At 42.4% G+C, this 230686-nt stretch carries 200 protein-coding genes, 3 pseudogenes and 7 riboswitches (2 of these 210 only partly in view); of the genes and pseudogenes, 115 read left to right on the forward strand and 88 right to left on the reverse strand.

Annotated features, from left to right (window positions below; translation table 11 throughout):
• The 7 genes from BROSI_RS12600 to BROSI_RS12635 form a co-directional block, all read right to left on the reverse strand.
• Positions 1-335 carry the 5' portion of a hypothetical protein gene (locus BROSI_RS12600; RefSeq protein WP_052564170.1) on the reverse strand. The gene continues 223 nt to the left of window position 1, outside the view, so the window shows 335 of its 558 coding nt (coding positions 1-335); it begins with the start codon at positions 333-335; its stop codon lies off the left edge, out of view.
• Positions 336-425: 90 nt separating this feature from the next.
• Positions 426-1694: a DnaB-like helicase N-terminal domain-containing protein gene (locus tag BROSI_RS12605; protein ID WP_052564172.1), complete on the reverse strand. Its 1269-nt coding sequence runs from the start codon at positions 1692-1694 to the stop codon at positions 426-428.
• Positions 1691-2401 (reverse strand): hypothetical protein, encoded by a 711-nt coding sequence (locus tag BROSI_RS12610; RefSeq protein WP_052564173.1) that lies wholly within the window; start codon positions 2399-2401, stop codon positions 1691-1693. Before BROSI_RS12610 ends, BROSI_RS12605 begins: the two co-directional genes overlap by 4 nt.
• Positions 2373-2561 (reverse strand): hypothetical protein, encoded by a 189-nt coding sequence (locus BROSI_RS12615; RefSeq protein ID WP_052564174.1) that lies wholly within the window; start codon positions 2559-2561, stop codon positions 2373-2375. Before BROSI_RS12615 ends, BROSI_RS12610 begins: the two co-directional genes overlap by 29 nt.
• 2 nt (positions 2562-2563) lie before the next feature.
• Positions 2564-2770 (reverse strand): helix-turn-helix domain-containing protein, encoded by a 207-nt coding sequence (locus BROSI_RS12620; RefSeq protein WP_052564175.1) that lies wholly within the window; start codon positions 2768-2770, stop codon positions 2564-2566.
• Between the two features lie 703 nt (positions 2771-3473).
• A complete protein-coding gene (locus BROSI_RS12630; protein ID WP_052564177.1) occupies positions 3474-3740 on the reverse strand; it encodes a hypothetical protein in 267 nt (88 codons plus the stop codon).
• 27 nt (positions 3741-3767) lie between these two features.
• A complete protein-coding gene (locus BROSI_RS12635; RefSeq protein ID WP_230400685.1) occupies positions 3768-4238 on the reverse strand; it encodes a hypothetical protein in 471 nt (156 codons plus the stop codon).
• A gap of 436 nt (positions 4239-4674) precedes the next feature.
• Between BROSI_RS12635 and BROSI_RS12645 the strand changes: the two genes are divergently transcribed.
• Together BROSI_RS12645 and cysC are read left to right on the forward strand one after the other, a co-directional pair.
• Complete coding sequence (locus BROSI_RS12645) at positions 4675-6063, forward strand: alkaline phosphatase family protein (RefSeq protein WP_052564180.1); 1389 nt, start codon at positions 4675-4677, stop codon at positions 6061-6063.
• Positions 6064-6237: 174 nt separating this feature from the next.
• Positions 6238-6846 carry an adenylyl-sulfate kinase gene (cysC, locus tag BROSI_RS12650; RefSeq protein WP_052564181.1) on the forward strand — a complete coding sequence of 203 codons (609 nt, stop codon included), beginning with the start codon at positions 6238-6240 and terminating at the stop codon, positions 6844-6846.
• Positions 6847-6877: 31 nt separating this feature from the next.
• On the opposite strand, the gene BROSI_RS12655 is transcribed toward cysC, so the two are convergent.
• Both BROSI_RS12655 and BROSI_RS12660 read right to left on the reverse strand, forming a co-directional pair.
• Positions 6878-7783 (reverse strand): HAD family hydrolase, encoded by a 906-nt coding sequence (locus tag BROSI_RS12655; protein WP_052564182.1) that lies wholly within the window; start codon positions 7781-7783, stop codon positions 6878-6880.
• Between the two features lie 145 nt (positions 7784-7928).
• Positions 7929-8267 (reverse strand): HAD hydrolase family protein, encoded by a 339-nt coding sequence (locus tag BROSI_RS12660; protein WP_052564183.1) that lies wholly within the window; start codon positions 8265-8267, stop codon positions 7929-7931.
• A gap of 232 nt (positions 8268-8499) precedes the next feature.
• On the opposite strand from BROSI_RS12660, the gene fbp reads away from it, so the two are divergent.
• The 3 genes from fbp to BROSI_RS12680 all read left to right on the forward strand — a co-directional run bounded on the left by fbp (position 8500) and on the right by BROSI_RS12680 (position 13065).
• On the forward strand, positions 8500-9513 hold the full coding sequence (fbp, locus tag BROSI_RS12670; RefSeq protein ID WP_052564185.1) for a class 1 fructose-bisphosphatase: 1014 nt from the start codon (positions 8500-8502) through the stop codon (positions 9511-9513).
• Positions 9514-9582: 69 nt separating this feature from the next.
• Positions 9583-10935 (forward strand): class II fructose-bisphosphate aldolase, encoded by a 1353-nt coding sequence (locus BROSI_RS12675; RefSeq protein WP_200891741.1) that lies wholly within the window; start codon positions 9583-9585, stop codon positions 10933-10935.
• Positions 10936-11127: 192 nt separating this feature from the next.
• Entirely contained in the window at positions 11128-13065 is a 1938-nt protein-coding gene (locus BROSI_RS12680; RefSeq protein ID WP_052564186.1) for a S8 family serine peptidase, read from the forward strand.
• Positions 13066-13233: 168 nt separating this feature from the next.
• On the opposite strand, the gene ahbD is transcribed toward BROSI_RS12680, so the two are convergent.
• Positions 13234-14451, reverse strand: coding sequence for a heme b synthase (gene ahbD / locus BROSI_RS12685; RefSeq protein WP_200891742.1), 1218 nt, complete (start codon positions 14449-14451; stop codon positions 13234-13236).
• A 266-nt stretch (positions 14452-14717) separates the two neighbouring features.
• On the opposite strand from ahbD, the gene cimA reads away from it, so the two are divergent.
• The 22 genes from cimA to BROSI_RS12800 all read left to right on the forward strand — a co-directional run bounded on the left by cimA (position 14718) and on the right by BROSI_RS12800 (position 43390).
• Positions 14718-16280: a citramalate synthase gene (cimA, locus tag BROSI_RS12695; protein WP_052564188.1), complete on the forward strand. Its 1563-nt coding sequence runs from the start codon at positions 14718-14720 to the stop codon at positions 16278-16280.
• Between the two features lie 100 nt (positions 16281-16380).
• Positions 16381-16701 carry a hypothetical protein gene (locus BROSI_RS12700; protein ID WP_052564189.1) on the forward strand — a complete coding sequence of 107 codons (321 nt, stop codon included), beginning with the start codon at positions 16381-16383 and terminating at the stop codon, positions 16699-16701.
• A 99-nt stretch (positions 16702-16800) separates the two neighbouring features.
• Complete coding sequence (locus BROSI_RS12705; protein WP_052564190.1) at positions 16801-17781, forward strand: glycosyltransferase family 9 protein; 981 nt, start codon at positions 16801-16803, stop codon at positions 17779-17781.
• A gap of 139 nt (positions 17782-17920) precedes the next feature.
• Positions 17921-19003 carry a homospermidine biosynthesis protein gene (locus tag BROSI_RS12710; protein ID WP_082059381.1) on the forward strand — a complete coding sequence of 361 codons (1083 nt, stop codon included), beginning with the start codon at positions 17921-17923 and terminating at the stop codon, positions 19001-19003.
• Between the two features lie 781 nt (positions 19004-19784).
• On the forward strand, positions 19785-21134 hold the full coding sequence (gene dnaA, locus BROSI_RS12715; protein ID WP_052564191.1) for a chromosomal replication initiator protein DnaA: 1350 nt from the start codon (positions 19785-19787) through the stop codon (positions 21132-21134).
• Positions 21135-21218: 84 nt separating this feature from the next.
• The gene (locus BROSI_RS12720; RefSeq protein WP_052564192.1) at positions 21219-22289 is read left to right on the forward strand and encodes a M24 family metallopeptidase; all 1071 of its coding nucleotides are present in this window, start codon (positions 21219-21221) and stop codon (positions 22287-22289) included.
• Between the two features lie 217 nt (positions 22290-22506).
• Positions 22507-22974, forward strand: a complete 468-nt coding sequence (accB, locus tag BROSI_RS12725) for an acetyl-CoA carboxylase biotin carboxyl carrier protein (RefSeq protein ID WP_052564193.1) — start codon at positions 22507-22509, stop codon at positions 22972-22974.
• A 55-nt stretch (positions 22975-23029) separates the two neighbouring features.
• The gene (gene accC / locus BROSI_RS12730) at positions 23030-24382 is read left to right on the forward strand and encodes an acetyl-CoA carboxylase biotin carboxylase subunit (protein ID WP_052564194.1); all 1353 of its coding nucleotides are present in this window, start codon (positions 23030-23032) and stop codon (positions 24380-24382) included.
• 358 nt (positions 24383-24740) lie between these two features.
• Complete coding sequence (locus BROSI_RS12735; protein WP_052564195.1) at positions 24741-25451, forward strand: multiheme c-type cytochrome; 711 nt, start codon at positions 24741-24743, stop codon at positions 25449-25451.
• Between the two features lie 41 nt (positions 25452-25492).
• Positions 25493-26545 (forward strand): hypothetical protein, encoded by a 1053-nt coding sequence (locus BROSI_RS12740; protein ID WP_052564196.1) that lies wholly within the window; start codon positions 25493-25495, stop codon positions 26543-26545.
• A gap of 271 nt (positions 26546-26816) precedes the next feature.
• On the forward strand, positions 26817-27374 hold the full coding sequence (locus BROSI_RS12745; RefSeq protein ID WP_157842520.1) for a hypothetical protein: 558 nt from the start codon (positions 26817-26819) through the stop codon (positions 27372-27374).
• A 95-nt stretch (positions 27375-27469) separates the two neighbouring features.
• Complete coding sequence (locus BROSI_RS12750) at positions 27470-28861, forward strand: sigma-54-dependent transcriptional regulator (protein ID WP_052564198.1); 1392 nt, start codon at positions 27470-27472, stop codon at positions 28859-28861.
• Between the two features lie 302 nt (positions 28862-29163).
• Entirely contained in the window at positions 29164-29706 is a 543-nt protein-coding gene (locus BROSI_RS12755; RefSeq protein WP_052564199.1) for a hypothetical protein, read from the forward strand.
• Positions 29707-29808: 102 nt separating this feature from the next.
• Positions 29809-30894, forward strand: a complete 1086-nt coding sequence (gene hzsB / locus BROSI_RS12760; RefSeq protein WP_478210113.1) for a hydrazine synthase subunit beta — start codon at positions 29809-29811, stop codon at positions 30892-30894.
• Positions 30895-30982: 88 nt separating this feature from the next.
• The gene (hzsC, locus tag BROSI_RS12765; RefSeq protein ID WP_052562265.1) at positions 30983-32005 is read left to right on the forward strand and encodes a hydrazine synthase subunit gamma; all 1023 of its coding nucleotides are present in this window, start codon (positions 30983-30985) and stop codon (positions 32003-32005) included.
• A gap of 76 nt (positions 32006-32081) precedes the next feature.
• Positions 32082-34511 (forward strand): hydrazine synthase subunit alpha, encoded by a 2430-nt coding sequence (gene hzsA, locus BROSI_RS12770; protein WP_052562261.1) that lies wholly within the window; start codon positions 32082-32084, stop codon positions 34509-34511.
• Positions 34512-34915: 404 nt separating this feature from the next.
• On the forward strand, positions 34916-36529 hold the full coding sequence (locus tag BROSI_RS12775) for a multiheme c-type cytochrome (RefSeq protein WP_052564200.1): 1614 nt from the start codon (positions 34916-34918) through the stop codon (positions 36527-36529).
• A 238-nt stretch (positions 36530-36767) separates the two neighbouring features.
• Positions 36768-37940: a tryptophan synthase subunit beta gene (trpB, locus tag BROSI_RS12780; protein WP_052565825.1), complete on the forward strand. Its 1173-nt coding sequence runs from the start codon at positions 36768-36770 to the stop codon at positions 37938-37940.
• A gap of 69 nt (positions 37941-38009) precedes the next feature.
• Positions 38010-38813, forward strand: a complete 804-nt coding sequence (gene trpA, locus BROSI_RS12785) for a tryptophan synthase subunit alpha (RefSeq protein WP_052564201.1) — start codon at positions 38010-38012, stop codon at positions 38811-38813.
• 298 nt (positions 38814-39111) lie between these two features.
• The gene (gene hdh / locus BROSI_RS12790) at positions 39112-40857 is read left to right on the forward strand and encodes a hydrazine dehydrogenase (protein WP_052564202.1); all 1746 of its coding nucleotides are present in this window, start codon (positions 39112-39114) and stop codon (positions 40855-40857) included.
• 171 nt (positions 40858-41028) lie between these two features.
• On the forward strand, positions 41029-42243 hold the full coding sequence (locus tag BROSI_RS12795) for a tetratricopeptide repeat protein (protein ID WP_052564203.1): 1215 nt from the start codon (positions 41029-41031) through the stop codon (positions 42241-42243).
• A 1-nt stretch (position 42244) separates the two neighbouring features.
• Complete coding sequence (locus BROSI_RS12800) at positions 42245-43390, forward strand: tetratricopeptide repeat protein (protein ID WP_052564204.1); 1146 nt, start codon at positions 42245-42247, stop codon at positions 43388-43390.
• A 28-nt stretch (positions 43391-43418) separates the two neighbouring features.
• On the opposite strand, the gene BROSI_RS12805 is transcribed toward BROSI_RS12800, so the two are convergent.
• The gene (locus BROSI_RS12805) at positions 43419-45011 is read right to left on the reverse strand and encodes an SUMF1/EgtB/PvdO family nonheme iron enzyme (RefSeq protein ID WP_052564205.1); all 1593 of its coding nucleotides are present in this window, start codon (positions 45009-45011) and stop codon (positions 43419-43421) included.
• Positions 45012-45120: 109 nt separating this feature from the next.
• Entirely contained in the window at positions 45121-45684 is a 564-nt protein-coding gene (locus BROSI_RS12810) for a hypothetical protein (RefSeq protein WP_052564206.1), read from the reverse strand.
• 337 nt (positions 45685-46021) lie between these two features.
• Here BROSI_RS12810 and BROSI_RS12820 point away from each other — a divergent pair, with 337 nt between their 5' ends.
• The 9 genes from BROSI_RS12820 to BROSI_RS12860 all read left to right on the forward strand — a co-directional run bounded on the left by BROSI_RS12820 (position 46022) and on the right by BROSI_RS12860 (position 58592).
• The gene (locus BROSI_RS12820) at positions 46022-47248 is read left to right on the forward strand and encodes a multiheme c-type cytochrome (protein WP_052564208.1); all 1227 of its coding nucleotides are present in this window, start codon (positions 46022-46024) and stop codon (positions 47246-47248) included.
• Positions 47249-47414: 166 nt separating this feature from the next.
• Positions 47415-49343, forward strand: a complete 1929-nt coding sequence (locus BROSI_RS12825; protein WP_052564209.1) for an aconitate hydratase — start codon at positions 47415-47417, stop codon at positions 49341-49343.
• A gap of 68 nt (positions 49344-49411) precedes the next feature.
• On the forward strand, positions 49412-50068 hold the full coding sequence (locus BROSI_RS12830; protein WP_052564210.1) for a flavodoxin family protein: 657 nt from the start codon (positions 49412-49414) through the stop codon (positions 50066-50068).
• 194 nt (positions 50069-50262) lie between these two features.
• Positions 50263-50553: a TRASH domain-containing protein gene (locus tag BROSI_RS12835; protein WP_052564211.1), complete on the forward strand. Its 291-nt coding sequence runs from the start codon at positions 50263-50265 to the stop codon at positions 50551-50553.
• 237 nt (positions 50554-50790) lie between these two features.
• Positions 50791-51252 carry a peroxiredoxin gene (locus BROSI_RS12840; protein WP_052565828.1) on the forward strand — a complete coding sequence of 154 codons (462 nt, stop codon included), beginning with the start codon at positions 50791-50793 and terminating at the stop codon, positions 51250-51252.
• A gap of 275 nt (positions 51253-51527) precedes the next feature.
• Positions 51528-52670, forward strand: coding sequence for an efflux RND transporter periplasmic adaptor subunit (locus tag BROSI_RS12845; RefSeq protein ID WP_052565829.1), 1143 nt, complete (start codon positions 51528-51530; stop codon positions 52668-52670).
• Positions 52671-52685: 15 nt separating this feature from the next.
• Positions 52686-55841, forward strand: a complete 3156-nt coding sequence (locus BROSI_RS12850; protein ID WP_052564212.1) for an efflux RND transporter permease subunit — start codon at positions 52686-52688, stop codon at positions 55839-55841.
• Positions 55842-55945: 104 nt separating this feature from the next.
• Positions 55946-56755 (forward strand): hypothetical protein, encoded by an 810-nt coding sequence (locus tag BROSI_RS12855; protein ID WP_052564213.1) that lies wholly within the window; start codon positions 55946-55948, stop codon positions 56753-56755.
• A 403-nt stretch (positions 56756-57158) separates the two neighbouring features.
• Positions 57159-58592, forward strand: a complete 1434-nt coding sequence (locus BROSI_RS12860) for a TolC family protein (protein ID WP_052564214.1) — start codon at positions 57159-57161, stop codon at positions 58590-58592.
• A gap of 65 nt (positions 58593-58657) precedes the next feature.
• On the opposite strand, the gene BROSI_RS12865 is transcribed toward BROSI_RS12860, so the two are convergent.
• The 17 genes from BROSI_RS12865 to BROSI_RS12950 all read right to left on the reverse strand — a co-directional run bounded on the left by BROSI_RS12865 (position 58658) and on the right by BROSI_RS12950 (position 79976).
• Entirely contained in the window at positions 58658-59017 is a 360-nt protein-coding gene (locus tag BROSI_RS12865) for a DUF2149 domain-containing protein (protein WP_052565831.1), read from the reverse strand.
• A gap of 108 nt (positions 59018-59125) precedes the next feature.
• A complete protein-coding gene (locus BROSI_RS12870) occupies positions 59126-59794 on the reverse strand; it encodes a MotA/TolQ/ExbB proton channel family protein (protein WP_052564215.1) in 669 nt (222 codons plus the stop codon).
• Positions 59795-59813: 19 nt separating this feature from the next.
• Complete coding sequence (locus BROSI_RS12875) at positions 59814-63899, reverse strand: cobaltochelatase subunit CobN (RefSeq protein WP_052564216.1); 4086 nt, start codon at positions 63897-63899, stop codon at positions 59814-59816.
• Entirely contained in the window at positions 63896-64285 is a 390-nt protein-coding gene (locus tag BROSI_RS12880) for a DUF4430 domain-containing protein (protein WP_052564217.1), read from the reverse strand. The genes BROSI_RS12875 and BROSI_RS12880 overlap by 4 nt, the downstream gene beginning before the upstream one ends.
• Before the next feature lie 107 nt (positions 64286-64392).
• A complete protein-coding gene (locus BROSI_RS12885; protein ID WP_052564218.1) occupies positions 64393-66561 on the reverse strand; it encodes a TonB-dependent receptor plug domain-containing protein in 2169 nt (722 codons plus the stop codon).
• Positions 66544-66907: riboswitch (cobalamin riboswitch) on the reverse strand. (Overlaps the previous gene by 18 nt.)
• A 136-nt stretch (positions 66908-67043) precedes the next feature.
• Positions 67044-67318, reverse strand: a riboswitch (cobalamin riboswitch).
• A gap of 58 nt (positions 67319-67376) precedes the next feature.
• On the reverse strand, positions 67377-68135 hold the full coding sequence (locus BROSI_RS12895) for an energy transducer TonB (protein WP_052564220.1): 759 nt from the start codon (positions 68133-68135) through the stop codon (positions 67377-67379).
• Positions 68132-68554, reverse strand: coding sequence for an ExbD/TolR family protein (locus BROSI_RS12900; RefSeq protein WP_052564221.1), 423 nt, complete (start codon positions 68552-68554; stop codon positions 68132-68134). The genes BROSI_RS12895 and BROSI_RS12900 overlap by 4 nt, the downstream gene beginning before the upstream one ends.
• Entirely contained in the window at positions 68551-69126 is a 576-nt protein-coding gene (locus BROSI_RS12905) for a MotA/TolQ/ExbB proton channel family protein (protein WP_200891744.1), read from the reverse strand. The genes BROSI_RS12900 and BROSI_RS12905 overlap by 4 nt, the downstream gene beginning before the upstream one ends.
• Positions 69127-69177: 51 nt before the next feature.
• Entirely contained in the window at positions 69178-71517 is a 2340-nt protein-coding gene (locus BROSI_RS12910) for a TonB-dependent receptor (protein WP_200891745.1), read from the reverse strand.
• A gap of 33 nt (positions 71518-71550) precedes the next feature.
• A riboswitch (cobalamin riboswitch) is annotated at positions 71551-71748 on the reverse strand.
• Positions 71749-71937: 189 nt separating this feature from the next.
• A riboswitch (cobalamin riboswitch) is annotated at positions 71938-72221 on the reverse strand.
• A 210-nt stretch (positions 72222-72431) separates the two neighbouring features.
• On the reverse strand, positions 72432-73973 hold the full coding sequence (locus tag BROSI_RS12915) for a hypothetical protein (protein ID WP_052564223.1): 1542 nt from the start codon (positions 73971-73973) through the stop codon (positions 72432-72434).
• Positions 73974-74123: 150 nt separating this feature from the next.
• Positions 74124-74426, reverse strand: coding sequence for a GIY-YIG nuclease family protein (locus BROSI_RS12920; protein WP_052564224.1), 303 nt, complete (start codon positions 74424-74426; stop codon positions 74124-74126).
• Between the two features lie 145 nt (positions 74427-74571).
• The gene (locus tag BROSI_RS12925; RefSeq protein ID WP_052564225.1) at positions 74572-76167 is read right to left on the reverse strand and encodes a cobyric acid synthase; all 1596 of its coding nucleotides are present in this window, start codon (positions 76165-76167) and stop codon (positions 74572-74574) included.
• Positions 76157-77254: a threonine-phosphate decarboxylase CobD gene (gene cobD, locus BROSI_RS12930; protein WP_052564226.1), complete on the reverse strand. Its 1098-nt coding sequence runs from the start codon at positions 77252-77254 to the stop codon at positions 76157-76159. Before cobD ends, BROSI_RS12925 begins: the two co-directional genes overlap by 11 nt.
• Positions 77247-78107 (reverse strand): ATP-binding cassette domain-containing protein, encoded by an 861-nt coding sequence (locus BROSI_RS12935; protein WP_052564227.1) that lies wholly within the window; start codon positions 78105-78107, stop codon positions 77247-77249. Before BROSI_RS12935 ends, cobD begins: the two co-directional genes overlap by 8 nt.
• Positions 78101-78889 (reverse strand): cobalt ECF transporter T component CbiQ, encoded by a 789-nt coding sequence (cbiQ, locus tag BROSI_RS12940; RefSeq protein WP_052564228.1) that lies wholly within the window; start codon positions 78887-78889, stop codon positions 78101-78103. Before cbiQ ends, BROSI_RS12935 begins: the two co-directional genes overlap by 7 nt.
• Positions 78890-78907: 18 nt before the next feature.
• Positions 78908-79231 carry a hypothetical protein gene (locus BROSI_RS12945; RefSeq protein ID WP_052564229.1) on the reverse strand — a complete coding sequence of 108 codons (324 nt, stop codon included), beginning with the start codon at positions 79229-79231 and terminating at the stop codon, positions 78908-78910.
• Positions 79206-79976 (reverse strand): energy-coupling factor ABC transporter permease, encoded by a 771-nt coding sequence (locus BROSI_RS12950; RefSeq protein ID WP_082059206.1) that lies wholly within the window; start codon positions 79974-79976, stop codon positions 79206-79208. The genes BROSI_RS12945 and BROSI_RS12950 overlap by 26 nt, the downstream gene beginning before the upstream one ends.
• A 294-nt stretch (positions 79977-80270) precedes the next feature.
• A riboswitch (cobalamin riboswitch) is annotated at positions 80271-80502 on the reverse strand.
• A gap of 226 nt (positions 80503-80728) precedes the next feature.
• Between BROSI_RS12950 and mltA the strand changes: the two genes are divergently transcribed.
• The 5 genes from mltA to BROSI_RS12975 all read left to right on the forward strand — a co-directional run bounded on the left by mltA (position 80729) and on the right by BROSI_RS12975 (position 87575).
• A complete protein-coding gene (mltA, locus tag BROSI_RS12955; protein ID WP_052564230.1) occupies positions 80729-81883 on the forward strand; it encodes a murein transglycosylase A in 1155 nt (384 codons plus the stop codon).
• A gap of 54 nt (positions 81884-81937) precedes the next feature.
• Positions 81938-82037, forward strand: a riboswitch (cyclic di-GMP riboswitch).
• A gap of 631 nt (positions 82038-82668) precedes the next feature.
• Positions 82669-84285, forward strand: a complete 1617-nt coding sequence (locus tag BROSI_RS12960) for a DUF11 domain-containing protein (RefSeq protein WP_052564231.1) — start codon at positions 82669-82671, stop codon at positions 84283-84285.
• A 219-nt stretch (positions 84286-84504) separates the two neighbouring features.
• Entirely contained in the window at positions 84505-86106 is a 1602-nt protein-coding gene (locus BROSI_RS12965) for a DUF11 domain-containing protein (RefSeq protein ID WP_052564232.1), read from the forward strand.
• Between the two features lie 222 nt (positions 86107-86328).
• A complete protein-coding gene (locus tag BROSI_RS12970) occupies positions 86329-87117 on the forward strand; it encodes a hemerythrin domain-containing protein (protein ID WP_230400735.1) in 789 nt (262 codons plus the stop codon).
• Positions 87114-87575, forward strand: a complete 462-nt coding sequence (locus BROSI_RS12975; protein ID WP_052564234.1) for a hypothetical protein — start codon at positions 87114-87116, stop codon at positions 87573-87575. Before BROSI_RS12970 ends, BROSI_RS12975 begins: the two co-directional genes overlap by 4 nt.
• Before the next feature lie 119 nt (positions 87576-87694).
• On the opposite strand, the gene BROSI_RS12980 is transcribed toward BROSI_RS12975, so the two are convergent.
• The 4 genes from BROSI_RS12980 to BROSI_RS12995 all read right to left on the reverse strand — a co-directional run bounded on the left by BROSI_RS12980 (position 87695) and on the right by BROSI_RS12995 (position 93185).
• Complete coding sequence (locus BROSI_RS12980; protein WP_052564235.1) at positions 87695-88252, reverse strand: hypothetical protein; 558 nt, start codon at positions 88250-88252, stop codon at positions 87695-87697.
• A 61-nt stretch (positions 88253-88313) separates the two neighbouring features.
• Positions 88314-90842: a hypothetical protein gene (locus tag BROSI_RS12985; protein WP_052564236.1), complete on the reverse strand. Its 2529-nt coding sequence runs from the start codon at positions 90840-90842 to the stop codon at positions 88314-88316.
• A 54-nt stretch (positions 90843-90896) separates the two neighbouring features.
• Positions 90897-91553: a hypothetical protein gene (locus BROSI_RS12990; RefSeq protein ID WP_052564237.1), complete on the reverse strand. Its 657-nt coding sequence runs from the start codon at positions 91551-91553 to the stop codon at positions 90897-90899.
• 81 nt (positions 91554-91634) lie between these two features.
• Entirely contained in the window at positions 91635-93185 is a 1551-nt protein-coding gene (locus BROSI_RS12995) for a hypothetical protein (protein WP_052564238.1), read from the reverse strand.
• A gap of 293 nt (positions 93186-93478) precedes the next feature.
• Between BROSI_RS12995 and BROSI_RS13000 the strand changes: the two genes are divergently transcribed.
• Positions 93479-94546 (forward strand): DUF362 domain-containing protein, encoded by a 1068-nt coding sequence (locus BROSI_RS13000; protein ID WP_052564239.1) that lies wholly within the window; start codon positions 93479-93481, stop codon positions 94544-94546.
• Positions 94547-94579: 33 nt separating this feature from the next.
• Complete coding sequence (locus BROSI_RS13005; protein WP_052564240.1) at positions 94580-95386, forward strand: dienelactone hydrolase family protein; 807 nt, start codon at positions 94580-94582, stop codon at positions 95384-95386.
• A gap of 68 nt (positions 95387-95454) precedes the next feature.
• Here BROSI_RS13005 and dinB read toward each other — a convergent pair whose 3' ends face one another.
• From dinB to lexA, 6 genes are all read right to left on the reverse strand, one after another.
• The gene (dinB, locus tag BROSI_RS13010; protein WP_052564241.1) at positions 95455-96681 is read right to left on the reverse strand and encodes a DNA polymerase IV; all 1227 of its coding nucleotides are present in this window, start codon (positions 96679-96681) and stop codon (positions 95455-95457) included.
• A gap of 9 nt (positions 96682-96690) precedes the next feature.
• Complete coding sequence (locus BROSI_RS13015) at positions 96691-97413, reverse strand: restriction endonuclease subunit S domain-containing protein (protein ID WP_200891746.1); 723 nt, start codon at positions 97411-97413, stop codon at positions 96691-96693.
• Between the two features lie 165 nt (positions 97414-97578).
• The gene (locus BROSI_RS13020; protein WP_052564242.1) at positions 97579-98112 is read right to left on the reverse strand and encodes a restriction endonuclease subunit S domain-containing protein; all 534 of its coding nucleotides are present in this window, start codon (positions 98110-98112) and stop codon (positions 97579-97581) included.
• Positions 98103-100838: a type I restriction-modification system subunit M gene (locus BROSI_RS13025; protein ID WP_052564243.1), complete on the reverse strand. Its 2736-nt coding sequence runs from the start codon at positions 100836-100838 to the stop codon at positions 98103-98105. Before BROSI_RS13025 ends, BROSI_RS13020 begins: the two co-directional genes overlap by 10 nt.
• A 67-nt stretch (positions 100839-100905) precedes the next feature.
• A complete protein-coding gene (locus BROSI_RS13030; RefSeq protein ID WP_052564244.1) occupies positions 100906-101160 on the reverse strand; it encodes a hypothetical protein in 255 nt (84 codons plus the stop codon).
• Positions 101157-101777: a transcriptional repressor LexA gene (gene lexA / locus BROSI_RS13035; RefSeq protein WP_052564245.1), complete on the reverse strand. Its 621-nt coding sequence runs from the start codon at positions 101775-101777 to the stop codon at positions 101157-101159. Before lexA ends, BROSI_RS13030 begins: the two co-directional genes overlap by 4 nt.
• Positions 101778-102046: 269 nt before the next feature.
• On the opposite strand from lexA, the gene BROSI_RS20310 reads away from it, so the two are divergent.
• Positions 102047-102223 carry a hypothetical protein gene (locus BROSI_RS20310; RefSeq protein WP_164468393.1) on the forward strand — a complete coding sequence of 59 codons (177 nt, stop codon included), beginning with the start codon at positions 102047-102049 and terminating at the stop codon, positions 102221-102223.
• A gap of 104 nt (positions 102224-102327) precedes the next feature.
• On the opposite strand, the gene recQ is transcribed toward BROSI_RS20310, so the two are convergent.
• The gene (gene recQ / locus BROSI_RS13040) at positions 102328-104472 is read right to left on the reverse strand and encodes a DNA helicase RecQ (protein ID WP_052564246.1); all 2145 of its coding nucleotides are present in this window, start codon (positions 104470-104472) and stop codon (positions 102328-102330) included.
• Positions 104473-104559: 87 nt separating this feature from the next.
• On the opposite strand from recQ, the gene BROSI_RS13045 reads away from it, so the two are divergent.
• The 5 genes from BROSI_RS13045 to BROSI_RS13055 all read left to right on the forward strand — a co-directional run bounded on the left by BROSI_RS13045 (position 104560) and on the right by BROSI_RS13055 (position 109043).
• On the forward strand, positions 104560-105459 hold the full coding sequence (locus BROSI_RS13045) for a formylglycine-generating enzyme family protein (protein ID WP_157842521.1): 900 nt from the start codon (positions 104560-104562) through the stop codon (positions 105457-105459).
• A 97-nt stretch (positions 105460-105556) separates the two neighbouring features.
• Complete coding sequence (locus BROSI_RS21425) at positions 105557-105775, forward strand: transposase (protein WP_082059208.1); 219 nt, start codon at positions 105557-105559, stop codon at positions 105773-105775.
• 178 nt (positions 105776-105953) lie between these two features.
• On the forward strand, positions 105954-107981 hold the full coding sequence (gene selB, locus BROSI_RS13050) for a selenocysteine-specific translation elongation factor (protein ID WP_052564248.1): 2028 nt from the start codon (positions 105954-105956) through the stop codon (positions 107979-107981).
• A 331-nt stretch (positions 107982-108312) separates the two neighbouring features.
• Positions 108313-108495 carry a hypothetical protein gene (locus BROSI_RS19935; protein ID WP_157842522.1) on the forward strand — a complete coding sequence of 61 codons (183 nt, stop codon included), beginning with the start codon at positions 108313-108315 and terminating at the stop codon, positions 108493-108495.
• A gap of 245 nt (positions 108496-108740) precedes the next feature.
• Positions 108741-109043, forward strand: a complete 303-nt coding sequence (locus BROSI_RS13055; RefSeq protein ID WP_052564249.1) for a YHS domain-containing protein — start codon at positions 108741-108743, stop codon at positions 109041-109043.
• A gap of 419 nt (positions 109044-109462) precedes the next feature.
• On the opposite strand, the gene ychF is transcribed toward BROSI_RS13055, so the two are convergent.
• The 4 genes from ychF to BROSI_RS13075 form a co-directional block, all read right to left on the reverse strand.
• Entirely contained in the window at positions 109463-110551 is a 1089-nt protein-coding gene (gene ychF / locus BROSI_RS13060) for a redox-regulated ATPase YchF (protein ID WP_052564250.1), read from the reverse strand.
• 418 nt (positions 110552-110969) lie between these two features.
• A complete protein-coding gene (locus BROSI_RS13065; protein WP_052564251.1) occupies positions 110970-111350 on the reverse strand; it encodes a YdbL family probable chaperone protein in 381 nt (126 codons plus the stop codon).
• A 42-nt stretch (positions 111351-111392) separates the two neighbouring features.
• Complete coding sequence (locus BROSI_RS13070; RefSeq protein ID WP_052564252.1) at positions 111393-111614, reverse strand: hypothetical protein; 222 nt, start codon at positions 111612-111614, stop codon at positions 111393-111395.
• Between the two features lie 99 nt (positions 111615-111713).
• Positions 111714-114248, reverse strand: a complete 2535-nt coding sequence (locus tag BROSI_RS13075) for an intermembrane phospholipid transport protein YdbH family protein (protein WP_052564253.1) — start codon at positions 114246-114248, stop codon at positions 111714-111716.
• Positions 114249-114642: 394 nt separating this feature from the next.
• On the opposite strand from BROSI_RS13075, the gene BROSI_RS13080 reads away from it, so the two are divergent.
• Positions 114643-116559 (forward strand): thioredoxin-like domain-containing protein, encoded by a 1917-nt coding sequence (locus tag BROSI_RS13080; protein ID WP_230400736.1) that lies wholly within the window; start codon positions 114643-114645, stop codon positions 116557-116559.
• 109 nt (positions 116560-116668) lie between these two features.
• Here the strand turns inward: BROSI_RS13080 and BROSI_RS13085 are convergent, their stop codons facing one another.
• On the reverse strand, positions 116669-116860 hold the full coding sequence (locus tag BROSI_RS13085) for a type II toxin-antitoxin system HicB family antitoxin (protein ID WP_052565839.1): 192 nt from the start codon (positions 116858-116860) through the stop codon (positions 116669-116671).
• Between the two features lie 128 nt (positions 116861-116988).
• A complete protein-coding gene (locus tag BROSI_RS13090) occupies positions 116989-117477 on the reverse strand; it encodes a hypothetical protein (RefSeq protein ID WP_157842523.1) in 489 nt (162 codons plus the stop codon).
• Between the two features lie 489 nt (positions 117478-117966).
• Here BROSI_RS13090 and BROSI_RS19175 point away from each other — a divergent pair.
• Positions 117967-119119 (forward strand): IS3 family transposase gene (locus BROSI_RS19175; RefSeq protein WP_420886059.1). Its coding sequence is split into 2 segments (ribosomal slippage): positions 117967-118235 and positions 118234-119119, totalling 1155 coding nucleotides; the frame shifts between segments, so codons are not numbered across the junction.
• A gap of 122 nt (positions 119120-119241) precedes the next feature.
• Here the strand turns inward: BROSI_RS19175 and BROSI_RS13105 are convergent.
• The 9 genes from BROSI_RS13105 to carA form a co-directional block, all read right to left on the reverse strand.
• On the reverse strand, positions 119242-119550 hold the full coding sequence (locus BROSI_RS13105; protein WP_052564256.1) for a type II toxin-antitoxin system RelE/ParE family toxin: 309 nt from the start codon (positions 119548-119550) through the stop codon (positions 119242-119244).
• Entirely contained in the window at positions 119547-119777 is a 231-nt protein-coding gene (locus tag BROSI_RS13110; protein ID WP_052564257.1) for an addiction module protein, read from the reverse strand. The genes BROSI_RS13105 and BROSI_RS13110 overlap by 4 nt, the downstream gene beginning before the upstream one ends.
• Before the next feature lie 389 nt (positions 119778-120166).
• Complete coding sequence (gcvPB, locus tag BROSI_RS13115; RefSeq protein WP_052564258.1) at positions 120167-121726, reverse strand: aminomethyl-transferring glycine dehydrogenase subunit GcvPB; 1560 nt, start codon at positions 121724-121726, stop codon at positions 120167-120169.
• A gap of 108 nt (positions 121727-121834) precedes the next feature.
• Positions 121835-122986 (reverse strand): IS4 family transposase, encoded by a 1152-nt coding sequence (locus tag BROSI_RS13120; RefSeq protein ID WP_420886065.1) that lies wholly within the window; start codon positions 122984-122986, stop codon positions 121835-121837.
• 97 nt (positions 122987-123083) lie between these two features.
• The gene (hepT, locus tag BROSI_RS13125; protein WP_052564259.1) at positions 123084-123500 is read right to left on the reverse strand and encodes a type VII toxin-antitoxin system HepT family RNase toxin; all 417 of its coding nucleotides are present in this window, start codon (positions 123498-123500) and stop codon (positions 123084-123086) included.
• A gap of 253 nt (positions 123501-123753) precedes the next feature.
• A complete protein-coding gene (locus tag BROSI_RS20545; RefSeq protein WP_200891747.1) occupies positions 123754-123918 on the reverse strand; it encodes a nucleotidyltransferase domain-containing protein in 165 nt (54 codons plus the stop codon).
• Between the two features lie 19 nt (positions 123919-123937).
• Positions 123938-125278 carry an aminomethyl-transferring glycine dehydrogenase subunit GcvPA gene (gene gcvPA, locus BROSI_RS13130; RefSeq protein ID WP_052564260.1) on the reverse strand — a complete coding sequence of 447 codons (1341 nt, stop codon included), beginning with the start codon at positions 125276-125278 and terminating at the stop codon, positions 123938-123940.
• Positions 125279-125387: 109 nt separating this feature from the next.
• Positions 125388-128651 carry a carbamoyl-phosphate synthase large subunit gene (gene carB / locus BROSI_RS13135; protein WP_052564261.1) on the reverse strand — a complete coding sequence of 1088 codons (3264 nt, stop codon included), beginning with the start codon at positions 128649-128651 and terminating at the stop codon, positions 125388-125390.
• A gap of 67 nt (positions 128652-128718) precedes the next feature.
• Entirely contained in the window at positions 128719-129846 is a 1128-nt protein-coding gene (gene carA, locus BROSI_RS13140) for a glutamine-hydrolyzing carbamoyl-phosphate synthase small subunit (protein ID WP_052564262.1), read from the reverse strand.
• A 203-nt stretch (positions 129847-130049) separates the two neighbouring features.
• Between carA and BROSI_RS13145 the strand changes: the two genes are divergently transcribed.
• From BROSI_RS13145 to aroA, 13 genes and pseudogenes are all read left to right on the forward strand, one after another.
• Positions 130050-131000: a GDP-mannose 4,6-dehydratase gene (locus tag BROSI_RS13145; RefSeq protein ID WP_052564263.1), complete on the forward strand. Its 951-nt coding sequence runs from the start codon at positions 130050-130052 to the stop codon at positions 130998-131000.
• Between the two features lie 101 nt (positions 131001-131101).
• Positions 131102-131650 carry a CDP-alcohol phosphatidyltransferase family protein gene (locus BROSI_RS13150; protein WP_052564264.1) on the forward strand — a complete coding sequence of 183 codons (549 nt, stop codon included), beginning with the start codon at positions 131102-131104 and terminating at the stop codon, positions 131648-131650.
• Between the two features lie 195 nt (positions 131651-131845).
• Positions 131846-133075: a bifunctional 3,4-dihydroxy-2-butanone-4-phosphate synthase/GTP cyclohydrolase II gene (locus tag BROSI_RS13155; protein WP_052564265.1), complete on the forward strand. Its 1230-nt coding sequence runs from the start codon at positions 131846-131848 to the stop codon at positions 133073-133075.
• A gap of 94 nt (positions 133076-133169) precedes the next feature.
• Positions 133170-134681: an amino acid permease gene (locus tag BROSI_RS13160; RefSeq protein WP_052564266.1), complete on the forward strand. Its 1512-nt coding sequence runs from the start codon at positions 133170-133172 to the stop codon at positions 134679-134681.
• A 234-nt stretch (positions 134682-134915) separates the two neighbouring features.
• Positions 134916-135227, forward strand: coding sequence for a DUF4258 domain-containing protein (locus BROSI_RS13165; protein WP_052564267.1), 312 nt, complete (start codon positions 134916-134918; stop codon positions 135225-135227).
• The gene (locus BROSI_RS21020) at positions 135224-135475 is read left to right on the forward strand and encodes a type II toxin-antitoxin system MqsA family antitoxin (RefSeq protein WP_052564268.1); all 252 of its coding nucleotides are present in this window, start codon (positions 135224-135226) and stop codon (positions 135473-135475) included. Before BROSI_RS13165 ends, BROSI_RS21020 begins: the two co-directional genes overlap by 4 nt.
• Before the next feature lie 126 nt (positions 135476-135601).
• Positions 135602-136297, forward strand: a complete 696-nt coding sequence (locus BROSI_RS13175) for a transposase family protein (protein WP_052564269.1) — start codon at positions 135602-135604, stop codon at positions 136295-136297.
• Between the two features lie 23 nt (positions 136298-136320).
• Positions 136321-136512, forward strand: a complete 192-nt coding sequence (locus BROSI_RS21430) for a transposase family protein (RefSeq protein ID WP_157842524.1) — start codon at positions 136321-136323, stop codon at positions 136510-136512.
• A gap of 559 nt (positions 136513-137071) precedes the next feature.
• Positions 137072-137665 (forward strand): annotated as a pseudogene (locus BROSI_RS13180) (NAD(P)/FAD-dependent oxidoreductase); the annotation flags it as partial.
• A 512-nt stretch (positions 137666-138177) separates the two neighbouring features.
• Positions 138178-139458 (forward strand): AmpG family muropeptide MFS transporter, encoded by a 1281-nt coding sequence (locus tag BROSI_RS13190; RefSeq protein ID WP_052565841.1) that lies wholly within the window; start codon positions 138178-138180, stop codon positions 139456-139458.
• A 324-nt stretch (positions 139459-139782) separates the two neighbouring features.
• A complete protein-coding gene (locus BROSI_RS13195) occupies positions 139783-141141 on the forward strand; it encodes a DUF4139 domain-containing protein (RefSeq protein ID WP_052564272.1) in 1359 nt (452 codons plus the stop codon).
• A gap of 125 nt (positions 141142-141266) precedes the next feature.
• Complete coding sequence (locus tag BROSI_RS13200) at positions 141267-142196, forward strand: magnesium transporter CorA family protein (RefSeq protein ID WP_052564273.1); 930 nt, start codon at positions 141267-141269, stop codon at positions 142194-142196.
• A gap of 101 nt (positions 142197-142297) precedes the next feature.
• Positions 142298-143572 (forward strand): 3-phosphoshikimate 1-carboxyvinyltransferase, encoded by a 1275-nt coding sequence (gene aroA, locus BROSI_RS13205; RefSeq protein ID WP_052564274.1) that lies wholly within the window; start codon positions 142298-142300, stop codon positions 143570-143572.
• Positions 143573-143909: 337 nt separating this feature from the next.
• On the opposite strand, the gene BROSI_RS20215 is transcribed toward aroA, so the two are convergent.
• Entirely contained in the window at positions 143910-144104 is a 195-nt protein-coding gene (locus BROSI_RS20215) for a hypothetical protein (RefSeq protein ID WP_162183203.1), read from the reverse strand.
• Here BROSI_RS20215 and BROSI_RS21435 point away from each other — a divergent pair.
• Positions 144044-144311 (forward strand): annotated as a pseudogene (locus BROSI_RS21435) (N-6 DNA methylase); the annotation flags it as partial. The gene BROSI_RS20215 and the pseudogene BROSI_RS21435 overlap by 61 nt on opposite strands.
• Positions 144312-144410: 99 nt before the next feature.
• Here BROSI_RS21435 and BROSI_RS20825 read toward each other — a convergent pair.
• Entirely contained in the window at positions 144411-144626 is a 216-nt protein-coding gene (locus tag BROSI_RS20825) for a hypothetical protein (protein WP_157842526.1), read from the reverse strand.
• Positions 144554-144745: pseudogene (locus BROSI_RS21440) on the reverse strand (HD domain-containing protein); the annotation flags it as partial. The gene BROSI_RS20825 and the pseudogene BROSI_RS21440, both read right to left, overlap by 73 nt.
• Before the next feature lie 207 nt (positions 144746-144952).
• Positions 144953-145071: riboswitch (cyclic di-GMP riboswitch) on the forward strand.
• A gap of 128 nt (positions 145072-145199) precedes the next feature.
• On the opposite strand from BROSI_RS21440, the gene BROSI_RS13215 reads away from it, so the two are divergent.
• From BROSI_RS13215 to BROSI_RS13230, 3 genes are all read left to right on the forward strand, one after another.
• Positions 145200-145424: a hypothetical protein gene (locus tag BROSI_RS13215; protein WP_052564276.1), complete on the forward strand. Its 225-nt coding sequence runs from the start codon at positions 145200-145202 to the stop codon at positions 145422-145424.
• 457 nt (positions 145425-145881) lie between these two features.
• Positions 145882-146259 (forward strand): hypothetical protein, encoded by a 378-nt coding sequence (locus tag BROSI_RS13225; RefSeq protein WP_157842527.1) that lies wholly within the window; start codon positions 145882-145884, stop codon positions 146257-146259.
• Positions 146260-146387: 128 nt separating this feature from the next.
• Positions 146388-147188 carry a hypothetical protein gene (locus BROSI_RS13230; protein WP_052564279.1) on the forward strand — a complete coding sequence of 267 codons (801 nt, stop codon included), beginning with the start codon at positions 146388-146390 and terminating at the stop codon, positions 147186-147188.
• Positions 147189-147340: 152 nt separating this feature from the next.
• Here the strand turns inward: BROSI_RS13230 and BROSI_RS19945 are convergent, their stop codons facing one another.
• Positions 147341-147490, reverse strand: coding sequence for a hypothetical protein (locus tag BROSI_RS19945; RefSeq protein ID WP_157842528.1), 150 nt, complete (start codon positions 147488-147490; stop codon positions 147341-147343).
• Positions 147491-147595: 105 nt separating this feature from the next.
• Between BROSI_RS19945 and BROSI_RS13235 the strand changes: the two genes are divergently transcribed.
• The 3 genes from BROSI_RS13235 to BROSI_RS13245 all read left to right on the forward strand — a co-directional run bounded on the left by BROSI_RS13235 (position 147596) and on the right by BROSI_RS13245 (position 149760).
• On the forward strand, positions 147596-148060 hold the full coding sequence (locus BROSI_RS13235) for a hypothetical protein (RefSeq protein WP_052564280.1): 465 nt from the start codon (positions 147596-147598) through the stop codon (positions 148058-148060).
• Between the two features lie 123 nt (positions 148061-148183).
• Complete coding sequence (locus BROSI_RS13240) at positions 148184-148708, forward strand: hypothetical protein (RefSeq protein WP_157842529.1); 525 nt, start codon at positions 148184-148186, stop codon at positions 148706-148708.
• A 17-nt stretch (positions 148709-148725) separates the two neighbouring features.
• Entirely contained in the window at positions 148726-149760 is a 1035-nt protein-coding gene (locus tag BROSI_RS13245) for an ISL3 family transposase (protein WP_082059211.1), read from the forward strand.
• 30 nt (positions 149761-149790) lie between these two features.
• On the opposite strand, the gene BROSI_RS13250 is transcribed toward BROSI_RS13245, so the two are convergent.
• Genes BROSI_RS13250 through BROSI_RS19950 form a run of 3 tightly spaced genes read right to left on the reverse strand, consistent with a single transcriptional unit; the run spans position 149791 to position 150792 of the window.
• On the reverse strand, positions 149791-150135 hold the full coding sequence (locus BROSI_RS13250; protein ID WP_052564283.1) for a type II toxin-antitoxin system PemK/MazF family toxin: 345 nt from the start codon (positions 150133-150135) through the stop codon (positions 149791-149793).
• A complete protein-coding gene (locus tag BROSI_RS13255) occupies positions 150128-150403 on the reverse strand; it encodes a DUF6364 family protein (RefSeq protein WP_052564284.1) in 276 nt (91 codons plus the stop codon). The genes BROSI_RS13250 and BROSI_RS13255 overlap by 8 nt, the downstream gene beginning before the upstream one ends.
• 44 nt (positions 150404-150447) lie before the next feature.
• On the reverse strand, positions 150448-150792 hold the full coding sequence (locus tag BROSI_RS19950; RefSeq protein ID WP_157842531.1) for a hypothetical protein: 345 nt from the start codon (positions 150790-150792) through the stop codon (positions 150448-150450).
• 161 nt (positions 150793-150953) lie between these two features.
• Here BROSI_RS19950 and BROSI_RS13260 point away from each other — a divergent pair, with 161 nt between their 5' ends.
• The 3 genes from BROSI_RS13260 (at position 150954) to BROSI_RS21445 (ending at position 152704) form a co-directional block, all read left to right on the forward strand.
• Positions 150954-151571 carry a group II intron maturase-specific domain-containing protein gene (locus BROSI_RS13260; RefSeq protein WP_230400689.1) on the forward strand — a complete coding sequence of 206 codons (618 nt, stop codon included), beginning with the start codon at positions 150954-150956 and terminating at the stop codon, positions 151569-151571.
• A 795-nt stretch (positions 151572-152366) separates the two neighbouring features.
• Positions 152367-152588: a type II toxin-antitoxin system PemK/MazF family toxin gene (locus BROSI_RS13265; protein WP_052564285.1), complete on the forward strand. Its 222-nt coding sequence runs from the start codon at positions 152367-152369 to the stop codon at positions 152586-152588.
• 41 nt (positions 152589-152629) lie between these two features.
• On the forward strand, positions 152630-152704 hold the full coding sequence (locus tag BROSI_RS21445; protein WP_420886082.1) for a hypothetical protein: 75 nt from the start codon (positions 152630-152632) through the stop codon (positions 152702-152704).
• Between the two features lie 68 nt (positions 152705-152772).
• Here the strand turns inward: BROSI_RS21445 and BROSI_RS13270 are convergent, their stop codons facing one another.
• Positions 152773-153960: an HD domain-containing protein gene (locus tag BROSI_RS13270; RefSeq protein WP_052564286.1), complete on the reverse strand. Its 1188-nt coding sequence runs from the start codon at positions 153958-153960 to the stop codon at positions 152773-152775.
• A 246-nt stretch (positions 153961-154206) separates the two neighbouring features.
• On the opposite strand from BROSI_RS13270, the gene BROSI_RS13275 reads away from it, so the two are divergent.
• Positions 154207-155001, forward strand: coding sequence for a cyclase family protein (locus tag BROSI_RS13275; RefSeq protein WP_052564287.1), 795 nt, complete (start codon positions 154207-154209; stop codon positions 154999-155001).
• Between the two features lie 97 nt (positions 155002-155098).
• On the opposite strand, the gene BROSI_RS13280 is transcribed toward BROSI_RS13275, so the two are convergent.
• The 10 genes from BROSI_RS13280 to BROSI_RS19955 form a co-directional block, all read right to left on the reverse strand.
• On the reverse strand, positions 155099-155746 hold the full coding sequence (locus tag BROSI_RS13280; RefSeq protein WP_157842532.1) for a hypothetical protein: 648 nt from the start codon (positions 155744-155746) through the stop codon (positions 155099-155101).
• Positions 155747-155751: 5 nt separating this feature from the next.
• Positions 155752-156942, reverse strand: coding sequence for a response regulator (locus BROSI_RS13285; RefSeq protein WP_052564289.1), 1191 nt, complete (start codon positions 156940-156942; stop codon positions 155752-155754).
• A gap of 187 nt (positions 156943-157129) precedes the next feature.
• Positions 157130-159067, reverse strand: coding sequence for an ATP-binding protein (locus BROSI_RS13290; RefSeq protein ID WP_052564290.1), 1938 nt, complete (start codon positions 159065-159067; stop codon positions 157130-157132).
• A gap of 8 nt (positions 159068-159075) precedes the next feature.
• On the reverse strand, positions 159076-160686 hold the full coding sequence (gene nuoF / locus BROSI_RS13295) for an NADH-quinone oxidoreductase subunit NuoF (protein ID WP_420886083.1): 1611 nt from the start codon (positions 160684-160686) through the stop codon (positions 159076-159078).
• Between the two features lie 201 nt (positions 160687-160887).
• Positions 160888-161190: a type II toxin-antitoxin system RelE/ParE family toxin gene (locus tag BROSI_RS13300; RefSeq protein ID WP_052564291.1), complete on the reverse strand. Its 303-nt coding sequence runs from the start codon at positions 161188-161190 to the stop codon at positions 160888-160890.
• Complete coding sequence (locus tag BROSI_RS13305) at positions 161139-161363, reverse strand: hypothetical protein (RefSeq protein WP_052564292.1); 225 nt, start codon at positions 161361-161363, stop codon at positions 161139-161141. The genes BROSI_RS13300 and BROSI_RS13305 overlap by 52 nt, the downstream gene beginning before the upstream one ends.
• Before the next feature lie 332 nt (positions 161364-161695).
• Positions 161696-162190, reverse strand: coding sequence for an NADH-quinone oxidoreductase subunit NuoE (gene nuoE / locus BROSI_RS13310; RefSeq protein WP_052564293.1), 495 nt, complete (start codon positions 162188-162190; stop codon positions 161696-161698).
• A 20-nt stretch (positions 162191-162210) separates the two neighbouring features.
• Positions 162211-162996: a phosphoribosylformylglycinamidine synthase I gene (gene purQ / locus BROSI_RS13315; protein WP_052564294.1), complete on the reverse strand. Its 786-nt coding sequence runs from the start codon at positions 162994-162996 to the stop codon at positions 162211-162213.
• 230 nt (positions 162997-163226) lie between these two features.
• The gene (gene fdhF / locus BROSI_RS13320) at positions 163227-165914 is read right to left on the reverse strand and encodes a formate dehydrogenase subunit alpha (RefSeq protein WP_082059385.1); all 2688 of its coding nucleotides are present in this window, start codon (positions 165912-165914) and stop codon (positions 163227-163229) included.
• Positions 165915-166536: 622 nt separating this feature from the next.
• Positions 166537-166677 (reverse strand): hypothetical protein, encoded by a 141-nt coding sequence (locus tag BROSI_RS19955; protein WP_157842533.1) that lies wholly within the window; start codon positions 166675-166677, stop codon positions 166537-166539.
• A 307-nt stretch (positions 166678-166984) separates the two neighbouring features.
• Between BROSI_RS19955 and BROSI_RS13325 the strand changes: the two genes are divergently transcribed.
• The 5 genes from BROSI_RS13325 (at position 166985) to BROSI_RS13345 (ending at position 172423) form a co-directional block, all read left to right on the forward strand.
• Positions 166985-167563: a cytochrome b N-terminal domain-containing protein gene (locus tag BROSI_RS13325; RefSeq protein WP_052564295.1), complete on the forward strand. Its 579-nt coding sequence runs from the start codon at positions 166985-166987 to the stop codon at positions 167561-167563.
• Positions 167564-167618: 55 nt separating this feature from the next.
• Positions 167619-167960 carry a hypothetical protein gene (locus BROSI_RS13330; RefSeq protein WP_052564296.1) on the forward strand — a complete coding sequence of 114 codons (342 nt, stop codon included), beginning with the start codon at positions 167619-167621 and terminating at the stop codon, positions 167958-167960.
• A 166-nt stretch (positions 167961-168126) separates the two neighbouring features.
• Positions 168127-169992 carry a cytochrome c3 family protein gene (locus tag BROSI_RS13335; protein WP_052564297.1) on the forward strand — a complete coding sequence of 622 codons (1866 nt, stop codon included), beginning with the start codon at positions 168127-168129 and terminating at the stop codon, positions 169990-169992.
• A gap of 119 nt (positions 169993-170111) precedes the next feature.
• Positions 170112-171413 (forward strand): cytochrome c3 family protein, encoded by a 1302-nt coding sequence (locus BROSI_RS13340; RefSeq protein WP_052564298.1) that lies wholly within the window; start codon positions 170112-170114, stop codon positions 171411-171413.
• Positions 171414-171442: 29 nt separating this feature from the next.
• Entirely contained in the window at positions 171443-172423 is a 981-nt protein-coding gene (locus BROSI_RS13345) for a cytochrome c3 family protein (protein WP_052564299.1), read from the forward strand.
• Between the two features lie 92 nt (positions 172424-172515).
• On the opposite strand, the gene BROSI_RS20555 is transcribed toward BROSI_RS13345, so the two are convergent.
• Both BROSI_RS20555 and BROSI_RS13350 read right to left on the reverse strand, forming a co-directional pair.
• Positions 172516-172722, reverse strand: coding sequence for a hypothetical protein (locus BROSI_RS20555; RefSeq protein WP_200891818.1), 207 nt, complete (start codon positions 172720-172722; stop codon positions 172516-172518).
• A complete protein-coding gene (locus BROSI_RS13350) occupies positions 172656-174338 on the reverse strand; it encodes an ATP-binding cassette domain-containing protein (RefSeq protein ID WP_200891749.1) in 1683 nt (560 codons plus the stop codon). The genes BROSI_RS20555 and BROSI_RS13350 overlap by 67 nt, the downstream gene beginning before the upstream one ends.
• A gap of 380 nt (positions 174339-174718) precedes the next feature.
• On the opposite strand from BROSI_RS13350, the gene BROSI_RS13360 reads away from it, so the two are divergent.
• From BROSI_RS13360 to BROSI_RS13370, 3 genes are read left to right on the forward strand one after another with little or no spacing between them, the layout of a single operon-like run.
• Positions 174719-175222, forward strand: a complete 504-nt coding sequence (locus BROSI_RS13360) for a hypothetical protein (RefSeq protein WP_052564301.1) — start codon at positions 174719-174721, stop codon at positions 175220-175222.
• Between the two features lie 20 nt (positions 175223-175242).
• Positions 175243-175887: a pentapeptide repeat-containing protein gene (locus tag BROSI_RS13365; protein ID WP_052564302.1), complete on the forward strand. Its 645-nt coding sequence runs from the start codon at positions 175243-175245 to the stop codon at positions 175885-175887.
• Between the two features lie 56 nt (positions 175888-175943).
• Positions 175944-176513 (forward strand): MBL fold metallo-hydrolase, encoded by a 570-nt coding sequence (locus tag BROSI_RS13370; RefSeq protein WP_052564303.1) that lies wholly within the window; start codon positions 175944-175946, stop codon positions 176511-176513.
• A gap of 48 nt (positions 176514-176561) precedes the next feature.
• Here BROSI_RS13370 and cutA read toward each other — a convergent pair whose 3' ends face one another.
• The 6 genes from cutA to BROSI_RS13400 all read right to left on the reverse strand — a co-directional run bounded on the left by cutA (position 176562) and on the right by BROSI_RS13400 (position 180328).
• Entirely contained in the window at positions 176562-176888 is a 327-nt protein-coding gene (gene cutA / locus BROSI_RS13375; protein ID WP_052564304.1) for a divalent-cation tolerance protein CutA, read from the reverse strand.
• A 1-nt stretch (position 176889) separates the two neighbouring features.
• Entirely contained in the window at positions 176890-177303 is a 414-nt protein-coding gene (locus BROSI_RS13380; RefSeq protein ID WP_052564305.1) for a hypothetical protein, read from the reverse strand.
• A gap of 3 nt (positions 177304-177306) precedes the next feature.
• Positions 177307-177537, reverse strand: a complete 231-nt coding sequence (locus BROSI_RS13385; RefSeq protein WP_052564306.1) for a hypothetical protein — start codon at positions 177535-177537, stop codon at positions 177307-177309.
• 19 nt (positions 177538-177556) lie between these two features.
• Positions 177557-178846, reverse strand: coding sequence for a tetratricopeptide repeat protein (locus BROSI_RS13390; RefSeq protein ID WP_052564307.1), 1290 nt, complete (start codon positions 178844-178846; stop codon positions 177557-177559).
• A gap of 170 nt (positions 178847-179016) precedes the next feature.
• Positions 179017-179508, reverse strand: a complete 492-nt coding sequence (locus tag BROSI_RS13395; RefSeq protein WP_052564308.1) for a PilZ domain-containing protein — start codon at positions 179506-179508, stop codon at positions 179017-179019.
• A gap of 97 nt (positions 179509-179605) precedes the next feature.
• Positions 179606-180328 carry a lysophospholipid acyltransferase family protein gene (locus BROSI_RS13400; RefSeq protein WP_157842535.1) on the reverse strand — a complete coding sequence of 241 codons (723 nt, stop codon included), beginning with the start codon at positions 180326-180328 and terminating at the stop codon, positions 179606-179608.
• A gap of 227 nt (positions 180329-180555) precedes the next feature.
• On the opposite strand from BROSI_RS13400, the gene BROSI_RS13405 reads away from it, so the two are divergent.
• Positions 180556-183975 carry a DUF4175 family protein gene (locus BROSI_RS13405; RefSeq protein WP_052564310.1) on the forward strand — a complete coding sequence of 1140 codons (3420 nt, stop codon included), beginning with the start codon at positions 180556-180558 and terminating at the stop codon, positions 183973-183975.
• Positions 183976-185565 carry a tetratricopeptide repeat protein gene (locus BROSI_RS13410; protein ID WP_052564311.1) on the forward strand — a complete coding sequence of 530 codons (1590 nt, stop codon included), beginning with the start codon at positions 183976-183978 and terminating at the stop codon, positions 185563-185565. It begins immediately after the preceding gene.
• Positions 185566-185786: 221 nt separating this feature from the next.
• Here BROSI_RS13410 and clpX read toward each other — a convergent pair whose 3' ends face one another.
• Positions 185787-187028, reverse strand: coding sequence for an ATP-dependent Clp protease ATP-binding subunit ClpX (clpX, locus tag BROSI_RS13415; protein ID WP_052564312.1), 1242 nt, complete (start codon positions 187026-187028; stop codon positions 185787-185789).
• 232 nt (positions 187029-187260) lie between these two features.
• On the opposite strand from clpX, the gene BROSI_RS13420 reads away from it, so the two are divergent.
• From BROSI_RS13420 to BROSI_RS13495, 17 genes are all read left to right on the forward strand, one after another.
• Positions 187261-188736, forward strand: a complete 1476-nt coding sequence (locus BROSI_RS13420; RefSeq protein WP_052564313.1) for a hypothetical protein — start codon at positions 187261-187263, stop codon at positions 188734-188736.
• Between the two features lie 123 nt (positions 188737-188859).
• A complete protein-coding gene (locus BROSI_RS13425) occupies positions 188860-190287 on the forward strand; it encodes an FAD-dependent oxidoreductase (RefSeq protein ID WP_052564314.1) in 1428 nt (475 codons plus the stop codon).
• A 161-nt stretch (positions 190288-190448) separates the two neighbouring features.
• Positions 190449-192002, forward strand: coding sequence for a glycosyltransferase family 39 protein (locus tag BROSI_RS13430; protein ID WP_082059212.1), 1554 nt, complete (start codon positions 190449-190451; stop codon positions 192000-192002).
• A 165-nt stretch (positions 192003-192167) separates the two neighbouring features.
• The gene (locus BROSI_RS20560; protein WP_052564316.1) at positions 192168-192611 is read left to right on the forward strand and encodes a carboxypeptidase-like regulatory domain-containing protein; all 444 of its coding nucleotides are present in this window, start codon (positions 192168-192170) and stop codon (positions 192609-192611) included.
• Between the two features lie 161 nt (positions 192612-192772).
• Positions 192773-194353 carry a carboxypeptidase-like regulatory domain-containing protein gene (locus tag BROSI_RS13440; protein WP_052564317.1) on the forward strand — a complete coding sequence of 527 codons (1581 nt, stop codon included), beginning with the start codon at positions 192773-192775 and terminating at the stop codon, positions 194351-194353.
• 72 nt (positions 194354-194425) lie between these two features.
• On the forward strand, positions 194426-195412 hold the full coding sequence (locus BROSI_RS13445; protein WP_052564318.1) for a hypothetical protein: 987 nt from the start codon (positions 194426-194428) through the stop codon (positions 195410-195412).
• Positions 195413-195465: 53 nt separating this feature from the next.
• Positions 195466-195735, forward strand: a complete 270-nt coding sequence (locus tag BROSI_RS13450; RefSeq protein WP_052564319.1) for a hypothetical protein — start codon at positions 195466-195468, stop codon at positions 195733-195735.
• A 476-nt stretch (positions 195736-196211) separates the two neighbouring features.
• On the forward strand, positions 196212-196610 hold the full coding sequence (locus BROSI_RS13455) for an HMA2 domain-containing protein (protein ID WP_052564320.1): 399 nt from the start codon (positions 196212-196214) through the stop codon (positions 196608-196610).
• Between the two features lie 47 nt (positions 196611-196657).
• A complete protein-coding gene (locus tag BROSI_RS13460) occupies positions 196658-197059 on the forward strand; it encodes a hypothetical protein (protein ID WP_052564321.1) in 402 nt (133 codons plus the stop codon).
• 2 nt (positions 197060-197061) lie between these two features.
• Entirely contained in the window at positions 197062-197250 is a 189-nt protein-coding gene (locus BROSI_RS13465; protein ID WP_052564322.1) for a hypothetical protein, read from the forward strand.
• Entirely contained in the window at positions 197247-199349 is a 2103-nt protein-coding gene (locus BROSI_RS13470; protein WP_052564323.1) for a heavy metal translocating P-type ATPase, read from the forward strand. The genes BROSI_RS13465 and BROSI_RS13470 overlap by 4 nt, the downstream gene beginning before the upstream one ends.
• 79 nt (positions 199350-199428) lie before the next feature.
• Complete coding sequence (locus BROSI_RS21025) at positions 199429-200700, forward strand: FAD:protein FMN transferase (RefSeq protein ID WP_052564324.1); 1272 nt, start codon at positions 199429-199431, stop codon at positions 200698-200700.
• Between the two features lies 1 nt (position 200701).
• The gene (locus BROSI_RS21030; protein ID WP_052564325.1) at positions 200702-201070 is read left to right on the forward strand and encodes an FAD:protein FMN transferase; all 369 of its coding nucleotides are present in this window, start codon (positions 200702-200704) and stop codon (positions 201068-201070) included.
• Positions 201067-201228, forward strand: a complete 162-nt coding sequence (locus tag BROSI_RS19965) for a hypothetical protein (RefSeq protein WP_157842537.1) — start codon at positions 201067-201069, stop codon at positions 201226-201228. The genes BROSI_RS21030 and BROSI_RS19965 overlap by 4 nt, the downstream gene beginning before the upstream one ends.
• 368 nt (positions 201229-201596) lie before the next feature.
• Positions 201597-203015 (forward strand): IS66 family transposase, encoded by a 1419-nt coding sequence (gene tnpC, locus BROSI_RS13485; RefSeq protein ID WP_052561421.1) that lies wholly within the window; start codon positions 201597-201599, stop codon positions 203013-203015.
• 390 nt (positions 203016-203405) lie between these two features.
• Complete coding sequence (locus BROSI_RS13490; protein ID WP_052564326.1) at positions 203406-203927, forward strand: TlpA family protein disulfide reductase; 522 nt, start codon at positions 203406-203408, stop codon at positions 203925-203927.
• 147 nt (positions 203928-204074) lie between these two features.
• Positions 204075-205145 carry a DUF763 domain-containing protein gene (locus tag BROSI_RS13495; protein ID WP_052564327.1) on the forward strand — a complete coding sequence of 357 codons (1071 nt, stop codon included), beginning with the start codon at positions 204075-204077 and terminating at the stop codon, positions 205143-205145.
• 328 nt (positions 205146-205473) lie between these two features.
• Here the strand turns inward: BROSI_RS13495 and BROSI_RS13500 are convergent, their stop codons facing one another.
• The 4 genes from BROSI_RS13500 to BROSI_RS13520 all read right to left on the reverse strand — a co-directional run bounded on the left by BROSI_RS13500 (position 205474) and on the right by BROSI_RS13520 (position 209917).
• Positions 205474-206061, reverse strand: coding sequence for an HNH endonuclease (locus BROSI_RS13500; RefSeq protein WP_052564328.1), 588 nt, complete (start codon positions 206059-206061; stop codon positions 205474-205476).
• Positions 206033-206884, reverse strand: a complete 852-nt coding sequence (locus BROSI_RS13505; RefSeq protein WP_052564329.1) for a DNA-methyltransferase — start codon at positions 206882-206884, stop codon at positions 206033-206035. Before BROSI_RS13505 ends, BROSI_RS13500 begins: the two co-directional genes overlap by 29 nt.
• 717 nt (positions 206885-207601) lie before the next feature.
• Positions 207602-209107: a carboxypeptidase M32 gene (locus tag BROSI_RS13515; RefSeq protein ID WP_052564331.1), complete on the reverse strand. Its 1506-nt coding sequence runs from the start codon at positions 209105-209107 to the stop codon at positions 207602-207604.
• Positions 209108-209257: 150 nt separating this feature from the next.
• The gene (locus BROSI_RS13520) at positions 209258-209917 is read right to left on the reverse strand and encodes an MOSC domain-containing protein (protein ID WP_052565846.1); all 660 of its coding nucleotides are present in this window, start codon (positions 209915-209917) and stop codon (positions 209258-209260) included.
• A 303-nt stretch (positions 209918-210220) separates the two neighbouring features.
• On the opposite strand from BROSI_RS13520, the gene BROSI_RS13525 reads away from it, so the two are divergent.
• Positions 210221-211000 carry a hypothetical protein gene (locus BROSI_RS13525; RefSeq protein ID WP_052564332.1) on the forward strand — a complete coding sequence of 260 codons (780 nt, stop codon included), beginning with the start codon at positions 210221-210223 and terminating at the stop codon, positions 210998-211000.
• 130 nt (positions 211001-211130) lie between these two features.
• Here the strand turns inward: BROSI_RS13525 and amrS are convergent, their stop codons facing one another.
• Positions 211131-212273 (reverse strand): AmmeMemoRadiSam system radical SAM enzyme, encoded by a 1143-nt coding sequence (gene amrS, locus BROSI_RS13530; protein ID WP_200891750.1) that lies wholly within the window; start codon positions 212271-212273, stop codon positions 211131-211133.
• Positions 212274-212540: 267 nt separating this feature from the next.
• Here amrS and BROSI_RS13535 point away from each other — a divergent pair, with 267 nt between their 5' ends.
• From BROSI_RS13535 to BROSI_RS13545, 3 genes are all read left to right on the forward strand, one after another.
• Positions 212541-213137, forward strand: a complete 597-nt coding sequence (locus BROSI_RS13535) for a PocR ligand-binding domain-containing protein (RefSeq protein ID WP_157842538.1) — start codon at positions 212541-212543, stop codon at positions 213135-213137.
• Between the two features lie 173 nt (positions 213138-213310).
• On the forward strand, positions 213311-214087 hold the full coding sequence (locus tag BROSI_RS13540; protein WP_052564334.1) for a ParA family protein: 777 nt from the start codon (positions 213311-213313) through the stop codon (positions 214085-214087).
• 51 nt (positions 214088-214138) lie between these two features.
• Positions 214139-214756, forward strand: a complete 618-nt coding sequence (locus BROSI_RS13545; protein WP_052564335.1) for a hypothetical protein — start codon at positions 214139-214141, stop codon at positions 214754-214756.
• A gap of 97 nt (positions 214757-214853) precedes the next feature.
• Here the strand turns inward: BROSI_RS13545 and BROSI_RS13550 are convergent, their stop codons facing one another.
• Positions 214854-215699 (reverse strand): biotin--[acetyl-CoA-carboxylase] ligase, encoded by an 846-nt coding sequence (locus tag BROSI_RS13550; RefSeq protein ID WP_052564336.1) that lies wholly within the window; start codon positions 215697-215699, stop codon positions 214854-214856.
• 451 nt (positions 215700-216150) lie between these two features.
• Between BROSI_RS13550 and groL (BROSI_RS13555) the strand changes: the two genes are divergently transcribed.
• The 9 genes from groL (BROSI_RS13555) to BROSI_RS13595 all read left to right on the forward strand — a co-directional run.
• Positions 216151-217797, forward strand: a complete 1647-nt coding sequence (gene groL / locus BROSI_RS13555) for a chaperonin GroEL (RefSeq protein ID WP_052564337.1) — start codon at positions 216151-216153, stop codon at positions 217795-217797.
• 85 nt (positions 217798-217882) lie between these two features.
• Entirely contained in the window at positions 217883-218167 is a 285-nt protein-coding gene (groES, locus tag BROSI_RS13560; protein ID WP_052564338.1) for a co-chaperone GroES, read from the forward strand.
• A gap of 54 nt (positions 218168-218221) precedes the next feature.
• Positions 218222-219841, forward strand: a complete 1620-nt coding sequence (groL, locus tag BROSI_RS13565; protein WP_052564339.1) for a chaperonin GroEL — start codon at positions 218222-218224, stop codon at positions 219839-219841.
• Positions 219842-220090: 249 nt separating this feature from the next.
• On the forward strand, positions 220091-221212 hold the full coding sequence (gene dnaJ / locus BROSI_RS13570; RefSeq protein ID WP_052564340.1) for a molecular chaperone DnaJ: 1122 nt from the start codon (positions 220091-220093) through the stop codon (positions 221210-221212).
• A gap of 121 nt (positions 221213-221333) precedes the next feature.
• On the forward strand, positions 221334-221600 hold the full coding sequence (locus BROSI_RS13575; RefSeq protein WP_052564341.1) for an FmdB family zinc ribbon protein: 267 nt from the start codon (positions 221334-221336) through the stop codon (positions 221598-221600).
• Positions 221601-221614: 14 nt separating this feature from the next.
• Positions 221615-221815, forward strand: a complete 201-nt coding sequence (locus BROSI_RS13580; protein ID WP_052564342.1) for a DNA gyrase inhibitor YacG — start codon at positions 221615-221617, stop codon at positions 221813-221815.
• Entirely contained in the window at positions 221808-223022 is a 1215-nt protein-coding gene (locus BROSI_RS13585; RefSeq protein ID WP_052564343.1) for a hypothetical protein, read from the forward strand. Before BROSI_RS13580 ends, BROSI_RS13585 begins: the two co-directional genes overlap by 8 nt.
• Before the next feature lie 225 nt (positions 223023-223247).
• On the forward strand, positions 223248-224579 hold the full coding sequence (gene der, locus BROSI_RS13590; RefSeq protein ID WP_052564344.1) for a ribosome biogenesis GTPase Der: 1332 nt from the start codon (positions 223248-223250) through the stop codon (positions 224577-224579).
• A gap of 309 nt (positions 224580-224888) precedes the next feature.
• On the forward strand, positions 224889-230686 hold the 5' portion of the coding sequence (locus BROSI_RS13595; RefSeq protein WP_157842539.1) for a DUF6531 domain-containing protein. 2578 nt of this gene lie beyond the right edge of the window; only the first 5798 of its 8376 coding nucleotides appear in the window; the start codon lies at positions 224889-224891; its stop codon lies off the right edge, out of view.

Raw genomic sequence — 230686 nt, forward strand, 5'->3', positions numbered from 1 at the left:
TCTGTGTATCTTTTAGGCAAATCAGTTTCCAGCGCCTTAACTTGCCTGGTTAGTGCATCATGTATTACCCGGCCATCTGCAAGGGATTTCTCGGCCTTTTCGAGCTTTTCACCAGCCTCTTGAAATTCCAGCTCAGTACATTCACCCAGGACAAATTTATCTGCAATCTTCTCACGCTCATGCCTAACCGATTCGCAAGCCCGCTCCAGCTTGGGGAGGCCTTCCCTGGCATCGTCCAGCCGTTTGATTAGCTCTCGTTGTTTTCTTAATGACTGTTCAATCTCCCCCTGTGCCGACCTATACGCTCCTACCGCAACCTCAATATTATTTCTCATTTTTTAAACCCTCCAAAAAAAAAGACTGATAAAAGTTAAAACCCGTAAAAAAAAGATAAGAAGTTTTAAGAATATCGCTACAGTTTTTCATTACCCGAACCGATTCGAAAAAACATTATATTTTAAAATGGCCATACCCGGTTTTCCGACTTCTCTGAACCGAATTTTTTGAATATGAACCTCGGTTTTATTCTCAACGTCAAGAATATCCCGCCAAATGCTCAAGCCACAATCAGCCTTGTTTCGAAAGTGTGCGCTGCCTGATATGTCGTAGAGTGTAGGCACTCCATACGTCCCATCGACACGCTTCTGTAACTTCGTAGGATGTGCCACAAGCCATACATGGATATTATTTCCCTGTGCTAATCGCTTAAGCTTAGAAAGGGCTAGGCTAACGTATTCGGTCTCGGTTTGTCCGTCCAGCCTCGAATGGTTAACCTCATTCCACGGATCAAAGACGAAGCCTTTAACTCCAAACCTCGAAATACATGCCTTTGCCTTGCCGATAAGATCATCGACAGTCAGTCCGGTGTCTGACTGTTCCAAAAAAACGAAATGGTTGTGAACCCATTCCAGGCTATATAAAACCTCGCCCTGACTAAGCTTGTTGAAGGATTTATCCCGATCTACATACATGGAAATTATTTCGCCGATATATCTTGATAAAGGCTGATTTTCTGGTGAAAATACTGCGAATTTCCATTGATGGCGTTTGGCAAAATTGACCATGAAGTTAGTAACCCAGGTCGATTTCCCGTGCGAAGGGATACCGGTAACTATGGTCAATTGCCCCGGTTTCACTGTGTAATATTTATCAACTTCAGGCCAACCCGTGCTAAGTCCTGGTTGCAATCCGCCATTTTCATGGAGTTTCATAACTTCGGCCTCAAGGCTCATCGGCTGGACAATCCCATCAGAGTCCGCCTTGTGATTTTCAAAGGATGATATGAATTCGGACACGTCCGTATATTTTCCAGCATATGCGCCCTCAATAATCCTGGTGGCCAGTTCAATCTTTTTACGATCATTGAAAAGTCTTAATACTTCGTTTGCGTAAAATTCAAAGCTCAATACATGTGGAACCGTATCCTCTAATGCGACAAGATAATCCTCGCCTACCAAATCCAAAAGGTCGCTTTCCTTTAGGGCATACCGCAAATTTGTTAGGTCAATCGGCAACTTTTTGATATGCAATTCGATCATGCAATCATAAAGCACTTGGTTTTTTCTGGCATAAAAGACGTCCTTTTTGCTGAAAATCTGTTGCGCCTTCTCAAGAAGGCTATTATCAAGAATCATACAGCCCAGGACACAGGTTTCAGCCTCAATGCTGTGTGGTAAAGGACGATCTAGGTTCATAACACCACCCCCGTATGTCTTTGCGGAATATATTTGCCGTTACCACTAGACATTTTTAAAAATAATTGATCGTATTTCTCCCGAAGCTTCTGAGTGCTCAAAATATTATTTTGCCAAAAGGAATCCTGCTGACACCAGGCAACGACCTTTTCAATTTCCTCAGGTGGTCGTTTATCAAGCCTGATCATCTTGTCAATATGGGTAGCCCATTTTTGCAAATCAGGTTCTTTGAAATTTGAATTCCTTTGTCTGATCAAATTCAAAAGAAGTTCACTTAGTCGCAACTCGTCAGAGTTGGGACAATATATTTTCTTGTCATTCTTATTTATTATTGTTTGTGTACCTTCTGCTGTACCTTCTGCTGTATCACTTTGATGTTTTTCGTAGTTTAAAATTGTTATAAGTGTCGTCAAGCAACCACATTCTGACTTTTCAATCTGCTGTTCCGTTTTTAGGTATTTTAAAAAATTCCTCACACGATTTCTTGACCACTGCCAACGCTTAGCCATTGTTAGCTCGCTCCAAGCAATTTGCCCCCGCTTTACCTCAACCGATATCCCACGAATAAATATCTTGCCGTCAGCATGATTTGCGTTTAAAAAAAGGTCAATCCACGCCTGGGCCCTTGTAAATGGCTCGGAAAACCATAGCGGGTTATCATCAATTTTTCTATGTAACCTAACCCATCCTTTGTTTTTTGAGGGCATCGTATTTTTCTTTCAATAACTGTGAGCGGTTATGCTTTTGCAGAAGATCCAGTATTCCGGCGATATCGTTTACAGTCAGATCGAAATTACCTACGCCGTACATACAAAAGTTTGCAGCTAGCAAGGCCTGTGCTTTTTCAAAATTTTTTTCGGTCGCCATAGTTATTCCTTCTTGAAGGATTTCCACGATTTGTAATCTTCGTTGATACAATACGCATTGGCATGATTGCCAAGTCGTATTTTGATTATGTTCATACGCTCTAATTTCCTGATAGCTCGAATAACGCTCGATCTTTTCAGCCCCGTTTCGGCGCAAAATTCAGATATTGGAATCTCGGCATATCTGGTTCCAGTTTGTAAATTTGCCATACACCCCTCTCAATAAAATTAAGCTTTGTGTTGATTGTCAATGATTTCGCCTTCTGATACCTTTGGACAATCGACTTTCAAATAAGATGCAAGAGCCTCCCTAGCGATTACGCTAATAGGTTTTTCGAGTTTCCGACTCTCCTTTCTAAGTGCGCCGTAAATGCTACTGTCGATCAAAAAATTTAAATGTCTGTACGTTTTCATAAATTCTACCTCCTGTAAAAAGTGAGTTATGGAAATAAAAAAAGGGCAGTCTGCAAGAATGAAAAAGATGCAAGGGGAGTTACTCCCCACGCAAAATTTTCATTCTCACAGATCGCCCCTTTCAAAAGAAATCTGTGTTAATCGAATTTTTATTTTAAAAAATTTCGTTATCGTATTTTGAAGATATTTTCCTCCCAAAAAAGAAAGCGTCCATTTATTATACTGTGATCCGCCAACACAGATATTACAATAATTAACAGATTATCATGTTGTTTTAAAATGTCAATCCGTTGTTGTAAACAAAACTTGAAATGCCTTGAAACCCCTGTATTTACTGGCTTAGCGGATATGTGGTGTTTTTGTAAATTTCGTTTGTGTGGAATTTTGTTGTGGAAATACTTGGGAGATATCCAAATAAAAAAAGGCTGGAATACCACTTGTTATGCGATAATCCAGCCCTTAAATGCCTTGATATCTGATTTACTTTTATGGCAGGCCGTTATAATTCGTCTGAGATAGGCAATTCTGATGCGTAATGCCGTCTCTGCTCTTTTATTGTTCGTACAATGGTTTTGTAGCCCTCGCCTGGTAAAAACCCTTCTGCGTCCTTAATGAACATTTTTCCGGTTACACGCTCATCAGTTAATAAGTATTCTCCAGCCGTTAAATCTTCCCCGGATATCTTCTCCGTTACTTTATTCAGTACACGGGAAAGCTCTTTTTCTGGTTCGTCACCTTTGCATTCAATTGCGATGATTATGCGCATAACACCCCCTGTTACATAAAATTTGTGTTATTTCTGACCTTGCTTGATAGTCATTAACATCTGGATGATAGTGTCTATCCTCTGGTTAATAGCCCCTATCTCGGTTCTCAATTGGCTAATTTCACTCTTAACCTCACTTCTTAATTGACCAATTTCGTTTTTAACCTCGTTTCTCAATTGTCCAATATCTGTGTCCATTTTTTGTACCAGATACCGAAAATCATCTTCCTGTCGTTTCTTGATTTCTTTTATCTCCGAAACAATCTCTGTAGTTCGCTCATCTACCACTTGGTAGACAAGTTCGAGCGTTACCTTTTTTAGGGTATGTTTTATAATTCCCTTCATGCATGCCCTCTTTTCTCTCAAAAAGAAAAAGGCAACAGCCATGAGGTCAGGTCTCACAGCCGTTGCCTTCGTTTTGCTCCTGAAGTCTACCCCAGGAGCAAAATTATTCAAGCGTCCTGACCACGCTCCAAATTGTAAAATTACCCTTTTCAAGAGACATCTTAACGGTTCTGGTTTGCCATGTCAAACCTAAATAGCTCACTTTTCCCGTGTTTGATTTTACAGCATGTAAATTGTAGTCAAAACGTAGTCAAATTGTAGTCAAACCCATCGGAATGGACAGGAATCCACAGGAATAGGCAGGAAATAAATTTATGTTGCAAGTTATCTCAAAACAAGGTATTATAGTCACAAAGGACACGCTTCTGGCCACTTGTAAAAAATGGCAAAAAATACAAAAATATGATTCGTAATGATGAGGTTGTCGGTTCGACTCCGATCGCGGGCTTTTTCAGTATTTTCAATAGAAATAAAGGTAATTCCCTCCTGACAGTTATCTGACATACCGGAAAGCAAAATATAAGGAAGTTTGACAAAATATTTTTTCTCATGCAAAAGCACCAGGAAAAGATTTAAAATTTGAATTTTTATGGTAATTAATAAGAAAAAAGTTTTTGTACTGGGGTTGGACTCTGTCCCGCCTGAACTCTTGTTTGACCGATGGTTGGATCAATTGCCAAATATAAAACAATTGATTTCTCAGAGCAGATACGGTGAGATGAAGAGCACTATTCCGGCTATTACCTGTCCGGCATGGATGTCCATGATGACAAGCGCCAATCCAGGCAGGTTGGGAATATATGGGTTCAGAAATCGATCGAGTTATGATTATGAGGGTCTCTCCTTTGCTAATTCAAAGGCCTTCAATGTAGATACTGTATGGGATGTCCTATCGAAGATGGGGAAGAAGGTTGTGGTAATCGGAGTGCCTATGACATATCCACCTCAGCCCGTCAATGGATGTATGGTTACCTGCTTTATGACGCCTGATACGAAGGGTGAATACACATATCCTCCTGAGTTAAAAGCTGAGGTAGAGGCCGTTTCCAATGGCTATATTTTGGATGTGGATGAGTTCAGAAGCGATAACAAAGAATCCACCTTAAAAGAGATCTATGCTATGACGAACAAGCGGTTCAGGTTAACCAGACATTTTATCCGCTCTAAAGAATGGGATTTCTTTATGATGGTGGAGATGGGGCCGGACAGGATACACCATGCCTTCTGGAAATATTTTGATCAGGACCACCCTAAACATGTGCCAGGCTCAAAATATCAGGACGCCATTCTGAATTACTATAAGTATCTCGATGAGGAAATTGGTGAGACCTTTAAACTTTTCAACGATGATACCATGGTTCTTATTGTTTCAGACCATGGGGCGAAGAAGATGGTCGGAGGTATTTGTATTAATGAATGGCTTATTCAGAACGGTTACCTGAAATTGGTACACTATCCTGCAGAGGTTGCCCCATTTAATAAACTCACAGTCGACTGGGAAAACACGATGGCCTGGGGTGAGGGTGGCTATTATGGGCGGTTATTTATGAATGTGAAAGGGAGGGAACCCAAGGGTGTCGTTGCGCCTCAGCATTACGAGCACGTAAGAAATGAGCTGATAAAAAAACTGGAAGATTTGAGGGATGAAAACGGTAATATCATCAATACAAAGGTTTTTAAACCTGAAGATATTTATTCGGAGTGTAACGGTATACCACCGGATCTAATCGTGTATTACGGAGACCTCTTCTGGCGTTCCATCGGTAGCGTTGGAAATGGTACCATATGGGCGGATGAAAATGACACAGGTCCTGACGACGCAAATCATTCTCAATATGGTATTTTTATTATGCAAAATGGGAGAGATAGGGAAGGGGTGCGACTTCGTGGGGTAACTTTGTATGATATCGCCCCGACCATATTGAACTATATGGGTGTTAAGGTACCTGAAAATATGGAAGGGGAGGTTATTCAGTAATAACAGGTATGGCGTTGTCTGGAATCAATGAAAAAGCACTTGAAACAACAGGTTACCATCATGAATAAAGAGAAACAGTTTAAGCGGTTTAAACTGTTTCTTTGCAATTATCTTTAATATCCCACGTAAAATAAGTAGGGATTGTATATTAAAGATTTAAGGAGAGTATAAAGGATGAATAAAGGTTTTACGGTTTGGCTTACGGGATTATCAGGATCAGGGAAGTCAGCTATTTCCCATTTCTTGGGAAAAAGACTGAAGGAATTGGGCAGAAACGCTGAAATTCTTGATGGTGATGTAGTGAGAGCAAACCTCTGTCAGGGGCTGGACTTTCGTAAACAGGATCAGGATATCTATGTTCAAAGGGTTGCGTTTGTATGTAAGTTACTGACAAGAAATGGTGTGTCTGTTATTTCCTCTGTCATATCTCCATACCGGGAGGGCAGGGAAAATGCACGTAAAGAAATTGATAATTTTGTTGAGGTTTATACAAAGTGTCCCACTGAGGTCTGTGCCCAACGAGATGTGGAGGGGATGCATAAGAAGGTGCTCAAGGGAGAAATTCAGGATTTTCCAGGAGCTTCAGACCCATATGAGGAACCGCTCAATCCCGATCTTATTGTTGAAACCGATAAGGAAACCGTAGAAGAATCCACGAACAAAATCGTAAATAAATTGATAGAATTAGGCTATCTGAACCAAAAAGGGTCGGTTTCACACGTTTATTCACCGGAAGAAGAAGAGAAGATTAAAGAAAGACTGTCCAGGTTGGGGTATATTTAAAAGACGGAATAGTTCACCACAAGATACTTATTTATTTTGTGCTTTTTTTATTTGCATAAGCCGTTTCTACCACATTTTTTGTTTTTGTTGCTAATTTGGAAATAAGTTTATCCAATTTGGGAACCAGGACAGGACTTGCCGCCTTTGCAAGGAAGGCAAGAAAGGCATTGTCAAACTTCAGGTGGACGGCAGTTTTTACGTTTTCATAAGGCCCTCTAGGGTAGTTTTGTGTTGTGTAATCAATCTCCAGCGCAACAGAGCCTGAGAAATTGAAGAAAATGGCAGCATTGCCATGTCCCATATAGATTACTTTTTGTGGTTTTTGTTCTGCTAACTCAAACTCTCCGGTGATGTGTTTGGCAGGCATGTGTATGCCATACCGTCCATTTCCTTTTACTTCAAGCAACAACTCTTTTTTTCTAAAATCCTTTCCATGCCTTGTGAGTTCTTCTACATGCTCCATGAAGTATTCCAGGGTTTCTCTGTCGGTACGAATTACGAGGGGTTTTTGAATCCTTGTAATGGTGCTGTTATCAATGATGTAGTGCACATTGTGTCCTGATATTGGTTCTGCTGATGCAGGCTTAATAAGCGATATGCAAATAAGCACAATGGAAATCATATTTTTGAAAATCTTTAGTATGGCCCTATTCCAGCCTTCGGGTCCGATTCCATCTGTATAAATAAGGTTCGGGAGTTGTATTCTCTTATCATAATTTTCTGATGCCTTCTTGACGAGGATGGGGATATCAACCGTTGCCAACATGGGCAAATCGATGAGACTGTCGTCCAGTCCGATTGTTTTTATAGAATCAATGAAGTTGTTCTTGTAGATATTTATGAGCATTCTTACGGCCTTTCCTTTATCGATGGTTGTACTGAAGACGTGATGGAAGCGTTCTCCCTCCATAAAATTTAAGCGAGAGGAGTATATCATCTGTTTGACTTCATGGATTGTTTCCTTGCTGCCTTCTATGATTATTGGTTCTGAATAAAAGCATTTTTTGGCAAGCCTGGCTGAAGCGTATCAATTCCCGTTATGGTTGATATTTCTTCCGGAGTCAAATCGGAGAATCCTTTTGTCACGAAACCTGTAGATTTTTTAATCCCGGCCAGCGGTCGATGATCCTATGGTAAGTGGTTCCCAGCTCGATTATGGTATAACGGTCTTCTGTATCCCAGACAGATGTAAAATAACCTTTCGGAATGATTATTGCCCCCCCGTTCTCAGAAATAAAAGGATCTTCGTTGCCCATTCTTTCCCGGTATACCTCGATCCCTGCCTGAGTTTTGCTCATACAAATGACGATAGGGATGTTCTTCTTTTTCACGAGAGATGTGGCCTCTCTTGCCTCTTCAAAGGAATACGTAGAATGGTCCAGTAAAGTTCCATCCAGGTCAGTGAAGATGATGTATACCATAATTCAAATAGGGTTGGTTGGAAAAGTTACAGTCTTGGAAAGGGGTGCAACTATAAAAATATTAAGACAGAGAAGGCAGAGAAAATCAATGATAAAACATTTGGAACAGTTTGGTTGTTTGAATGAAGAGTATGCGCAACTGAGCAAATGGATAATCGTTGACTTTGGGAATTAAGATTGTAAAATAAAAAATCTTATCTCTTTATCATAGAATATTGGAGGACTTGACGATATGCAAAAAAGCAAGGCTGTTACGATACAACGGCATATTGTTGAACAAGAGAGATTGTTCCCGAAGGCCACGGGAGATTTTACCGGGCTTCTCTGGGATTTAACACTTGCCGCAAAGACCATCTCGCGCGAAGTAAATAAGGCAGGTCTTGCGGAAATTTTGGGTCTTACTGGTGAAGTAAATATCCACGGTGATGCTGTAAAAAAGTTAGATGTTTATGCTAATGAAAGAATTTGTAAATCCATGGAACATGGCGGTCACCTTTGTGTTATGGCATCTGAAGAAAATGAAGATGTCATTCCCATACCTGACGAATTTCCTAAGGGTAAATATGTACTCATGTTCGATCCATTAGACGGTTCATCGAATATAGATGCCAATGTGAGTGTGGGAACCATATTTTCTATTTATCGAAGAAAGACAACCGGAAGAGATGCTACTATTGAGGATTGTCTGAGGAAAGGGATGGAACAGGTTGCTGCAGGATACATTGTCTATGGTTCCAGTACTATGATGGTCTATACAACAGGTCAGGGTGTACATGGTTTTACCTTAGATCCCAGTGTTGGAGAGTTTTTACTCTCCCATGAAAATATAGAGATTCCTTCAAAAGGGAAGATATATAGTATTAATGAGGGAAATGCACATACGTGGGATGAAGGTACGCGGAGATATATTGCTTATCTCAAGGAAAACGATCCATCAACAAGCAGACCCTACTCCCTGAGATATATTGGTTCATTGGTGGCTGATTTTCATAGAAACCTACTCTACGGGGGTATATTTTTGTATCCTGCCGATTATAAGGATCCAAAAAAACCAAAGCCAAAACTAAGATTACTTTATGAGGCAAATCCCCTTGCTTTTATTGTTGAGCAGGCAGGAGGTATGGCATCCACAGGAAAGGAACGTATTCTGGATATCCAGGCCACCGAACTCCATCAGAAGGTACCGCTCATCATCGGGAGTAAAGAAGACGTGTTGCTTTATGAGAAGTTTTTTAATCAAAAGTAAAATAAAGGAGTTAACTACTCATGCTGTATCATACGAAAGAAGATTTGTTAAACGATCTGAAGGGTGTTATTGATATTCAAAAAAAATGGTGCTATAAAAATAATCGATAAAGATGCATTGAGAAATAAAAAAATTGATAATATTATTTATAATGCAGTTTTCAATAAAGAAAGCACAATCAAAGAGGCATCCAGGTGGTTGATCCGCAATGCCGGAAATAAGCTGGGCATTGTTTCCTCATCCATTCAATCACTTTATGAAGCCATGGGGAAAAAAGAATACAAAGGGTTCACGGTTCCTGCCATTAATATACGGGGCTTAACGTATGATGTGTCACGTTCCATTTTCAGGGCTGCTAAGAAGAACCACGTAGGCGCCTTTATCTTCGAAATTGCTCGGTCAGAGATAGGTTATACAGACCAGAGACCCGCAGAGTACATGGCGGCAATTCTTGCGGCTGCCATCAAGGAAGGATATGAAGGGCCTTTGTTTATCCAGGGAGATCATTTTCAGATTAATGCAAAGAAATACGAAAAAGATAAAAACGCAGAGATCAACACAGTAAAAGGACTCATGAAAGAAGCTATCGAGGCTGGTTTTTATAACATTGATATAGATACATCAACCCTTGTGGATTTAAACAAACCCAATCTAACTGAACAGCAGCGGCTTAATTTTGAATTTGCAGCTGAATTTACCGCTTACATCAGGTCATTAGAACCAAAGGGAATAACGGTATCTGTCGGTGGTGAAATAGGCGAAGTGGGTAAAAAGAATAGTACCGTTGAGGAGTTAAGGGCATTTATGGATGGGTATAATACTACCCTGGATATGAAAGGCAAGGGGTTGAAAGGAATCAGCAAGCTTAGTGTACAGACTGGCACCAGCCACGGAGGAGTGCCATTGCCTGACGGAACAATCGCAAAAGTAAAGCTGGATTTTGAAACACTAAAGAATTTGTCAAGGGTTGCCAGGGATGAATATGGCCTTAGCGGGGCGGTACAACATGGCGCATCTACACTCCCGCCAGATGCGTTTGACAAATTTCCAGAAACAGGGACGGCTGAGGTGCATCTTGCCACAGAATTCCAGAATATGATTTACGATAGTAGCGTTTTCCCGCAGGATTTCAAAAAAGAAATCTATGATTTCCTTAAGAACCATCCTGATATAAAGAAAGAGTGGAAAGAAGGAGACACCGAGGAGCAATTTTTCTATAAAGTCAGAAAGAATGGTTTTGGCCCCTTTAAAGAAAGGTTTTGGAGCCTTCCTTCAGAAGTAAGAAAGAAGATTGGCGAAGAACTCGAAGTGAAGTTTGAATTTCTTTTTAAAAAATTGAATGTCATTCACTCGAAAGAGATAATAAATAAAACGATCAAACCAGTTGAAGTAGTTCTTCCTAATCCTCCAAACCTTGCATGATTTCTACTGGGGAATGTAACCGTATAGGAATTTCAAACTTTTTCGTTAAGCAATGAATAAACACACCCCTCTCAAGAGGGAAATTTTAGAAGTCCCCTCCTGGGAGGGGTGGGTAAAAATGCCTTTAACACACCCCCGGACCCTCTTTCTAGAGGGGGGTTTAAAAGTCACTGCCACAGACAGCCTAATTTAATGAAAAAAATAAATATGGGGAAATGGTATTTAGTGTCGGGAATTGTTTTGTTCTTGACAATATCGTCTGTATCTCATCACACAGCCTTTTCTGGTGTAGGTGACCCCATTATTCTGCCAGAGCATTTACCTAAAATAAAAAATGAATCTGAAAAGATCAACAGGAAAGAAAAAAAGATGAGCGGCCTGTTGCGTTTACAAATGCACTTGAGAAACAGCTATGGAGAACAGCCGACATCTGAGAGATTGAGCGCCATGCAAAAGATGGGCATGAGGATTTCAACAGCAGAGACTGACAAACAATCGGTTTACATTCATGTAAGAAGAAAATTAAGTGCTGCGAAGATTGCATCTTTAAAGAAAATAGGGGTGATTGTATATGAGAATTCATGGATACCACCCCTGGAAAATCATCCCACGGGTTATGTCATGGCGAGCGTACCCGTGAGTCGAATGTACGATTTGGCCTCAAAAACTTACGTTGTCAGACTTGAGACAGCAGAGCAACTGTTTTTACCCAAGAACGATAAGGCGGCGAGGAGTATCAATGCAGATGATGTCTGGAATGGCTATGGATACGATGGCAGTGATGTTAGAATCGCCGTACTGGATTCTGGTTTAGACACATCGCATAAGGACATTCCTACTCCCGTAGCAAGCAAGGATTACTCAAACTATCCTGATCTGGACGATACCATTGAAAATTTGGTAACGGAACATGGCACTCATGTAACAGGGAGTGTCGTTGGTCGTGGTACTCGGTCAAATGGGAAATACAAAGGTATGGCGTTTGGTGCTGACCTGGTCTTTTTAAAGATTGGGGAAGACACAACCGGGGGTGCTACAGAAAATGCCATTATGGCGGCCATAAAAGAGGCGGTAGATATATATAATGCTGATATTGTTACCATGAGTTACGGTGGCTTTGATGTTTATAATGATGGTTCCGAAGAAACATGTCAGGCAGTCGATTATGCTTTTAGTAAGGGTACATTGGTTTTTATGGCGGGGGGGAATGAGGCGGATGCTAAAACGCATTATTCAGGAACGGTTGCCGCCCGCAAAAAGACGAAGTTTATTCAGATCAAGGTGCGCAGGGGGATGGCAATACTCTATTTTTACCTCGATTGGTTTGATGGTAAGGGGGTAAATAATGATCTGGATTTAATTTTATATGATGCGAAAAAGAGGAAAATACCTTCAAAGAAAATTACGAAGTATCAGGAAGGAGAAAGTCCAAGGGGTACTGAGGCTAAGCTGGTTTTCTACAATTTTTACGTCTCCGGACCTGCACAGTATTATGCGAAGGTGAAGAATAATTCAGGCAATGAGCAGGTTTTTCATATTTATTCTTTTGACTATAATACGACCTTTAAAAAGGCAGACCCGAACTACACCGTTATAACACCTGCAACAGCAGACAACGCCATAGCCGTTGCATCGTATGTGACCCGGCCAAGCTGGACTAATTACAAAGGGCAAACGTACGGTTATAGTAAAGATACAACTCCTGGTGAAATTTCCTCATTTAGTAGTCGTGGGCCTAGAATTGATGGGATTATAAAACCTGATATTGCAACACCGGGACAGGGAATCATTTCTGCAAGGGATAAGATTATTACCTGGCCGGGCGAATATGATGCCCTTGTAATTGACAACGATGGGCTGAATAACGGTAACGGGCATGCGGATTATCTGTTACTTCAGGGAACAAGCATGGCTGCTCCCATTGCGGCAGGAGCAGCGGCATTATTGATGCAGGCTCAACCTTTCTTAAAGGGGGATCCGGATAGTATCCGAAATGCCTTATTTCAAACTGCAAGCAATGAAGGATACCAGTTTAATACCGATGGTTATGGTAAAATGAATGTATTATCGGCATTGAACTACCTGGCGAGTATATCTCATCCCCCAGTGCCTGTTACTGAGAACAAATAACAAACATGATTGATTTTCCCACTCGGTGTTGCTACCACATTATGGCAGGTTTGAACAATGAATATGAAGGAGGAAAAAGTGGGGATTTGGGGATACGCTTACTTCATAATCTTTCAACCACCCATCCTCTCCTGTTTTTTCTGTATTTTAATAAGTAAAATTGGTTTGCTATTCTTTGCCAACGCGACTGAGTTTTGGTTGATAGATACAATAAGGTTCTTCAGCCAGATAGTTACCCGTGTCGTAAAAAGCCCGTGCCCTGCAGCCCTCACAGACCTTTTTGTACTCACACGCACCGCACTTCCCTTCCAATAAATCGGGGTCGCGCAACTTCTGAAAGACGGGAGAATCATTCCAGATGTCTGCAAATTTTTGTTTTTTCACATGACCTGCCTCGACCGGTAAATAACCGCAAGGGAAGACTTCTCCCTTGTGGGAAACAAAGCACACACCTGTTCCGGCCAGACAGCCCTTCGTCATGGCTGCCATACCGTGGGTTTTCGGTGAAATGGTAACCCCTTCTTCCTTCGCGCGTTCCCTCATAATACGGAAATAGTGGGGAGCGCAGGTAGCCTTTGTTTGAATCTTGGCCTCTTTGGAAAGGTCGTAGAAATGATTGAGTACCTCTTCATATTTTTTGGGATGAAGCATCTGGTCGTCGGCAATCTGAACACCGCATCCCACGGGTACCAACATAAAGATATGGAGCGCTTCGGCGCCCAGTTTTACAGCCATGTTATAAAGGTCATCGATCTGATGAACGTTGTGTTTTGCAATAGTGCAGTTGATTTGCATACTCATACCCAGATCTCTGAGCCTTTTAAAACCAGCAATAGACCGTTCAAATGATCCTGGTATCTTTCTGAATTCATCATGGGTTTTGGCATCAGCGCCGTCAAAACTGATTGAAACCCTGGCAATACCTGCATCAGCGATTTTTTTTGCTGTCTTGTCATCAACTAATGTTCCGTTCGTTGCCAGTGCAACGCTTAATCCTTTACTTACGGCGTACTTCGCAATCTCAAAAATATCGGGTCTGAAGAGTGGTTCCCCTCCGCTGAGGACAAGGATCGGTCTGCCTGCCTCGGTAATTGCGTCAACGAATGCAAATGCCTCCTGGGTGGTCATGTCGTCCTTGGCAAGAGTCATACTTACATCGAGTCTGCGACAATGGATACACTCCAGATTACATCCAACGGTCGTTTCCCAGAAAACCAGACGCAATTGGTTTTTCATGTTCTTCATGTATTCGGCAGCAGATTTTCCGGATGTGTCTTCTTTGATACGTGTATACGTTTCTCTTATCGTTTCAGGATGGCCACTGTGTCCCTGGGGCATAGGGTGACCCACCGGGTGTTGACCATGCGGATGATGTGGATGCGGCATGTTGTCCTCCGATTGTAATAAATTGAAAATGACTTTAGTGAATATTTCTGATAGAAATGTAAACAGAAAAAAGTTTCGATTAATTATAAAGAAAAATTCATTCTTTGGTCAACGAATAAATCAAGAAAAAGAGAGAAAAGATAAACTTCTAAATTCTTTTGCATATTATATGGTTTGTGCTTCTTTTAAACTTGACAATGTATTACACCATTGATACCATTTGAAAAATCTTTTTCTGAGAATATTTTAGATTTTAGCTTTGAAATATGGACAAAATATTCATCTACGATACTACATTGCGGGACGGTAGCCAGGGAGAGGGGATATCTTTTTCACTGCAAGACAAACTGGCCATTACTTTAAAGCTGGATGACCTCGGGGTAGACTATATAGAAGGTGGCTATCCGATGGCGAATCCTAAGGATGAATCTTACTTTAAGGAAGTAAAATCCCTGAAACTCCGGCACGCCCAAATTGCCTCTTTTGGAAGTACACGGAGGGCGAATACACGTGTTGAAGATGATAAAAACATAAGAGCGCTACTCATGGCGGATACGCCTGTGGTGACCATTGTTGGGAAAAGTTGGGATTTTCAGGTAAAAAACGTATTAAAGGTCTCACTTGACGAAAATCTGAAAATGGTTTCGGATACTATTGCATATCTTAAATCAAAAGGCAAAGTAGTCTTTTTTGATGCCGAGCATTTTTTTGACGGATATAAGAAAAATCGGGAATATTCTTTAAAGGTATTACACGAGTCTCAGTTATCAGGTGCCGATGCCATTGTATTATGCGATACAAATGGGGGCAGTTTACCTGCGGAAATAGCTGAGATTGTCGGAGATGTCAGGGAAAATATTCAGGGCATGCTCAGTATCCATGTCCACAACGATGGTGACCTTGCTGTAGCGAATACTCTCGCTGCCGTGGGGCGAGGAGTAAGGCAAGTGCAGGGCACGATTAACGGGATAGGTGAGCGTTGCGGGAATGCAGACCTGTGTTCTATTATTCCCAATCTTGTCTTGAAGATGGGGTATCATTGTTTGGAAGATGGAGGACTGAGAAAACTGACTGAGGTGTCAAGGTATGTTTACGAGACTGCTAACTTACTCTTGCGCTCTAATCAGCCCTTTGTAGGGGTCAGTGCCTTTGCCCATAAGGGTGGATTACACGTAAATGCCATTCAGAAAGATAAAGGTACGTATGAACATATACCGCCAGAATCGGTAGGGAATGAAAGAAAGATACTGATCTCTGAACTTTCCGGCAGTTCTACGATCCTTGTCAAGGTAGAAAAATTTAATCTGGCACATGATGGTAAACTTATGAGAACTATTCTTGAAGAGGTACAGAATCTGGAGAATGAAGGGTATCAGTTCGAATCTGCAGAGGCATCCTTTGAATTACTCGTGAGAAAGAAGATCGGTCGGTACAAGACATTCTTCGATTTGGAAGGGTTTCGCGTGATTGTTGAGAAAAGGGAAAACGGATTGCCCCTAACAGAGGCTACGGTAAAGGTCAAGGTAAATAATATTCAGGAACTTTCTGCAAGTGAGGGGGCAGGCCCCGTAAATGCCCTTGACGCTGCATTGCGAAAGGCGCTGGAGCGATTCTACCCCTCATTGAAAAACATGAAACTTGTGGATTATAAAGTACGGGTAATTAATCCACGTTCAGGAACTGCGGCCAAGGTTCGGGTGATTATTGAGTCCCAGGACAAGGAAGATATCTGGAATACTGTTGGGGTATCGGAAAACCTCATTGAGGCAAGCTGGCATGCCCTTGTCGATAGTATTGAGTATAAATTGTTAAAGGAGCAGGAATTCTGATGTTATAGAGAAAGTTCTTGACCTGAGAAACAATTTTATTAAATGTTTTGTTCTAAATGTTAGAAATAAATATCTTGCGATAATTTAAGGAGATGGTAAGATGGGTAAGGTAAAATGCCCGGGTAGTATACGAAATGCGACGCCCACACCAATAGAACGTAAATGTCATAATTGTGGTGTCCTTGTAGAGATGTGGAGCGATGAAGAAAAGGCAGAATGCCATAAATGTGGCACGACGATTTTCAAGGATAAAGTGCCTACCTGTGTCGAGTGGTGCAAGTCAGCGGAAGAGTGCATGGGAGACATACTTGATGTTAAAAAGATTCAGGCAGAGGCAAAAAAGCGGGCTGCAGCCGATGGGAATCCAAAATTCTTTGAAAATGTTACCGAGCTAATTAAAAAGAAGAGAGAAGGGCAGTAATATCACACTTTCGTTTCATACAGAATAAGCCTCCAAACACAGAATCCCAATTCAACTATTCGACAATCGCTTCGTAGTTTTAAAACATTAAAGCACATCTTGATTATTCGCCCCGGAGCTATTGGTGACATAATTGTTACCCTGCCTGCCCTTGGTACCATTCGCGATCATTTCCCAGATGCTAAAATTGAAGTTATGGGCTATCCACCACTTCTGGAGATTATCAAAGGACGGTTCTATGCCGATACCATTAGTCGGTTTGACCAATCGGATATTGCCTATTTATTCATGAAAGATACGAAAATTCCTGAGTCCTTAATGAAAAGATTCGGCGGTATGGATTTGATTATTTCGTTTATTTCTGACAAGGACCGGATTTTATCTGGTAATCTTGAAGCTACTGGGGCACGCTGCGTTATTCATTATGACCCTTTTCCGTCTGGTGATGAATGTGTTCACATTGTTGATCACTTATTAAAATCTCTGGATACATTGGGTATATCTTACGCTAACAAGATTCCAAAGGTGTTTTTGCACGAAGAGGATATACATTTTAGTGATGATTTTATAAGGGATAGAATTATTGTTTCCAAAAAGATCCTGGTTGCTATTCATCCCGGAAGTGGCGGCAGGCAGAAGTGTTGGTCTGTAGAAAGATTTGCTGCATTAATGAACTGGTTAAATAGGGAGATCGAGTCTCATATCTTTGTTGTTTCAGGTCCTGCGGATGGAGAGATCATTAAAAAATTAACGGCGAAAGTTAAGGACAATTTTACCCTGGTTGATCATCTTTCTTTACCAAAACTGGCTGCTGTAATAAGACGGTGCAATCTTTTTTTAGGAAACGATTCGGGCATTACACATTTGGCTGCTGCCATGGGCGTCCACACGCTAGCAATCTTTGGTCCTACTGATCCAAACGTTTGGGGGCCTCAGGGGGAGCAGGTAAAAATCCTTTATAAAAAGGCACATTGCAGTCCGTGTTTGGCAGACATACGAAAAAATTGTTCTACACAAATTTGTTTAGAAAGTATAAAAATTGCCGATGTTATGCATGAAATAAGATCAAGGTTATTATAAAGACAACTTCGTATTTCCGGTAACATTATTCTTTTTCAATTGACTAGGTTATAAGAGTTTTATATACTTCCCCCTCTTTTTGCCAGATTTAAAAATATCGAATTTACGCGTAATTATTTTAAGGAAAGAACAAATGTCTATGTCTAAGAAATCTAAACAGTGTCAGTTACAGCATAAGTATTTATGTAAACCACAAATATCCCCTCAGGTTTTAAAAAAGGATATGAAGATCAAGGATCTTGTTAATGAATACAGCCGTTCCGGGGCATTTAATGCGGGGAGATTGGCAGAAGCATGCAAGTTGTATTGTCACATGATTGATGAGAACGCCACTATTGGTCTTACCCTCTCTGGTGCTATGACACCAACGGGTATGGGCGGGATACTTATCACCCTTATTGAAAACGGATTTGTAGATTTTATTATTTCTACGGGGGCTAATCTCTATCATGACTTACATTTCGCACTGAATCTCCCGATACATCAGGGGGATTTCAGGGTTGATGATACAGAACTTTATGAGGCGGGGATCGAACGTATCTACGATATCTTTATAACAGACGATTTGCTGCTTAAGACCGATAAATTTATTCAAGATGTGGCAAAAAAAATTTCCGCTACCAAGCCTCTTTCCACTGCCGACTTTCATTATATTTTAGGCAAGGCGGTTCTTGAGGATACACCGTCACCTCACCTGAGTTTTGTGGCCCGGGCAGCAAGACACGGTGTACCCGTTTTTGTCTCTTCCCCCGGTGATTCATCAATCGGAATGAACTTGTCTTATCTCAAAATTCAGGATAAAGGGATTACTATTGATACCGACCTGGATGTCCTTCAAACGACGGCTATTGTTTTCAACAGCGAAAAAAACGGTGTAGTTAGTATTGGCGGTGGTTCTCCAAAAAATTTCTATATGCAGACACAGCCTACTCTGGCACAGATACTGGATATCAATAAAGGTGGGCATGATTACTTCATTCAGATTACTACGGATGCACCTCAGTGGGGTGGGCTCTCTGGGGCAACACCAACGGAAGCCATATCGTGGGGTAAGATACGCAGGGAAGAGGTAAAAAATCACGTGGTTGTTTATAGCGATGCTACGATTGCCATGCCGATCCTTGCAGGATATGTGGTATCAGAAAGAAAGCCACGGAAAAAAAGATATCTGTACCGAGATCTCCCTGCACAGATATTAGAGTTAAAGAAACAGGTGAAGTAAATTATTGTTGCCTTTAAATAACATTGTGACCGACTAAACCAGGTAAGAGGCATACAATCAGTTTTACGATTGTCGGGTGATAGTTATTGATGTATATTGCTTGGTTCTATTTAATTGTTAGAACTGGTTACAAAACGTCCGTGGATTTTCCTATCTACCGACCTTAAAATGCTCAGCTCAGAAAGTTCATTTCTCTAAATATCTTCCGCTGAAAACAAAAAAGCGGAGGTGACTCCATATATTGAATAAGCGATGGTGCAAGCACGTTATTAACATAAATGAATACTAAATAAAATTAGGTGAGCATTGCTGTAAGTTGAATATAATAAAGTGTTAGATGTTAATTTATTTTTGGTTATTAACTGCTGATCCACATGTTATCCACAATTTATTTTTTCTGGCATAACAAAATTTATGAAGAGGATGTTTTAATTAAGTAGTATAAATTAATGTGATTTTGTAGCTGGGGAAAATTATCTGCTTCTAAGTTTCAATTTAATATGAAATTACAGATATAATATTTTTCATAATAAAAATTAATGGCTCTAAATATTTTTTACAGAAATTTATTTATTATTCTGCTGCAAGGTTTTAAATTTTTTTAATTATATTATCCATTGAAGTGTTACGAACAACAGGGATGTGTGCCAAAAATGTTTTATTAATGCGAATATCTTTTTGTTTTGACACATATAAATCCTTCTGCTAATATCGCCCTCCTTCAAATAGAAATCTTAATCCATTTCCAAAACAACCTTCTTTTTACTTATAGGGGATAGTAATGGAGTTATACACAAAGGTCTGGGATGACGTTCTTCAAAATATTCGGGAAAAGGTAGGCCCCTTACGATTTAACCTATGGTTTAAGAATACCCGACTGGAATCATTCGATGATAATAATGCAAATATCTTAGTGCCGAATGTTTTTACTCAGGTGTGGTTACAAGAAAATTTTTCAAACGTATTACGAGAAGGTATTGGGAAATTAGTTAATAAAGATTTGAATATAAAATTTTCTGTCTCAAAAAATGGTGAGGATGAAAATGTCCCAACCATGAGTATTCCTTTGTCCGAGAAAAAAACAAATGGGAACAAAAACTACGCACAATTAAATAGAAACCTGCGGTTAGAAGATTTTGTAGTTGGTACCAATAACCGGCTTGCTTATACAGCAGCCCTTGAAATGATTAAGGACAAATATCCCGCTTTCAATCCTCTTTTTATTCATGGTCCTGTTGGTGTTGGGAAAACTCATATCTTGCAGGGAGTTTGGAATCGTGTCAAAGAAGAACAAAACGTGAATGCCATATACATGCCGGCTGAGAAATGGACAAATGAATTTATCTATTCATTACAAAAAGGGAAGATGGAGGCATTCCGGCAAAAATTTAGGAATGCGGACATATTTCTCATCGATGATGTCCATTTTCTTTCCAATAAGCAAGGTGTGCAAGAGGAATTTTTGCATACTTTTAATGCATTATTCGAACTGTCGAAGCGGATTATATTGGCTAGTGATGCGCATCCAAAAATGATTGGACAGTTAAAAGAAAACCTTGCAAGTCGGTTTATGTCTGGTATGGTCACAAAAATAGATAAACCTGAATATGCGACGAGGCTTTTAATTTTGAGATCAAAGGCTGCAAAATTTGATGTACATTTTCCGGAAGAAGTTTTGGAGTTTGTTGCAGAAAAATTTGATGGTAATGTACGAGAAGTTGAAAGTGCGCTGACCACGCTCTCTGCTCATGCCAAATTCAATGAGAAAAAAATGGACCTCCACTTGGCAAGTGATGCTTTGGGAGAATTTTTCTGTGCTGAAGGAAAAATTATCAAAATTAATGAGATTGAAGCGACAGTCTTGAATTATTTTAACATATCGCGCAATGAACTTCACTCGAATAAAAAAATGAAATCTATTTCGTTTCCAAGACAAATATGCATGTATTTGATTAAAACGTTGCTAAATTGGTCATATCAGCAAATTGGGAATTACTTTACCAGTAAGAAACACACGACTGTTATGTTTGCCATAAAAAAAGTGAAAGAACAGATCGACAGTGATAAACAATTTAAGTTGTTTATAGAATCATTAATAGAAAAATTAAAAAGAAAGAAAATAGTTGTCTAATTTGGTGTTTGGATAGATAAGACGGCCTAAAATAAGGCAGCAAAGAGACTTTTTGTTGCAAATTTAGTTACAGCGTACACGAATATGCATTGTTTAAGCAAGCTGAAAGAAGAATTAAAAGGAGAAAAGGTAGATGGGTTTTTAGTCACCAATGAAGTCAATGTTCGTTATGTGACAAATTTTACCGGTTCTGAAAGTATTCTTTTAATTACACCAGATCATGATTATTTATTTACCGATTTTAGATATGTTGAGCAAGCCCGGCTGGATATTCCCTGGATTAAGATTGTAGAAAGAAAAGTTTCTTTAATAAAAACAATCTGTGGGAAATTAAAACGTCTTAATATCAAAAGTCTCTATGTTGAATCTTTGCATCTCACACTCGATCAGTATAATGAAATTATAAGTAATGTAAAAGGAATTCAGATTATTCCAACAAAAGGTATCATTGAAAAATATCGAAAATGCAAAACGCGGGAAGAATTAGAAAAGATACGAACGGCCATTGATATAGCTGAAAGGGCGTATTATAGTATCCTAGAGGAGATTAAAATAGGTGTGTCAGAAAAAAGAATAGCAGATCTTTTGGAATTTGAAATCAGAAATTGTGGTGGTGGAAAAGGTTCTTTCGAAACAATTTGTGCTACAGGCCCCCGTGCTTCACAGCCACATGCACGTACATCAGATCGAGAGATCCAAGAGAGGGATGCAATTTTAATAGACTGGGGTGTAAGCTTTCAGTTTTATAATTCCGACTTGACAAGGATTCGTTTCATGGATAAAATATCAGCCGAATTCAAGAAAATATATCAGATAGTGTTAGATGCACAACATTTTGCCATTGATAGTGTAAGGCCGGGTCAAATGGCAAAAGATATTGATGGTGCTGCAAGGAACTATATTAAGAAAAAGGGATTTGGAAAATGCTTTGGCCATGGCGTAGGGCACGGCATCGGACTTGAAGTTCATGAGGGTCCCACGATAAATAGCAGAAGTAAAGAGATATTAGAAGAGGATATGATATTTACAATTGAACCTGGAATTTATATCCCAGGATGGGGAGGGGTGCGTATAGAAGATATGGTATTGGTAACTTCCGACGGTTGTGATGTTTTAAGTCGGGTACCAAAAAAGTTAACAGAAATAGTAATATAAACTAAAAACCTCTAGAATACCTTTGCACAAATTACAAATTATTAAAAAACGTATCAGCATAATCCTTTTCTTTATTCCATCCCTTTTTCGTTTCATATTTCTCCACTCGGTTTTCTCCACTCGGTACATAACAAAGGTGTCCCGCTTACGCCGTAATAAATGATTTTGTTGGCTTTCCTGCTTAATGATTAAAATAAACTCCACAAAGGAATAAATGATGAGCATTATAGACAAGGTAAAGCAGTTAATTTCAATTATGAATGAAAATGATTTATCTGAGATTGAAATTCAAGAAGATGTCACCAAAATAAGGATTAAAAAAAGTGAGGTTGGATATACCCATACGATTTCACCGGTAACTGTTCCATCATTGCTTCATCCAAAACTCGAACAAGCGCACCCTTCACAGGCATTGCCAAAGGAAAGTGAAAATTTTGTAGAGATTATTTCACCTATGGTGGGCACATTCTATCGAGCTAGTGCACCAGGTGCAGACCCTTGTGTGAATGTAGGGGATTTTGTAAACGAAGAAACAGTTGTTTGTATTATTGAAGCAATGAAAATAATGAATGAAGTGAAAGCCGAGACTGTGGGTGAAATCATAGATGTGTATGTGAATGATGGGGAGGCAGTAGAATTTGGTCAGCCGTTATTTCGTGTTAAACCTTCTACAAAGGCGACATGAGAGAATGGTCTTTTTTGTATGAAAACCAATGAATGACTGAGGGATACCGAGTATTATGTTTTCCAGGATAATGATTGCAAATCGAGGTGAGATTGCTTTAAGAATTATTAGGGCATGTCGCGAGATGGGTATTGAAACGGTGGTAATCTGTTCGAAGTCGGATGAAAATGCCATGTACTTAAAGCAAGCCGACATTACCGTATGTGTCGGTCCGCCTGAAGCGGAGGGAAGTTATTTAAACATTCCGAGTATTATTAGTGCTGCTGAGATAACCGACATTGAGGCTATTCATCCAGGATATGGTTTTTTATCAGAGGTTGGGCATTTTGCCGAAGTGTGTGAATCTTCCAAGATAGTATTTATTGGCCCCCGATCAGAAACTTTGAAAAAACTTGGAAATAAGACCGAGGCAAGAAAAATTGCCATTGCTAATAAAGTACCCGTAGTTCCCGGTAGTGAGTCAGTTATAAAAAGTCAGCAACAAGCGCTGGATGTGGCACATAAGATCGGGTATCCTGTAATTATTAAAGCTTCTTCGGGTGGCGGTGGACGTGGGATGCGTGTTGCACATAATGATATAAGCCTTGTAAATTCACTGGCAGTTGCACAACGGGAAGCCGAAGCGGCTTTTAAGGACCCATCCATTTATATAGAAAAATACATAGAGGATACGCGCCATATAGAAGTGCAAATATTTGGAGATAATTATGGTAATATTGTTCATCTGGGTGAGCGGGATTGTACATTACAGCGCAGACATCAAAAACTTGTCGAAGAATCCCCTTCTCCTAATATTACTGAGCGCTTGCGTGAGGAAATATGCAAGGCTGCAATTAAGATTGCGAGAGCTGTACATTACACAAATGCGGGTACAGTTGAGTTTCTCGTCGACAAGCAGGGGAATTTCTATTTTATAGAAGTAAATACCCGCTTACAAGTTGAACATCCTGTTACCGAGATGGTTACCGGCATCGATTTAGTCAAGCAGCAAATAAGGATTGCTTATGGTGAACGGTTAAATATAAAACAGAAAAAGGTAAGACCCCGTGGTGTTTCGATAGAATGCCGTATCAATGCCGAAGACCCACAAAATGGGTTTAGACCTCAACCGGGAAAGATTAGAATATATAATCCTCCTGGTGGGCGGGGAGTTCGGGTTGATTCTCATGTGCACGCTGGCTACGAGATTCCTCCTTACTATGATTCTTTGATTTCAAAATTAATTGTTCATCAAAAGACGAGAGAAGAAGCCATTGCTTGTATGAAACGGGCGTTGAGTGAATATGTAATTGAAGGTGTTAAAACAACCATTCCATTAGATTTGGAGCTCATTTCACATCCTCAATTTGCGAGCGGAGCTATAAATACTCTTTTTGTGGAAAATCTCTTGTCAAAAGGCCAGCATTAGTTTCACGGTAAATGAATTTTTTCTTGACACTATTAAAAAAGCATGCTAATTTATTCTTCCTTTTGTGTGTGCTACATTATATTTTCAGAGACAGGGCGATTAGACTAATCTTAACTCATGCGGTTTGGCCAAGGAAATAATTTCTGAAAATACCAATTGTTTTAACTTCAACTGTCATGCGGTTTCTATACTACGAATAATCAATAATTTAGAAAAGAATGCCGATAACTCGAATGCTATGCGTGATGTATAAAATTCGAGGTTTGAATGTTATTATGACATAAGAGAGCGAAAATGTTGTAGCTTGCATAGTGGTGTTTGTTATTTATTTTCTTTGGTACAGGAAAGGAGATTGGAAATGTTGGGCAGTAGGAAAGCCGTATATTTTTTGGGGGGTATTGTAGTTTCTGTTTTTTCATTAACTTTTTCACTACCTGCTATGTTAACTGGCGCAGAATATGTTAGCAATAGTGGATGTAAATGCCATATGGGAAAAGGTTGTTATGAGGGTGAAGAATATAAAGAAAGATTGCACTCCAATACTTGGGAAAAGAGGTTGAAGGGAACACCCGATGCTGAAAATCCAGATTGCTTGAAATGCCATGCAACCGCATATGGTGAGAAGATTGCGGAGGCTGGCAAAAAGTATTTGCCCAATGTGCAATGCGAGGCCTGTCATGGTGCTGGTTCTGAGTATAAAAAGGTAAAAGAGAATTACGAAGGTAAGGGAAAGGATGCTTTCAAAGAATTATTAAAAAAGGATCCTCTTATGGCCAGGAAAGTGCAATACGATGCTGGCCTGATTGTGGCTGGTATTAACGGTCCTGCCACTGTTAAAGAACAATGCTTGAAATGCCACTGGGAAACAAAAGACGATAAGAATAAGTGCCCCAAAACGGATAAGGTTATGGACTATAAAGATTACTTTAAGAAAGATGATCATCGTGACAATGATGAAATCGATGATGTAATAAAAAAGATGTCCCCTGAGGATAAGAAAAAATGGGCGGCATTATTGCCAAAGGATGAGATTCTTAATACACCATTAAAACCAAAGAAAAAGGAATAACTCTTTAAGCTTAAGAGTTATGGCTGGGGAGGATTCCGTAGATGGGTTATAAGTCAGAAAAAAAATTGATATTGGGAACTTTATCAGTTTTTATGAAATGTAGATTATCTGTATTTTTGGTTGTAAGTATAGCCATTATTGGCCTATCGCCTGCGGTATCGACTGCAGGCGATAATGGGCCATGTCTCGAATGTCACACGAATCTGGATAAATTAAAGGTCGCAGAAAAGGCAAAAATAGAGCCTATCACAGGGGAAATTAAAGTTGTTTCTTTGCTTATTGATGAAACGATTTTTAAGACGACAGCGCATGGGGGAGAAGATTTTTTCTGCACTGATTGTCATCAAGACCTAGATGGCGCAGATTTATCGGAAGGCCATAAGCCCAATTTAAAGCCGGTTGACTGTATAACTTTTTGTCACGATGATCCGGCAGATGAGTATCTGCAAAGCAGTCATGTCAAGTTGATGAAAGAGAACACCAAGGATGTACCTACTTGTAAAGATTGTCATTTTGGTTTAACATATCGTTTCACTCCAGTTGGAGAGAAATCCCCAATGTATGTGCCTAGGGGTACAGATCCGTTGCATAGAAAATTAACAATCCAATCTTGTGGCTCATGCCACCAAGATTATCTTGATAGCTATAAAAATAACGCACATGGTCAAGTTACTGCATTAGGGCATACGACGACAGATGTGCCTGTATGTTTTGATTGTCATGGAAAGCATAAAATATTAAACTCGTCTGAACCCGAATCCAAAGTTGGAAAAGAAAAGATTTTAGAAACATGTGGAAGCTGCCATGCTAATGCAAATGCAAGTTTTGTTAAACACATTGAACATCCTCAGATAAAGAACATCAAATATTATAAAACTCTGCTTACTGCATTAAAAAATGCGCGTAACGATCCGGAAAACCTTAAAAAAGTTCTTAAAAACCCACAGACAATTTTATGTATAGTGTTTGTGATGTACATTGGAATACTGGGATTCACATTTTCGTCTTTCGGACTCCATTCATTGCTAACTTGGTTCGCGACAGCACGAGACGAGCATAAGAGAAAGGGGCATGCTAATGAGGAGCACCACTAACTATTTAAGATTTAGTTTTTTTCATAGATTTTGCCATTTTTTGATCATTATCAGTTTTTTTGGTCTTGTCTTAACCGGGATGCCATTGGCTTTTCGGGGCTACGATTGGTCGAAATGGTTATATGAATTATTTGGAGGATACCCAACAGCGGGGTTTATCCATCGTATTTGCGCCTTAATAACTTTTTTTGCTGCGTTTATTCATTTTTTGTTTTTATTCGTCAGTATATCAGTTAAGAAGAAAAAAGGGTTTTTCTGGGGGCCGAATTCGTTGCTCATACAGCCCAGAGACATATTTGATATCGTGGGCGATCTCAAATGGTTCCTTGGTATTGGAAAGCGTCCCGATTTTGATCGGTGGATTTACTGGGAAAAGTTTGAGTATTTGTCGCTGATGTGGGGAACATTGGTGATGGCTCTAACTGGACTGATTCTCTGGTTTCCAGTACAGTTCACAAAAATTATACCGGTTTCAATTGCAAGCATTGTAGATCTTCCCAGCATAGCATTGATCATCCATAGGTATGAGGCAATCCTTGCCGCTGGTTTTATCTTTACTATCCATTTTTTCCATACTCATCTACTTCCTGAAAAAATGCCTGTTGATGAAGCAATCTTCACGGGGAGTATAACGGAGGAGGAATTTAGACACGAACGTCTAAATCAATTCAAAAGGTTGGAAAATCAAAGACAGTTGCATGATTTTAAAGTTGCCCCTCCGTCTCTTTTTGTAAGTTTTCTAACCAGGCTTTTTGCTGTGCCTATTTTGATCACAGGTCTCATCATGGTAGGTTTTATGTTTACAGCACTCATCGTTTGGGCTATCTAAAATTTGGTTGTTGACAATTCTATAGGCAAGCAAATTATAATTGTTGCGTCTTTGCAGGTTCTGAAAGTCAAATAGTGCTTTTGTAAAGGTTGAATATGGCCTACAGAGTTCTAATTGCGGATGATGAAGAACGTATGCGCCGTGTGCTTGCTATGGTTTTTGAAGAAATGGATGATGTTAAGGTCATTACCGCAAGTAACAGTTCGACAACCTTAGATTACTTGGACAAAGAGCGTTTTCATCTTCTTATTACGGATTTAAAAGTACAAGAAATGGGAAGGCTTGAGTTCCTGCGAGCAATTAAAAATAAAGCCCCAGATCTCCCAATTATAGTTCTAACCGCATACGGTTCAGTTGTGTCCGCTATCGACGCTATGAAAGAAGGTGTTTTTGATTATTTAACCACGCCTTTCGAAAAAGATATTCTTAAATTAGCCGTAAAGAGAGCTCTGAAAATAAGCTCTTTGACAATTGAAAATAAATATCTGCGTCAGGAGCTTGAATCTCAGTATAATTTTGGAAATATCATAGGTAATGCTCCCCAGGTACTTGAGGCATTACGATTGGTAGGGGAGGTATCAAAAACTGATTCAACCGTGTTGATATCAGGAGAAAGTGGTACTGGAAAAGAGCTGATTGCTCGCGCCATTCATTACAACAGCGATCGGGCGTGCGGCCCTTTGATTGCGCTGAACTGCGCTGCAATACCAGAAAATTTATTGGAAAGCGAGTTGTTTGGCTATGAAAAAGGCGCTTTTACTAGCGCAGAAAAAACAAAAAAGGGACGTTTTGAGTTAGCTGTTGGTGGTACTTTTTTCATGGACGAGATATCAGAAATGAGTCTGGCAGTTCAAGCAAAAGTTTTACGTGTTATTGAAGCTAAAGAACTGGAACGTTTAGGGGGGACCGAAACGGTAAAGGTTGATTTAAGGATTATTTGCGCTACCAACAAAAATCTGGAGGATTTAGTAAAATCTGGGAAATTTAGAGAAGATTTGTATTATAGGATAAGTGTCTTCCCGATTACATTAACACCGCTTAGAGAACGAAGAGAAGATATCATTCCTTTAAGCAAACATTTCTTAAAACGCTTTTCAACTAAAATGGGAAAAGCACCCATTTCATTGAGCAAAGAGGTGGAAAGATTGTTTATGATGCATAAATGGGAAGGTAACATAAGGGAATTGCAAAATGTTATAGAACGTGCGGTAATATTATGCAAGGGTAATGCAATAACCTCAGAACACTTGCCAATATCAATAATGAAGGGCACGCCTTTTATCGAAAAGGATAGATTGGATACTTCAGAAAAATCAGTCTCATTTGATATACCACCGCATGGTTTATCCCTTGATGCCTTGGAGAAACAACTGGTTACTCAAGCGCTGGAAAAAAGCAAAAACAATAAGACAAAAGCTGCTAAGTTATTGGGGTTAACAAGGGGCACATTTCGTTATAGATTACAAAAATATGGTTTGACAAATTAACGAAGATAAATTTCTGCCTTTGTCGATGAGTTCTGAGACTGATTTCAGAAAATCAATGTGTTGTAGTCAAAAATTTAGCGAAGGGACATGTTTTTTGGCTGATTACAACCGTTCCTTGCAAACGATGGATTTTGAAGTTAGAGATGCTGAGGTTTGTTAAGTTATTTTGTGCTAATACATTGCGTGAATTTGTGTTACCTATGTAATATTTGGTATAGTTTGTGCTAACTTAGAGTAGGTTTTTCACGAGGTACTTTACGAGATTAGAAGATAACCAACTATGAAAGGGGGTGAGAAGAGTTATGAAGAGGAGCATTTTATTAGCAGCCGGTATTTTTAGTATTTTTATTTCAGGGGCACAGTCTGTTTTTGCAGCTTGGGATAAACCCTGTGATAAAAGACAGATTTTAGAGGCGTATTGGTGTGATGCTTGCAAAGAAGTTAGAGAATTTAACGAATGTTCTGAGATAGGGTATATCTGGGACTTTGCAAAACATCGAGCTGCGGGTGACAAAACACATACTGATTTACCTACCTGTTGGGCCTGTCAGAAGATTGCTTATAGTTGTGTAAACACTAACTGTAAGAAATATGGCGTGTGTATGCCAGCTCCTGGGGCTTGTGATGAGTGCGGTGATGACATTACAAGTAAAAAAATTTGGGCAAGGGCATTATTCAAATGTCCAAAGTGTGGCAAGGAGGTTCCAGAGGCGGGTAAGGGTTTTACAACTATAAAGGGGCGATATGCGCCGCAAATCGAAAAGGCCGGTGATTGTGAGACGTGCGGAGTACCCTTAGAGGTCATTTGCACAAAATCAGGCACATGTCCGCATGTGACTAAATAGTTGTGTTTTATATCATAGAAGTTATTGATTATACGATTTAGGAGGGAAGGAAGAGCGATGAAAGAGAGAGGATGGATAGGAGCGTTGGTATTGGGGGCGGTGATGGTGGGAGGAGGGGTAGCGAATGCTGGATTTATCCAGGGGACGCATGTGAAGACGGACATGCCATCGCCGTTTTTTGTTACGACATCGCCGGATGGAGGGATGTTGTACATTTGCAATCAGTCTGGTCACAGTGTGACGTTTGTGGATGCGAAGACACAGAAGGTGGTAGGTGAGGTGGCAGTGCAGGTGCAGCCGGAGGCAGCGGCGCCCACGCCTGATAATGCATTTTTGTATGTATGCAATGCCGAGAGTGACAGTGTGTCGGTGATAGATATAGCGAGGAAGCAGGCGATAAAGGAGATCAAGGTAGGAGACTGGCCAAGCGGGATCAAGATTTCCAAGGATGGGAAGACCGCGTATGTTGCATGTTCTGGGAACTTGTGGAACACGATCGATGTGATTGATACAGGGAGGATGGAGAAGATCAGGTCGATCTACACGAGTGATTACGGTCCAAGGACGTTGGATATATCGCCGGACGGGAAGACGATAGCAGTGGTGAATGACACGTGTGGTTCCATCAACAGGAGTGTAAACTTTATTGATCTTGCGACGGGGAAGGTGACGGAGAAGAGGGTTATCAGGGAGAGTTCCAACCTGAGGGACATTGTGTACACGCCGGATGGTCAGTATGTGGTGGTGACCTATGAGACGCCGAAGAACTGGTTACCGGTATGCGAGGCGGAGAATGGCGAGGTATTTACGAACAACATAGCGGTGTTAGAGACCAAGCCAGGCGGGAAGGTAGCGAGGATGCCGCTGGACGAGCTCAACAACTATGACGGGAATCCTTATGGGTTGGCGATGGATCCGAAGGGCCGGTATTTGTACATTGGGGTAAGGGGGATGCACCGCGTAACGATATTGGATATGGGCAAGTTATTGAATATCGTGAGGGGAAATTCCCAGGCTGAGCTTGATTATATGAGGGATGACCTTGGATTGGTGAGGGATTATCTCGTGGCCAGGGTGCCAACGGGGCTAGGGCCTAGCTCGGTATGCTTGTCGCCGGACGGGAAGCTCTGCTACGCAGCCAACTATTTTTCCAACAATGTGACGGTGATAAGGACGCCAGTGGATTAATAGGGGAAGGTCGTTGAGAGAAGCAGGACAGGAATTGAGCATGTTTGTAACATTGGAGTATATCTCGATTATAGGAGGATAGAGAAAGATGAAGAGTAGTCTAAAGATTGGTTTAATTGCGGCCCTTGGTATAGCAGGGGTGATGACAACTGGAGAGTTGATGGCGGGTACGCCGCAGGTAGTAGCAACGATCCAGACGGGGCCGGAGTGGGAGCCTCTTCCAAGGGGTGAGCCATTGACGGTGCCTGAGGTGCATTATCGGGTAAAACACTCACCATTTAAGAGTGAGCTGGTGAGGTACGGGCAGTTCATATTCAATGATGCATCATGGGGGTTGCAGGGTGAGTATGCATGCGCCAGCTGCCATTACGAGAGGGGACAGACGACGGGTTTGATCTGGGACCTTGGAGATGAAGGATGGGGAAGCTGGAAGAACGTGAAGTATATCCGTGGCGGAAGGTATCTGCCTCCGTTCAGGCATGAAGGGTTTACGGGTCATCCGGATGAAATCGTAGGTGCAACAAGTTCTCTGGACAGGGTGTGTGGAAGAGACCCTGGGTTTGTGTTCAGGAGCGAGAACTTTTCGCCGGAGAGGTTAGAATCTTTGATTTGTTACATCAGGGCATTGGAGTTTACGGGAAGTCCGTTCAGGAATGCGGATGGCAGTTTGACAGAGGCGGCAAAGAGGGGTGAGAAGTTATTTAACGACCCTGCTGTGGGATGTGCAGAGTGTCATCCGGGGGATGCAATGGATCCGAAAGCCTTGTTTAGCGATGCACAGACCCATGATGTGGGAACCGGTCGTGTAGGAGTGAAGGGTTTCAGGTCAACGCCGGGTAAGGTATTTAACATGCAGGCATTGAATGCCGGTGAGGATCCCTATGGCGAGGAGAGCGATACGCCGATCATTGGGTTGGACCTGGTAAAGGAATTTGATACTCCGACGCTAAGGGATATCTATGCATCAGGCACGTATTTCCATGACGGGAGCGCCAGGACGTTGATTGATACGATCAACAACACGGTAAATGATAAGGACATGCATGGAAGGACGTCACACCTGAGCGCTCAGGATTTGCAGGATTTGGTGGAGTTCCTGAAGGCGCTATAAGTAGTGGAAGTATTGGAAGAGAAAGTAATTGGTTCAAGTGGAATATTTTAAGAAAGTGAAAGGAGAAGGCCAACAGATGAGTAAGAGGATAATAGGAGGGGTAATGGCATCGGCGTTGGTAGTCGGTGCGTTGGTCTGTGGGGATATCTTTGCATCGAATCAGGTAATGACGGGTGGTTCGAAGCAGGGAAAGGCCTTATGGACGGATTATAGCGGGATGTCGAAAGAGGTACAGGGTCCTGTGGACGTGATATTGTTTACCCAGTCACCCAGGACGGCAAAGGGTGATCCGTATCAGAACTATCCGCACTATGTGTCAGAGGGCAGCCGGATTGTAAGCTACAATTTAAAGACAAAGGAATTGAAGGTATTGACCAATGATTTTGCGTCAGCTTTTGATCCCTGCACGTACTGGGATGGTAAGAAGTTTGCGTTTGCCGGGATCCACAAGAAGGGCGGCGGATGTCAGATATGGGAGATGAATGTAGATGGCAGCGGGATAAGGCAGATGACTGATTATAAAGGTACTTGTCGTAGCCCGATCTATTATGCGGCAGGTAGTATTGAAGAGGGTCAGGGTCGCGTGATATGGAGAGACAGGTATTTTGAAGGAGACTGGAAGGAGAGGGGCACGGTAGAGAAGACGGGGTTCATCATCTTCGCAGGTTCTCCGGATGGCGTGAGGGACGAGTTCCATAATCCGTATGCGTATAATCTTTTCAGGTTGGATACGCAGGGAGGCCATGTGACAGAGAGAATTACCGGTCACGTGCTGTCTGGTATAGAGTTTCCTCATCTGAATACTTCGATAGATCAGATCACTTACAACGTGAGTTCAAACTATGATCCTGCGCTTACGCCGGATGGAAACATCCTGTTTTCCAGCGTCCAGGCCAATGGTAGCAGGGCAGAAGGCAAAGGCAGGGTGTTGCTGGAAGTAGACAACTGGGATGGCGCGTATCCAAGGGCGATTTATGGTAACTGCCCGGATGAGATTGGTGGCGCATGTGGCAGATCTCAGGCCAAGATCACCTTTGGAGACAGAAAGCTGGTATATGTAGAGTCACCCTATATGAACTGGGGTGTTGGTCAATTGGCAGCAGTCAGTTGGGATGCTCCCTATAACAAGACCTACGAGAGGCTGACGAAGGATGATGGTGGATTGTACAGGAGCCCATACCCACTTCCAGATGACAGGATGTTGGTGTCCTATGCAGAGAGAGGTGATTTTGGAATCTATTGGTTTGACTGCAAGAATGGCAAGGCAGGGGAATTAGTATACAATGATCCGGAGTGGAACGATCATCAACCAGCGCCTGTGTATATTAAGTACAAGCCAAGGTGGATCAATACCTTTACCGCAGGGAAGAACTTTGGTGTAACGACAGTGACGTATCAGCCATTTGACCAGGTGAAGGTGGAGGGATATCCACATTCCTGGGGCACATGGATTTGTTTTGACACGACACTGACAGACACGAAGGTTGGCCCGTATCCATCCGAGAGGGCGAAGGTAATGAAGCCGGGCGATGTGAAGGCAGTGAGGATAGTACAGGGTGTGCAGTGTGTGGAGCCTGAGGCAAGCAGGTTCAAGGCTGGAGTTGGAAGCCACCTTTTGGGTGGAGAGAGGTCAAGCAGCAACTCAGGGACTGCATTCCAGCAGAGAAGGATAATCGGGTATCAGTATGTAGAGGATGACGGGTCGGTGGTTACGTCACAGACGGCAGACACCCCTTATTACATTCAGATATTGGATGACAAGGGGATGGCAGTGCAGAGCGGGTTATCATGGGCATATCTGAGGCCATATCATGGCAGGATTTGCAGTGGATGTCATGATGGTTCCTACAGGGGCAGGGCATTCCAGAACCAGCACACGAAGGCGTTGTACAACTGGTGGTATGATGACAGGAGTCACTATGATTCACCATTTGCATTTGCATACCTGAAGCTTGATAAGAATGGTAACTATCAGGGGGTAAAACATGGTGAGGATGTGGTGGTGCCATCGGACGTGTACTATGGAGGACCATCAGGTACGACATCACAGCCAGTGGAAGGTCTAACAGATGAGAAGAGGAGGACGGTGGATTTCCGCAGGGATATTCAGCCGATCATCGATGCAAAGTGTTCGGGTTGTCACAATGCGAACAATCCTCCGGACTTGAGTGGTGGTGGAGAGCTGGCGAGTGTTGATGGTGTTGCAGCATTCAGCCGTTCATACAATAGTTTGCTTGAACCACAGAGGGGTAAGGATCCCAACCTTGGCGGCAAGTATGTTCATCCATCATCAGCCATCAACAGCTTGTTGATCTGGAGGCTGTATGAAGAGGCTTTGAGTCAGTTTGCGCCGAGAGAGAATGTATTCCCGATTGAAGGAAGGGTAATGCACGACAAATTCCTCACGCAGGATGAGAGGTATTTGTTTGTCGAGTGGATAGACATCGGGGCGCAGTGGGATAACATCCAGGGTCCTGATTTTTACCCTGGCTATCTGGCAAGATAATGCCTGAAGGAAATCCCTGAGCTTGTCTTCATGAAGGCCGGGAACCGGAAGTAAGACAACTGAAGAGCTGGGTTAGGCGGGTTTCTCCCCTCCTCCCAGCTCTTCGTGTTTTTAACTTTGCAGAGGTGTCAAAAAAGGAAAAAGTGATCAAAAAGAGGCGCTAATTTCTCAAAAATCGCTTGACAAGATTCATTGTAAATGTATAATGTAAAAGCTTTGTGTTGTATTTGTTTTGTGTCCTATCTGCAACAATACATCAGTAAAGGAAGTTGTGTGGGAAGGGGGTGGTTTGGCCAGGCAGGAGAAATTTATTGTGTCAACTGTTACCAAAAGGAATGTGCTGATATCTTTGGTAATACAATGTAGTGAAAAGGTTCGGGATATGAAAGAAAGGAGAAGTTGTAATGCTTGATATTTTGAAGAAGCCATTATCCAGTGTGATGGGAGCAACTCTTGCTATTGCAGGGGTAACATTGATGGCGTGTACTATGGGAAATGGTAAAGCGCTGGCGGAAGGGCCTACGTTTCAGGATGTAGCATCACAGGTATTTGGTCAGGCGGTTGGTCCTGATAACGATGGTACGCTCTATATTTTTGGATTAACTGCAAAATATACTCAGCCTGAGTATGTTGAGGGAAGAGGTCCATATAAATCATTTTTGAAATTTTTACCTTCGATCCGTTGGTATGATCCAGAGCATTATTGGACGCCTGGAAGTCAGAATGAAGGGGTTTTTAAGAATGAAGAATGTGTTCTTTGTCATACCGTTCAGACTCCTACCATCGTAAAGGATTGGAAGAAGAGCGCTCATGGTAATTTGGAACTCAGGAGGGGGCTTGGTGTAAAAGGGAAAGATGGAAAGCCGGTTGAAGGCACTGTTGGCTGTGATGTATGTCATGGCAACGATCACCAGAAGCTTTTCATGCCTACCTATAAAAATTGCGGTGAGTGTCATCCAAAGGAGACATCGGAGCACAGGTCGGGTGGTTTGGGTTCACACACCCATGCGTTTACGGTAAACGTATTGGAATTTTCATGGCATGTAGGGAAACCAGCTGAAGAGGTTGCTGGTTGTGCAGAATGTCATGCAATTGCAGAAAACAGGTGTGACGGATGTCATACAAGGCATGTATTTAGCCCTGCAGAAGCGAGGAAACCAACTGCCTGCAGATTCTGTCATATGGGTATCGATCATGATGAATGGGCAATGTATAATACTTCCATTCATGGTTGCCTGTATGAGGCTGAATCTGCCACTATGGACTGGAGCAAGCCTTCGAAGAAAGGAAACTACAGGGTTCCCACATGCGCATATTGCCATATGCAGGATGGAAATCACAACCCGCAACAGTTTGGTACAATTTACAGCGATATGGGTATGTTCCAGGTTGATCGTGGAGCGCCAAAGCACAAAGCAAAAAGAGATGCATGGATAAAGAAATGCCAGGATTGCCATTCTCCAAGGTTTGCTGCTGACAAGCTGAAAGAAATGGATGCAGGTGTGAATTTGAGCTTCACAAAATGGAGGGAAGCGGCAGCCGTCATCGTTGGTTGCTTCCTGGACGGTGTTGTCGACCCGATGCCGGAAGGTTCACCTCCAGACTGGTATGGTCACTATACCTTCAGCCTGCTGCCAGGCGGAGATCCGAGATTTTATGCGACTTCGAATTTGGAACGTTTAGGTTTGGAAATGATTTGTTATCTGACCGGCAATGTTTACAAGGCCTACGCTCATATGTCGATGTATAACCAGACATATGGAAACGGTAGCGCCTTCGAACAGGATAGAAAGCTGATCGAAATCAAGACAGAGGCTGCTAAGTTGAGAAGGTTTGCTGCTATTGAGAAGAAGATTGGCTTAGAGCACAAATCCGAAGCGTTCTGGCAACATGGTGAGTATCTGGATCTGCTTCCTGGCTGGAAAAGAAAGCCTGGAGATGTAGATGTTGAGTGGTTTAAGAGAACAGATATACCTCATCGTGCTAATGCAGATGCTGGTGTTGAAATACATCACTAAGCTGTAAATCTGGTATAAATGTCCAGATTTAGTTTGATGGTAAATTAAAGTGGTTTAAACGATGAGGGTAGCAGAAAAAAAGTTTGCTACCCTCATTGTATTTATAAGTATTTTTTATCAGAGCAGAAAGAATGGGATTTACTAAAAAAGGCGGTGTTAAATTATGGTAACTACAACAGTGAAATCTAAAATACAGGGATACGAGACTCCGTCTGTGGGAACTAGCTTGCCAGACAAGATGGGTCATTTTGGGCGTTTTGGTGGAAAGTTTGTTCCAGAGACAATAATGCCAGCATTGGATCAATTAGAAAAGGCCTATTTAAAAGCAAAGGATGACCCATCTTTTAATGCTGAATTAGAGTATTATTTAACAGAGTATGTGGGGCGTCCTTCGACACTATATTATGCAGAGAGACTGACAAAGAAGCTGGGCGGCGCTAAGATATATTTCAAGAGAGAAGATCTGAACCATACCGGCGCGCACAAGATAAATAACACAATTGGGCAGATATTGCTTGCAATGAGGATGGGGAAAAAAAGGATTATTGCCGAAACGGGAGCTGGTCAGCATGGGGTAGCCACTGCGACAGCTGCTGCCATGTTTGGAGTGGAGTGTGATGTGTATATGGGGGAGGAAGATATGAGGCGTCAGGCGCTAAATGTCTTTAGAATGAAGCTTATGGGGACAAGGGTAATACCGGTAACAAGTGGTTCGAAAACCCTGAAAGACGCTACAAATGAGGCATTTAGAGACTGGATGGCATCAGTAAGGTATACCCACTACATCCTGGGGTCGGTTGTTGGCCCTCATCCGTATCCTATGATGGTTCGGGATTTCCAGACGGTAATTGGCAGAGAGGCGAAGAAACAGATTCTGGAAAAGGAAAACAGATTGCCGCACTATCTGATAGCCTGTGTAGGTGGTGGCAGCAATTCGATGGGGCTATTCCATCCTTTTATCGGGGATAAGGAAGTGGAAATGATTGGTGTTGAGGCAGGAGGTTATGGCCCCGAAGTTGGTCAGCACGCATCTACGCTTACTAGCGGGAAGATAGGTATTTTGCACGGAAGTGCAAGCTATGTGTTGCAGGATGATGATGGCCAGACATTGCCGGTGCATTCGATTTCTGCCGGATTGGATTATCCTGGTGTCGGCCCAGAGCATAGTTATTTAAAGGACATGGGAAGGGCCAGATATGTTTCTGTTACGGACGATGAGGCTGTAAACGCATATCAGGAGTGCGCGCGGTTGGAAGGAATTATTCCCGCTCTGGAGGCGGCACATGCAATTGCCTATACAATGAAATTTGCGCCGACGCTGAGCAAAGATAATTTAATCATTTTATGTTTATCGGGAAGTGGTGACAAAGATTCATTTGAGGTTGCTAAAAAACTTGGATACAAGATTTAATCTTTGTAGAGAACATAGTTTTGCAAATAATTTTCCCGGAGACGCATTTTAAGCTACTTATGGAGTCAGATGAACAGAATCGATAAAAAGTTTCAGGAATTAAAAGCCAGGAATAAAGCCGCATTTATACCCTTTGTTACTGCCGGTGATCCGAATCTGCAAACGACAAAGGAATTAATCTTAGAGTTTGAAAAAAGAGGTGCCGACATTATTGAACTCGGCATCCCTTTTTCTGACCCCATTGCTGATGGGCCGATTATTCAGGCATCGTACTATAGGGCCTTGGTTAATGGCGTAAAAGTTGCACATATCCTGAATATGGTTTCGGAATTGCGAAATAAATCTGAAATACCCATTGTTTCGATGGTATCGTATAGTACGGTCTATAAGGGAGGATGTCATGCATTTATTGAAAAGGCGTTAAAGGCGGGGCTTGATGGCTTGACCATCCCTGACTTGCCAGTGGAAGAAGATGCCAAGATGTTTAACGTGGCAAAGATGAACGATTTTAAGATTGTATGCTTTGTTGCGCCGACGACAACGGATGAGCGTATGGCCCTGATTACGCAAAAGACACAAGGATTTTTATATTATATTGCTGTAGTCGGGATAACGGGAGTAAGAGATAGATTGCCGGAGGATGTCGTTCTGAATATCAATAAACTCAAAAAGATCACGAATACACCTGTTGCTGTAGGTTTTGGTGTTTCTACAGCAGAACACGCAAAAATGGTCGGGAAGATTGCCGATGGGGTTATTGTAGGGAGTGCAATTATGAGGGAAATTGAAAAGTATTCAAAGGAACCTTCCGAAAAATTAGTAAAGCATGTTGGTGAGTTTGTAGGACAATTGGTTCTTGGAGCAAAAGAGTAATTTTTATTGACAAATTATAAAGTTTTTCAGATGAAGATGTTGGTTCTGTTTGGTTGAAAAATATCAACTTTTATATTGACTTCAACACTAGATTAAGTATAATGGCTGTCCTTTTATATTGGGACATATATATCCGCAAAGGCAGTGATTTGCACAAGTATGATGGGCATTAATAATAAATGACTCTTGAAAGGAGGTGGTTGGGAATAGCAAGCAGGAGAGCTGTTTTGTTGAGTAACGCAATCGAATGACGATTGTGGCGTATGGATAACGTGAAAGGAGGAGAATTTAAAGAATCATGCATAAATTATTAAAAGTAACATTAGCGTCAGCATTAATTAGTTGTGGGACGATGGGTGTAGTAGCCAATCTGATGACAAAAGAAGCAAAGGCCGTAGAAATCATCACCCACTGGGTGCCTCATGAAGTGTATGGTGTGCCCGGTGAGCCTGATAACAACGGTAAGGTGTTCTTTTCTGGTTTAGGTGCAAAATACATGGGATATCCGAAGCATGAGAATGCTCCGCCTTATCCTGGAAAATACAGCAAGTTCTGGAAGACATTACCTGCATATCGTTATTACATTCCTGATTATATGTACAACAGGGATGAGGTAAGGCCTTCAAACCCAATCAAAGGTACGTTTCAGTTAGAGCAGTGTATTGCATGCCACTCGGTTATGACTCCGGGAATTGTAAGGGATTATAAGAAGAGCGCTCATTCGAGGGCAGAACCGAGCCCAACGGGTTGTGACACCTGTCATGGCAATAACCACCAGAAGCTGACCATGCCGTCATCCAAGGCTTGCGGCACCAGTGAATGCCACGAGACGCAGTACAGCGAGTCTGGCCAGGGTGGTATTGGTTCGCATGCTTCCTGTTCGAGCTTTGCCCAGGTGGAATGCGCATGGTCAATTGAGAGACCGCCAGGGGATACGGCAGGTTGCACATTTTGTCACACCAGCTCAGAAGAAAGGTGCAGCACCTGCCACCAGAGGCATCAGTTTGATCCGAAGGTTGCAAGGAAGGCAGAGCAATGCAAGACATGCCACTGGGGTAAGGATCACAGGGACTGGGAGGCTTATGATATTGGTCTCCATGGTACCGTATATCAGGTGAACAAGTGGGATCCAAAGCAGTTCGACTTCTCAAAGAAGTTGGCTGATGCAGATTATGTTGGTCCAACCTGCCAGTATTGCCATATGAGGGGTGGTCACCACAACGTACAGAGATTCAGCACGGTATATACCAGTATGGGTATGTCCATGGCTGACCGTGGCGCTCCGATCTGGAAAGAGAAGAGGGATCGTTGGGCATCAGTGTGCGACGATTGTCACTCACCCAGGTTTGCAAAGGAAAACTTACAGGCCTTGGATGAATCCGTTAAGGATGCAGGTTTAAAGTATCGTGAGACATTCAAGGTAGCTGAAGACCTTGTCAAGGATGGTGTTGCTGATCCAATGCCAAAAGATCTGTGTCCTGACTGGTCAGGTCAGCATATCTGGAGTTTGAAGATCGGCGCATATCATGATGGTCCTGAATACGGTGGAAAGACTGGTGAGTCAGGTGAGTTCAGGATGTCGAACTGCTCAGATATTGAAAGGCTGTGCTTTGAAAGTGTAGGATACTTCCAGACATACATCTACAAGGGTATGGCACACGGTTCATGGAACGATGCTACGTACTCGGATGGTTCGTTCGGTATGGATCGTTGGTTGGTCAATGTGAAGCAGGATGCTTCTCAGGCAAGGAGACTTGCAGCCATCGAGAAGAAGGTTGGCATTACCTGGGTTCCGGAGAGTTTCTGGAAGACGGGCGAATGGCTTGATCAGTTGACAGGTCCTTACATTGTGAAGAATCACCCTGGAAAGACGATCTTCGATCTGTGTCCGGATCCAGGTTGGTTAGATACGCACCATGCGCCTGCTGAGGAAGTTGAGTACATCAACAGAAAATTGCTGGAGTTAGGCATGAAGGATGGTAAACCTCATCATGGTGAAGGAAAAATTGACGAAGGCGCAAGATCAATGGGGAAGACGCATTAATTTGTAATATCCGTTTTCCCGTATGTAGTGATGAATGAAAGGGAGCTGTGCAATGTTTGCACAGCTTCTTTTTTTTTATGTAAAAAAGTTGAAATCAGAGAATTTTCAAATATACTTAATACGCTACATTTTCGTGTATGGTGCATTTATTAATGGTATTACGGAGAGTCTATGAAGATATATAAACCTTTATTGTTTTTACTTGTTGTGGCTCTTCTTTGCCTGCCAATTGCTTGTGAGAAGGCGAAGAATCATATTGAGATTGCCCATGATTTCGTGGTGGAAGAAAAGCTAGATGAGGCAGTGGCCGAATACACAAAAGCTATTGAGGCAAATACCAATCTTGTTGATGCATTTTGTGGAAGAGGCGATGTTTATTTAAAGCAGGGAAAACTGGAAGATGCGGCGATCGATTTCCGGAAAGCGATTGATATTAATCCGAATCATATCGATGCCCATAAGAAGCTTGCGGAGACTTTTATTCAAATTGGAGCCCCGGATGATGAATTTCAAAAGCGTTTTAAGGCGATTGAAAAGGAACCTGATAATCCGCTTTCCTATGTAGATCTGGGTGTATTTTATCATAAGCTGGAACAGGATATAGACGCCATTGATCAATACAAAAAGGCGTTGGAACTTGACCCGGAAAATCCTTATATCATGTTTAACCTCGGCGTGGGATATTTAGATATGGGCTTATATGAGGACGCAGAAGGTATATTTCAAAAGGCTATAGAAATTGATCCGGCATATGATAATGCGCATTATAACCTTGCCGTGTCTATGCACAAGCAGGGAAAGATTGATGAGGCTATAAAAGAACTGAATAAGACACTCGAGGTTAATCCCAAATATTCTGATGCCTATGTCGTGTTCGGTTTAATTAAACTGAAAGAAAAGAAGTTTGAGGAGGCCATTGCAGAATATAACAAGGCCATGGAGATAAACCCAGACAACCTTGAGGCCCGCTATCAAAGGGCGATTGTCTTTGCCTTACAGGAAAGATATGAAGATGCATTAGCTGAAAACATGAAAGTGTTGGAAAAAAACCCAAAGCATGCCAATGCGGCATATAATATTGGTGTGATCTATCACAGGACGGACCGACTCGACAAAGCTATGGAGTGGTATGATAAAATAGCCAAAAAAATTGATCCACTTTATGAAGATGCCTATTACAACAGGGGTCAAATCTATTCTATGAAAGGGGATCACAGCAAGGCATATAGTGATTTTATCACGTATTCGTATATTACAAAGTGGAGAACGGGAAAAGACCCTGCGGTAGTCTATAAGCAGGATGAGATTAAGGAAATGTTCTTGTCTTCAGTGCCAGCCTTAAAAGGTCAGGTAAAGGATCAGGAATTGGAATTGAAATCAAATTAACATGGTAAAACGATTATTAATTGCTGGAATTATTATGCTGTTGATTTCCCTACCTTGTGGAATCGCAAAAGAAGTCACATCGTCAGGTGACAGATATTTTGATGATGGACGATTGGACGAGGCCATTCGTGAGTATGAGAAGTTGCTTGGAAAAAATAAGAAACAGCCTGAGATTTATTTTAAGCTGGGAAATGCCTATTGCAAAAAAGGGAATCTGGAAAAGGCATTAGAAGCATTTAATCTGGCTACCCAATTCAAGCCGGATTATGCAGATGCGTATCAAAGGTTGTCTGAAGTAAGTATGCAGATCGGAGTACCCGAGGATGAGCTTAGGGTTTGCTTGAAAAAAGTGCAAAAAGACCCTAATAATGCAGATTCACATCTTCAGTTGGGTTTGATTTATTATAAGCGCAATCTTTTTGATGAGGCCAGGAGAGAATACGAAACGGCGATAGGACTCGATCCCAGGAAGGCAGAGGCATATTTTAATCTCGGTGTTTTGTACCAGGATTTTAATACCCACGATAAGGCGGCTGAAATGTATAAAAAAGCGATTGAGGTATCTCCGAACTATGATAAGGCGCATTTTAATCTGGGAATTTCTTACTATCAGATGGGGCGTGTGGAGGAGGCTGTTTCTGCTTATAAACGAGTTATTGAAATAAATCCGAAATATGCAGAAGCGTATGTGAATTTGGGGATTGCTTGTTTTGTAAAAGGATTGTATAGCGATGCCCTTGAAGCCTTAAAGAAGGCTTTGTCGCAATGCTCAAACATTGCCAAGATTCACTATTATCTTGGCAATGTTTATCATAAGATGCACAAAACGGACGAGGCAATAGTTGAATACAAAAAGGCTGTAGAATTCAATCCAAGATTGGTTGCACCACACTTTAATTTAGGTGTTATTTATCTGAAGGAGAAGATGGTGGATCAGGCCATCAAAGAATTTACAAATGTAATTGTGCTTGATCATGATTATGCCGATGCCTATCAAAAACGCAGCAAAGCCTATGAATTGAAGGGTGACAGGGTAAATGCACAGAGCGATTACAATTCCTACCAGCATGCCAAATCGGCCTTTGCAAGGATTTACAAGGAAGAGAACGTATCCTCTTATTATGAAGGTTCAAGTCCTGATAAATAAGTATGGAAAGCACAAAATAGGGTAACTATTAGTGCACTTCTTTGCCTTTATCTTCCTTTTTACTAGCTTCTTTGACAGTTTTTCCGGTTTCTGGTTCATGATCTTTTACACATCGGAAGCCAATGCTCTTGTTTCTGTCCTCTGGTTTTCCAAATATCCTTACGGCACATCGCATTTTATATGCATAGGGGGCAAATAATGATCCCCCTTTGATTACTCGCATGCCAGTGCTGGTTTCTGGTCCTTTTGGATTTACGCTTGGGCTGGTTTGGTAATAATCCGGGTGATACCAATCGTTGCACCATTCCGAAACACTGCCGATTAAATCCAGGCATCCATATAGGCTCGCTCCATATTCAAAACTACCTACAGACAACGGCGCATCAGGGCCGACATTGCTTCGTTTGGCGTCCCACACATTGCCCCAGGGAAATCTGCGCCCGTCAGTTCCCCTGGCGGCCTTCTCCCACTCGGCTTCCGTGGGTAAGCGTTTCCCTGCCCATGCGGCATAAGCATATGCATCATACCAGTCGACACGAGTTACAGGATAATCCGGGTAATCATAATAGGGATAATCCCATCCTGTGTGAGGTGTTCCAGGAGTATGGTCTTTGCCTTTTGGTTCACCCGGGAAACATTTACTGTGGTCGCCGGTGCTTTTTATATATTGCAAAAATTCCCAATATTGGGCATTGGTGACCTCGTATTTATCAATAGAGTATGTATCTAAATATACTTCATGTTGGGGGGTTTCTTCAGGAATAAATTCGTCTTCCAGTGTACCCATAATAAACTTTCCAGCAGGGACTAACGCCATTTCATTCCATTTTTCCCGATTTTCAGCCAAGGCTTTTTTCATCCTTTCATCCCGTTCAGCCAGGGTTAGCTCCTTGCGTTGACCCTTTTCGGATGGTTTTAGCCCTTTTTCTAATTTATTTATGTAAATTTTAACATCCTGCAATGTCTTTTGGTGATTTTCACTTAACTTTGTTTCAGATGGTTGTGCTTCCAATAATGCTTTACATTTGTCGAGATGGGCTAAGGCTTCCTTTTGATTTCCAAGCTTCCAATAAACACCTCCCATATGAAAATGGAGAGAAGGAAGTTCTGGTTTTAATGTTTCAGCCTTTTTGTATTCTTCTAAAGCGCCCTCAAAATCGTTCAGTTCTTCGCGCAGTCGATTCCCTTCCATAATGTGATACATGGCTGCTTTCATCTTTTCTTCTGGTGTAGCATCTGGAGAAAGGTTAATTTCTATTTTTTTGTCAGGAACAGAAGTCTTTTTCCCGGCTGAAGATTTGGAAAGAAGTTGCGTCCCGTCTTTTCTGCAAAATTTTTCTCCAGGATTTGCCTTTTCCTTACAGGTTGGACATATGAAATCTTCCTCGGTGAATTCAGCAAGTTCTTTGCCGTCCACACTGCAGAAATTGACATCTCCCGGGTATATTCTGTTACATTCCGGGCAAAGTTTATTCTTGAGAACATTTTCCTTTGTTTTTAATGAAGATTCTCTTTTGGGGAGTGGATTTTGTGCTTCATTATTGACCGTATCGGCCAGAACAATATTGTATTGTGATGCAGTGAACATAACAAACAGAATAAGCAAATATACAAAATTCACGAAAACGACCTCCTTTAAACCTATAGTATAAACGGACTGGATATATATAAAAAAGAGATACGTTAAAGTACCTCTTTTTGCGTGTTAGTTATAAACAATTTTGTTGGTCCTAAGGTTTCTTTTCTGCCATCTCAATGCCGTGAGCTTCTTTTTCGAGTTTCCAGTTTGACCATTCTCCCCATTCAACATATTTTTTGCCATCGGACAGCCAATATTGCGTTCCTTCTCTTTCCCGCGAACAGGTGAGGTTTTCTACCGCGCGTGCTTGTGTCTGCTTTATAACTTTGAAGAAAAGGCAATCGACCTGATGGAAGTTAATTTCAGAATTGTTCTTTACTTCCTTCATCTCAAGATCTTCAAATGTCAGTTTTTTCTCATTAAATTTTTTTTCATCTACGGGAATTTCATAGGTGGTTATTTCGGTTACTTTAATTGAGACAGGGTTAGGTTTTTCATCGATCCAGGGTATTTGTACCGTACCCTCATAAGGTGCAAACGACTGGTGAAAACTCGGTGACTCCTTACCGGGTTGTTTGGTAGTATCTATAATTCCCCCTCCTGCGTGTTGTGCTTGAACGGTATTTCCCTTTATAATAAAGGTACTTAATAGTATTGATATACCGAGCGCAAGGGAAAAGACCGAAACAGTACATTTCTTAAAATGGATATTCATTTTTTTTCCTTCTGTAAAAGTTCGTGTGAAAATATTTAAGTAGCGAAATTCTAACATGAAAATAGCTTGTTTGTCAATTGTTATAGAAGCGGCTAATTTTGCGGGAAATTTTAAAAAAGTGTACCTGAAAGGGCTGATCTCACAGCTTTTAAAAAATGACTTGAACAACGACAAACTTTGTGGTAGAATCCCCGAACTTTGGTTTTGTTCAATTTTCTCCTATATACAAAATAAACTTTGAAGTATTTTATCCCTAAATTACATTTATAAATAACGAAGATTTATAGATATACTAAAAACAAAGGCACTCATTCAAAAAGATCTTTAGGAGGTATTTATGGAGCGGTTGAAGCAGTTGTTGGGATTTATTCAGAGAAGAAAAAAGCTGGTAGGCTTCTTCACCATAATAGTGTTGGTTGTCTTTTTTGTTACCATAAGAAAAGTTTACCACTATTCAGAGACGAGCGAGTTTTGCGCTAGTTGTCATGAAATGAAAATTCATTATGATTCATTCAAGGCATCAAAGCATCATAATGAACATGTTGAGAATTGTCACGCCTGTCATGTTGGCCCAGGACTCAAAGGGTATGCTCATGCAAAACTCAGCGATGGAACGCACGATTCTTTAATGCATTCATTTCAGGCCTATACTGATGGCGCATTTATCGAGATTGCTGAAGATAGTCTTGAGATACTGAATGGGAATTGTGTCCGCTGTCATTCAGAAGGTTTTACAAAAGATAAATCCCATATTGAATTTGTTTTAAAAAGTACCAAGCACCGTACAGAAGGTACCCATGGGATATCACTTAAAAAGCTGACATGTACAGATTGCCATTTGGGAGTAGTTCATCCGCACATGCCCGGTGATTTGTTCAAGGCTTATGCGGCAAAGAAGATTAAACCATACGGTACATACGAAGAAACGGATTGCCTGGCTTGTCATAAAATGGCCACACCGGAGGTTGTGAAAGAATGGACAAAAGGTGCACATGCTGCGAAGGGCGTTACTTGTATAAATTGTCATGGAAACGATCATCGCAATATCGCAAAGAAACGAGGTCATGTTTCTGCAACTACCTGCGGCGAATGCCATCAGAACCAATATGTTGACTTCCGCGAAAGTAAACACCTTCAGGGTCATCCTGTAGCAGTTCCAAGTAAATTTGATGTGATTAGTACAAGATTGTTGAATATTGAAGGTTGCAAAGATTGTCATAAGTTAAGTTTGACTTATGAGTTCGATAGGATTGGCGGAAGTTGCGATGCCTGTCATCCAAGTCACAAATTCTCGTTGGAAGAAGCGAAGGCATATGATGCCTGTGAAAAGTGCCATATCGGTGGACCTGAACATTCACAGTTAAATACTGGCAAAGGATCTATCTTTGGTAAGGTCTTGGAGTTACGTCACCAAGGTTTGATTACGAAGGATTTGGTCAAATGTCAATCTTGCCATGGTCCAAACAAATCGCATAATTTTAGTAAATCTTTTATACCAAAAGAAATTGATGTGTTGCTTTTTGGAGGCTATGGATATTTGAAGCCACGTACAACACATCAGTAGTGCCAAATTAACTTGAAATAATCCTGTGATTGACTTAACATTAATCCCACCGTCGAAAAACGGTGGGATTTTTTTTATCAGCACAGAATATTTGTTTTTCATAAGCTGTATCGCATGTGTCTATTTCTTGCACATGGGTACTTAATTTACGAATGAAAGGGCAAAGATGGGAAAGAATCTGGTACAGAAAATTTTAGATTCGCATCTTGTATCTGGCAAACGAAAAGGCGGTGAAGAGATTGCTATTTCTATCGATCAGACTCTTACACAAGATGCTACCGGCACCATGGCGTATCTCCAGTTTGAAGCCATGGGTATACCTAAAGTGAAGACGAAACTTTCGGTAAGTTACGTTGATCATAATATGCTCCAGACCGGTTTTGAAAACTTTGACGACCATTTATTCCTCCAAAGCATTGCTAAAAAATATGGTGTTTATTTTTCCAAACCTGGAAATGGTATCTGTCATCAGGTACATTTAGAGCGTTTTGGCGTACCCGGAGAAACCTTACTGGGTTCTGACAGCCATACACCCACATGTGGCGGGCTGGGTATGATCGCTATTGGTGCAGGTGGGCTGGATGTGGCCATTGCAATGGCCGGTGGATCATTTTATATCACGATGCCAAAGGTGGTATTGGTAAAACTGAGTGGTACATTGCAACCATGGGTTACGGCAAAAGATGTCATATTGGAATTATTGAGAAGGTTAACGGTCAAGGGCGGTGTAGGCAAAATATTTGAATATGGAGGTGAAGGAGTAAAGACTCTTTCCGTCACAGAACGCGCCACAATTACGAATATGGGTGCAGAACTTGGGGCGCTTACCTCTCTGTTCCCAAGCGATGCACAAACGAAAAAATATTTAAAGATGCAGGGAAGAGAGGCCGTCTGGAAACCATTAAAAGCCGATGCCAGTGCAAAATATGACGACGTTATTGAGATTGACCTTTCAACCCTGGAACCGTTGATTGCCAGACCACACAGTCCGGATAATGTTTGCAAGGTGAGTGAAATAAAAGGCACAAAAGTTCAACAAGTTTGTATCGGAAGCTGTACCAACTCATCGTATCATGACCTTATGGTTGCTGCTGCGATGTTAAAGGGACGAAAGGTACATTCGGATGTGAGTCTTACCATTTCTCCAGGTTCGAAACAGGTGCTGGAGATGATTGCGAAAAATGGCGCATTGGCAGACATGATTGCCGCAGGTGCGCGTGTGATCGAGGTGGCCTGTGGACCTTGCATTGGGATGGGGCAAGCTCCGCCTTCCGGAGGGGTTTCGGTGAGATCGTTTAACAGGAACTTTGAGGGACGAAGCGGGACGGCAGATGCACAGGTTTTCCTGGTCAGTCCGGAAACGGCTATAGTGACTGCAATCAATGGTGTTATTAGCGATCCCAGGGAATTTGGTGAACCGATTATTATTAAAGATATCAAAAGGGTTACCATTGATGATAGTATGGTTATTCCTCCTTCGGAAAGGCCAGAGGAAGTAACTATCATCAGAGGTCCAAACATAAAACCTTTGCCAAAAAAGGAACCTATGCCTGATACGCTAACAGGGGACGTCCTCTTAAAGGTGGGGGATAATATTACCACTGATCATATCATGCCGGCAGGGGCAAAGGTTTTGCCACTGCGATCAAATATTCCAGCCATTTCTGAATTTGTATTTGAAAAGGTAGATAAGGAGTTTGTGAGCCGGGCAAAAGAAAAAGGTGGTGGATTCCTGATTGGCGGGGTAAATTACGGTCAGGGTTCAAGCAGAGAGCATGCCGCCCTGGCGCCTATGTATTTAGGAGTAAAGGCGGTTATTGCCAAGTCCTTTGCCCGAATCCATCGGGCAAATCTCGTTAACTTTGGTATCTTACCGTTAACCTTCGAGGATGAGAGTGACTATAATTTATGTGATCAGGGAGACAGTATCGAACTACCTGACATAAAGAATAGATTAACGTCCGGGGGCAAGGTCATCATAAATAATTTGACAAAGAATAAGGAAATAAAGGTGAAACACACATTAACCCCTCGTGAGATCGATATCCTTTGCGTTGGCGGTTTATTGAATTATCAGGCGCAAAGCAGTAAATAAAACAAAATGTGACTATAGATATTGCTGTTTATTTTTATCCCTGAAAAGATATCCTGTGAGATAAAGCCATGAGAGTCCTTGGCATTTCTGGTTCTCCTATTTATGATAGCAATACAGATAGGGCATTAAAAGTGGCTTTGGAGGCTACTGGCCTGAAAACGGAATTCATAAAACTGGCAAACTATTCCCTTACTCCATGCAGGGCATGTCTCGGTTGTGTAAAAACAAACAGATGCGTAAATATTCGTGATGATGGAGTTTTTCTGGCAGAGAAGGCAAAAGAGGCCGATGCGTTAATTGTCGCTTGCTATACGCCGTATAGTACGATAGATTCCCTGACGAAGGCCTTTCTGGAACGGCTTTATCCCCTCCGTCATATCCACGGCTTTATGGCAGGCAAACCAGGAGGTGCAATTGTTACCTGTGCAGTCCCTGATAAAAACAAGGCGTTACCTCCTGCCGGTGATATGGGTGTGAATGCCATCATGTTTTATATGATGGAAGAGGGTATGAACTTTGTGGGTGCCGTTAAGATATCGGGAAACGTCCCCTGTATTAAATGCGGGTACGGTAACGAGTGCAAGATGTCCGGTGTGAAGATGATGTTTGGTTCTGATGCAACCGTAGAATCTGTTGGGATAAATAAGTTTGAAAATCAGCAGGATGCCCTGAATGCGGCTAGAGAGCTAGGCAGAAAAATCGCAAAGGTTCTTCGGGATAAATAATTCATAAACAAGTTAAAGGAAAAGAATGGGCAAATTCAGAATGTTTGTGTTTTTGGAGGATATCGTTACCTGACAGTTTACTAAGGAAACTTTGGCCATCAGGTTTTTGTAATTGCCTCTTGAGGGATATCTGTTATTATTATCCATAGCTAATTTATCAGATAAGCACATTTTTTTATAAAAGGAGATAATGTATGAAGCGTATTGGATATCTTGCAGGTGTTGCTATGGTAGCCTTACTTTCAATGGCCTCTTATACTGTCACTAAGGCTTTTGCCGGTGCTGATTGTTGTGGTGCAAAGCAAGCTTCGGCTGCGGAAAAGGCGGAAACGAAATGCGTGGCTTGTGGAAAGGCGATCAGTAATAAAGACAAGGCGGTAAAGGTCGAACACGAGGGGAAAACTGTTTATCTCTGCTGCGAAGGTTGTGCTGAAAAATTTAAAAAGAACCCGGGCGAATGTATGAGAGATAAAGAACAAAAATAAGGATTACACATCCCTCTTGATAGAGGGGAAATGGAATTCTTTATAACTTTTTGCTCCTCATTTCAACGTTTTTGCGAAATTTTGCAGTTAACAATAAAAGGCAGTAAAAGAACAAAACATCAGACAATATTTTGCGAAAAAGGCGTTCCTGTGCTTATAAGGTACATGAACGCCTTTTTTGTTTTCATTGTGATTTTCTTATTCTTTTTCATGGGAATTGTAAAGGGAGAAGATGCTATGCCAGTAAGAGTAGGTGATCCTGCACCTGATTTTCAAGTAAAGGATGATGCAGGGAAGATGCGTACGCTCTCTGAATTTCGCGGTAAAAAGGTAGTGCTCTATTTTTATCCAAAGGATAACACTCCCGGATGTACCAAAGAGGCCTGCAGTTTTCGTGATGGATACAGCACCTTGCTGGAGGCTGGAATTATTATTCTGGGTGTCAGTTTTGATTCACCAGAGTCACACTGGAAATTTAAAGAGAAACAGAATCTACCCTTTATTTTATTGAGTGACGAGAAAAAAGAAGTGGCAGAGGCTTATGGTGCTTCGGGTGGCCTTTTAGGTTCTCTCATGGCAAAACGATACACGTATCTGATTGACGAACATGGTAAGATTGTTCATATCTTTAAGAAGGTAGACGTAAAAAACCATGCAGCGGAAGTCCTACAAGCATTTTCCGAACATTCCAAAAAATAACCTAGTGCTGCACAGCCGCAACCAAATCAACCTGTTCAATGTAGCTGGAAAACATTAAAGATCTTCCGATCTTTTTTGTTTTACGGTAATTCTTATGGAAAAAGCAATTCCCTATCATTTGTTCTGGAAACATTTTTCTGCTATTCTTTGTTTTCTCAAGACAAAAGCAATTCTCTATTATTTATTTTGGAAACATTTTTCTATCCTTCTTTGTTTACCTTTGTTCTTAAAGAAACAATAATTTCCTATCACCTTTTTTATTATGAATGATCTCTATGAATAAGAAATTCATGTATTTGAGTGTTTGGGCTGCTTTATTTATAAGTGCGTGCTCATCAGATAAAAAAAGTAGCGTTAATCAGGAAAAATACCCTGTAACAAATCCTATCGTGATGGATACGACATATACGCATGATTATGTAGTAAATATACATTCATTACAACACGTAGAGCTAAGAGCCAGGGTTAAAGGATATATCGAAAAAATCCATGTTGACGAAGGTGAAATCGTAAAAGCCGGACAAATTCTTTTTAGCATAAGCCGCCAGGAATATGAAGTGGATTTATTAAAAGCGAAAGCAATGCTGAAAAGCGCCATTGCAGATGTAAAAGCTGCTAAACTGGATTTGCAAAATGTAAAAATACTGGTAGAAAAGAACATAGTCTCAAAAACAGAGCTGGAAATGGCTCAGGCTAAACTGGATGCACTTCAGGCGAAAGTTGATGAGGCTCAATCCCATGAAGCAAGTGCTGAATTGAATCTGTCTTATACAGTAATAAAAGCGCCATTTGATGGAATAATTGACAGAATTCCCAATAAAGTCGGAAGTTTAGTCGATGAAGGAACTCTGTTAACTACTCTTTCAGATAATAAAAAGGTTTTTGCCTATTTCAATGTATCCGAAAAAGAGTATTTAGATTTTACCACACTCTTAGACTCAGGAAAGAAGAATGATGTGGTACTCGTTTTAGCCAACAATCAAATTCACAAGTATAAAGGATGTATCGATACCGTTGCAGGAAAAATTGACAAAAACACAGGAAATATAGCTTTCAGGGCATGTTTTCCTAACCCTGATCTTCTTTTAAGACAGGGTTCCAGTGGTGAAGTCAGGATAATAAAAGAAGAAAAAAACGCTTTAATAATTCCGCAAAAAGCAACTTTTGAAATTCAGGACAAAATATATGTATATACGGTAGAATCCGACAACACAGTAAACATGCGAAGCATTGTTCCAAAGCTTCGCATTCCTCATTTCTATGTAATTGAATCTGGATTATCTTCTCATGATAGAATTATTTATGAAGGCATTCAACTGGTGAAAGAGGGAGATAAGATAATTCCTGAATTTATTCCTATGAAACAAATCCTGGCAGAACAACCAAAAGCTCAAACCTTGTTTATGGCTCAAAATTAAAGAGAAAATAAAATAATGAGTTCGAAATTTATCCATAGACCCATTTTATCCATAGTGCTGTCTTTAATCATCACCCTGTTAGGGGCATTGGCTTTAACCAAATTGCCAATGGAGCAATTCCCCAGTATAGCTCCACCAGTGGTAAATGTTACCATAGAGTTTACCGGTGCCAACGCAGAAACCGTTACAAAAGCGGTCATTGTGCCTCTGGAACGTGCTATCAATGGTGTTCCGGGAATGAAGTATATGTCGTCTATTGCGGGAAATGATGGCATGGGTATAGTACAAGTTATTTTTGAAGTAGGTACCGACCCTGATATTGCCGCGGTAAATGTTCAAAACAGAGTGGGTACCGTAGTGGACGAACTTCCTGCGGAGGTAATAAAAAACGGAGTAAAAATTGCCAAGGAAGAGAGAGCTATGCTGATGTATTTAGACATTTTCAGCACGGATACATCTTTAGAAGAAAAATTCCTGTACAATTTTGCGGATATTAACATACTGCCAGAATTAAAAAGAATTGATGGGGTTAGTTATGTAGATATATTGGGAGCTAAGGAATATGCTATGCGTATCTGGTTAAAACCCGATAAAATGCTTACCTATAATATTTCTACCGATGATGTATTGAATGCATTACGGGAACAAAATGTAGAAGCTGCACCAGGTACCGTAGGGGAAAGTTCGGATAAGTCAGCACAAGCATTGCAATACGTAATAAAATACACGGGAAGGTATAATACTGAAGAACAGTATGAAAATATTCCTGTAAAATCGGACGCTGACGGAGGGATACTTCGCATAAAAGATATTGCTGATGTGGAATTTGGTACAATTTATTTTGATGTTGAATCTAAACTGAATGGCAGACCTGCCGCTTCCATTATGCTGAAGCAGCTGCCAGGTTCTAATGCCAGTGAAGTAATCAATAAGGTGAAAAAACGTATAGCTGAGATTAAAGAATCCACCTTCGTTGAGGGTATGGATTATGCGGTTAGTTATGATGTATCACGTTTTTTAGATGCTTCTGTTCATAAGGTGTTAAAAACTCTGATTGAGGCGTTTTTACTGGTATCATTGGTGGTATTTATTTTTCTGCAAGATTGGCGTTCGACACTCATTCCTGCTTTGGCCGTACCTGTTTCATTGATTGGCACGCTCTTTTTCATGCAGTTATTGGGTTTCTCTTTAAACCTTATTACACTTTTTGCATTAGTTCTTGCCATAGGCATTGTAGTGGATAATGCCATCGTGGTGGTGGAAGCAGTGCATGCAAAAATGGAACACTCAAATATTGGGGCAAAGAAAGCTACCGAAAAAGCGATGAGAGAAATAAGTGGCGCTATCATTGCAATTACCCTGGTAATGTCTGCAGTTTTTATTCCAACTTCCTTTATGACAGGCCCTGTTGGCGTTTTTTATAAGCAGTTTTCCATCACAATAGCTATAGCCATTGTTCTTTCAGGTATTAGCGCATTAACGCTTACTCCTGCGCTTTGTGCCTTGTTTTTAAAAAATACCCACAGCAAGCACAAAAAGGAAAATTTTTTACATTACTTTTTCCACGGCTTTAATAGTTGGTACGGAAGTCTTTCGGCAAGGTATCAAAAGCTCCTGGGCCTTATTATCAACCGCAAGGTCGTCACATTCTCCATACTGTTGCTCTTTTGCGCGGGAACGGGTATTTTCGGAAAACTCCTGCCTTCAGGGTTTATTCCCAACGAAGACCAGGGGACATTTTATGCCAGTATCACTACTCCTCCCGGATCAACTTTAGAAAGAACCAAAGAGGTAGTAAATGAAGTGCAAAAAACATGCGAAGATGTTGAAGCTATAGAGTCGGTTTCTTCCTTGGCAGGAGCAAATATCTTATCTGATGGAACAGGCGCCACTTACGGTACTTGCTTAATTAACTTAAAAGATTGGCACGACCGGAAGGAATCTGTTAATGATATTATCGGACTTGTTGCCGAAAAGACCAAACACATTAAAGACGCGGAAATTGAGTTCTTCCCTCCCCCAGCCGTGCCAGGCTATGGAAATGCCAGTGGTTTTGAATTACGATTGTTGGATAAAACCGGCAGCGGGGATTTTAAAAAAATGGAAACGGTAGTCAACCAGTTTATCAAAGACTTAAAAGACCGACCTGAGATATCAAGAGCTTTCACCATTTTTGATGCAAGCTACCCGCAATATATGGTTCATATTGATAACGATAAAGCTGCTCAAAAAGGGGTAACGGTGAATGATGCGATGAGCACATTACAAACCTTATTAGGAAGTGAGTATGCCACAAATTTCATCCGCTTTGGTCAAATGTACAAAGTGATGGTGCAAGCATTACCTGAATACCGGGCCAAGCCTGAGGATATCCTTAAGTTGTATGTAAAAAATAATGAAAATAAAATGGTGCCTCTATCGGCCTTTATGACTATGGAGCGCATCTATGGCATGGATCAGATTACCCGTTACAATATGTATCAATCCGCCGAGCTGAATGGAGAAGCTGCCAGCGGTTTCAGCAGCGGAAGCGCTATCGCAGCCATCCAGGAGGTAGCCAAAGAAAAATTACCGAAAGGTTACGGCATAGATTGGGCAGGTATAACGCGTGATGAAATACTATCAGGCAATGAGGCAATCTATATTTTTCTTATTTGTTTGGTATTTGTCTATTTGTTATTATCTGCACAGTATGAAAGCTTTCTCCTGCCCATGCCCGTTATTCTCTCTTTACCGACTGGAATATTCGGAGCATTTTTACTCTTGATGCTCATGGGTTTAGAAAACAATGTTTATGCCCAGGTAGCCATGATTATGCTTATCGGTTTGCTCGGTAAAAATGCCATCCTGATTGTTGAATTTGCCTCATTAAAACACAGGGAAGGACGAACACCCGTGCAAGCTGCCATTGAAGGGGCCACGGCGAGGTTGCGGCCAATTCTCATGACCTCATTTGCCTTTATCGCCGGGTTGATTCCTTTGGTGCTTGCATCTGGCGCAGGCGCTGTGGGCAACAGAACCATTGGCACAGCGGCAGCAGGAGGCATGCTGTTCGGAACAATATTCGGAGTGATTATTATTCCTGGGCTGTATGTCGTTTTCGCAACCCTTGCAGAAGGGTTCGTGAAGAAAGGGGTCAGAGAAGAAATAGCCTTCACGGAAGTAATTTAATTGTATAGGATCTTCATTTTATTTAAGCGGTTTTCAGGGTGGCACTGACAAACTTTGTTTGTCAGTGTTTTCAGCCACTTGGTAAATTCTCATAACCATTAAGAATGATCAATTCATCGGTAAGAAAATTACAGATAAGTGCATTATTAATATTCATAGGGATTAATTTAAGATTTCTTTCTGAAAATGTTTTTAATGCCCTTATTTTTTTTAATATTCTCCAGATTGGAAATTCTGGTAATAAGTATGATATCCACACACCAGGTGTACCGGATGTGTATGGGGATGCAGCGGTTGTTGTTGTGTTTGCTGCTGCATATTTACTCCATAAGTCTGCAAGTGAAAATATTATCTCACATATTATGGATTATCTGTATGAGAGACGCAGGCAGCGTTTCAAAACCATCAGATATCTAAAGAACTGTATTGTCTGGTCAAAAAAGAACTTTTTTCTAGTTATTACAGGTTTCGGTCTATATATGGTATCCAAGTATCCTTTATCGATAGGATTAGAGATTATTTTCATTGAGGATATTACGATATTATCTTTTATCCTGAATGTTTTTAGAGGCATAACACTATTGTATTCCTCTCTTATTTTTTGCAGTGTTTATTGCAAGTATCTATTCATAAGTAAATCTGTTACTTTAATGATGTATACGTTTTTTGTTATAAGGAATCTTTTTGATACAAATGTGTACTGGTTAATTACATCCTATGACTTGCATGTAGGCGCACCTTTATTAGATTTTTTCTCGCCTATTATTATTGTTTATTCAGTGATTTACACCATAGTTAACGGTGGTATACAAAGTCGAATTTTTCATTCTTTAAAAAATGATAAACATGAATTTGCGCGCATGAAAAAGGACACCTCTCTTAACGTAGAAGACCTATCTTTAATTCCTAGATAAATCAATAAAATGGGTATCAGAAACAAAGTAGGTTGGGTTTCGCTCCCAGACTGGGTCAAATAAACATTCTTATCTTAAAAGTGGGGAGTAAACTTTATAAATTGCCCAATTTATTCCAAATTTAGTGTTTTTTCTCCGTTTAAGTGGGGAATGAATATCGCAAAATAGAGAAAAATTGTTCATTTGACCCAGTCTGGGAGCGAAACCCAACTGGAAATGTCCGAAACGTTTCCAAATGTTTTCGTTGGGTTTTTCGTGCCTCAACCCAACCTACTACCCATGATACATTGATAAAGTTGCCGAAGGCCTCATTTACGTTAAGGAATTTCAAATAACCAGGGTAATGGCAAGGTGCGTCTTGCCACTACGCCGTTGTTAGTCGGCGAAGATCTAATTTAAAACAATGGGAAAATTTAAAAATACAATAGTTTTTGGACTTGTGGTTGTATGCTTACTTGTGGCAGGTTGTCAGGCAACAAAAAATATTGAAAGCAGTGCCATAAAACCAATGCCTGAGTCATTTGCAAACACGAAAGATTCAACAAATTCAGCAACGATTGACTGGCGACAGTTTTTCTCTGATAGTGCATTAATTGATTTGATTGATATTGCCTTGAAAAATAACCTGGATGTGTTGATGACCTTGCAAAAAATCGAAATTGCACGGGCAGATTTAAGGTTGCGCAAAGGGGCTTTGTTGCCAGAAATTTCCGGTGGTGGTTCTGTTTCTCAAAGAAGATTCGGGCGTTACACAATGGATGGAGCCGGAAACAGGGCAACTGAGATTACCCCCGGGCGCATGGTGCCTGACGATCTTCCCGATTATTATATCGGTTTGCAAACAACATGGGAAATGGATATTTGGGGCAAACTCCGCAACAAGAAGAAAGCTGCATTTGCCCGTTATCTTGGGAGCATTGAAGGGAAAAACATCGTGCTTACCAATTTAATTTCAGAGATAGCAATTACCTATTACGAATTATTAAGTTTAGATACCGAATTAGAAATTATCAGAGAAACCATCAAGCTACAGGAAAACGCGCTTTCCATTGTTACCATTCAAAAACAAGCTGCCGCGGCCAATGAGTTGGCGGTACAGCAGTTTGATGCGCAATTGCTGAATTCAAGGGCTTTGGAAGTAGAAGTTCTCCAGAGAATTACCGTGAGTGAAAACAGAATAAATTATTTATTGGGTAGATTTCCACAACCGATTATCCGTAAAAAATCAATCCTTCCAAAAGAAATTCCTGCTCAGGTAAAGGTCGGTATTCCATCAGATTTGCTAGAAAACAGGCCCGATATAAAACAAGCTGAGTTTGAATTGATGGCCACAAAAGCGGATGTAAAATCGGCAAAGAAGGCATTTTACCCTTCCTTTAACATTACGGGGGCAATGGGGTTTCAGGCTTTTAATACCTCGTATTTGTTTAGATCACCCGAATCCATTGCATATACAGCAATTGGTAGTTTAACCGTCCCGCTAATTAACCGGAGTGCAATTCAGGCGCAATTTAAGACTGCACAGGCCAAACAGATAGAGGCGTTGTACAATTATCAAAAAACAATTATTAATGGTTACATAGAAGTATATAATGAAATGAATAATATTAAGAATTTGGAACGGGCATACAACCTTACAACCAAAAAAGTGACTGCGTTAACTCAATCAATAGAAATATCGTCGGAACTATTCAAAACTGGCAGGGCAAATTACCTAGAGGTATTAATAACACAACAAAATGCCCTTCAATCGAAATTAGAATTAGTAAGCACCAAACAGCAGCAATTTAATGCCAGTGTAAATATTTATAAGGCACTTGGTGGCGGCTGGAGATAGGGTTTTAGCAATCGTAAGACCGCCCGAATGCTTTTCAGAAAAGGGTGTTTTCGTTCAGACACGAATTACTTCTCTGCCTCACCTTCTGGTACATAGATTACCTTTCCATCTTTTAGTCGATAAGCTGTCCCCAGTCGAGTGCCTTCTCCCTGTAAATTCTTATCGGTAACTTTTTCAATTCTTATCTGTTTGCCCTTTTTGGTAACAATCTCTACCTGACCAGTGTCGTTTTTCCTGACCATGGTAATTTCTGTTTTTGGTGAGAGGAAGTCAAGCAGGCTGTAGGCGCTAATTAATGCGCCAATAAGACCCACAATAAAGACTACTCCTACATCAAAAAGATTGGCTACACCCGACATAGGATCTTCCTGATGGAGATCGGCTTCCTTTCCGATTACCCGTCGTCTTTTCTTAAGATATCTCATTTCAGTTTTCTTCACCGCAGAGTACGCAGAGGTCGCAGAGAAAAGGAGGCTGAGGAGTTCTGAAGTTTGTCTTCTCAACTTTTCGTCTTCCCAATTTCTCAACGTCTGCTAATCCCTCGGCGCGCTGCGGTAAACTATTCCTCCCTTTTCCATAATACATTCCGTAAAATACTCAAGATTCTTTATATCCTCATGAATCCACCTGTTTTTTATCATAGAAAGAAAATAGGCAATGATTCCAATCGCCAATCCTACGACCGTTGTTGTAAAGGCAATGATGATATTGCTCGACAGCTTTTCAAGATCTCCTTGAGATAATGCCGACAATGCCGGACCCATCGGGATTATCGTCCCCATCAACCCAAGAGTAGGGCCTACACGGATCAGGAGCCGGAGGTTATCCAGATCTTTAACCATTTTTTGTTCCATACTTTGCAATAGATATTCTATGCGAACCTCTCTGCTGCAATTATTCTTTTTTAGTTCGTTGACAAGTTCTCTAAAGTATTCCCTAAAATAAAATGGCATCTCCTGGGTTTCCCGAAATGTTCCATGCAGGATATATTCATTATTCTGTTCCTGTTCCAGAAGAGATTCTACGAATTCCTTTGGTTCCTGCCTGCGGGTTTGTTTCTTCCGTTCCCAATATTCTGAGACAAATCCTCCCATGGTTATCATCATCAAAAAGAAAAAAACTACCAATAAAATTATGACGGGATAAAGCATCGCTGATGAAAGGACAGAAAGAATGGTTTGTAATAGAGTGAGAAGATTCATGATTTCCTCTTTTAAAATTTTAATTTCGAAGGCCTTTTCCTATCCATCCGTAAACGAAAAAACAGATACAGCCCACCACGACGACAATGACAATCCATGGTTTATCAAATTTAGTAACGCTTAGGTTCCTTTCATTCGTTTTTATCTCTTTCATCTCCAATCCTTTGACTATTTCGGCCTTTCCAGCATCTTCATCCTCTGATTTCCACTCATCGGCCTTTTCAATCTTCTCTTTATCCTGTGTTTGTCCGGTATCCTTTCTCTGTTCAATACTTCCCGGGTCAGGTTTTGACATAGACGCCTGAACTTGAACGATCCTGTCCATCTCTGTCTTTCGTTCGTTTAGCAACTTACCGGTAGCTGTTTTTAAGACCTCTGCATACTGAATCAAGGTATCTGGAGTTACGAGACCAGGGGTATTCAAAATATCCGTTGCATAGTGCTGGAAGGCTGGGTTGTTGCAGGTTTGCACACAGCAGGCTACACCGTGTTCTATTACCGTTGTCATGTATTCCTTCGCCAGGGTTTGTTTGATTTTTTCCGTAGGCTGCCAGTAACCTTTTCGTATCGTCTCCAGCATTCTGGCCGTAACGGCTTGATACGCATAAGGGTTTTTCTTACTGAAAAATTCCTTCAAATCCATTCCGTATTTATCCTCGACATAAACTTCAAACGTCTCTTCCCAACGGGCAGAGTCCATTGTCTCTGGTACAGTGACCTGCCAGCCCCACATGTTTTCAACAAATTCAGCCATCTTATTTGCCCCTTCAAAACCTTCCTTCTTCATCCCTTCAATCCATTCCGGATTCCAATAGCGTGACCGTAGTTCCATACCCATCATCCTGTCGATCGGGGTCATTTCCGGCCTGGCTGGATTCATCATGTTAGTAATTACCAATTCAGGTGACTTTCCATCCAATTTCCTGATTGCAGCCGCCGGCCCCCCTGCGTACATGAAAAAGTCATCATTATCAACAGTCCCGTACAGGTTGGTAGAACAGCTATGAACAACCATTCTGGTTCCGCTTAGCACCATTTTATAGACATCCTCCATGGGTTCTCCCCACAAACCGTTCCCATACCCATAACTCATCCGTTTCAGATATTCATCCGCTACGACAGAATCGTCTTCCCAACTTCCACTTGCGCTTACGATGCGTGAGACATTCAGATCATAACGCCCAGGGGCTTCATCAAAGATTCTAACCGCTGCGTATTGTTCGGCCTTCTTTTGCGGCCAGCCTTTTTGAATCAGCCTCCCGGTTACTTCCTTGATATGTTGTTGAATCTGGTTGTCTTTTTCATCAAGTCCTTTTACCATTTGAACGGCCTGGTCGATGTATTGGGTCAACTGTCCAAACATCTCTTCTGCCGCCGAAGAAACGACGATGTCAATTCTTGGACGGCCCAACTTCTCTTTCGGTATGATCTTAATCCCCGTTACCTTCCCCCATTCATTCCAAATGGGCTCAACCCCCAATAAATAAAGGATCTGGGATTCCAGTACCCCTTCGTGGTGTATCGTTTCGGTACCCCATATAACAAAGGACAATTTCTCAGGATATTTCTCGTTATTTTTCGCCCGATAATCATCGAGTAGTTCTTGAGTCAATTTGACGCCCACCTGCCAGGCCTCTTTTTTGGGTATCTTATCCGGATTAAAGGCATAAAAGTTTTTCCCCGTAGGCAGTGAATTTGGATTTCTTACGGGGTCATTTCCGGTTCCCGTTGGTATATATTGTCCATTCATGGCCTTAACCAAATTGGACAATTCCCGCTTTGCCCCTTCCTGGATGTTTTTGTCCAATTCATGGGCAGGGATATCTTTGATAACCTCTTTTATCGCCTGAATGGTGGATGTACGAAGCAATTCATCCGGTGCATTACCGAATGTATGCAATCCGTAAGGCATATTAAGCTGCTTCAATTCCTGAAGATACTCTCCTATTTTATGAATGACTTCGTGACCAAACCTATGCTGGTCATCGCTTTGAGTATCAATATTCAAATACTCGCTAATTTCTATATCTTTCTCAAGTCCCAAATCTTTTACCTTTTTTATAATATTTTCCATGTATTGCCTTGCAAGTGCGGCATCCTGTTCCAGTGCCCGGTCATGGTCACCGATCAGCTCTTCAAGTTCGGCATACTCGTGATAAAGTCCACCCTTTTTTAAAGGAGGAATCATGTGATCTATAACGACGGCTGCTCCCCGCCGTTTTGCGACAAGCCCTTCACCAACATCGTCTACGATGTAAGGATACATGACCGGCAAATCCTGAATCAACGCCTCCGGTGGATCATCACCAGAAAGACCGTTGCTTTTCCCTGGCAGCCATTCATGTGTGCCATGTGTGCCGAAATGAATTACCGCATCTGCGCCAAAGCCATGCTTCAGCCATAAATATGCCCCTACATATTGATGGTGAGGGGACAGGTCTTTACTATGGTACAAGGCTTCTTTATCCTGCAGCCAGCCCCTTACCGGCTGGGGAAGGATAACAACGTTTCCCCGCCTTATTGCGGGAATAACCATATATTTCTTCTTTTGCTTCGGGTCAGTCCACATCATCACATTGGATTCTTCAACCGTTCCCCAATCCTTATGAACGTCTTTCATAAAATTTGCCGGTAAACTCCTCGCCCACCTTTGATACTCTTCCAGAGGCAGCAATACACATTTCCCGTTCCTTACCATCCCGTCAAGTTCGCCTGGTGCCCAATTCCCAACGTTTTTCCCGTATCTTAGGGAATTTTCAAGCAGTATCTCTTTATCCATGGTTTCATTGCCAACGTCATATCCATTTCCCTTCATCATCTTTAACACATTCTCAATACTGGCGAAGACATTCAGGTAACTGGCGCCGATATGTTGCTTCCCTGGTGGATAATTCCAATACAACAGGGCTACCTTTTTCTCCAGGTTGTTTTTTCTCTGTAAATTGATCCAGGCCCTTATACGGTCGACAGCCCGATCAATACGCTCAGGTATGGGTTTTCGTTGTTCGACAAAAAAGCCTGTTTCATCATCTTTTTCACGAATTCGATATGAAACGACCGTAGGTTGTATAAGACCGGCAATTTCTGGAATAGCCAACTGCCAGCTTACCTCCAAAGAACTCAAACCTTCGGGATCGTTCTCCCACGTCTTTCCATCCTTTCCGTAAACGGTAATCAAATTAACCACAGGTATCCCGCATTTTTCCAGGGAGTCTGGAGCTTTGAAATCTGAAAAACGAAAGAGAAAAGACAGTATGCCAGAAACTCGTGAACCCCCTTTGGAATCGACTAATAATTTCTCAATAACAGCATCCTCAGGATAGCCAAATGCTACAAAGGCATTGAATCCCTTTTCTTCAATGGTACGGATCAGTTCATCTTCAACAGATGCCTGTCCTTGCTCATAAAATGATGAGTATGTCAGGATTGCTACCCATTCTGCATTTTCTTTCACGTAGCCTGCATCTCGATACCAATTCTGATATTCCTCGAATGTCTCAAAGAGTTTTTCATCCCGTTGGTAATGATAATAGGCCATCTTTAATCCTTCTTTGGGCGGATTGGCAGTAAGTTCCGGGAAAGGTAAATATTTCTTTAATGAAAGCAGGATCATATTCTTAAAATTCCCGGTGCTTGAATACCGTAAATATGAGCGGATTTCTTTATCGTATGTTAATCCTATGGCTGCATATTGTGAATCCAACCCGGCTGTTTCACCAACGGCAAGAACTGTTGCGCCACGGTCAATTACCTCCTTTAATACTTCAAAATCAAAGCCTGATTGAGTAGGTGTGGAGATACGGATACCGTGCACATCAAATAAAATAAGATTTGAATCCAGAATCTCGTTCGGATTAAATCCCGATTCAAGATCGGTTTTGCTGATGATTTCAAACGTGACCCGGTCTTTAAGAAAGGGGTAATCTTGCCAGATCGCTTTCATTGTCTTGACAACACTTGAGGTCATATAGTCCCCTACAATACAGGTGTATTTCACACCATGTTCGTGATGATGCTCTTCGTGAAGGTGCCCTTCGTGGGCAAAGGAAATGTGTTGAAAAGAAAAGAGCAAGGCAAGCAGGATTGTCAACATATGTCTTTTCATTTTTGCTCTTCCTTATTATGGGTACAAACATCCTTTGTGTATTCCCACCTCATAGAGTCACCCTCACTGAGAATACATTGATTGGCAAAGGATGTTGCACGTTTACCGTTGATGTTGTAATACCACGCCCTGTTTCCAATTTTCATAATTATATTATCAATAGATATAACCAAAAAATATTCCTCATGCTTTTGCGTTTCGATCTTTGCAACAGATTGAAGCGCCTCCAGGGCAGTAATACCCTGTTTCCATGGTATCTCCACTTTACGACTCTGTTGCAGCCCTCCGTAGTCAATTTCTACGGTTACAAGCTGGCTGGCACCGTATGTAGCCGGCAAAAGCACAAAAACAATAAATATTCCTAATATTCTTTTTACGTGGTTCATTTTTTTCCTCCTTACCGATTGCGGAATAACGTCACGGGTTTCAATATGTTACATAAAGTTATTTGTCTCTTTTCATCACCTCCTGATTCTTCTGTTTTATTTTGCTTTTAAAACTTAAATTCCATTCCGCCGTACGCTGTAAAACCAAGGGAACCAAAACCTGTTACCTCTTCGTACCCGTAATCAAAAAGGTTTTCAAACCTGACATACGCGGTCATTACCTTTGTGATGTCATACCGAGTTGCCAGATCAGTGGTCCAGTAGTTGTCCATTTCCTTACCATCACTGTCTATCCTGCCTCTCACCATAATGCCGGTTACATTAATAGTTAATTTCTCAAGGGGTTGGGCATTCATCCCGAGGGTTCCTCTGTTTCTTGGTCTGCGCGGTAGTTGTTGCTCTTTCTCTCTATCCTTTGTATCGGTATACGTATAGGTTCCCGTTAATGAAAGTTTGTTGTAAGGTTTATAGGTTAAGCGGGTTTCAATTCCTTCTGACTCTGCCCTGGCGACGTTTTCTGCCAAAAAACTTCCGTCAGATTGTATCGCGGCCGTAATCAAATCAGTAAAATCATTCTTAAAATACGTAACATCCATGGTAAGTTTCTCTTTGAGGATTTCTTTCTCCACCCCAAAGTCCCAGCCCTTACTCTCTTCCGGATTGAGATTTGGATTACCAAAGAAGGGGAAAAAAAGTTCATTTAAACTCGGCGCACGAAAACCCTTTCCCCACGATCCATGAAGCCGGGTACTAATCTTCTCCATGTTATATGATGCCGTTGTTCTATACGTAAGATTGTTTCCAAAGGTGCTGTAATCATCGTAACGGAATCCTGCGGTCCAATGTAACGATTCAAATAATTTGATTTGATTCTGGAAGAACACAGAGTTGTTCCAAAACTGCTTATCAAAGTTACCGGCATTTTCACCCTCCTGTACCTCATATTCATAGCCTATGGTTACCGTATCGACGTCAAACAGAGTAAAGTCGGATTGATGCTCCAGCCTCCATACTCGCGTAAGGATACGAAACTCGCCCAATTCGTCAGTAGGGTCAAAGCCTTCCAGTTCTGTATCGTTGACTGAGACGAGAAATGAAGGTGTCCACAGGTCAAAAAACGTTTTCCTAACCTTCGTCGAAAAAAGAATCTCATCTGTTGTCTGGCGCCGGTCAGTGTCGTCTACCGGACCAATTCCATATTCAAATGCATCGTATTCAAAATCTGAGTGAGACCCCCGTATCGTTGTATCAACCCTTCCGTTGTCCAGGAAATTCCACCCAAGACGTGAGGAACCGGTAAAATTATCGTAACCGTCCTCTTCGCTTCCACTGCTGGCAGCGGATATTCCATGGGTTTTCAGATAGGAAGCACCTGCTGAATAATCAAATTTTTCCTTTCCACCGGAAATATGAATCGTTTCTCTAAAGGAATCGTGCATTCCGTATTCTGTCCCCACAGTAACTTTGGTATCACCTGAGCCTTTTTTTGTAATAATGTTAATGACGCCGCCGATGGCTTCCGAGCCGTACAAGGTACTTTGAGGGCCACGCAGGACTTCAACCCGTTCAATGTTATCAGTTGTAAGGTTTGCAAAGTCAAACGCCCCGGTTGTAGGGCTATTCATCTGAACACCATCGACAAAGACGAGTGTCTGGGCAGCGGATGCCCCCCGTATGAACAAACTGGTAGTTCCTCCAATTCCCTGTGTTCTTGTGACTTCAAGTCCTGGTAGTTGGCGCAGGACATCGATTAATAGTGGTGCTTTGCTATTCTCAATCTCTTTTTGTGTAACGACAGACAGAGAACTGCCGACATTTTTTAATAACTGTTTCGTTCTTGTCGGAGTAATCACCGTCTCTTCTTTATCCTTATTTTGTTCATCCGGTGATAGATCGTCTTTGGGTATTTCCGGTGAAGGTGTTTGATCCTGAGATAACGGCTCATTTTCAGCAACTGGTGGTAATGGTTCTCTTTTAGTCTCTTCCGGACTGTTTTTTTCTTCTTCTGGCTGTGGATGCATTGCCTCTTTTAGTTCTATCTCTTCTTCAGATTTTGTTTCCTTCACAAATGCGGGTATTTCTTCCTTGTCCGGTATACGAATAATAAACCTTTCTTCCAAAAGAGGTTTCCTTGGAACAGGTTCTGATATTTCTCCAGCTAAAGCAGTTTTACAATAAAAGTTATGCGCTAAAATAATCATCAGCATGATAAATACATATTTCATTTGTATCCTCTCTTTCCCCTCGGAAATAAGAATTGATAAAATCGTGTTCAAGCAGGTCTCCTGGCTGCCGGATCATCCTACGTCCTGCGCCTTCCCATCCTGTTTTTGTAATTGCTTAGTTCATCGCAGAGAACGCAGAGGAAAAGAACAGAATATGAGAAATTGTGAAGATCGGAAGTTGAGAAATGCAATCTCACAACCTCTTAATTTTTCAACATCCTGTTTTTCTCTGCAACCTTTGCGTCTCTGTGGTGAGCCCTTCCCCAATCAGGACCGTGGCATCGTGCAGCGTTCGTCACCGGTTACAGTTGCGGGGCAGCTCCCGTTTCTACGGGATTCCCTGGATATTTGAACAATGATAAATCTCAGAACATTCAGCTAGACACGGATAAACACAGTTTATCCGTGCCACCCTTTTTACGAGTAAAATTCCTCTGTGATTAAATAAAAAAGCCCGTTCCTTCGCATAAAGAAGAAACGGGCTTTTACAGCATCATTATCAACGCTTCACCTCCTTTACTCCGAAGAAGTATTTTCAGCATACATTACAGGCAGGTCTTCTGACTTGCGGATCACCCTACTGGTTGCACCTTCCCGGAAAACCGTTCAATCAGTTTAAACCGTTGAAACGGCTTTCCAGTGGCTCTTGCAACGTTCGTCACCGGATACAGCGGCGGTACCGTTCCCTTTCCTTCTCATTTCTGACGGTAAGGAATAACGCATTCATTACCATCAGAAATTCGTTGAAGTTGGGATTTCCTTTTTATCCCGATAGATATATCGGAATACCTGTATGTGAAATCTCTTGTTTAATATTGAGCTACTCAGTTACATAGTATGTTCCCCCTATATTCAAGGATAGTCCGTCAGTGAGATCTTCTTTCTGAATCTTCCAGGCGAAATCTAACAGGGATTGCCACCACGGATTTAACAGGTGAGTCTCCTATCCGTTCAGGTTGAAATCTCCAACGCTTAACTGCCTTTAAAGCCGCCTGATCAAGGAGTGGATAGCCACTACTCTGTTCAACTTCAACCTGAACCGGTATACCTTTTTTATCTATCTCCACCCTGAGTATCACGAGCCCTTCCTGACTCATTTGCTTTGCAAGTTGGGGATATTCCGGTGGTTGATTCCGGAAATAACCGGGTTTGCTTTTCGTTCTGATCGTTCCTAAAGAAGGACGCGGCATAGCGTTAGCTGTTTCTTGCTGTTTTTGTATTGTTGAAGTAATGGATTTAGCTGTATCTATATTTGATTGAGGCAGTGTCACCTGCTCTTCCTGCGGCATAATTTTAACTGGTTCCTGCTGTTTTTCTGTTGTGGGCGTAGAGGATTGCACCGTAACTACACTTGGCTGTGCCGGTGCCTCCGGTTTTTCCTGAGGTTTTTTCCTTGCAGATGTAATGGATTGGGCTGACTCCGTGTCTGATTGTGACACGGCAGTCAACAGATCTACGTCAATGCTCCCATAGTCTGATTGAACGCTATACTGAACAGGCGTAACAAAATACTTCCCGCCAATAAAAAATAAGATACCATGAATGAATAGTGCAAGGATAAATCCTTTAATCATACCGTGGTTGCAGGATTTGATTTTGTGGTAGCTGAATCTATCAGTTATCATTTTTGCAAAGGGTCTCCCTGCTTTGTCTGAATGGCGACTTTCGTGATTCCAGAAGACCTTACCTCGTCAAGTATTTGAATTGCATTGCCAAAATAGGCTTCTTTGTCCCCATTGATAAAAACCCTCATGTCGGGATTTTCCGTCTTTAACTGTTTCAAGCGCAGGAGTAATAGACCTGGAGCCAGTTTTTCTTGATTGAGGTATACATCTCCTGACTTTGTGACGGTGATGGTTACTGCTGTCTCGCGCTCTTGAGGGGTACCTGTAGCGGCGGAGGGCAAATTCACACTGATGCCCTGATTCTTGACCATTGAAAGAGAAACCATTACAAAGGTTGCCAAAAGAAAAAATATAACATCAATAAGCGGAATGATTTCTATCCTTGCCTTCCGTCTGGTTGTTGGTAGTGGTATCTTCATAGATTTTTGTCCTGCTTTAATAGCAAAAGTTCGAGATGCGTGGTGGCATCCTCAATTTTATGCCTGGCTTCTTCAAGGCGTGCATTGAGATAATTAAAAGGAATAAGCGCGACAATAGCAGTGATTAGGCCGTATGCAGTGGCAATTAAGGCCTCGGCAATGCCACCGGTGATAACCGTGGGAGACTCAAGCTCCCTGCCGCCCAAAAGACCAAAGGCTTGTATCATGCCGGTCACCGTACCAAAAAGACCAAGGAGCGGCGCAAGGGTAATAATGGTGTCAAGCACCGGAAGCCCCCGGTTAAAACGCTTAAGTTCCTTATTTGCAGCCTGCAAAAGGGCGTTTGAAAATGCCTTGTGACGGTGGCGAAGTCCGTAAACAAGAGTGACGGCAACAAAATCATTGCATCCTTCTCCTGCCTGAATCGCTTCTTCAATTTTTCCTCTCTCAACTTCAGAAAATATCTTTCCTACCGTTTCCGGATACCTTGATTTTTTTTCACGGATAAGAAATGCAATCCGCTCTATAATTACGGTTAGGGCTGCCAAAGACGCAACGAGGATAGGCCACATGACAGGTCCTCCTCGTAAAAATAAATAAAACATATTTTCCTCCTTTTTAAATTAAAACCGGAAAGTCAGCGCGGCACGTACCGCAATGGGTTCAACCGGTTTAAAGTGAATGTCATTATGAGGAGCGTCCTCCTCTTTCAAGCGCGATGGATAATAATAATCAATCTCGTGATCCCTGTTGTCAAGGAGGTTGAAACCCTCGACACTGATAGTCCAATTTTCGTTGAAATTATAGCCCACCTTCGCGCTCAACAGACTGGTTGATCCGGAACGGACGCTATTGTCTTCCGTAAGAGGACGGGGGCCAAAAAAACGCAACCGTAGTTCACTGAAGAGGCCACGTTCGCCTGGCTGATAGAACGCAATTCCCGTGGATATAACGCTGTCAATTGCGCCGGGTATGTGCCTACCCTGCACTCCTTCACCCTCAACAGTTTCACGAAACTCAGCGTGCGAAAACGAGAAATCGGCATCCAGGGAGAGCCATTTGGTGGGTGTGTAGTAATTTGTCCACTCGACACCATAACGCCTGGTCGGAGCGCTGGCTTCGGTGCTACCAGCGTCTCCGGAAAAAACCAGCTCAGAATCAATATCCAGCAACCACAGCGCTAACGTGCTTTGCAACCCCTTAACAATAGTTGTGCGTACACCGATTTCCACCCCTTTTGTACGCACCAAAGGATCTGCGGATTCCACAGGATCTCCTGTCTTTGGATCAACATGTTGTGTCACACCGCGTCCAGAATTGCTGTGGAAACCGAAGCCACCGCTCAGGTAGTACTCCGTTTTGGCCCACGGACCGAAGATAAGCGACCCTTTTGGACTAACGAGCGCATCATCTCGTGTGCCTGAGTTGGCGGACAAATCACCGTCTACATCAAAGTAGTAATAATCCATTCGCAATCCAAAAACCGTGCGGAATTTGTCCGCCCATTGAACCTTATTCTCGACATAGGGGGAAAGACTCGCCTCCCACACATCATCCTCACGGGTTGTGCCGGAAATCGTTTCACCGTCATAATCAACCTTATCCGTGCGATGACGGTTGACGGTTTGGAACAGGCCATTTTTAATCGAATCGCTGCGTATTTGCAGGCCAACGGTGTTTTCCATATCACGGCTAAAGATATCGCCATACCATGTATGACTGGCCTTTAGCCCTCCGACTCCCCGCTTGTCTTCTTGCTCAAACTGATCACCCTGAGGACTATCAAGAAAATAGGTGAAATTGGAAAATAGATCAAGGTCATAGTAGAATCCGTATAACAATACTTTCGTGGAAGAATCTGTATCAGCACGGTGCCATTCCGCGGAAAGACTGTGACGTTGCGAGTCGCCGCCGTCGTTTGAACCCAGAGAATCGAAACGGTCAAAACCAGGAATTACATCCAGGGCGCGTTGGGCAATTTGGTCGGTTGCGTTCCAGTTCCCGGCGTATGACATGGATGTTATGCTATAGCCCCACTCTGGTGTGCCCCGACTGTAGCGCAATACACCATTTATCCTCTTGTAATCGTCCGGCTCGGTCCAGGGGCCGTCATTATGGAATAATTCAACGGCAGAAAGGATATTTCCACTTCCGACAAGATGTGATGAGGCATACAGGCTACGCGCATATCCGAAACTGCCGCCTTCCACCTGCGCTATACTTTGCGGAAGAAAACTAACATAGTGGATGTCTGCGGCGCCTGCGGAGGAAAAATCACCGAGGTCTGCATAATAAGGTCCTTTTCGGAAATCCACACGCTCGATCAGTTCAGGGATCATGAAATTCAAATCAGTATAGCCCTGGCCATGTCCATGGGTGGGCAGATTTACCGGAACGCCGTTGACCGATGTGGCAAAGTCTGTTCCGTGGTCAAGATTAAAGCCGCGCAGAAAGAACTGATTCGCTTTACCGGCGCCACTGTGCTGGGTGACGATAACGCCGGGAACCGCCTCCAGCACTTCGCCGGGGCGCGACAGGGTGCGCCATTCCAACTCGTCCTTCCCTCTAGTACCTTGAGATGCCGCGCCTGCGATACCGAGCAGACTGTCCGCTTGTCCAAAGACTAATACTTCCGGCAAAAGAAATGCATCTGCTGCAGAAGACGTTGCATTTGTGGGCTGTTGAACGGTGTCTGTTGAATTACCGGTATTGTTGTCACTTTCTTCTGGTTGGTGAGAAAAATCTATATCTCCTAAATATGACGTCGAAGAACCGGCTTTACCTTGTTCTCCTGTTGCCTTCTGCCATGCTGATTGCTTTGGCATTTCCTCGCCGCCCTCTGCTTCCTTTTCTTCCGAAAGATATTTTGTTGGAGCAGATTCTGATGTTTCCCCAGGTGAAGCGGTTTTACAATAAAAGTTAGGCGCCAAAGTAATTACCAACAAAATTAAAAGATACCTCATTTACATCCATCCTTTCCCCTCGGAAATAAGAATTGACAAATTCATGTTCAAACAGGTCTCCTGGCTTCCGGGTCTTCCTACTTTCTGCGCCTTCCCGGAAAGCCGTTTCAACGGTTTCAACCGTTGAAACGGCTTTCCCGTGGCATTGTGCAGCGTTTGTCGCCGGTTACAGTTGCGGGGCAGCTCCCGTTTCTACGGGATTCCCTGAACATTTGAACAACAAAATAAAATCCACACGGGTAGGAGCCGTCTCCTGACGGCGACCGGCACTCACAACGGTATGTTACATACGGTCGCCAACAGGAGTTGATTCCTACCACACACATACTGAAATAAAAAAGCCCGTTTCTTCGCATAAAGAAGAAACGGGCTTTTACGTTATGAATATCAACGCTTCACATCCTTTACTCGAAGAAGTTTTTTCAGCAATCATTACAGGCAGGTCTTCTGACTAGCGGATCATCCTACTGGTTGCACCTTCCCGAGAAGCCGTTTAAACCGTTTGAGCTGTTCAAGCCGTTTAAATGACTTTCCAGTGGTTTCTGCAACGTTCGTCACCAACTACAGCGGCGGTACCGTTCCCTTTTCTCCGAATTTCTGATATAAGGAATTAAGTATTAATTATTGTCAGAAATTCGTTGGAGTTGGGATTCCCTTTTTCGTCCCAATGAATATATTGGAACACCTGTAATGGGTAATTTATTTTTCCCTAAGCAAATGTTACATATACACTCCTTCACCAGAAAATTCCCTTAACCTGTCATGCTGAACTTGTATCAGCATCTTCCCACGCACAGGAGACCCTGAAACAAGTTCAGGGTGACAAATGGAACAAATTTTATCCCACTGTGTACTGATCAACAGTCGCATGGATGCTTTATAGAGTCAGTGTATTTGTCTTTTTTCGGTAAATTTTACAAAATATTCTTGCGCCCTATTCTTAACATTATTTCATGAAAAATATCTGGATGGTTCAACTCATTCCAATTTTTGTGTATATTGTTGTTAAGACCAAAGGTGTCTTTTTCTCGTGGAAAAACCCACAATCCTTCTTTAGAAGCTAGTACCATCATTTTTGCCTGTAATCTCAGGGCATATGATTTTGCTTGATAGTATGCACCACTAAATTCCCGATGTGTGCTTAATTGAAATTTTGATTCTAAAATCATTTTGGCGAACTCCTCACCTCTTTTTGGATTAGCACCAAATGCATAGTCGGGATAATTTCGTTCTCCCCGCCCCATTTTTATGGGCATCTGCCTAATCCAATCATTCCCACGATAGCCAAGTTTTTTTAAGAAAGGCTCGATAAGATTAATTTCAACAGAACGTTCGTCCTCCAGTTCTACTGATGGCAGATAATCTATAACGTCAATCTTAGGCAATAGAGAGATATCTTGTCCCTTGCGTTTCATTATGTCATGTATCGCTTGATATTCTTCTACCGAAAAAGGCTTTCCGCTAGGACCTTGTAAATGTCCTTTAATTGCCGCTTTTTTTGATAAAAGTGGATGTTCTTTCATTTCTTTGAAAGTAACAGGAACTGTCCTAATTGGAGAACATATCCAGACAGTTCCATGCCAATGAAAAAATGGATCAATAAAACCATCCGAACTCGCTCGCCAAATAGTTTGAATACAGCTTCTTGGTGAAACTTCATACATAAGTAAAATATCGCCACGCCGGGTTGCAATATTGCCACCCCATTGATTGGTTGACGTTTGTGTAGCTTTATCTAAAAAATCAAAATCCCATGTCCCCGCTAAGATTAACCATACTTTTGAAGGATCGGGAAGTTCTTCATTCTGTGCATCTTTAATAAAATTCGATGCAAAATCATATAAAAAAGCACACATTTCATATGGACTAAGACCATACATTGTACGAAACTCATACAAAGACTGGTTTATCTTGGTATAGTACAAACTTCTTTCATTCTTATCATATTTCCCAGGAATAGCGGGAATTGGGATATTGAATTCCTGACAAATTTCTTGAAAGATATGAAACCGGGTGCGAAATCTATATGGAATAAAATATTCAGGGTGAGCAAAGAATAGTCCAAAAGAGACATACTCAACACAATTATAGAAATCATTCGGGCTTTCTTGTCCACCAAAATCACAAAGTTTAACCAGTTTTCCTTTTCTATTTTTCTCAATAAGAGGTATCCCTTTATTGACAATTGATTCATAGAAATTGGCTGCTTTCTCAAAATTTTTAAACTTATACTTCGAGGCATAATCCTTAACTACCGTAGTAATATGAAAAGGGATTGTTTCGGCCCCGATTTCCTTGACATACTTTTCGTGGATTTCGACATTATATTCTTCAAAGTCATCAGTTGCTAATTCTCTTAGAAATCTTCTCGTCCCGAGATTTTTAAAGCGGTTAATTGCTTCTTGTCCTTGTTTTGACTTCTTGTAAATATTCCAAACGTAGTTATTGAATTTCATTTTTTGTATCTACCTCGTTTGTTTCAGTCTTTAAAGAGACGTAAAACCAGATAGCCTGAATCAATTTCAAGAATTAACTTGGAATGAGATTGTGAACTTGTCATGCTGAATTTATTTCAGCATCTCCAACTTATTCCAATTAAAACAAGTTCAACACTCACTCAAATCTCTCCAACCTGGATTAAAGGTATTTATCAAATTTATTTTCCAATCTCTATGCCAATTCTTTAATTGTTTTTCTCTTTTTATAGCACTGTAAATATCATTCGTTACTTCAAAATATACTAATTTCGCAATGTTGTATTTCTTTGTAAATCCAGCTACCAATTTATTTCTATGTTCGTACATTCTGCGCTTAAGATTATTTGTAACCCCGATGTAAAAAACTTCATTCGATTTGTTTGTAAGAATGTAAACAAAATACTCCCTCGATTCTCTGGTAAAATTGGACATTGTGCTATTCCAGAAAATAGGTTTAGCCGGAATTTATCAAAAACTCCAGATTCCGAAACAAGTTCGGAATGACACAGCAAAAAATGCAGAAATGTTAAATCAAATATGCCTCGTTGTCATTTTTTTAATTTTCTAAATGTTAAATTCAGGATAATTTCAATATATTATAGACTGTATTCATGTCCATATTCTCACGAACAATGTCGGCCAATTTATTGTATCTTTGCTCCTTTATGCTTTTAAAACCCACATGACATTCACGAGACGGTTCCAATCCCTTTTTTGACCTGAGACAATTCATGAGCTTTAACCGGAATTCGTCGTTATCAAAGATACCGTGTATATAGGTACCCAGCACCTTGCCATCGGCAGAAACACAGCCATCCAGTATGTTCACTGTTTTTCCAGCCCGTTCGGTAATCCTTGCAAAAGGCTTAAGAGCCTTATGTCCGTTAAATATCGTATCTCCCATGTGAATTTCATAGCCCGCTAACTCATCATTGACATGAAACAAATTTTCATGATCAAGCAGGGACGCCTTTACCTGATAGGTCTGTTTTTCCCTGGCAAAGGTAGTTACGGTGTTTAGTAAACCCATGCCCTGAATACTGTCCGTTGCCGATTCGACATGATACGGGTCATTGATCTGCTTTCCTAACATCTGGTATCCGCCACAAATACCCATAATCATCGTTCCGCACATTGATAGATTTTTGATTTCTTCAGAAATATCCCTTTCTTCCAAAAAGATTAAATCCCCTATAGTATTTTTTGTACCCGGGATAATTAGCAAGTCCGGCTTGCCAATATTTTCAGCCTTATCCACAAATCTCACTCTGACATCTTTTCCATGGGTAAATATATTGAAATCGGTAAAATTTGATATACGGGGTAATTTGATTACAACAATATCGATGAAAGAAGCCGGGAGTCGGGAGTCGGGGGTCAAGGCCTTGTCTCCTGTATTCTGACCCCTGACCCCTGATCCCTGATCCCTATCATTGTTGCCCGAATACTCAAGTGAAACGGAATCTTCGTCATCGATGCTGAGATTGTGAATGTAAGGAATGATACCGAGAACAGGTTTATTGATACGGTTTTCCAGCATATCCAATCCTGGCTGTAATATGCCTTTGTCTCCCCGGAATTTATTAAACACAATCCCCTTTACCCTGTCTCTCTCAGTTGCTGTTAACAATTCTAATGTCCCGACAATCCATGCAAAGGCACCGCCACGGTCAATATCTGTTACCAACAATACAGGGGCCGATGCCATTTTTGCCATACCCATATTGACGATATCGTCATCTTTCAGGTTTATCTCAGCCGGGCTGCCTGCCCCTTCAATAACAATAATGTCGAACCGGTTTCTTAACGTATCATAAGCGCCTTTTATGATCGAAATAAATTCACCCTTCTTCTGATAATACTCCCTGGCAGTCATATTCCCTATTGGCTTACCCATGATAACAACCTGTGAACCACAGTCACCTGTGGGTTTAAGGAGTATGGGGTTCATCTCGACCATAGGCTCAATTCCCGCTGCCTCCGCTTGCGCCACCTGCGCCCTTCCCATTTCCTTTCCGTCTTTCGTCACAAAGGAATTCAAGGCCATATTCTGCGCTTTAAACGGTGCAACCCTATAACCGTCCTGTTTCAAGATACGGCACAGGGCACATACGAGAATACTCTTGCCCACATGCGAACCCGTACCCTGTATCATGATGGATCTATTTGTCATATGTTATGTTTTTCAATGCAGCAATAAGCCGCATATTTTCATCCCTTGTCCTTACCGCTACTCGAAAATACTTATCATTAAGCCCCATAAAATTTGAACAATCGCGAATGGCGATACCATACTCCAATAGTCGTTCACGTAGCAAAGGAGAAGTCATACCGACTCTATTTATTTTGATAAAGATATAATTGACCGTTGGTTTGTAAGGCAAAAGCCCATGAATATCGGCTAATTCGTTGAATAAATACAATCGCTCCTGTAGCATAAATTCTCTGCTTCTCGAAATAAATTCTTCGTCTTCTATAGCGACCCTTGCAGCATATTGGGCTAAAGTATTCACAGACCACGGTTCCTTGTATTCCGTCATTTTTTTTACTAAATCCACATGGGCAACAAGATATCCTATCCTCAAGCCGGGAAAGCCATAAAATTTTGTAAGTGATCTGACTACAATTAAATTACGCACTGTACCAGCATCATTGATAACACTGTATCTTTCCGGTGTATCAACAAAATCCATAAATGCCTCATCCACAACGAATATTATATCCGGATGTTGCCTTGCCATATTTACTATGACGGTCTTTTCTACCAGTTGCCCTGTAGGGTTGTTGGGATTACACAGAAAGACCATCTCTGCTTTTTTGTCATCAAAATGGTCTTCTCGATAGGTAAAACAAAAATCTTCTTCCACCATCAGCATAGTATGAAGTACCTCTGCGTGGCTGCATTTCAGCGCTTCAGCAAATTCGCTGAAGGTAGGCTGGAAAATAATCCCTTTGGCTGGTTTTATTGCACGGGGGATTAAATAAAACAACTCTGTTGAGCCATTTCCTACGATGATTTCGTCTTCTGAATGCCTGATTTTTTGGGTAATACATTTCCTCAGGCTGGAGCAATCAATATCGGGATAATGCAAAATATCGTCGAAATTCTTCCAGATGATTTTTCGAACGTTTTCTGGGTATCCCAGAGGATTAATGCTTGCACTAAAGTCGAGTATCCCGTTGCTTCCCTTCCGTTTGCCAGCGCTACAAGGTAATTGACGAATAGTATGCTTTATATTTCCGCCGTGACCTTTAAACATGGTTTTTCGCTAAAAAATGCATCCCATTTAGCCTGGATATCAAAAATTTTCTTGCTTCTCCAACAGTAAGAGGCAGGGCATCCATAGGAAGATTATCTTCATCTCTGAGTAGTTGCATTAACTGGGCAATCTGTGGAAGCTCCAAACAAGCGTGTTTTATTTCCATCGCATTTGAAAATATATCCTCAGGGGTCCCTGCTCTGAGGATATCACCATGGTACATAATTGCTAAACGGTCCATGTAGACTGGTACTAAATCAACGGAATTTGTTGCCATAATGACAGTAATACCATACTTGTTGTTTAATTCTCTTAGCAGTACCATAAGAGAAGTAACACCAACAGGGTCAAGACCGCATGTGGGTTCATCCAAAACAAGCACCTCGGGTCTCATTGCCAGGACTCCTGCAATACAAACCCGCTTCCTTTGTCCAAAACTCAGGGCATCGACGGTTTTCCTTGCATAAGGCTTCATACCTACCAATGACAATGCCTCATCCACCCGATGTGCAATCTCATTCTTTGACAACCCAAGATTCATGGGCCCGAAGGCTACATCCTCCCAAACAGACGGGGCAAACAACTGATCGTTTGGGTCCTGGAATACAATTCCTACTCTCTGAAATATCTCTTTTGATGTATATTGAGCCAGAGGCTTTTGTTCTAATAAGAGTTCTCCTCCCATTGGTTTTAGTAAGCCGTTGAGGTGTTTTAACAGCGTTGTCTTGCCGGACCCATTTGGACCGAGTATGGCTAAGAATTCTCCTTTCAAGATGTCCAAACAAACACCATGCAGCGCATGTGTTCCGTCATGATACCGGTACTGAACATTGTTAATTTGTAGTATCACCATATCTGCATCTTTCCCATATAGACAAACAGGGGTAAAATAATGACCATTCCTATGACGAGCGTGTAATCTTTTTTATTCCATGACGATAGGTTAACCGTCAATATGCCACCGCCTTCGTAACCTCTGGCATACATCGCTTCATAGGTTCGTTCTGCCCTTTCGAAGGCACGGATGATAAGCAATCCGCCTAATATTCCCAGGGATTTTATTGTTTTTTTCCACGAGGTATGGCCTAAGCGCGATTTTTGAGCGGTCCACATGGTAGATACTTCATCTAAGAGATGGAAGATATATCGATAGATAAAGGCCAGCAGTTCGACTATGGTGTTTGGTACATGAAACCATTTTAGACCCGCACACAGCAGACTTATTGTTGTGGTAAAGGAAAATAGCATGAGTAATGAAATACCTCCCATCACCTTGCTGCAGGTATAAAATCCACTCCGCAGTCCTTCTTCTTTCAATAGTATATTGTATCCTGCAATTGAAAAGGACAGCCACGCTGTTTGTCCCTCATGCAGCCCTTTTATAATCAGGATTAACATTGCAAACAATACCGGCAGAAGCATGCTTCGAAGGATTGCTATAAGAGGAATTTTTACAGAAAGGAGCAGGATGAAAGATACGGAAAGGAAAAGTGACGGGATGCATATATTTTTTGCCCATAGATTTATTGCAAGCAGCGAAATGACGTAGAACAGCTTTACCCTTACGTCAACCCTTGTCAGCCAGTTGTTCTGGCGGGCGTACATATCAGAAAATGTGTGATGGAAAAATGCCATAAGGCGCTAAATTATTGTCTATTTTTCATAAAAAAGTTTTCGTACATTAAATCCGATAACAAACCCGCCAATTACCCCTGCAAAGGTAAACACAAAAAGGAGCAAATCACCCTGGGCGGTATTGATATAAGGGTCACGGGGTGGGTAGCCGTACTTGGCAGCATATTTACCCACAATGCTTATATCAATGCCGGTCCATGCCTCTTCTTCGTTTGTTTGTGCTGCAGGCATATCAGCATTCTCCGAACGTTCTTCTGCAAATAATGCAGTGGAGAGCACAGATGAAATCAGAAAAACAATAAAGAAGATATTTGTCTTATGGCTGAATGGATTTTGTATCATCTCGTATTACCCCAAGGGTTAGCAAAATACCCGGTCTCCGTTTATAAACAAAGACCAGCACAAATCCCACCACGGCGCCCTCAACGACACATAAAATTCCCTGTGATGTCATCATGAACACCAAAAAAATTTCTGCAGTGGCGTTCAAGAATGACCCTCCTTTTCCTACCACAAGAAGTCCCAGCTCAAGAGCTGTGCCTAAATAGGTAAGTAAATCAGAGGCCATGCCGGCAAGAAACCCGCACCAAAATAGTGGCAATCCGCATCGGTATGCTATTTTGAATGCAAAATATCCGGAAAATGAGCCCAGAATACCCATGGAAAATATGTTTCCACCCAGCGTAGTTAGCCCCCCATGAGCGAGAAACAAGGCCTGAATCAGTAAGGCAATGGCTGCCACCAGCACGCTAACAAAAGGACCCAGCAACACAGCGCTCATGCCTGTGCCACACGGATGAGAAGTAGCCATTCCATTCAGGGCAATAACCGGGATGGGAAAACAGGAGAATACAAATACCGCCGCTCCAAGCATACCCACCATAGGCAGAAAACTTGGCACCCTCTTTTTCCTTCGTTTTAGGTGATACGTTCCAATCCCTACAAAAGGCAGTGATACCGCAAACCATGTAAAAACCCATTTGGGAGGTAAAATTCCTTCGGTAATATGCATGGCATATACTACATTTTCTAATGCAAAAAATGATGTAAAAAAAATGAAGGTAATGAATAGTAGTGTCCTTGACATTGCACCTTTCCTAAAACAAAAAAACCCATGTCTCCGATAGGGATGACATGGGTTTTTTTTGAAAAACTTTCAGACCGCGGATTTCATAAATGGCACAGAAAAAATTCCGTGATAGTTTACCACAGTGCGGAGAATTCAGAGAAAAACTAACGAAAGGTAATTTGGCTTGCCATTCTCTGAAGATATTAGTTTTCTCTGCTGGGGGGCTCAACTGTCAGGACGCATTTTCACATATATCTGTGTAATTAGCGAAATTGGCGGTTTATACCCTTCACCTTCTTTACCATCGAAGACTACGTGAAGTAATTACAGGCAGGTCTTCTGGCTCCCGGATCATCCTACCGGCCACCCCTTCCCAGAAAGCTGTTTGAATAGTTTAAACGGCTTTTCCAGTGGTATTGTGACTTTCGTTCCCGGTTACAGCGGCGGGTCCGCTCCTCATCTCATTTGTATAAAAACAAGATATGGATTCCCTTTTAACGCCCACATTGTTTGCGGGAGAAACACCTGCAATTAATTTTATTGACTAAAAAGAGCAAACTTCCTTATGACCAGACAATTTTACTTTATACACCAACTGCTTGTCAAATTAAATGTTTTTCAGTAATAAGGAGTGTAATTCTCAAAGTTCCTCATTTTTCCTTTGATTCTCTGTGATGAGAAATATAAAATACCGCCTAAACGGAACAGTTTGTGATGGTTTGAGATTTGGACTTTTGGGTAATTTTCTTGATAAAGGGGGTGTGATTCACATGGGATTAAAAAAGAACGTCCGTACGGTTTTTCTTCTCACTGCAATTCTCATTGCTATGATGGGATCAGGCTGTGCAATGTTTAAGAAGAGACCTCTCCTGGTGCCTCGAGAATCCGGGGATACCCTTGTAGAGATTACAGACCCCAATCAACTTCCCAAATTTCAGGATGATTATAGCAGAGACTCCCTGTTGAGTTCGATAGATAACAGTCTCGACTATTTTAAAAGGGTTAAGGCCAATCCATATGGTTTTCATATGACAGGTTTTTCACATGAAAGTCTGGAAGATACCTTGAAGTTCTTTCGAGAGGGTTTCCTTCGTTGCAGAGACGCCGAGGAACTCAACGATTTTATTATTAAAAATTTCAGGGTTTTTCAGGCTATTGGAAAAGCTTATGAGGGTCAGGTGCATTTTACCGGTTATGGAACACCTATTTATGATGGAAGTCTTACGCTAACCGGGGAATTTCGTTACCCTCTTTATAAAATACCATCCGACTTTAAAAAACCTTATTATACACGACGTGAAATTGAGGAACGTGGCCTCTTAAAAGGAAATGAAATTGCCTATCTGAAATCAAAATTAGATGCCTATCTTATCCATGTTCAGGGATCAGGGCAAATCAAATTGCCATCGGGAGAGATGGTCTATGTGGGATATGGGGCAGACTCGGGACACAAATACAACAGTATTGGACGCATGTTGGTCATGGATGGCAAGATTCCCGAAGAGGAATTAACCCTTTCTACGCTTATCAACTACTTTGAACAACATCCCAATGAATTGGATTATTATCTCAGGAAAAATGATCGCTTTATCTTTTTCAAAAGAGTCAATTACGCTACCCCGTATGGTTCCATAGGCGTACCTGTCACCCCGATGAGAAGTATTGCTACCGATAAGAAAGTCTTTCCTGCAGGTGGACTTGCCTTTTCTGTTATAGAACCAAAGAAGGCGAAGAAGACCTGGAAGTTTTGGGAAAAGGGGAAGAGTGAGGCAGGAAAATCCTTCTTTGTTCTGGATCAGGATACAGGAAGTGCGATACAAACTCCAGCCAGAGCCGATGTGTATTTTGGGATTGGAGACCAGGCCATGTATGAGGCGGGGAATTTGAATACCTTCGGTCAGCTCTATTATCTCCTGAGGCGATAGATTTCTTCGCAAATAATTTTATTGACAATCTAAATATTTTTTGTTAATAAACTATAGCGAAAAAGGCAAACCTTGGGTGATCAGGGGGCGCAAAGGAAAAGGGTCTTTACCCACCACGGGAAGCTAGGACAATAAAGATAGCCTTACTGCCAAAAGATATTTTAGTAGTAAGGCTTTTTTTATCCAGTAAATAAACAAAACTAAAAAAGAATCTAAAAATATAAAACAATTTGTCTAATGTATTAGACAAATTTGCAAAAAAGTAAAGAAGGAATGAAGATATAAAAGAAATTTTTTATGGAAAATCATGAAAAATCTCTTTGATTTTTTAATCATTACAATAAACATAAGTGTTTGTGATTAAGCCTATTACGTAAATATTAATTCAGGATGCTCCAGTTTGCTCAAATTAATAAAAAGGCATGGTGTTTAATATTTTGATCATTAAGTGAATTAGTGGAATGTAATTTGTGCATTTCATAATACTACGAAAAAAGGCATCAGTTTAATTTTCAGAATAAGTTTTAGCGAATGTTAAGAAAAAGGCGAGCCCTGAGCAATTAGGGGAAGCGAGTTAAAGGGTCTTTTACTTACAGGGATGTGGGATAGGAAAGACAGCCTTACGGTTGAAGGTGTTTCATAAATAAATATTTTTTGCAGCAAGGTTTTATTATCAATAATCAAAAAGGCAATCCGTGTATCCGCATTAACCATGTATTTAGCTATAATTGAGATGCATTCGTGCTGAAGATCGTAAGACCCTTATTTTAGAAAAGGAGGATTAGATGGGAGGGAAGAATAAGATGTATAAATCGTTATTTATTTCTGGCATTCTGGCATTTACTCTTTACGGGTGCGGAACTTTTAAATTTGAAACTGGTGTTGATCATGAGAAAGAGAAAGGGCCACACTATCATGGACATGTTGAAGGGGAACCACCACCAAGGCATCTGCGTGGTCATGTTCATGAGCCAGAACCACCAAAATCAGACATGTGTGTTACAGATGGGGCGTATCCCACAAATGACAAGGATTGTTGCAGTGTAGTTTATCTGCAAAAAATGGGGCCATGCTCTGGGCGTGTTGGTCAGGAATACTGTTATACGGTAAAAGCTACTAACCTTACCAAGAGAAAAGTTAAAGATGTTGAAGTTGTTCAGACCCTTCCAAAGAATTTTGAGATAAAAAGTTCTGATCCTGAAATGGGAAGCGGAAGCGGCGGGGGTGTGGCAAAATGGTTCCTCGGAGAGCTTGGGCCTGAGGAGACGAAAGAAATTCATGTGTGCGGTGTTCCGACGCAAAGCGGAAATATGCCATTCTGTACTGATGTGACATATAAATTACCGGAACTCTGTTTGGATCCGCTTATTACGGAACCGAAGGTGACTATTGCCAAGCGTGCACCATCTGAAGTTCTGCTCTGCGATATGATACCAGTGACTTTTGTGGTAACCAACACGGGTACAGGACTTGCGACCAATGTTAAGGTTCGGGAATCATTGCCACAAGGCCTGAAGGCTCAGGATGGTAAAACTGATGTAGAGTTAGACGTTGGCTCATTAAAACCTGGAGAGTCGAGAGAGGTAACATTAACGGTTCAGGCAGAAAAGACAGGTACGTTTAACAATAGTGCGACGGTAGTTGCAGAAGGTGGTTTAAGTGCAGAATCCAATACAACCACAACCACAGTAAAACAGCCGGTGCTTACGATCGCAAAAACCGGACCTGATAAGGTATTTTTGGGACGCAATATCAGTTACGATATTGTTGTAACGAATGAGGGTGATGGAGTGGCGGCTGCAACGATTATTGAGGATGCTATACCTGCAAACACATCAGTTGCAAGCGCAACCGAAGGAGCTATGATGTCAGGTAGCATAGTCACATGGAATTTGGGAACCTTACAGCCGCAGGATTCAAGGAAGGTTCGTGTGACTTTTACACCAAGAGATATTGGTGTAGTGAAAAACACGGCAACGGTAAAGGCTAACTGCGCTGAGGCAGTGTCCGCATCGGCATCCACTGAAGTATCGGGTATTGCTGCAATCCTGCTTGAAGTAATCGATGTGGAGGATCCAATTGAGGTAGGTGGTAACGAGACTTACGTAATTACAGTAACCAATCAGGGTTCTGAGACGGGTACTGGCATCAAGGTTACCTGCGTGCTTGAGGATACAATGCAATATGTATCTTCTTCTGGACCGACAAATGCGGCAGTCTCTGCGGACGGCAAGACGATAACCTTTGAATCTTTGCCAACCCTTGCATCAAAGGCAAAAGCAACTTGGAATGTTGTTGTTAAGGCATTAAGTGAAGGAGATACCCGTTTCAAAGTTACCATGAGTGAGGATTGCCTGACGAGACCTGTCGAAGAGACTGAGGCTACACACTTCTATAAGTAATGTTTATGAGTAAAGTACTGAATTCAAATCACGGACTTATCAGATAGGGTGGTTTGAACTGAAATGAAGTTTGAGTCTCCATGATGTGTAGTTACGAAATTCAGTAAATTATTTAAGGAAAGCCGGGGCGCTTTACTGTCGCACCGGCTTTCTTTTTTTGTAAAAGTATGAGTTTCTATTTTTCATAGGTGCTCAATAAGCCTTCGAAAGGAGTAAAGTATGGGTTACTGGAAAAGATGTTATACGTTGTTGCTTTTGATTCTCATGGGCACGTCTTGTATGTATGGTTGTCGTTATCAAGAAGGTGCTTTTATACATGATAAACCGCCGTATTACCACGGGCATGTAGAGAATGAACCAGGATACAGACATGAAAGCATGCATCAACGCGGTGAGACAAAAGCGGTTTATGAAACAAGTGAAACTGATAAAATATTTTCTACAAGCAGGAAAGAGTATGGAGTTGTTTCTATAGAAAAGGATGCGCCCGCTGAAATCCAGGTTGGTAAATTATTTAATTATACCATTAAAATTACTAATCATACTGGCGAAAAAATAAAAAATGTTGAAGTCACCGAGACTTTTTCCCATAAGTATGATCTAAGAGGTTCTATTCCAAAGGTGGAGAAGGAGGCCAGAGAGGGCATGGCAAAATGGTCTATAGGAGATTTAAATCCGGCAGAGACGAAGACAATACGGATTACCGGCGTGCCCCTGGAAACCGGGGATGTGCCGTTTTGTACAGATGTGGCATATAACTTACCGCCACTTTGTAATATAACAAATGCCGTGGAACCAAAATTAACTATTGCCAAGAGCGCTCCGAAAGAGGTTTTGCTTTGTGATACAATACCAATAAACCTGGTGGTAACAAATACGGGCACGGGTGTTGCGCAAAATTTGCAGATAAAAGATTCGTTAGCTCCCGGATTGAGGACGGTGGATGGTAAAAATGACATAGTTCAGGAAATTGGTATTTTAAAGCCGGGAGAATCGAGAGAAATTGCCTTGTCTGTTAAGGCAGACAAAACAGGAAAGTTTAGTAACACCGCAACAGTTGTTGCTGAAGGTGGGTTGCGTGCAGAATCTAATACTGTCACGACTATTGTAAAGCAACCGTTACTTACTATCAGAAAAAGAGGGCCAGAAAGGATTTATACAGGCCGAAATATTACTTACAATATTGATGTAAGCAATAAAGGTGATGGGCCTGCGGCATCAGCAATCATTGAAGATATAATACCGGGGAATGCTTCCTTTGTAAGTGCTAGCCAAGGTGGTATATTCGCTGGTAATACCGTAACATGGAATTTGGGAACCTTGCAGCCACGAGATTCAAGAAAAGTTAGTGTGACTCTGAAGGATAAGGGGCTTGGTGTAGTAAAAAATATTGCTACCGTTAAGGCTGTCTGTGCAGCGCCAGTTTCGGCGTCAGCAACCACGCAAGTGTTGGGTATTGCTGCAATCCTGCTTGAGGTAATCGATGTAGAAGACCCAATCGAGGTTGGTGATAACGAGACTTATGTAATTACGGTAACCAATCAGGGTTCTGAGACAGGAACTAATATAAAGGTTGTTTGTATGCTAGAGGATACAATGCAATATGTCTCATCGTCTGGTCCTACAACCGGAACAGTCTCTGTTGATGGCAAGACGGTAACCTTTGATCCATTACCTACTCTCGCATCAAAGGCAAACACATCATGGAAAGTCGTTGTTAAGGCATTAGATACCGGGGATGTTCGCTTTAAAGTTAATATGATTGAGGATTGTCTGAAAAGGCCAGTTGAAGAGACTGAGGCGACAAACTTCTATAAATAGTGGTGTTTTAATAATTAGTACTGGAAAAGTTTATCAAATCAGCAAAGATGGGGAGATTAGAGGTATGAAATCAAATCTACTCAGAAGGTTAATGTTAAGATGAAACATAGATTATAGCTTGACATAAATAATATTCATTAGCTATAATTTTAACTAAATTAGGAGTTTAATTTTAATTATTACTAAAAAACCATCAATAGAAGGAGGGTATTTTTGGACAATGTGTTAAACAAAGAAATAAAGAATATCATCGAAGCCTGCCCGGAAGTTGGTCGTATTCTGGATGAATATGGGATTGGCTGTGTTCCCTGTTCAGTCGGGAGTTGTCTTCTGAAGGATATTGTAGGGATCCATAATCTCGATCCGGAGCAAGAAGCTACCTTGATGTACAGAATAGAAAAAGCTATTTATCCGGATAGGAATGTTTCCAAACCTGTAGTGGATACGACCAAAAAATCATCTCCAAAAAAAATCAGTTATTCTCCGCCTGTTAAAAAGCTCGTTGATGAACATGTATTGATCAAACGGCTCTTGGCCTTAATTCCAGTAATTGTTGATTATGTCGAGAGCAGTATTAAGGTGGATAAGGAACTGATTTTAAGCTGTGTTGATTTTATTCGCACGTATGCTGACAAATATCATCATATGAAGGAAGAAGATATATTGTTTAAATACGTTGACGAAAAAGCAGAGATTATCCTGATCATGTATAAAGACCATGATACGGGAAGGGGTCATATCAGGCAGGTTGTTGAGGGTGCTGAAAAAGGGAATAAAGCCCAGATCAGGGAACATCTCCTTGGTTACAGGGATTTATTAACGCAGCACATCAAAAAAGAGGATGAAATTCTTTATCCGTGGATTGACCGGCAGTTATCCACGACCCAAGTCGGTGAAATGTTCCGCAAGTGTAATGATGCAGACGCCTCGGTAGGCGACGAACTGCCAAGAAAGTATGAAAAGTTAATTGCTGAATTAGAAGAAAAATTTTTACAGGAGGTTACAAAATGAGTGGATGCCCAGGATCAAGAACAATCGATTTTAGCGAAAAGGCGAATCAAGAGGGTAGCGAAACAGGAAAACGCCCTTCTCAACTAAGACAATGGCCAATACAGATGCATTTAGTTTCTCCGCAAGCACCCTATTTTCAGGGTAAAGATGTATTACTAGCGGCAGACTGTACGGCTTTTGCGCTCGGTGATTTTCATAAAGATTATCTGAAAGGAAAGAGTGTCGGAATCGCCTGTCCGAAACTGGATTCAGACCAGGAAGTCTATATTGAGAAGATTAAATCATTGATTGATGACGCAAAGATTAACACCCTGACTGTTATAATTATGCAGGTTCCATGCTGTTTTGGTTTGGCCCAAATTGCCAAGGAAGGCGCCGAAAAGGCCTCTCGTAAGATACCGGTGAAACAGGTAGTTGTCGGACTGGAAGGCAATATTTTATCCGAAGAGTGGATTTAAGACCATACGAATGCCCTGTTGAATCAAAAATTCCCTGGGGAGATTAAATCTCTTCCAGGGAATTTTTTTGTAGTTATTCGTTTCCAGAGAATAGCAATTGATTGAACCTGTCCCTCTGTCTATTGTTTCATTCCCCGGAAGATAAGTCGTTGGGCCCTTGTGCTCTCTCCCCGCATGAGATCTATAATTATTTCAGCGCCTCTCCCCTGAAACTCGTAGACTAATTTTCCACCGTCCTCTGCTGAATAACTATTGTACAAAATCCTTCCACAAACAGGATTGCCATCAAGGCCTGCAGCAATGATCTTTAAGGGCAAGCAACAGGCAGCTTGAAATACAAGGGTATTGTCAAATACGAAAAGGCGTGTGTAATGCGGTCTTCGTATGCCTTTCTGCCTCTTACTGTCATCTGAAGTTTGTCTGGAATGGATATCTGCGTTGCCAGGTTGGGTTTCGATCATATACTTTTCATCGGCATTGGCGATATCTTTCAATGACCGATTTACATCCACCCCTGCAAGCTTAATAAGTGTTTCTGCATCTTTTGCATCCTGCGCAATACTATCTGGTGATGTCTGATTTTCTGCCCTGTTCCTTCGACTCAATACTTTTGGCGAGGCACGATCGACCAAAGGAAGTTTCTCATATGATATATTTACGGAACTTATGAATATCATTTTCTTACAGAAGTATTATATCCACCCTGAATGATTATCGTTATGGTGAAAAGAGGAGAGATTAACTTATATGTAAATGAGGCGATGCCTTATCCTGACGTTGATATTCTCTGATAATCGTTTTTTTGTCAATTTCTTTCATTAAAACTTCGATGTCTTCCTGCTTTGGTTCCTTAAAAGTTTCTCCTACCTGGTAATGAAATATCGTGCTTACACTTTCCTTAAACATATCCTCTGTTGATTTAGGCAAGTCTATCAACCTGACATCGATATTGCTTAATAAATAGGTTATCTGATCAAAAAGAACACTGGTTGCAACCCCTGAATGAATAAAAGAATGCCGATATAAATTGTTTTCGATATCATGCATAAATCCATCGATTTGAGCAATTTGGTTTTGTAAAAGGAGAATTGCTTTTTCTAAATTTTTTCTCGCTAATTGGGAACTTTTTAAATAGTTGATATGAATATCCGGTTCCCTGGATATCTTCTGATCCTTATTCCTAGTGTACGATGAAATAAGGTCGTCAATGCCTTTGACTTCACCGATTAATTGATCGAACTTTTTTTCTATGGCTTCAAACTCCGATATATTTTTATAATAACAGGTATCTTTCAGTTCTTCATGGAAGTTTACGATCTGTGTCAGAAAATCCTCCAATTCCTTTGCGCTATATGAACAAAACGCAATTTCATTTTTAAAGGTATCGATTTTTCTGATTTGGGCACCTTTTTCAATAATATTTTGAAGGCCTGTTTTTATGTCCATAATAGTTCTAAAAACGGGATTTTGATTTAGTTTCAATAGAATAGTGGTAGCAGATTTATTTTTGCTTATAATAAAATCTTCCAGGGAATGAATCTTGTTTATAATTTCCGGATAGGCGCTTTCCTTTAATGGCTTATCAAACAGAAGTTGTTGTAAGTCCTTTACTATTCTCCGAACAAATTCTTGTTCCCTTGAAGTTTCTAATAATCCCCAGTCACTGAGTTCTTTATACAGAATTTCAAATTTGTTTGATCTTGTAAAAATCGCATCAAACGGATCCTGTAAATCTTTTTTTGTCTCGACAGTCTTAATTAATTCCTTGAGTTGGTCAAGGATATCAGACAAATTGGTTAGCAGGGGCACGCACCTTCTCGCTTCCAAGAAGGCATCCCTGGCGCTAACAGTCTTTAACTTAGATAACCTTTCCAAATTTTCATTCAATTTAATTATGAGTTTTTGAACGTCCTCTTCCTGGCCTGTTTTTAAAGCTTGATCCTGCCGAAAAACTGGTTTTGTGGAGATCTCGATTGTTGCAGAAAAAATTGACCCGATGCATTTTTTGACAATTGCTCCAAATTTCTTTGATGACTTTTCTGTATGATTAATCACATCTTGGATGCCGCCTGCTGTTTTGGGGTTCGTACTACGTATCGTCAAAAAATCCAGGTATGCAAGCAACTTGCTAAAGGAATTCAATAGTTCCTGGTAATCACTTTGCAACAACGGATGATTCGAAACTATTTGCAGCTTCTTCAGTTCATTATAATTTGCCGTTAAATTTTCCTGCTCGCTATGAATATCTGATTTGTGTTTTGATAATTTTTTCGTTAACTTGGCAATAAACTTTTCAATGCAGTTTGCATAAGTTAAAAAGAGGTTGTATTCTTCCAGGAGCTTAAATTGATCATTCAGTCTGTTTGCCGCTGAGTAGATATAACCTGTATAAGCCGGGATAGCCTTCCAGTTGTTCTTTTCTATGATATGCTCAAGCCGCATCAAATCTAGGAATAAACTTTCATTAGACAATAACGGATTATCCCTTGAGGCTATGTGATTAAAAATGTCGGCGAAGAAACCTAGATCATCAATCTTTTCCTCAACCATTTTAATGTCATTTTCCTGGAAATTAAGGATTCTTAATTTTAAATAATGTTGCTCTAAATCCAGCTTGAGGATCAAAGAAATAAAATGGAGATTTAAATAAATCTCTTTCAATCCCGTAGTCGTAAAGACCTTGTTCTTCGTTTCAATTTTATTGAATCTGAGTTCCCTGCCAATTTTTTCTGAAGTTAAGGGTAATCCATTGAAAACTAAATAATCACCCAGCCTTCCTGTATATTTTTCATGAGATTCTGCGTGGGTAATATAGTTGCGGTGAGTATAATCCGGTGTGAAATCGTCCAGTTGGCTTTGTTCTTCTTCGTCAATAATCAATAAATTACTTGCATCCTTTGCAATTCCCGTTTTACAGTGCAACACAATATGGGGTTTTGAAAGGTATTGAACAAGGGACTCAACCTCTGAAAGGGTTGCGGTCATTTTCGCTTCTACAAAACCTTGTTCTTTAAAGGTATTGATACTGCCGATTTCGCCTTTAATAAAGAGGCGTTTGGAAATAATTTTAAGGGTTTTCTCAAAAGAAGCACCAATGACCTGCCCCTTAAATCTAACGACAAAAGATTTTCTCGGCTCTTTAACCACCCGATCTTTTATTTTTTCCTGTATTTCGAGTATTTGGGCACGGATAATTTCAGAAGTGTGGTATTTCTTTTTTAACAGATCATACAAATAATTTTTAGCTGTAGAGATTTGTGTTTTCATAATCCACAATGTAATAAAACTTTCCATAACTGTCAAAATAATTTTGAATATTTTTCATGGAATATCCGTTTCTATTTGTTCCCTGGATGCAATCAATCTTTGTGCAAGTTTAAAGACAATCTTTTCGATTGAATCTTCAACGGCAGGACCATATTTGGGCCCTGCAGTTTTCCACCATCCTCCTTCTGTTTCGAAATCGATTAAATCCAGATTCTTTCCCTCCGCAATGAACTCATCTTCAAATATCTTATTGAGGTTTTTACCTGACAAAGAGGCCTGGATCGATAGATAATGTTTCCCAATGGCCCTCCAAGCTGATTCTTCAACAATCAAGTCCAACTCTGATTCCTTCAGCTGTACAGTCAGCACCACATCTAATCCTGTTTTTTCAATCAATTCACGGTTGGGTAATTCGTTAAGAATAGTAACTTTGTCAAACACCATCTTTGTCATTTCTTCTATGCTTCTGGCCAGAGGTTCCCCTATTGGAAATACATAGTGGTGTATTCCCACAATCATGCTTGTTTGCCATTCTTCCTGATTGAAATGACGAAGCGAAGGTTCAATAAAGAGCCCTGCATGGCATGGAATTGACTGCATTGCTTTATATCGTTTATCCAGCATTGGTACAATCGATACCTTCTTCCCTCTGCTATTCGCGCAACCCGTAACGAGAAGGAACATCAAAATAAATACTATTACCTTTTTCATGATTCAGCTCCACTGTAATGTAAGGGTCGAATTGAATTTCTAAACAGAAACATCCAATTGCTGTTGCATGCAAAATGTTGCTTAGAAGCCAATTTCGCCGATGCGGCTGCCCCACACGGCAGACCTGTTGATCTTTTCATTGACAATCCACGCTCTCAGTGGGTCTTCGGGGTCTACGGTTACAGCCGAGTAATCACCCCATCGCTCAGGACTATCGCTGGATGGGTCATAAAAAGTGGAACTGGTGAACAATGTGTCGCCGCTCGAAATGGTGTTAATGGGGTCAGTGTGCAGTCGCCCAGAAAATCTGACCTGTGCGTTTATACCGGTATTTGGGTCGGTAGATGACCATGTTACATATACATCATTATTGGCGTTCGCTGTAATCGATGCATTCCAGTCATTCGACGTGGAGGATGCGGAGATGATGCCACTCTGGATGACCGTATCCGTTGCGGTATTGAACTCATAGAATTTCGGTTTTGGTAAACCATTCACGTTTATCGTGTGAACCTGCCAGAGCGAATTGCCGATCTGCGTGCTTGCGTTGACGAAGCGCATATCGCTTGTATCAAGTGTTTCGGTGGTGCCTGGTTGCTTTGCACTTGGTGGTACGCTGTATGCCGGCACATTTATGATAGATGAGGTGAGGGTGGGAATGCCTCCCGGGTACGACAGCGTATACTTTGTTATTACACCACTCGACGTTGCTGCGACCAGGAATGTCTTATCGTTATTATCCAACACAATAGGAGGCGCAAGGGTGCCTTTAAGCCCTGCGAAGAGCTTCAGTCGGACACTCAAACCATTGTAAAGCCTGGATTTATCTGCCACAACCATCCTGGTTTCACGGTATGAAATCCTCCCAAAGATGTTTGCTGTGATGAGAATCGCTTTGCTGTCGATACCAAGGTGGGGAAAGTCCCAGAAATCATTGTTGTTTTTGAAGTTAATGTCACCGTTATAAATGTAAAACGACCCCAGCGGATCCGAGGTTACGGAGACCCCGACGAAATGGCGCTGTACGGTGGCTGACTCCTGGAATGCCTCAGCTGATATGATCCAGCGGTCTTCAGCGCTATCATATACACACCGTGGATCAAATAGGGTCTGAGTGGTGTATCCGAAAAAGCTTGCCAGCGAAACGCTCTTTACCCGTGCGCCGTCACTTTTTCGAAAGATATCGACATGAGAATTGGTTACCTCTACGAAGTGGTTGAGGCCAACGGCACCATGGGTGTCGGGTGGACGTCCACCACCTGCTTCAGTTTGGTTAACACCATTTATGTTGACTCCTTTTACATTTGACGAGGCATGTGGTACCTTTGAGGATTCCACGTCTGGGTGGTTGATCTCGGTTTCTGCTGCCGCAGCAGCCTTTGCAGCCTTGTAATCAATCTCGCCCATTGTCGGCCTGAAAGGTATCCTGGGTACGACAGGCATTTTGCCAGCCTCCCGCAAGGCAGCTTCGGTTGCCTCCATATCTTCCGGTGTTCGTACCTGTGGGCGTTTGAATTTGATGATACCTTCCTGGATTCCTTTCCCGGCATGTGCCGTGTCTACCGCATAGCCCAATGCCATAAATGCTACAATAAATTGTACCAGCAAAAATGTCTTAAACATCTTATGCATGGTTTTCCTCCTTTTCTGAAGAGTATTGCTAGATTTATCACTGTTCATAACAAGACAATATCAGAGAAAGGTTGTTTGTCAACAAGAAAGAGTTGCCCGATGTTATCAGCGTAAATCCGATTCCTCTACGCCGATGAGATGACGTTGCGGCGAAATTGGTGGGTGACCAAAAGATAGTAACAATGAAATTCCTTGTAAGTAATAAAACTTGTCTTAAAATACTTTGACAAGAGGTTTTTTTGGGCTAAAATCAATGAAAAATTCAGACGGTTCGTTTTTGAGGAGGAAAAACGATGGATACAAAGGATTATCATCTCTCACGCAGAAACTTTTTGAAACATTCTGCCCTTGGCGCCGTCGGGCTTGGGTTGGGGATCGGAAGCTTTGAGGGTTTGCAGCAATGGGCAATTGGGGCAGATAATCAACCTTCTGCATTTGGAAAAGGCAGGGTAATTGCCATAAAAAGCAGTGGAATTATGAGCAAAGGAAAACCTGAATCTGAGGTTGTCCAGAGGATGATGAACGAGGGGATGTTTACCCTTACCGGCAAAAAAACGGTTGCCGATGCGTGGCGAACGTTCTTTACCCCCGATGATGTTGTGGGTATTAAGATCAATCCTATCGGCGGGATAAAACTCTCCACACGGCCTGAAGTGATCAGCGAAATCATTATGGGCCTGAAAGCCGCCGGAGTAAAGGATAACAATATCATTATCTGGGACCGTTTTAGTTACCATCTTATAACAGCTGGTTTCCCCTTGAATCAGGGAAGCAGCGGGGTTCGTTGTTATGGCACCGAGCCAACGGCCGGATACGACAAAAAAATATATTATGAATCACTGGATGACGACTATGCCTTGCGGCAGGACGATGGGGCACGGTCACTTTTCAGTACCATTGTTACCCAGCACGTCACGGCAATTGTAAATGTGCCGGTTATGAAGGATCACGGCATTGCGGGAGTGACCCTATGCCTCAAAAATCTGGCCTTTGGTGCCATCAATAATACACAGAGATTCCATCCGTCACCATACTTCTGTGACCCTGCCTCGGCAGAAGTCTGTGCGCATCCAGTTATAAAAGACAAGGTGCGTTTGCATATCGTTGATGCACTGCAGGCTTGTTTTGAGGGTGGCCCTGCGAGTATGAAGACATGGACTATGTGGAATGAGGAACGTCTCTTTTTTGGGACCGATCCGGTAGCAATTGACAGGATAGGACTTGAAATTATAGACAGGAAACGTAAGGAAAACAATTATCCGACGGTATTCCAAAAGGCCAGACATATTTCCACAGCAGGGAAAAAGGGATTGGGCGTTTATGACAAAGATACTATTGACTTTATAGAACTCAATGTGTAAGTCAGAAAAAGTGTAAAAAGGAGGGAGGTTGCTATGGAGCGGATCTTCGCAAGTCTGTTTGTCATCGCATTGATAGTAGTGGTTGTTGGTCGGGTTTCCGCGGGTGGGAGCGTCCAGGGGAAGGATGTTGACTATAGTTCAGAGGGTATCGTGATGAAAGGTTACCTGTCCTATAACATGAAGATAAAAGGGAAACAGCCGGGGGTGCTGGTTGTTCACGAATGGTGGGGGCATAACGAATATGCCAGAAAACGCGCAAGGATGCTGGCAGAACTGGGGTATACTGCCCTCGCTGTGGACATGTACGGAGATGGCAGGCAGGCGATGCATCCCGATGAGGCAGGAAAATTCTCGTCGGAGCTTATGAAGAACTTTGATATTGCCAGGGCGCGTTTCATGGCTGCGCTGGACTTTCTGAAACAGTTGCCAAATGTTGACCCCAATCGCATTGCCGCTATCGGCTATTGCTTTGGTGGTGCAATCGTGCTTAATATGGCACGTCAAGGCGTTGGCCTTAAGGGTATTGCCAGCTTTCATGGGAATCTAACTGCAATCAGGCCGGCGCAGCCTGGCGGCGTTAAGGCGAAGATACTAGTATTCCATGGCGCCGATGATAAATTCATTACGCAGGAACAGATCGAGGCATTCAAACAGGAGATGAAGACAGCCGGGGCCGATTTTCAGTTTATCTCATATCCCGGCGTCATCCACAGCTTCACAAATCCCGATGCGGATACTTACGCAAAGAAATTCAATCTGCCCGTGGCATACAATGCTGAGGCTGACAGGAAATCATGGGAGGAATTGCAAAAATTCTTTACTATGATTTTCAAGGAATAGGGAACAATAAACGCCAAAAGAATATTTTTCTTAAAAAGAAAATAACCGGTTAGTTTTTTGAAAAATAACTATGCATAATTATTATGCTTGACCCCACCAGGTCTCCACGATGGGGATATAACACCCTTGTGACGATATCGCTCAATCAATGTACCCCAGGTAATAAAAAAATCACCGTATCGATCATTGATCTCGTCCATGACACGTGTTGCTGCCTGCCTTGTCCTGTCGTTAGGAAAGAGCGGAATCTGGGCAACGTTCCTGGTAAGATTACAAACGCTAACACCTACCAGCCTGACAGTCTGCTGGAGTCGTATTGTCTCCAGTATGTCTTTAGCAACCATGTAGATGTCTATGCTGTTATTCAGAGAAGATTTTATAGAACTACGCCTGGTAAAGGTATCGAAGTTGGTATAACGAAGCGTGAGGGTAACCGTCCTCCCTGCATACCCTCCATGGCGCAACCGCCGTCCCACCATTTCGGACAAATGAAGGATATGCTGTTCCAAAGTTTCCACATCACTCACGTCCCTGTCGAGAGTCATGCTGTGTCCAACAGATTTTGCATCGGGTTCCTGTTCCATGGGCACAGCAGGGCTGTCATCAATACCCAGGGCCATAAGCTTTAACCGTTCCCCGATCACGCCGAATTGATTTTTTAAAACGGCAATAGATGCCCTCCCCAGTTCGCCACAGGTTCTAATCCCCATGACAGACAGACGGCTTTCAATCTGTGTACCTATGCCACAGAGTTCTTTTACTGGTAAGTGTTCCAGTAATCTCATAACATCCTCTTGTTGTATAATAACGAGCCCATCCGGTTTTTTCATATCGCTGCCCAGCTTTGCCAGAAGCTTATTGTGGGCGATGCCGATAGAACAGGTCAGTCTTCCGAGTCTTTGGTGAATATCCCTTTTGATGTTTCTGGCAGTGTTCTCAGCGCTGCCAAAGAGGGGAATCGAACCGGTAATATCCAGAAATGCCTCATCGATGGAATAGACCTCTACAATAGGGGTGTATTGCTGGTATATCTCGACAAGCCGGTGGCATGTATCCGTATAACGGCTTGTGTCTCCTCCCACAAGGATAATATGGGGACATAACCATTTTGCCTCATGTTTGGTCATACCTGTTTTAACTCCGTAGGCCCGCGCCTCGTAAGAAGCTGTGGTAACCACCGTCCTTTCATTCGAGCCAATTACCGCGATGGGTTTTCCCCTGAGTGCCGGATTGACCTGCTGCTCTACCGAGGCAAAGAAGGCGTTCATGTCGATGTGCATAATAGTTTTTTTCATACGGAGAAATCAACCTTTTATCGCTGCCTCAATAATTCTACTTATTTCCTTTTGTTTCTCATCAATCTCCCTTTCAATCTCTTTTTGTTTGTCGAGTTCTGATTTTATTTTTTCAACGATAGATTTTTGTTTTTTTTCTGAAAAATCTGGTATTGGAAATTCCCATACTTGACTTGGGAAAATATTGGTATTGTTACCTAAGCCCTTTTTATGCGTGTATATATAATATTGGAAAAAATCGCTTCTAAAATAGTAATAGGCCAATAGAGGGTTATAATTCCTTAGTCGAATTCGCATTGTAAAATCAGCAAAGAGTCCTTCAATTTCTTCATCCTGAATTATGGCAACCTTGCCTATTGTACCCTCACCTGAACGCGCCATTATTATGTCATTCATAGCAAATGACTTATTAAAGTTTGATCTATAAAATTCATCTCCAACTGTTTTGCATTCTTCTTGGTTAAAGTACCAGTTTTTAATATCTGCCATTGAGATATAGTAATATTTTCCTTCTTCATCATAATCATTTGGTGAAATACCTTTACCAAGAACGATTGGTTCAGAAATAAAATCTTTTATCTTGGTTCGAAAAAGTCCTGTAAGATACTTATGTAAAAATTTATACGCTGGGTTATGAAATCTTATTCCACACCTTAGATCTTTATTATTTGCAAAGTCAGAAAGATTAAGAATTTGCAAACGTTGCTTTTTTTCCTTTTCAAAAGCATGCAAGTCAAATTTAAATTCTACTGCAAATATTTTGTTGATAACCGATAACGGCTCTAAGGATTGGGACTGGAGGCGTTTTATTCTTTGAAGTATTGTTAAAATTTTTGATTTGATAGAGTCTTTATTTGCTAATATGGTATCAATTATATATTTTTGGAACCGGATTAATTAATTTAATTTTATATCGTCTTCTTTTAAAGTAGGGTATCCCTTCCCTTGTCTTGAAACGGCATTTAATTGTTTGAATAAAGTTGTTCGCAACAAATAATATAGGATTTCGCTATCTATTTTAGGCCTTATGTGAATAAATGCGGAAGTAAAATAAATATTATCATTTTCGATTAAAATGTTCTTGTTAAGATAAGGGCGGACAGAAGAAATTAATATATCTCCATTTTCGGGTTTTATGATATCCCCTTTTTCAATCTTTATGAAATAATTCTCATTTACTTCATTTCTGTTTGAAAAACTTAAAGTGATTGGTAAGACACTTCCATTATTGTTAACGTTTCCAATTTCTGCATATTGAAAATCATCAAGCTCTTCTAAATTTATTTTCTGATAAGAAACAAATTCAAATAATTCATTCCAACGGTAATATTTATCAACTCTGGTAATATTTTCAAAAATATAGTCAACATCAAACCGAAGACTAGAGTCATTTACCCAAGATTGGGATATGCATTGCCATCTCATTCCCATACTACCTCTTTTCTTACAGCGTCCAAAATTTTCACAATGGTATTTTTGCGAAGCAGCACATCATCACTCCGCCACTGTTGCAGAAGACCCGTAGTGAAGTGGGCTAAAAGTGTGGTATCGGTTCGGTCATAATATTTATCTTTAATCCTGTATCGTTTGCCGTCTTCTCGATAATGAGTATCAATAATTTTCTCGATTTCGGCCTTTTCTTTTGTTAACCTAACGATCTCATTTTTACATTCCTCTAAATCATTCACAAACTGTTCTATTTGTCTTTTCAGTTTTTCACCAGCTTTTTCTTTGTTTTTCTCTTCCGCAATTTTTAATTCTTCATCCAATTCAGTTTTTAATTTGGTTTGATGGTCAATGCGTTCATCATATCCTTGTATAATAGCGGCTTTGTTAAGAAAGGTGGGCGCTATTTCCACATCGAACAAATCATTCGGCATTGGTTTTTCTCCCCGCTTGGTGCGCTTATAACCAATGTTTTCTGTCTCTGCCATAAAGATATGATAGTCACGCTGTTTGCTTACCTCGCCAAATACCCACCAAGGATTATAATAACCAAAAACATCTTTAACGCTGTTATCGAATTCGCTCACTTCTTCAATTTCATTACAATACCTTTCTAAAAGTTCTTTTACTGAAAGCGCTTTGTCCTGTTCTGTGGCAAAATCCTTAAGGAAACGGAAGGTATTTTCTTTTATGGTTTTCTCTTTGTGATCTTTTATGGATGGGAATTTGCTTTGGTCTTCTCCATCAATAAACACCTTGATATAATTGGCAACACGTGTTTTCAGTTCCGACCATTCCTTGCCATATTTTTCCCAAAGTTCGTTCCATTGCTTTACTTCTTCTTTGGTTTTCTTCTGGGCAAATAACAGGCTGGTTTTGGTAGAAGTATAAGGTTCAAATGTGAGTTGAGGCAAACTGACAACTGCCTTTATTTTGAAATATTTGAAAAGGAACAGGCGAATATATTTATTCTCAGTAGTATCAAATACACTTTCTGGCAAGACAACACCGAGTCGACCGTTCTCTTTCAACAATTGATACCAGCGCTCAATGAAGAGATTTTCTGAGTTTTTCTTATTGTAAAACAAAAAGGACCGTTCGACCTTTTGTTTTGTTACATTATCAAGGTCAACGCTGAAAGGTGGATTACTGATTACCACATCAAATTGACCGTTCTCATATTTGTTTCCATAAAATTCTTCGGGTTCCTGAACGATCAGAATATTCTGTCCTCCGGCCGTTTTCTTGTACATATTGAATGGCAAGAGTCCATCCTGAACAAAGATATTGGCAGAACCATCGCCGTGGAGAATCATATTGACCTTTGAAGAGGTTCCTAAATCAAAGTTTTGGTCAATGCCATAGAGAAACTCTTTTGCCCATTGGTTTTCGTCCTCATCGAGGGTGAAAAACCGCTTGAATGTACGCTGTCCCTGATTGCTTGAGGAAATTTCATTGAATCGTTTGCGTTTAAGTTCTTTGGTAATGATTTTCATTGTTTCAATTAAGAATGTTCCACTCCCGCAGGCAGGATCGATAATGTAAGGGAGGGTATTTAATCCATTAATTAATTGAATGGCTTGATTGTCTATCTGTAAGGCGTAGATAATGAATCGAACTATGTTAATTGGGGTGAAAAATTGGCCTTTCGTTTGACGGAATCCTTCACGGGTGATCGTTTCAAAAAAGTCACCCAGAATATCTTTGCCGTCAATGGCGCTTCTTCCTTCCAGCAGGGATATGCCTTCTAATTGTTGAACTGTATAAACTAATTTGCTTAGTGGGAATTTTTCTTCATTTACGACAAAGATTTTTTCTAATTTTCTTTCGTCATCAATGTTGAGTTTATACTTTAAAGCTTGCCGATAGAGCTTGTTGATTCGCTCAAACAGCGTCTCAGGTTGTTCTGTTTCAGAATTACCTTTTTTATCCTGATAGCCCTTTACCTGAAACTCGTATTCCTCTCCTACTTTTCTGGCATCCTCATCGTATATCTTGGCGAGGATAAGATTGACAAGGGAATTGAATATCTCTGTATCGGTAGTGCCACCGCCACCCCATAAAACATTATGGAGTTGTGTAGCCAGACTTTTTAATTCCTGGGGAGTGAGGTCTTTTCTTAAAGCATATTGAGGATCACCTTTTTTATAGGGTGGTTTCTTGGGCTTACCATATCCTCCCTGTAATTCAGTGCCAATCGATGAAGCGCCTGCATTTATCCAATCGTGATAATTAGAAAATTTCTCAAAATCGATGATTATAGCCTTGTCAATACATGTATTGTCCTTGAAATCAACCGTATAATAAACCAGGTATTTAACGTTCTTTTCTTGATGGGCTAAGTCAAAGAGCTGTCCTTCTATTAATTCCTTATCGCTCTCGAATTTGTCCGGGGCTTTTAACTCAATAAATAAAAAAGTCCCATCCTTGTTGTCTCTTACAATGACATCTATTTTTGCTCTGGAAGTTTTAGGCCTTCCTATACTATACCGTTTTTCAATCTCGATATATTCTGGTTTGTAATCAAGTTCATTGATTAACCGGTGAATCAAATAAGCACGCACAATTTCCTCATCACCTTTGATAACCTTTGGATCCTCGTGTTTTTTGATTTTGTCAGTATAAGATACAGCGGTCTTTTCAAGGTTGATGGTAGCGACGTTGTTTTTGGCCGATTTCAGGATTTTTTCAATATGTTCTTTCCAGTTCATATACGATCCCCTTTAAATTTTGACCGATATTAACAGTACTTTTTGTGGAAATCAAAAGATAATACTGCTACCCCGCCATTTCTATGGAATGAAGCGTCCACACCAGGGTGTTCGTATTATAAGAAATGGCAAAGAGATTGGCGCCATCTGTAACGGTAAAATGGTGTATGCCTGCCTTTCCTACCCGCTCTGTCCAAATATACGTGATCTCTCTGACATCGTATTTTCGACCACTCCACACAAACCAGACGGGTTTGAGTTTCTTGTTATTATCACCAAAAATGGCACCCACCTTAATGGGTTCGTTGACTTCTGTAATCATAATTGCCTTATTACCGCTGCAACTGTACCAACGATAGATACATTTGCCTGCCCCTCTTTAATGATAATCGGTTGCATCGTTGGGTGTTCGGGTTTCAATAGTATCGTATCGTCCTTTTTAGAAAATCGCTTTACCGTAGCCTCATCATCGATAAGGGCCACCACGATCTCTCCATTATTGGCCACGGGTTGTGATTTAACGAGGACAAGGTCTCCATCCTGGATATGGGCATCAATCATACTATCCCCCACTACCCGTAAAAAAAAGATATTGCTGCTACGGCATAGTGTTTGATCCACGGAAAGGTATCCTTCGATATCTTCTACAACTGGATGAGGCGCCCCAGCCCTAACCCTTCCCGCAATTGGCACAGACCTTATTTCTGAGCTTCGTGCAGCGGTTCCCTCAACAATTTCAATAGCCCGTGGGCTGTGAAATTGTCTCCTGATGTATCCCTTGCGTTCCAGAATGTCGAAGTATTTTTTTACTATGTTGGTACTGGAAAGCCCCAGCCCATCCATACTCTCCCGTACCGTAGGCGGATATCCCCTTTCCTGAAGATATTTTTTTAAAAAAGATAAAAAATCTGCCTGTTTTTTGGTTAGCGGAGTATTCATGGATTAAGATTTATTGGTGAACATTTGTTCACCCATTATATTTTTTTGTCCCTATCCTGTCAAGCCTCAAAATGTGAGTTTTCATTACAATTTCATTATTACCAAGGCATCTGAATGTGTATTTAAAAACATACACAATTTTCGTTTATAGAGTATAATTTAGTTGAAATAGTACTGTTTATGGATAATATTATGATACTAGAAGAGTCGGCCATGTCAGGAGCGTTCCTGGCGGCTGGGCTTAAGTTTCCTAATGTGAGGAGAAGGAAATGTTGAAGAGATTTGGTTATAGTCTTTTGGTTGTTGGGGCGTTGGTGGTTGGTGTTGGTGCAGTGAATACAGCTCTTGTTGGTACCGCTATGGCAACAGAAGCAAAGTGCGACAAATGCGGACACACAGCAAAAGAGGGTAAAGATTGCAAGTGTGAGTGCCATCACAAGCACTAAATAAGTAAGCTAAGTGTAACTATTTGGCAAAATTCAAAAAATAATTACAAAAAGGCAACTCATTTGAGTTGCCTTTTTGTTTTATAGAGATTGACCAGCATCAATTATTGCTTTTTCTCACAGCCACACATCATCTTCGCCCTTACTAATCTTATCTCTTCGTAGGAATAATCGTTTCCTAATTTCTCTTTTACCGGATTGAGAAACTCCAAGCCTGATTCTTTGAATGCTCGTTGGATATGTAGCTGTTTTTCTGTGGCAACAATGCTGTCTATGGAGATACCAGCGCCATCCAGAATAAGTTTTTCCAGATGAGAAATGATCGTGGATAATGCTAAATTCCGCTTTTGTGCGATCTCATGAATGGTAAGGTGTTGTTTGTAAAGTTCCAGGGTCATTTGAACCGTGGAAGTCTTTGGTTGTTTTACAGGAGATTCAGAACATTTATGAGCAATCTGATTTGGCATGATATGGTGTTGTTCACAGTAATCGGCGATCTCTTTGAGAACGACCTTTCCGTATTTCATCAGTTTTTGATCTCCAACACCACTTATCTTCCTTAAACCAAGCAAGCTTTGGGGATAATAGATAGACATTTCTTTTAAGCTGGTATCATGGAAAATAACATACGGAGGCACTCCTTCCTGATCAGCCAGTGTTTTCCTCAAAGTCCTCAAACGTTCAAACAGCAAGCGGTCGTAATCCTCACCCGCATCAATTTTTTGAACAGAGATTTGTTCTTCGGGTTTTATCAAAAACACCTTTTCGCTAGACAATAATACATTCCGGCACTTTTCTTGTAACTTCAATACGGGATACTTATCCCCATCCAGCCTCAGGTATCCCAATTGAATTAATTCACGGACAAAAGCCTGCCACTGAGACTTTGAATATTCTTTTCCGGCACCGTACGTCTTGATCGTGTTATGCTGGTTCTGTACTATTTTTTGATTCTTTGAACCCTGCAGGATGTCAATAACATAGTTAATTCCGAATCGTTCACCCACCCGATAAACGCAGGATAATATCTTTTGTGCAGCAATCGTTCCGTCAAATCGTTCCTTCGGTTCTAAACAGACGTCACAACTCCTGCAATTTGGTTCATCGAGTTTTTCTCCAAAATAAGCCAGCAATAACCTTCTCCGGCAAACGTTGCTTTCACAATAGTTTGCCATCTCCCGCAATTGCCTGTATGCAACTTGTCGCTCACCTTCGTCCGTTTTTTGATTGATAAAATATTCTATCTTGAACATATCAGCGTAACTAAAGAACAGAATACAGTCGCTTTTTAACCCATCCCTTCCCGCACGGCCTGTCTCCTGATAATACCCTTCGATGCTCTTCGGCAAATCGTAATGGATCACATACCGCACATTGGGTTTATTAATGCCCATACCAAATGCAATCGTTGCCACAATGATCTCAACGTCTTCACGGATAAACCGTTCCTGGTTTTCTGTTCTGGCTTCAGCGGTGAGACCTGCATGGTACGGCAGGGCACGGTATCCGTCCTTCTGCAGGCTCGTAGAAAGCCTTTCTACGGTTTTACGGCTCTGACAATAAATAATTCCCGAATCTTTCTGTCGTCCTTTCAGATAGTGGAGTATTTGATAATAGGGATTATCCTTGGGTTTAATTTGATAATGCAGGTTTTTCCGGTTAAAACTCGCCTTGAAGATCCTGCAATCCGACAACTTGAGATGTGTGATAATATCTTCCTGGACGACCGGTGTGGCGGTGGCTGTTAAAGCCATAATAGGCACCTTTGGGAATCTCTCCTTCAGTAATTTTAACTGGCGGTACTCCGGTCTGAAATCGTGTCCCCATTCCGAAATACAATGTGATTCATCAATGGCAAACAGGCAGACCTTTAATCTCTGTAAAAACTGCAGAAATTCCGGCATAACGAGTCTTTCCGGCGCGATATAAAGGATCTTTACTTCATTGTTTGATAAACTCCGCTTTTTTATATCAATTTCGCCATAACTCAAAGAACTATTAATAAACGTTGCCGGAATACCATTCGCCAACAACCCGTCTACCTGGTCTTTCATCAAGGCGATTAATGGAGAGATAACAATAGTTACACCGTCAAAAAGGAGTGCAGGTAGTTGATAACACAGGGATTTCCCACCCCCGGTCGGCATAAGGACAAAGACGTCTCTTTGCCCCAGTGATTCCTTAATAATATCCTCCTGAAGTGGGTAAAAACTTGTGTATCCAAAATATTTTTGCAGTATCGTATACATAGTATTTCAGGGATAATACTGATTTTCATTTCCCGAATCAATCGGAAACATTTTGACATTAAAATATACTATGATAAACTTTGGTATATGAACAACAGAAACAAAGGAAAAGAAAGTATCCCCGAAGACATGGTACTCATCCCTGAAGGGCTGTTTTTGATGGGGAGTACAAGGGAAGACATTGAAAGATTATTAGACCTTGACCGTAATATTGAAATTGATCGGCTGGATAACGAATTTCCTCAAAGAGAGGTTTATCTCAGTGCCTACCTCATTGACAAATATCCCGTTACCAATGCTCAATATAAGCGATTCATCGAGTCCGGCGGTTATGGTCAAAAGGTCTTTTGGTCAGAAGCCGGATGGCAGTATATCTTACAGGCAAACCCATTGGAAAGTAACGATCTGGATGCCATCTCGCATGGTGAACAGGATTGTCCTGTTGTAGACATCTCGTGGTATGAGGCTGAGGCTTTTGCCAGATGGGCAGGAAAAAGGCTTCCTACCGAGGCAGAATGGGAGAAAGCAGCCCGCAGTACCGATGGCAGGGCATATCCATGGGGCAACGAGTTTGATAAAACGAGATTAAACTGTGCCGAAGTTAAGATAGAAAAACCAACCCCTGTAACGAAATACCCGCAAGGCCAAAGTGTTTATGGATGTTTCGATATGGCAGGAAACGTATGGGAATGGGCCGCCGACTGGTATGACAGTCAATACTATCGCCATGCTCCAAACAAAAATCCACAAGGGCCCACCATAGCCGAAGAAAGCCCTTATTTTGGGAGACCGGAAGACGTAGGTATTTCCATTTATGAATTAAAGCCTTATGCGGCAAGTAAAATGCTGAGTGCCTGCAAGGTATTACGGGGAGGTTCGTGGAATGGGTCTGGTGTTGTTCACGTCCGTTGTGCAAATAGGGATTACGACGAACCCACGTATAAAAACGACACCATTGGTTTTCGCTGCGCAAAGTCTTTGGGATAAATAATTCGTTGTCATTATCCGGTAGATCTTCTGCAGCATGTAAAATATGCCAACTTGATTGTATAGGAATTTTCATTTTATTTAAGCAGTATTTGGGGTGGCACGGACAAGCTTGTTTATCCGTATTTATTTGACTATATTTGAGAAATACAGTCGATTGAAACAGAATTTTCGAGGTCATCGGTTTTGGACGAGAGGATTTTATGTGAGTACGGTAGGCTTGGATGAAGCGAAAATACGGAAGTATATACAAGATCAAGAGGAAAATGAGTCGATAGAAGATCAGTATGACTCAGATTTAAGTAATCCCTTTTAGTGAAGCACGTGTCATTGGTAAAGAACGTTGCATTGTACATTAATAACCGTACAAATGGAGAGCATTCCTGATTAGAAAATAAAGCGGAGAATATCCCTTAAGGGGTACCAGTAACAATGCCCTTTTAGGGCTGGTCAAGCCACTAGCTACGCTGCTGGATTGAGTTATAACCTGACCCATGAAACAATCCTTACAACAATCAACAACTGCACACCATGTTGAGCATATAATCATCGGTACGGCAGGGCATATCGACCATGGAAAGACGTCCCTGGTGAAGGCATTGACGGGGATTGATGCCGACAGGCTGCCCGAAGAAAAACAGCGTGGATTGACCATAGATTTGGGTTTTGCCTATCTCGACCTCGATTCAGACCAAAGAATCAGCATCGTAGATGTGCCGGGACATGAACGGTTCGTCAAGAACATGCTGGCGGGCGCGACCAGCATTAACCTCGTATTATTCGTCATTGCGGCTGACGATGGCGTCATGCCACAAACTATTGAACATCTGGAAATTATCAACCTCCTGGGCATCAGACACGGACTCATTGCCTTAACGAAAAAAGACCTGGTAACTGACGAATGGCTAACAGTAGTTCGAGAAGATATCAAAAATATTGTGACGGGTACAACCCTGGAGCACGCACCGATTATTCCCGTATCTGTGGTCACGGGTGAAGGGATTGAAGTCTGCAAGTCTGCCATAAAAGAACTTATTTCACAGATACAAACCAGGAGTAACACACGCGTATTTCGAATGCCCATCGATCGATCTTTTACCATCTCCGGGTATGGATGTGTTGTCACAGGGCCCATTCTGGGTGGGCAGGTTTCCGTGGTGGATGAAATAGAAATAGTGCCCCTCAAAAAAACCTTGCGTGTCAGAGGAATTGAAGTGACCGGAGAACGGGTTGATACTGCCTTTGCAGGGCAACGGGCAGCGATTAATCTCTCGGGTATGAAATCTACCGAAATACAACGTGGGTATGAACTCTCGGCTCCGGGATACTTGCAACCGGTGAACATTGCCGATGCCTCATTAAGATTGATTCAAAGCGCAAAAAATCCATTAAAAAACAGGACACGGATTCGGTTTCACCTTAATACCTCAGAGGTGATGGGTCGTGTTATACTGCTGGATAGAGACACGCTAAAACCCGGCGAAGAGACCTTGTGTCAATTCCTCCTGGAAAATCCCATTACCACCGAAAGGGAAGACCGGTTTATTATTCGCTCCTATTCGCCGGCTTATACCATTGGCGGAGGTAAGGTGCTCAGGTATAATACAACCCGATTGAAACGCTTTAAAGAAGAGACGCTCAAGACTCTAAGGATTCTGGCCAGTGGAAATCTTTCCGATATCGTGGAACAGATTTATTTAGGTAATACCGTTGGCAGAGGCGAACGTCTGTTTGCCCCTGCCATTGATGATATCTCCAAACAGGTCAATATTCACCCTTCGATTGCTGAAAATGTCATAGCAGGGTTGATAAAAAAGGGGTTACTCCTGAAATTTGTTATCGAGGGCAAAGACGTTATTATTCATCGTGATGTTATCGCTTCTTTAAAGGGGCAGATGTTGAATATACTCAGGGTATTTCACAAGGAAAACCCTTTAAAAACAGGGATGGAAGAGACCCAACTCAAAACACTGGTAGCTGCAGGCTTCACGCCTGTGCCAAAAACTTTAAAAGCAGGGATTGGAGAATTGCGCCAAAAACCAATCTCCGGCGATAATATTCATCCTCTCTTGCTCACTGCGGTGATCTCCGTCTTAGAAAATGAAAAGGCCATTAAGGTTACTGACAACAAGCTATCTCTCATGGACTTTATGATTGAGGTATCTGCGAAAGACAAGGGTGTAGCGGATAAAATCGAAGAGACATTTTGCAAGGCAGGGTTTACCCCGCCTTCCATGGAGGAAGTATCCACAAAATTTGGTACCAATGGTAAGGCTGCCATCTCATTGCTTGTTGAACAAAAGAAGCTCGTTATTGTGGAGAGTGGCCTCTGTTTTCATGCTACGGCACTCAACAAATTAAAAGAAATGATCAGGGATCATATCACCAAACACGGTACGATGAGCGTGGCACAGTTCAGGGATTTGACGAAAACCACCCGCAAATTTGCCGTCCCTTTGCTGGAATACTTCGATGCCATCCATTTCACCAGACGGATGGGGGATGTGAGGATATTACTGTAAAACTACCTCAATTTCTATCGGATCTTGTGCGAGTTCAGATTTGAAATTTATGATATTGATTTTAGAGAGATAGGATTGTATTGGGATCAATAGTAAGGTATTGGATATGAAACGAGGATTTGACGAGAATAATCTGTACGATAATTTGGCGTGGTTATCGGGGAATCAGGCAAAGATAGAGTGAAAGCTGTTTGAGGTAAGGCGGGGGAGGCAAGAGGCCGAAGCTGTTTTTGTATGACGTGACGAGCAGTTATGTGGAGGGGGGAGTAGAATCATTTTGGTGAGTACGGGTGTAATCGCGACGGCAAGAAGGGGAAGAAGCAGATCGTGATTGGCATGTTATGTGATGAATCCCGGGAGCCGGTATCAACGAGGGATGGCGAAGACCCGCCTAGCAAAATTAGAGGGTATGGAGAAATACCTTGAGAAGGAGAATTGTTATCTGGGAGAGCATCCGGGCAGAGGTATTGCCGGGACTGAACATACGGGTAGTCACGAGAAAAAAACTTCTTAATCAAAGAAAAGACCAGGAAAACTAAGGATTTCACGGTCTTTTTGTTTTTCATTTATGCGGTGAATATCCGTTTTAGAAAAGAGCAGCAACAAAAAGACAAAAATACCAGACAAAGAACTAGAAGAATTATTACTACGAGAGAATAAACAGTCTATTTTAAAACTAAGGAACCACAGCCAAATATTTTTTGTTTACTCTTATATTAATTTGTGTATGGTATTTTAACTTAATTTTTGGAGGAGTATATGAGACGAATTGGATATTTTGCAGGTGTTGTTAGTATTGCCTTTGTAGTAATGACCTCTTACGTGGTCAATAAGGCATTTGCCGGTTCTGATTGTTGTGGTACCAAGGAAGTTTCTGCCGGTGAAAAATGTGAAAGTAAGTGTTTGGTTTGTGGAAAAGTAATAGATAGCAAAAGTAAGCCGGTAAAAGTAGAACACAATGGGAAAACCTTTTGCTTTTGCTGCGAGAATTGTGCAGATACTTTCAAAAAGGACCCGGGAAAGTGCTTAAGAGACGAGGATCAACGTCAAAAAGAAAAATAATAGACAATGAAATTGTTACGAGACGATAGGAAACAATCAGTCTGTTTTAACCAAAAGGCGTTCTTGTGTTTTTTTTATACAAGAACGCCTTTGTTGTTTTATCTTTCCGGGAGAACATTAGATATATTGCGTAATTGTACAGTTTGAAACAATCTTAGGATTATGACATATTCTAAATAGAGGGAATGATCTTACCGTAACATCAAAGATACTTGATCATAGCAGTGTCCATATCACGGCAGAGTTTTATATCCATAGAGACCTTAACTCGAAGCATGATGCAATTGGGAAGCTAGTAAGGCATCTCATGAGTGGCAAAGAGGTGTTTCTCAGGCGATGTAACCAAGTACGGCTACGGTACGGCTTGCATATATATGGACGAGTTATAACGCAAGCAGACAAATGACTTACAGAAATTTTTATACATTAAATCTGAAATGCATAATATCTCCATCCTTCACAATGTATTCCTTTCCCTCACGTCTTAAAAGTCCTTTTTCTTTAACCTTTTGTTCTGAACCCGTCGCAATGAGATCGTTATAGTTGTATGTCTCAGCACAGATAAATCCACGTTCAAAATCAGAGTGAATTACTCCTGCCGCCTGCGGCGCCCTTGTTCCCTGTTTAATCGTCCATGCTTTCACTTCTTTTGGACCTGCCGTGAAATAGGTAATCAGGCCTAATAGCCCATATGTTTCACGGATCAATTTTTCCAATCCAGACTCTTCCATCCCCATCTCCAGATAATAGGTCTTTCTTTCGGAGGGTTCCATTTGTACAATCTCCGATTCGATATCCCCCGAAATGACCACGCATTTTGAGTTTTCCTGATTTGCATAATTAGCAACTGCTTCTATGTATTGCTTATCTTTTTCAAAATCAAAAACATTCACAACGTATAATACCGGTTTCTCAGTCATCAAATGCATATCCTCGATGAGATTTCTTTCCTCATCCGATAAAGGTAATAACCTGACCGGTTTATTGCTATTGAGTCCATTCCTGACTTTTTTTAGCACGCCAGCGGCAGCAATAGTGTTTTTATCACCGGTTTTCAAAAGTCTCTCGTTCTTTAATAGCCTTTTTTCTACCGTATCCATATCCGCAAGAATCAATTCCGTATTGATAATCTCGATATCACGGATGGGGTGTATCCCGCCTTCTACGTGAATGATATCACTTTTCTCAAAACAACGCACCACATGTAAAATGGCATTGACATTCTTGATGTGTCCCAAAAATTGATTCCCCAAACCCTCTCCCTGACTAGCACCCTTCACCAGACCGGCAATATCAACAAATTCAACGGTTGTGGGCACAATTTTTTCAGTAGTAATTATTTCTGCTATTTTATCCAGACGCAGATCCGGTACGGCAACCACACCCACATTAGGATCAATGGTACAAAAGGGATAATTTGCCGAGGCGGCCTTGGCCGAGGTCAATGCATTAAAGATCGTGGATTTCCCGACGTTCGGTAATCCAACGATACCACAATTTAAACCCATGGGTAAATCCTTCTCCTGTGTTTATAAATACGAAAAAAATAAACCTAAATTCCCATCTTAAAAATGGAAACTTAGGAATTATCATAATCGCGAATGTTTCTTGGATAAAACGAATAATTACTAAAACAAATAATAACGAGTTACGCCGTAATAATCAATCATTTCTCATCCAAGTTTCTTCAAAAGCTAAACTATCATTTTGCTATCCCTTTTTTGTGGCAGCATCTTCGCTATCGAGATAATGCTCTGCTCAAGTTGATCTCAGGATAATTTCTTTTTTAAAACGTATGATAAATTCGGCGCCTTCCTGAGAATAGAAACAACCACAAAAAATATCCTTTCTTTTGAACTTAGCGTCTGCCCTCCTGTCATCGTGCGTGTACGTTCGTGCCTTTAAAACAGTGTCAAGTATGTTTGTTTATTTCTGGTACCATTTTCCGGTTGGATTTTGTAACCATTCTCCCTTCCTTGCTTTACTGGCAATCTGCTGTGCCCTGCGCTGCCCCACTTGCTCTATGCTGGCCCCTTCTTTTTTAGCAATTGATTCATAAACTTTTCTTCTATCCTGGTTTTCTGCCTGAACGATGTCCTCTTTTTCACGCCTTCCGCCAATAAATTGCAAATATCCCGTATTGTTCTCTCCGATTATTCCTTTGGACTTTAATTCAATAATAATGGGAAGGCGTTTTTCCATTTGTCTTTTTAATGCACTCAGATCATCGGCAACGGATGAAACATTTGCAAAAAAACTTCCGAATAGCATAATGATGAGAAGAGAGACATAAATTTTTAATTTCATTTTTTTCTCCTTTATTTGAAAATTTTAACTTTCGATAGATAACTATTGAGCAGGTTCAGATACTTCTTCGGTTTTTTCACCACCAACTTTTTGTGCGGCTTCGTCTAAATTGCCAAAGAAGTTTTCAAGCTCCCGATCGATTCTAATATTCACGTCGATGGTGATTTGCATTGGCTTTACGTCTACTTCCACTTTGTGTTCAGTTTTACATCCTTGTAAAAAAATAAAAAATACTGCGCAAGAAACTACGAAGACTCTTTTCATTCCCCCTTCTCCTTACGATTATTTTTCAATTATTCGGTACAATAAAAGCATACTTCTCTGTCATTATTATTCCTCCTTATTGGTATCAGTATTTCACAATTACTCAGATTGCAACAATTCACTCATTCCGGCACCGTAATACAACATTTTATCGAGGGGCAGTTTAAAATTGATATCAAACCGTATTCCCTGAAAATGTGCCCTTGGCTCTTCTATTTTTACGAGTCCCTTTGCTTTACTAAAACCAAATGGTAATAAATCGGCAGGCCTTCCGTCCATCTGCATACGGATCATAAGGTCATCACCCTGGCTCAGTAATGAAAGCTTTGCCCAGTCATATGTAAAATTTTTCAGGGCTTCCCGGGCAATTTGCATTTGAATACTCTGCTGAACACCCGATGCTCCTGATACGAGTGTATCAGTACGAAAACTAATGGTACCTTTTTCTCCGGGTGTAGAATAAAGGAAACCATCATGGACTTTTATTTTCGCATCTTTATAACTTATTGGGATCCTTCCATTTACTGAACCTTCACCATCAGCGCTCGCTGCCTTAAACTGTTTTAAGATTGTTGCAAGTTTAAGGCGATCGCAGTAACAAATAATATCGAATTCTCTTCTACCGGATTTTATCCGTAAACCATGCGTATATACATGTCCTCCGCACCAGGAAAAGCTACTCTTTTTAAGAAAAAAAGACGAAAAAGATTCTATCTGGAATTCAACCTCTCCTTCATTCATTTCTATATCGCCCCAGGCAAAGCGCTTAAATTTTAACATTTGATCAGGGGCACTGCAAAATTTGTATAAATCCTGCATATCCAGGTCAAAATCAATGCCTTCAAGTGCAATTTTTTTTTCAGGAACTTCTATCTTTGAATTACGCATTGTTATGAGTGCACTACTTGTTATCGTACTACCAATGAATTTGCAATTACCGTTCATATCCAGATTGCCTTCAAAAAACATTCCTGTCAATTGGGGTGAAAACTTTCCAAGGTTTATTTTTATAGCCTTTTCTGGTTCGGAGGTTTTAAAATCAACTTTCGAAACAAAATTACCTTCGTTGCTCATTCCCGCACTTCCCAGGAAATAAACGCGAAAGTCAGGGAATAAGTCCTTGTGTTGGCCTGCAAAGAAGATATTTAGCCTGTCCTGATAAGGTGTCGCAAAAATTCTCCCAACATCCATGTCCGCATATTTTATTTCATCTATGTTAAGATATCTTTCTGGCTTATTTGTGGATGTAATTTTATCCGTTTCCATCGATGGATATGGCCATTGGAGAGGGATTTTGGCGTGTATTTCCCTTACAGAGAGGCTTCCGGTATGATATTCTGTATCTGTTACTTTTGCAAAGGCTTTTATCGTGGAAAACTGCCCATTATCAATGGACGAATTGCCGAATATCCAAAAATTTGGAATATTGATACGCATATAATCTGAATCATATTTTATATGAGACACTTTCATTGAAAATCGTGTAGTACCATTCGAACCTTTTCCTTTTCCACAGACGGAAAAAATCTTCGGATGCAAATGAATCTTTTCTGTCTGTCCGTGAAATTGTAGCGGCGTATCTGAACCGGTGGAATTCAAAGAGAAATGCCACTGAGATCCTCTTTTTTTACCTTTAAACGTAAAGGGTAAAGATTCGGAATCGGCAACTTTTAACCAGAAACGAGAATTGCTGCTTGTTAATTCTTTATTAATGTTTACATAAATCTTTCCCTGCATATCCATTTGCTCCGGAGAGATGTGTAGATTGCAATCAGTATTTTGTCTCATAGATAGTTCTATGGGAAAGGGCGACATAATACAAAAACGGGAGAATTTCATATGAATATCGTCCTGTTTTTTTGTAACTTCTATCGTTAATGGAACATTGCCAAGGGAATTCTGTATTTGCAATTCCTTATATTCAATATTCATATTAGTAAAGTTAAGCTGTATTCCAAAGTCATTTGTTTTAAAATTATATCTTGCGTCCATAGCTATCTGGGATGCGATTTTAACTCCTGGTAGTGGGTTTATTAGGTTTGGATATAGCCATAATTGCGCTTCATAACCTGAATTTGTTTCATTTCCCTGTGTGGCAAAAGGCTTTGCTTTAATGCTCAATGGGATTCGAAAATTCTCATCTCCTGATTTTAAAAGAATGGTAGCATTCCGTAATGCAAATTCTCCAAAACTTATGGGCATTGTTTGTTGTTGCGAATTGGCCGGTTTTTCTCGCTTTGTATCCGAAGGACTTTGGAAAAGTTTATTGAAATCCATTCCAGCAATACTAAAAGTTCCGTCTTTATATTCAGACCTGATTTCAACGCCGCTGATAATGATCTTGTTTACGTGTTTTTGAAATAAACCAAATAAAGAATAGTCGAAGCGGACAGAGTCAAATGACAGAGAAGGGCTTTCACGTTCTCCCCATTGCAGAGAGGACAGGTCGAGTCCGGTCAGACTGAACTTGCGCACATTGCAGGTGAAGTTGCTAAGTCCGAAGCTTTTGGCAAGGCTGGGAAGCAGTTTTTTCTCGAGAAAAAACGGAATAAACAAATATATGCCACATAACAGGGAGAAAATAATGAATACAATGACAATAGAGCGAAATGCTATTTTTCTATTCAGATCCATAGTAACGGTTCTTTTATTCGAGATTTATCATATTCACTTGGTAAATACTATAAATGCATATAAGCACAAATACAAGCATACAATGATAAAATTTCCTTGATAGCACTGTAAGCACTGATAGAATGAAGAGATGAAATAACAAAAATATGTTCAAGATCGATCTCATATTTTCATGAGGCAAAAGGAGGGGGACTATGGAACTGGTTTATTTTATTATCAGTGTGGTAACGCTGATTGTTGTTGCCTTCCTATTCTACGGGAAAGATCTTTTCAAGCGCAAAAAGAATAATAAAAAAGGGCAGGGACAATGAAAAAAATCCGGTTTTTTTTATGGCTTTCACCCCGAACGGTTATATTCATTATCATGATACTTTACCTCTTTTATTCCGGAGGAATGCCTTTGGCATTTGCACAGAAAAAAAAGATTCCTGCCCCTGAACTAGCGGGTGGTACTGCCTGGCTCAATGTTTCAAAACCCCTGGCCCTGGCTGATTTAAAGGGGAAGGTCGTACTCCTGGACTTCTGGACATATTGCTGTATCAATTGCATGCACATCATTCCCGACCTTAAAAAGCTGGAGGAAAAATATCCAAAAGAATTAGTGATTATAGGGGTACATTCCGCAAAATTTGAGAATGAGCGGGATGCAGAAAATATCCGTCAGGCTATTCTTCGGTACGAAATTGAACATCCGGTAGTTAATGACAGCAATTTTGCCATCTGGGATGCCTACGGTGCCAGGGCATGGCCCACACTCGTACTGATCGATCCAGAGGGGCATGTGGTGGGAACAGATACAGGCGAGGGACATTATGAGACCTTGGATAAACTCATTGGCCAATTGATCTCCGAATATCGTTCTAAAAATCTCATCAATGAAACCGCCATACCACTTTCTTTAGAAAAATACAAACTAGGAGAGGGCATTCTCTCTTTTCCCGGCAAAGTGCTGGCGGATGAGGCATCAAATCGGTTGTTTATTGCAGATTCAAATCACAATCGGATCATTATTGCAGATTTGGGAGGCGCCGTTTTAGATATTGCTGGCAATGGTAAAATTGGCAAGAGCGATGGTGTATTTACGGAAGCAAGCTTTCATCATCCACAAGGGATGGCCATTCACGGGGATCACTTGTATGTGGCAGATACCGAGAATCATCTCATTCGTAAATTGGATTTAAAGGCAAAGACGGTCAAAACAATTGCTGGTACGGGTAAACAGGCGGACTTTATGGATACTGGTGGAATGGGCATGTTTTCCCCTCTTAATTCGCCCTGGGATCTGGTCTTTTTAGACGGGCAACTCTATATAGCCATGGCTGGGGCACATCAAATCTGGGTGATGGATTTAGAAACCGCAGTTTTCCAACCCTTTGCTGGTAGTGGCAGGGAGGGGCGTATTGATGGCCCGTTAGATAAGGCCGCCCTGGCTCAGCCCAGCGGGATTACGGTTTCCGGCAGAAGGCTCTATTTTGCAGATAGTGAGGTAAGTTCGATTCGTTACGTTGACCTTGAAAAGAAAGAAGTAAAGACGGTGGTAGGAAAAGATCTCTTTGTTTTTGGAGATGTGGATGGTCAGGGAGACGAAGTACGTTTACAACATCCGCTTGGTGTATTGAACCACAACGGCCTTATCTATATAGCGGATACCTATAATCATAAGATTAAGCTTTTAAATCCTCTGGACAGGACGTGCCGGACATTCTCAGGTAATGGAAAAGCCGGACATGTAGATGGTAAAGATCCCCAATTCTATGAACCCGGAGGACTCAATATTGCCAATAATAAACTGTATGTTGCCGATACCAATAACCATGCCATCCGCGTGGTTGACATGAAAACGAAGGAGGCGAGTACCTTGCAGATCAAAGGACTCAAAACAGAGGTCTCACAAAAAGTATCGGAGAGTGCACTACCTCCTTTTGCAAAGTCGCTGGATTTACCTTTGAAAACCTTGAAAACAGATACAGAGATACAATTAACAGTAAACATAAACCTTCCCAAGGGATACCATTTGAACCCCAATGCCCCATTGTCATATATGGTCGAAGCTGGTAAAGGTATTCAGATTGAGCAGGGCAATCGGGAAGTGAGACTCGAAAAGCCTGCATTACCTATAAAAATTTCCTTCAAGACAGGTTCTGAGGTATTGAGTACAGATTTAAAGGTCTCCGTGAGTTTTTATTATTGCAGGGAGGATAATCAGGGGGCGTGCTTCATTGATGCGGTAGTCTGGCATCAACCGATTAAAATTGACAAGGACACGGGAGATACTGCGGTGGCGTTGGACTATGATGTAAAATTGCCGTAAAATATTTGAAGGAATGTCTATTGAAAAATTTTAGAAGCATATCCACATTTTACAAAAGAGGATATTCTTACGGCTATTTTCTTATTCTGCTTTATTAAATCTCTTCTTTTCATGCAACTTCAAGTTCAGCAACTTTACGCACGCAGGGAATAGTACCGCTCGTTAATTCTTGATAAATATCCTTTAAATTTTCCTTTAATTCTTCAAGGGATTCACCCTGAGTCTTATAGTCTGGATATTCTTCAAGGTACCCTATCCACATATCTCCATCTTGCCAATATACGTATTTTTTTCTCACCATAGTATTGCCTCCTGTATTTTTACTTTTCATCGAAATAGGGGATAGAGTCCCATAACCTCCTCTGCCCATATATGCCCGAAATCAGAAACACATATATGCATTCGCCGAACGATAAGTTAGATGTAGTTTTAGGGGGATGGCTGTAACGGTCCAATATCGCGCTTCTCGATTGCAATTGGTTGCTCACTAAGGGGCAAAATTCGAAACGTTTTGAACGTTGTTCTTGAGTTCTCATCATACGTTCCAAGTAGAAGGCAGTCTCCCATTTTCTGAATTACAAAGGAGCCTGGCTGATCAGGCAGAACAGCGAAACTACACTGGTTTTCAGTGCTCCATTTTCCAATAGTGCGAAACAATCCAACTCCAACGATAGCAATTACGAACAGTGTAAACACCATGTCTGGAATAGCCCTATTCTTGCAATAGCGTGCGGACAGATACTGTATCAGAAACGCCAAGGTTGCCCAGACAGGAACAGCTATGGCTTTACGCCATCGAAAGTTCGAAAAAATAGTGAAAACAAGCCACATAGCAAGAAAATATAAGAAAAGGATGACAAATGGCCGTATCTTCCCCTTCAGCTTAAGTAGTCCTCCTGGTGTCAATCCAATTAACATATCACCAAATTGAAATAGGATCGTCAGAAAACCCACAATGGTTGAGCCGATAACTAAAAGCGTAGTAGTATCTACAGTGATCAGTTCGGTTGGAACGCCAAAAAACGCAAAATACCCGACCTCATATTGGTAAGCGAGAAAGTAGGCGAAAACTGACGATAGGGCGAGAGTTATTCCCTCGGAAAGTCCTCACTTATGTTGAAGATTGTTTGGCTCGGTTGGCATAACATCGTGAATATCAAAATTTAACTTGCGTTCAAGCAGTGAGATATCGACCAAAATCAGCATCGGTTATCAGCCGTCCGCAGGACTAAGTGTTAGGCTCTTTCTTGAAAAAGTTAAACTCTGGTTTTCCAATAACCTGGTTTACGTCTCAGATGCATATAATGTACCCCAAAAACTGGACAGTATGTTAAGATAGAAAATCATGCCTGGCTAAAGGCAGGCATGGAAGAGAAAAAGGTTTGGAAAGGGGGTATAAAATAAGAGGTGGAGAGGAAGCAATATAATGGGGAATTTAAGGCGAGAGTAGCGATAGAAGCGATAAAGGGGGAGAAGACTGCAAACGAGCTAGCAGGGCAATATGGGGTACACCCAACGCAGATAGCACAGTGGAAGAAGCAGGTAATAGAAGAGATACCGAGGATATTTTCGCTGAAGAAGGTGCAAGATGCCAGAAAGGAGGATGAATTGCGTGCGTCGTTGTACCAGCAGATAGGGCAATTGAAGGTTGAACTGGATTGGCTGAAAAAAAAAGTTGGGATCAACGGTTGAGGAAAGGAAGAGGTTAATAGAGCCAGAAAATGAGGAGATAAGTGTAAGTCGGCAGTGTGAGTTACTGGGGATATCCCGTTCAGTCTTTTATTATAAGGCGATTGGTGAGAGTGCATATAATCTTCAATTGATGAACCTGATAGATGAGTATTATACGGGGTATCCGTTTTATGGGGTAAGGCGGTTGACGGCATGGTTAAGAAAGGAAGGGCATGAGGTAAACCCTAAGAGGGTAAAACGGTTAATGAGGAAGATGGGATTATATGCGATCTATCCGAAGCCTTGGCTAAGTAAAGGAGGTGAAGGACACAAGAAATACCCATATTTACTCAGAGGATTGAGTATAGAGTATCCAGATCACGTGTGGTGTGCGGATATAACGTACATACGGCTCAATCAGGGGTATGTATATCTCATGGCAATAATGGACTGGTATAGTCGGTATGTGCTGTCGTGGGAGACATCAATAACCCTGGATGTGGGATTTTGTCTGGAAGCATTAGACAGGGCAATAAGGAAGGGATGCCCTGAGATATTTAACACGGACCAGGGATCGCAGTTTACGAGCAATGCGTTTACTGGGAAATTAGAGGGAGCCGGGGTAAAGATCAGCATGGATGGAAGGGGACGAGTGTTTGATAACATTTTTATAGAGCGTTTGTGGAGGTCGATAAAATACGAGGAGGTGTATTTAAAAGACTATAAGACGGTAAGAGAGGCAGTGGATGGTTTAAGGAGGTATTTTGATTTTTATAACAACGAGAGATTACATCAGTCGCTTGAATACAGAGCGCCAGCAACGCTGTATTGTAGTAACAAAAAGGCACGGAAAGGAGAGATGGTAAATACTCTTGAACTGACCGGGTAAAAATGGCAAGAAAGCAAGAACGGAGAAATGCACAGCGGATGAGCAGAAAAACTCCATTCCGCTCCGCTCCATTCCGTTTTCCTGCTCATCAAATAATTAAAAGATACTTCGCATAAACAATACTAAAATTCTATCTTATTTTTATTAAATAATTGTCTAGACAATGGGGTACACCTTAGCATGACTGCGATTATTTCTATAAATTTATTTTTATCACGATAAATAATACCATATGGGAAATGCAATAAACTACATTTTCTCATGTTATCATCAATTTTTCTATAAAGTTCAGGGTTCCTTTTTATTCGGTTTATCGTATCAGTTAATGCCTCGATAAATCTCTTTCCGAGACCTTTTTGTTGCTCTTCATAAAATTTGGCTGCTTCGTCTGCTTCTGCGAGTGCTTCTGGATGAAAATGAAAGGGTTTCATGAATATTTCTTTTGGAGCCCAGCAAGTCCTTCATTTCCTGAAATTAATTCTACTTTGCCTTCGTCAAGTTCCTGACAACGTTTTTTGATTTCTTTCATCCATTCCTCACTTATTGGGAAGTCTTCTTCAAAATCTAAGCTTTCAAGAAGTAACTCAGCGAGATATGCTCGAGAATTTGCAGGAAGCGCTAATATACTGTCAATGATATCGTCAATATTTTTTACCATTTTAAACCTCCTAACAGGTAGCTTTTTGTAAATTATCTCATTTTTGTTGCCTAATTTATATTGTAATACTACATTAAATAAGGACGAATATAAAGCATATCGTTATGAAAAAACTCCCAAACAGATAAATTAAATTTGGGTAGGGTGTTTTAAGGCGCTGTTTTTTTGCGCTGAATCCACCTTCACAATACCCACCCCTGAGTCCCCTCCCGGGAGGGGACTCAGGGGTGGGTTCGCTCCGCCCATTGCAATTAACAATTCATCCCTATAATCCAGTTCAAAATTTCTGGTTCAATCTGTAAGATTACGCCAGTCCTGATGGTAGATTCGGCGCAAAAGACAGCGCCTTAATCGTTCGACTGAGCAATCGACGAAGTCCACCCTACCCGTTACTCCCATTTCAATTTCGGTTCGCGGGCGGCCTTTACTTCATCCGGACGACCGATCAGGGTAGTTTGTGGCGTGTTACGTACCACCTCTGGTCGTTGTTCTATGTCTTGAGCTATCCGGATCATGGCGGCAACAAAAGTATCTAATGTCTCCCGTGATTCTGTCTCTGTAGGTTCTATCATCAAGGCCTCTTCCACAATCAATGGAAAGTAAATCGTGGGGGCGTGGAAACCGTAATCCAGTAGTTTCTTGGCGATGTCCAGAGCAGACACGCCTTTTTGCTTTTGTCTTTTTGCAGAGATAACGAATTCATGCATACAGGTCTTTCCATAGGGAATGTCATAGTATTTTTTGAGTTTGTGCCGCAGGTAGTTGGCATTTAAGACGGCATGTTCACCCACCTTGCAAACACCTTCCTTGCCCAGTGACAACAGATAGGTATAAGCCCTGATCATCATCCCAATATGACCGTAGAACGCCCTGACCCTTCCTATGGAATCAGGGTAGTCATAATTTAAGATATATTTTTTCCGTAACACTTCAGCCACAGAGTTCACAGAGGACACAGAGTTATGAGGAAGCAGGGGCGAACGGCCGCTAGCCCCTGCACTTTTTCTCTCTGCGATCTCTGTGCGCTCTGTGGCTAATACATCGATTCGTGGGACAGGTAAAAAGGGTTTTAATGCCTCAGTAACGCCAATGGGTCCGGCGCCTGGTCCTCCCCCGCCATGTGGAGTGGAAAAGGTCTTATGAAGGTTCAGGTGTAGGATGTCTACACCCATATCACCTGGTCGGGCTATGCCCAGGAGGGCGTTCATATTTGCCCCGTCACAATAGACGAGTCCACCTGCATTATGGGCGATCTTGCATATCTCCACAATATCCTTCTCAAAGAGACCAAGGGTATTGGGATTGGTGATCATGAGGGCGGCTGTATCACGAGTAAAGAATGCTTTTAATTTCTCTATGTCAACGAGACCGTTGGCATTTGATTGAATCGATTCGACCTCATAACCACAAAGGGCGGCCGAGGCAGGGTTGGTGCCATGTGCAGAATCGGGGATGATGATCTTGTGTCTGGTTTCGCCCTTTTTCTCCAGGTAAGCACGAATGATCAACATGCCAGTTAATTCGCCATGGGCACCAGCGGCAGGTTGTAAGGTAAATGCTGGCATCCCCGAAATATTTACGAGGATTTGCTCAAGCTCGTAAAGGAGTTTCAGGATACCCTGACATTGCTCAATAGGCTGATATGGGTGTAATTTCGTAAAACCCTCCAGGCGGGCTGCATCCTCATTAATCCTGGGATTATATTTCATGGTGCATGAACCCAACGGGTAAAAATTGGTATCCACGCAGAAGTTCATTTGAGAGAGTCTGGTGAAATGCCGTACGACATCGATCTCTGAAACTTCGGGCAATTTTGCCTCTTGTTTCCTTAGCATCTTTTCAGGGAGGAAATTTGTTATAGGTTTCTCCGGTACATCACAGGCAGGGAGGATAAAACACCGTCTGCCAGGAGAAGATTTTTCAAAGATGAGTGGTTCAGTATTGTTCATAGTCTTTAACTGTATTATCTAGTTTGCAGGATGGATTTTATTTTATTAAGTAAAGTTCTATAAATAGGTTCTGCTGTTTGAATGAATTCCTTTATCAGCATTGTCCGGTTAAGTTTTTGCGTGGTCATAATTTTTAGCATGTTCTTTGAAATTGTAGTTACCAAAAGGAGAAAAGTTTAAGTTTCTGGCTTCATTATTTATTTTGATTCTCAACTCTCTGACTCTTTTGATAGAAACTTTTTCTTTGAAATTATTGTGACAGTAAATAGCAAGTAGAAGATAGGTAATTAACCCTGCAAGTATTTGAACCATTAATCCGTGCTGTGATCGTGCGATAAGATGATAGACCTTGAGGTGGCGCTTCCACCAACCAAAGAATATTTCAATATTCCAGCGAAGCTTGTAAAGAGAAGCGATATCTTCAGCAGTAAGGTCATGGCGGTCAGTTGCAACCCAATACTCTTTAGCGTCTATCCAATACCCGATAAGGCGAACAGGTTTTTCTGTCTGATTCACCTGGGGTGTTCCAAGCAGGACAAGGGCATCATAAAAGACTATGCTCCCTGGCTTGAGAGGATTGGTTTTTATAACGGATTTATTTGTATTCTCTTTGATACGGCAGACAAAATGCTTTCCTTCTGTCTGCCATAGGTCAAAGTCTTTATGGCACTGATAATAACGGTCCATGATTCCCGTCTGACCAGGGGAGAGTATTTTGTTTACGAAAGGGCGTTCGTCACCTTTACCATCGGTAAGGTAAATTTTTGATGGAATAGAATGGTTAAGATTAAAACCAAGGTGGGCTTTTGCTTTTTTTGCCCCCTTTCGGTAATCTGCCCAATGCATGGAAAGGACTGCGTCAATGAATGAACCATCAATACTGACGAGTTCCCCCAGATGTTCATATTCCTTGGGGAGCACCTTTGTGGCATCGGCTTGAAGTTTCGTGAAAATAAAGAGGAGTTGCTCGATGCCTCTGTGGTTGATGGCCTCGAAAAAGCTGCTCTTTTTGATACCGTCGGGAGGCGCTATTTCGGTTCTGGCAAAATCATCCTCTTGGAGTTCCTGAAGGAGATCTCTGCCTGAGGAATGTTCTTCGAGATGGTAATAAATAAGTGCTTTGAGTTGTTGTTCGAAATTCATCTGCAACGGCCTGTTTCCTTTTGATTCAAGAGGTGGCACCGAATGAAAAATATTCTGTACAGGACTAAACAGTTCATGAAACGTGGGAATTTTTTGCTGTTTGCAAAACGGATCAATGGTATATGGCATTTTTATAACTCCTTTATAGTTAAAGTGTTATAAAAATTTTGCCATCATTGACTATTTCAAAAAGTCAAGCAAAAAATACCTCTTTCTAAAAAAATTTATTGTCTTTTGTTTTACGCAAATTTCTAACCGGACAATGCTGTTCCTTTATGGTAGTCCAGCGAATATCCAGGTATTCATGAGCAAGAATGTTTCTCAAGACTGCCCATCGTGAGATATTCTCACCAAAAACCTCATCAAAGTGAGGAGAAGCGCCGAGTTCTTTCAAGATTTCCTTATATGAAGTGGGGTTTCTCCTATCTTCAGAAGCAAGGATGACTTTGGCTATGTCTATGGAACAAGTAACTATATTTTCAATCCATCTCTCGAGATTTCTCCTTGTATCCCTGTCTCCATTATAAGTTTTCCAATCAATTTTTGAGAATTTTTGGAAATCTGATAACTCTGATTTCATAAAGTCAGCGTATCGTATAAGTCGCTCTCTGTCTTCAGGTACTAACACCATGTTTTATTCTCTCTTTCAGATTCCAATATGACTCAACCCATTGCCTGAAATCAATAGCTTCAGAGGTAATTCTTAAAAGAAAGTCCATATAAAGATTATGATTTTTTATAATAATGGGGATGCCTCTCAGTGCGCTGTCTGCAATAGTGGAAGCGGCTCTGTTGAGGATCAGCAGGTCTACCTCCTTTTCAACAATTTTTTCAATATCTAACCAAATGGATTTTTCGTAGTTGCTCCTGAAGTCTGTTTTTTCTCAATCATAACCTTTCCCTTCCGGGACAAAATATATGGCTATATCAACGTCTGAATCAATGCCGTCCTGACCTCTTGCCCAGGAACCAAAGAGGAAAGCGAAGGAGATATCGTCTCTTTTTTCAAAATAGACCTTCAGTTTTTCTACGATTTTATTTGTATTCATTTAGCGATGGTTTTATTTGCTAAATATGTGACAACTCAGTAACCAAACGGTCGATCGATTCTTTGGTCTTCGTCTCTGTTACACACAAGAGCATACTATTGTCCAGTTCGGGGTAAAATTCAGAAAGTTCTAAACCACCAATGATTCCTTTTTTTAGCAGGTACTCGTTGATCTTATTTGTACGCAGATTGCCCTGTGCTTTTAAGACAAATTCATGAAAGAATAGTTGTTGAAATGCCGGTTCAAAGATATTCAGTGAACACAGTCTTTCATACGCATAATGGCTTTTTTGGATATTGAGACGAGAAAGTTCCGCCATACCCTTTTTTCCTAATGCACAGAGATAAATGCATGCCCTTAATGCAAGGAGCGCTTGATTGGTACAAATATTGGAAGTCGCCTTCTCCCTTCGTATGTGTTGTTCCCTGGCCTGCAGGGTGAGGACGAAACACCTTTTTCCGGTGCTATCCACCGTTTCCCCAGCGATCCTTCCGGGCATCTTGCGCAAAAGCTCTTTTTTTACCGTAAAAAAACCGAGGTATGGTCCACCATAGTTTAGATAATTTCCCAAAACCTGGGCCTCGCCAACGGCAATATCGGCATTGTATTCACCCGGTGGTTTCAGGATGCCCAGAGAAATGGGGTTTACACAAGCGATAAAAAGGCTGTCATGCCTGTGGGTAATATTTGAGATGGTCTCCATGTCTTCAATACAGCCAAAGAAGTTTGGATTTTGGATGAGTACAGCAGCGGTGCTGTCGTCAATAACTTTCTCCAGTTGGTTCATGTCCGTTATTCCGTCAGGTGCGTCTATTTCAATAATTTCTGTATGCAATCCTTTCAAATAGGTCTTGAGCACCTGCCGGTATTCAGAATGGATTGCCCGTGAGCAAACAACCTTATTCTTTTCTTTCAGCCGAATGGACAAGAGTGCTGCCTCCGTTAAGGCAGTTGAACCATCGTACATGGAGGAATTTGCCACATCCATACCAGTTAACTCACACATCAATGTTTGGAATTCATAGATTACCTGAAGCGTACCCTGGCTTACTTCGGGCTGGTAGGGTGTATAACAGGTATAAAATTCACTCCTCGACGCCAGGTGGTCTACAACAGACGGGATATAGTGTTCATAGGCGCCGGCACCTAAAAATGAAATGTATTTGTCGATATTGCGATTCTTTTCACTGAAATCTTTTAAGGCTCTTAATACCTGTGGTTCGGAAAGGCCGTTGGGTAATGGTAAAGAAAATTTTCTTAACGTCTTTGGGACGTCTTCAAGGAGCGCTTCAAAAGAAGGTATCCCTATTTCTTTCAGCATTATTTCTTTATCGCGTGCGGTGTTCGGAATGTAATCCATAACATCTCCGTTGAAATGCAAAATTGAGTCTGGGAATAGAGGTCTGTGTTGATGAAAAAATTGAAGCAAAAAAGGGTAAAACAAGCAACGAAAAAAACTTTTGAATGATTTATGTACGATAGTATTCCTGAATAGGTTTGACGTCAAGGCTTCCGTTTTTGAGCGCCTCGATAGCCTTCGTAGCGGCCACTGCACCGGCAAGTGTTGTAAAATAGGGGACATGGTGAAGAAGTGCGGTGCGCCGGATGGAATAGGATGCCTCCTGGGCTGCCTTACCTCCTGTGGTGTTGATGACAAGTTGGATTTCGTTACTCTTGATGTGGTCGACAATATTGGGCCTTCCTTCAATGACTTTTAAGACAGGTGTGACAGGAACGTTATTTTCGGAAAGTACTTTAGCTGTGCCGTTTGTGGCTACAAGCCTGAAACCCATCTGTGAGAGTTTTTTTGCAATGGGGACAATGGGCTTTTTGTCTCTGTCTCTTACGCTCATGAAAACGCTACCCGTTAATGGGAGGCTGCAGTCAGCCGCCATCTGGGATTTGGCATAGGCACGACCAAAGTCCTTATCTATTCCCATGACCTCGCCTGTTGATTTCATTTCCGGTCCTAAGATTGTATCGACCCCTTTAAACTTTATAAAAGGAAAGACCGCCTCTTTCACGGCAATATGTTTTAATTCCATGTTCGTGGAGATATTGAGTTCGCTGAGCTTCTTTCCCATGATTACCTTTGTTGCAATCTTGGCCAGCGGAATACCAATCGCCTTGCTGACAAAGGGTACGGTCCTCGAAGCACGAGGATTGACCTCCAGCACATACACCATTTTATCTTTAATGGCATATTGTATATTGATGAGACCTATTACGTTCAAGGCCAGCGCTATGACTCGTGTCTGTTTTTTTAGTTCGGCAATAATATCGTTCCCGATGGAATATGGTGGGAGCGAGCAGGCGCTGTCTCCGGAATGGATGCCGGCTTCTTCGATGTGTTCCATAACGCCGCCAATAAGCACTTCCTTACCGTCACAAATAGCGTCAACATCAATTTCTGTGGCATCTTCCAAAAATCTGTCAATGAGAACAGGATGTTCTGGTGAGACATGAACAGCATGCGTAATATATTCCTCTAAACCAGCTTCATCGTACACAATACGCATGGCTCTTCCTCCAAGGACATAGGATGGGCGGAGCAGTACAGGGTAGCCTATTTTACAGGCAATAACCTTTGCCTCCGTGGCAGACCGTGCACATCCATTATCCGGCTGTCTTAAATTTAATCGGTTCATTAAGGCTGCAAACCGTTCACGATCCTCTGCAACATCAATACTTTCCGGAGAAGTTCCCAGTATTTTAACACCCTCTTTTTCCAGGGGTATGGCCAATTTTAACGGTGTTTGTCCGCCAAATTGGACGATAACGCCTTCGGGCTTCTCCTTATCAATAATTTCAAGGACGTCTTCCAGGGTAAGTGGTTCAAAATAAAGCCGGTCAGAAGTGTCGTAATCCGTACTTACCGTCTCCGGATTGCAATTGACCATAATCGTTTCGTAACCCAATTCTTTTAAGGCAAAGACCCCATGAACACAACAGTAATCGAACTCAATACCCTGTCCGATACGGTTAGGTCCGCTCCCGAGGATGATGACCTTTTTCTTCTGAGTAGGCTCCGCCTCACACGCCCCTTCATAGGCTGAGTACAAATATGGTGTAAAGGCCTTGAATTCGGCAGCACAGGTATCCACATGTTTAAACACCGGCCTGATTGATTCCCCCTGACGGTACGTTCGCACCGTTTTTTCATCAACATTACACAAACAAGCCAGATATTTATCTGAATAACCGCGTCGTTTTGCCTCAGTCAGCATTTCCTTGTCCAGTGTAAATATCTCTCTGTTTTGAGAGGTATGAGCATTTTCAGAACACTTCCGCCGTATCTCGTCTTCCATGTCCAGTACCTGTTTGATATTGTAAAGGAACCAGCGGTCAATATGAGTCCATTTAAATATCTCGTCCAGACTCATGCCAAACCGTAGCGCATCGGCAATGTGCCAGAGCCTGTCAGAATTTGGGACCATCAATTTCGTTCTTAAAAACTCGTACCGTTGCTCAGTAGACCATTTGTCACTCCCTGAGGGCCATAACGACTCAAATCCATATCGCCCTGATTCTAAGGAACGGATGGCTTTACCGATGGCCTCTTTAAACGTACGTCCCATTGCCATGACCTCCCCCACTGACTTCATATGGATAGTAAGTGTCTGATCAGTATCAGGGAATTTTTCAAAATTAAACCGGGGCACTTTTACGACACAATAATCGATGGTGGGTTCAAAACAGGCAGGGGTATAACGGGTGATGTCGTTAGGGATTTCATCAAGGGTGTAGCCAACCGCCAGCTTTGCAGCAATTTTAGCGATAGGAAAACCCGTAGCCTTTGAGGCAAGGGCGGAGCTTCTCGAAACCCTTGGGTTCATCTCGATGGCCAGCATTTCTCCATTATCCGGGTTCATGGAGAACTGAATATTGGAACCACCGGTCTCAACGCCTATTTCCCGAATAATCTTAATTGCCGCATCCCGCATAACCTGATATTCGACATCGGTAAGGGTTTGGGCAGGGGCAACCGTGATGCTATCGCCCGTATGTACACCCATGGGATCAAAATTTTCAATTGAGCAAATGATCACGACATTGTCTTTTAAATCACGCATTACTTCCAGTTCATATTCCTTCCAGCCTAAAACGGAACGCTCCACAAGGACTTCATGTACCGGGCTGGCTTCAAGGGCTACCTTGATATATTCTTTGTATTCTTCGATATTATATGCTGCATTTCCACCGGTGCCTCCTAACGTAAAAGAAGGACGAATAATAGCCGGAAAACCTATTTTTTCGATAACCGTCATGCCTTCGTCGTACGAACGGACATAAGCACTTTCAGGAACCGGGATACCAATCTGTTTCATGGCAGACTTAAAGAGCGACCTATCTTCGGCTTTTTTGATGGCATCCAGCTTGGCGCCGATCAATTCTACGCCAAATTCATCCAGTACACCCTTTTCTGCAAGGTTAACTGCCGTATTTAAACCGGTTTGTCCGCCCAATGTTGGAAGTAATGCCTGTGGGCGTTCCTTTGCGATAACCTTTGCCACCATTTCCGTCGTTATCGGTTCTATATAAGTCCTGTCGGCAACTTCTGGGTCTGTCATAATGGTGGCAGGATTACTGTTTACGAGGACAACCTTATATCCCTCTTCGCGGAGCGCTTTACAGGCCTGGGTGCCTGAATAATCGAATTCGCAGGCCTGGCCGATGACGATCGGGCCTGAGCCAATAATCAGGATTTTTTGTATATCGGTTCTCTTGGGCATTTGTGTTTCTTGGGTTAATTGAGTTAATTGGGCTTTTTATATCGGTTCTCGTTCTGAAGCAAATAAGTTAACTTTGATATTTCATCATCTCAATAAATCTCTCAAACAGATAACTCGCATCGTGTGGGCCAGGCGAAGCCTCCGGATGATATTGAACAGAAAAGGCAGGTATCGAGTGGCATTTCAATCCCTCTACAGACTTGTCGTTGAGATTGACATGGGTAATCTCAACGTTCCCGTACGGACTTTTTTGCATGGTACCTTCCTGTGGCGCCGTTACCGCAAAGCTGTGATTTTGTGCGGTAATTTCCACTTTTTTGGTGTGTAAATCCATGACGGGCTGATTTCCCCCATGATGTCCAAACTTTAATTTGTAGGTCTTTAGCCCCAGGGTAAGTGCCATCAATTGATGGCCAAGACAAATCCCGAATACCGGTTTTTTCCCTAATAAGCCTTTAATATTTTCAATCATATAAGGAACGGCTGCCGGGTCACCTGGACCATTGGAAAGCACGACCCCATCCGGTTTCATGTTCAGGATAGTTTGAGACTGGGTTTGTGCCGGAACTACCGTTACAGAGCAGCCGGCACTGTTCAGTTTTCTGAGAATATTATATTTTACGCCACAATCATAGACAACGACCTTGAGTCTTTTTGATTTGCCCGCATCTGAGTCAGAATCCTTCCATTCATACAAATTGTTACATGTCACTGACTTTACAAGATCTATCCCAACCAATCCGGGGGCAGATTTTATCTTTTTGGTAAGACTGAAAACATCAAAATCTTCGGTGGAAATAATACCCTGCTGGGCGCCGTAATCCCGTAATCGCCTTGTCAATTCCCGTGTATCTATTCCCTGGATACCCACAGTCTTTTTGTTTTTAAGAAACTCATCCAGACTAATTTGTGAACGCCAGTTACTGGGGAAGGGGCTGTATTCTTTAACAATAAAACCCTCTAAAAAGAGGCTACGAGATTCGTAATCTTTTTCATTGATTCCATAATTGCCAATCAGCGGGTAGGTCATGACCACCATTTGGCCTTTGTATGACGGGTCTGTGAGGATTTCCTGGTAGCCCATCATGCTGGTATTAAAAACGACCTCACCGGCCTTCTCACCGGCGGCGCCTAAAGAATATCCTGTAAAACTTGTCCCGTCTGCAAGAACAAGTATTGCCCGTTTTTTATCCATAAATTTTTACTAAAGGTTGCAAGGTTGGTATGCCTTCCGTAGTCTTAGTTTCTTGATGTCTAAATTCAAGTCGATAAATCGTACAAATAAAAAATGGACGTGTCAAGTCAAAGTTGTTTTTTCACTTGACTACGATGACTCCTTTGCTATATTAAGCCTTACAACCACAATACGATAAACTGTTTGAAAGGGCAATTTACTGCATGGCAATTCTTGTTACTGGTGGCGCTGGTTTTATCGGTTCACATCTGGTGGAAAAATTACTATTATTGGGTGAACAGGTAGTTGTTATCGATAATTTTAATGACTTTTACCCGCCTGCTTACAAAAGAGAAAATATCTCGGCGGTTGTTCGCAATCCATGGTTAACTCTCTACGAAACCGATATCTGTAACACGGCCTCTTGTAAAGAGGTATTTGAGAAACATCGCGTTGAAAAGATTGTTCATCTGGCGGCGTATGCTGGTGTGAGACCATCGATCGAACGACCCTTACTCTATGAAGAGGTTAATTGTCGGGGTACCTTGAATTTGCTTGAACTTTCGAGGATATATAAGGTCAAGCAATTTATCTTTGGTTCGTCTTCATCGGTTTATGGGAATAATAAAAAGATTCCATTTTCAGAAGATGACCCTGTAAACGAACCGATATCTCCTTATGCTGCTACCAAACGGGGGGGGGAACTTTATTGTTATAATTACCATCACCTCTATGAGATACCCATTGCCTGTCTCCGGTTTTTCACGGTGTACGGACCACGACAACGACCCGATCTTGCCATACGTAAATTTACCGAAATAATTGATCATGACCAGCAGATTCCCATGTATGGCGATGGAACGACGCAGAGAGATTATACATTCTTTTCTGATATCATAGACGGTGTGGTTTCTACCTTAAAGAAACAATTTGATTTCGAAATTATTAATCTGGGTAATTCAACACCGATTCAGTTGGCAAGGCTTATTGAACTCATTGAACAGGAATTGGGCAAAAAAGCAAAAATCAAAAGACTTCCAGAACAACCTGGCGATGTGCATAGGACTTATGCAGATATTAGAAAGGCGGAGCGATTTTTACAGTACAGGCCAAAAGTATCCATTGAACAAGGTATCCGTTTGTTTGTGGCATGGTATAAAGAACATAAAAAATAAACGGCCCAATTTCTTACTCCAGACGAAACTGACTCAACGGATGAAACACAGTGGTGATACCTAGTTGCCAATAACAGAAATATCAACAATGAGGTTTTTCCATGTTGACACTCTCTAATAAAATAAGCCTCAGCAGGATATTTTTTATTCCACCCCTGGTGTTTTGCATAACACAGGTCCAGCATAACAATCATTACCGGTATGTCTGTCTTTTTATCATGCTGGTTATCGGCTTAAGCGATGTGCTGGACGGCTATCTTGCCAGAAAAAGAAATGAAATAACAAATCTGGGAAGGTATCTGGATCCCGTTGCAGACAAGCTTGTCCTGGTGGTTTCCTGCATCATACTTTCCTCTGATCGTATCTGGCCGGAACCAAGATTTCCCAACTGGATTCCAACAGTTATTGTCTGCAGAGACCTTTTACTCATGTTTGGTACCATTGTTTCTCTCTTCATTACCGGGAGAATGGATTGTCAACCAACGATGCTGGGTAAGGCTGCCACCAGCCTTCAGATTGTTGCCATCATATCTGTGCTCATTGGAAACCATATTCCATTGCCTGCACTCATCATCATCTGGTGGATGGCCGTTATTTTCACCTTTATTTCCGGACTGTTGTATATGTACAGGGGGGTAAGACAGTTGTAATGTGCTTCCTATTCCCTCCTGCTATATTTATACAAAAAGGCTTTACATTGCCCACCTTTTGTACTAGTATTTATATAAATTTTTTAGTAGGCAATCAGCCCTCTGCAAACAATAAGCAGTGATAGCTGAAAACCGACAGCAGACACTGATCGCCTGCGGATTAACTCATCGAAATTTGTACGAGAGGTTTTTTTCATGCGATTTAACATGATACAAGAGGCCGTAGAAGACCTGAGACAGGGCAAAATGATCATTCTGGTGGATGATGCGAATCGTGAAAACGAAGGGGATATTACTATTGCTGCTGAAAAGATCACGCCAGAGGCTATTAATTTCATGCTTACCCATGCGCGGGGTATTATTTGCCTTGCAATTAATGCAGAACGAGCAGAAGAACTCGATCTTTATCCCATGGTATCCAATAATACGTCAAACTTCCAGACGCCCTTTACTGTTTCTGTTGATGCCAGAAACGGTATTACGACGGGCGTTTCTTCAAAGGACCGGGCTACAACGGTATTAACCGCTATTGACGATAGGGCGACTGCCGATGACCTTGTCAGGCCAGGCCATGTATTTCCACTCAAGGCACAAAGGGGTGGCGTGCTGGTCAGGACAGGACACACCGAAGGTGCGGTAGACCTGACACGCATTGCAGGGCTGAAACCCGCAGCGGTTATCTGTGAGATTATGACAGAAGACGGGAATATGGCGAAACTTCCCGATCTTAAAAGGTTTGCAGAAAAACACAATCTCAAAATCTGCACCATTGCAGACATTATTAAATACCGGCACGAACAGGAGCGGTTAATTGAAAAGCGCGTTACCGTAAAATTGCCTACTGCTTATGGAAATTTTACGCTTCATCTGTATCGTTCCTTCGTTGATGATTATCTCCACCTTGCCTTGTGTTTGGGTGTGGGCAGTGAGAGTGGAAATGCCCCGTCTCCCTTGCATAATGAACCAGTACTGGTAAGGGTGCATGATGAGTGCCTGACTGGCGATATCTTCGGTTCTCTCCGTTGTGATTGTGGTGAACAGCTTCACAGTGCCCTTCGGATAATACAGAATCATGGGAAGGGGGTACTGTTGTATATGCGACAGGAGGGGCGGGGTATTGGTCTGGAAAACAAATTGCATGCGTATTTATTACAGGAAAAGGGATTGGATACTGTTGAGGCCAATGAAAAACTTGGTTTTCCTGCTGATAAGCGGGATTACGGCATCGGTGCGCAAATCTTGAGAGACCTGGGTATAACAAAGATGCGGTTGCTTACAAATAACCCGAAAAAGTTCGCCGCCCTCGCCGGATATGGACTGGAGATCGTGGAACGTGTGCCCATCGTTATGGAGCCAAAGGAAGAAAACAGGGATTATCTGCGGACAAAGAAAGAAAAGCTCGGGCATATCATAGAAAAGGTGTAGTCTGCATTTGGAAAACCACAAAGACCAAAAGGCACAAAGAATAATTTGAAGGGAAAAGGCTGGGGATGGTTTTAGCATACGTTTCAAACTAGCAATGAAAAGACTTTTTGCAAAAAAGGCCCTGCACGACCTTGTCGAGGAATCTAATCACCATCACTTCAAACGGGTATTGGGCCCATTTTCGCTGACTGCCTTAGGAATTGGCGCCGTTATTGGCGCCGGGATCTTTGTCCTTACTGGTCTGGCTGCAAAAGAGTTTGCAGGTCCTAGCCTGATTCTTTCCTTTGTCCTTTCAGGTCTTGCCTGTATCTTCGTAGCCCTGTGCTACGCCGAGTTTGCATCCATGGTTCCTCTGGCCGGCAGTGCTTATACGTATTCATATGCAGCCCTGGGGGAGGTTTTTGCCTGGATCATTGGATGGGATCTTATTCTTGAATATTCCCTTGCCTCTAGCCTTGTAGCCGTAGGGTGGTCACATTATTTTGTAAAATTAATAGGACTTTTTGGTTTGCATATTCCACCCTGGCTTACCAATGATTATTGGACGCTTTCTCACCAGGCACAAGACCTCTTTACTCAAAGCGTGCCGGTTATTTATGGGATCCCTATCGTATTCAACCTTCCCGCCGCTCTTATTATTATCGCCATTACTACCTTACTGGTCATTGGCATAAAAGAAAGCGCACGTTTCAATAGTATCATTGTGGGGGTAAAACTTGCCGTAATACTCCTGGTGATTTTCGTTGGGTGGTGTTATGTAAAGAGCGATAACTGGGGAAATAGTTTTGAAACCTTTGCACCTTTTGGTATTGGTGGTGTTGGTACCGGTGCAGCTTACGTGTTTTTTGCCTATATTGGTTTCGATGCAGTTTCTACTACTGCACAGGAGGCAAGAAACCCGAAAAGGGACGTACCTATTGGCATCATTGTATCGCTGGTATTGTGTACCATTTTATACATTGCTGTCACTGCCGTCCTTACCGGTATGGTTTATTACAAGGATATCAATATTGATGCCCCGCTGGCCGATGCCTTTACCCGGTATGGACTGGTAAAGATATCCTTTTTCATTTCGGTCGGAGCTGTGGCGGGATTGACCAGTGTATTGCTGGTATTACTCTTAAGTCAATCCAGGATATTCTGGGCCATAGCCAGAGACGGCCTTCTGCCCGAAAGAATCTTCGCTGCCGTTCATCCCCGTTTTGGGACACCCTACATATCTACCATAATCGTTGGCACCTGTGTTGCCCTTACCGCCAGTTGTTTCCCCATAGAAGAAATCGCGAAGTTGGTTAACATTGGAACCCTGCTTGCCTTTTGTCTTGTGAGCGCCGCAGTTATCATCCTTCGTATCAAAGATCCACATCATCCCCGTGCCTTTCAGTGTCCTTTTGTCCCGGTAATCCCCATCCTGGGCATTCTCTCCTGTGGATACATGATGATACGACTCGAATTTTCCACCTGGCTCAGGCTCCTTGTATGGCTGGCACTAGGTGCCATCATCTATGCCGCCTACGGCAGACGTCACAGCAAACTGGCAAAGAAACACGCCCTGATGGAGAAACAAAACGAGTCCCTCATGGAATTGGATAAAAGCTATCTGTAGTGGTTTGCAATACCCCTTACTTTCTTTGTAAACAAGGAAGAGTATCCTCATTTTTTCTATTGCTAAATCTATCTTGGGATAGTAAATTGAGCTACCAGACAAACACCAGAATTCCATTGTATCTAAATCCAATTAGACAAATTATCCAGCAGCATTTGTTCTGATTTTATACGAAAAATCAATTTATTGCTATTGTTAATTTTGATTGTTGTTCAGTCAGACGAGTAACAGAAAATGCAAGAGATAGAATGGATACAAGAACGTGTTAGAAAAGGTGAATATTATTTTTCAAGGCATGGAGATCAGGAAAGGCAAAATGACAATCTTACAATTGTAGAGGTCGAAGAAGCCTTGTCTACAAGCAGAATCTTAGAAAAATATGAAAACACTGGGAGAGGAGAAAGCTGTCTGGTTGCAGGGTTTACGAATACGGGTAAACCAATACATGTAGTTTGTGGAGAAAGGGGAGATTGGTTAGTGTTGATAACCGTCTATGTTCCTAGTCCTCCAAAATTCAAAACCCCTTATGAGAGAGGTGAGAAATGAACAAAAGTTGCAATTTCTGCGGGAACAAAAATTTCAAAGAAAAACGTATACAATATATTTACAAACATAATGATCGGTTTCTCGTCATGAATAATGTGCCTTGTGAAGAATGCGAATATTGTGGAGAGCAGTATTTTAAAGCAGAAGTATTAAAAAAGATTGAGAAAATTTTCAAAGATATCTACTTTTCAGGAAAGAAAGTAAAACGAGAAGTTAAGGTGCCGGTTGAAGAATTTGCTGATATTTGAAACTAGATACAGGATATTCGTTGGACGTATTACGAACTGCTGATATTTTCTCTTAAACAAGGGCATTATTAAATCTATTGCATAATTAATTTAAAATGGCATACTTCCCCCGAAAGGGGGTGAGACATGCTGAAATATATAAAGATTTCGAAAAGGCCAAATACCTTATATCGGTCAACGGGATTAACGAGAGAACAATTTACTGCTCTTTGTACAAAACTAAACCCATTATGGGAAAAAGCAGAGAAAAGACGCTTGACCCAAAGGGAGCGAAAAGGCGTCCTTGGACAAGGAAGAAAATATAAACTCTCTACTACAGAGGATAAACTGTTATTCATTTTAGTGTTTTACCGTTATTACCTTACCGACGAACTTATGGGATACCTCTTTGGCATTCATCCAAGCAATGCTTGTAGGCTGAGGATTAAAATGGAACCCCTGGTAGAAAAAGCTGCCGATCCTTCTCTGAGTCAATCGATAAGACGCAGGATTCCTCCTGGTGTAAAAAAGGTTTCTACCTTGGAGGAACTGCTTGTGGTATGTCCTGAATTTGCAGAGGTTGTAACCGATGCTACTGAGCGGCAAAGGCGAAGACCGAAAAAAAGGATACAAAAGAAATACTATTCCGGAAAGAAGAAACGCCATACCAAAGGGAAAATTCTTATGGTAAGTAAAAGCTATCCTGGAAGAACCCACGACTATAACATCTTCAAACAGGAGAATACTGCGAAAAAGTTGCCCACGAAAAATATCCATTATGGAGATAGCGGTACGATGGCGCTCCAAATGACTATCCTGAACACACGATTATACTGCCGGTAAAGAGGAGACGCAATCATAGCAGCTTGAGTCTTTCTGAAAAGCGTTTTAACAGGAAACATTCTCGAATACGTATTCTTATTGAACATGTATTAAGTCGTATGAAAAAATATCAAATCCTAGCCCAGGTGTATTGTCACAAAATGATAGATTATAATCGAAGATTTAGAAACATTGCCGCCCTTGTCAATTTCAGGCTGGCATCTCCTGCTATTTAGAATATGTCATAACCTTAAGATTGTTTCAAACTGTACAATTACGCAATATATCTATTAATCAGAGATAAAGTTTACGAAGGTTTTATTTCTTTCCTGACCCTGGAGGAAATTCTGAAGGCTCCTCATGAAATACGCAAAATATTAAAGAACACAATTAATGAATCGGGACTTGAGGTTTTTGAAGAGACTGAGGAATGTGTTGAGTTAGCAGGTGCTTATTTAAATGATGAAATTATTCCCGTGAAGTATCGTAATGATGCTAGACATATTGCAATAGGTGTATACTACGAATGCGATTTCATTGTCTCGTGGAATTACAGACATATGGTAAATATAACCGTGAAAAGATTGATTAACAGTACAAATTTGAGGATGGGATATAAGTATATTGACATAGTTTCACCGGAGGTAATAGGATATGGAGAAGTGGGAACATAAATCGCTGGAGTGGATCACAGGGTTAATAAATATTTGGGGAGTAAGTCTCTATGGCCTCCTCACTCTCTCCTAATCTGTATGACGTGGCCGTTGTTGGAAGTGGTCTGGCGGATCATCTGCTGCACTTTGTTTAGCCAGACAAGGGGTGAGGGTGGTAGTTCTAGAAAAAGATTCGCTGCCACGTCATAAAACCTGTGATGGTGGGGTGACCTACAGGGCGATCCAACTGTTGCCTGTTGACATCCGAGAGGTTATTGAGTTAGAGTGCTACTCTGCCGAGTTGAATATGATCGATGCCAGCCTTCATTTCTCTACCAAAAGACAACAACCGATTATTTCCATGACCTCACGGGAGAAGTTTGATTTCTTCCTGGTTTCTGCTGCCAAAGATGCCGGGGCTGATGTTTTGGCAGACTGCAAGGTAATTGGCATTATAAATAAGTCTGACAAGGTTGAATTAATTACCAGCAAGGGAATATTGTCTGCCCGATTCGCGGTTGCGGCAGATGGTGCGAGGGGCGTTGTTGCCCAAAAAGCTGGCTGGCAGGAAACTCGTTACCTTATTCCTGCGCTGGAGTGTGAGGTTTTTGTATGTGAGAGCGTGCTGAGGAGATTCAGCCGTGCAGCCAGATTTGATTTTGGTATAGTTTCTTACGGATATGCATGGGTTTTCCCGAAGAAGGAACATTTGTCCATCGGTGTGTTGAGTATGTGACGTATCCCAATCAATCTGAATGAAATATTTGAGTGGCCAAATTGCTGCTCAAGCTTTACTTGATGGAAGGTTTGAAATGAGGCGCGTTGAACAAGTCTATAATTCGCAACTTGCGAAGGTAATATTACCAGAACTGCGATTGGGCAGAATTTTGGAGAAATTGATTTACGATTATCCGAGGATACGCACGTGGCTATTCCGTTTGTATGGACGGAAATTGAGTGAGGTTGTTACCGACGTATTCATAGGTGAAAAAACCTATTGTGGGATGCTACACAGTCCTTTGAATTATCTTAAATTAGGTTGGGTTTTAAAAGGCAAAACTCAACGACTTTTCACTTTTACCCACCCCTTAATCCCCTCTTGGGAGGGACTTCTAAAATTCCCCTCTTGAGAGGGGTAGGGGTGTGTTTATTCATTGCTTAACTAAAAAGTTTGAAATTCCTATACGTGAACTTAAACACGGACAAACTTCGTTTGTCGATGCTACCCTAAAAAATCGCATGAATATTATGCAGGGTCCTATAGTAAGGATTATTTTCAGTTGGCGGATGCTGGTTACCTTCTTCCTGGGAGTAAGCTCCGGCATCCCTCTTTTAGTTACGGGTTCCACGCTTCAGGCATGGATGACCGATGAAAAGGTCAATCTTGCGGTGATTGGGATGTTTTCCTTGGTAGGGCTTCCTTACACGGTCAAGTTTCTTTGGGCACCTGTCATGGACCGATACGTCCCACCATTCTTTGGCCGGAGGCGCGGGTGGATGCTGATTTCCCAGATGCTTCTTATGCTGGCCATCGGCGCCTTTTCTCTCGTAAGGCCTGCCGAATCTCCCTGGATTGTGGCCTTTCTCGCAGTGCTTGTGTCCTTTTTTAGCGCGAGCCAGGACATTGTCGTTGATGCCTATCGGCGTGAGCTTTTACAGGATGAGGAATTGGGCTTAGGCTCCTCTCTGGCTGTTAATGGTTATCGCATTGGTATGCTCATTTCCGGGGCGTTTGCCCTGTTTTTGGCCGATCATATCCCCTGGAATTACGTTTATCTGCTGCTGGCCGTCTCACTTCTTATTGGTATTATTACTACATGCTTGGCACCAAAAAAAGAAGGGCGGATGATTCCCCCGAAATCTCTCCGCGAAGCGGTTATAGAACCCTTTCTTGATTATTTTAAGAGGGTAGGGGCCTTTGAAATTTTGGCCTTTATCCTTCTTTATAAAATCGGTGACGTTATGGCTAGCAGCATGACAACACCTTTCATTTTAAAGATGGGATTCACCAAGACAGAATTGGCTGCAGTTGTAAAGATTTTTGGGATATTTGCCACGATTGCAGGTAGCCTTGCCGGGGGAATTCTCTTATTAAAATTAGGGCTTTGCAAGGGTCTTTGGATATTTGGAATTCTTCAGGCTGTATCGACCCTCTCTTTTTCAGCGCTTGTTTCTGTGGGTGCGTATTACTCCGTACTGGCGGCTATGGTTACCTTTGAGAATTTAACCAGTGGTATGGGAACCTCTGCATTTATAGCATTTATGGCAAGCCTCTGCAATAAGAGGTTTACCGCCACGCAATATGCGCTTTTGAGCAGTCTCATGGGCATCCCAAGGGTGATTGTTGCTTCACCTACCGGGTTTTTGGTTGAAAGATTAGGATGGGTTCGTTTTTTTGTCTTCTGCACGTTAGCCGCTATTCCGGGACTCGTTTTCCTCTTTCGTTTTAAGGCATGGCAAGGGGAATCACATCGTGTTAATGAAACAACCGCCGTTCGTGAAGGTGAAGAACTTTTTACTGAGCCTTAATTTTCAAAATAGTTGCGTGTTACGAGTTACGGGTTGCGAGTTTTTATTTAACCTGCAACACGGGACACGTAGGTCGATTGTATAAGAATTTTCATTTTATTTATGCAGGTCTTGGGGATATGTGTTAATCGATTATGTATTTACTTAAATAATCGGCGGGAGACCTCCCCTTCATCCCTTGTGAAGGAGGAACAAGGAAGACGTTTATCTTTACCTCCCCTTATCTCCTTGCGAAGGGGGGAAAGAGGAGTAGTTATAAATTGAAGGAGTTTTTACTTTTGATTGCAGCGATGCCACGTTGCTTTAAATTCGGAGGGTTGTAGCATGAAAAAATATATTTTCGGTACTATCCTTTTCAGTCTGTTTATTACTTCTCATTCCATGGCACAAGGAAAACAAGTTTCTATTACCATTTATCAGAATAATCTTGGCCTCGTTCGTGATGTCCGGGAAATGGAATTACAAGCGGGAAATCAGGAGATTCGTTTTACGGATGTTGCATCTTTGATTGATCCTACTTCCGTTCATTTCAAATCACTTACTGCGCCGGATCAGGTGACTATCCTTGAACAAAACTATGAATATGATTTGGTGAGCGCAGAAAAGATATTGCAAAAATATATCGATCAAGCCGTCCAGCTCTTCACCAAAGAGGGTAAAATTTTTGACGGAAAACTGCTGAGTGCAGGCGGAAATGTGATCCTGGAGAAAAAAGAGGGTGGAATTCAATCAATCGCAGTAGCAAATATTCAAAATATGGACTTTCCCAAACTACCTGCGGGCTTAATCACCAGACCGACACTGGTCTGGTATCTTTCGAGTGAAAAAGCCGGCAAACACAATATGGAAACAAGCTACTTAACGGATGGGATCGGCTGGCATGCAGAATACGTCGCGTTGGTGAATAAAGACGAGACAACACTGGATTTGTCCGCCTGGGTTTCCGTTAATAATCAATCAGGTACTGATTATGAGAATGCAAAGCTCAAACTGGTAGCGGGTGACGTCCACCGGATAACACCTCCGCCACCGCGCTATCTCGGTTACGAGGAAAGGGCGATGGTGAAAGCCGCCCCGTCTCCTCAATTTGAAGAAAAGGCTTTCTTTGAATATCACCTTTATACGCTTCAGCGTGCCGCAACTATCAAGAATAATCAAATCAAGCAACTTTCGCTTTTTCCAACGGCAACAACGCCCGTAAAAAAGATTTACGAATATGACGGATCCAAAAACGAAAAGAAAGTCAATGTAAAATTGGAATTTATAAATTCAGAGAAAAATGGATTGGGACTTCCTATTCCTGCCGGGAAAGTGCGGGTTTATAAGTCAGATGAAGATCAATCCCAGATTTTTCTTGGAGAAGACCAGGTTGACCACACTCCCAAAGATGAAAAAATCCGGTTGTATGTGGGAGACGCCTTTGACGTGGTTGGTGAACGAAAGCAGATGAGTTATAAACAGTTAAGTGACCGGGCACGGGAAGAAACCTGGCAAATCAAGCTGCGCAATCACAAAAAAGAAGATGTCGAAATCCTGGTAACAGAACATCTCTGGGGTGATTGGGAAGTTCGCGAATCTTCGCATACATATAATAAAAAAGATGCCAACACCCTTGAATTTTTAATTCCACTGAAAAAAGATTCGGAAGTAACCGTAAAATATACGGTGTTATATCGCTGGTAATTAAATTGTATGGAAATTTTCATATATTTAGGATAACTGGCAATGTGCTTAAATAACTGGTGGAAGCCCTCCCCCTTCATCCCCTCCTTGCGAAGGAGGGGAAAGAGGGGTGGTTCTAACCTGAAATGATTGAGATTTTTAAAAGCACGAATCATAGGCTTGAGAAAGTTAATGCGCCAACCGAAGGATGCTGGGTCAACGTAGTAAACCCCAGCGAGCGGGAGGTTGCACAGATCGAGGGATGGGGCATTCCTCCTGATTTTGTAACCCATTCCCTGGACATTGATGAGCGTGCCCGGACGGAAAGGAATAACGGCATCATCTTTATTGTGCTCCGCCTCCCCTATGTGCAGGGTAAAAAATCGCCTGTTCCCTATATTACCGTGCCGCTTGGGATTATCCTGGCGGATACTTTCATCGTAACAATTTGCAAAGAGGAGACGAGCGTCATTCATGAATTTGCCGCTGGTCAGGTGCATGGCCTGTCTACCGTTAAAAAGAATCGGTTTGTCCTGCAGCTGCTCCTCCGTACTGCCGATCGATACCTGGCTTATCTTCGGGACATTGATAACTTTGTTGATGCGCTTGAAGAGAAGCTACATCGCTCATTGCAAAATAAGGAGGTTCGGGAGTTGTTGAAATATCAGAAGAGCCTGGTTTATTTCACCACTGCCCTGAAGTCCAATGAGCTGATGCTGGAGCGCTTGCAAAAAAGTCAATTGTTTCAGGTTCATCCTGAAGACGAAGACCTGCTTGACGATGTGCTTATCGAGATACGCCAGGCAATCGAAGTAACCGCTATTTCGGAAAACATCCTGAGCCAGATGATGGATGCATTCGCATCTATTATCTCTAATAATTTGAACGTGGTCATGAAGTTTCTAACCTCGATGACGATTGTAATCAGCCTGCCCACTTTGATCGCAAGTTTTTACGGCATGAATGTCCGCCTTCCCGGACAGGACCACCCCTATGTGTTCTCGCTGACGTTGCTCGTTTCCCTCATGACATCGTTAATCGTCGTGATCATTTTCTGGAAGAAGGAATGGCTGTGAGAAGAAAGTTTTCATTTTATATTTTCATCATGTTTGGTATATTCTCAAAATGAATCAGCATCACAGCACAGAGTACCCAATTTTTATAAGGAAGTGATAAAGTGATTGAAATAAAACCGATAACCGGAACGGTCGATGCAATCGTTACAGTTCCGGGCTCGAAGAGTTATACAAATCGTGCACTCATTACTGCGGCATTGGCCGATGGAGAATCCACAATCACGAATGCCCTTTTTAGTGACGATACCAAATATATGGCGTCCAGCTTGAATGTCCTGGGAATACCCATCGAAGAACAGCAAGATGTCAATAAGTTCATCGTACACGGAAAAGGTGGAACTATTCCCGCAAGACAGACGAATTTGTTTGTGGGGAATGCAGGGACTGCCATGAGATTTTTAACGGCTATGCTAACTCTGGGCAACGGGGTCTATGAGATAGATGGTGTTACGCGTATGCGGCAAAGGCCCATACAGGATTTACTTGATGGCCTAAGACAGCTTGGGGCGGATGTTATATCGAAACATAACGACGGTTGTCCACCTGTAATAATCCGGGGGAAAGGATTAAATGGTGGATTGGCCGTTGTAAAGGGAGATTTGAGCAGTCAGTATTTTAGCGCCCTGTTGATGACTGCCCCTTGCGCAAAAAAGGATGTGATCATAGAAGTGAAGGGAAATCTGGTTTCAAAACGTTATGTGGACATGACTGTGGCGTTGATGCGTGAGTTTGGGGTAAATGTTGAGAACAATGATTATAAAACGTTCTTCGTAAAATCCGGACAGCATTACAAGGCTACACACTATGAAGTTGAGGGAGACGCATCGGCCGCTTCTTATTTTTTTGCTGCTGCTGCCATTACTGGTGGAAAGGTAAGGGTCGTTGGCATTGGGAGTGATTCCTTGCAAGGGGACATCCATTTTGTTGATGTCCTGAAGAGTATGGGTTGTAAGGTCGTCATAGGCAGCAATTGGGTTGAAGTGCTGGGGAATTCATTGCATGGTGTAGATGTGGATATGGGTGACATGCCGGATGTGGTGCAGACTTTGGCAGCTGTGGCGGTATTTGCCCACGGTAAGACGCGGGTAAGGAATGTAAAAACTATGCGGATAAAGGAAACCGACCGTATTGCGGCGGTGGTAAATGAATTACGGAGAATGGGGATTTCAGCGGTGGAATATGAGGACGGCTTTGAGATTGAGCCGTCTCCGCCACGACCAGCTCAGATAGAAACGTACGATGACCATCGTATGGCCATGAGTTTTGCATTGATTGGGTTGCGCTCAACAGGAATATCGATAAAAAACCCTGAGTGCGTATCCAAAACATTTCCTGATTATTTTCAGAGATTAGAGGCCTTGAGGGGTGGGTTGTAAACTGGGCTTGCTATTAGCCTCAATCCTAATCTCTTTAATAATTCCTGTAGCTAAACCATCCGCCAGGCGGGTGAGAATAGCAAAAGCTATACTGTAGTATCTACAAAAGAAGTCTCCTTAGTGGACGTCCTCCGGTTTCAAAAGTCCGAATCTTACTTGTATAGAAATTTTCCATTTTATCCATGAATTTTTTAGGACGGTAGTGTCATAAAAATCCCCCCTTTGTTAAGGGGAATTAACTGGGTTTTCGCTTTGCTCAACCTGCTAACATAACTACACAGCCTTTTTAATATCTTATGACCGAGTAGTGATAATATATATACATAGCGACATAAGTTTACAACTGTCTGTCATTCCTGGCTTGATCCAGAATCCAGTATTTTTCTGGATTCCCGCTTCCGCGGGAATAACATATTCGTATCTGATTAATGACGCTGGGTATAGCTGTTCTTTCCGGGCGTAATGGTTCTAATAATTGTTGCAGACTCGCTTGCAAGCCACCCAGGAGAATATTTTCATATCGTACTGACAAATCCACCCTTCGGGAAAAAGAGCAGTACAACCATCGTCGGGGCCGATGGAAAAACCGTATAAAGAAAAAGAGACGATCGAAAGGGAAGACTTTTGGGCTACTACCTCAAACAAACAACTGAGCTCTGTCCAGCATGTAAAGACCATCCTTGCGCAACACGGACGCCCTGACATCGTTGTGCCTGATAATGTCTTGTTTGAAGGCGGCGATAGTTGATATTAAGTAATCTGTCGGACTTCCCGGACGTCAGTTTTCTTGCTTATAAAAATTTTCTATGATTGTCCGGCAGAAAAATACTTCGGTACCTTAATCAAAATCTGCATAAATTTCTCCGAAATTTATCCCTGCAATACTCGTTTTCTCATACTGTTTTTTTAGTGATAATCTTGCTTCCTGAAGTTCCGGACTGGCGCTCCCGTTCCGTATTGCATCTGATGCCTCTATGAATCCGGCGAGATGATATCCCTGGTAAGCACCTCCGGCAGGTCGTGGAATAAGCCTGTGAAATAATTGTTTACGCATCTGCGTGCACATGCTTTTATTTCTAAGGAAAACAGATAGGAAAGTATTGCGACAAATAACGAATGTCCCAAAACGGAGGTCCTGGGTATTCTGTGGAGACGAGACCATTTTATCCAAAAAGTGTGTCATGGCACACAAGTGTGACGTCGCAAAAGTGTGCCATGACGCACTTTTTGCGGGTTTTCCATGAACCTGTTGTTCGGAATGTCTGTGCTATTTTTATCTATAACTAGTTTAAAATAAATGACTAATGAAATAATTAATCAACAATATTTGTTTTTTCTGTGAAATGGCTTCTCTTTCGCCCTTGGTGTATATCAGAAAACATTTGATAAAGGTAAACCCTGAGTGATCAGGGGGCGCAAAGTAATAGGGTCTTTACAAGCCGTTTAAACTTTTTGAACCGCTTAAACGGCTTATGGGAAAAGACAGCCTTACTGCCGAAGATGTTGGGAAATATCTTTGCAGTAAGGTTTTTTTGTTTTAGGAGTTTCCCTGAAAATAATGCATATTTTCCTCGTTAATTGGTTATGCTGATCTACGTTAAGCAAGGTTGATAATAGGAGGAACGTTATGGCTAATACGATAACCTGGTCGTGGAATGAAATTCGGCAAGAATTTTTTTCACTCAGCAAAGATTTTGTGTACATGAACAACTCAACGTTTGGTGTGCCTCTTAATTCGGTGAGAGAACGAATGAATGAAGTTCAACGTCTTTACTCCGAGGGTTGCAATCTGGACCTATACGTGGACGAAATCGTAAAAAAGATTCAACAAGTGTATAACATGATGGGGTGAAACGGTCAATTCGTATTCTTATCTGGGCAAACACGGTCTTTCTTATCACGTAGGTAACGTCAATTCTGTGGCCGAAGGAATGTCGCTTGTTGCAAACGGATTATCGTTTAATAAAGACGATATCGTATTAATAACCGATCACGAGCACGAGGGCGGTAACTTAATGTGGTACTTGCAGCGGGACCGATATAAGGACTTGAATATTTCTGTGATAGAGGTGTCGCTAATTGTGTGTATAGTTGGAGTTAACAGAAGTCTTTTGGCCTGCTTTCGCTGGCTAGGTGGAAAATATAATAAGAAGGATTTTTAAAAGGATAATGGCTTAAATAGTGCTATTTGTAAGGCTTTTCAAGCCTTGCATGACACTTAAAGAAAGGAGGGTAACAATTTGTTGCAAGCCGATTTAAAACAACAGCGCAACAGGATAGTCAACGCATCGCGCACTGGATGGGCTACAATGAACAAAGAGATCGAGGCGGCAAGTAAGAACGATCTCGTCGACGTAATATGGGACGTCTATTATGACGAGCTTGGCCACGACATAATCATCCAAGCCAAAGTGAAGGTGAGGTCTGAAGGCGATGTATTGCTCCAAGTATGGCTGAATGATCAGCTTCCCAAACCTTGGATTCCGGAGTTCAGACCGTGGGTATCGAGTGTGAGCGAGTTCACTCCAATGCAACAGGTAAAGGAGGTATTGGTCGGGCTGATTGACTCCAAGTGGCGGAGTGAGGATGTAGGTGAGACGTATACAGCTGCGATCTGGGGCTACATACTGCATAGTGGTGTCATAGAATCATTTGCATTCAATAAGGAGTTCAAGTATCCGGGATAAGAATGCCTAATCCTTGTAAGGATTACCACTATCAAAAAAAATTTCCCAGAAAGGAAAAAAACAAACACCAATCATTACTTTGTTAAAATTTCTTTTCTCATGTATTCATTAAACAGGAGGTAGTAATTATGATGCAGAAAGTTTCGTATTTCTTCTTTAGTTGTATATTAATACTTTGTGTTTCTGCGATAAACAATATTTACGGGCGTGAAGTACCTAATCCAAGTGAAGGAGGTGCTCCATTTCCGTTTAAAACAATACACAATATTAAAATCTTCAAATATGATGGCACTTTGCAATGCGGAATGGGTTCTGAGATACCTCTCTCAGATATGAAAAAAGAATTAGAAAAAGCCGGAGCTAAGGTAATTTCTTGTGAAAAGAAAATCGTGCCATTTTATATACCAACTGTCTGTGGTGCACCGACTGGCAAAGTAAACGTTTACGAAATATCTGTATTAGATTTTGAAAAAGTGAGAACATTGAATTTTGACTTATGGGTTTTCGATACTTCTAGTGTCGAAGTATTTAAATATGACGGTACTTTACAATGCGGAATGGGTTCGGAAATTACTTTGGAAATAATGGAAAAGGAATTAAAAGAAGTAGGCATAAAGGTCATATCCAAACGCAAGGATAATGATGGACTTATACATATAGCGTTATGTGGCGCATCGACGGGGAGAATTAATGTATTTGAAATACCATCTACAGACTTTTATAAAGCATTGAGGATGGGGTTTCAGTTTCTATTTTCTGGTTCTAATAGAATTCTGAAAAAAACGATTTCAGACGAGTTGGTTCTTTCGGAAGGAACAAAAGACAAGACGCTGAAAGCAGGAGGAGACTGGCCATTTCCTGTTGTAGAATTGATTTTAGGCAATGAAATCAAAGTAAGTGGAGGAGGGCCAGGGCCGTTTCCTTGGTAGTTGCTTGGTAGAAAAGCAAAAAGTGTTAACCTGCTAGATTGGTTTATGTAAAGACTGACAGGCTGTCCGAGAATTCAATCGAATCACAAATGCACTGCTAAAATTGTTGTCGTATTGATATTTTGTCATATATATAGTACTTTGTTAAAAATTTAAGCGACAAATTTTTTCTTCAGTCGTTTCGATTTAATTTTAAAATAGCCATCGGCAAGTTTTTCGTTCTTTAATAAGGCATTGGTAGAGATAAATTCGAGCATGGAATTGATAGCTTGTTTGATTTCGTTGAAAGTGGTAGGTTTCATTTCAAGGATTTTCGCGAGATAGGCATTTCGTTTGATCCAGTAGACAAGAGTCCATAGATTCCGGTACCTCTCAATCTTTTCATTACAAAGGAAAGGAATGGAAAAATGATATCTTATAAAAGGAATTTTAAGAAAGATATTTTCATAGTGCTATTGTTTTTGGTTGGCTTAATCTGTTCTTCGCAAGCTATAGCTGATAGTTTATCTAAGCTTATGACGCAAAACGAGTCAAATATTTATTACATTGCTAGCGATGTAGCAATTGGGAAAATAGAAGGAGGTGATGGGAATGTTTCTGTTCAAGAAAAAGATATAAAGCTAGCAGAAATTAAAGCGAAATTATTTACAGGAGAATTTCCTAATAATACTGCCGAATATTTTTATTTTAAACATAAGATAGCAGATGTCTACAGTATTCTTGGTATGATTGGAGTGTGTACTTATGAGTGTGAGGTTGGTATTTGTACTTATTGTCTCGATTCGATAGCTATATTTGGTGATAAAATGAGGATTAGTGCTTATACAGGTTTTGGAAAAGCAGTTTATAAAGTGTTAGTATTTTATCAATAGAGAAATAATCCTAACATTTGATAAATAGGGTGGTGGTGATGGCAAGCCTGTTGCCTGCGTAGCAGATAAGTTTGATGTATTACTTTGTTAAAAATGTACGATAACGCTTTTGGGGTAAAAAGGATGAAGAACTATCGCTCTTCAGAAACTGAACGGACTACTAGATTATCCGATCTTGATTATGCTCCACCATCATTTACGAATGAAGCTGGAGAGAAAATTGTTTTCGTAGACTTTACTGAAGCTGTTTACCGGCTTGAGTTTGACGCGCAAAGCCGTATAGCACGCGTGTTTTCAACTGTTGTATTCGAGTGCAATTCTCCAGGTTTTCCTGCATTCTCTCTCCGGCAGCCCGTAACGGCGATCACTCTCGATGGAGAGGCTGTAGAACTGCGTGAAGAGCAGACTCCAGGGTATCATGCCCGCTTTAAGAGCGTGTCGAAGTCAGTAACGGTGGGTACTCACATATTGTCTATTACAAGCGCCCTCACAGAATTGGGGACAAATTGGCATGAACCTGTTCGATGGTATTCCAATCCGAACCGAGGTCTGAGGGGTCAAATCTTTATAGTTGACAAATATGTCATAAATAAAGATTTGACACCTACCCTACCCACAATACGGCAGTGCATAGTGTGGGAAGAATAACAGTAGAAGACCTACCGATGAGTGGTAGGAGGGTATATTTGCACGTACCGAAGAGGAAATCGATGTGCCTTGAAGATGGGAGTATTCGGGTAGAGGAGCACGAGTGGATAAGGGGGAGATTTACGAAGCGTTTTGTGGAACAGGTGTATCGACTGACCTCAATAACGACAAATAAGGAAGCAGGATGGTTTCTTGGAATAGACGATGAGACGGTGTACCGGATAGATAAGGAGATGTTAGAGGAGTTATCACTGGAGAGAATTGAGAAAGTGAAGGCGCCGCGTCATATGAGTGTGGATGAGGTTGCATGGCAGAAGTGGCACAAGTATGTTACCAATGTTGTTGATGTGGAAAAGCGCAAGGTGATTTGGAATCACGATGGGCGGGGCAAGACAACGCTGGATAAATTTTATCGTAAGATAGGCAAGGAAGGTTGTAAGAGGATAAAGGCAGTGGCAAGTGATGGAGCAAAGGGTTTTCTTACGTCTACGAAAGAGCATTTGAAGAATGCCTTGATAGTATTGGATCATTTTCATGTAAAGAAGTATCTCAATGAGGCAGTAGATGCGGTAAGGAAGGAAGAACTCAGAAAAGCCAGGCAACAAAACCAGGAAGACTTGAGTCGAATTCTTCATTGCAACAAGAGGTTTATATTGATGCAAAATAAGGTTACAAATAAGCAGAAGGACATTTTAGATAAACTCTCAACGCTCAATGAGAAGGTATATAAGGCAATGCTTTTAAAGGAGCAGTTTCTTTCTCTTTATGTAGCAAGTAATCGAAGGGTAGCATATGCAAATCTGAGGGCATGGATAGGGACAGCAATAAGGTCTGGGATAGCATCATTTGTAGAGCTAGGATACAAATTTTTCCGGAAGAGGCATTATGTTCTGAACTATTTTGTTTGCAAAATAACGTCCGCTATATCAGAAGGAATCAATAACAAAATAAAGAGGTTAAAGCGCATGGCATACGGTTATCGAGACGTCAAATACTTCTTACTCAAGATTCATCAACATTGCGGACTTCTTGACCCTAAGCTTTCAACTTAAATACGAAAGACACAAAAAATCACTTAAAGGTTATATTATTCCAATGGATATCATAATCGCTTTTTCTATTTCATTCATCTTTTTGTTGCTTACCCTGCCTGAAAAAGGACCCCTGACAAGTAAGGATTTATCTATGGTTGTTACTTGTTCACATTTAGCCATAGAGGCCTTTGATAAACCACCTTCTCCCTCTTGAAGTAAAACATGGGTAGGAGAGGGTCTTAGGTTTGTAGACAAAGGAATAACAATTATATCATTAGCAAACTTATTCCGAATATCTAAAGAAACCACCAGGGCAGGACGATTCTTAATATCCTTTGGCTTTGATGGCAAATTAACTAAATATATCTCTCCTCTTTTAGGATAATCAGTCATCCCATGTCCTTTTTGCACTTTCCGCCACTATCTCAGTCCATTCTTTGTCTTCTTTATTCTCTTTTTCTGTGAGAGAGAGATAATACGTTTCTATATCTTTTTCTATCATTTTCTTTTTGGATTGCAGCAGCCAATCACGTAACATTTCTTCCATAACCTGGCTCCTTGGGGTCCCTTTTTCCTTTGCAATTTCGTCTATTTCATTAACCACATCGCCACTGATTGTTACTGTCAGCTTTGCTTTACGTAAGAACCTCGCAGATGGCATGTTTAACCTCCTTTCAATCTTATTATTTATAAGATAATAGGGGATTAATTGCAATAAAATATTTGTGCTTTTTGTGTTATTTGATCGTTGCCGTAATCCTTGTTAGACAGGATTAACAGGATCGGCAGGATAAAATGGATAATATTAAAAGGGGAGGTACTTGGGGCCGCATCTTGATTCGTGGCGTGCCCAGCGAAGGGTAGTGTCTTCTTATGGGTGGAAGTCCCGTCATAGTAGAAGCCAGAGCCATGTAGCGTGGATGGCAGGGGGGTGGTGGAAACGTTGCCTTCTGAAGCCAGTCGGCAAAGCCTGTAATAAGGCAGGCGAGCAAATATCCGGGTTGTAACGAACGTGAACGTAGAAGTAGCCTCGTAAAAGTGTAATTTCACTGGCCGAGCCTTTCACAAATAGGCGAAGGCAGAATTCTCATACCATCCTGGTTAATAAGGTATAAGGACGGTGGCGGGGTATCAGCGGCGACACGGATAGAAAGAGACGCAATCAACTGGGGAAGCCCTCCTCGTTCCTTTACCTCAACGAGGTGGATAAGATGATGGAGCGGGCAAGGGAAGTAACCCGCCGCAATGGTTACTACAACTTTGATTTTATTCGGAGCGCAGATGACATGGTCATACTTATTCACGGACATCCGAAAGAAGACGGGCTAATACAGAAAGTTCAGAAGCGACTCAAAGAGGAACTGGACAAATTGCAGGTACAACTGAACAGAGAAAAGACGAAGGTAGTGAATCTGAAAGGAGGAGGATGTTTCAGCTTTCTGGGGTTTGAATTTAGACTCACCAGAAACCGTGAAGGCAAGACCTATGTCAGCAAAACACCCCGTAAGAAGAAACGACAGGAAATCGGCAAGAAGATAAAGGCGGCGCTCAAGGCAAACTGGAACAAACCATTAAGAGAAGTGATACAAACAGTCAATGCAATAATCAGGGGCTGGGTGAATTACTTTGGGATAGGCAATAGCAACAGCACCTTCAACAAAGTCAGGAATTACCTGGAGATGAAGGTGCGAAAGTTTATCATGCGCAGAAAGAAACTGAAAGGCTTTGGCTGGAAGAGGTGGAGTAGGGAAGAGATATATGGAAAATGGGGTTTGTTCAATGACTACCGTATACGATATGTTTACTCGAAAGCAAATCCAAGCCGATAGGTGCATATGCCTTGTTGCGAAGGGCACAGGAAAGCCGTATGAGGGAAAACCTCACGTACGGTTGTGTGAGAAGATGCTGGAAATAGGGTATGGTTGAGATGGTGTGACACTCTCAGAGGAAACGGAGAGAAACGGGGAAGACAAACCTTGACCTGTAGTCACTACGCCTGTGTTTTACTCTACATTATTTAGAATAGGAACGTGAGGTAGGGTAGGGAACTGGTATAATGTTTTAAATGTAATCTCTATTTACATGAGGATATATCCGTTTTTGTCCTTTCGTCTGACAGTGCCTCACGAGCCTCAGTATGTTCTATTTTCAACTGCTCCTCATCAAATATACGTTCAGTTTTTCCCGCATACGGCTTCCAATGAATGTCCACCTTATCAAGTCATGTAACCTATTGATGCATGGGTCTGATGGGCGTTAATTCCTTTAGGGTATGAAATTCACGGACATTTTGTTGACTTAGTCTTTCCTTTCTATTACTTTTTGAAGGTATTAGGCGCATCTTTTCGAGGGGAATCGAAGGAACAGAGATAATACTTTTTAATTGGAAAGGAAATGTTTATGAAAAAAATGGTTTTTGAAAGCAAGTTATTACCGGATGGACATCTGTATTGCCCGGATGAATTCTCACACAAAAAAATGTACGTTTTAAGGTAATTGCGACTTTTGAAGAAACAGAACTTGAAGCAACAGAACATGAAATTGAATTATCAGCTATACAGGACGCTTCCGATGATTTTCTTTACTGAAGAAGAACTGAATTGTTATCTCAATTTGAAAGATTTATGAATAACTTCAAGCGCGGACAGATTCGGTTAGTTAATTTTGATCCAAGTTTCAGACATGAGTATAAAAAAGTTCGGCCTGCCTTAATTATCCAAAACGATGAATATATAGCATCCAGCGATTTGTTAACGGTAATTCCAATTTCTTCAGAGATAACCAAGCAAACAGAACTCGATATTTTACTGAGAAAAGATGCTAAAAATAGGCTTATGACAGATTAATTAAAACGAAACAAATAAGTTCTTTTGATAAGCGAAGATTCATAAAACTTGTTGGTTATGTTAGTGAAGAAATAATGGAAAAAATAAAGAAAAATATTAAAACTTTTCTCTATTAAAGGTCAAAGAAATAGGCTTCACTTTGCAGTTCTCAAGCCATAATTTCGTGTCTTCAATGCTTTTTATCTTAATCGAAATCCGCATAAATTTCACCAAAATTTATCCCTGCAATGCCCGTTTTCTCATACTGTTTTTTTAATGATAATCTCGCCTCCTGAAGTTCCGGACTGGCGCTCCCGTTCCGAATCGCAGCTGATGCCTCTATGAATCCGGCGAGACTATCAGATGCCTTAACGAGTTCTCCATCTCTCGGATTAAATTTGTCATCATTATACCTATCACTGATATCCTCGCTGGTTACTTTCTTCTTTTTCTGCTGTATGGTTACAATGCTGTCGAATTCATTTTCCGTAAACATGGTAATTTCTGAATGCCATTCCTTGGGAATCAGGCCATATACTTCTTTCTCCATCTGTTCCTTCTCGTATTCTTTTATGAGATCACTAAGCCCTTCAACAGATCTCTTTACCGGAGAGATGATATCCCTGGTAAGCACCTCTGGCAGGTCGTGGAATAAGCCTGTGAAATAATTGTTTACGCATCTGCGTGCACATGCTTTTATCTCTAAGGAAAACAGATAGGAAAGTATTGCGACAAATAACGAATGTCCCAAAACGGATGTCCTGGGTATTCTGTGGAGATGAGACCACCGCAATTGGAATCTGAGTTGACCGCATAAGTTAATGAAATTTTCGTATTTCATATGTTTAGTCAGCTGTTCCATGCCTTTTAGGTCGTAATATTTCTCCTGTTTCTCCTGCAGGTCTTTCTTTATCCTGTCTATTTCGTAGCCATTGGGATTTGCACGTTCTATAATGTCAAATTCCCATTTTGTAGCATAAAAATGAGCAGCGCTTAAAATCCTCTTATTTAAGGTATCATCGGTCTTGAGAAAATAACTGTTAAATCTTTTGCAAAGATCATCACCTAAAGGAGACAGAATCGACCTTAACTCGCCGTACACCCATTCATTTAATCGTTTATACTTTGCGGCATCTTTTTTTATTTCATAAAAAATGGGCGGTTTTAAATCGGTAAGGACGAGGCGTTGCAAAAGTTCAAAAATTCCCCCCTCAATGAGGTCTATCCAATGAAATTCACTTTTCCCCTCCTCGAATTTCCCTAAAAAATAGGCAATCACCATCTTATGGGCTTGTTTATCCAATTCTATCAACTCTATCGGGCGTATCTTATCGTTCCATCTTTGCATGTAAGCTGCATCAAATATTTTTAGAAGTAATGCCTTCCTTATCATGGTATGAATACTCCCTTTTTCCGATCTGTAATAATAGATAACGTGTTAGTAGTGTCAGCAGGGAAACCCCGCGCTTTTCTTTGGAATACCATCGGTGACCTGAAATGCCTCTGATGTACGAAATTATTGAAGAATTTCATCCTTATTGTATCTCTTTAAAAATATTCTGGCAATAATTAATATAAGCAGGTTTAATGATGGCTTATTTTTGTTGTTTTCAGTTTAAAAATAAAAGGAGAATATGCAATGAAAATGTTTTTGAAAATATTTATGTTGGGACTATTGTTCTGTTTCCAGAAACAGTGCCTCTGGGCAGGTATTCTTGAAAACGTCATGGAAGGCAAGGCTTCGGTTATTGATTTGACCTATCCCCTGAATGAAAACAATGCCTACTGGCCGGTAGGGAACTATACCCCTTTTAAATATGAGGTCATTGCCAACATTAAAAAGGACATGGTATTTTCCGGCAGGTACAGTACACCGGAACACCTGGGAACGCATATTGATGCGCCGAATCATTTTGAATTCAACCAGCCTTCGGTAGATCAAATTCCTTTTGAGCAACTGGTCGGTCCTGCCATTGTTATCGATGTTACAGACAAGGTGGAAAGGAATCCTGATTACGGCCTGTCACAATCGGACATCTTGTTATGGGAAAAGATGAACGGACAAATACCCGATGGGGCTATTGTATTGTTAAATACCGGATGGAGTAAGCGGTGGAATAATTTTGAGGATTACAAAAACAAGGATAATAACGGGTGGATGCACTTTCCTGGCTATTCAAAAGAGGCAACCGGTTTTCTGGTAGAAAAGAGGCATATTAAAGGTGTAGGCATTGATACCCTCAGTGGGGATTGTGGAAACTGCTCGGACTTTCCCGTTCATCATAGTATCAATGGCGCCGGTAAATTCATCCTTGAAAATGTCGCTAATCTCGATAAGTTGCCTCCGAAAGGGGCCACACTCATCATAGCGCCAATTAAGATTGAGGGTGGATCAGGCGGGCAGTGCCGTATCTGGGCTCTGATGCCAAGGTAAATTGTGAATTATCCATCCTCTAAAAATCTGAAATTTACTTGGGGCTTGAGATTTGGGTTTGTATCATAAAAATCTCTTGAGCTACGGTTTTTCTGAATTATGATTGTACGGACTGTCCAATCATCTCCTTGATGTGGTTCAGAAATGCCTCGTTCGGAGCGTAACTTTCCTGAAGTGGGTTTATGATATGGACAGGTGCATAGCAACCGATCTGGTGTAACCTTTCCTGGGTTTTCATGATATCGTCTGTACTGTCATCTGCATAGGTGTTAATTACTATCAGATCGATCCTGGAGACAATTTGCCTTGTTGAACGCTTGATTTTCGTTTCCCTCGGTGTGGCGACAAGGATGCTGAGGTCGGCATCGTGTACATGCAAAAAACTATTTCCCTCCACGATGACCGAGTCATTTTTATTGAAGTACGTTAATGCCTCAGCAATGCCCGTTTTCAGATATTCAGAGTGGGTTTGAAGCCAGACGACCTTCCGGGCGCCAGCATTTTTAAATAAGGCGGTATCTTTGCCGGATTGGTTGATCTGGAGGGGGTCACTGGTGATTATGTACGGACGCTTCATGGTCTCACACACATTACAGTCGGAATGTCTGGGGCAATTACCTTCGTGTTTTGTGGTGATTTTTAAGGCGCAAAAATCTTCCAGGTGTTGCAGTAAAAACCGTGCAACTGTCGTTTTCCCCACGCCGCTGGCTGTGCCGGTAATAGATACAATTCTCATATTTATCAAGTATACTATTTTCTCCCGATTCCCACAACACCTTTTGCCACTTTTTCTTTATCGAGGATAGGAGCGCCAGACCAGACGATCTTTATCTTATTCCCTTTATTTGTGATGCAGGTTAGGGGATAATTGTAAACAGCGCCTTCTTTTAACAGCTTCTCAAAATCCACTCCCTTAAAAAAGTTTTTCTTTTCTTCAAAGATACTATCAACAGGTTTTCCCAGGAGTTCTTCCTTTTTATAGCCAAGAAGTTTTACGGTGGCGTTGTTCATGGTATGTATATTGGCGTGTTCGTCCGTGGTAACGATGACATCCGGAACGACATCTATCAGGTTATTTACGAAGTCTTTTTCCTTTATAAGCGAGGCATTTTCTTCCATCATTTGTTGACGCAAGTCCTGAAGGCGTTTCAGTAACTTATCCGTATTGATCTCGAGTTGGTGTTTTTCAAACCCCCGTTGGATGGTGTTAATGATAGTATCGGGATCGATAGGTTTTGTAATGTAGTCATAGGCGCCGTGCCGGAATGCCTGGATGGCCGATTCTATGCTGGGGCGCGCCGTCATGATGATGACCAGTGTCTTGATGTCCAGCTTTTTGATGTTGTTCAGGAGTTCAATGCCGTCCATGCCTGGCATGTGGAGGTCGGCGATCACAATATCAAAGTGTTTTTGTTTGAACCTTTCGATGGCTTCTTGTCCGTTTTGAGCTATCTCTGCGTGATAACCCTCATCTTCTAATACGCCTTCGGCCAAAAACAATGCCGATTGCATGTCGTCTACCACGAGTATCTTCGGTGGCTTTTCGGGGATTTTTAATTCTCTGGATAATTTTCGTGCTTCCAGAGAACGTTTAATGCAATCATTTACCTCGTCAGGATCGAGAGGTTTTGTAATATAATCAAAGGCGTTGTATTCACTTGCCTCCCGGATGGTTTCGATACTCGGATACCCGGTTATGATGATAACGATCATGTCCGGCATGCGACTTTTTGCTTCTTTGAGTATCTGCATTCCGTCTTTTTTGGGCATCCGGATGTCTGTGATAAGTATATCAAATGGTTCTCCCCTGAGAATCTTCTCAATGCCTTCTTTACTGTCGGTTACTGTTTCCACCTGATACCCTTCATCAGTCAGAGTGTCTTTCAGTAAGTTGCAGATAATTTCTTCGTCGTCAATGACTAAGATTCTTTCACCTGGCATGGCAAATCCTCCCTATTAATTGTGTATATCGTTAGTTATAAAAAAACTCTTATTTTCTCATTCCTGGTATTTTCACCTGCTGCTTCAGTTGGCAGTAAGCATAATTCACAATGGAAATTTGCTGTCTGCCGCCCCTGCATCTTTTTCGTTGTTGTTACGTTGCTTTTGGATTTTCTCCTGTGTCTGTTTAATGGCTACAGGGTAAGGTTATCGTAAAAGTAGTCCCTTTCCCGACCACGCTTTTTACATCGATGCGTCCGCGATGGTTTTGTAAAATCCTGTAAATCATGTAGAGTCCCAATCCGGTTCCTTTACCTGGTTCACGCGTAGTAAAGAATGGTTCGAATATCTTTGTTAAATTTTCTTTGGGGATGCCTTCCCCTGTGTCAGTAAATTCAATTTCAACAGCGAAAGAATGTATTGGCCTTGTAACGATCGTCAGCTTGCCTCCCTGCGGCATGGCCTGTAGTGCATTGATAATTATATCAGTAAAAACTTGTTGTATCTGAGTATGATTTGCACGGATAGTGGGAATGTCTGGGTTTAAAACCTTGTTTAGTTCAACGTTGTGGGATGATAGCTGATTCCCGAACAGTACCAGAGATTCATCAATGACTTCATTCACATTTACGTTCATACTTTCTGTTTCCGATGTGCGGGAGAATTTCAGGAGACCCTCGATGATTTTCTTACAACGCAGGGCGGAATCAGCGATCAGTTTCATTTCTCTGGGGAAGGTCTCGAAGGCCGGGACTTTCCTGAGTTCTTCGTCCTCTGCCTTTTTCATAAGCCTTTTGGCATATCCTAATACACCACTCAGCGGATTGTTGATTTCATGGGCAATGCCGGCAGCCAATTGACCTATACCGGCAAGTTTTCCAGCCTGGATGAGTTGTGCCTGGGTTCTCTTAAATTCCGTGATATCTTTGCTGATTCCAACGGTTCCGATCATATTCCCCGCAGTGTCCTTGAGCTGAGACAGGGTAAGGCTGATATCAACGATCTTCATTTCCCGTGTGATGAACTGGGTTTCCTGATTGGAGACTTTCCCTTCTCTTTTAATCTTTTCTAATAACATTCTGCATTGATCTTGGTTAGTAAATAATCCGGCGAGCAGCTTTCCTGCAATCTCATTTTGTGAGTATCCCAGGATTTCTTCTGCACATTTATTAAATTCTACCACATTATTTTCTATATCTGTGGTAATAATCATGTCAGCAGAATTGTCCAGGATATTTTGCAGGTAGTCCATGGTATGCTTGAGTTTCTGATTTTTCAATTCAAGCTGTTCTTGTATTTTTGCCTTTTCGATAGCAATGGTTGCTTGTGTTGCCAGGAGTCCCAGAATAGAAATATCTCTTTTGGTAAAGATACGTGGTTTGTAATCGTCTACATAAAGGATACCCACAATCCTGTTTTCCGTGGTGAGAGGGGTGGCTACCAGGGAGCGAATGCCTTCAGCCATAATAACTTTTGTGTCGATTGAAGACTCCCCGCTGATGTCGGGTACCACAAATGGCTGTTTTTGTGAGAGGATTTTGCTGGTAAGGCCGCCGGGTCTTACCTTCCAGCGCGTTGTTTTTAACGAAAACTCCGGGCTAAAACCATGTACTGCAGTGAGTTCCAATTCGTTTTTTTCTGCGTTATACAAAGCAAGACTCCCTGCCGGGGTGTTTGTTATTTCCAGGCCACTTCTCACGATGGTTTGAAACACTTCATTCATTTCCCTTGCGGAGGAAAGCATAATCCCAATGCGGTAAAGGGCCTTCTGTTCAGAAAGGCTTTTTTGGATTTCCTCCTCTTTCTTCTTCCTTTCCTCTACCAGGCTCCATATAAGCTTGGCGCTTAAACCACCCAGGATCTCAGTGTTTGCAGGTTTGTTTTTTTCTATATCGATGAGCACTTGTGGATTTCTTGTGACATCGATAATAACGTCCAGATCTTCCCTTTTTATCAATGTTTCATAATGGGAGTAGGCGGGGATGTTGTATTGTCTGGCGATCTTTAGACCTTCGGCATTTTGATTGTGATCAACAACTCCAACAATTTCGATTTCCTTATCTTCGTACAGGATGGATAAAAGGGCAGAACCGCCCTTTCCTGCCCCGATGAGGAGTACCTTCATATTTCACCTTAAGGTTGTGCTGCCGGACTCTGTTGTGGTGAAGGTTGAGAACCTTTTTTGTTGATTAAGTCTTCGTATTCATTGAGATAATAACGGATGGTAGAGAGCACGGGGTTCGCCGCTGTTTGTCCCAGACCACACAAGGACGCTGTTTTGGTAACTTCGGCCAGCTCCTTTAGTAAACCGATATCCTCGTTCCTGCCCTGTCCCTTAGTGATCCGTGTGAGGATGTCGAGCATTCTCTTTGTTCCAATTCTGCATGGCACACACTTTCCACAGGATTCATCCTGGCAAAATTCCATAAAATACCGTGCAATATCGACCATGGAGGCTGAGTCATCCATTACAATAAGACCACCGGAACCCATAATGGCCCCCACCTCTTTTACGGTTTCATAATCGATGGGGAGGTCAAGGTGTTGGGCGGGTACGCATCCGCCGGAAGGGCCTCCCATCTGTGCGGCCTTGAATTTTTTCCGGCCTGGTATACCGCCTCCAATGTCAAAGACGATCTCACGGAGTGTGGTACCCATCGGTACTTCAACAAGACCGGTATTTTTCACGTTGCCTGCCAGGGCGAATATTTTCGTGCCTTTACTGCTTTCTGTGCCAATGGCCTTGTACCATTCAGAACCTTTCAGAAAGATAACGGGTACATTCGCAAAGGTCTCCACATTATTAATGTTTGTCGGTTTTCCCCAAAGACCGCTGGTTGCCGGGAAGGGAGGACGAGGGCGTGGCATGCCTCTCTTTCCTTCTATGGAAGCTATGAGGGCGGTTTCTTCTCCACACACGAAGGCGCCGGCGCCCATTTTAATATCGAGGTCAAAGCTGAAATTTGTTCCAAGGATGTTATTCCCTAAAAGGCCAAGTGACTTGGCTTGTTCTATGGCAATTTTCAGATGATCCACAGCGATGGGGTATTCTGCGCGTACATAGATAATTCCTTTTTGTGATCCGATGGCATAGGCGCCAATGAGCATCCCCTCGATAACCGAATGAGGGTCGCCTTCGAGGACTGCCCGGTCCATAAAGGCGCCCGGGTCTCCTTCGTCGCCATTGCAGATCAGGTATTTTATATCTCCCTGTGCCTTTTTGACGAATTCCCATTTGTTTCCTGTAGGAAACCCGGCTCCACCCCTACCCCGCAGACCTGAGTTTTTCATCTCAGTGATGACCTGGTCAGGCGTCATGCCGGCAAGTACCTTTGCAAAAGCCGAATAGCCGTCTCTCAGGATGTATTCGGTTATATTTTTTGGATCGATATAGCCACAATTTTTCAGGACAATCCTTTTCTGTTTGCTGTAGAAAGGGATATCCCTGATATAAGGGATGCGTTTGCCCGCCTCCACATAACAGAGGCGTTCGATAATTTCCCCTTTCAGGATGGTTCGGGAAATAATTTCCGGGACATCGGTTTCTGTTACCCGTCCGTAGAAAACCCCCATGGGTTCTATCGTTAACACAGGCGCCCTGGCACACAAGCCCTGACAACCCGTGTCTACAATTTCTATCTTCTCGGTGAGTGATTGTTTTTCAATCTCGGCCTTGAATGCCCTGCATACTTCTTCTGCCCCGAGTGCCCTGCAACCTGTGGTGCAGATAAATATGCGTACCATGTCGGGGCGATGTTTCGATTCAATGGACTTCCTGAACTTCTGGAGATCATCAGCGTTTTTTAATTTTTCCACGTTAAATTCTCCTTTTTTTAATTGCAAAAACTCCTTCATATTTTCCTTCGGTCTTTTTATAAAGCATTTAAATAAAGAAATAAAGTCGTTTTTAATTTCTCCATATATCCCAGTATATTATTTGATTTTCTAATTTTCAGTTTTTGCCTTTCTAACGATATCAATACTTCCATGGCATAATGAAATAATAAATATGCAATCTTTTTCTGTCTTATAAACAATCCGGTAATTATGAAATATTATTTCTCTGATATTTTCTTTTTTAAATTCTGGTACTATTCTCCCGATTTTTGGGAAATTGCCAAGCTTTTCAATATCTTGCAAAACCCTTTCAATAAAATTTATTGCATAGAAAGGAGAGTCGTGTGCAATATAGTCAGCTATTTCTTCAAGATTTCGTTGTGCCGTTTTTGACCAATGGATTTTACCCATTTAGTCATCCTTTTCCTGACTTCTGCATGAGTCATGGTTCTTCCTTCCTCAATGTCTTTTAAACCCTGCTCTACCTTCTGTTTGAAATAGAGTTCAGCCATAATGTCAGTAATCGTACATTCATCTGGTAATTTCTGAATGAGTTTAATAGCTTCCTCTTTTGCCTTTGTCATAAAAAAACCCTATTTAAATATTTTTAGTCTCGTTCTTGTTAAATTTCGCCCGTTGATTTCTGAATATCGTTTTTCAACATCTCAAGTGGTTGGTTCCAATCCGAATCTATCTTGTAAGTTACATTTGGGGAATTTATTAAATTTGATAATTCTGATAATTTTATTTTATTCCATAGCAAGAAGAGTTAGTAACGCTAAGTAGGTTGGTGGTCCAATTTTTTCTAAAAACAAGACAGTTGTAAAAAGTTAAATACCTATTATTGCCAACACTGCTGAGATTGCAACTTCGATATTTATTTTCTTGAAAATTATCTAGCATATTTAAAAATATTTTAATAACTTTTTAGTATAGTCTCTGTTTTTTCTACGGTCAGTTTTCCGTAATATCTATCGTCAATCATCATGACCGGCGCCAGAAAGCATGTTCCCAGACAGGCTACCGGTTCATACGTGAATTTGTAATCTTCTGTCGTCTCTCCCTCATTGATATGAAGAACTTCCGTGATTTTTTTCTTTATATCAGATGCGCCTTTGATATGGCATGCTGTACCGGTACAAACCTTAATCGTATGTTTGCCCCTGGGTTCCAAAGAGAATTGTGAGTAAAAGGTAATGACGCCATAAATCTTACTCAGGGGGATGCGTGTCCCGGCTGTTATTTCTTCCAGAGTGTTTCTGGGTAAATATCCATACGCATCCTGCATTTGCTGTAAGATAGGGATGAGGTCTGCAGGGGTTGCGTTGTTATATTTTGAAAGTATGGCCCGACATTTGGCTAAATCAACAGCAGACGTATTTTCTTTATTTACGGTAACAATTTTCTGCATAATGTCATATCTCCTTTTATTCAAAAACTCGTTTTCACGTATTGAACTGCATTTTTGAAAATGAAAAAACCGTCTCCCCATTCCTTGGGTCCGTTGCGTGTCCAACGCGGATGTTGCGCTGGTTCTACGTGTCTCTCCGGGTGGGGCATCATGCCCAGGATTTGACCGGTTGGGTCACAGATACCGGCTATATTCTGAATCGCCCCGGCAGGATTCCATGGGTAACCGGCTTCTTCACCTCGTTCGTTCACGTACTTAAAGACTACCTGGTGATTCGTTGTAATTTCATTCAGAACTGTTTTGTCCTTTGTAATAAATTTTCCTTCCCCGTGTGCTATGGGCAGATATAGTGTCGGAATATCGGTATCCTTAATAAAAACTGATTTGTTCGAGCAGACTTTTAAATATACCCACCGATCTTCGAATTTATTCGAGTCATTAAAGGTCAAGGTGGCCTCCTGGTGGTTCTTATTAACCGATGGCAGCAACCCTGCCTTTGTCAGTGTCTGAAATCCATTACAGATACCCAGGATGAGTTTTTTTTCATTGATGAAGGTCGTAATATCTTCTTCCAAATTATACTTGATCTGATTTGCCAGTATTTTACCCGCTGACACATCATCGCCATAGGTAAACCCGCCCGGCAGGGTTAAAATTTGATAATCTTTCAGAAGTTTTTTGCTGGCAAGGAGGATATTGATATGAACAACATCCACCTTTGCCCCTGCCTTTTCAAAGGCGTATCGGGTTTCATAATCGCAATTTGTTCCAGCAGTTCTGAGTATTAAAACTTTTGGTGTCAACATGTTGCTTTATTAGCCATTTAAACATTATCCACGTAGTAATGTATACGGAAATATACTGTGGATATAAGACTCTACAAGATACCTTTTTTTGGCAAAAAGACAACAAGAAATTCCTCATTTTTTATAACAAATGAGTCTTTTAAAAGATTTCGATAAAAATGAGATTGTACCTCTGTCAATCTGTATAAAGGGCTAAGCATTTTGAGCAAACGCTTAGCCCCTATTTTAGGCTAAATCTTTTCCACTTTTATGGCACACACCTTATACTCCGGGGTGAGCGCCAATAAGTCTTCTCCGGGACCAGTCAGGATATTCGTTGGGGTTTCCGGGAAGTGGAAGGACAGGAATATACTTCCGGGTCTGGATTTTGTCGTGACATGTGCCTTCACTTCCAATGAACCGCGCCTTGATTTCACCCTCACGGTATCCCCTGTTTTTATACCCAATATTTCAGCCTCACCGGGATGGATTTCTGCGAATTCCTCTGAACTGATCGCATAAATTTCCGGGTTTCGTAATGACATGGATCCGTTGTTATAATGGTAAAGACGGCGGCCTGTGGTTAAATATAAAGGATAGTCACTATCGGGCAATTCCTCAGAAGGGGTATAGAGAAGATCATTTAATCTCCCTTTTCCCCTCGTGAATGTATCTTTGTGTAAAATGGGCGTGCCGGGATGTTTCTTATCCCATACAGGCCATACCAGGCCATCTCCCTCAAGTCGCTTAAAATCGATCCCTGCAAACTCCGGGGTAAGGCTGGCAAGTTCATCCATAATTTCATTTGGATGATTATAATGCATGGGATATCCCATAGCACTGGCAATCAGGCATATAATCTCCCAATCGTGTTTTGTTCCCTTAGGCAAAGGAATGGCCTGATTGAGCCGTCTGACCCTTCTTTCTGCGTTGGTAAAGGTACCGTCCTTCTCAAAGAAACAGCCGGCGGGGAGTACTACATGGGCAAGTTTTGCCGTCTCCGTCATAAAAAGCTCCTGTACTACAAGAAGATCAAGTTTTTTCATGGCTGACCGCACATGATGGATATTGGCCTGCGTTGCAGCCGGGTCATACCCAATGATATACATCGCTTTTAGTTTTCCTGCCAGGGCTTCCCGGTACATTTGTGGTTCCTTTAGGCCAGGTTTTGCGGGAAGCTGGCAACCCCATGCTTCAGAGAATTTTTTATTGGCGATTGGATCATCGACCTTTTGATAACAGGTGTAGACGTCTGGTAATGCCCCCATGTCACATGAACCCTGGACGTTATTCTGTCCGCGAAGCGGATTGATCCCGGTATTTGGCCGGCCCACGTTGCCCGTAATCAAAGCCAGATTTGCCAGGGACATGACGCCATGAGAGCCGGCCTTATGTTCGGTCATTCCCAATCCGTAGACAATCATACCCTTCCGCGTACCGGCGTAAATTCTGGCAGCCTTGATGATTTCCTCTTGTGGTACCCCGGTAATCTCCTCTGTCTTTTCAGGTGTGTACTGGGCTACTACCTGCCGTAACATGTCTATGTTTTCTGTCCGTTGCCGGATAAATTCCCTGTTTTCCAGACCTTCTTTTAAAATGACATGCAGCAGGCCATTGATAAGGGCTACGTTGGTGCCCGGTTTTAAACGTAACCACACGGTTGCGTACTGGACGAGTTCTATCTCGCGCGGGTCGATTACGATGAGTTTTGCCCCATTTTGCCGTACCGCTTTTTTAATTTTTAAGGCAGCTACCGGATGGGCCTCGGTGGTGTTGGAACCGCTGACGATAAGGACTTCCGCTCCCTCAATATCAGCCAGGGAATTCGTGGCTGCACCACTTCCCAGGGCAGCTCTGAGTCCCGTTACTGAAGGGGCGTGGCATACACGTGCACAGTTATCCATATTATTGGTTCCCATTACGGCACGAGTGAATTTTTGAGCCAGATAGTTTTCTTCGTTTGTACCCCTTGAAGAACTGAGACACCCAAATGAGTCAGGACCATATTTCTGCTTGATCTCCATCAGTTTTCTGGCTACCAGGCTGATTGTCTCATCCCAGCTTGCCTTCCGAAAGGGCTGATCAATACGATCACGAATCAGCGGGGACTTTAAACGGTCCGGGCTTTTATAAAACTCGAATCCATATCGTCCCTTGACACACAAACTGCCATAATTTGGGGCATCATGGGTATCGGACGTTACCTTAAGAATTTCACCCTCCTTCACATGAAGCACAAGGCTGCACCCTACCCCGCAGTAACTGCAAACCGTGCGCACCTTCCTGGTTTCCCAGGGGCGGCCCTTTTTTGCAGCGGGTTTATCCATGAGGGCGCCTACCGGACATACAGAAACGCAGTGTCCGCAAAATACACAACCTGAATCTTTTAAGGGTTTTTCGAAGGCTGTTGCGATTAAGGTTTGCATCCCCCGGTTTGAAAATGCCCAGATATGCTGGTTTTGAACCTCATCACAGATCCTGACGCATTTTCCGCAGAGGATGCATTTGTTCATATCCCTATAGATGCCGGGATTTGAATCATCTGGCGTTGAAGGTGGATTCTGTTCTCCAAACCGTGAGGCTTTTACATCATATTCGTACATAAATTTTTGAAGCTGGCATTCCCCTGTCTTGTCGCATGTAAGACAATCATTGGGATGGTTAGACCAGATAAGTTCCAGGTTGAGTTTTCGTGCCCGTGTTACAGATTCACTCCGGGTAGAGACCTTCATGCCTTCTGAGACAGGGGTTGCACAGGAGGCCACCAGGGACTGAGCGCCTTCTACCTCTACTACACACATCCGGCAGGCTCCGGAAGGGGCCAGGCGCGGGTCGTGACACAAGGTAGGGATGTGAATCCCCACTTTTTGTGCTGCCTGCAAAATCGTTTGAGTTGATTCAGCCTCCACTTTTTTCCCATCTATTAATAAAGATACCATGATTGCATCCTCCATTAAAAAACCGTAAATAAACAGATTATCCAATTAACTATTGGACGAAGTGACGGTATCTTTTCCTGGTAAGACGAAGCTGAAATGGGTAGAGGATAAGAATTCTTGCTGGATGATATAAGTACAGAGCAAGGGAGGAATGCCCCTTGCATTTTTCGGGAATGTACTACAGGTAATCCTTTAAGAGTCTATACCCTGTCCACTTAACTTGGAAATGGCGCCGCCACTTCAGTAAGTGCACTCACCCGTATGTATATGACGTGCAGTTTTTCCAGATCATAGGTTAGACTCCAAAAAAATGATAATATTAGTTAGGCTGCCTTTGGCGGCAACTTTTAGGCTCCCCTCTATCAAGAGGGGCTGGGGGGTGAGTTATGGCAGATTTACACACCCCTTCATCCCCTCTTTCTAAAGGGGAAATAACCAGCTCTAAATTCCTTTACTTTAAAGTAAACCTTAGGTAACTTATTTTTACCACAAAACACTAAATATTTTCAATAGCAAATGATCATAGATTATACCGGTGAGCCGGTATTTTGCAATATCAAAAAGTTATGGTATCCTGCAACTTCGCGACTTCACGGTAAGTTTGAATTTCTTCAGCGGGGACTTATCTCACCTGCCACACGGAACCTGTCTGCAAGAAAGCAGCGGTAGGTTGACTCCACAATATAAGAGCAGATGTTGGAGCATTGCTATAATCGTGTATAGCCAGATGTTTTCCAGGAAACAGACGGGAAAGTTTCTTCATTGTTTTCTCCTTCATAAATAAAGAATTTATAACATTTTCATTGACATTAAATTTTATTTTGATAAATATATACTGAATTGATTTTGAGTCTCAGTATCATTATAGTTTTGTTTAACAGCAGACCGGCTCATATGTACAACTGTTAGACAAAGGGGACGATTCCAGGGAAAAACGGAGTTCTCTTTTGCCGGGCTTTTTTTGTTTTTCAGGAGCATTTTCAAGCAAGGCAACATTTTAGCTTTTTGAAATTCGCTGTCAGATCGGGAGAGGAACCGGACAAAACTCTGGAATAAAGCGGAGAGCAAATATGGATGATACAAAAAATGAATTCAACAAATCTATGAGCGAAGGAAGCAGTTTCTTAAAAGAGATTGTCGAAAAAAATATCACACAGAAGCTGATTCCTAAAGGGATGAGCTGGTTTGGATGCATGGGCGGGATATCACTGGTTGCGTTTCTCGTACAGACAATTACGGGTATATTTCTTATGTTCTATTTTATTCCTGGCACAAAAGAAGCAATGGCCAGCATTCAGAATATAACACACCATGTTCCCTTCGGATGGTTTGTCCAGCGCATTCACGCTGTAGGTCCCCATATTATGATCGCCATGGTAATTAGTCATATGGTACGTATTTTCTTTAAAGGTATTTACCGTCATCCGCGGGAGTTACACTGGGTATCAGGATCGTGCCTGTTTATCCTCACCCTGCTCATGTATTTTACGGGAAATTTACTGTCTGTCGGCAATATGAGTGAACTTTTTACCATCCGCTTGTCTTTTCTGTATGCTGTCCATGTGGCAGTCATTCCGGCCATCATGGGTTTGTTTATGGGTATGCACTTTTTTATGATTAGAAAAACAGGAATTTACGAATCATTGTAATAATTGTACGTATCATTTTTTTTGACAATACGATTTTACCGATAAGGAGGTTTACGTGAAAGATTATACGCAAGGAAGGACTCCGGAGATGCTTGAGCCGTTTTTCCCGAATGAAATGTTCCGGTATATCATCGTGTCCTGCTTTTTACTCGTTGTTGAATGTATTGCCGTAGTTTTCCTGCCGTTGCCGTTTTCCCTCATCGAGAAACCGGATTATGTTCCCTGGTTTGGATTACCTTTTTATGAGTTGCATAAGTATTTGCAAAATGACATTTTGCTGATTTTTCTTATGGTTTTCTGCGCATTGTTTCTTGTTTCATGGCCATTTCTTGAAAACGCACTCAGATACAACCCGAAAAACAAGCTGTCGTTGAAAAGGATTCCGGCCAATGAATGAAAAATGAGCGGGGGCAGACAGTAAGCGTTACCGCGTAAAATCCTTTTTCCTTTCGTAGATTTCCCCCCCTTCTCCGCCCCCGATAGGGGTAATTTGGTTGCGGTGTTGCTGCGTTAGGGTATGTCTAAAAATCAGGAAAATTTTACAACAATCTCAGGAGATTTCTATGGTTACCCCGAAATATGTAAGAACAGTCAACATTTTTTGTGCAATCTTTCCCTTTGTAATACTTTGCTGTTGTCCATTTATGGCATTCATTTCGGATGCACAAGGGTCACGGGCTTCTGCGACTGAATTAAGGGAAACGCAAGTGCAGGCACAGTCTTCCTCAGAGAAGGGAGAAATCGTAGGAAAAGTGCGCGACACCTCCGGGAAACCCCTTGCAGATATAACGATTAGCATTCAGGCCCTTACCAGAGGAACACCCTATGGGTACGCATTTGAAGAGGTAACCACCACCGACAAAAAAGGCAAATTCAGAATAACAAACATAAGTCTCGGCACCTATGTTGTCAGGGCTACCCCGTCTTCGGATGAGTCTTATTTGCCCAATGACGAGGTTATAGCAATTAACTCAACAAGAAAGTCCCATCGTATCAGGTTGAAACTTTCTTCGTCAATTCCTTCCGGCGCATTGTACGTGGGGAGCGAGGTGTGCCTGGGGTGCCATGGTGAATATAAGGAATGGAAGCAAACGGCACACGCTAATTATATACGCACCAACATTACGTCAGACACCGTTGTTGCCCCATTCAATGGAGAAATTGTCTCCACAAGCGATGGCAAGGTTAAATTTAAACCGTTCATACAGGATAATGTCTATAAGGTTACCCTTTATGATTTGAACGATGAGTCCGTTTCGGCAACGTATACGGTAGTCCGCACCCATGGAGGTTCGGCGGTGGCAGGAAAGCAGAGATACCACGTGAAAATCGCCGGAAGTCATTATATCCTTCCTATTCAATACAACTTCCGGAATGTCGATGAAAATAATCCCCATGGTGCATGGGTCTCGTATCGCCCGCAGGACTGGTATAACAGCGACCAGTCTCTGATAACTACCGACGTGAATGAACCTGGTTCACACCATTCCTCAGAACAATACTGCGAGGGGTGCCATGTAACGGGACTAAATATTACACAAACAAATGACGGAAGGTTTATCTCCGGTTCCCAGGAATTTAATGTGTCCTGCGAAAGCTGTCACGGACCGGGGGGAGATCATGTGCCACAAAAGCTCCAGGGCAATCCAAAGGCGTACATCATCAATCCAAGATACCTGGCTGCAGACAGGGCCAACGAAGTGTGCGGCCAATGCCATTCACGGGTAAAAAACAAAACGGGTGAAAACGGTTCCGCGTTTGAGACAGAATATCCGTGTATTATTGACGGCAACAGGACCGTTCCCTTTGTGCCCGGCAAGGCGCTGGGAGACTACATCGAGATAACTGATTCCACAGGCAAGACAACTGCCGGCTACTGGGGTGACAATGATAGCGCAAAGCTGGGCGCAAATGCTTCACGGAACAATCATTCGAAGCAACATCATCAGCAATCGGATGATTTTCTAAAAGACACTCATTTTTCCCTTTCCGGGATGAGATGCATTGTCTGCCACGAGTCTCACGGTAGCGGTAAAAAAGGGACTGCACAACTCCTTGAAAAAAGCGAAAACAATAAACTTTGCATTGCATGCCATAGCAGCTACGCAGCCACGGAAAAAAAACACGGGAAGGAACGGAACCTGCATGCAAAGCATTACTTCAGCCGGAGCGATGCGGGGGGAAGCCGTTGTACGGGTTGTCATATGCCCAAAACAGCCAAGTCCGGCGTGGACAATGACATCTCCTCTCATATCTTTGACATTATAAAGCCATCTACGAGCAGGGCTATGGCCGACAATAATACGGCAGAAGGCAAAACAAACAGCCTCGGCACGGTTATCACGAATTCCTGCTACGGTTGCCATCCTGAGGAGACGGATTACGGCGTTGCACTGTGGAATAGCTGGTCAATACTTTTTATCCCATGACCTTTTCACGAGCAGGAAACAGCATTTCCTTGTACAGAAATTTTTGAGTTATTTCAGCGGGTTTTGAGGTGGCACAGACAAACTTCGTTTATCCGTGTTTCCCGTAAAACACAACGACCATGTTTCTTGAAGTAAAAAGATTAAATAAAAGACTTACCATCAAACTGGGAATTTTCTCCCTGGTTGCCATAGGAGTTGTCGTTGTTGTCATGCTTGCTACGGTATCATCGCCAAAACAATCAAGGTTTTGTACCAGCTGCCATGGGGATGTTGTCTTTACGAACGCGTGTAAAAAATTGCCATCGGAAGATATTGCATGTCAGGATTGCCATAGTCATGAAAACTCCGGCGCGGTTACCACAGATCTCATGAATACGGTGAATGCTTTTGCTACTATGGACGTAAAAATAAAAAACCGGTATTGCACACAAGGGTCATGCCATCCATTGAATACGTTAACCTCTGCTGAGGTCCGATACAAAAAGATCACGCCATTTCAGCATAGAACGCATACGGTCAACTTTCGTGAAAATCTGAGTATGAGATGCACTTCCTGCCATGCAAATCTTGGCGGAGAAAAGCATTTTCAGACGGATACGAGGACATGCAATACCTGCCATTTCATTTATACCCAGAAACCTCTTTACACTTATGAGGAGAAACCCGTTTCGGATTGCACGGTGTGTCATAATAACATTGAAATAACCAGGGACATATACGGAAAGACGTTTACGCATCTCAAATATGAAAGAGAAAAAAAGGTGCGTTGTTCTGACTGCCACTTTACCATCGTTCGGGGAACGGGAAGGGTGGATGAGGCAAGCTGCAGTCAATGTCATTCAGAAAAAACCGATCACGCAAAAGATGCGGCGCGAATGCATTACTATCATATCGTGAAGAACAAGACGCCATGTACTCCATGCCATACCTCTATTAAGCATGGTTGGGTGAAGGAAAATGATGATGATTTTAAAAACAGCCATAGTTTGCGACCTACAGAATCAGGATATGAGATTCAGAATTTGATTATGATGGGGGCCGGTGGCAAGGGCATAAAAGGGTTGCCAGATCCTATGTATCTTGCAACATTGAATTGCTCTGCATGCCACAAAGATGAATTTTACGCAAAGGTAAATCCAGAGGTATGTATTGCCTGTCATGAGCGCGGGTTTGACAAAATACTGTTCGAGCAGAAACTTTTTGTGTCGTCCATGATGAAGCGGCTGAAGTCTTTAATAAAAGCGGCAGAAAACCAACAAACGCCCGATACCTTATCCATCATCCGGGAGGCGGCGTTCAATTATGAATTTGTCACAAAGGACGGGAGCTTTGGTAGCCATAATATTAAATACGTAAAAAACCTCCTGAATCATAGCATCGGGCAATTAAGGCAAATAATACGAAATAAACCAAAGACTTAAGAACAAACATTCCTGGAGATTGAATTGATATGTTTTTACGGCTTATCTCTTCCGTATGCCTCCTGTTCGCTTTGGCGCAGCGCCTTGCAATGGGCGATAGCAGTAACTACAAAACGCAAAAAATGCCTCTATGGTCATCATCAGACGCTGTGCAAATTACCCGGAATGAAAACGGAGTAAAAAAATGCACGGGGGAAAACCATTGGAATGAGCTAAAGCAATCTGACTACCAGGGTGTTACTCATTCTTGTATTGACAGATGTCATGTGAATTATCTTGCTTATGAAAATCCTTATCAGAAAAGGGTCTTCCGCCATAAAATCCATTCTCCCGGTAAGGGGTTTGAATGTGGTCTCTGTCATACAAACGATGCTGTTGGGTCAAAAACACATGGCAAACTCATTGTGCAAAACAAGGATTGTCTGACCTGCCATCATAGGGATAAGGCTGCCGAAGATTGCTGGCACTGCCATGAGGGAATAAAGGAATATATGGAAGGGAATATCGAGAGATTTAATACAAAAGTGCCGGATCTTATGGCCAGAGATGTTTCCTGTACAGGATGCCATGAACTGGCGCCAGACGGGGCATCATTTAAGCCTGTGCGAGAGTGTTGTATAGAATGTCACGACTCCAGCGACAGTTATGGAAAGATTTATGATATCTGGAAAAAAATACTTCATGATGAGTGCAAGCAATGCGAGGAAAAGGAGATGGATATTACTCTGGCAAATCAGCATGCGATTTATTACCCGGACTCTTTTTTTGTCTCGCGGTTGATGAAGGCAACTTCTCACATCCTGGCCCGCGACATACCGAAGTTGCATGATGCAGGGGAGAAAAGTGAGGTGAAATCGTTGCAGAAAAAGACATATTCGCCGGTTGATTTTCATAACCGGCAAGAGCTCTTGCAATTTATCCGGGCGAACGGTATGCATAATATCATATTATCACAACTCCTTTTACAACACATCAAAACGGAACAACAACGGTTGCGTAACGATAGATGAACGCTATGCTGCAAAAGTATCTGCAGGTTGTGGATGAGATACCTGAGGGTAAAGAAGGCTTCGAAAATCCGGAGTGAACGTCCGTTGCACTATCAAATACTTGTGGTAGTGTGTAATTTCTCCAAAGTCTCCCATCGGTGATAGGCTTCTGCCAGTTCGTGTTCCAGGGATGATGCCCTGGCCCTGATATTGGCGATCTCGTCTCTTCCCTTTTGAAAGAACAGGGGGTCACTCATGGTTTGATACAGTTGCCGTTGTTCTGCTTCCAGGGCTTCAATACCTTGTGGTAGGGCTTCCAGTTCTCGCTGTTCCTTAAAGGTAAGCCTGCGGGGCCGCTCACGCTGCCTGCGTACCGGTTCTGTCTTCGCCTGAGTTTTCTCCGTGACGTCTTTCTTTTTTCTTCACTCTGTCGTTGCCAGTCGTCATACCCGCCGATATACTCGCTCACCTTCCCTTCCCCTTCAAACACAAAGATGCTGGTTACCACATTATTAAGAAAGGTTCGATCATGGCTAACAAGGAGGAGTGTGCCCTGATAATCTAAAAGCAGTTCTTCCAAAAGCTCCAGCGTCTCTAAGTCCAGATCGTTCGTGGGTTCATCCATTACAAGGACATTGGACGGTCTTGCAAATAGCCGTGCCAGGAGGAGCCGGTTGCGTTCTCCGCCGGAAAGGGCATTCACCGGAACCCGCACCCGATCGGGGGAAAACAGAAAATCCTGCAAATAGCTGATAATATGCCGTGGTTTGCCGTTGAAGACAATGACGTCGTTCCCATCCCCTACGTTGTCAAAAACCGATTTGTCCTCTTTCAATTGAGCGCGAAGCTGGTCGAAATACGTAATATTGAGACGGGTGCCATGACGTATGCTGCCCTGTTGGGGAGACAACGCTCCCAGCAGAAGCCGCAGCAGCGTGGTCTTGCCCGCGCCATTAGGACCGATAATCCCGATCTTATCGCCCCTCATAATCGCTGCGGAAAAACCGCTGACAACCGGTTTAGTATCATAGCTATAGGTGACGTTCTCAGCCTTTATCACGAGTGCACCGGAACGTTCAGCTTCCTGGATCTGTATGCGCACCGTGCCCATGACCTGACGCCGTTCCCGCCGGGCCTTACGCATATCTTCCAGCGCCCGCACACGCCCTTCATTCCTGGTACGCCTGGCCTTGATGCCCTGGCGGATCCATATCTCTTCCTGTGCCAGTTTCTTGTCAAAAACAGCCTGCTGACTCTCTTCTGCCTCAAGGACGGCCTGCTTGCGCACGAGAAAGGTTTCATAATCACACGCCCAGCTCGAAAGCCTTCCCCGGTCAATCTCAAGAATGCTGGTTGCCAGTCTTTTCAGAAACGTACGGTCGTGGGTGACAAAGAGTATCGTGCCCCCATAACGCAGGAGAAATTCTTCTAACCAACTGATCGAATCGGCATCTAAATGATTGGTTGGCTCGTCGAGTAACAGGATATCGGGATCACACACCAGCCCTCTGGCAAGTAATACCCGGCGTTTGAGTCCGGAGGAAAGTGTATTGAATTCGGCATCCGCATCTAATTCCATCTGCGAAATTATCTTTTCGACCTGATGCCGCCTTTTCCATTCCTGATCGATATCTCGTGTGGATTGACAACCATCTGATGACCCAAGCCCATCTGATACGATATCGAACACGGTGCCATGCAATTCCCCTGGAATCTCCTGGGAAAGATAGGCGGTATGCAGCCCTTTTTGCCGGACAATCTCACCTGAATCGGGTATCAGGTCTCCATTGATCAGCTTGAGCAAAGTAGACTTGCCGGTGCCATTGCGGCCAAGGAGGCACACCCTTTCACCCCGTTCTATCTGCAAATTTGCGTGTTCGATCAGCAATGGCCTTCCAAAGCCCGTAGTTACGTTCTGCAAGCTTATCAATGCCATGAATATCCTCCCCCACCAATTTAAAATTCCTCAGAGTCAGGTGTAACAGCAATGTAATGTAATTGTCTCTAACCGTTTTCTAAAAATGCCATGATAATTTTACCCGGAATGTCTGAAAATACAAGATAGGGAAAATATATCCAGCCCATTTGCAATAAATTGGATGTACATCTCCCAAAAATTTCTCTTGACCTGTTGCAGAAAATACCGTATTTTCCAATCACCAATAGGAATGCAATCCATGTTTTCAACCCCACTGAGAATCGTCCGGGTAATCGCCCGATAGCGTTGCATGCGTTGAAATATTGGCATTTTCTGAGGTGTACAGAGTGTGTAAGTTACGAACCGTTTCATAAATAAGGATATTTTGTCATAGCATCATGAAAGACCTTACCCCCGACAGCACCGGTATTCAGACGCTTTTGCAGGAATTGTATCATGAGAATGCCGGGAAGGTGAGGGAGACCCTTGAAGAGATTGGCAGGATTGGAAAGGGGAATGGGGAAGTCATGAAGGCGCTTCAGGAATTTTTGAGAAGAGAACAGCGCATGCCTCTTCGTATTTTGGCTACCCAAACCATTTCAAAAATAAAGGAGTTTTCTCCGCCTTCTGCAGAGAAATTTAAAAAGCCCGGCTTCTTTCAATGCCCCGGTGCTGAGAAGATAAAAAGGGTAGAGATTATCGATGTAACATGTCCGCATTGTCATAAGAAGGGTACGGCATCGGTGGCTGGCTTCGAGCATGAGTTTGCCTGTGAGAGTTGCGGGGAAACGGTGCAGAGAGAAGTGCCGGAAAGCTGTATTGAAAAATGTCCCGTGGGAAGTGAATGTGTTGGTGAAGAGCGTTATCAAAAATATTTAAAAGGCAGAAAACATCTTAAATAAAAATGTGATCGTGTGTCATAATGGAAGCGAGCCTAAATCAGGATAGAACGATATTTATTCAGGAAACCATTTCAGGGACAAACCTGATGCAGGGGGATTTCTCGAACAGACGTCTGATTGGTAGTACGGTTCAATCCTTTAAGATGCAGGATGGGCGTTGCCGCTATCTCCGGGCGCAGGGTACCCGCTTTCAGAATTTTTCCATTGACCATGTCTTGTGTGATCAGGGGAATTATCAGGACTGCGCATGGTCAGGTTTAGAAGTCAGGAATTCTTTTCTTACCGGGAGCCATTTCTCCGGATGCACATTTGAGGCAACGATGGGAGAACTCAGTTCATTTGGTTTATCCTTTTTTTCCGATTGCAAACTCCAGGGTTCCCGGCTTAGCGAGGTCTCCTTTAGCGGCACCTGGTGGAAAAACTGCTGGTTTGAACAGGAAGATTATTTTTTTGTCCGCTTTCCCTCTTCGGTCTTTCTTGAAACAAGGTTCGTGGGATGCCGTTTGCAAAAGGTCATTTTTCGGGAGGCAACCTTTATTCGTTGCTCTTTTGAGAAATGCACGCTCAACGAATCGGTATTCCATAAGGCCAGATTTATCGATACGCAGTGGATTGATACCGATATGCAACAGGCTGCAAACCTGAAAGAGATTCGATATGATTAGCCCGAACATTTCACCAAATTCATGTCACACACGCATCGTACGCTGGTTATCGTATCATGATGAATGATCTGATATTGAGACGCTTTACGGTAGGAAGCTATCCAATTAACGGTTATTTGGTGGCCGATCCCGGCACCCGGATCGGGGTATTTATCGATCCGGGGGGTTTTAGTGCTGAGATTGAGGACTTTGTAAAAGAACGGCAAATCGTGCTGCGGTATCTCTTTATTACACATGGCCATTGGGACCATACCGAAGGTCTGGCTAAATTCAACAACCGCTATCAGGTACAGAGCTATGCCGGAGAGGGAGAAGTCAATGCCGTTAACCATTTGTTACGGGGTGGTGAGACCATCGAGGTCGGATATTTACGATTTCATGCCTTGTCTATACCGGGACATACGCCGTATGGCATCTCGTACTACGTGCCAGGTTGTGTTTTTACCGGTGATGCACTTTTTTGCGGGACGGTTGGCGGGACAGGTTCGCTAAAAGACGCCCGGCGTCAAATCGAGCATATCAGCAAGCGTATCTTTTCCTTGCCGGACGAGACCCTGATCTTTCCAGCCCACGGACCCATGACCACCGTAGGTGTTGAAAAATATACCAATCCCTTTTTCAGATAAGTGCGGGCTGCATATTCATACAAAAAAAAGGATAAATATTCGATGTAATTACTGAAGGGTTTCGGTCTCCTTTGTTACCCAATCCAGGTAACCCTTCGAACCTTGGGTGATTGGTACGGCAATAATCTCCGGTACCTGGTAACTGTGTAGTTGTTTGATGCGTTTTTCCACCGTATCAAACAGGTCTTCTCTCGTTTTACATATCATTAACACTTCGCGTTCAACCTGTAATTTACCTTCCCATTTGAAAATAGATTCGACAGGCTGGACAATGTTACAACAAGCGACTCGGCCCTCTTCTACCAAAGTTTGACCTATTTTTCTTGCTTCATCAGTTGAACTTGCTGTCACAAAAATTACAATTGCTTTTGCCATGTTATCTGCCCATACGTTCTTTATCAAGGGTGTTCCTGTCGCACATGCCGCCACACCTTTTTAAAAGAGATTCTATTTCCCTGCTACCTTCTTCGTCCCGTGTTACATATACAAGGGTGCAGCGACATCCTTGAGTACTTTTGCAGTCTGAATGGGGGGGTTTTATACGGTGGAGCATTTTGTGATCAGGGAGGATATGCATCCCATCTAAAGACATACACACATCACAGGTATTGCCATCTTTTGCCGCTGAATAAAAAACGTAGGCAATTTCTTTCAGGCGTGTAGCAGCTACATCTGTTTTTTTATCCGGAGGATGTTGGGTCGTGTTCCCTGGCGCCTTGCTTTTTAAACTATTTTTAAAGAGATAATAAATGACATAGGCAGCTATCAAAAATACAAGAAAGCGTGTCATTAATTATACGGTACCTTTAGGTTTTCTCAGCATAAACAAAAATAATCCGCCCAGGACCAAAACCGTTTGCGTTAATATGATGCTCTTGATCCATATCGCGAAACATTTCCACAATAATTCAGCCCCGCGTACCTGTTCAATTGTAGTGGAAACACGCTTAAAGGCGTAGATAGCAATCAATGAGATAAGCGCTGCCATTGCTAGTATTATGATCGTCTTTAGTTTTTGCTTCATAGTTGTTGTCTTTCAAATATCATGGGTCATGTTTATCAAATGTAACAATCACCTTCTCAGATTCTTCTTGTGTATTCGCGGTTTTTCCGTTATTTTTCCCCGGTTCACTTGAATGTATATCCAGCGCCTTTTTATATTCTGCAACCGCTTCGTCTATCATCCCCTTTTCCTCATAAGCGTATGCTAAATTATAACGGGCGTTTGCATTCTCGGGATTGGCATTTATCGTCTTCTTATATTCGACCATAGCATCTTCTACCATGTTTTTTCCCGCATAAGCCATTCCCAGATTAAAGTGGGCTTTTGCCGAAGCAGGATTTAATTCCAATAATTTTTTCCATGAAGAAATTGCTTCGTCATATAAACCTTCCTGAAGATAAACTGCCCCCAGCTTATCATATACTTCTAAGAAATTTGGATTAGATACAATTGCCTTATTATAAACGGCAGCAGCCTTGTCCAATAACCCTTTCTCCGTATAAGCCTCACCAAGTTTATACAGGGCTCGGGTGTTATTGGGATTGGTCTTTAGTATGGTTTCATATTCCAGAATTGCCTCATCACAAAGTCCTTTTCCAAGGTATGCCTCGCCAAGACTCAATCGTATGAGAACGTTCGAGGCATCTCTGGTAAGAATTTCTTTATACAAACGAATGGCATCGTCCAGCATCCCCTTCATAGCATAAGTATGACCCAGATAGCAAGATGCCATCAAATCAGTGGGGTCTTCATCCAAGACCTTTTTAAATGACATGATAGCTTCGTCAAAAAATCCTCTTGAATACTGATTGTATCCGGTGATGCTTCCGGGGGCTATTTCCTTGTTTGCTGTTTGATATGCCCTGGTTTTTTCATATACCTTTTTTTCTTCTTTGGCTAAGTCTAAATTCTTCTTTGCTTCTGAATCCTGAGGGTTTATTTTCAGCGCCAGATTATGTTCTGCAATTGCCTCATTAAACAAGTTTTTGTTTCTGTATGCGAACCCCAGGTTATCATGCGCCTTTGAATAATCCGGATTAATCTTAATTGCCAGTTTAAATTCGGCTATTGCATCATCAAACATCTTTTGCTTGCAATAAGCAACGCCAAGGTTGTTATGCGCTTCTGCAAAATCAGGTTTCATTAAGAGCGCCCTCTTAAATTGCACAATCGCCTCATCGGTCATATCTTTGTTTACGTATTTTGCGCCGAGATTATTATACTGCATTGCTAATTGATATTGATCGGCCTCGCTATTATATCTTTTATTTGAAGAGGCACAGCCAAACATACTTAGAATGAGACAAATACCTATCAGCGTTTTTTTCATTATAGTACCTCTTTAACGATGAGACGTTATAAATCTATCGATATATTCTTAAGTCCTTGTATAAATGTATATTGAATCAATATCAAAGTCAATAATAAAAAACCTTAGCCCAGGGAAATTCCAGGTTTCTCAGAGCATTATAGTAAAAATCGGAGCATGTTTTGTTAAAATTATACAATGATATTGAAGAGCAGGCTATCGCGAGGCAAAAACTTGCAACCTGCTTCATATATTCCCATTAATTCTTTTGCACGAATTACTTCCACAAAAATCTTGTTCCCAATATGATCATAATCAGGTGAAAACGTCAGAATACCTGTCTCTTCTTTTTTCTCAGGAAAAATGACCAGAATATTACCTACGGCTATTTTTTTCTTTGTTTTTAACCGCAATCCACCCTGAGAAATGTCAACAACCATCCCTAAAAAGGCTGGTTTTCTCAATTCATGTATCTTTTTAACCTTACAGGGAAAGATATCGTATGATCGTTCTTTCCTCAGCAGGCCTGGTAATTTTTCTTCTGTCTTGTTTGTTTCTTTTTGCGGTTTTGTGGCAACTTCCTCCCGTTTTGTAATCAAGTGGTCAATACATGTCCTGGCCTCATGAAGTTCGGGCAGAGATAAATCTTCTAATATTTTCATTATCTTTTTTTTAGAAGACATGTCCGCTAATTTCTTGTTTCCTTTGGGTAATTTTATTCACACTTCTGCTTCGATTTTATACATTATTATACATCAAATTGAAAAAAACAACTCTTTTTTATTGTTTATAACCCATCAACTCCGACACCTCTTGCTGTAATTTGTTTATTACATAAATCGTGTATTCCCGATCTGTCCTTGAGCTGTCAAAAGAAAGAGGTTTGCCGAAGGATATTCTCACAGATCTCTTTTCCGGGTGGGATAACCACCCGCGTTTTGGCATGAATTGATTACTGCCGCAAATGGCCATTGGCACGACCCTTCTTCCTGATTTCAAAACAATCAGTGAAATACCCCTTTTGAAGATACCCAGTTTACCATCTTCACTTCTTGTTCCTTCGGGAAATACCACAAGCGACTTTTTTTCCGTTAGTTTATTAACAGCCGTTAAAAGGGTAGCATATGCCTTTCTGTCTTCCGTCCTTTGGATGGGGATATGTCCCGATGCAGTCATATATGCCCCCAGAACAGGGACATAGAAGACCGTATCCTTTGAGATAAAGCTAAAGTTTACGGGGATAAAGGCGAGAGAGAGTTTAATGTCCATCATGCTCTGGTGGTTTGAGATGAAAATAACCGGCTCATTTCTGGGTATATTCTCTAAACCTTGAATTTCTACCTTCATACCAAGAAGTTTAAATGCAATTCGGCTAAAAAACCTCTCTATCGCATTGAACACATTTTCTTTCTCTTTCGTGTCCATACTTAAAATTACAGCGGTTAACGTAGAAAGCATCCAGAGTGAGACAAATAATACCCATGAATAAATGGTAAACATCATTTGATACAATTTGCGCATAATGCCAGGTTTTGTCCCTCACCGCTTTTAAAAACTCACGAATCTTAAACAGGTATTTTTCGATTAACCATTACAAATCATTTTAGCTTTAAATTTGCGTTTTTCAATAAATAAGATTTTGTTTGACAAATGGGCACCCAAGACATAACCTTAATTTTGTCATGAAAGGGGATTACATTATAGCGATATCTTTACGTGGAATCAAATTCATGAAGGGACTCTTTCGAAAATCAATTCGAACCGTGAAGGATTTAGTTGATTTTCTTATCCTTCTCAATTTCAGAGATACAAAGTCGCAAAACAGCCGGGACATGATAAAGTTGTCCTTACGGGCGGTTTGTAAGAGCGCCATAGTAAACCGGGTATATGGAGGAATGGCGCTCTTGTTATCCGTAACGCTGCTTCTCTTACTAGTGGGTGCGGCAAGTATTTATGGCCTTGCACGTTTTCCGTTCGGCCTTGGTATCTTTTCTGTCGGCAGTCTTATTGTACTATGTATTGTCTTTTTCAAGGTATTGCTGGTTCCTTTGTTGTCTTCATTGAACAGGGAGAAAGTTGCACTATTAATTGAGCAAAAATATCCTTCCTTAAATAACTCCCTTATCAGTTCAATACAACTGACTGCTGCCATACCAGGCAAAAAAACCGTGGGGTATTCAGAGCAATTGATTTCGATGCTGGTAGATGATACGGCCAATCGACTACGACAGTTAGACATTCATCAGGTAGTGAGTAAAAGATTCCTGCGATTAAGCTCTGCAATCCTGATCGCTTCCGTGCTCATCTTCGGTATTGTTTGCGGAACCAAACCTGCATACTTTCACAAAAATATACCAGCCCTTTTTAGCTACTTAATGACTGGAAAAGCTGTTGGTGGAAAGGAACTGGTTGCTTCCTCCGGTCCTGTCATCGGAGATATTACGATAAGTTATCGGTATCCTTTATACGCAGGATTACAGCCAAAGACCCTGTACAATACCAGCGGTGATATCAGGGCATTAAAGGGTAGTGAAATACAGATAAGTGCAATCAGCGATAGAACCCTGATATCCGCAGAGATCGTTTTTAACAATTCAATGAAAATACCGTTTGTTGTAGAAAACGGTAACACGATAAAGGGCGTTTTTTCGTTGCTCGAAAGTGGGACGTATATTTTTGAAACCGCAGACTCAGAGGGCAGGATTTTTCAGGATGCGACATCCCATACAATTCAGCTGGAGGCTGACCAATTTCCCGAAATCTTTATCAATGCGCCGGCAAAAGATACTACGGTGAATGAAAAGGATTCAGTCGGCCTTAGATACACAGCGAAAGACGATTTTGGTATCGGTGAAATTTTCCTTGTGTTTGAACAAGAGGACGAAAGAAAGACCAGAATACTGAACACCTTCAGCAAAAAACAGCTTCAGTACACCGGGGAGTACTTATGGTCATTGAGCGAATTGGGTTTACGGCCCGATGATAAAATTGCATATCACATAGAAGTAAAAGACAATGATACGATATCCGGTCCCAAGATCAGTAGCTCAAAAACGTATTATCTGGAGATATACAGTTCTAAAAAAAAGCACCGGGAATTGGTTCAATTGCAAGAAGCGCTCTTGCAGGAAACGATCCATATGTTGTCTGACGACCTCACAAAGAGGATTGACGATGAAAAGTGTGCATCGAAAGACTATTTGGTGATGACACAGGATGGTATCCAGGAGCGTGTGGAAAGAATTATCAATCTTTTTACTGATATTTTGGTGGGCATGCAAGATGATACCATGGCAAATTATAGCGTGTATTATTCCCTCGAAAATCTGAAAAACAAATTCCGCGATGTAACGGATAAAAAACGGATGGCCATTCGGCAGTCTGTGCTGACCATACCGGCGGATACGATTTCCATTCCCTTGTTGAACGAATTACAAAAAGTCCAGGATGAAGAGGTGGTTGAGGTGGAAAATGTTATCCTCTTCCTGAACGACTTAATAAAGAAACAAAAGCTCGAAGAAGTTCTGGATACGGGAAAAAACCTGATTCAATCCCAAAACAATATTGAAAAACTGCTTGATAAATTACGGGAAGGAGAAGATGCTAAACTCAATGAAAAGGTGCTCTCTGAACTCAAGCACATCGAGGAAACTATCCGGCAGATGATGGAAAAACTTATGCAGATGGCACAAGGGGAACATATGGATGAATTTTTAAATGCAGATGCCCTGAAAAAGCTCGAGCAGGATGATATTATGAAGGAACTGGATGCCATGAAAGAGGCATTCAGCAAAGGGGATTTGAATGCAGCCCTGCAGGCCGCCCAGAAACTGCTTGCTGCCCTCCAGGAAATGATGAATCAGATGCAATCCTCTGGGCAAAATCTTGCAGATTCATCCTATTCAGACATGTTTGAGGATACGAACCAATTACTGGACAAAATATCAGAACTGGAAAATAAAGAGAGAGAATTGACGGAAAATACTGACAAACTGAAGAGAGATATTCAAAAGCGCACCTCAGAATCAACAAAAGAAACCCTCAAATCATTTTTTGAAAAGCAGGGGGAACGATTAGCGGCAATCAAAAAAGATATCACTGACACGAAAGAAATCCTGGCGAAAAACGAATTGTTACAGGAATATTTGCAGATAAATCGTGAATTAAAACGTATGTCGGAAGAAAGAGAGACGATGGCAAGCCGGTTTAGCGAATTTTTTGGCGATGAGGAAGGCATGATTCCGCCTCAGGAAGAATTTGATAAGGTGGCGGAAACAGCAAGGAAAAATGCCGCATTGAACAGGGAAATCAACAAAGACCCCCTCCAAAGGGATTTTCTGAATATGTTCCGGGAGCTGCCGCAGGCGGAAGAAACGCTATCCCATCTGGAAGAGATGCTGAACGGGTGGGATGTAAAAGAGTCATTGAACCTGGCGAAAGAATTGTCAAATAACTTAAACCAGTGGAATGGCCGTATGCAACACACCCTGGAGCAAAAAAGGCTCGCCAAAAAAGAGGAGGTATCCAGGAAAGACCGCGAAGTGCCGGAAAAGGTCGGGGACGCCGCCCGTCAAAACCAGCAGATTATTAAGGACCTCGAGTCTATGATGCAGGCCCTTGAAGAACAGCAGCTTGCCAGTCTGACACAGGAAGATCAGGATGCTTTACAACAATATGCGAAAAAGCAGAAAGAACTGCAAAAAGAGGCGGATGATCTCAAAGAGATGGCAGGCCAGCTTTCTCAGCAAAATCCGTTTATGGATGAAAACGCAGATAACCAGCTTGATATGGCATCAAAATCCATGGAAGGAGCCGGGGAGAAACTGGAAAAACGCGATGCACAGGGCGCTGTTATTGATGAGAGGGAATCGTTGTACCGTCTCGCTGAAGCCAAAAAAGGCATGGAAATGGCAAAGGAACGTATCGCGAAAGGGATGATGGGCCAGGGCATGCCCATGCCAAGACCTTTCCGTGGCCGAATGGACGAAGGCCAGTTTGGCGCTTCTACAGAAAAAGTTGAAATACCTTCTGAAGAGGCATATAAGGTACCGAAGGAATTCAGGCAGGATATCCTGGATGCACTGAAAGAAGGATTGCCTGAAAAATACAAAGACCTGAACAAAGACTACTATCAGAGATTGGTGGATTAAATGAAAAGAATTTTTATTACCTCGGTATTTATCGTAACGGTTATTACCTCATTCGTATATAAGGTCATTGCCCAGGAAGAAAAATTCTTCGATGCGATCGGTGAAATAACCTACGGAGAGGAATGTTTGCAGTCATGGCAAGTTGAGGAGGCATCAGCCGTTGCCGACAAACTGCTTTTAACTGCCCCGGAAAATCCCTATGTATGCTTTTTTGCAGGGGAAGTACGTTTCTACGAGGGAAATTATGAAGAATCCTTATCCTTTTTAAAAGAGGCGCTAAAAGAACCGGACATCGTGCAAGAAGGTCAAAAATTCTATGACTTTGTGGAAAAGATTTATCAAACGACGGGCAAGTTCAAAGAGGTCAAAACCGAACACTTCCTGTTCCGCTATGTGGAAGAGAAGGATGCGATACTGGTCGATTATGCCTTAGATACCCTTGAAAAGGCTTATGACGCTATCGGGAACGACCTCAACTATTTCCCCGCAAAACCTGTCCTTGTCGAAGTATTCCCCGATGCAGAAAGCTTTTGTACCATCTCTACACTCACCAAAGATGAGATTGAAACCTCCGGTACCGTAGCGATCTGTTTATTTAACCGCGTAATCATTACAAGTCCCCGCCTCCTACCGAGGGGGTACCAATGGCTTGATACCCTGACTCACGAGTATGTGCACTACGTAATCATGAAAAAGACTTACAATCGTGTACCTATTTGGCTTCACGAAGGCATTGCCAAATTTGAAGAAAGGCGCTGGCTTGAAGGTGTAACTCCCACACTTCCGGTCTCTCTGGAAAGTCTGATGGCCGAGGCAATAGAAAAGGATTATTTTATTACATTCGGGCAGATGCATCCCTCCCTGGCAAAATTAAAAAAGAAAGAGGACACAGCCCTTGCCTTTGCTGAAGTCTTTACGGTAATCGATTACCTGTTTAACCAGGGCGGTTATCCTTTGCTCGTATCCATTCTGGACGGTATAAAAAACGGGAAATCGACAGAAGATGCGGTATCTTCTGCAATAGAAATTCCATTCGTTGATTTTGAAAAGAATTGGTTGCAAGATTTGAAACAGAAAAAATTCCGGAGGATTCACGGCATTCAGATACTTCCCACAAAGCTCAAAGAATCATCAACAATCGTAGATGATATGGAAAGTGTTGCCGAAATAGAGGTAAAGGATGCAAAAAAATATGCCATTCTTGGCGACCTCCTGCGCCACGAAGGACTGCATAATGCGGCTATCATAGAGTATGAAAAGGCATTCAGGAAGGCAGGCCACATTTCTCCGCAAATCCAGAATAAATTAGCAATGTCCTATATCATGGATACGCAATATGCAAAGGCAGAGGAAATCCTGAAGGTGGCTCTGGAATATTATCCGGAATATACTACCACCTATATTTCCCTGGGTGAACTCTACCAGCGAAAGGGCGAGTACGCCGCCGCCCTAGAAATTTTATCACAAGCCAACCGCATCAATCCCTTCAATCCCATTATCCACAAAAACCTTGCACTCTTGTATGATAAACTAGGCAGGAAAGAGGATGCCGCTGGGGAACTCAGGAGACTTATGCTGCTGAGCAAATGATGGTTGCGTAACGGAATAAGGAATACCTTACATCGACATCGATCCCGGATAAAGGGGGGCAGCGTCTCTGGTTTTATGAAGGCTGGAAGTGGACGTGAATTGCGGGTGTCTCTATTCAGAAACGGCAGTGCGGATATGTTTGTGAAAAATGGGAAGGGGTGCGTTTGTAATCACCCCTTCCTGTTAAGAACTGCTGAAGAAATCAAATCTTGTTTATCGTATTACGCAGTTTTCCTGTATTTTTGTGCCAATAACGGCATTTCTCCGCTTACAACGGCGGGTGTAACGAGAAACGTTGCGTCACCTTTGTTGGAAGGCAAATGATACATGGCATCTAACATAAAAGTCTCAAAAATCGACCTTAATGCCCTTGCGCCCGTTTTCCTTTCAAATGCCTTTTTGCTGATTGCTACCAATGCGTCGGGAGAGAATTCTAACCCGGTCTCTTCCATCTCAAAGAATTTTTGATATTGCTTGACCAGCGCGTTTTTTGGTTCCGTCATGACCTTGATCAGGTCTTCCTGCGTTAGAGGCATTAACGGAGCAAGTATAGGAAGTCGCCCTACAAACTCCACAATCATTCCAAAATCAATAATGTCTTCCACCTCTATTTTATTCAGGATTTCACCGAAAGATTCATCAGGCTTGTTTTCCTTTTGTGTATCAAACCCGATATTGGTTTTTCCAATTCTTCTCCGGATAATTTCCTCTATTCCCGTAAAGGTACCGCCACAAATGAAAAGGATATCCTTCGTGTCCATTTGAATATACTGTTGTTCGGGATGTTTCCTGCCGCCCTGAGGAGGTATATTGGATATCGTACCTTCCAGCATCTTCAGCAATGCTTGCTGGACGCCTTCACCGGAAACATCTCTTGTGATGGATGGATTAGGATTTTTTCTGGCGATCTTATCAATTTCATCAATGTAAATAATTCCCTGCTGAGCCTTCTGGAGGTTAAAATCTGCATTTCTTAACAAGCCCAGGAGCACATTTTCCACATCTTCTCCCACATAGCCCGCCTCAGTGAGGGTAGTTGCATCCGCAATGGTAAAGGGAACATCAAGGATCCTGGCAAGGGTACGCGCCAGGAGGGTCTTTCCGGAACCGGTAGGCCCTATCAGTAATATATTACTTTTTTCTATCTCAACCCCATCAGTACTGGATCTGGTAATCAAACGCTTATAATGATTGTAAACTGCAACTGCAAGGGTTTTCTTTGCCTTTTCCTGGCCTATGATATATTCATCTAACTGGCCTTTAATCTGTGCCGGAGTGGGTATCTTCCCCATGGGTTTAGCCTGGACGTGCTTTTGGTCCTTTTTCAGAAGCATGTGGCAAGCCTCCACGCATTCATTGCAGATGAAAACATCTGCATCCCCTTGAATCAACCGGCTTACGGCACCGTAGTTTCTTCCGCAAAAGGAACAACTCTTTTTACCTTCCGTGGCCTTTTTAGCCATATGATCCGCACCTCAAAAATATCAAGAAATTCGTGATAAAAATATATTCTAAAACACCAAAAATGATAACAGACAGTTTCATATTATGCAAATGTTTTTAAAACATTTCACTACAATACAACATTGCCTTAATTATTTCAAAAATACCTTGACAAATTTTTGCTAATTTATATAATTTTCTTCATAATGTTGAGAATGAGTCTCAGTTAACCTTTGTTGGGGTGATATAATTATGCGTTATTTAGGTCTTCTTATTGTAGTGACTTTGTTCCTGTTTGTTTTTATTGCCAATGGTTTTGCACAATCTTCCGAAACTGAGGCTTTGAAAAGCAAAGTTGAAATGCTCGAACAAGAATTGAAAGAGATAAAGGATCTGCTCAAGCAACAAATTGAAAGGGACGCCCAAAAAGAGAAGGAAATTGCATCCTTAAAGGAAGAAGTGCAGAAAAAGGAGGTAAAAATTGCCGTAGAAGAAGCTCCTGCTCCTCCATCTGTCAGAGGGCCTGTTGTTGCAGAGGAAGAAAATCGCCACACTGCCGAGGAATCGTATTTAGCCAAGAAGTCGGCCGAATTATCTGAAAAAAATCTTGCCCCGACCTTTGGAGGTGTCTATACAAAACCATTTCTGAGGAGATACGGCAGAAATACCTATCTGGGCGGTTACATGGACTTCGAGTACAGGACAACCGAAAACGAAGCCGATCCGCAGGGTTTTACGCAAAAGAGATTTATTCCCTTTATTTACTCAGATATTTCAGACCGGGTGAAACTTGCGGCAGAAATAGAATTTGAATTTGGTGGCGTAGGAGGCGGCAGAAACGGAGAGGTGATCCTGGAATTTGCAACCATGGATTTCTTGCTGACCGACTGGATCAATTGGAGGGGCGGGTATATCCTTACGCCCCTGGGAAAGTTTAATTTAGTGCACGATTCTCCTTTGCAAGACTTTACAGACCGGCCTCTGGTAAACCAGTTAATTATTCCGACCACCCTTACCGATTTAGGAATGGGGTTCTTTGGTACCCTTTATCCGTCAGAGCTCAGCAAACTTGATTACGAGATTTATGTTACCAATGGTGTGTTTCGTGGTTTAGATGAAGACGGTGAGGTGCGTTTCGGAGAGGTAAATGGATTGAGGAGCTCTAAAAGTGGATATGTCAACGATAACTATAATGAAAGCCCTGGTATTGTGGGTCGTGTGGCCTTTAGTCCTTTTATAGGTTTGGAGTTCGGTGGGTCTGCTTACACAAGCCGGTATGATGAAAAAAATGATAATCAGTTAACCATTCCAGCCTTGGATTTTATCTATCAAAGAGGGCCCTTTGAGCTCGTCGGTGAAGGGGCTTATGCCTTTATGGAAACAAATAGCTTTGCAGAGGATGCCGGTATAACCGATGATATGTGGGGATACTATCTGGAAGCCCGGTATCACTTTATGCCGTCTGTGTTAAGAACCCTGGCCCCTCATATTTTTACAGAAAATTCAACCTTTACATCCGTTCTGCGCTGGGATCAGGTACAAACGGCAGGCAGGGATGACGATTTTAAAAGGGTTCATTGGTTAAGAAACCGGCTCACGCCCGGCCTGAACTATCGCTATACCGAAGACACGGTCTTCAAGTTGGACTATCAGATAAATATGGAAGAAAAAGACATGCCTGATACATCGAACAACGCCTTTTTGTTTTCTGTCGCAACCTATTTTTAATTTAATTGTATAGGAATTTTTTGGGATACGGATAAACACGGATTATCAGGATTTTGAAACAAATAAAATGAGTTGTTGTATCTGAGTAAATCTGTGTCCTGGCAATGTAAAGGAGTGCGGAAAATGAAGAAAAAGATACTCGTGCTTGGCGGTGGACCTTGTGGTCTGTCTGCCGCCTGGGAATTATCCCGGTACGGACATGATGTTACCGTCATTGAAAAGGAATCCAGGGTAGGAGGATTATGCATCACGAATGAATATAAGGGGTACCGATTCGACCTCGGCGGACACCGTTTTATCTCAAAAAACAAGGAACTTGTTGAAAATGTTTGTAACATGATGGGAAATGAACTCTTAACCGCTCAGAGAAAGAGCGTCATTTTGTTGCAAGGAAAGACGTTTGAGTATCCTCTGTCCGCCAAGGACATCTTTCTGAAGATGGACCTCTGGACAAATTTGAAGGCATTTACATCGTATGTAATCGCTGCTATCTCCAGGGTTATTTTCCGGAAAAAAGACATTTCTTTCGAGGATTGGATTGTTAACCGCTTTGGAAGAACACTCTACAACTTCTTCTTTGGTCCTTATACCGAAAAACTCTGGGGTATATCCCCCAAACTCATCTCAACCGATTGGGCATCTCAGAGGATTTCCTTGCTGAATCTTAAAGACGTCATTTTCCGGCTCTTTAAATTGAAGAAAGGTACTCCGAGAACCTACGCCAAGGGTTATTTCTACCCCAAAAAGGGTATAGGCCAGATGTTTGATATCATGAGTGAGGAAATCTCCAAAATGGGCGGGAGAATCATCCTGAATGCAACTGTTTCAGGCATACAGATAAGCAAGAACGGAGTTGAGAGTATATGTTACACTCAGTATGGCGCTGCAAAAACAATTGACTGCGATGCTGTCATTTCCACGATTCCCCTGCCAGATCTTATAAAGGTCTTTCCGGGATATCAAGTGCAGGATGTTATACATCATACAGCCTCGCTAAAATTCCGGTCGGTTAGATTTTTAAATATTCTGGTCGACCTCCCTGATATTAGTGATAACACGTGGATGTATGTCTCAGAAGGGAAATATATCACGACACGTATTCAGGAACCAAAGAGACGGAGCCCCTTTAGCGCTCCGGAAGGAAAGACATCCGTTATGCTGGAAATACCTTGTAACGAAAATGACGAAATCTGGAACTGCTCCGGGGAAAGTTTATTGAAACGTTGTCTTGCGGATTTAAAGGAACTGGGGATTGACATTCAGGACAAGGTTATAGATTATTTTACAACAAGCGTAATCCATGGCTATCCTGTCTACAGTCTAGATTATGCAATGCACAGGCAGAAACTTTTTGATTTTCTGGATCAGTATGAAAACTTGATTACGTGCGGCAGACAGGGTACATTCCGGTACATCTTTATGGACACGGCTATGGAGATGGGAATAACAGCCGCACAGAATCTCATGCTGGATAATGCGTGCAAGAAGACAGACGTGCAATTGATGCGTTCTGAAAAGGAATTGATTGAGGTAACCTCTGTAACTGCTTAAAAGGCAACTCTCGGAAAGGTACGGGAATATCACAGAAAAGAATAAGATATTCGAAATTGGAATTCAAATACCGGAGTGTAGGATTGTACCTTCTGGCTTCTTATGGCCATTCCGTGTAACTCCGCGAATATCTGTGGTGAATTGTTTCCGTAATTTTATTTATGCTAGCAACTATCAATGATACAGTGAATATGCCCTGTCAGACGAGAAAGGTTTCCTTACAAGGTTACCTGATTCCAATAGGTGCAGTGGTGGTTTGTTTCCTCTCCCGATTATGGTACTTTGGTAAGTACATTGACGAGTGGGATAGCGTAAATTTCGCTTTTGGTTTATCAAAAGGGTATGACATCCTGCATGATCAACCACACTTTCCTGGTTATCCGGTTTACATGTTTGTAAGCTGGATTTGGTACAAGATTCTTGGGTCGGATATGCAATCGTTGATCTTTTCTGGTATCTTGTTTAGCAGTCTTGCCGTATTTCCGCTGTACGAACTCTCAAGACGTACGTTTTCCCGGGAGGTCGCTATTCTTGCAGCTGCCTTATATATTGTTAATCCACAGCTTTGGTTGCAGGCGGAAAAACCACTCTCGGATGCCTTTGGTTTATTTTTTGTTATTACGGCTATCCTGTTTTTTTACATGGCATTGGAACGTATCCTTGAAAATACTCAATCTCCGCCTTCACTGAAATACCTCGCGTGGGGTGGCGTACTCTTAGGGTTGGGACTGGGTGTCAGGGTTACCTATCTTGCTTTACTACCCATAATGGCATATACGGCATATCAACTGAGCCAAAAGGTATTCGGCAGGAGGGTAATAGTATGGGGATTGTCTGGTCTGGTTCTTGGTGTAGCCGCATGGTTGGGTTATCTCATTATTCATTTTACTCCATACAGGTTTTACAAGAAATTCCTGAGTCACGCCGATTATCATTTTTACCGGGAAGGAAACTCCATCATTACCACCGACGATTATGGCGAACGCTTTTTCGACATTTTTCACAATCTCAGCGCACACAGTTTGGGTACCTGGTGGACAGATACACCCCTTATCAGGATCGTTCCAACGATAATTCTTGTGGTTTCCCTGGTGTATTTTTTTATCCATGAAAAATGGAATCTCAGGAATAAGTTTTTTATGGCGTTTTTTATCCCCTACTTTTTATGGATTGCCCTCGTGCAAGACGCCATTCGGCAGATCATGGTGCTAATACCCTTCCTGGTTATTATCGTGAGTGCGGGTTTATGGCATCTATTTACTACTCACTTGAAAAACAGGAAATTTGGCATGGTATCTTTTTTTGCGATAGCGCTTGCCTTTGTTTTTTCTCAAGCGATTGATTCAGTAAGGATCGTTTCAATGAACAGGAATGAAGAACCGCCCTCTGTTTCTACGATAAACTATATAACAAATAACTATGATAAGAATGACACGAAATTTTATTGTTTAAACGACTGGCGTTTGTTTCAATATTATGCCCCGGAATGGTGTGACAAGAAGAATAGTCACGTCTATTTCGTGTCACGGATGAGTGGGGCTATCAAGGATCTGGAACGTTTAAAGAAGAAACCCGGACACATCCTTATCTCATCCAAGCTCTTTGAGCGGGATAAGTACAAGGAAAGACTGAAAAAGCTGGAAGAATTTCAAAGAAATAGATATTGTGTAGCAGATTATAATTGGCTGGCTTTGTATCGTTTTGAGTGGAGGTGATTTTAAACTACAGAAAGGCAAACTACAGAGAAAGAGAATTATGTAAGAGCGAATGTCCGTTTTGCCCTTACCAAAACTGAACAAAAAAGATTTTTTACGTTTTTCTTCCGTGACGACTGTGGTTAATTTTTTAACAAGATGCAAACTTTTTCCAGGAGGCCAAAAATGTTTAAAAACATGTTTTTGTCGTTATGTCTTATGGTGACCGTTGGTTCTTTCTTTTTGTATACCTGTGCAGATGCACAAACTACAGGAAGTATATCCGGTGTAGTAACGGATGAATCAGGAGATCCGGTGAGTGGCGCCGAAGTAACGTTGAAAAGTAAGAAACTGCAATTCAAGGATAGTGGTACGACGGGAACAAATGGTGAATATGAATTTTCGGGTTTAAATGCCGGCAAATATACCCTGAAAGTAATAAAGTCTGGCTATAAAAAAAAGAAAAAGCAGGTGAAACTCAAAGAAGGGCAGGATAAGGTGTTTGATATACAATTAAAAACTCAAGGTTCGGGTGGCGGCAGTGGCTCTGGCTCTGGCAGTGGCTCCGGAAGCGGCAGTGGAGGTGGCTCTGGAAGTGGGAGTGGTTCTGGAAGCGGTAGCGGTTCATAAACTGGGAAAAGATAACTCGTAAGCACTTATGTAATGTAAGGACAGTTGCCGGTGCGAAAGGATTTATTTTTTTTCATATTCTGGGATTTAAAAGCAATCATGTAGTGACAAGGTATACCTTGTCACTACATAAGTCCATTTTTGCAAAAAACAGAAGCATTATGATTAGAGAGAATAATACTGTAGAATGTCTCGTTTGTGAAAATAGAAAGCCCGTGGTGATTGTTGTATTTTTTTTATTCTTAATTGTTGAGATTGAGTCTCTGTTAAACGAAAGGGGTGTGAAATCAATGTTTTCGTTAAACAAGTTGTTTATGCCATTAGGGATTGTTGTTGGTTTGTTTAGTGGCGCCTATTTGCCGGATATGGGTATATCTGCTCTTCAGGCGGCTTCAATCGTTGGCGTAATTTCAGATGAAAATGGTGATCCCATAGAAGACGCACTTATCATGATCAAATCGAAAAAGAATACCAGTGGAAAGAAGTCGAAAAAAACGGTTTCAACAGATTCTGAAGGTGTCTATGAAATCGATAATGTAAAAAAGGGGAAATACAAACTTACGGTTAAATCCAAGGGTTATGAAACGGTAACCGAAGTTTTGACGACAACCAACAACAGTGAAGAGGTAGAAAGGGATTTCGTCTTAACATTTTCAACCTACACAAAAACCAGCGATACCAAAACGATGGATGCGGCGGTCGCTTCCTACAACGAAATTGGTGTGCTGAGAAAACAGGTTCCGATTGATGGCGATGCCATAGCTTCAGCCTATGAAGGGGAATTGCAGGATTTAACAAAAGAGGTGGATGCAGAAAACACGTTAACCCTGGATAGTGATATTTTGGCTGCCATTGAGGACATCAAAAATAATAATGAGCCCGATTTGGCCGTACAAGTTATTGATAAGACGCTGCAACGGCTGTTTTACTTAGCGATTCTTGAGCGTATTACCGATGTCCGTGATGATTTTCATGATGGAAAAAAGTCAGATCTTAAATTCTTATGGGATGAGGCATACGCAGCTTATCAGGCCATTGCAGGCACGGCTGACAGGGAAAATAAGGTGATTACCGAGGACCGCACATCTATCGAAACAGGAAGTAATCCCAATCTGGAAGACAGGATAACGATTGCCTTTGTCCGGGGACAAGATGCCCTGGATAGAAAAGACCATGACGAAGATGAAATTACCGTCGGTGTACAGCGGCAGGTAATCAGACTTTCCCTTGTCAGGGCATTCTATATAGCTGTTCTCAGGGAAGTAGAAGGTGTCTTAAATAACAAAGACAGCGACCAAGAGAAAGCCCTTGTGTACCAGAAAGAGGGTGAGGTTTATTACAGGATCATTGAGGAATTCGTCTCACGTGATAACCCCGAAGGTAACGAAATCATAAAATCCCAGCTTACCGGTGATTTGGCTGATGTGAACGCCGATACGCTTGTAAGTGAACTGAGCAAAGGTTTTATTGGCAGGGTAAGGGGAGAATTGGAATCGAACGAATCTGCTCTCAATGCAAACGACCGCGGTGATGCTATGGTGACTGCTGAAGAGGCGCTCCTCTATTCAGAGGTATTTTTGGAGGATTTGGAGTTGCGCCTTGGTGCCGATGACAGCGAGGAGATAGAAGATGTCCTGTATGAATTGAAGGATGCCAGTGACGAGGTTAATAAAGAAAATGCAGATACCGCCAGTCAAACAATTTCAACCATTCTTGATAGCTATGAAAATGTATTGCTTTAGAAGCTGAAAACAACCACGGAAGTTCTTATAAGATCTTTATCTCACGAATTACTGATAAAAAAGAGGGGCAACATGTCTAAAAACAAAATGAAGTATTTTCTTATCTCTCTCGGAATCATTGCGCCTGTTTTTTCCATAGCAATCCATCTCCGGTCAGGGAATGCAAGCAGTCAGCTTACGGTGGAAGAGAAAAACACGGAAATGAAATTAGCTCAAAAAAGGAAGAAATCCATTAGTTTTACGGATGATGTCTTACCGCTTTTCGTAAGGTCTAAAAAGAAAGGCAAATCGGAATCAATTCCTTGCATCAAATGCCACTTTTCCAGCCTTACCATAGAAAGCAACGGCATTCCTGAAAACGCCCTGACCGAATTAAGCCTGGGCTCATATAAGGATATCATGGCTGGCGCCGATGCGGGTACAGAGCCGATCATTGATACTGATAATCCCGAGAAGAGTCTTCTCCTGCAGAGGCTGGAAGGGGAAGGAGAGGATCTCGGCATGTATGATGGCCGCATGCCGTATGGAGGCCCTTTCTTTACAAAAAAAGAAATTGCCATCATCCGTAAATGGATCGAAGAGGGGGCAAAAGACGATACCCCGTCCCCCGATTTTAACCGGGACGTGCTCCCCTTACTTACGGAATCGGTAAATGGCAGTACTCCATGTAGTCTTTGTCACTATAACAACAACAGTGCAACATCCAGGGAACGTTCCCAATCTCAGGCATGTCTGGACCTGTCCAGCTGGGAAGGCATAATCTCCGGCGCTGATGGAATTCTGCACGAAGCCCTTATCGATTTGGAAAATCCGGCAAACAGTATGCTCTTAAAGCGTCTGCGTGGTCAGCAAACGGAAGAAGAAATTGAAAGTGATCATCGCATGCCCTTTGGCGGGCCGTATTTTACGGAGTATGAGATCCAGAAGATCGAACGCTGGATAGCAAATGGCGCAAAAGGTCCCAATGGAGAAGACCCCAGCGAGGCCGATATTAGTGGTGCGGGTGAATGTATGGGTGGAAGCGGAAGCGGCTCCGGCAGTGGTAGTGGCAGCGAGTAATAGGACTATTTGGTAATGAAATTCACAGAGAAAGAGGCGAAAGGAGACAAACTATGTCAGCGATGGTAATCAGCAGTCTTGATAGATTCATTAGTATGGCACGAAAACTGGAAGCTTATGGGGTGACAAACATCCATCTCTGCTATGCAAAAAGTACTGATGATTTAGACATATCAGTAATAGCGCTCGTGCCGTTTGTTGACTATGTGATACTGGGCCAGGATGCCCATTACTTGCCGTATCTTAACCAAATAGTAAAGGAGGCACAGCTACGGCATATCCCTGTTTTGCCGGAAGAACGTATTGTGGCAGTAAAAAATTAATAGTGAAAAAAACGCGGTGCGGCGCTGCCGCAACCAGAAGCCCTTCTTTCTTCCTCCCTCAAAGGGGGACACGGGATGCTTTCCAGAGAAAAGTTTTTACTGGATAAACATCTCCGTGGGCCATAATAGCTCACAAAGGAACATAACAATATCACCCTCCCCTGATGGAATCAGGGGAGGGAAATCTTCCGCAGGTCCTTGTGGTGGAATCTCCGGCTGTGGGTTATTTTCGTGCCAAACGCTATCGTTGTAAAGCAAACAAATAGTCGGAAACAATGACGGATTAGTGCTTTCCATTCCGGAACACAAACAGACGACGGTGGAAGAGAAATTTACCAACATTTATAAAATTTTTTCATAAATTAATGAGAACAAGACTCAATTGCAATCTATGTTCTTTTAGAAAGACGCCTCATTGTATGAGGCGACCATTTCAGTGTTTTGATAGAAAGAACTTTAGCAAGGAGAGAATAATCATGGCTCCGTTAAGTATTTTGCCGGGTAGAATAAGGTTTGAAAGCCAATATCTTATTGGAAAACCACATATTTGCAGGTATTTAAAGGAAAGCATCGTGAATTATTTAGGAGGATTGAAGGAGGTAACTGCAAATCACAAAACAGGGAGGATCCTGGTTAGGTTTGATGAGCGCCAGATTGACAGGCAGACCTTAACACAACATATCAATCAGATCGTGAAAGAAGGTATGGAGAAGGCGGCCAATAGCTGGCGGTTTTCGGCAGAGGAAAAGAATTCAAAACCACCCGTTTCAAGGCATGCCTTGCATGCCTTGACGGATGTGGTTGCCCATGCGATATTGCCGATGCCATTGAATGCCCTGATCCCAATGGCAATAAAAGCAGCGATGGGAAGGTAATGCTTGGTGTATCATGAGATTAATTTTAGATACAAAAGGAGGTCTTTATGGAAGAAAAGGTTGAGGGGAAAGGAGAAAGCAAAAACAATGAAAATGAAAGGGGGAAGCATATGAGTGGTTTTTTTATAAGCAAACGCAGTCTCTGGCTGGTGGCAGGTGGTGCATTGGGTGTCCTTGCTGCCATTGGAATTGGTAAGCTGTCAAAGAAGATGAGACCCGCTGCGGTTGGGGTTACAAAGGAAGGTCTTGCATTTAAGGAATGGTTAATTGCAAATTACGAAAAAGTGAAAGAGGATATAGAAGATATTGTGGCTGAGGCAAAACATGTACATCAGAAAGACCTTGAGACGACGACAGAAACAGAAAAAAAGGAGGAGGATATACTCAGGAAGGTGGAACAGATGGTAGAAGAGGCTTTACGGCAGAGGTCAAAAAAGGAGGAAACATAACCATGGGTATTATCAATAGGACAAGAACGTATCTCGGTTCACTAGTAACCATAGCTGGTGGTGTTGGTGCAGTCCTGGTTGGGGCGTATATATTTTCCAGAATTAAGGAAAGACAAGAGAAGGAAACCCGTCTTGAGAGAATAGAGCAAATACTCCAGAAACTGGCAGAGGAACAGAAAAAGAAGGAATGAATTATAGAATTATTCACAATCTTCCCCAAAGGATGAGGATCAGTCTCACCTTACCCAAAAGGCATACCCCGGAAAATTCCCAGATAGAGAGATTATTTTTGGCTATTGATGGGGTTCAGAAGGTATCCTTCAATTGCCGAACCAGGAATCTCCTGGTTAGTTATAACGGCGATCGCACTGTGAGAGTTGTCTTGTTAAAGATAATAAAGGAGACGTCCTTGATTTTTGTAAAAAAAGAAAATTTTAAACAAGATAAACTTGAACAGAAAAAGAAGGCTGCAGTGTTGTCGGGAGCTCTCTTGATTGCGCGACCAATTATACCATTCATACTAGCGCCATTATTTGCGCTGTATGGCGCCATGCCTGTTTTGAGAAGAGGTTTCAGGGCAACCCTGAACAGACGTCTGAATGTTGATACCCTTGACTCTGCAGCGATAGGTATTTCATTGCTGAGGGGTGATTACCTGACAGCAAGTTTAATAACATTCTTTCTGAAGGTTGGCGATTATCTCGAGGAGCGGATACGTCAAAAATCGAGGAAAAGCCTTTCAAAGATGTTCCAGAGTCAGGATGGGTGGGCATGGATAAAGAGAAATGGCTGGGAAATGAAGGTTAATATAAAAGATATAGCTGCAGGCGATCTTGTGGTTGTAAGGACGGGTAGCAGTATTCCTGTGGATGGTATTGTGGCAGAGGGTGTGGCACTGGTCAATCAGTCGTCAATGACGGGCGAGCCCGTGTCTGTTCCTAAAATGGCAGGATTAATGGTTTATGCAGGTACAGTACTGGAAGAAGGTCTTCTAACAATAAAATCAATAAGAGTGGGTGATGAAACAAGGGTCTCCAAAATAATCAAGGTGATTGAGGAATCGGAAGGTTTGAAGGCAGATGTGCAAAACTATGCAGAAATGCTTGCAAACAAGATTGTTCCCTATAGCTTTTTGTTGAGCGGGCTGATATACCTCTTTGCAAGCAACCCATTAAAGGCTGCCTCAGTGCTGCTGGTAGATTACTCATGCTCCATCAAATTATCAACCCCTTTGACAATTATGTCGGCAATGATCGCAGCATCAAAGCGAGGTGTCCTCATAAAAGGTGGCAGATTTATAGAAAAATTGGCGCAGGCAAATATCTTTGTTTTTGATAAGACAGGAACCCTTACAGAGGCAAAGCCAAAAGTTTTCGATCTCCTCCCCTTCAACGGTTTTAACCGGGAATACCTGTTAAAAAATGTGGCATGTGTGGAAGAGCATTTTCCACATCCGGTGGCAACTGCCGTGGTGAAAAGAGCAGAAGACGAAGGACTTGTCCATGAGGAGAACCATGCAGAGGTTGAATATGTCCTTGCCCATGGCATTGCATCAAGGATTGAAGGCAAAAGGATACTGGTGGGGAGTAAACACTTCATATGTGAAGATAATAAGATTAATGTAGAACGTGAAGAGCCTGTAATAAAAGATTTTATGGACAGGGGATATTCAATACTTTATGTGGCTGTGGAAGATAAGCTTGCAGGTGTTGTAGCTATTGAAGACCATGTAAGAGAAGATTCGCAAAAATTTCTCAAGATGCTTAAGAATTTGGGTGTGGAGCGAACCATCATGCTTACCGGTGACAATGATGCTACTGCACGTAATGTGGCAAAAAGACTTGGGATAGAGGAATACTACGCCCAGGTCCTTCCGGAAAGAAAGACAGGAATAATTAAAGATTTAAAAGGGCGGGGTTATGTGGTTGTAATGGTTGGAGATGGGATAAATGACTCCCCTGCTATTTCTTATGCGGATGTTGGTATATCTCTGAAACATGGTGCAGATATCGCGAGAGAGGCTTGTGATATTTTACTTTTAGATGTAGCGTTCGAGGGGATTATCGAGGCAAGGGAGATTGCACAGGATGCCATGTCCCGCATCAAAAAGAATTTCGGATATATAATTGGAATTAACAGCGCCTTGATAGGTCTCGGTATCTTGGGGGTAATAGCTCCGGTGACTTCAGCCTTTATACATAATGCAACAACAATTCTCGTAGCCGCAAATTCACTGAAGCCCTATCGTATCTCTCCTTGCAGGGGAAGAGAGGATAATGGTCTGAAATAGAGACAGAAAAATCCGTAGCATTCCAACTGACGACATTCTATCCCTTATAAAATCTGCGGAGTTTTTAAAAACTGTGACTATGAAAAGGTATTTCTTTTTACTACTTTTGCCGTGGAATTTTATTCTTTTTTCGAGTATATCTTCGGGGCAGTCCTTACTTGAAGAAGGGGAGCCTCCGGAAAACTACCAGTTTCAGGTCTTCCTGGAAGAAGAGGGGGCCATTGCAAAAGTTTTTGCTGGTTGCGATCAGGTCGAATCTGAGATTCTTGCCCTTACTCCTGAAGGACTCGAGTATTTCAAGGGAATATTGAAAAGACCGGATCTTGAAGCAACCTTTGAGGTCTTTATAGGTAAAAAGGGTCCGGTGATAGACCGGTATGCTATTATTACCGAAGAAATGGGCTGCTTTCACCCAATTACGTGGATTCTCAGTACAAATGCAGAGGGAAAGATTCTTGACATTGCTGTGATGATCTATAGAGAAAGCCGTGGGCAAGAGGTAAGCCGGAGGAGGTTTTTGAAGCAATTTGAAGGCAAATCCTTAAAAGACCCCCTTTCGACGAATAAGGACATTATTAAGATTACTGGCGCTACTACGTCTGTACAGGCAGTTTGTCGGGGCGTGAAAAAGATGCTTGCCTTTATTCAGGAATTTTACATCAAAAAAAATCACCTCTCCGGAACCCTGGCCCAGCGCCTGACTCCTGAGGAAGTTCACGCCACGAGGGCAACTCACCGGCAACTCTTTACCACTGCAAGAGTTATTGATGGAGTGAAAGCAGTAGTGGCTGCTGAAGCGGACAGTGAGAGGCAATTTTTCCCCCTGGCAGAAAAGGCATTTCGTGAGATAGAACGCATTGAAAGGCTTTTTAGGAAAGAATTGCAGGCGTTAAACAGGAAGGCTGGAAAAACTGCTTTTCCCTGCGACAAAGAGGTATTTGAGGTAATGAAACGATGTTACCAATATGGGGTGATTACGGAAGGCGCTTTTGACGTAACAGTATCTCCGTTACTGGAGCAACGGGGAATTTACCAGGGTAAACGAAAGGAGATAAAGGAAAGCAAGCTTGGAACCCTTCTTCAGGCGGTCTCCTATAAAAATATAAAGATCCATGATGATGATAAGGTAATTTCTTTCGCTCATAAACAAACAAAAGTCCACCTGGGGCCTGTGGTAAAAGGATATGCAATAGACAAGGCATTGGAACTTTTTCATAATTCGGGGCTCACGAATGTTTGCATTAACTACGGGGGTATGAGCCGTATGCTCAATGCTCCTTCTGGGAAAAATGCGTGGAAGGTAGGGGGTTCCTCACCCCATAAAGGAGAATTTTATCGTAGGTTCTCTTGATTTGATTAATCAAGGTGTGGCATTCGTTGGTGATTATTCAAGATATCCTACGGTACAGGACAAATTTTATATGCACCTCGTGGATCCAAAAACGGGAATGCTGAACGGGAATGAAAATCTAGCCGTTATAGCTACAGCACCTACTGCAGAAGAAGCGGGAGTATTGGCAACAGTCCTTTTTATGAATGGTACAAAAGATAGAAAAAACCTATCAACGATTTTTCCAAATACGGGGTGGTTGATTCTTTCTGATAAGCCACAGAATAGTATCGTATTTCAGGGATCACCAGGATTAATGAAAAAATTCAAGAAAGGAGAAGAAAAGATTTTTAAGTTTGGCAAGGGTTCTGGTTGTCCCTTTAGCCCATGACGGCAGGAAGCAGTTTCTCGCCTCAGACCTTTGTTCCTCAACGAACCACCACAGTGTCTGAAAATGTATCAAAAGATGCACTGAAAGACACGATGCTGCTGAAAGTTGCTGAAGACCTGATTGAACTGATCCGTACAAGCGAACCTTTGTTCAGCTGATTTTCCCGTTTTTACGGACTAACATCAGCGATTATAAGGAGGTTACACATGTTAACTGACACATTTTTTGTATGTCCAAATTGTGGTAACTCTAAAAAATTTGTAACTATTCAGTGAAAATATTTTAAAATATGTTTGACAGGATATCCGGGACAGAGAGTCGTTTGGATTAGTTTGTGGCATATATGGCCTGTAGAGGTGGTTAGTACAGCCTACATGAGGAGAGAGCACAGACATGGACAGGCTGGTGTTGGTAAGAGGAATTCGTGCTTTTGTCGTGTCTTATAGCGCCAATAAAAAGGATGAAAAAGCCTGTGATATAATAGCCGCAGTAAATAAATGGGTGGCTCATCATACAGGCGGATTCATTGACGATAGACAATATAGACATAGAGGTAACGCTCCAAAAAGTAGAGAAGCTTCTTTCTGAAGAGAAAGTGCTGTCGCCAGCCATGAGGTCCATGGTAGAGTTATTGGTAGTAGTAATAACGCTGCTGGTTGGTCGTTTAAACCGTAACAGTCGCAACAGCAGTAAGCCTCCCTCAAGTGATCCGAATCGCAAGAGAGAAAGCAAGGCGAAGGGCGAGAGGAAGGCGGGTGGACAAAAGGGTCGTGAGGGGGTGACGCTGAAAAGGGTTGAGAACCCTGATAAGGTGGAAGTGATAAAAGTAGACCAAAGGAAGTTGCCGCGTGGGGAATATACGGTGGTGGGTTACGAAGCGCGCCAGGTGTTTGATATGAAGATTTCACGGGAGGTAACAGAGTATCGTGCAGAGATAGTTGAGGACGCGGAGGGGAACCGATTTATCGCGCCCTTTCCTGAAGGAATAACAAAGGCGGCGCAGTATGGGGCGGATTTGAAGGCGCATGCAGTATATATGTCACAGTATCAACTGATACCCTACAAGAGGATTCAGGAGTATTTTGAAGAGCAGATGTCGATGCCGGTGAGTGAAGGTTCCTTGTACAATTTTAATCAGGAAGCCTACGAATATCTGGAAATCTTTGAGGAGAAAAGCAAAGCAGAACTCACCAAGTCAGAGGTGTTGCATGTGGATGAAACGAGTATTAACAAGAACGGGGATAGATATTGGTTGCATAGCGCATCCAATAGGCAGTGGACATGTTTTTATCCTCACGAAGGGAGAGGGACAGAGGCAATAGATAGCATAGGAATATTGCCCCAATTTCGTGGGATTCTTTGTCACGACCATTTGAAGGCGTATTACACCTATCCCTGTACGCACGCGCTCTGTAATGCGCACCACCTGAGAGAATTAGAGGGTGTGTGGGAAGAGGACAATAAGCAGCAGTGGGCGAAAGAGATGAAGGCCTTGCTTGAAGAGATAAATCGTGCAACATGCGATGCCGGAGGAATGTTGGGCGCCGATGAGTCTGAAAAATATCGGCACAGGTACCGGGTGATATTGCAAAACGCAGAAGCCGAAAGCCCTCCCCCTGATGAAACAAACCGTAAGGGGAAAAGGGGGCGAGTGAAAAGGACAAAAGCCAGAAATCTTCTGGAACGATTACGAAAGTATGAGGATGATGTCCTGAGGTTTATGGACAATAAAAACGTCCCTTTTACGAATAATTTGGCTGAAAACGACATCAGGATGACAAAGGTTCAGCAGAAAATATCGGGCTGCTTTCGTTCTTTGGAGGGAGCCAGGATTTTTTGCCGCATTCGCAGCTACCTCTCAACTTGTCGAAAACAAGGGGTAAATTTGAGACAGGCATTAAAGATGCTATTTCATGGCGAATTGCCTGATTTTGTTCGCTCATAGCAATTATGAGCGAATATACGCTGAATAGTTACAAAAATTTACAGTATTTACGAGTAGCTTCCAGGTGATTGAACAATCACAAGAAACAGGGGTGCGTATCCATGAAAGTAGCATATTACCCAATTTAAGGCAGTCAGATAACTACATTGAATGCCAGCCATGTTCTCAAAGATATGAGTACGATGATGCATTGAATATTGGTAAAAAACATATTCAAGTGACTAAAAGATTTTTCAGTAAATTCACACGGTGAAGGAATGTATTTCTCTCTAATAATGAGACATCCTCACGCTCAATAGAACAGGCAAAGAGTGCCAATTTTTAATAAAATATACCCAATATTTGAGGTTTTCTAAAAAACGAAATTGATACGATAAAAGGAGGAGAATTATGTCTATCGTTTGTCATTTCAGAAAGGTATTATTTTTAGCTTTATTTGTGATTTTGTCTTTACCAGTCGTTTCCTATGCGAAGGATATGAAAGATATTACTTCTACGGATTTGAAAGAGGTCATTCGGTCAAATACAGGTAAAATAGTTGTAGTAACGTTCTGGGCAACGTGGTGCAAGGTCTGCAAGGAGCATCTCCCGGAACTCGATACCCTCTACGGAAAATATAAAGAAAAGAACGTAGAAATAATAGGGGTATCGCTGGATGATAAAGCGAAAGAAGTGAAAGACTTTGTTGAAAGAAAAGGGATTACCTTTCCTATTTTTCGGGCTAAGGATAAAGAGGAGATGAACTATGTTTACAACATCAGGAAAATTCCTATTATCTACTATTATAAAAATGGGGAACTGGAACACGTAGAGGAAGGCTATACCGACCCTAAGCATATCGAAGAGGATCTGCGCAGTTGTATGGAAGGCTCCAGGCCTCCCCACAAAGAGACGACTTCGACATCCCGGTAGCCGTCGATTTCTCTATTTGTGAAACTGGCTGAGAATCGAAAGTCTAAAAAAATAATTTTCATTTGTGGCATTTTATGGTAAAAAATTCGGGTTGCTCATCTTTTTACGAAAGAAGCATATGTTTCAATTTATTTTCATGACAGTACTATGAAGACTGGTATTGCACATCTTCCGCTTCACGGAGGCAAGGCGCCGTCCTGGCTGTTTCAGCGGATGAAACGCCTTGTGCGTGAGATTATCATTGCCATTGTGAACGAGTATGGACCCCAGGAAATGCCCAAAAGACTTTCTGACCCATTCTGGTTCCAGGCGTTGGGCTGCGTGTTGGGATTTGACTGGCATTCAAGCGGTGTGACCACAACCACCTGTGGGGCGCTGAAAGAAGGTATCAAGGGGCTTGAGAAGGAACTGGGACTTTTCATTGCCGGAGGCAAGGGCGGGACTTCCCGGAAGACGCCCTCGGAGATTGTGGGTGTGGGTGAGCAATTGTCGTGTGATCCGGAAAAACTTGTCTATGCCAGCCGTATGAGCGCCAAGGTGGATAGTAGCGCTGTGCAGGATGGGTATCAGATCTATCACCATTCGTTCATCTTCACGAAGTCCGGGGATTGGGCCGTTGTCCAGCAGGGGATGAACGATGCCAATAAGTATGCCCGCCGGTACCACTGGCTGGGTAGTAAGGTTACAAATTTTGTCGTGGAGCCACATCAGGCCATTTGCTGCGATTCCAGGGGAAATACCTTGAATATGGTAGCGGGGGAAAGTGACGAAGCAAGAAAGATGACGGTCATACTTTCCCAGGTAAAACCGGATACCTTAGTAAGTGAAATCAAGAAGATGCAGAACTTGTATTTGCCTTCCCGTCATCACGTCGATGTCCATGATATTCACCCCGACAGGCTCTATAAGATATTCACAAAAACCTACGAAACTGTTCCTAAAGATTTTGAATCCCTGCTGGGAATAGAAGGAGTAGGACCAAAGACCATTCGTGCCCTGGCCCTGATCTCAGAGATTGTCTATGGTAAAGCCCCCAGTTTCAATGACCCAGTAAGATACAGCTTTGCGCATGGTGGCAAGGATGGACACCCGTTCCCTGTTGATAAGGAGGTTTATGATCGTTCCATTGAGATATTGAGAAAGGCCCTCAAACAATCGAAGGTGGGAAACAGTGAGAAGATGGACGCTATCAAACGATTGAATTACCTTGATGCGTAGGATTTTCAATTTTGATAATTAGGAGAGGAAGATTCTATCCGCAGGGATGTCTATTACAAGAAACAGTGTTATCTTATCAATAACGCAAGTATGAATTAAAAGGTTTTAAGATTAGTATATATTTCCAGTCTAACGATAAGTTAAGCAGCGTGGTCGGGGAAGTACCTTTGTTTGAAAAACCATCGCTTCTACCCAGCAAACATGAACCTGTTACGAGGACGACGCGGCCACGTCTGTCTTGAACGCCGTGTTATCCCTCGTTTTTATTGCGAAAGACGTGAATTACTATTTACAATTTTATCGTATTGCCGCCGCAAATAAATTATAGCTAWGATTTTGGGCTAGCGACTAAATTAAACTTATTTAGCAACCAATTGAGTAAAACTCTTTGGTCATTAATTGTTGCACGACGTGCTTGGGAGAGCAAATGAATTTGGTCGGGTTTTGGTAGTGCTGTATTTTGTAAACCTTCATTACAGTTAGTACAAATAGCGCGAAGATTTTGCGGTGTATCGTCGCCACCTTTTGATTTATCTAAAATATGGCCAATTGTTAAACGAACAGTGCGAGGGCCTCCTAGAGGATCTGGGTCACCTGCTGCAACGCCGCACATTTGGCAAGTAAAACCATTGCGTTCTAAAACCTGAGCACGCGTTTCTTTTGAGATGCCACATTTAAAAGCAGGGATACGAGCAATTGTTTCAAGAAGATATTGGCCTGGCTTTAAATCAGAACGGTCTTTGTGAGATAGAATTTGATATCCTTCTTCATCCCGTAGCTCGCGAACCCGACGTGCCCATTCAACAGCGCCGCCACTCGCACGCTGTATTTGCTTTGAATCTAAAACTTTACCAATATTTGCTAAAAAGTAATTTAGAATTAATTCTTTAGATCCGGAGGGCTTTTTGGCAGCCATAGCTTATGCGTTCCTTTGAAAAAGTGGAATATTTTGGATTTAATTCAATAAGAATAGCACTCCGATCTAATTCTTGAGCAACTACTCCTGTGGTTCCAGATCCACCAAATGGGTCTAATATAGAATCGCCGACTTGGCTACCAAGAAGAACGCAACGGCGTACTAATTCACGTGGAAAGGTTGCTGGATGGTCATTACCACTGCTGTCAGGGCCAAGAAGCCAGTAGTTTCTCAAATTAGCACCAGACGCTTCTCTTACGGCGGCTGCATTGTAATAATAAGTTGGCGATTTTGACATTAGAAAAATATCTTCGGTTGCATTTGTTGGTCTGTTTTTTACGCTTTCCGGCATGGCTGTTTTTTTAACCCAAGTTATTCTTGACCTAAATATCCAACCGTCTTCTTGTAATGCAAAGGCGACACGCCAAGGGATACCCATTAAATCTCTATCTTTCAAGCCCCAACAATCTGGAACTTTGCAATTTCGTTTTTGAATAAGCTTTTTTGTATTACCAACTACTGCGTTTGGGCCGCAACTACCAGTTCCACCATTTCGTGCATAACCATCGCCAATGTTTAACCAAAGAGTACCATCTTTACGTAAAACACGCCAAACTTCGCTAAAAACCTCAACAAGGCTTTTTACGTATTGAACTGGTGACGGCTCCGCACCAATTTGGGAGGAATGGTTATAATCGCGAAGACCCCAATATGGTGGAGAAGTGACGCAACACTGAACTGATTCTGCAGGGAGATTAGGAAGGATTTTGCGGCAATCCCCTGTAAATATTTGTAAATCATTTATCTTAAAATCTGGTATCATTTCTCTCTCATTTTTTTTTCATGGTATGGTTTGGCAGCGGTGGTTTGGGTTTTAATGCATCAAATATACCGAATTCCGGAGCTTACTCGTAAGCCATTTGCCATTGTCTTTATTGCGGTATAACATGATTATACAGTCTGTATAAAACGGCATACACCGAATCTCTCACTATATATATATAAGAAGTTGCCGTGTCTTCTTGTCACGCATTGTAACTACTTTCACATCAGCTTTTTCTGCATTTTTCGCCAATCGTCCATTCCGGATTATACAGACTGTATAATCCGACCTACAACCCATCGACCGGGCTTCGGACACCGTGACCTCTTTTGCTCAAGATAGGGGTGTAGATCATCGTCATGCTGATGTCTTTGGCGAAGACAATCAGAGATTATCATTTACCGTTTTGCAATGTCAAGCTTCTTTTACATGGAGAAATGCCAGAAAATTGTTTTTCTTTGAAAAGGATAATAATACAAAAATAAAAATGCAAGTATTTTATGGTTTTTCCGGGAAAGAACGAGGGCGAATCTTTCCAGGCTATCCGAGAATAGATAACAATTGAGTTTTTTGAAAAAGCAACGGACGAAGCATTTGCTTGTTTGGGTATGAATGCATTTATGCAAAATTATAGCAAATGCCTCGCTCCTACACAGAGCGGCAAACATCGCTATTATTGGAATTTTTCAAAAAAAATAAATTGTCACAAAGGTACATTCACAAGTTATAAATTTCACCATACTTGTTCTTTAAGTATGCAGTGAAAGAATAGGTCTGTAAGAATTCGCCGGTGATTTTATTCGCAAGCTCGTTCAGGGTGAACTTGCGGCCATGGGTATGCAGATTCGCGCGCAGCCAATCGAGTAATATATGAAACTCACCTTTCTTAAGGTGGTCATCGAGACTGGAAATGTCCTTTCTTATTTGGTCAAATAATTGTGCCGCGAAAAAATTGCCGAGGGAATACGTTGGAAAGTAACCAAAGCTGCCGTGCGACCAGTGGACGTCCTGAAGCACACCGTGCGCATCGTCCGGTGGTGTTATGCCGAGATATTCCTGCATCTTACTGTTCCACACTTCGGGCAGGTCGTTCACCGCTATGCGCCCTTCGAGCAGTGCATTTTCCAATTCGAAACGGAGCATGATGTGCAGGTTGTAGGTGACCTCGTCCGCCTCCACGCGAATAAGCGAGGGTTGTACGCGGTTTACTGCGCGGTACATCTTTTCGGCATCTGCATTTTTGAACTGCTCAGGAAAAACGGCTTTCACACGCGGCATGAAAAATTTCCAAAAAGGGCGGCTGCGCCCAACGAGATTTTCCCACATCCGTGATTGCGACTCATGGGCACCAAGGGATGCGCCGTCCGCAAGTGGGGTACGTTCGAGTTCGTGGCGTATGCCCTGATTGTACAGCGCATGGCCTGTCTCATGCATCGTTGCAAAAAAAGCGGCAGGAAAATAATCATGCATAAAGCGTGTCGTGATGCGTACATCATCTATAGAAAAAGAGGTGGTGAATGGATGCGGTGAGCGGTCCTGACGGCCGCGTTCAAATGCGTAGCCAATGAATCGGGCCGCTTCGATGCCGATATCCCACTGTTTTTGCTCATCAAAAGCCTGGTGCAAAAAGGAATTGTCAACCATATGCTGTTTTGGCGCAATGGCATGAACGAGCGGCACGATTTCTTGTTTGACGTTTGCAAAGATAGCTTCTACCTGGGCTGTTTTCATACCAGGTTCATAATCGTCGAGGAGTGGGTCGTAGATGCGATCGGTATAGCCCAGGCATTCGGCGTAGCGCCTTTTCAAGTCGAGATTCCGTTGAAGATAGGGTACAAAGTCGGAGAACCTGGATTCGGCTTTGGCCTTTCGCCAGACATCAAAGGCCTGGGCGGTGGTATGTGTGATTTCAGACACAAGCGTGGATGGTACCCGGCGTGCCTTATCGTAGTCGCGTTTTGCCACCCGAATGAGGCTTGCATCGTCTGAATCGTAAGGTAAACCTCCGGCATATGCGCGCAGGTCATCCAGGAGATGTCCGATTACATCATCGGTAAACTTTTCGTGTGCAATGTGGCTTAAGGTTGCGAGTTGCCGGGCACGTGCCGATGCACCACCGGGCGGCATATAAGTTTGCTGATCCCATCCAAGTACGGCTGCTGCGTTATTGAGATCACTTATTTCAGCCAGTCGATTTTTTAAATCATTCAGTTTCTCTTCCATGGGGTCTCCCGAATATGGTAAAGGTAATCTCGTTGCTCGTGGTCTATTCAACCTGCAAAATGTCCGGCAGAAAAACTTCCCTGCATTGCGGGACAGACAAAATTCCCCTCACTATTCAAACAGGCAATGGAAATTCATTCAAAGGGAAACTCATTTCTGAAAGATTAAGTTTTGCTGCCACCGCGGAGAAAGCGGCGGACATTGGGCTAATGCCTGTGCTGCCGTAACATCAGTTCTGCGGTTACGCATGATTACGTACGCTGCGGCAACGGTCCACTGCGGGAAAGGCCGATCTCTAAGAATTAAGGTATTTCCGGCCTCCACAGATCCCTCCTGCAAGACACGAAAATACCAGCCGGTCTTCCCTGTCTGTTTAATACGCGTAGCCAGATCCCTGACACCCCATCTCTGTTCTATCTTCCAGCAGGGTTGCCGGGGTTGTGAAACCTGCACAATGGCCCCGCCGGCCTGAAACACATCACCGATGCAAACCTCGTCTTCAAGTAAATCGCAGGTCGTAAAATTTTCTCCGAAGGCGCCGTACGGCATATCCTGTATCTGAAATTCCTGCTTCCACTGAGGGTAATGCTCGGATGGATACACATTAACCGCCTTGTGTGAGCCGCCGTGGACTGATAAGTCTGCCTGTGCGTCTCCGGCAAGGTTGAGTTTGTTCAGCCATACAGAACCGCAAACCGCCGTCTTGAAGATGCCTGTCGTCCAGGATTTTTTATCCGATCCGGTTGTCCCGGTTCCGCTGAGCGTTTTGGGCAAGCCAACCTGAATTGAGAGGATTCTTGCTTCTTTCATAAACAGATGCAGATGACAGGTCACTAAGTACAGGTCTGACTCCGAAGACATGCTTGATTGTCAGCATAAAACATATTTCTCGCAATTTTACCGAAAAACTACCCTATTAATACCACCAAACAGCGAGAAAATCAAAATGAAAGATGAATAAACGATCCGAAATTTTGGCCTGACCCGATATTTTGTCTGGTTATTGTGTATCATGAGACAAAATACTTGTTTTTTGAGATAAAAGCAGTATGCTTTAATCAGTAAAAGTTTTGATTGCAGGCACATCATTTACATATTTAAAGGAGTTGCGAAATGAAAAGATTTTCGATGTTGTTTACCTTTGTTCTGGCCTTGACGACCGCAGTTTCAACTCAGGGTATTTATGCCAGTCCCAAGAAGTTAAACAAAACACCGCCAGAGCACGTATACATGAAAGAAAAACAAGATGCGCCCCTTCCTCAGGAAGTATCCGCTCTCTCAGGTAAGGTTGTGGAAACCATGAATAGCGGCGGTTATACCTATCTCTGTATCGAGAAGGACGGTAAAAAGACCTGGGCGGCCGTACTGGAAACAAAAGTGGCTGTCGGACAGGAGATCGCCCTCCAGCCTGGTTATGAAATGGTCAATTTTACGAGCAAGACCCTTAACCGGACATTTGATAAGATCATTTTCTCGACTGGTCCCGCCTCGGCGGATAGTGCAGTTGAGACAAAAAGTTTCCATGGTAAATCTGTCAGCAAAGGCGCGGAGGCCCCTTCCGGTGAGAAAATACAGGTTGATAAGGCTCCCGGTTCAGATGCTTATACGGTAGCCGAGCTCTATGCAAAAAAGACAGAACTTGATAACAAAAATGTTGCTGTCAAAGGTAAGGTCGTTAAGGTTTCATCTGGCATCATGGGAAAGAACTGGTTACACATTCAGGATGGAAGCGGAAATCAGAATGATGGTACTAATGACCTTGTTGTAACATCAAAAGACCTGGCTGATGTTGGAGATATTGTTACCGTAAACGGGATTTTATATAAAGACAAGGACTTTGGGAGCGGTTATAAGTATGATGTAATTGTAGAGCAGGCAAGTATTAAGAAATAATAAAAAAGCAAAGTTTTGGAAATTCAAAATTGCCATAAAGACACTGAGGCGCCGGGACTTTTCCTGGTGACCCGGTGTCTTTGTGGCGTAAAAAGTTGCCCAGCGCTTCATGGAATTGCGCGTAATTACTTCAAGTCCACACCCCCGGTATGAATTGGTCACAATTTTTGCATTTATTCTCTTTCAGATGGTTTTCCAGGATAGAGAAACCAGCCCGTTTAATAAGGATATTCCGGCAATGTGGACAGTAGGTGTTTTCTCCTTCGTGCCCCGGCACATTGCCCACGTAAGGGAAGTGAAGACCCGTGTCAATGGCAATTTTTCTCGCCATCTCCAGGGTCTTTACCGGCGTTGGCGGTAGATTCTTGATCTTGTAAGTTGGATGAAAGCGGGTAAAATGGACAGGTACGTCAGCCCCAAGATTTTCCTTAACCCAGACACACATGTCCTTCAATTCCTTTTCACTATCATTGAGTGTTGGTATCACAAGCATAACAATCTCAAACCATATCCCAATCTTCTTCAACGTCACCAGAGTATTTAAAACAGGTTTCAGCTCGCCGGTGCAGGTCTCCTGGTAGAATTTTTCAGTAAAACCTTTCAGGTCGATCTTCACTGCACTCAGGTGTCGGCACAACTCTGTTAAGGGTTTTTCCTGAATGTAACCGTTTGATATCATTACGCTTTTCAAGCCGCGCTCATTACCTAATCGAGCCGTGTCATACATGTATTCATAAAAGACCACGGGTTCTGAATAGGTGAAGGCTATCGTTTTGCTGCCGTTCATGCTGGCATCCTTTGCCGCATCCTCAGGTGTTAGTTTGATGCTTTCTATCTGTTCAGGCCGATATTGAGAGATCTGCCAGTTCTGGCAGAATTTGCACTCAACGTTGCATCCCGCTGTTGCCAGAGAATAAGCCTTTGTGCCTGGCAAATAGTGGAACAGGGGTTTCTTTTCGATAGGGTCTACATTCAGGGCGCAGACACGGGAATGCACCAGGGTGTAATACGTGCCGCCACGATTTTCCCGTACACCACAGTAGCCACGTTCCATATCAGCAATGGTGCATTTCCGGGGACAGAGTTCGCATTCTACCCTGAGATCTTCCAGTTTCTTGTAATGCATGGCCTCTTTTACGGGGAACCCCTGGTTCATGCCTTTCAGCGCTTCAGGGGTATAGACATCCTCCGCCCATGCTTCCAATGTGTCTCCAAGACAAAGACTGCACGTCCCCAATACCCCTGCCTTTAATAACGATCTTCTGGTAATCATAAAACACCTTAGAGAAAGAGAAGGATTTCTGCCTTCGTAGGATAACTATGGGTTAAAAAACACTATTTCGTAAATTATAGTATCATTGTGCCGGTGAGTCAAGAAATGCAGGATACAATTTCTGGTTATGTGAGGTGGGGGTTTTGAAAAAATTTCCTGAGTTTTGTTGAAAACCCCATTTGATTCGTGTATATATATCACATTAAAGATCCACTCCCCTTTCAGCAAGGATGTTCTTATTCCAAAATATTTGTTGGGAAAGCACGTATGGAACCAATTAGGCGATTAAAGATCAATTTCGATACGGAAGTCATCTCTGCAATTCAAATCTACTTAATGAATATCCTGAATACCAACGACGTCGTGTACGATGTGGATGGAGAAATGATTAATGAAATCAATGCCTCTGCGTACTGCAAGACACTGCGGTTTGTCAGTGAACGAAAAGATTTATGCCTTTCCTATAGCAGGGAACTGGCGAAAAGCGCTATCCATTTCAAGAAATCCTTTGAGGAGGAGTGCCCCGGTGGTTTAACGTTGCTTTCAATGCCAATATGCCTTGACGAAAATACGGTGATAGGCGCGCATTGTGTGACGATCTCCAATCCATTTCGTTCAAAATTCAGTGTATACGATATTGCCGCACAGTTTCATGTTGATGCCCGTATCTTATGGGATGCCGTGAAAAAAACACCGCCCATACCAAAACCAATTCTGAAGATCGCCCGGGAGCAGGTTGTTTTAACAACCGAACTGATGTCAAAAATGCTTGATCGCATTCATACTTTGAAACAGAGCGAAGCGTCAATGTCAAAAAAATACCACGATATTGAGGCGCTTTTTAGGGGACAGAGGAGCGAATAAGTGGGTAATTTTGTTTTATTTATAGCTTGCAATTTCTATGAGAAATGCTAAACTTTCTGGCAGTTTGCTCAAATGTTCTTCTATGACATAAATTTTTGTTTATGACATAACAATAAAATCTCCAGCGTTTGTGCCGATTACAAGACCTACCTGTAAATAGGAGGATGTACGGAATGAGAAGTATTGCATTGCTTAACCAGAAGGGGGGCGTGGGAAAAACCACTACAACCGCAAACTTGGGTGCATGTCTTGCAATGCTGGGCAAAAAGGTATTGGTCATAGATATGGATCCGCAGGCCAACCTGAGTGTTCATCTCGGAGTTGACATTCATAATTTGAAGTATTCAGTGTACAATCTCATGAAAGGAGAGTGTACACCAGAAGACGTGCTTTTAAACACTGGCGTTCAGGGTCTGGATATTATTCCTGCCAATATAGAACTAGCCGGAGCAGAGATTGAGCTGGTGGGCGTTGTGGGGAGGGAGACGGTACTAAAGGAATATTTAGGGCAGGTGCTTGACAAGTATGATTATGTTCTCGTCGATTGCCCGCCATCCCTTGGTTTGTTAACCCTTAATGTCCTGACATTGGTGCAAGAGTTGTTTATTCCCTTACAGACCGAATTTTTTGCGTTGCAAGGGGTAAGTAAATTGTTAGAGACGTATGAAGTTGTTCGGAAGAGATTAAATCACGATTTGGAAATTACGGGAATTATTTTCTGCATGTATACCAGCCGTACCCGTCTTTGCAATGAGGTTATCGGAAAGATTAAGGAATATCCCCCACTTGGGGATAAGGCCTTTAATACGATCATTCGAAAGAATATAAAACTCTCAGAATCGCCCAGTCATGGCAAGCCGATTGTCTCTTATGCGCCGGATTCGCACGGTTCTGAGGATTATATGGCGCTTGCAAAGGAAGTGGTGCAGCGAGAAAATAGTAGGAAATAGTAATTCCTGTTACACGTAGACCGCTTTTGTAAATCTATTTGGGAGAGAATAATGGGAAAGGATAGTGTGCTTGGACATGATCCATTGGGTTGGATGAAGATCACAAAAGAGAATAAAAAATCTTTTCCAACGGTGGCTGTGAATGCAACAATTCAAAATACCGGCAACAGTGACCGCCAAACGGGTTCTCCGGAAATGTTTCCCCAACAGGCATCCGTTCCGATAAATAAACAGAATGATAGGAATCTTGACGTTTCAAAGGTATCGCCCCCTCCCGGCAAAGACGATAGTGTGAAAACTGACAGTATAGCGGATGACACCACAACACCGAAACCCAGGGTTGTAATTGGACGTTTGTACGAGAAACCATCTACGGAAAAGGTAACGTCAGTGCGGCGTAACGAAGGTATATTTCAGGAGTCCAAACCTCACATCAATCCGTCATTTCCTGCATCCAGAACTCCGCAACCGATGAAGAGAAACGATTCTGAAATAAATCGTGTATCCCGTCCTGTTTCTGCAGACCGCTTTTCTACCTATATCATTATTACCTACACAGCGCTTTTGCTTATTCTGGGGTATTTTGTGTACAACGACCTCTCAAAACGGACGAGCAGGATTGAGGCGCGACTTTTTGCCCTCGAAAGGGCTTTGCAACTGAAGCAGTAGCCGTGGCGTGAAGGGTTTGTTGATGATCAGAAGTGGAAAAAAGATGAGAGAATGGGAAGTTCGAACTTTTCTAACCTCTCAACCTCCTCAAAAACTCTTACTCTCTTATGGTTTTGAATGTTTTATCACAGACCCGAGGCAACGCCTCTCGGGTGTTTATTGTGGCATGCTCTCCACGAAATATCTTTATCTGGCCATTATCGAGCTTCAGCATTAAGCCACCGTTATTGGAAATATCAATGACCTTACCGCTGTACTCCGTTTTACCCTCGGTAACGGTTAACTTTTGGCCTACCGTGACACAAAGTTCCTTCCACCGGTCTGCAATGTAGCGAAAATGTTCATCCCTTAATATAGAATACCACTTGTCAATATCCTGAAGCAATGCCCTTGCAAACAGGATGCGATCTACCAATCCTTTGTTTTCAATGGCAAGTGACGTTGCAGGGAGACGTGTATGTTTCGGTAACTCTTTTTCAGTGATATTGACATTCAGACCAATTCCAACCAAAAATAGCGATTGCTTTTGGGATCCCTTTTCTAACTCTACCAATACACCACCTACCTTTTTCCCGGCAATCAGGATGTCGTTAGGCCACTTGATTTCCGCAGGCAGTTGGAGAGTTTCGCGGATTGTTTCGGTAATCGAAATAGCCATGGTGCCCGTTAATAAGCATAGGCGGTCGTGTTGTATATTGTGTGAGAGTAATAGAGTAAAAAGCAGACCTTTATGCCTGGGACAACACCAGGAATTACCAGAGCGTCCTCTTCCACGAGTTTGTTCTTCAGTAAAAATTACGGTGCCGTTTTTAAAACCCGTGCGTGCAATCTTTTTGGCAATATCCATCGTAGAAGTCGTTCGTTCGTAAGTAACTACGGCACTTCCAACGACTTTCGTCCTTAATTCCTTAGTAATTTCTTCCGGGATTAAACGGTCTTGCATACTGGGTGATATGACTCCATGTCGTGTTTGTTTGTGTAAATCATGCAGGGGATTATTGTTTCTATTAGTTTAAGACTAAAAGAAATTGAATTTTTCTTTGCGATAATTTCTGATTTTGAAATATATGTCATAAGCAGTTTAAAAGTCAATATGAAAAGATAAAACATCTCCATTTTTGCCTATTTTCAAAAAATGAACAACCTCCTGCCATACTGACAGATGCTGTTTGTGTCGGAATTTTTCCGCTGTCACAATGGCATATTTCATGTAACTAACTCATAATACAGATTTTGTTTGACTAAATATAAGATTTTTTATCGTAATGGTTTAAGGTGTATTAATGCATAAATATAGTTAAAGGCATCGGGTTTGCTAATTGCTGTTAACCGATAGTTTTTTGATAGTTATATTTTTTCTCAAAAATAATCAACGGATTGAAAGGAGGTACTCAATGGCGAAGCAACTTACCTTTAATGAAGAGGCAAGGGCTGCTATTGCCCGGGGCGTTACAAAACTTGCCAGGGCAGTCAAGGTTACCCTTGGGCCAAGGGGAAGAAATGCTGTGTTGGATAAGGGATACGGAAGTCCTACAGTGACCAAGGATGGTGTTTCGGTGGCTGAGGAGATCGAATTAAAAGACCCTTATGAAAATACTGGCGCAAGGTTGGTGCGGGAGGCCGCATCCAAGACCAGTGATATTGCAGGTGACGGTACGACTACAGCAACGGTTCTTACTGAGGCTATATTTTTGGAAGGGTTGAAGTGTGTGACGTCTGGGGCAGATCCCATGGCGCTCAACAGAGGAATGCACAAGGCGCTGGATACGGTTGTAGAAAAATTAAAAGAAATGAGTAAGAAAATCAAGAACCAGGCTGAAATTGCGAGCATTGGTTCTATTGCGGCAAACAATGATCCTGAAGTTGGAAAGATGATTGCTGACGCAATGGAGAAGGTAGGAAAGGACGGTGTCATTACCGTGGAAGAAGGAAAGGGGCTTGAGACCAGTGTGGACGTGGTAGAAGGTATGCAATTTGATCGTGGCTATCTCTCCCCCCACTTCGTTACTAATCCCGATTCCATGGAGGTTGAATTTAAAGATCCATATATCTTGATTTACGAGGAAAAGATATCTGCCATCAAAGGGCTGGTTCCGCTATTGGAAAAAATAGCAAAGACCGGGAAGCCCCTTTTGATTATTGCAGAAGATGTGGAGGGAGAGGCATTAGCTACGCTGGTGGTTAATAAAATTCGGGGTACGATTAGCTGTGCCGCAGTTAAGGCCCCCGGATATGGTGACCGCAGAAAGGCTATGCTGGAAGATATTTCGATTCTTACCGAGGGTAAGGCGATATTTAAAGATCTGGGTATTCAGTTGGAAGGCATAGACATCCGTGACCTGGGACGGGCAAAAAAAGTTACCATTGATTCAGATAATACGACTATCATTCAGGGTGCAGGGAGTACCGATGCCATCTCCGGGCGTATTAAACAAATCCGGAATGAAATTGATACGACGACGTCTGATTATGATCGGGAAAAATTGCAGGAGCGTCTTGCGAAACTTGCGGGAGGCGTCGCCCAGATATTTGTTGGTGCGGCTACAGAGAGCGAGATGAAGGAAAAGAAGGCCAGGGTGGAAGATGCGCTGCACGCCACAAGGGCTGCGGTTGAAGAAGGTATCTTACCTGGCGGCGGTGTTGCGCTGCTGAGGGCTGCGGAGGCATTGAGCGACCTCAAACTGAAGGGTGACGGGGCTATGGGCGTCGATATTGTGAAGAATGCCCTGTCCGCTCCGGCAAAGCAGATCTTTAAGAACGCAGGGCTGGAGGGATCGGTGGTTGTCCGAAAGATATTAGAATCCAAAGACAAGGCATTTGGCTATGACGCTGAGAAGGAAACGTACTGCAACCTGATTGATGCGGGCGTTATAGACCCGACGAAGGTAGCGCGAAGCGCATTGCAAAATGCCGTAAGTATTGCAGGTATACTATTGACAACGGAATGTATCATTACCGACATCCCCAAGAAAGAAGAAAAGATGCCTATGCCGGGGGGTGGTATGGGCGGAATGGGTGGTATGGGTGGTATGGGAATGTAATTCAATCGCTGAGGAGTTAAGTACAATTTTGAGCAACTTTACATATTTTGACTGTTTATTTTTCACGAGGAGGTAAAGAGAGAAAATGATCAGACCATTAGATGATAGGGTGGTTATTGAACCTATGGAAGCTGAAGAAAAGACACCAGGTGGAATTGTTTTGCCTGATACAGCAAAGGAAAAGCCCATGAAAGGAAAGATTATTGCTGTGGGAGACGGAAAGATGCTGGAGAGCGGGAAAAGGGCAGAGCTTTTAGTAAAAAAGGGCGATAAAGTCCTTTACGGAAAGTATGCAGGCACCGAGGTTACTCTTGACGGTAAGGAATATCTGGTTATGAGGGAAAGTGACATTTTGGCCAAGATTGAGTAACAGGGGTAAGGCTTTAAAGTTTTTTAATGGTTAAAATTTTTTGGAGGTTATAAAATGGCAGCAAAACAGTTACTTTATGATGAAGATGCCAGAAAGTTGCTCCAAAAAGGGATTAAGCAGCTCGCCGATACCGTTCGGGTAACCATGGGCCCTACGGGAAGAAACGTGATCCTTGAAAAAGGTTTTGGTTCACCTTCAGTTACGAAAGACGGTGTAACGGTTGCTAAGGAAATTGAACTGAAAAATCCCTTTGAAAATATGGGCGCAAAGATGGTTTGTGAGGTTGCATCAAAAACCAGCGATGTTGCCGGAGATGGTACCACCACGGCTACCATTTTTGCCGAAGCTATCTTTAACGAAGGTCTGAAGAACGTGGTAGCCGGCGCAAACCCAATGGCAATTAAAAGAGGTATCGATAAAGCTGTGGAGGTTGTGGTTGCGGAACTGAAGAAGTTAAGCAAACCGATAAAGGGGCGCGCTGAAATTGCCCAGGTGGGGACGATTTCTGCTAACAACGATACTTCGATCGGAAATCTGCTGGCCGATGCTATGGAAAAGGTTGGCAAAGACGGGGTAATTACCGTAGAAGAAGCGAAAGGAATTGAAACTACCCTGACGGTTGTAGAGGGCATGCAATTTGACAAGGGGTACCTTTCACCGTACTTTATTACTGATGCGCAGAATTTGGAGGTTGTCCTCGAAGATGTCTATATTTTGATCCATGAGAAAAAGATATCAGGCATGAAAGACCTTCTTCCCCTGCTGGAAAAAATCGCCACCAGTGGAAAACCTTTACTGATTATTTCTGAGGATGTGGAAGGTGAAGCGCTGGCAACCCTGGTGGTAAATAAACTCCGTGGCGTGTTGAGTTGCGCAGCCGTAAAGGCGCCGGGCTTCGGAGATCGCCGGAAGGCAATGTTAGAGGATATTGCCATATTAACGAAAGGACGCGCTATTACAGAGGATTTAGGCTTAAAGCTGGAAAGCATAGGAATTGAAGACCTTGGTCGTGCAAAACGGATTACTATTGATAAGGATAATACGACGATTATTCAGGGTAACGGAAAGAAAGCGGATATACAGGCCAGAATTGCTCAAATTAAAAATCAGATCGAACAAACAACCTCCAATTATGATAAGGAAAAACTGAGCGAGAGACTTGCAAAATTGGCGGGGGGGGTGGCTGTTATCCATGTAGGTGCTGCTACTGAGGCAGAGATGAACGAGAAAAAAGCGCGTGTGGAAGATGCACTGCATGCAACGCGGGCTGCGGTCGAAGAGGGCATTGTGCCGGGAGGCGGCGTTGTCTTTATTCGGGCAATACCGGCTCTCGATGAGGCACGGAAAAAATTCAAAGGCGATGAAAAAGTTGGTGTGGACATCATTGCGAAGGTGCTTGAGTCCCCTTTACGTCAAATTGCCTCAAACACAGGCGTTGATGGCTCGGTGGTCGTTGAAGAAGTGAAAGAACTGTCGACCAATATGGGATACGATGCCAATACGGGAAATTACGTGGATATGTTTGACGCAGGGATTGTGGATCCGGCAAAGGTGTCGCGAGTTGCCTTGCAGAATGCCGCTAGCGTTGCCGGGCTCCTGTTGACTACAGAAACCATAATTACCGAATTAAAGGAAGACGAAGAAGAAAAAGAGATTGAAGGCAGTATCCATTAATTGGATGTTTATAAAAAATTGAGACATCATAAAAATAAAAAGGCTGCGATACGTAGCCTTTTTATTTTTATACTTTTGTAAGCGCTATTTCAAAGCGAATTAGCGAATAGGTAGATCTGTTTTTTCGACATGGTATGTAAAACATCCTTGATTTTATGCAGTTTGATATACTATAATTTTGTGGTAACAATATTCCTGTCTGATGGCATCTCTTTATAAAATCACTACTTATTTTATATATAACAATACATGGAAGAAGATTTTTACAAAGTACTCGGTGTTGATAGAAACGCAAGTGCAGAAGAGATAAAAAAGGCGTATCGAAAGATTGCCTTAAAATATCATCCCGACAGAAATCCCGGAAATAAAGAAGCTGAACAGATATTTAAGAAGGCCGCAGAGGCTTATGGTGTATTAGGAGACAGTGACAAGAGAAGGAAATATGATCAATTTGGGATGGATGGCCTGAGAGGTACGGAAACTCATGGATATAGCACATTTGAAGATATTTTTGACGCCTTTGGAGACATTTTTGGTGGCGGAAGTATCTTCGAAGACTTTTTTGGGGGGGGGAGAGGGCGTGGAAAGGCTGCCAGGAGAGGAGCGAGTCTAAAGTGTGATATTGAGGTTGATTTTAAAGATGTTGCTGTCGGTGTTGAAAAAAAGATTGAGCTAACGAGAAGAGAAGTCTGTGACACGTGTCGCGGGACCGGTGCACGAGAGGGCACTTCCCCGGTAACCTGTCCGTATTGCAGAGGTAAAGGGGAGGTGCAGCAGTCGCAAGGTTTTTTCACATTGCGTACAACGTGTCCTAAATGCCATGGTAATGGTAAAATTATAGAGTCTCCCTGTACGAAATGTGGTGGTTCGGGGCGTTATCCAAAAAAGTCGATCATCTCGATTCAGGTTCCGCCTGGTGTGGAAGATAGTACACGGCTGAGGTTATCAGGGCAAGGGGAACCAGGTGAAAACGGGGCGCCTCCTGGGGATCTGTATTGTGATATCCATGTGAAACCCCACCCGATCTTTAAGCGGCAAGGGGATGATGTTATTTGTGAGGTCCCGATTCCTTTTGCGCAGGCGGCTTTGGGTTGTACCATTGACGTGCCTACCCTTACCGGCAATATTATCCAGGTAAAGATACCCAAAGGAACACAAAATAATGAGGTTGTTCCGATACGGGGAGAAGGTTTTCCCAACCTGCACGGGTATGGTAAGGGTAACCTCCTGGTACAGGTGATTGTTGAAGTGCCTACAAAAATGACTCCGAGGCAGGAGGAGTTATTGCGTGAATTTGCAGAACTGGAGAAAAAAAATGTTTCTCCCCGGCAAAAGAAATTTTTCGAGAAAATGAAGAATTTTTTTGTTTAGATTTTGTAAAAAAATAGAGGAAAATCTTAAGTATCAAATGACATTTTTTCGGGAAGGAGGTCAGCCACTTGGTTCTTGATTTGGATAATAGGTAACCAGATCAATAACTGGGTTAAGGAATATGCCTACATACGAATATCGGTGTAATAGTTGTGACCATTCTTTTGAATTATTCCAGCACATTACAGAAAATCCCATTAAAAAGTGTCCTGCGTGCGGGAGATTGAAGGTAGTACGGGTGATAGGGGCAGGCGGTGGCATTATTTTTAAAGGTTCTGGTTTCTATCAGACTGATTATCGCAGTGAGGAATATAAGTCAAAGGCCAAAAAGGAGACCGAGCCGGTAAAATCTGAAAAACCGGAAACAAAGGCTGCGGAAAAGAAATAACGAGAAGAATACATATGCCAAGAATTAATTGTCCTCATTGCAAAAAGGAACTTGTCTATTTGAATAGAAAAGATTTACCGTACTTCCCTTTTTGCAGCGAACCATGCAAGCTTATTGATCTTGGAGCATGGCTGGATGAACGGTATCGTATCGAGGAACCAATGAGCCCTGAAGCGTTGAGTCGGATGGAAAAAAAAGGAGGGGAACATGGGTGATGCAAAGGTGGTAAGGCATGATTGTCGTGATATTTTTCGCGCCTTTAAAATGGCTTTTGATCCCAAGAAGATGTTCCTTGGATATGCCGGCCTTTTAGCCAGTGTGGCATGGTGTGTGGTTGTGGTTACGTTTTTTTCCGCGCTGAAACTGATTAGTACTACGCCCGATATCTTTATAAAACTTATCTTCTATTCGGCCAAAGAAGACATATCAATTCTTATAAACAGTTTATTATCGGTAATTATGCCCCTGGATTTTGGGGAAATTTTCGTTATATCGATACTTATTTTTGGTCTCTTGGCAATATGGTCTTTCGTGGGCGGGGCAATTACTCGAATTGCCGCCCTGGACTATGCCAGGGATGAAAGTGTTTGTTTGGCAGATGCCCTGAAGTTCGCCAGGAAAAAACTCTGGTCTTATTTTTGGTCGCCACTGGTGCCAGTTATTGGCGTTTTCTTCTTTGCCGTGTGCAACGTGGTTGGTGGTCTGATAGGACGGATTCCTGTTTTGGGTGAAGTCGTGGTGGCGCTGGGTTTTCCCTTTGCCCTGATATCCGGGTTTTTAATGGTTTTTATCGGTGTCATAGGGGCACTGGGACTTTGTTTTATGTTTCCCACGATCAGTGCGGAAGGATCTGATGCCTTTGATGCAATGAGCCGTGCGTATAGCTATGTCCTTTCACGTCCCAAGCAGTTTCTCATCTACTGTATGGTGAATATGCTGTATGGGTTGGCTTGTTTGTCTGTGATTGCGTTTGTGGCGTGGTTAATGATACGCCTGGCTCTTTTTACGGTGGGTTTGGGTATGGGACAGAAGTTGCACATGGTTCAGTCCTTTATAGCACAAAAGTGCAATATTGCCTGTCTTGGATTTTGTAGTGCAACCTCCATGGAGGCAAAAACTGCAATTGTTTCCCTTGACCACTGGTCGCTGAAATTTCTTGCAGGCATGGTGCTTGTTTATATTTTCTCGATTAAACTTGCGGTGTGGAGCTTCGCGGTGACCTATTTGTTTTCTGCAAAGACGATTATCTATTTTCTGTTAAGGAAGGAAATTGATAGTACAGATGTAACCGATGTGTATAGAGAAGAAAAACAGGAAGAAGCAACGGCAGCGACATCGGATACGGGAGTTGAGAGACCTTCTTCATCAGAAGATAAAAAAGAAATTTATCCTTCAAACGAAGGAGCAATGCCGAATAGTTGAGAACTTGCAAATCTCAACTCCTTAATATCCTTCACCAGAACCATCTCCCCCCGAGGGGGGACGGAACTTTCTTCCCCATTATTTTCCTCCCTTGATGGACGGAGTCAGGTGAGGGTGACAAACTTCTGTTTTTCTTTTGTATCAGGCAGACGCTATAATTCTATATTCTATTTAATATATTCTTGATATGATCCTGAACGTTTACTTCCAATTTTAGGTTAAGCAATGACTATTCCCGTTGTTACCATCGTTGGCAGGCCGAATGTAGGAAAATCTTCCCTGCTGAACTGCCTTGCAAAGCGCAGAATCTCTATCGTTGAGCCCACCAGTGGGGTTACGAGAGACCGTGTCTCGACAGAAATTCGATATAAGGATTATGTATTTGAGTTAGTCGATACAGGTGGAATGGGGGTAAAGGATGTGGACGGACTCACAGGGGAGATCGAAGCCCAAATAGAAATTGCACTCCTTATGGCCGACGTAATTCTCTTTGTGGTTGATGTGCGGGAAGGTGTGACTCCTTTGGATAGTATGGTTACCGAGAAGTTGCGTCGTCTGGGAAAAAGAATTATTCTTATCGCCAATAAAGTGGACACACCCAGGTTTGAATCCCAGGCAGCAGACTTCAATAGACTGGGGTTTGGCGAACCGCTCTTCCTGTCTGCCCTGGAGGGGTTTGGACGATCTGAACTGCTGGACAGGATTGTTTCAGTATTACCAGCGCCATGCCCGGAATTGGTTTCTCCTGAACCCATGATGAAACTTACTATTGTAGGCAAGCGGAACGCAGGGAAATCTACGTTAATCAACACCCTGGCTAAGGAGCGAAGGGTAATTGTCAGCGAAGTACCGGGCACTACACGGGATTCGGTGGATGTACGATTTGAAATAGAGGGCAAACAATTCCTGGCCATTGATACGGCCGGCGTGCGGAAGAAGAGGCAGGTGAAGGATTCCATCGAATTTTATAGTATGGCGCGGGCCGAGCGATCCATCCGGAGGGCAGACGTGGTGCTACTTCTCATTGATGCCACGCTAAAAGTATCCGAGGTGGATAAAAAATTGGGTGATTATATTATCTCCGAATGTAAGCCGTGCATTATTGTAATCAATAAATGGGATTTGGTACACGGGGTAGAAACAGAAAAATTTAATAATTATATTTACCAATGCCTGCCCGGACTTTCCTTTGCGCCCATCTCTTTCATTAGTGCAAAGAATAATGAGCACGTTGTAGAAATGATGCATTTGGCCATGGAACTTTATGAGCAGGCGAACACCCGCATTACGACTTCAGAATTGAATCAGGCATTGGAAGAAGCCCTGACCTTGCATCGTCCGACACGCAGGAAGACGAAGTCGCCAAAGATTTATTATGCCACCCAGGTGGGTGTATCCCCTCCCACATTTGTCCTTTTTGTTAACGATCCGAGACTCTTCGACAGCGATTACGAGCGATATCTTTCCAATCAACTCCGCAGTAAACTCCCCTTTTCGGAGGTTCCCCTGAAATTTCATTTCCGGGCCAGAACAAAAGTGCAATTGAGCCATGCTTAATGTGAGCGTGTAACAGTTTGGTTTTTTGAAAAACCCTGCAGGAATGTATTTAGTGCAGGGGGTTCAAACCGGCCCCTGCCCAGTATGTGACACATTGTTATTGTTGGAAATTTTTCAAAAAATAAATTGATTGTAAGGAATTTTCATTTTATTTACGCGAGTTATGTGGTGGCATGGACAAACTTGTTTGTCCATTGGTCTTTTATTTTTTTATCATTCTTAAGGAAAAAGCAATTTCCTATCATCTTTTGCGAGAGGAGGGCTGGAATGAAAAGGCAATCTGAAAGGTTAGCCGGATTGCCGGAGGTAATGGCAATTCGGTTCTTTTCTACGTATTTCAAATTGTTTCTTTTTCTGTGGCTCTTCTATTGTTGCAATGCAACGTCGGCAGCCGATTTGAACGATCCGGCCTTGAGTGATCCGTTTCCTCTTGACCAGTTGTATCAGCGCGCAACTAGGACGGGTGAACGGTTGCAGGCAGTATACGACAGGGTGCAGGAACGGCTGTCGGAAGTGAAACAGGAAAAGGATCGGCTCGTCGCTTTATATGAGCGGCTTCGGATCGATGCATCCGAGCTTGAAGCTGATTTGGATTTCCGACCAGACCCCTCAATCTCGGTTCGGTTTTTACCGCTTAAGCCTCCATCTGAACTTGAACCGGCCGTTATCATTCCACCCGATCTAATTCACACCACTGGATTTTCCCGTTTAGTACAATCCTATCGAAACGCAACAGATGCATCGAAGAGCGCCCGGTGGCGTTCGTCTTTTACCCAAACCGCTGGCATTCAGGCATGGGAGATGCTCCTTCGGGCACCGGAGGTGATCTACCGCTACGAAATTGCTCTGGCAAAAGCCCGCGCTGCGATCATTGCCTACAGAAATTATTTGGAAAAATGGCAATTGGCCAAGGCATACATGTTCGATGCTATGGAAATTACGCGTCGCTTTCCGGACGATGAGGAGATGGTAAAGGAACGTCGGGTCTTGATTCATGGCCTTCGGGGAAGATATGCCGGCGAGGAACGGCGCATAGACCTTCGTGATTATGCTGAATGGCAGGATACGGTACTGACCATGGAGAGCAAACGAGACCCGATAATCGATGAAATAGATGCAACAGTCGAAACACTTGCAGAGCATTATCCATGGATATCCACTCAAGGGGAGTTGGACGATACTGAAGCGTCTGGCGCGCCCCTTACTCCCGAACGTCCTCGCTCTGCGAGACTGCCTGGTCTGCCAGCCTCCCCGTTAATGTCTGCCAACCTTGCACCTCTCGGTTTCCGTCAGCTCAACGACGCCCTTTACGCGGCGCGTAAATTTCGTGCTCTTTTGCAAAAACCCGTCTGGGAAACCATGGCGTTATACAATGTTGACGTCAGGCTTTCGGAACTACACTTCAGGGAACTTCCCGGGACAGGCGATCCCGCATTCTTCCGGCCCGAAGGACTTGTTCCGCGGTTTCGCGGTGAACCGGTCAAACATCATGGTGTCGTCAGTACGTTTCTTCGACTCGAGACATTCAGGGATACGAGGATATCCATATCTGACCCCACTGATGTGGTGTGCGGCGTTGTCAACCATATGCCTGAACCAATGCCTGAGGAAGAGGACGAAACAAGAACGACAGGTGCCGGAGGATTACCGGATCCCACGCAACTTCGTGAGCGAGCAGAGACAGCATTACGCTTGGTGACCGGTCGAATCGAAATACATGAGGAAGACCTCGAAAGATCGTTACAACTGGAACAGCGTCTTCGCGATACTTATGAAAGTTACGCGGAACAAGCCCGGCTCATGCAAAATGAGCTGCAACAGATACCTGACCTTGCAATATACGCACCATTTCCCCCGACTTTCGAACGAAAACGGGTCGGTTCTGAAATCCTCGGCTCCATCCCATTCGACCTGTATAACCTGTCGATGCTTGAACAACGACGGCAGCTGGTCGTCGACATGTTTCAAGCGTTGACAAAAACATTTGATCATTTGCAGAATCCCGGGTATTCGGCCGATGCCCTCGAACGGGCGAGCCGATGGTCCGCAAGGCAGGCTCTTGGTTTCCTTCATGCTGCTCCTGTTCTCTTGATTGATAATCACCTGCTGATGACACAAAGGCTGCTGGAGGACTTCTATTATGGGGATTACCTGGAAAAGTGGAATCTGCACCGCGAGTTTATCCAGAAAGCTCGCGCGCTGCACTTGCAACAAACCGCAGGAAGAGGAGAAACTGACCTGAACGAGCGCGAACAGCTCCGCAATGAGTACAGGGGAAAGGAAAGACTGTTACACAATAAGAATCATCAGGCCTGGGAAGAACTTGTCACTGCACGCACAACGACCTTGAATGAGTTGTTCAGGGAAGTGGAACAATTGCTGCGGGGCATACCGGAAAAATTATGGGATGGCCGGCCGTGGCTCTACGAATTGCCCGTGGCGAATCAGAATTGGCCGGGAAGCCGGGACTTCAAAATCATAAAGGACCGGTTCGGTGAGCTCAAATCACACTGGATCAATATTACCTCGCTACATTTGTATTTGTTTTTCAGACATCCTGCCGATTTTGGGGATTTGGCATTAAAATCTCAAACACTGGCATTCACACTCCCGGCATTCGAAGAGAGTGAGCGCGAACCCGGTGGAGGTCTCCCGTCCCCTTTTCCCTCCCCTGCACCAGGGGAGGCACCGAGGGCACCATTTGTTATAATCCCCCGGGATGCATCGAAGCCGGAAGGACCCAGGATTGTTGTTCTTCCCAGGACTAGGGAACCTTTCGGGAAAGTCTCCGGGTATCAGGAGGCCCCGATAAATGCACCCTTTGCCGGCATTGGCGTACATTTAGCAGATGGTTCCTTTGTACACCGGACATCGGACATAACGCTTCGTTCCTGGGATGATGTGGACTTCGATTTTGTTCGATCCTACCGGAGCAATATCACGTATGAAGGTGTGATGGGTCCGAATTGGGACTTCAACTACAATCAGCGCCTCGTACCGGTGGGAGGAGAACGCATCCCCATCAAGGATGCACCTTTGACTTATGGCGAAGAGTTTCCCCGTAGTGACAGAACAGGGCGGGGTAGTGATCTCCAGTTTTTCGACGGTGACGGACGTCTCTTTCTGTATACTTTCAAAAAAGCCGAGTTCAGAAATACGGCAATCTGGGGCGTATGGAAGGGAGATGCTCTCGTATCGACCTATGACGCCCCAGCAGGCCGTTTCGATGAACTGCTTCGGATCGTTATCCTGCCCGACAGGAACCAGAGGTTCTCCACCGACCTGGACAGTTCAATCGTGCCATCTTCGATTTTCTATGTGCGACGGGAAAAAGACGGAACACGTTATTTTTATAATTGTCATGGTCTTCTGACCCGCATTATCGACCGGACAATGTTTCGGGAGCTTCAGTTCGGATATGCAGGGCCATTCAATCCCCTCACCCTCACGCAGACGTTGAGTGCTGTCAAACTCGTTCATACGGGAACGGTCATCAAATTCGAATATGAGCTGCGTTCCGAAAGAGGCCCTCCACGGTTGCTACGGTTGGTTGCGCGCAGCTATCACGGATTGGAAAAAACCGTTGAATATTCATACAATGACGAAGGGCGATTGCACGAAGTGACGCTTCCGGGGAGTACGGAGCAGAATCCAATCGTACTCCGGTATACCTACGGGGACAAAAATCTCCTCACCACAATCACGTCGCCCAGGGAAGTGGCGCGGGATGGGATCCATTTTTTGAAGAATGAATACTCCAATGGTCGTGTCTCTTCGCAAACGTGGGGGGTGCCTCCCGAAGACGGCGGAACGTATATATTCAAGTATGATGGTCTGTCAGTTGAGGTTACGGATCCGGGGAAAAACAGAACGGTTTATACGTTAAAAACGGAGAGTGGCAATATCGTTACGGAACGAATGACCGAAATGGGAGCGGAGGAGGGTAAATCGTGGTCGACGTCATTCGATTACTACCCCTTTCTCCTCTGGCGCCGCGTCAATTTTCCAAAGGGCAATGCCGTGGAATATGGACGGGATGCAAAGAACGATTTCATAACACTCGATAGTGAACCTTACAATAAGCTGAACCAGGGTAATATTCGTTCCATTGCACGTATCAGTAAGAGCGGGAATAAACTCGAACAATTTACTTACACCTACGAGCCTTACTTCAATGAAGTGGAGACGGTCACCGATGGACGCCATTACACGACGACCTACAAATACGAACCGGGCTTCAAGCGTTTCGAGGCGTATCAGAACGGTCGTGCCGTCAAGATCATCTATCCTGATTTGACGACCGCCAATGGTACGGTTCACAAAGATATTCATGAGATAATCGAATGGACTCCCTTCGGTCCTCTCAAGATCACCGATGTTGGAAAACACGTAACCAACTTTATTTACGCAAGCACACCGGATGGTTTTTTTCCCATTACCAGGCAGCATCCCGATTCGACGACCCGCAACGTGACCTATGACGATTGGTGGAACGAAAAAACCATCAAGGACGAGCGTGATATCGTTACAAAGTTCGAATACGACGGCCGTGACCGCCCAACTGATCGTTATGATGACGTAAATGGTTTCAATATCCACACCTCTTATAAATATGACGAGAATGATAACGTCACACGGGTAGAACACGAGTGGAAAGATACGTTCGACAGCAGTCTGCATCCCGCACTCTCTCGTCTTCCCGCGCAGCCGAGGAAACATGTTCGCACCTATGATTATTATGTACGGGGCATGCTGAAATCAGAGACGGTGGAGTTGGATGATGCTGCCCTTACAACCACTTATTACTATGATGGCTATGGCAACCGGCGAAGAATCGAATCACCCCTCTCCGGAGTCACCCAGCGTTTTTTCAACGAGCGCAATCAACTCTCGCGAATCAGCAAAGGCTCCCAGTCGGAAGTGCTGATTACCGAAACGTTTGAATATGATGGCAACGGCAATCTCGAAAAGCACATAGACAACAGGGACAACGCAACCACCTACCTCTATGATGATTTCGACCGTTTTCGGGGGATCACCGATGCCGCGGGCAATAAAATCGAGCACCTATTGGATGATTCTAACAACATCAAAAGGACGAGATTCTTTGGGCACCCCGGCGGTCCTACTCCCGTTGCAGACAATAACCCACAGATTCTCTTGCGCGATATTGAATTCGAGATCGATGAGCATAACCATGTGCACACGCGTCACGATCATGTATTGGAAATCAAAGACGGGGAGAGCGTCAGCAACGGAATACTGGATACCCGCTATATATATGATAAGGAGGGACTTCTTGACTTCGTTATCGATTCTCACGGGCACAAAACGGACAATGATTATGACAGCCGGCACCGGCTGACAAAAGTTACCGATGCAGCCGGCAATTATACCCTGCGGATTCTCGATGGGAACGGGAATATCGAAGAACTCCACGAGCATGAGGCTGCACAGGAGGGCGCGGCTGAACCTTCCGGGACATATGTTACCAAGTCGGAGTACAACAGCTTGAACTACCAAATCGCCGAAACGGATCCGCTGAACCGGACTACCCGGTTCTTCTGGGACAGTCTCGGCAACCTGCGGGCGCAGGTAAGAAAGAGTGGAGTTCCGGATGGCTTCGCGACTCTCTATAGCTGGGATGCATTACACCGGAAGAAGGAGAAGCGGACAGAATGGGTGCGCCATAAGAAAGAGGGCGGGCTGTGGGCGACAAAGTGGGACGATTTGGTAACAACTTATAAGTATGATTTAACGGGCGGCGCCCTTTCGCTCACCATCATGGAGAAACTGCAAGGCCTGGAAGGTGACAGGAATGATGAAGATTTTAGCAGCACAACCGAGCTGCACTACGATGCAACGGGACGGCATATCAAGACAGTTCGGCCTGACGGAGCGACATTTGAAGTTATGGAGTATAACGCCGATGGTAATCCTGTGCTCATGAAAGACGCCAATGAGACAAAAGTCACCAACACATACGATGTTCTCAACCGGTTAGTCAAGCGAACAATTGAACCAGGTGATGGCATCGGGGGTGTTACCGAGGAACACTATGAATATGACGGGTTAGGACGGATGACGGCAGCCGGTGGTGAAGGATA

The organism is Candidatus Brocadia sinica JPN1 (assembly GCF_000949635.1).
In the GTDB taxonomy this organism is placed as follows: domain Bacteria; phylum Planctomycetota; class Brocadiia; order Brocadiales; family Brocadiaceae; genus Brocadia; species Brocadia sinica.

What these genes read in the sequence shown, in the direction of transcription:
- BROSI_RS12995 (WP_052564238.1), bottom strand. Translation starts at nt 93,185, where the DNA reads ATGCATAAGATGTTTAAGACATTTTTGCTGGTACAATTTATTGTAGCA.
- BROSI_RS13255 (WP_052564284.1), bottom strand. Translation starts at nt 150,403, where the DNA reads ATGCCATCTGCGAGGTTCTTACGTAAAGCAAAGCTGACAGTAACAATC.
- groL (WP_052564337.1), top strand. Translation starts at nt 216,151, where the DNA reads ATGGCGAAGCAACTTACCTTTAATGAAGAGGCAAGGGCTGCTATTGCC.
- BROSI_RS12820 (WP_052564208.1), top strand. Translation starts at nt 46,022, where the DNA reads ATGGAGCGGTTGAAGCAGTTGTTGGGATTTATTCAGAGAAGAAAAAAG.
- BROSI_RS13145 (WP_052564263.1), top strand. Translation starts at nt 130,050, where the DNA reads ATGGCAATTCTTGTTACTGGTGGCGCTGGTTTTATCGGTTCACATCTG.
- BROSI_RS13350 (WP_200891749.1), bottom strand. Translation starts at nt 174,338, where the DNA reads ATGGCATTGATAAGCTTGCAGAACGTAACTACGGGCTTTGGAAGGCCA.
- BROSI_RS12615 (WP_052564174.1), bottom strand. Translation starts at nt 2,561, where the DNA reads ATGGCGACCGAAAAAAATTTTGAAAAAGCACAGGCCTTGCTAGCTGCA.
- clpX (WP_052564312.1), bottom strand. Translation starts at nt 187,028, where the DNA reads ATGGCTAAAAAGGCCACGGAAGGTAAAAAGAGTTGTTCCTTTTGCGGA.
- BROSI_RS13190 (WP_052565841.1), top strand. Translation starts at nt 138,178, where the DNA reads ATGCAGGGTCCTATAGTAAGGATTATTTTCAGTTGGCGGATGCTGGTT.
- BROSI_RS12800 (WP_052564204.1), top strand. Translation starts at nt 42,245, where the DNA reads ATGGTAAAACGATTATTAATTGCTGGAATTATTATGCTGTTGATTTCC.
- BROSI_RS12830 (WP_052564210.1), top strand. Translation starts at nt 49,412, where the DNA reads ATGAGAGTCCTTGGCATTTCTGGTTCTCCTATTTATGATAGCAATACA.
- cutA (WP_052564304.1), bottom strand. Translation starts at nt 176,888, where the DNA reads ATGGCAAAAGCAATTGTAATTTTTGTGACAGCAAGTTCAACTGATGAA.
- BROSI_RS12845 (WP_052565829.1), top strand. Translation starts at nt 51,528, where the DNA reads ATGAATAAGAAATTCATGTATTTGAGTGTTTGGGCTGCTTTATTTATA.
- BROSI_RS12645 (WP_052564180.1), top strand. Translation starts at nt 4,675, where the DNA reads ATGGTAATTAATAAGAAAAAAGTTTTTGTACTGGGGTTGGACTCTGTC.
- BROSI_RS13300 (WP_052564291.1), bottom strand. Translation starts at nt 161,190, where the DNA reads ATGGGTAAAATCCATTGGTCAAAAACGGCACAACGAAATCTTGAAGAA.
- BROSI_RS13380 (WP_052564305.1), bottom strand. Translation starts at nt 177,303, where the DNA reads ATGACACGCTTTCTTGTATTTTTGATAGCTGCCTATGTCATTTATTAT.
- BROSI_RS21020 (WP_052564268.1), top strand. Translation starts at nt 135,224, where the DNA reads ATGAACAAAAGTTGCAATTTCTGCGGGAACAAAAATTTCAAAGAAAAA.
- hzsA (WP_052562261.1), top strand. Translation starts at nt 32,082, where the DNA reads ATGAGTAAGAGGATAATAGGAGGGGTAATGGCATCGGCGTTGGTAGTC.
- BROSI_RS13275 (WP_052564287.1), top strand. Translation starts at nt 154,207, where the DNA reads ATGAAAATGTTTTTGAAAATATTTATGTTGGGACTATTGTTCTGTTTC.
- BROSI_RS12840 (WP_052565828.1), top strand. Translation starts at nt 50,791, where the DNA reads ATGCCAGTAAGAGTAGGTGATCCTGCACCTGATTTTCAAGTAAAGGAT.
- BROSI_RS12865 (WP_052565831.1), bottom strand. Translation starts at nt 59,017, where the DNA reads ATGAGATATCTTAAGAAAAGACGACGGGTAATCGGAAAGGAAGCCGAT.
- BROSI_RS13550 (WP_052564336.1), bottom strand. Translation starts at nt 215,699, where the DNA reads ATGCAAGACCGTTTAATCCCGGAAGAAATTACTAAGGAATTAAGGACG.
- BROSI_RS13370 (WP_052564303.1), top strand. Translation starts at nt 175,944, where the DNA reads ATGATGAATGATCTGATATTGAGACGCTTTACGGTAGGAAGCTATCCA.
- BROSI_RS12900 (WP_052564221.1), bottom strand. Translation starts at nt 68,554, where the DNA reads ATGAAGATACCACTACCAACAACCAGACGGAAGGCAAGGATAGAAATC.
- BROSI_RS19955 (WP_157842533.1), bottom strand. Translation starts at nt 166,677, where the DNA reads ATGAAGAAACTTTCCCGTCTGTTTCCTGGAAAACATCTGGCTATACAC.
- BROSI_RS13525 (WP_052564332.1), top strand. Translation starts at nt 210,221, where the DNA reads ATGAAAAGATTTTCGATGTTGTTTACCTTTGTTCTGGCCTTGACGACC.
- BROSI_RS12975 (WP_052564234.1), top strand. Translation starts at nt 87,114, where the DNA reads ATGAGTGGATGCCCAGGATCAAGAACAATCGATTTTAGCGAAAAGGCG.
- BROSI_RS12990 (WP_052564237.1), bottom strand. Translation starts at nt 91,553, where the DNA reads ATGAAAAAGGTAATAGTATTTATTTTGATGTTCCTTCTCGTTACGGGT.
- lexA (WP_052564245.1), bottom strand. Translation starts at nt 101,777, where the DNA reads ATGAATACTCCGCTAACCAAAAAACAGGCAGATTTTTTATCTTTTTTA.
- BROSI_RS12835 (WP_052564211.1), top strand. Translation starts at nt 50,263, where the DNA reads ATGAAGCGTATTGGATATCTTGCAGGTGTTGCTATGGTAGCCTTACTT.
- fbp (WP_052564185.1), top strand. Translation starts at nt 8,500, where the DNA reads ATGCAAAAAAGCAAGGCTGTTACGATACAACGGCATATTGTTGAACAA.
- BROSI_RS13575 (WP_052564341.1), top strand. Translation starts at nt 221,334, where the DNA reads ATGCCTACATACGAATATCGGTGTAATAGTTGTGACCATTCTTTTGAA.
- BROSI_RS12895 (WP_052564220.1), bottom strand. Translation starts at nt 68,135, where the DNA reads ATGATAACTGATAGATTCAGCTACCACAAAATCAAATCCTGCAACCAC.
- BROSI_RS12905 (WP_200891744.1), bottom strand. Translation starts at nt 69,126, where the DNA reads ATGTGGCCTATCCTCGTTGCGTCTTTGGCAGCCCTAACCGTAATTATA.
- carB (WP_052564261.1), bottom strand. Translation starts at nt 128,651, where the DNA reads ATGCCCAAGAGAACCGATATACAAAAAATCCTGATTATTGGCTCAGGC.
- BROSI_RS13200 (WP_052564273.1), top strand. Translation starts at nt 141,267, where the DNA reads ATGATTGAGATTTTTAAAAGCACGAATCATAGGCTTGAGAAAGTTAAT.
- BROSI_RS13425 (WP_052564314.1), top strand. Translation starts at nt 188,860, where the DNA reads ATGAAGAAAAAGATACTCGTGCTTGGCGGTGGACCTTGTGGTCTGTCT.
- BROSI_RS12910 (WP_200891745.1), bottom strand. Translation starts at nt 71,517, where the DNA reads ATGAGGTATCTTTTAATTTTGTTGGTAATTACTTTGGCGCCTAACTTT.
- BROSI_RS12755 (WP_052564199.1), top strand. Translation starts at nt 29,164, where the DNA reads ATGAAGAGGAGCATTTTATTAGCAGCCGGTATTTTTAGTATTTTTATT.
- BROSI_RS13105 (WP_052564256.1), bottom strand. Translation starts at nt 119,550, where the DNA reads ATGAAACCCTTTCATTTTCATCCAGAAGCACTCGCAGAAGCAGACGAA.
- BROSI_RS12980 (WP_052564235.1), bottom strand. Translation starts at nt 88,252, where the DNA reads ATGATATTCATAAGTTCCGTAAATATATCATATGAGAAACTTCCTTTG.
- BROSI_RS12880 (WP_052564217.1), bottom strand. Translation starts at nt 64,285, where the DNA reads ATGAACCACGTAAAAAGAATATTAGGAATATTTATTGTTTTTGTGCTT.
- BROSI_RS12960 (WP_052564231.1), top strand. Translation starts at nt 82,669, where the DNA reads ATGGGAGGGAAGAATAAGATGTATAAATCGTTATTTATTTCTGGCATT.
- BROSI_RS13440 (WP_052564317.1), top strand. Translation starts at nt 192,773, where the DNA reads ATGATTAGAGAGAATAATACTGTAGAATGTCTCGTTTGTGAAAATAGA.
- BROSI_RS13540 (WP_052564334.1), top strand. Translation starts at nt 213,311, where the DNA reads ATGAGAAGTATTGCATTGCTTAACCAGAAGGGGGGCGTGGGAAAAACC.
- BROSI_RS13085 (WP_052565839.1), bottom strand. Translation starts at nt 116,860, where the DNA reads ATGGTGAGAAAAAAATACGTATATTGGCAAGATGGAGATATGTGGATA.
- BROSI_RS13165 (WP_052564267.1), top strand. Translation starts at nt 134,916, where the DNA reads ATGCAAGAGATAGAATGGATACAAGAACGTGTTAGAAAAGGTGAATAT.
- BROSI_RS20545 (WP_200891747.1), bottom strand. Translation starts at nt 123,918, where the DNA reads ATGAATACAAATAAAATCGTAGAAAAACTGAAGGTCTATTTTGAAAAA.
- BROSI_RS12875 (WP_052564216.1), bottom strand. Translation starts at nt 63,899, where the DNA reads ATGAAAAGACATATGTTGACAATCCTGCTTGCCTTGCTCTTTTCTTTT.
- BROSI_RS13405 (WP_052564310.1), top strand. Translation starts at nt 180,556, where the DNA reads ATGAAGGGACTCTTTCGAAAATCAATTCGAACCGTGAAGGATTTAGTT.
- BROSI_RS12935 (WP_052564227.1), bottom strand. Translation starts at nt 78,107, where the DNA reads ATGGTGATACTACAAATTAACAATGTTCAGTACCGGTATCATGACGGA.
- hdh (WP_052564202.1), top strand. Translation starts at nt 39,112, where the DNA reads ATGCATAAATTATTAAAAGTAACATTAGCGTCAGCATTAATTAGTTGT.
- BROSI_RS13335 (WP_052564297.1), top strand. Translation starts at nt 168,127, where the DNA reads ATGGTTACCCCGAAATATGTAAGAACAGTCAACATTTTTTGTGCAATC.
- BROSI_RS13465 (WP_052564322.1), top strand. Translation starts at nt 197,062, where the DNA reads ATGGGTATTATCAATAGGACAAGAACGTATCTCGGTTCACTAGTAACC.
- BROSI_RS13110 (WP_052564257.1), bottom strand. Translation starts at nt 119,777, where the DNA reads ATGGTAAAAAATATTGACGATATCATTGACAGTATATTAGCGCTTCCT.
- BROSI_RS13030 (WP_052564244.1), bottom strand. Translation starts at nt 101,160, where the DNA reads ATGATTACAGAAGTCAACGAACCCATTAAGGTGGGTGCCATTTTTGGT.
- dinB (WP_052564241.1), bottom strand. Translation starts at nt 96,681, where the DNA reads ATGAAAAAAACTATTATGCACATCGACATGAACGCCTTCTTTGCCTCG.
- BROSI_RS13325 (WP_052564295.1), top strand. Translation starts at nt 166,985, where the DNA reads ATGGATGATACAAAAAATGAATTCAACAAATCTATGAGCGAAGGAAGC.
- BROSI_RS12720 (WP_052564192.1), top strand. Translation starts at nt 21,219, where the DNA reads ATGCATTGTTTAAGCAAGCTGAAAGAAGAATTAAAAGGAGAAAAGGTA.
- BROSI_RS13045 (WP_157842521.1), top strand. Translation starts at nt 104,560, where the DNA reads ATGAACAACAGAAACAAAGGAAAAGAAAGTATCCCCGAAGACATGGTA.
- BROSI_RS13080 (WP_230400736.1), top strand. Translation starts at nt 114,643, where the DNA reads ATGCCTTTGGCATTTGCACAGAAAAAAAAGATTCCTGCCCCTGAACTA.
- cobD (WP_052564226.1), bottom strand. Translation starts at nt 77,254, where the DNA reads ATGTTTAAAGGTCACGGCGGAAATATAAAGCATACTATTCGTCAATTA.
- BROSI_RS13520 (WP_052565846.1), bottom strand. Translation starts at nt 209,917, where the DNA reads ATGAAAGAAGCAAGAATCCTCTCAATTCAGGTTGGCTTGCCCAAAACG.
- BROSI_RS13345 (WP_052564299.1), top strand. Translation starts at nt 171,443, where the DNA reads ATGTTTTTACGGCTTATCTCTTCCGTATGCCTCCTGTTCGCTTTGGCG.
- cimA (WP_052564188.1), top strand. Translation starts at nt 14,718, where the DNA reads ATGGACAAAATATTCATCTACGATACTACATTGCGGGACGGTAGCCAG.
- BROSI_RS13340 (WP_052564298.1), top strand. Translation starts at nt 170,112, where the DNA reads ATGTTTCTTGAAGTAAAAAGATTAAATAAAAGACTTACCATCAAACTG.
- BROSI_RS12915 (WP_052564223.1), bottom strand. Translation starts at nt 73,973, where the DNA reads ATGAAATTCAATAACTACGTTTGGAATATTTACAAGAAGTCAAAACAA.
- groL (WP_052564339.1), top strand. Translation starts at nt 218,222, where the DNA reads ATGGCAGCAAAACAGTTACTTTATGATGAAGATGCCAGAAAGTTGCTC.
- trpA (WP_052564201.1), top strand. Translation starts at nt 38,010, where the DNA reads ATGAACAGAATCGATAAAAAGTTTCAGGAATTAAAAGCCAGGAATAAA.
- BROSI_RS12740 (WP_052564196.1), top strand. Translation starts at nt 25,493, where the DNA reads ATGGGTTATAAGTCAGAAAAAAAATTGATATTGGGAACTTTATCAGTT.
- BROSI_RS13395 (WP_052564308.1), bottom strand. Translation starts at nt 179,508, where the DNA reads ATGTCTTCTAAAAAAAAGATAATGAAAATATTAGAAGATTTATCTCTG.
- BROSI_RS20310 (WP_164468393.1), top strand. Translation starts at nt 102,047, where the DNA reads ATGTTGAAGAGATTTGGTTATAGTCTTTTGGTTGTTGGGGCGTTGGTG.
- BROSI_RS13430 (WP_082059212.1), top strand. Translation starts at nt 190,449, where the DNA reads ATGCTAGCAACTATCAATGATACAGTGAATATGCCCTGTCAGACGAGA.
- recQ (WP_052564246.1), bottom strand. Translation starts at nt 104,472, where the DNA reads ATGTATACGATACTGCAAAAATATTTTGGATACACAAGTTTTTACCCA.
- BROSI_RS12700 (WP_052564189.1), top strand. Translation starts at nt 16,381, where the DNA reads ATGGGTAAGGTAAAATGCCCGGGTAGTATACGAAATGCGACGCCCACA.
- ychF (WP_052564250.1), bottom strand. Translation starts at nt 110,551, where the DNA reads ATGGGTTTAAATTGTGGTATCGTTGGATTACCGAACGTCGGGAAATCC.
- BROSI_RS13175 (WP_052564269.1), top strand. Translation starts at nt 135,602, where the DNA reads ATGCTGAAATATATAAAGATTTCGAAAAGGCCAAATACCTTATATCGG.
- gcvPA (WP_052564260.1), bottom strand. Translation starts at nt 125,278, where the DNA reads ATGGATTACATTCCGAACACCGCACGCGATAAAGAAATAATGCTGAAA.
- BROSI_RS12710 (WP_082059381.1), top strand. Translation starts at nt 17,921, where the DNA reads ATGTCTAAGAAATCTAAACAGTGTCAGTTACAGCATAAGTATTTATGT.
- BROSI_RS13360 (WP_052564301.1), top strand. Translation starts at nt 174,719, where the DNA reads ATGAAAGACCTTACCCCCGACAGCACCGGTATTCAGACGCTTTTGCAG.
- BROSI_RS13545 (WP_052564335.1), top strand. Translation starts at nt 214,139, where the DNA reads ATGGGAAAGGATAGTGTGCTTGGACATGATCCATTGGGTTGGATGAAG.
- BROSI_RS13290 (WP_052564290.1), bottom strand. Translation starts at nt 159,067, where the DNA reads ATGAAGGTACTCCTCATCGGGGCAGGAAAGGGCGGTTCTGCCCTTTTA.
- BROSI_RS13505 (WP_052564329.1), bottom strand. Translation starts at nt 206,884, where the DNA reads ATGATACCAGATTTTAAGATAAATGATTTACAAATATTTACAGGGGAT.
- BROSI_RS12680 (WP_052564186.1), top strand. Translation starts at nt 11,128, where the DNA reads ATGAAAAAAATAAATATGGGGAAATGGTATTTAGTGTCGGGAATTGTT.
- BROSI_RS20560 (WP_052564316.1), top strand. Translation starts at nt 192,168, where the DNA reads ATGTTTAAAAACATGTTTTTGTCGTTATGTCTTATGGTGACCGTTGGT.
- accB (WP_052564193.1), top strand. Translation starts at nt 22,507, where the DNA reads ATGAGCATTATAGACAAGGTAAAGCAGTTAATTTCAATTATGAATGAA.
- BROSI_RS13215 (WP_052564276.1), top strand. Translation starts at nt 145,200, where the DNA reads ATGGCTAATACGATAACCTGGTCGTGGAATGAAATTCGGCAAGAATTT.
- BROSI_RS13420 (WP_052564313.1), top strand. Translation starts at nt 187,261, where the DNA reads ATGCGTTATTTAGGTCTTCTTATTGTAGTGACTTTGTTCCTGTTTGTT.
- BROSI_RS12735 (WP_052564195.1), top strand. Translation starts at nt 24,741, where the DNA reads ATGTTGGGCAGTAGGAAAGCCGTATATTTTTTGGGGGGTATTGTAGTT.
- BROSI_RS13285 (WP_052564289.1), bottom strand. Translation starts at nt 156,942, where the DNA reads ATGCCAGGTGAAAGAATCTTAGTCATTGACGACGAAGAAATTATCTGC.
- BROSI_RS13000 (WP_052564239.1), top strand. Translation starts at nt 93,479, where the DNA reads ATGGATACAAAGGATTATCATCTCTCACGCAGAAACTTTTTGAAACAT.
- nuoF (WP_420886083.1), bottom strand. Translation starts at nt 160,686, where the DNA reads ATGGTACGCATATTTATCTGCACCACAGGTTGCAGGGCACTCGGGGCA.
- BROSI_RS13400 (WP_157842535.1), bottom strand. Translation starts at nt 180,328, where the DNA reads ATGATGTTTACCATTTATTCATGGGTATTATTTGTCTCACTCTGGATG.
- BROSI_RS20825 (WP_157842526.1), bottom strand. Translation starts at nt 144,626, where the DNA reads ATGCGTAAACAATTATTTCACAGGCTTATTCCACGACCTGCCGGAGGT.
- BROSI_RS12870 (WP_052564215.1), bottom strand. Translation starts at nt 59,794, where the DNA reads ATGAATCTTCTCACTCTATTACAAACCATTCTTTCTGTCCTTTCATCA.
- BROSI_RS12855 (WP_052564213.1), top strand. Translation starts at nt 55,946, where the DNA reads ATGATCAATTCATCGGTAAGAAAATTACAGATAAGTGCATTATTAATA.
- BROSI_RS13385 (WP_052564306.1), bottom strand. Translation starts at nt 177,537, where the DNA reads ATGAAGCAAAAACTAAAGACGATCATAATACTAGCAATGGCAGCGCTT.
- BROSI_RS13020 (WP_052564242.1), bottom strand. Translation starts at nt 98,112, where the DNA reads ATGGGAATGAGATGGCAATGCATATCCCAATCTTGGGTAAATGACTCT.
- BROSI_RS13065 (WP_052564251.1), bottom strand. Translation starts at nt 111,350, where the DNA reads ATGAAATTAAAAATTTATGTCTCTCTTCTCATCATTATGCTATTCGGA.
- BROSI_RS12605 (WP_052564172.1), bottom strand. Translation starts at nt 1,694, where the DNA reads ATGAACCTAGATCGTCCTTTACCACACAGCATTGAGGCTGAAACCTGT.
- BROSI_RS19965 (WP_157842537.1), top strand. Translation starts at nt 201,067, where the DNA reads ATGACGGCAGGAAGCAGTTTCTCGCCTCAGACCTTTGTTCCTCAACGA.
- cysC (WP_052564181.1), top strand. Translation starts at nt 6,238, where the DNA reads ATGAATAAAGGTTTTACGGTTTGGCTTACGGGATTATCAGGATCAGGG.
- BROSI_RS12825 (WP_052564209.1), top strand. Translation starts at nt 47,415, where the DNA reads ATGGGAAAGAATCTGGTACAGAAAATTTTAGATTCGCATCTTGTATCT.
- carA (WP_052564262.1), bottom strand. Translation starts at nt 129,846, where the DNA reads ATGGATAAAAAACGGGCAATACTTGTTCTTGCAGACGGGACAAGTTTT.
- der (WP_052564344.1), top strand. Translation starts at nt 223,248, where the DNA reads ATGACTATTCCCGTTGTTACCATCGTTGGCAGGCCGAATGTAGGAAAA.
- BROSI_RS12775 (WP_052564200.1), top strand. Translation starts at nt 34,916, where the DNA reads ATGCTTGATATTTTGAAGAAGCCATTATCCAGTGTGATGGGAGCAACT.
- BROSI_RS12965 (WP_052564232.1), top strand. Translation starts at nt 84,505, where the DNA reads ATGGGTTACTGGAAAAGATGTTATACGTTGTTGCTTTTGATTCTCATG.
- BROSI_RS19945 (WP_157842528.1), bottom strand. Translation starts at nt 147,490, where the DNA reads ATGAAACCTACCACTTTCAACGAAATCAAACAAGCTATCAATTCCATG.
- BROSI_RS12850 (WP_052564212.1), top strand. Translation starts at nt 52,686, where the DNA reads ATGAGTTCGAAATTTATCCATAGACCCATTTTATCCATAGTGCTGTCT.
- BROSI_RS13260 (WP_230400689.1), top strand. Translation starts at nt 150,954, where the DNA reads ATGATGGAGCGGGCAAGGGAAGTAACCCGCCGCAATGGTTACTACAAC.
- trpB (WP_052565825.1), top strand. Translation starts at nt 36,768, where the DNA reads ATGGGTCATTTTGGGCGTTTTGGTGGAAAGTTTGTTCCAGAGACAATA.
- BROSI_RS13265 (WP_052564285.1), top strand. Translation starts at nt 152,367, where the DNA reads ATGAATAACTTCAAGCGCGGACAGATTCGGTTAGTTAATTTTGATCCA.
- BROSI_RS21025 (WP_052564324.1), top strand. Translation starts at nt 199,429, where the DNA reads ATGAAAAGGTATTTCTTTTTACTACTTTTGCCGTGGAATTTTATTCTT.
- BROSI_RS13150 (WP_052564264.1), top strand. Translation starts at nt 131,102, where the DNA reads ATGTTGACACTCTCTAATAAAATAAGCCTCAGCAGGATATTTTTTATT.
- BROSI_RS13365 (WP_052564302.1), top strand. Translation starts at nt 175,243, where the DNA reads ATGGAAGCGAGCCTAAATCAGGATAGAACGATATTTATTCAGGAAACC.
- BROSI_RS13235 (WP_052564280.1), top strand. Translation starts at nt 147,596, where the DNA reads ATGATATCTTATAAAAGGAATTTTAAGAAAGATATTTTCATAGTGCTA.
- BROSI_RS13225 (WP_157842527.1), top strand. Translation starts at nt 145,882, where the DNA reads ATGAACAAAGAGATCGAGGCGGCAAGTAAGAACGATCTCGTCGACGTA.
- BROSI_RS13025 (WP_052564243.1), bottom strand. Translation starts at nt 100,838, where the DNA reads ATGAACTGGAAAGAACATATTGAAAAAATCCTGAAATCGGCCAAAAAC.
- purQ (WP_052564294.1), bottom strand. Translation starts at nt 162,996, where the DNA reads ATGTTGACACCAAAAGTTTTAATACTCAGAACTGCTGGAACAAATTGC.
- BROSI_RS13155 (WP_052564265.1), top strand. Translation starts at nt 131,846, where the DNA reads ATGCGATTTAACATGATACAAGAGGCCGTAGAAGACCTGAGACAGGGC.
- amrS (WP_200891750.1), bottom strand. Translation starts at nt 212,273, where the DNA reads ATGATTACCAGAAGATCGTTATTAAAGGCAGGGGTATTGGGGACGTGC.
- dnaA (WP_052564191.1), top strand. Translation starts at nt 19,785, where the DNA reads ATGGAGTTATACACAAAGGTCTGGGATGACGTTCTTCAAAATATTCGG.
- BROSI_RS12950 (WP_082059206.1), bottom strand. Translation starts at nt 79,976, where the DNA reads ATGTCAAGGACACTACTATTCATTACCTTCATTTTTTTTACATCATTT.
- BROSI_RS13390 (WP_052564307.1), bottom strand. Translation starts at nt 178,846, where the DNA reads ATGAAAAAAACGCTGATAGGTATTTGTCTCATTCTAAGTATGTTTGGC.
- BROSI_RS12945 (WP_052564229.1), bottom strand. Translation starts at nt 79,231, where the DNA reads ATGATACAAAATCCATTCAGCCATAAGACAAATATCTTCTTTATTGTT.
- BROSI_RS13585 (WP_052564343.1), top strand. Translation starts at nt 221,808, where the DNA reads ATGGGTGATGCAAAGGTGGTAAGGCATGATTGTCGTGATATTTTTCGC.
- BROSI_RS13305 (WP_052564292.1), bottom strand. Translation starts at nt 161,363, where the DNA reads ATGACAAAGGCAAAAGAGGAAGCTATTAAACTCATTCAGAAATTACCA.
- BROSI_RS13160 (WP_052564266.1), top strand. Translation starts at nt 133,170, where the DNA reads ATGAAAAGACTTTTTGCAAAAAAGGCCCTGCACGACCTTGTCGAGGAA.
- BROSI_RS12795 (WP_052564203.1), top strand. Translation starts at nt 41,029, where the DNA reads ATGAAGATATATAAACCTTTATTGTTTTTACTTGTTGTGGCTCTTCTT.
- cbiQ (WP_052564228.1), bottom strand. Translation starts at nt 78,889, where the DNA reads ATGGCATTTTTCCATCACACATTTTCTGATATGTACGCCCGCCAGAAC.
- nuoE (WP_052564293.1), bottom strand. Translation starts at nt 162,190, where the DNA reads ATGCAGAAAATTGTTACCGTAAATAAAGAAAATACGTCTGCTGTTGAT.
- BROSI_RS13535 (WP_157842538.1), top strand. Translation starts at nt 212,541, where the DNA reads ATGGAACCAATTAGGCGATTAAAGATCAATTTCGATACGGAAGTCATC.
- BROSI_RS13455 (WP_052564320.1), top strand. Translation starts at nt 196,212, where the DNA reads ATGGCTCCGTTAAGTATTTTGCCGGGTAGAATAAGGTTTGAAAGCCAA.
- dnaJ (WP_052564340.1), top strand. Translation starts at nt 220,091, where the DNA reads ATGGAAGAAGATTTTTACAAAGTACTCGGTGTTGATAGAAACGCAAGT.
- BROSI_RS13270 (WP_052564286.1), bottom strand. Translation starts at nt 153,960, where the DNA reads ATGATAAGGAAGGCATTACTTCTAAAAATATTTGATGCAGCTTACATG.
- mltA (WP_052564230.1), top strand. Translation starts at nt 80,729, where the DNA reads ATGGGATTAAAAAAGAACGTCCGTACGGTTTTTCTTCTCACTGCAATT.
- BROSI_RS13240 (WP_157842529.1), top strand. Translation starts at nt 148,184, where the DNA reads ATGAAGAACTATCGCTCTTCAGAAACTGAACGGACTACTAGATTATCC.
- BROSI_RS12620 (WP_052564175.1), bottom strand. Translation starts at nt 2,770, where the DNA reads ATGGCAAATTTACAAACTGGAACCAGATATGCCGAGATTCCAATATCT.
- BROSI_RS12630 (WP_052564177.1), bottom strand. Translation starts at nt 3,740, where the DNA reads ATGCGCATAATCATCGCAATTGAATGCAAAGGTGACGAACCAGAAAAA.
- BROSI_RS13250 (WP_052564283.1), bottom strand. Translation starts at nt 150,135, where the DNA reads ATGACTGATTATCCTAAAAGAGGAGAGATATATTTAGTTAATTTGCCA.
- BROSI_RS13515 (WP_052564331.1), bottom strand. Translation starts at nt 209,107, where the DNA reads ATGGAAGAGAAACTGAATGATTTAAAAAATCGACTGGCTGAAATAAGT.
- BROSI_RS12925 (WP_052564225.1), bottom strand. Translation starts at nt 76,167, where the DNA reads ATGACAAATAGATCCATCATGATACAGGGTACGGGTTCGCATGTGGGC.
- BROSI_RS13445 (WP_052564318.1), top strand. Translation starts at nt 194,426, where the DNA reads ATGTCTAAAAACAAAATGAAGTATTTTCTTATCTCTCTCGGAATCATT.
- BROSI_RS12610 (WP_052564173.1), bottom strand. Translation starts at nt 2,401, where the DNA reads ATGCCCTCAAAAAACAAAGGATGGGTTAGGTTACATAGAAAAATTGAT.
- BROSI_RS13005 (WP_052564240.1), top strand. Translation starts at nt 94,580, where the DNA reads ATGGAGCGGATCTTCGCAAGTCTGTTTGTCATCGCATTGATAGTAGTG.
- ahbD (WP_200891742.1), bottom strand. Translation starts at nt 14,451, where the DNA reads ATGCCGCATCCACATCATCCGCATGGTCAACACCCGGTGGGTCACCCT.
- BROSI_RS13495 (WP_052564327.1), top strand. Translation starts at nt 204,075, where the DNA reads ATGAAGACTGGTATTGCACATCTTCCGCTTCACGGAGGCAAGGCGCCG.
- BROSI_RS12655 (WP_052564182.1), bottom strand. Translation starts at nt 7,783, where the DNA reads ATGATATACTCCTCTCGCTTAAATTTTATGGAGGGAGAACGCTTCCAT.
- BROSI_RS13470 (WP_052564323.1), top strand. Translation starts at nt 197,247, where the DNA reads ATGAATTATAGAATTATTCACAATCTTCCCCAAAGGATGAGGATCAGT.
- BROSI_RS12985 (WP_052564236.1), bottom strand. Translation starts at nt 90,842, where the DNA reads ATGAAAACACAAATCTCTACAGCTAAAAATTATTTGTATGATCTGTTA.
- BROSI_RS12920 (WP_052564224.1), bottom strand. Translation starts at nt 74,426, where the DNA reads ATGTCCAATTTTACCAGAGAATCGAGGGAGTATTTTGTTTACATTCTT.
- selB (WP_052564248.1), top strand. Translation starts at nt 105,954, where the DNA reads ATGAAACAATCCTTACAACAATCAACAACTGCACACCATGTTGAGCAT.
- BROSI_RS13195 (WP_052564272.1), top strand. Translation starts at nt 139,783, where the DNA reads ATGAAAAAATATATTTTCGGTACTATCCTTTTCAGTCTGTTTATTACT.
- BROSI_RS12750 (WP_052564198.1), top strand. Translation starts at nt 27,470, where the DNA reads ATGGCCTACAGAGTTCTAATTGCGGATGATGAAGAACGTATGCGCCGT.
- BROSI_RS13075 (WP_052564253.1), bottom strand. Translation starts at nt 114,248, where the DNA reads ATGGATCTGAATAGAAAAATAGCATTTCGCTCTATTGTCATTGTATTC.
- hzsB (WP_478210113.1), top strand. Translation starts at nt 29,809, where the DNA reads ATGGTGGGAGGAGGGGTAGCGAATGCTGGATTTATCCAGGGGACGCAT.
- BROSI_RS13070 (WP_052564252.1), bottom strand. Translation starts at nt 111,614, where the DNA reads ATGAAAAGAGTCTTCGTAGTTTCTTGCGCAGTATTTTTTATTTTTTTA.
- BROSI_RS13580 (WP_052564342.1), top strand. Translation starts at nt 221,615, where the DNA reads ATGCCAAGAATTAATTGTCCTCATTGCAAAAAGGAACTTGTCTATTTG.
- hepT (WP_052564259.1), bottom strand. Translation starts at nt 123,500, where the DNA reads ATGGTGTTAGTACCTGAAGACAGAGAGCGACTTATACGATACGCTGAC.
- BROSI_RS13460 (WP_052564321.1), top strand. Translation starts at nt 196,658, where the DNA reads ATGGAAGAAAAGGTTGAGGGGAAAGGAGAAAGCAAAAACAATGAAAAT.
- BROSI_RS13410 (WP_052564311.1), top strand. Translation starts at nt 183,976, where the DNA reads ATGAAAAGAATTTTTATTACCTCGGTATTTATCGTAACGGTTATTACC.
- BROSI_RS13490 (WP_052564326.1), top strand. Translation starts at nt 203,406, where the DNA reads ATGTCTATCGTTTGTCATTTCAGAAAGGTATTATTTTTAGCTTTATTT.
- BROSI_RS12810 (WP_052564206.1), bottom strand. Translation starts at nt 45,684, where the DNA reads ATGAATATCCATTTTAAGAAATGTACTGTTTCGGTCTTTTCCCTTGCG.
- groES (WP_052564338.1), top strand. Translation starts at nt 217,883, where the DNA reads ATGATCAGACCATTAGATGATAGGGTGGTTATTGAACCTATGGAAGCT.
- BROSI_RS12660 (WP_052564183.1), bottom strand. Translation starts at nt 8,267, where the DNA reads ATGGTATACATCATCTTCACTGACCTGGATGGAACTTTACTGGACCAT.
- BROSI_RS13090 (WP_157842523.1), bottom strand. Translation starts at nt 117,477, where the DNA reads ATGTTAATTGGATTGACACCAGGAGGACTACTTAAGCTGAAGGGGAAG.
- gcvPB (WP_052564258.1), bottom strand. Translation starts at nt 121,726, where the DNA reads ATGAACAATACTGAACCACTCATCTTTGAAAAATCTTCTCCTGGCAGA.
- fdhF (WP_082059385.1), bottom strand. Translation starts at nt 165,914, where the DNA reads ATGGTATCTTTATTAATAGATGGGAAAAAAGTGGAGGCTGAATCAACT.
- BROSI_RS12860 (WP_052564214.1), top strand. Translation starts at nt 57,159, where the DNA reads ATGGGAAAATTTAAAAATACAATAGTTTTTGGACTTGTGGTTGTATGC.
- BROSI_RS13055 (WP_052564249.1), top strand. Translation starts at nt 108,741, where the DNA reads ATGAGACGAATTGGATATTTTGCAGGTGTTGTTAGTATTGCCTTTGTA.
- hzsC (WP_052562265.1), top strand. Translation starts at nt 30,983, where the DNA reads ATGAAGAGTAGTCTAAAGATTGGTTTAATTGCGGCCCTTGGTATAGCA.
- BROSI_RS13230 (WP_052564279.1), top strand. Translation starts at nt 146,388, where the DNA reads ATGATGCAGAAAGTTTCGTATTTCTTCTTTAGTTGTATATTAATACTT.
- BROSI_RS13245 (WP_082059211.1), top strand. Translation starts at nt 148,726, where the DNA reads ATGAGTGGTAGGAGGGTATATTTGCACGTACCGAAGAGGAAATCGATG.
- accC (WP_052564194.1), top strand. Translation starts at nt 23,030, where the DNA reads ATGTTTTCCAGGATAATGATTGCAAATCGAGGTGAGATTGCTTTAAGA.
- BROSI_RS13450 (WP_052564319.1), top strand. Translation starts at nt 195,466, where the DNA reads ATGTCAGCGATGGTAATCAGCAGTCTTGATAGATTCATTAGTATGGCA.